The organism is Pseudomonas sp. FA117 (genome assembly GCF_057370475.1).
In genome coordinates this window covers 5,151,317-5,379,387 of sequence record NZ_CM170675.1, presented here as the reverse complement: position 1 = coordinate 5,379,387, position 228,071 = coordinate 5,151,317, and the positions used below count along the sequence as shown (strand labels likewise).

General features: G+C 65.0%; 200 protein-coding genes, 2 tRNA genes, 2 pseudogenes and 2 riboswitches (2 of these 206 running past the window's edge). Of the genes and pseudogenes, 109 read left to right on the top strand and 95 right to left on the bottom strand.

From position 1 onward, the window contains the following. The 9 genes from hslU to gshB all read right to left on the bottom strand — a co-directional run. Positions 1 to 166: the 5' portion of an ATP-dependent protease ATPase subunit HslU gene (gene hslU / locus AC1TXO_RS24700; RefSeq protein ID WP_486404153.1), read on the bottom strand. It extends 1,178 nt beyond the left edge of the window; 166 of the gene's 1,344 nt are visible here — the first part of the coding sequence; it begins with the start codon at positions 164 to 166; its stop codon lies beyond the left edge, outside the window. A gap of 76 nt (positions 167 to 242) precedes the next feature. Beyond that, a complete protein-coding gene (hslV, locus tag AC1TXO_RS24695) occupies positions 243 to 773 on the bottom strand; it encodes an ATP-dependent protease subunit HslV (protein WP_054894845.1) in 531 nt (176 codons plus the stop codon). Positions 774 to 940: 167 nt separating this feature from the next. Further along, the gene (locus AC1TXO_RS24690) at positions 941 to 2,212 is read right to left on the bottom strand and encodes a dihydroorotase (protein WP_486404152.1); all 1,272 of its coding nucleotides are present in this window, start codon (positions 2,210 to 2,212) and stop codon (positions 941 to 943) included. Next, positions 2,209 to 3,213, bottom strand: coding sequence for an aspartate carbamoyltransferase catalytic subunit (locus tag AC1TXO_RS24685; RefSeq protein WP_054894843.1), 1,005 nt, complete (start codon positions 3,211 to 3,213; stop codon positions 2,209 to 2,211). The genes AC1TXO_RS24690 and AC1TXO_RS24685 overlap by 4 nt, the downstream gene beginning before the upstream one ends. 12 nt (positions 3,214 to 3,225) lie before the next feature. Beyond that, the gene (pyrR, locus tag AC1TXO_RS24680; protein ID WP_486404151.1) at positions 3,226 to 3,744 is read right to left on the bottom strand and encodes a bifunctional pyr operon transcriptional regulator/uracil phosphoribosyltransferase PyrR; all 519 of its coding nucleotides are present in this window, start codon (positions 3,742 to 3,744) and stop codon (positions 3,226 to 3,228) included. A 46-nt stretch (positions 3,745 to 3,790) separates the two neighbouring features. Next, positions 3,791 to 4,216, bottom strand: a complete 426-nt coding sequence (ruvX, locus tag AC1TXO_RS24675; protein ID WP_486404150.1) for a Holliday junction resolvase RuvX — start codon at positions 4,214 to 4,216, stop codon at positions 3,791 to 3,793. Then, complete coding sequence (locus tag AC1TXO_RS24670; RefSeq protein ID WP_486404149.1) at positions 4,216 to 4,785, bottom strand: YqgE/AlgH family protein; 570 nt, start codon at positions 4,783 to 4,785, stop codon at positions 4,216 to 4,218. Before AC1TXO_RS24670 ends, ruvX begins: the two co-directional genes overlap by 1 nt. An 87-nt stretch (positions 4,786 to 4,872) precedes the next feature. Further along, a complete protein-coding gene (locus AC1TXO_RS24665) occupies positions 4,873 to 5,772 on the bottom strand; it encodes an energy transducer TonB (RefSeq protein ID WP_486404148.1) in 900 nt (299 codons plus the stop codon). Positions 5,773 to 5,861: 89 nt separating this feature from the next. Continuing rightward, on the bottom strand, positions 5,862 to 6,815 hold the full coding sequence (gshB, locus tag AC1TXO_RS24660; protein WP_486404147.1) for a glutathione synthase: 954 nt from the start codon (positions 6,813 to 6,815) through the stop codon (positions 5,862 to 5,864). A 240-nt stretch (positions 6,816 to 7,055) separates the two neighbouring features. Here gshB and AC1TXO_RS24655 point away from each other — a divergent pair, with 240 nt between their 5' ends. The 7 genes from AC1TXO_RS24655 to trhA all read left to right on the top strand — a co-directional run bounded on the left by AC1TXO_RS24655 (position 7,056) and on the right by trhA (position 16,975). Next, positions 7,056 to 7,457, top strand: coding sequence for a response regulator (locus AC1TXO_RS24655; protein ID WP_486404146.1), 402 nt, complete (start codon positions 7,056 to 7,058; stop codon positions 7,455 to 7,457). 47 nt (positions 7,458 to 7,504) lie between these two features. Beyond that, positions 7,505 to 7,870 carry a twitching motility response regulator PilH gene (gene pilH / locus AC1TXO_RS24650; protein ID WP_486404145.1) on the top strand — a complete coding sequence of 122 codons (366 nt, stop codon included), beginning with the start codon at positions 7,505 to 7,507 and terminating at the stop codon, positions 7,868 to 7,870. Further along, positions 7,867 to 8,421, top strand: coding sequence for a chemotaxis protein CheW (locus AC1TXO_RS24645; protein WP_486404144.1), 555 nt, complete (start codon positions 7,867 to 7,869; stop codon positions 8,419 to 8,421). Before pilH ends, AC1TXO_RS24645 begins: the two co-directional genes overlap by 4 nt. Before the next feature lie 65 nt (positions 8,422 to 8,486). Next, a complete protein-coding gene (locus AC1TXO_RS24640; RefSeq protein WP_486406903.1) occupies positions 8,487 to 10,508 on the top strand; it encodes a methyl-accepting chemotaxis protein in 2,022 nt (673 codons plus the stop codon). Positions 10,509 to 10,518: 10 nt separating this feature from the next. Continuing rightward, positions 10,519 to 15,813 carry a hybrid sensor histidine kinase/response regulator gene (locus AC1TXO_RS24635; protein ID WP_486404143.1) on the top strand — a complete coding sequence of 1,765 codons (5,295 nt, stop codon included), beginning with the start codon at positions 10,519 to 10,521 and terminating at the stop codon, positions 15,811 to 15,813. Then, positions 15,806 to 16,279 (top strand): chemotaxis protein CheW, encoded by a 474-nt coding sequence (locus tag AC1TXO_RS24630; RefSeq protein WP_486404142.1) that lies wholly within the window; start codon positions 15,806 to 15,808, stop codon positions 16,277 to 16,279. The genes AC1TXO_RS24635 and AC1TXO_RS24630 overlap by 8 nt, the downstream gene beginning before the upstream one ends. A gap of 78 nt (positions 16,280 to 16,357) precedes the next feature. Beyond that, positions 16,358 to 16,975, top strand: coding sequence for a PAQR family membrane homeostasis protein TrhA (gene trhA, locus AC1TXO_RS24625; protein WP_486404141.1), 618 nt, complete (start codon positions 16,358 to 16,360; stop codon positions 16,973 to 16,975). On the opposite strand, the gene AC1TXO_RS24620 is transcribed toward trhA, so the two are convergent. Both AC1TXO_RS24620 and AC1TXO_RS24615 read right to left on the bottom strand, forming a co-directional pair. Next, positions 16,972 to 17,691: a 16S rRNA (uracil(1498)-N(3))-methyltransferase gene (locus AC1TXO_RS24620; RefSeq protein ID WP_486404140.1), complete on the bottom strand. Its 720-nt coding sequence runs from the start codon at positions 17,689 to 17,691 to the stop codon at positions 16,972 to 16,974. The genes trhA and AC1TXO_RS24620 overlap by 4 nt on opposite strands. 131 nt (positions 17,692 to 17,822) lie before the next feature. Then, on the bottom strand, positions 17,823 to 19,229 hold the full coding sequence (locus tag AC1TXO_RS24615) for an adenosylmethionine--8-amino-7-oxononanoate transaminase (RefSeq protein ID WP_486404139.1): 1,407 nt from the start codon (positions 19,227 to 19,229) through the stop codon (positions 17,823 to 17,825). Between the two features lie 273 nt (positions 19,230 to 19,502). Between AC1TXO_RS24615 and AC1TXO_RS24610 the strand changes: the two genes are divergently transcribed. From AC1TXO_RS24610 to AC1TXO_RS24600, 3 genes are all read left to right on the top strand, one after another. Beyond that, the gene (locus tag AC1TXO_RS24610) at positions 19,503 to 21,311 is read left to right on the top strand and encodes a flavin monoamine oxidase family protein (RefSeq protein WP_486404138.1); all 1,809 of its coding nucleotides are present in this window, start codon (positions 19,503 to 19,505) and stop codon (positions 21,309 to 21,311) included. 214 nt (positions 21,312 to 21,525) lie between these two features. Further along, positions 21,526 to 22,077, top strand: a complete 552-nt coding sequence (locus tag AC1TXO_RS24605) for a cytochrome b (RefSeq protein ID WP_486404137.1) — start codon at positions 21,526 to 21,528, stop codon at positions 22,075 to 22,077. 33 nt (positions 22,078 to 22,110) lie between these two features. Next, on the top strand, positions 22,111 to 22,689 hold the full coding sequence (locus AC1TXO_RS24600) for a YceI family protein (RefSeq protein WP_486404136.1): 579 nt from the start codon (positions 22,111 to 22,113) through the stop codon (positions 22,687 to 22,689). A 56-nt stretch (positions 22,690 to 22,745) separates the two neighbouring features. On the opposite strand, the gene rhlE2 is transcribed toward AC1TXO_RS24600, so the two are convergent. The 5 genes from rhlE2 to ahcY all read right to left on the bottom strand — a co-directional run bounded on the left by rhlE2 (position 22,746) and on the right by ahcY (position 29,272). Continuing rightward, the gene (rhlE2, locus tag AC1TXO_RS24595; protein ID WP_486404135.1) at positions 22,746 to 24,659 is read right to left on the bottom strand and encodes an RNA helicase RhlE2; all 1,914 of its coding nucleotides are present in this window, start codon (positions 24,657 to 24,659) and stop codon (positions 22,746 to 22,748) included. Positions 24,660 to 24,879: 220 nt separating this feature from the next. Next, on the bottom strand, positions 24,880 to 25,668 hold the full coding sequence (locus tag AC1TXO_RS24590; protein WP_486404134.1) for a substrate-binding periplasmic protein: 789 nt from the start codon (positions 25,666 to 25,668) through the stop codon (positions 24,880 to 24,882). A 47-nt stretch (positions 25,669 to 25,715) separates the two neighbouring features. Further along, complete coding sequence (locus AC1TXO_RS24585) at positions 25,716 to 26,792, bottom strand: hypothetical protein (protein WP_486404133.1); 1,077 nt, start codon at positions 26,790 to 26,792, stop codon at positions 25,716 to 25,718. A gap of 92 nt (positions 26,793 to 26,884) precedes the next feature. After that, positions 26,885 to 27,730 (bottom strand): methylenetetrahydrofolate reductase [NAD(P)H], encoded by an 846-nt coding sequence (gene metF / locus AC1TXO_RS24580; protein ID WP_486404132.1) that lies wholly within the window; start codon positions 27,728 to 27,730, stop codon positions 26,885 to 26,887. Between the two features lie 132 nt (positions 27,731 to 27,862). After that, entirely contained in the window at positions 27,863 to 29,272 is a 1,410-nt protein-coding gene (gene ahcY / locus AC1TXO_RS24575) for an adenosylhomocysteinase (protein ID WP_486404131.1), read from the bottom strand. Positions 29,273 to 29,293: 21 nt separating this feature from the next. Beyond that, a riboswitch (S-adenosyl-L-homocysteine riboswitch) is annotated at positions 29,294 to 29,389 on the bottom strand. A gap of 179 nt (positions 29,390 to 29,568) precedes the next feature. On the opposite strand from ahcY, the gene AC1TXO_RS24570 reads away from it, so the two are divergent. Beyond that, complete coding sequence (locus AC1TXO_RS24570; RefSeq protein ID WP_054894823.1) at positions 29,569 to 29,970, top strand: acyl-CoA thioesterase; 402 nt, start codon at positions 29,569 to 29,571, stop codon at positions 29,968 to 29,970. Positions 29,971 to 30,036: 66 nt separating this feature from the next. Here the strand turns inward: AC1TXO_RS24570 and AC1TXO_RS24565 are convergent, their stop codons facing one another. Further along, the gene (locus AC1TXO_RS24565; RefSeq protein ID WP_486404130.1) at positions 30,037 to 31,272 is read right to left on the bottom strand and encodes a cation:proton antiporter; all 1,236 of its coding nucleotides are present in this window, start codon (positions 31,270 to 31,272) and stop codon (positions 30,037 to 30,039) included. Between the two features lie 227 nt (positions 31,273 to 31,499). On the opposite strand from AC1TXO_RS24565, the gene AC1TXO_RS24560 reads away from it, so the two are divergent. After that, positions 31,500 to 32,333 (top strand): EamA family transporter, encoded by an 834-nt coding sequence (locus AC1TXO_RS24560; RefSeq protein WP_486404129.1) that lies wholly within the window; start codon positions 31,500 to 31,502, stop codon positions 32,331 to 32,333. Between the two features lie 24 nt (positions 32,334 to 32,357). After that, positions 32,358 to 32,744: an MAPEG family protein gene (locus AC1TXO_RS24555; protein ID WP_486404128.1), complete on the top strand. Its 387-nt coding sequence runs from the start codon at positions 32,358 to 32,360 to the stop codon at positions 32,742 to 32,744. Positions 32,745 to 32,777: 33 nt separating this feature from the next. Here the strand turns inward: AC1TXO_RS24555 and mltA are convergent, their stop codons facing one another. Further along, on the bottom strand, positions 32,778 to 33,929 hold the full coding sequence (gene mltA, locus AC1TXO_RS24550; protein WP_486404127.1) for a murein transglycosylase A: 1,152 nt from the start codon (positions 33,927 to 33,929) through the stop codon (positions 32,778 to 32,780). 119 nt (positions 33,930 to 34,048) lie between these two features. Between mltA and AC1TXO_RS24545 the strand changes: the two genes are divergently transcribed. Then, positions 34,049 to 34,495 (top strand): c-type cytochrome, encoded by a 447-nt coding sequence (locus tag AC1TXO_RS24545; RefSeq protein WP_486404126.1) that lies wholly within the window; start codon positions 34,049 to 34,051, stop codon positions 34,493 to 34,495. Between the two features lie 69 nt (positions 34,496 to 34,564). Here the strand turns inward: AC1TXO_RS24545 and AC1TXO_RS24540 are convergent, their stop codons facing one another. From AC1TXO_RS24540 to AC1TXO_RS24530, 3 genes are all read right to left on the bottom strand, one after another. Further along, a complete protein-coding gene (locus AC1TXO_RS24540; protein WP_486404125.1) occupies positions 34,565 to 34,960 on the bottom strand; it encodes a DUF1090 domain-containing protein in 396 nt (131 codons plus the stop codon). Between the two features lie 205 nt (positions 34,961 to 35,165). After that, a complete protein-coding gene (gene metK / locus AC1TXO_RS24535; RefSeq protein WP_486404124.1) occupies positions 35,166 to 36,356 on the bottom strand; it encodes a methionine adenosyltransferase in 1,191 nt (396 codons plus the stop codon). A gap of 12 nt (positions 36,357 to 36,368) precedes the next feature. Next, on the bottom strand, positions 36,369 to 37,367 hold the full coding sequence (locus AC1TXO_RS24530) for an ArsR/SmtB family transcription factor (RefSeq protein ID WP_486404123.1): 999 nt from the start codon (positions 37,365 to 37,367) through the stop codon (positions 36,369 to 36,371). A 277-nt stretch (positions 37,368 to 37,644) separates the two neighbouring features. Between AC1TXO_RS24530 and tkt the strand changes: the two genes are divergently transcribed. From tkt to AC1TXO_RS24495, 7 genes are all read left to right on the top strand, one after another. Then, on the top strand, positions 37,645 to 39,642 hold the full coding sequence (gene tkt / locus AC1TXO_RS24525) for a transketolase (protein WP_486404122.1): 1,998 nt from the start codon (positions 37,645 to 37,647) through the stop codon (positions 39,640 to 39,642). Between the two features lie 129 nt (positions 39,643 to 39,771). Further along, a complete protein-coding gene (epd, locus tag AC1TXO_RS24520) occupies positions 39,772 to 40,833 on the top strand; it encodes an erythrose-4-phosphate dehydrogenase (protein WP_486404121.1) in 1,062 nt (353 codons plus the stop codon). Positions 40,834 to 40,845: 12 nt separating this feature from the next. Further along, positions 40,846 to 42,009 carry a phosphoglycerate kinase gene (locus AC1TXO_RS24515; RefSeq protein ID WP_486404120.1) on the top strand — a complete coding sequence of 388 codons (1,164 nt, stop codon included), beginning with the start codon at positions 40,846 to 40,848 and terminating at the stop codon, positions 42,007 to 42,009. Next, positions 42,009 to 42,260, top strand: a complete 252-nt coding sequence (locus AC1TXO_RS24510; protein WP_486404119.1) for a hypothetical protein — start codon at positions 42,009 to 42,011, stop codon at positions 42,258 to 42,260. The genes AC1TXO_RS24515 and AC1TXO_RS24510 overlap by 1 nt, the downstream gene beginning before the upstream one ends. Before the next feature lie 80 nt (positions 42,261 to 42,340). Continuing rightward, on the top strand, positions 42,341 to 42,670 hold the full coding sequence (locus AC1TXO_RS24505; RefSeq protein WP_486404118.1) for an MliC family protein: 330 nt from the start codon (positions 42,341 to 42,343) through the stop codon (positions 42,668 to 42,670). 100 nt (positions 42,671 to 42,770) lie between these two features. Further along, positions 42,771 to 43,835 carry a class II fructose-bisphosphate aldolase gene (fba, locus tag AC1TXO_RS24500; RefSeq protein WP_486404117.1) on the top strand — a complete coding sequence of 355 codons (1,065 nt, stop codon included), beginning with the start codon at positions 42,771 to 42,773 and terminating at the stop codon, positions 43,833 to 43,835. Between the two features lie 216 nt (positions 43,836 to 44,051). Further along, positions 44,052 to 46,175, top strand: coding sequence for a putative bifunctional diguanylate cyclase/phosphodiesterase (locus tag AC1TXO_RS24495; RefSeq protein WP_486404116.1), 2,124 nt, complete (start codon positions 44,052 to 44,054; stop codon positions 46,173 to 46,175). Between the two features lie 3 nt (positions 46,176 to 46,178). Here AC1TXO_RS24495 and AC1TXO_RS24490 read toward each other — a convergent pair whose 3' ends face one another. The 8 genes from AC1TXO_RS24490 to AC1TXO_RS24455 form a co-directional block, all read right to left on the bottom strand. Continuing rightward, entirely contained in the window at positions 46,179 to 47,111 is a 933-nt protein-coding gene (locus AC1TXO_RS24490) for a carbohydrate kinase family protein (RefSeq protein WP_486404115.1), read from the bottom strand. A 41-nt stretch (positions 47,112 to 47,152) separates the two neighbouring features. Continuing rightward, positions 47,153 to 48,643 carry a xylulokinase gene (gene xylB / locus AC1TXO_RS24485; protein WP_486404114.1) on the bottom strand — a complete coding sequence of 497 codons (1,491 nt, stop codon included), beginning with the start codon at positions 48,641 to 48,643 and terminating at the stop codon, positions 47,153 to 47,155. A gap of 16 nt (positions 48,644 to 48,659) precedes the next feature. Further along, positions 48,660 to 50,135 carry a mannitol dehydrogenase family protein gene (locus AC1TXO_RS24480; RefSeq protein ID WP_486404113.1) on the bottom strand — a complete coding sequence of 492 codons (1,476 nt, stop codon included), beginning with the start codon at positions 50,133 to 50,135 and terminating at the stop codon, positions 48,660 to 48,662. A 21-nt stretch (positions 50,136 to 50,156) separates the two neighbouring features. Further along, positions 50,157 to 51,269: an ABC transporter ATP-binding protein gene (locus AC1TXO_RS24475; RefSeq protein WP_486404112.1), complete on the bottom strand. Its 1,113-nt coding sequence runs from the start codon at positions 51,267 to 51,269 to the stop codon at positions 50,157 to 50,159. Positions 51,270 to 51,350: 81 nt separating this feature from the next. Then, entirely contained in the window at positions 51,351 to 52,184 is an 834-nt protein-coding gene (locus tag AC1TXO_RS24470; RefSeq protein ID WP_063546497.1) for a carbohydrate ABC transporter permease, read from the bottom strand. Positions 52,185 to 52,194: 10 nt separating this feature from the next. Then, positions 52,195 to 53,118, bottom strand: a complete 924-nt coding sequence (locus AC1TXO_RS24465) for a carbohydrate ABC transporter permease (RefSeq protein ID WP_486404111.1) — start codon at positions 53,116 to 53,118, stop codon at positions 52,195 to 52,197. 82 nt (positions 53,119 to 53,200) lie between these two features. Then, the gene (locus AC1TXO_RS24460) at positions 53,201 to 54,511 is read right to left on the bottom strand and encodes an ABC transporter substrate-binding protein (protein ID WP_486404110.1); all 1,311 of its coding nucleotides are present in this window, start codon (positions 54,509 to 54,511) and stop codon (positions 53,201 to 53,203) included. Between the two features lie 173 nt (positions 54,512 to 54,684). Then, positions 54,685 to 55,590, bottom strand: coding sequence for a helix-turn-helix domain-containing protein (locus AC1TXO_RS24455; protein WP_486406902.1), 906 nt, complete (start codon positions 55,588 to 55,590; stop codon positions 54,685 to 54,687). Positions 55,591 to 55,720: 130 nt separating this feature from the next. Between AC1TXO_RS24455 and AC1TXO_RS24450 the strand changes: the two genes are divergently transcribed. The 3 genes from AC1TXO_RS24450 (at position 55,721) to AC1TXO_RS24440 (ending at position 57,419) form a co-directional block, all read left to right on the top strand. Then, on the top strand, positions 55,721 to 56,221 hold the full coding sequence (locus tag AC1TXO_RS24450; protein WP_486404109.1) for a M48 metallopeptidase family protein: 501 nt from the start codon (positions 55,721 to 55,723) through the stop codon (positions 56,219 to 56,221). A 13-nt stretch (positions 56,222 to 56,234) separates the two neighbouring features. After that, positions 56,235 to 56,531, top strand: coding sequence for a winged helix-turn-helix domain-containing protein (locus AC1TXO_RS24445; protein WP_486404108.1), 297 nt, complete (start codon positions 56,235 to 56,237; stop codon positions 56,529 to 56,531). A gap of 150 nt (positions 56,532 to 56,681) precedes the next feature. Beyond that, positions 56,682 to 57,419, top strand: coding sequence for a substrate-binding periplasmic protein (locus AC1TXO_RS24440; RefSeq protein WP_486404107.1), 738 nt, complete (start codon positions 56,682 to 56,684; stop codon positions 57,417 to 57,419). Positions 57,420 to 57,566: 147 nt separating this feature from the next. On the opposite strand, the gene yccS is transcribed toward AC1TXO_RS24440, so the two are convergent. From yccS to putA, 8 genes are all read right to left on the bottom strand, one after another. Beyond that, on the bottom strand, positions 57,567 to 59,750 hold the full coding sequence (gene yccS / locus AC1TXO_RS24435; protein WP_486404106.1) for a YccS family putative transporter: 2,184 nt from the start codon (positions 59,748 to 59,750) through the stop codon (positions 57,567 to 57,569). Positions 59,751 to 59,957: 207 nt separating this feature from the next. After that, positions 59,958 to 61,139: a BaiN/RdsA family NAD(P)/FAD-dependent oxidoreductase gene (locus AC1TXO_RS24430; protein WP_486404105.1), complete on the bottom strand. Its 1,182-nt coding sequence runs from the start codon at positions 61,137 to 61,139 to the stop codon at positions 59,958 to 59,960. Between the two features lie 147 nt (positions 61,140 to 61,286). Then, a complete protein-coding gene (gene dbpA, locus AC1TXO_RS24425; RefSeq protein ID WP_486406901.1) occupies positions 61,287 to 62,624 on the bottom strand; it encodes an ATP-dependent RNA helicase DbpA in 1,338 nt (445 codons plus the stop codon). A gap of 112 nt (positions 62,625 to 62,736) precedes the next feature. Further along, on the bottom strand, positions 62,737 to 64,164 hold the full coding sequence (mdtD, locus tag AC1TXO_RS24420; RefSeq protein WP_486404104.1) for a multidrug transporter subunit MdtD: 1,428 nt from the start codon (positions 64,162 to 64,164) through the stop codon (positions 62,737 to 62,739). A 110-nt stretch (positions 64,165 to 64,274) separates the two neighbouring features. Then, the gene (locus AC1TXO_RS24415; RefSeq protein ID WP_486404103.1) at positions 64,275 to 65,606 is read right to left on the bottom strand and encodes a TldD/PmbA family protein; all 1,332 of its coding nucleotides are present in this window, start codon (positions 65,604 to 65,606) and stop codon (positions 64,275 to 64,277) included. Continuing rightward, positions 65,606 to 67,048: a TldD/PmbA family protein gene (locus AC1TXO_RS24410; protein WP_486404102.1), complete on the bottom strand. Its 1,443-nt coding sequence runs from the start codon at positions 67,046 to 67,048 to the stop codon at positions 65,606 to 65,608. Before AC1TXO_RS24410 ends, AC1TXO_RS24415 begins: the two co-directional genes overlap by 1 nt. Positions 67,049 to 67,078: 30 nt before the next feature. Beyond that, positions 67,079 to 68,878 (bottom strand): acyl-CoA dehydrogenase, encoded by a 1,800-nt coding sequence (locus tag AC1TXO_RS24405; protein WP_486404101.1) that lies wholly within the window; start codon positions 68,876 to 68,878, stop codon positions 67,079 to 67,081. A gap of 156 nt (positions 68,879 to 69,034) precedes the next feature. Further along, the gene (putA, locus tag AC1TXO_RS24400; protein WP_486404100.1) at positions 69,035 to 72,985 is read right to left on the bottom strand and encodes a trifunctional transcriptional regulator/proline dehydrogenase/L-glutamate gamma-semialdehyde dehydrogenase; all 3,951 of its coding nucleotides are present in this window, start codon (positions 72,983 to 72,985) and stop codon (positions 69,035 to 69,037) included. 356 nt (positions 72,986 to 73,341) lie between these two features. Here putA and putP point away from each other — a divergent pair, with 356 nt between their 5' ends. The 9 genes from putP to AC1TXO_RS24355 all read left to right on the top strand — a co-directional run bounded on the left by putP (position 73,342) and on the right by AC1TXO_RS24355 (position 84,142). Continuing rightward, the gene (gene putP, locus AC1TXO_RS24395; RefSeq protein ID WP_486404099.1) at positions 73,342 to 74,820 is read left to right on the top strand and encodes a sodium/proline symporter PutP; all 1,479 of its coding nucleotides are present in this window, start codon (positions 73,342 to 73,344) and stop codon (positions 74,818 to 74,820) included. Positions 74,821 to 74,972: 152 nt separating this feature from the next. After that, on the top strand, positions 74,973 to 75,809 hold the full coding sequence (locus tag AC1TXO_RS24390) for a 23S rRNA (adenine(2030)-N(6))-methyltransferase RlmJ (protein WP_486404098.1): 837 nt from the start codon (positions 74,973 to 74,975) through the stop codon (positions 75,807 to 75,809). A 191-nt stretch (positions 75,810 to 76,000) separates the two neighbouring features. Further along, the gene (locus tag AC1TXO_RS24385; protein ID WP_486404097.1) at positions 76,001 to 77,758 is read left to right on the top strand and encodes a carbamoyltransferase family protein; all 1,758 of its coding nucleotides are present in this window, start codon (positions 76,001 to 76,003) and stop codon (positions 77,756 to 77,758) included. Further along, positions 77,742 to 78,872 (top strand): glycosyltransferase, encoded by a 1,131-nt coding sequence (locus AC1TXO_RS24380; protein WP_486404096.1) that lies wholly within the window; start codon positions 77,742 to 77,744, stop codon positions 78,870 to 78,872. The genes AC1TXO_RS24385 and AC1TXO_RS24380 overlap by 17 nt, the downstream gene beginning before the upstream one ends. After that, complete coding sequence (locus AC1TXO_RS24375) at positions 78,872 to 79,768, top strand: antimicrobial resistance protein Mig-14 (protein WP_486404095.1); 897 nt, start codon at positions 78,872 to 78,874, stop codon at positions 79,766 to 79,768. The genes AC1TXO_RS24380 and AC1TXO_RS24375 overlap by 1 nt, the downstream gene beginning before the upstream one ends. Continuing rightward, positions 79,765 to 81,168 carry a PIG-L deacetylase family protein gene (locus tag AC1TXO_RS24370; RefSeq protein WP_486404094.1) on the top strand — a complete coding sequence of 468 codons (1,404 nt, stop codon included), beginning with the start codon at positions 79,765 to 79,767 and terminating at the stop codon, positions 81,166 to 81,168. The genes AC1TXO_RS24375 and AC1TXO_RS24370 overlap by 4 nt, the downstream gene beginning before the upstream one ends. Before the next feature lie 45 nt (positions 81,169 to 81,213). Beyond that, positions 81,214 to 82,170 (top strand): glycosyltransferase family protein, encoded by a 957-nt coding sequence (locus AC1TXO_RS24365; protein WP_486404093.1) that lies wholly within the window; start codon positions 81,214 to 81,216, stop codon positions 82,168 to 82,170. A 58-nt stretch (positions 82,171 to 82,228) separates the two neighbouring features. Then, a complete protein-coding gene (locus AC1TXO_RS24360; RefSeq protein ID WP_486404092.1) occupies positions 82,229 to 83,002 on the top strand; it encodes a glycosyltransferase family 2 protein in 774 nt (257 codons plus the stop codon). A 48-nt stretch (positions 83,003 to 83,050) separates the two neighbouring features. Further along, positions 83,051 to 84,142: a glycosyltransferase gene (locus AC1TXO_RS24355; RefSeq protein WP_486404091.1), complete on the top strand. Its 1,092-nt coding sequence runs from the start codon at positions 83,051 to 83,053 to the stop codon at positions 84,140 to 84,142. A 3-nt stretch (positions 84,143 to 84,145) separates the two neighbouring features. Here the strand turns inward: AC1TXO_RS24355 and AC1TXO_RS24350 are convergent, their stop codons facing one another. After that, a complete protein-coding gene (locus tag AC1TXO_RS24350; RefSeq protein WP_486404090.1) occupies positions 84,146 to 84,751 on the bottom strand; it encodes a BUD32 family EKC/KEOPS complex subunit in 606 nt (201 codons plus the stop codon). Between the two features lie 100 nt (positions 84,752 to 84,851). Here AC1TXO_RS24350 and AC1TXO_RS24345 point away from each other — a divergent pair, with 100 nt between their 5' ends. From AC1TXO_RS24345 to hldE, 3 genes are all read left to right on the top strand, one after another. Then, positions 84,852 to 86,027 (top strand): O-antigen ligase family protein, encoded by a 1,176-nt coding sequence (locus AC1TXO_RS24345; protein ID WP_486404089.1) that lies wholly within the window; start codon positions 84,852 to 84,854, stop codon positions 86,025 to 86,027. A gap of 15 nt (positions 86,028 to 86,042) precedes the next feature. Further along, entirely contained in the window at positions 86,043 to 87,851 is a 1,809-nt protein-coding gene (gene msbA, locus AC1TXO_RS24340) for a lipid A export permease/ATP-binding protein MsbA (RefSeq protein ID WP_486404088.1), read from the top strand. A 129-nt stretch (positions 87,852 to 87,980) separates the two neighbouring features. Continuing rightward, positions 87,981 to 89,402: a bifunctional D-glycero-beta-D-manno-heptose-7-phosphate kinase/D-glycero-beta-D-manno-heptose 1-phosphate adenylyltransferase HldE gene (gene hldE / locus AC1TXO_RS24335; protein ID WP_486404087.1), complete on the top strand. Its 1,422-nt coding sequence runs from the start codon at positions 87,981 to 87,983 to the stop codon at positions 89,400 to 89,402. Positions 89,403 to 89,445: 43 nt separating this feature from the next. Here the strand turns inward: hldE and AC1TXO_RS24330 are convergent, their stop codons facing one another. The 4 genes from AC1TXO_RS24330 to AC1TXO_RS24315 form a co-directional block, all read right to left on the bottom strand. Further along, on the bottom strand, positions 89,446 to 90,414 hold the full coding sequence (locus tag AC1TXO_RS24330) for a metal ABC transporter ATPase (protein ID WP_486404086.1): 969 nt from the start codon (positions 90,412 to 90,414) through the stop codon (positions 89,446 to 89,448). Between the two features lie 36 nt (positions 90,415 to 90,450). After that, positions 90,451 to 91,263: an aldo/keto reductase gene (locus tag AC1TXO_RS24325; RefSeq protein WP_486404085.1), complete on the bottom strand. Its 813-nt coding sequence runs from the start codon at positions 91,261 to 91,263 to the stop codon at positions 90,451 to 90,453. Then, on the bottom strand, positions 91,260 to 92,435 hold the full coding sequence (locus tag AC1TXO_RS24320) for an NAD(P)/FAD-dependent oxidoreductase (protein WP_486404084.1): 1,176 nt from the start codon (positions 92,433 to 92,435) through the stop codon (positions 91,260 to 91,262). The genes AC1TXO_RS24325 and AC1TXO_RS24320 overlap by 4 nt, the downstream gene beginning before the upstream one ends. Before the next feature lie 67 nt (positions 92,436 to 92,502). Then, on the bottom strand, positions 92,503 to 92,835 hold the full coding sequence (locus tag AC1TXO_RS24315; protein ID WP_486404083.1) for a DMT family transporter: 333 nt from the start codon (positions 92,833 to 92,835) through the stop codon (positions 92,503 to 92,505). Between the two features lie 86 nt (positions 92,836 to 92,921). Between AC1TXO_RS24315 and AC1TXO_RS24310 the strand changes: the two genes are divergently transcribed. Both AC1TXO_RS24310 and waaA read left to right on the top strand, forming a co-directional pair. Then, entirely contained in the window at positions 92,922 to 93,812 is an 891-nt protein-coding gene (locus AC1TXO_RS24310) for a LysR family transcriptional regulator (RefSeq protein ID WP_486404082.1), read from the top strand. Between the two features lie 43 nt (positions 93,813 to 93,855). After that, positions 93,856 to 95,127, top strand: a complete 1,272-nt coding sequence (gene waaA, locus AC1TXO_RS24305) for a lipid IV(A) 3-deoxy-D-manno-octulosonic acid transferase (RefSeq protein WP_486404081.1) — start codon at positions 93,856 to 93,858, stop codon at positions 95,125 to 95,127. A gap of 34 nt (positions 95,128 to 95,161) precedes the next feature. On the opposite strand, the gene AC1TXO_RS24300 is transcribed toward waaA, so the two are convergent. Further along, positions 95,162 to 96,598 carry a TolC family outer membrane protein gene (locus AC1TXO_RS24300; protein WP_486404080.1) on the bottom strand — a complete coding sequence of 479 codons (1,437 nt, stop codon included), beginning with the start codon at positions 96,596 to 96,598 and terminating at the stop codon, positions 95,162 to 95,164. Between the two features lie 160 nt (positions 96,599 to 96,758). Beyond that, positions 96,759 to 96,866, top strand: a riboswitch (TPP riboswitch). Between the two features lie 159 nt (positions 96,867 to 97,025). Between AC1TXO_RS24300 and thiC the strand changes: the two genes are divergently transcribed. Then, positions 97,026 to 98,906, top strand: coding sequence for a phosphomethylpyrimidine synthase ThiC (thiC, locus tag AC1TXO_RS24295; protein WP_486404079.1), 1,881 nt, complete (start codon positions 97,026 to 97,028; stop codon positions 98,904 to 98,906). A 176-nt stretch (positions 98,907 to 99,082) separates the two neighbouring features. Continuing rightward, complete coding sequence (gene cytX, locus AC1TXO_RS24290; protein ID WP_486404078.1) at positions 99,083 to 100,366, top strand: putative hydroxymethylpyrimidine transporter CytX; 1,284 nt, start codon at positions 99,083 to 99,085, stop codon at positions 100,364 to 100,366. Here cytX and AC1TXO_RS24285 read toward each other — a convergent pair. Further along, complete coding sequence (locus AC1TXO_RS24285) at positions 100,335 to 101,081, bottom strand: RsiV family protein (RefSeq protein WP_486404077.1); 747 nt, start codon at positions 101,079 to 101,081, stop codon at positions 100,335 to 100,337. The genes cytX and AC1TXO_RS24285 overlap by 32 nt on opposite strands. Before the next feature lie 172 nt (positions 101,082 to 101,253). Here AC1TXO_RS24285 and AC1TXO_RS24280 point away from each other — a divergent pair, with 172 nt between their 5' ends. From AC1TXO_RS24280 to AC1TXO_RS24240, 9 genes are all read left to right on the top strand, one after another. Next, positions 101,254 to 101,871, top strand: coding sequence for an NUDIX domain-containing protein (locus AC1TXO_RS24280; RefSeq protein WP_486404076.1), 618 nt, complete (start codon positions 101,254 to 101,256; stop codon positions 101,869 to 101,871). Beyond that, a complete protein-coding gene (locus AC1TXO_RS24275) occupies positions 101,862 to 102,314 on the top strand; it encodes a DUF1249 domain-containing protein (protein WP_486404075.1) in 453 nt (150 codons plus the stop codon). The genes AC1TXO_RS24280 and AC1TXO_RS24275 overlap by 10 nt, the downstream gene beginning before the upstream one ends. 84 nt (positions 102,315 to 102,398) lie before the next feature. Then, on the top strand, positions 102,399 to 103,214 hold the full coding sequence (cpdA, locus tag AC1TXO_RS24270; protein ID WP_486404074.1) for a 3',5'-cyclic-AMP phosphodiesterase: 816 nt from the start codon (positions 102,399 to 102,401) through the stop codon (positions 103,212 to 103,214). A gap of 152 nt (positions 103,215 to 103,366) precedes the next feature. Continuing rightward, the gene (locus AC1TXO_RS24265; protein WP_486404073.1) at positions 103,367 to 103,975 is read left to right on the top strand and encodes a YqiA/YcfP family alpha/beta fold hydrolase; all 609 of its coding nucleotides are present in this window, start codon (positions 103,367 to 103,369) and stop codon (positions 103,973 to 103,975) included. Between the two features lie 35 nt (positions 103,976 to 104,010). Then, positions 104,011 to 105,915 carry a DNA topoisomerase IV subunit B gene (gene parE / locus AC1TXO_RS24260; RefSeq protein WP_486404072.1) on the top strand — a complete coding sequence of 635 codons (1,905 nt, stop codon included), beginning with the start codon at positions 104,011 to 104,013 and terminating at the stop codon, positions 105,913 to 105,915. Further along, positions 105,912 to 106,898, top strand: a complete 987-nt coding sequence (locus tag AC1TXO_RS24255; protein ID WP_486404071.1) for an esterase-like activity of phytase family protein — start codon at positions 105,912 to 105,914, stop codon at positions 106,896 to 106,898. The genes parE and AC1TXO_RS24255 overlap by 4 nt, the downstream gene beginning before the upstream one ends. Further along, the gene (locus AC1TXO_RS24250; protein WP_486404070.1) at positions 106,895 to 107,413 is read left to right on the top strand and encodes a retropepsin-like aspartic protease family protein; all 519 of its coding nucleotides are present in this window, start codon (positions 106,895 to 106,897) and stop codon (positions 107,411 to 107,413) included. The genes AC1TXO_RS24255 and AC1TXO_RS24250 overlap by 4 nt, the downstream gene beginning before the upstream one ends. A gap of 10 nt (positions 107,414 to 107,423) precedes the next feature. After that, complete coding sequence (gene parC / locus AC1TXO_RS24245) at positions 107,424 to 109,679, top strand: DNA topoisomerase IV subunit A (RefSeq protein WP_486404069.1); 2,256 nt, start codon at positions 107,424 to 107,426, stop codon at positions 109,677 to 109,679. Between the two features lie 173 nt (positions 109,680 to 109,852). Beyond that, a complete protein-coding gene (locus AC1TXO_RS24240) occupies positions 109,853 to 110,563 on the top strand; it encodes a PqiC family protein (protein WP_486404068.1) in 711 nt (236 codons plus the stop codon). A gap of 94 nt (positions 110,564 to 110,657) precedes the next feature. Here AC1TXO_RS24240 and AC1TXO_RS24235 read toward each other — a convergent pair whose 3' ends face one another. Next, entirely contained in the window at positions 110,658 to 112,130 is a 1,473-nt protein-coding gene (locus tag AC1TXO_RS24235; RefSeq protein ID WP_486404067.1) for a histidine kinase, read from the bottom strand. Positions 112,131 to 112,265: 135 nt separating this feature from the next. Between AC1TXO_RS24235 and serB the strand changes: the two genes are divergently transcribed. After that, positions 112,266 to 113,480, top strand: a complete 1,215-nt coding sequence (serB, locus tag AC1TXO_RS24230; RefSeq protein WP_486404066.1) for a phosphoserine phosphatase SerB — start codon at positions 112,266 to 112,268, stop codon at positions 113,478 to 113,480. Between the two features lie 45 nt (positions 113,481 to 113,525). Here the strand turns inward: serB and asd are convergent, their stop codons facing one another. Genes asd through AC1TXO_RS24215 form a run of 3 tightly spaced genes read right to left on the bottom strand, consistent with a single transcriptional unit; the run spans position 113,526 to position 116,789 of the window. Continuing rightward, the gene (gene asd, locus AC1TXO_RS24225) at positions 113,526 to 114,389 is read right to left on the bottom strand and encodes an archaetidylserine decarboxylase (protein WP_486404065.1); all 864 of its coding nucleotides are present in this window, start codon (positions 114,387 to 114,389) and stop codon (positions 113,526 to 113,528) included. Positions 114,390 to 114,398: 9 nt separating this feature from the next. After that, positions 114,399 to 115,208, bottom strand: coding sequence for a rhodanese-like domain-containing protein (locus tag AC1TXO_RS24220; RefSeq protein WP_486404064.1), 810 nt, complete (start codon positions 115,206 to 115,208; stop codon positions 114,399 to 114,401). 45 nt (positions 115,209 to 115,253) lie between these two features. Continuing rightward, positions 115,254 to 116,789 (bottom strand): HDOD domain-containing protein, encoded by a 1,536-nt coding sequence (locus AC1TXO_RS24215; protein ID WP_486404063.1) that lies wholly within the window; start codon positions 116,787 to 116,789, stop codon positions 115,254 to 115,256. A gap of 130 nt (positions 116,790 to 116,919) precedes the next feature. Here AC1TXO_RS24215 and motA point away from each other — a divergent pair, with 130 nt between their 5' ends. Continuing rightward, positions 116,920 to 117,771: a flagellar motor stator protein MotA gene (gene motA, locus AC1TXO_RS24210; protein ID WP_151926055.1), complete on the top strand. Its 852-nt coding sequence runs from the start codon at positions 116,920 to 116,922 to the stop codon at positions 117,769 to 117,771. Between the two features lie 3 nt (positions 117,772 to 117,774). Beyond that, on the top strand, positions 117,775 to 118,800 hold the full coding sequence (motB, locus tag AC1TXO_RS24205) for a flagellar motor protein MotB (protein ID WP_486404062.1): 1,026 nt from the start codon (positions 117,775 to 117,777) through the stop codon (positions 118,798 to 118,800). A gap of 42 nt (positions 118,801 to 118,842) precedes the next feature. Here the strand turns inward: motB and rsgA are convergent, their stop codons facing one another. Beyond that, positions 118,843 to 119,874, bottom strand: a complete 1,032-nt coding sequence (gene rsgA / locus AC1TXO_RS24200; protein ID WP_486404061.1) for a small ribosomal subunit biogenesis GTPase RsgA — start codon at positions 119,872 to 119,874, stop codon at positions 118,843 to 118,845. Between the two features lie 92 nt (positions 119,875 to 119,966). Between rsgA and orn the strand changes: the two genes are divergently transcribed. Both orn and AC1TXO_RS24190 read left to right on the top strand, forming a co-directional pair. Then, complete coding sequence (gene orn / locus AC1TXO_RS24195) at positions 119,967 to 120,509, top strand: oligoribonuclease (protein ID WP_486404060.1); 543 nt, start codon at positions 119,967 to 119,969, stop codon at positions 120,507 to 120,509. An 84-nt stretch (positions 120,510 to 120,593) separates the two neighbouring features. Continuing rightward, the gene (locus AC1TXO_RS24190; protein WP_054893179.1) at positions 120,594 to 121,205 is read left to right on the top strand and encodes a trimeric intracellular cation channel family protein; all 612 of its coding nucleotides are present in this window, start codon (positions 120,594 to 120,596) and stop codon (positions 121,203 to 121,205) included. A gap of 22 nt (positions 121,206 to 121,227) precedes the next feature. Here AC1TXO_RS24190 and queG read toward each other — a convergent pair whose 3' ends face one another. Beyond that, the gene (queG, locus tag AC1TXO_RS24185; RefSeq protein ID WP_486404059.1) at positions 121,228 to 122,295 is read right to left on the bottom strand and encodes a tRNA epoxyqueuosine(34) reductase QueG; all 1,068 of its coding nucleotides are present in this window, start codon (positions 122,293 to 122,295) and stop codon (positions 121,228 to 121,230) included. Positions 122,296 to 122,360: 65 nt separating this feature from the next. Between queG and AC1TXO_RS24180 the strand changes: the two genes are divergently transcribed. From AC1TXO_RS24180 to AC1TXO_RS24075, 22 genes and pseudogenes are all read left to right on the top strand, one after another. Continuing rightward, on the top strand, positions 122,361 to 123,221 hold the full coding sequence (locus AC1TXO_RS24180; protein WP_486404058.1) for an NAD(P)H-hydrate dehydratase: 861 nt from the start codon (positions 122,361 to 122,363) through the stop codon (positions 123,219 to 123,221). Continuing rightward, positions 123,218 to 123,679 carry a tRNA (adenosine(37)-N6)-threonylcarbamoyltransferase complex ATPase subunit type 1 TsaE gene (gene tsaE, locus AC1TXO_RS24175; protein WP_486406900.1) on the top strand — a complete coding sequence of 154 codons (462 nt, stop codon included), beginning with the start codon at positions 123,218 to 123,220 and terminating at the stop codon, positions 123,677 to 123,679. The genes AC1TXO_RS24180 and tsaE overlap by 4 nt, the downstream gene beginning before the upstream one ends. Before the next feature lie 3 nt (positions 123,680 to 123,682). After that, positions 123,683 to 125,128, top strand: coding sequence for an N-acetylmuramoyl-L-alanine amidase (locus AC1TXO_RS24170; protein WP_486404057.1), 1,446 nt, complete (start codon positions 123,683 to 123,685; stop codon positions 125,126 to 125,128). Beyond that, positions 125,125 to 127,026 carry a DNA mismatch repair endonuclease MutL gene (mutL, locus tag AC1TXO_RS24165; protein ID WP_486404056.1) on the top strand — a complete coding sequence of 634 codons (1,902 nt, stop codon included), beginning with the start codon at positions 125,125 to 125,127 and terminating at the stop codon, positions 127,024 to 127,026. Before AC1TXO_RS24170 ends, mutL begins: the two co-directional genes overlap by 4 nt. Before the next feature lies 1 nt (position 127,027). Next, positions 127,028 to 127,999: a tRNA (adenosine(37)-N6)-dimethylallyltransferase MiaA gene (gene miaA / locus AC1TXO_RS24160; protein ID WP_486404055.1), complete on the top strand. Its 972-nt coding sequence runs from the start codon at positions 127,028 to 127,030 to the stop codon at positions 127,997 to 127,999. A gap of 93 nt (positions 128,000 to 128,092) precedes the next feature. Then, entirely contained in the window at positions 128,093 to 128,353 is a 261-nt protein-coding gene (hfq, locus tag AC1TXO_RS24155; protein WP_486404054.1) for an RNA chaperone Hfq, read from the top strand. Positions 128,354 to 128,365: 12 nt separating this feature from the next. Further along, positions 128,366 to 129,667: a ribosome rescue GTPase HflX gene (gene hflX, locus AC1TXO_RS24150; RefSeq protein ID WP_486404053.1), complete on the top strand. Its 1,302-nt coding sequence runs from the start codon at positions 128,366 to 128,368 to the stop codon at positions 129,665 to 129,667. A gap of 96 nt (positions 129,668 to 129,763) precedes the next feature. Continuing rightward, a complete protein-coding gene (hflK, locus tag AC1TXO_RS24145) occupies positions 129,764 to 130,945 on the top strand; it encodes an FtsH protease activity modulator HflK (protein WP_486404052.1) in 1,182 nt (393 codons plus the stop codon). Continuing rightward, a complete protein-coding gene (gene hflC / locus AC1TXO_RS24140) occupies positions 130,945 to 131,814 on the top strand; it encodes a protease modulator HflC (RefSeq protein ID WP_054893186.1) in 870 nt (289 codons plus the stop codon). Before hflK ends, hflC begins: the two co-directional genes overlap by 1 nt. 280 nt (positions 131,815 to 132,094) lie before the next feature. Further along, complete coding sequence (locus AC1TXO_RS24135; protein ID WP_486404051.1) at positions 132,095 to 133,282, top strand: ATP phosphoribosyltransferase regulatory subunit; 1,188 nt, start codon at positions 132,095 to 132,097, stop codon at positions 133,280 to 133,282. A 56-nt stretch (positions 133,283 to 133,338) separates the two neighbouring features. Further along, positions 133,339 to 134,631, top strand: coding sequence for an adenylosuccinate synthase (locus AC1TXO_RS24130; protein WP_486404050.1), 1,293 nt, complete (start codon positions 133,339 to 133,341; stop codon positions 134,629 to 134,631). 553 nt (positions 134,632 to 135,184) lie between these two features. Next, a pseudogene (locus tag AC1TXO_RS24125) lies at positions 135,185 to 135,877 on the top strand (methyl-accepting chemotaxis protein); the annotation flags it as partial. Positions 135,878 to 136,267: 390 nt separating this feature from the next. Then, a pseudogene (locus AC1TXO_RS24120) lies at positions 136,268 to 136,783 on the top strand (methyl-accepting chemotaxis protein); the annotation flags it as partial. Positions 136,784 to 136,978: 195 nt separating this feature from the next. Further along, positions 136,979 to 137,689, top strand: coding sequence for an autoinducer binding domain-containing protein (locus AC1TXO_RS24115; protein WP_486404049.1), 711 nt, complete (start codon positions 136,979 to 136,981; stop codon positions 137,687 to 137,689). A gap of 109 nt (positions 137,690 to 137,798) precedes the next feature. Continuing rightward, positions 137,799 to 138,419, top strand: a complete 621-nt coding sequence (locus AC1TXO_RS24110) for an acyl-homoserine-lactone synthase (RefSeq protein ID WP_486404048.1) — start codon at positions 137,799 to 137,801, stop codon at positions 138,417 to 138,419. Positions 138,420 to 138,465: 46 nt separating this feature from the next. Further along, entirely contained in the window at positions 138,466 to 139,062 is a 597-nt protein-coding gene (locus tag AC1TXO_RS24105) for an NAD(P)H-dependent oxidoreductase (protein ID WP_486404047.1), read from the top strand. A gap of 16 nt (positions 139,063 to 139,078) precedes the next feature. Beyond that, entirely contained in the window at positions 139,079 to 139,600 is a 522-nt protein-coding gene (locus AC1TXO_RS24100) for a DUF2867 domain-containing protein (protein WP_486406899.1), read from the top strand. A gap of 9 nt (positions 139,601 to 139,609) precedes the next feature. Further along, entirely contained in the window at positions 139,610 to 140,824 is a 1,215-nt protein-coding gene (locus tag AC1TXO_RS24095) for an AfsA-related hotdog domain-containing protein (RefSeq protein WP_486404046.1), read from the top strand. 5 nt (positions 140,825 to 140,829) lie between these two features. Then, on the top strand, positions 140,830 to 141,969 hold the full coding sequence (locus tag AC1TXO_RS24090; RefSeq protein WP_486404045.1) for an NADH:flavin oxidoreductase: 1,140 nt from the start codon (positions 140,830 to 140,832) through the stop codon (positions 141,967 to 141,969). Positions 141,970 to 141,980: 11 nt separating this feature from the next. Then, entirely contained in the window at positions 141,981 to 142,754 is a 774-nt protein-coding gene (locus AC1TXO_RS24085) for an SDR family NAD(P)-dependent oxidoreductase (protein ID WP_486404044.1), read from the top strand. Between the two features lie 7 nt (positions 142,755 to 142,761). Then, positions 142,762 to 143,505: an SDR family NAD(P)-dependent oxidoreductase gene (locus AC1TXO_RS24080; RefSeq protein WP_486404043.1), complete on the top strand. Its 744-nt coding sequence runs from the start codon at positions 142,762 to 142,764 to the stop codon at positions 143,503 to 143,505. Further along, entirely contained in the window at positions 143,502 to 143,933 is a 432-nt protein-coding gene (locus AC1TXO_RS24075; protein WP_486404042.1) for a hypothetical protein, read from the top strand. Before AC1TXO_RS24080 ends, AC1TXO_RS24075 begins: the two co-directional genes overlap by 4 nt. Positions 143,934 to 143,969: 36 nt before the next feature. On the opposite strand, the gene AC1TXO_RS24070 is transcribed toward AC1TXO_RS24075, so the two are convergent. From AC1TXO_RS24070 to AC1TXO_RS24055, 4 genes are all read right to left on the bottom strand, one after another. Continuing rightward, positions 143,970 to 145,535, bottom strand: a complete 1,566-nt coding sequence (locus tag AC1TXO_RS24070) for an ABC transporter permease (protein WP_486404041.1) — start codon at positions 145,533 to 145,535, stop codon at positions 143,970 to 143,972. Continuing rightward, positions 145,535 to 146,548 (bottom strand): extracellular solute-binding protein, encoded by a 1,014-nt coding sequence (locus tag AC1TXO_RS24065; RefSeq protein ID WP_486404040.1) that lies wholly within the window; start codon positions 146,546 to 146,548, stop codon positions 145,535 to 145,537. The genes AC1TXO_RS24070 and AC1TXO_RS24065 overlap by 1 nt, the downstream gene beginning before the upstream one ends. Before the next feature lie 168 nt (positions 146,549 to 146,716). Next, positions 146,717 to 146,803 (bottom strand) — tRNA-Leu (locus tag AC1TXO_RS24060). Positions 146,804 to 146,884: 81 nt separating this feature from the next. Next, positions 146,885 to 146,971 (bottom strand) — tRNA-Leu (locus AC1TXO_RS24055). Between the two features lie 273 nt (positions 146,972 to 147,244). Here AC1TXO_RS24055 and rnr point away from each other — a divergent pair. The 8 genes from rnr to AC1TXO_RS24015 all read left to right on the top strand — a co-directional run bounded on the left by rnr (position 147,245) and on the right by AC1TXO_RS24015 (position 156,998). Beyond that, complete coding sequence (gene rnr / locus AC1TXO_RS24050) at positions 147,245 to 149,851, top strand: ribonuclease R (protein WP_486404039.1); 2,607 nt, start codon at positions 147,245 to 147,247, stop codon at positions 149,849 to 149,851. Then, positions 149,848 to 150,594: a 23S rRNA (guanosine(2251)-2'-O)-methyltransferase RlmB gene (rlmB, locus tag AC1TXO_RS24045; protein ID WP_486404038.1), complete on the top strand. Its 747-nt coding sequence runs from the start codon at positions 149,848 to 149,850 to the stop codon at positions 150,592 to 150,594. Before rnr ends, rlmB begins: the two co-directional genes overlap by 4 nt. Before the next feature lie 301 nt (positions 150,595 to 150,895). Beyond that, a complete protein-coding gene (rpsF, locus tag AC1TXO_RS24040; protein WP_029612766.1) occupies positions 150,896 to 151,321 on the top strand; it encodes a 30S ribosomal protein S6 in 426 nt (141 codons plus the stop codon). 28 nt (positions 151,322 to 151,349) lie between these two features. Beyond that, a complete protein-coding gene (rpsR, locus tag AC1TXO_RS24035) occupies positions 151,350 to 151,580 on the top strand; it encodes a 30S ribosomal protein S18 (RefSeq protein WP_003249563.1) in 231 nt (76 codons plus the stop codon). Between the two features lie 33 nt (positions 151,581 to 151,613). Next, positions 151,614 to 152,504, top strand: a complete 891-nt coding sequence (locus tag AC1TXO_RS24030; protein ID WP_486404037.1) for a hypothetical protein — start codon at positions 151,614 to 151,616, stop codon at positions 152,502 to 152,504. Between the two features lie 20 nt (positions 152,505 to 152,524). Then, positions 152,525 to 152,971 carry a 50S ribosomal protein L9 gene (gene rplI, locus AC1TXO_RS24025; RefSeq protein ID WP_003249568.1) on the top strand — a complete coding sequence of 149 codons (447 nt, stop codon included), beginning with the start codon at positions 152,525 to 152,527 and terminating at the stop codon, positions 152,969 to 152,971. Positions 152,972 to 153,083: 112 nt separating this feature from the next. Further along, positions 153,084 to 154,481: a replicative DNA helicase gene (gene dnaB, locus AC1TXO_RS24020; RefSeq protein ID WP_486404036.1), complete on the top strand. Its 1,398-nt coding sequence runs from the start codon at positions 153,084 to 153,086 to the stop codon at positions 154,479 to 154,481. A 213-nt stretch (positions 154,482 to 154,694) separates the two neighbouring features. After that, positions 154,695 to 156,998, top strand: coding sequence for a YgiQ family radical SAM protein (locus AC1TXO_RS24015; protein ID WP_486404035.1), 2,304 nt, complete (start codon positions 154,695 to 154,697; stop codon positions 156,996 to 156,998). A 70-nt stretch (positions 156,999 to 157,068) separates the two neighbouring features. Here the strand turns inward: AC1TXO_RS24015 and AC1TXO_RS24010 are convergent, their stop codons facing one another. Continuing rightward, the gene (locus tag AC1TXO_RS24010; protein ID WP_486404034.1) at positions 157,069 to 157,656 is read right to left on the bottom strand and encodes a cytokinin riboside 5'-monophosphate phosphoribohydrolase; all 588 of its coding nucleotides are present in this window, start codon (positions 157,654 to 157,656) and stop codon (positions 157,069 to 157,071) included. A gap of 371 nt (positions 157,657 to 158,027) precedes the next feature. On the opposite strand from AC1TXO_RS24010, the gene azu reads away from it, so the two are divergent. Next, on the top strand, positions 158,028 to 158,474 hold the full coding sequence (gene azu, locus AC1TXO_RS24005) for an azurin (protein ID WP_486404033.1): 447 nt from the start codon (positions 158,028 to 158,030) through the stop codon (positions 158,472 to 158,474). A 115-nt stretch (positions 158,475 to 158,589) separates the two neighbouring features. Here the strand turns inward: azu and nadE are convergent, their stop codons facing one another. Continuing rightward, positions 158,590 to 159,417: an ammonia-dependent NAD(+) synthetase gene (gene nadE / locus AC1TXO_RS24000; RefSeq protein ID WP_486404032.1), complete on the bottom strand. Its 828-nt coding sequence runs from the start codon at positions 159,415 to 159,417 to the stop codon at positions 158,590 to 158,592. Between the two features lie 9 nt (positions 159,418 to 159,426). Beyond that, a complete protein-coding gene (gene pncB, locus AC1TXO_RS23995) occupies positions 159,427 to 160,626 on the bottom strand; it encodes a nicotinate phosphoribosyltransferase (RefSeq protein WP_486404031.1) in 1,200 nt (399 codons plus the stop codon). Between the two features lie 435 nt (positions 160,627 to 161,061). Here pncB and AC1TXO_RS23990 point away from each other — a divergent pair, with 435 nt between their 5' ends. The 6 genes from AC1TXO_RS23990 (at position 161,062) to AC1TXO_RS23965 (ending at position 167,523) form a co-directional block, all read left to right on the top strand. Then, positions 161,062 to 162,198 (top strand): branched-chain amino acid ABC transporter substrate-binding protein, encoded by a 1,137-nt coding sequence (locus AC1TXO_RS23990; protein WP_054894546.1) that lies wholly within the window; start codon positions 161,062 to 161,064, stop codon positions 162,196 to 162,198. A gap of 159 nt (positions 162,199 to 162,357) precedes the next feature. After that, on the top strand, positions 162,358 to 163,272 hold the full coding sequence (locus tag AC1TXO_RS23985; RefSeq protein ID WP_486404030.1) for an ABC transporter permease subunit: 915 nt from the start codon (positions 162,358 to 162,360) through the stop codon (positions 163,270 to 163,272). A gap of 32 nt (positions 163,273 to 163,304) precedes the next feature. Further along, positions 163,305 to 164,576 (top strand): high-affinity branched-chain amino acid ABC transporter permease LivM, encoded by a 1,272-nt coding sequence (livM, locus tag AC1TXO_RS23980; RefSeq protein WP_486406898.1) that lies wholly within the window; start codon positions 163,305 to 163,307, stop codon positions 164,574 to 164,576. Then, positions 164,573 to 165,448 carry an ATP-binding cassette domain-containing protein gene (locus AC1TXO_RS23975; protein ID WP_486404029.1) on the top strand — a complete coding sequence of 292 codons (876 nt, stop codon included), beginning with the start codon at positions 164,573 to 164,575 and terminating at the stop codon, positions 165,446 to 165,448. The genes livM and AC1TXO_RS23975 overlap by 4 nt, the downstream gene beginning before the upstream one ends. After that, positions 165,445 to 166,161, top strand: a complete 717-nt coding sequence (locus AC1TXO_RS23970; protein WP_486404028.1) for an ABC transporter ATP-binding protein — start codon at positions 165,445 to 165,447, stop codon at positions 166,159 to 166,161. The genes AC1TXO_RS23975 and AC1TXO_RS23970 overlap by 4 nt, the downstream gene beginning before the upstream one ends. 594 nt (positions 166,162 to 166,755) lie before the next feature. Continuing rightward, on the top strand, positions 166,756 to 167,523 hold the full coding sequence (locus tag AC1TXO_RS23965) for an SDR family oxidoreductase (RefSeq protein WP_186665955.1): 768 nt from the start codon (positions 166,756 to 166,758) through the stop codon (positions 167,521 to 167,523). Between the two features lie 35 nt (positions 167,524 to 167,558). Here AC1TXO_RS23965 and AC1TXO_RS23960 read toward each other — a convergent pair whose 3' ends face one another. The 3 genes from AC1TXO_RS23960 to AC1TXO_RS23950 form a co-directional block, all read right to left on the bottom strand. Then, positions 167,559 to 168,668, bottom strand: coding sequence for an AGE family epimerase/isomerase (locus AC1TXO_RS23960; RefSeq protein WP_486404027.1), 1,110 nt, complete (start codon positions 168,666 to 168,668; stop codon positions 167,559 to 167,561). 82 nt (positions 168,669 to 168,750) lie between these two features. Then, positions 168,751 to 169,383, bottom strand: coding sequence for a TetR family transcriptional regulator (locus tag AC1TXO_RS23955; RefSeq protein ID WP_486404026.1), 633 nt, complete (start codon positions 169,381 to 169,383; stop codon positions 168,751 to 168,753). A gap of 123 nt (positions 169,384 to 169,506) precedes the next feature. Then, entirely contained in the window at positions 169,507 to 169,917 is a 411-nt protein-coding gene (locus tag AC1TXO_RS23950) for a phage infection protein (RefSeq protein WP_486404025.1), read from the bottom strand. Between the two features lie 341 nt (positions 169,918 to 170,258). On the opposite strand from AC1TXO_RS23950, the gene AC1TXO_RS23945 reads away from it, so the two are divergent. Further along, positions 170,259 to 172,322 carry an AsmA family protein gene (locus AC1TXO_RS23945; RefSeq protein WP_486404024.1) on the top strand — a complete coding sequence of 688 codons (2,064 nt, stop codon included), beginning with the start codon at positions 170,259 to 170,261 and terminating at the stop codon, positions 172,320 to 172,322. 52 nt (positions 172,323 to 172,374) lie between these two features. Here the strand turns inward: AC1TXO_RS23945 and AC1TXO_RS23940 are convergent, their stop codons facing one another. Next, positions 172,375 to 172,962 carry a TetR/AcrR family transcriptional regulator gene (locus tag AC1TXO_RS23940; RefSeq protein ID WP_486404023.1) on the bottom strand — a complete coding sequence of 196 codons (588 nt, stop codon included), beginning with the start codon at positions 172,960 to 172,962 and terminating at the stop codon, positions 172,375 to 172,377. Positions 172,963 to 173,076: 114 nt separating this feature from the next. Here AC1TXO_RS23940 and AC1TXO_RS23935 point away from each other — a divergent pair, with 114 nt between their 5' ends. Next, a complete protein-coding gene (locus AC1TXO_RS23935) occupies positions 173,077 to 174,270 on the top strand; it encodes an epoxide hydrolase family protein (RefSeq protein WP_486404022.1) in 1,194 nt (397 codons plus the stop codon). A gap of 66 nt (positions 174,271 to 174,336) precedes the next feature. Here AC1TXO_RS23935 and AC1TXO_RS23930 read toward each other — a convergent pair whose 3' ends face one another. Both AC1TXO_RS23930 and osmE read right to left on the bottom strand, forming a co-directional pair. After that, positions 174,337 to 174,867: a ferritin-like domain-containing protein gene (locus AC1TXO_RS23930; RefSeq protein WP_486404021.1), complete on the bottom strand. Its 531-nt coding sequence runs from the start codon at positions 174,865 to 174,867 to the stop codon at positions 174,337 to 174,339. A 42-nt stretch (positions 174,868 to 174,909) separates the two neighbouring features. Beyond that, positions 174,910 to 175,251, bottom strand: a complete 342-nt coding sequence (gene osmE / locus AC1TXO_RS23925) for an osmotically-inducible lipoprotein OsmE (protein WP_486404020.1) — start codon at positions 175,249 to 175,251, stop codon at positions 174,910 to 174,912. Positions 175,252 to 175,386: 135 nt separating this feature from the next. Here osmE and AC1TXO_RS23920 point away from each other — a divergent pair, with 135 nt between their 5' ends. Further along, positions 175,387 to 176,277, top strand: coding sequence for an esterase/lipase family protein (locus AC1TXO_RS23920; RefSeq protein ID WP_486404019.1), 891 nt, complete (start codon positions 175,387 to 175,389; stop codon positions 176,275 to 176,277). Here AC1TXO_RS23920 and AC1TXO_RS23915 read toward each other — a convergent pair. Then, positions 176,258 to 177,151 carry a DMT family transporter gene (locus tag AC1TXO_RS23915; protein WP_486404018.1) on the bottom strand — a complete coding sequence of 298 codons (894 nt, stop codon included), beginning with the start codon at positions 177,149 to 177,151 and terminating at the stop codon, positions 176,258 to 176,260. The two genes, AC1TXO_RS23920 and AC1TXO_RS23915, sit on opposite strands and share 20 nt — an antisense overlap. Positions 177,152 to 177,258: 107 nt before the next feature. Here AC1TXO_RS23915 and AC1TXO_RS23910 point away from each other — a divergent pair, with 107 nt between their 5' ends. The 3 genes from AC1TXO_RS23910 (at position 177,259) to AC1TXO_RS23900 (ending at position 179,473) form a co-directional block, all read left to right on the top strand. Beyond that, entirely contained in the window at positions 177,259 to 178,047 is a 789-nt protein-coding gene (locus AC1TXO_RS23910; RefSeq protein ID WP_486404017.1) for an AraC family transcriptional regulator, read from the top strand. A 63-nt stretch (positions 178,048 to 178,110) separates the two neighbouring features. Continuing rightward, positions 178,111 to 178,395, top strand: a complete 285-nt coding sequence (locus tag AC1TXO_RS23905) for a PsiF family protein (RefSeq protein ID WP_486404016.1) — start codon at positions 178,111 to 178,113, stop codon at positions 178,393 to 178,395. Positions 178,396 to 178,465: 70 nt separating this feature from the next. Beyond that, positions 178,466 to 179,473, top strand: coding sequence for an AI-2E family transporter (locus AC1TXO_RS23900; RefSeq protein WP_486404015.1), 1,008 nt, complete (start codon positions 178,466 to 178,468; stop codon positions 179,471 to 179,473). 68 nt (positions 179,474 to 179,541) lie between these two features. Here AC1TXO_RS23900 and AC1TXO_RS23895 read toward each other — a convergent pair whose 3' ends face one another. Further along, complete coding sequence (locus tag AC1TXO_RS23895) at positions 179,542 to 180,813, bottom strand: Hsp70 family protein (RefSeq protein ID WP_486404014.1); 1,272 nt, start codon at positions 180,811 to 180,813, stop codon at positions 179,542 to 179,544. 163 nt (positions 180,814 to 180,976) lie between these two features. Between AC1TXO_RS23895 and cbpA the strand changes: the two genes are divergently transcribed. Both cbpA and AC1TXO_RS23885 read left to right on the top strand, forming a co-directional pair. Next, positions 180,977 to 181,930: a curved DNA-binding protein gene (gene cbpA / locus AC1TXO_RS23890; protein ID WP_486404013.1), complete on the top strand. Its 954-nt coding sequence runs from the start codon at positions 180,977 to 180,979 to the stop codon at positions 181,928 to 181,930. Between the two features lie 2 nt (positions 181,931 to 181,932). Then, entirely contained in the window at positions 181,933 to 182,238 is a 306-nt protein-coding gene (locus AC1TXO_RS23885) for a chaperone modulator CbpM (RefSeq protein ID WP_186665968.1), read from the top strand. 126 nt (positions 182,239 to 182,364) lie between these two features. On the opposite strand, the gene AC1TXO_RS23880 is transcribed toward AC1TXO_RS23885, so the two are convergent. From AC1TXO_RS23880 to urtA, 6 genes are all read right to left on the bottom strand, one after another. Further along, on the bottom strand, positions 182,365 to 182,880 hold the full coding sequence (locus tag AC1TXO_RS23880; protein WP_486404012.1) for a GNAT family N-acetyltransferase: 516 nt from the start codon (positions 182,878 to 182,880) through the stop codon (positions 182,365 to 182,367). Positions 182,881 to 182,910: 30 nt separating this feature from the next. Beyond that, positions 182,911 to 183,609 (bottom strand): urea ABC transporter ATP-binding subunit UrtE, encoded by a 699-nt coding sequence (gene urtE, locus AC1TXO_RS23875; RefSeq protein WP_486404011.1) that lies wholly within the window; start codon positions 183,607 to 183,609, stop codon positions 182,911 to 182,913. A 133-nt stretch (positions 183,610 to 183,742) separates the two neighbouring features. Further along, a complete protein-coding gene (urtD, locus tag AC1TXO_RS23870) occupies positions 183,743 to 184,600 on the bottom strand; it encodes an urea ABC transporter ATP-binding protein UrtD (RefSeq protein ID WP_486404010.1) in 858 nt (285 codons plus the stop codon). After that, positions 184,597 to 185,676, bottom strand: coding sequence for an urea ABC transporter permease subunit UrtC (urtC, locus tag AC1TXO_RS23865; RefSeq protein WP_486404009.1), 1,080 nt, complete (start codon positions 185,674 to 185,676; stop codon positions 184,597 to 184,599). Before urtC ends, urtD begins: the two co-directional genes overlap by 4 nt. Next, positions 185,676 to 187,163, bottom strand: a complete 1,488-nt coding sequence (urtB, locus tag AC1TXO_RS23860; RefSeq protein WP_486404008.1) for an urea ABC transporter permease subunit UrtB — start codon at positions 187,161 to 187,163, stop codon at positions 185,676 to 185,678. The genes urtC and urtB overlap by 1 nt, the downstream gene beginning before the upstream one ends. A gap of 127 nt (positions 187,164 to 187,290) precedes the next feature. Further along, positions 187,291 to 188,556 carry an urea ABC transporter substrate-binding protein gene (urtA, locus tag AC1TXO_RS23855; RefSeq protein WP_486404007.1) on the bottom strand — a complete coding sequence of 422 codons (1,266 nt, stop codon included), beginning with the start codon at positions 188,554 to 188,556 and terminating at the stop codon, positions 187,291 to 187,293. A gap of 504 nt (positions 188,557 to 189,060) precedes the next feature. Between urtA and AC1TXO_RS23850 the strand changes: the two genes are divergently transcribed. Continuing rightward, the gene (locus tag AC1TXO_RS23850; protein ID WP_486404006.1) at positions 189,061 to 189,357 is read left to right on the top strand and encodes a hypothetical protein; all 297 of its coding nucleotides are present in this window, start codon (positions 189,061 to 189,063) and stop codon (positions 189,355 to 189,357) included. 137 nt (positions 189,358 to 189,494) lie between these two features. Here AC1TXO_RS23850 and cycA read toward each other — a convergent pair whose 3' ends face one another. The 11 genes from cycA to cbiE all read right to left on the bottom strand — a co-directional run bounded on the left by cycA (position 189,495) and on the right by cbiE (position 200,701). Then, positions 189,495 to 190,910, bottom strand: a complete 1,416-nt coding sequence (gene cycA, locus AC1TXO_RS23845; protein ID WP_486404005.1) for a D-serine/D-alanine/glycine transporter — start codon at positions 190,908 to 190,910, stop codon at positions 189,495 to 189,497. Positions 190,911 to 191,134: 224 nt separating this feature from the next. Continuing rightward, positions 191,135 to 192,502: a PepSY-associated TM helix domain-containing protein gene (locus AC1TXO_RS23840; RefSeq protein ID WP_486404004.1), complete on the bottom strand. Its 1,368-nt coding sequence runs from the start codon at positions 192,500 to 192,502 to the stop codon at positions 191,135 to 191,137. A 57-nt stretch (positions 192,503 to 192,559) separates the two neighbouring features. Then, positions 192,560 to 194,620, bottom strand: a complete 2,061-nt coding sequence (locus tag AC1TXO_RS23835) for a TonB-dependent copper receptor (protein WP_486404003.1) — start codon at positions 194,618 to 194,620, stop codon at positions 192,560 to 192,562. 66 nt (positions 194,621 to 194,686) lie between these two features. After that, the gene (locus tag AC1TXO_RS23830; protein ID WP_486404002.1) at positions 194,687 to 195,130 is read right to left on the bottom strand and encodes a DUF2946 domain-containing protein; all 444 of its coding nucleotides are present in this window, start codon (positions 195,128 to 195,130) and stop codon (positions 194,687 to 194,689) included. Between the two features lie 19 nt (positions 195,131 to 195,149). Next, positions 195,150 to 195,632, bottom strand: coding sequence for a copper chaperone PCu(A)C (locus AC1TXO_RS23825; RefSeq protein WP_486404001.1), 483 nt, complete (start codon positions 195,630 to 195,632; stop codon positions 195,150 to 195,152). 44 nt (positions 195,633 to 195,676) lie between these two features. Then, the gene (locus tag AC1TXO_RS23820; RefSeq protein WP_486404000.1) at positions 195,677 to 196,063 is read right to left on the bottom strand and encodes a DUF2946 domain-containing protein; all 387 of its coding nucleotides are present in this window, start codon (positions 196,061 to 196,063) and stop codon (positions 195,677 to 195,679) included. A 187-nt stretch (positions 196,064 to 196,250) separates the two neighbouring features. Then, positions 196,251 to 197,105 (bottom strand): SPFH domain-containing protein, encoded by an 855-nt coding sequence (locus tag AC1TXO_RS23815; RefSeq protein WP_486403999.1) that lies wholly within the window; start codon positions 197,103 to 197,105, stop codon positions 196,251 to 196,253. Positions 197,106 to 197,129: 24 nt separating this feature from the next. Next, positions 197,130 to 197,567 carry an NfeD family protein gene (locus tag AC1TXO_RS23810; RefSeq protein WP_486403998.1) on the bottom strand — a complete coding sequence of 146 codons (438 nt, stop codon included), beginning with the start codon at positions 197,565 to 197,567 and terminating at the stop codon, positions 197,130 to 197,132. Between the two features lie 119 nt (positions 197,568 to 197,686). Next, positions 197,687 to 198,406: a cobalt-precorrin-6A reductase gene (locus AC1TXO_RS23805; protein ID WP_486403997.1), complete on the bottom strand. Its 720-nt coding sequence runs from the start codon at positions 198,404 to 198,406 to the stop codon at positions 197,687 to 197,689. After that, a complete protein-coding gene (locus AC1TXO_RS23800) occupies positions 198,403 to 199,497 on the bottom strand; it encodes a cobalt-precorrin-5B (C(1))-methyltransferase (protein WP_486403996.1) in 1,095 nt (364 codons plus the stop codon). Before AC1TXO_RS23800 ends, AC1TXO_RS23805 begins: the two co-directional genes overlap by 4 nt. Continuing rightward, positions 199,490 to 200,701, bottom strand: coding sequence for a precorrin-6y C5,15-methyltransferase (decarboxylating) subunit CbiE (gene cbiE, locus AC1TXO_RS23795; protein ID WP_486403995.1), 1,212 nt, complete (start codon positions 200,699 to 200,701; stop codon positions 199,490 to 199,492). Before cbiE ends, AC1TXO_RS23800 begins: the two co-directional genes overlap by 8 nt. Before the next feature lie 144 nt (positions 200,702 to 200,845). Between cbiE and cobG the strand changes: the two genes are divergently transcribed. The 6 genes from cobG to AC1TXO_RS23765 all read left to right on the top strand — a co-directional run bounded on the left by cobG (position 200,846) and on the right by AC1TXO_RS23765 (position 206,726). Then, positions 200,846 to 202,177, top strand: coding sequence for a precorrin-3B synthase (cobG, locus tag AC1TXO_RS23790; protein ID WP_486403994.1), 1,332 nt, complete (start codon positions 200,846 to 200,848; stop codon positions 202,175 to 202,177). Further along, entirely contained in the window at positions 202,170 to 202,796 is a 627-nt protein-coding gene (locus tag AC1TXO_RS23785; protein WP_486403993.1) for a precorrin-8X methylmutase, read from the top strand. Before cobG ends, AC1TXO_RS23785 begins: the two co-directional genes overlap by 8 nt. Next, entirely contained in the window at positions 202,796 to 203,527 is a 732-nt protein-coding gene (locus AC1TXO_RS23780; protein WP_486406897.1) for a precorrin-2 C(20)-methyltransferase, read from the top strand. The genes AC1TXO_RS23785 and AC1TXO_RS23780 overlap by 1 nt, the downstream gene beginning before the upstream one ends. Further along, a complete protein-coding gene (cobJ, locus tag AC1TXO_RS23775) occupies positions 203,515 to 205,221 on the top strand; it encodes a precorrin-3B C(17)-methyltransferase (protein ID WP_486403992.1) in 1,707 nt (568 codons plus the stop codon). Before AC1TXO_RS23780 ends, cobJ begins: the two co-directional genes overlap by 13 nt. 94 nt (positions 205,222 to 205,315) lie before the next feature. Beyond that, positions 205,316 to 205,996, top strand: a complete 681-nt coding sequence (locus tag AC1TXO_RS23770; RefSeq protein WP_486403991.1) for a hypothetical protein — start codon at positions 205,316 to 205,318, stop codon at positions 205,994 to 205,996. A 61-nt stretch (positions 205,997 to 206,057) separates the two neighbouring features. Then, complete coding sequence (locus AC1TXO_RS23765; RefSeq protein WP_486403990.1) at positions 206,058 to 206,726, top strand: hypothetical protein; 669 nt, start codon at positions 206,058 to 206,060, stop codon at positions 206,724 to 206,726. Between the two features lie 61 nt (positions 206,727 to 206,787). On the opposite strand, the gene AC1TXO_RS23760 is transcribed toward AC1TXO_RS23765, so the two are convergent. The 7 genes from AC1TXO_RS23760 to prmA all read right to left on the bottom strand — a co-directional run bounded on the left by AC1TXO_RS23760 (position 206,788) and on the right by prmA (position 216,722). Beyond that, positions 206,788 to 209,559 carry a hybrid sensor histidine kinase/response regulator gene (locus AC1TXO_RS23760; RefSeq protein ID WP_486403989.1) on the bottom strand — a complete coding sequence of 924 codons (2,772 nt, stop codon included), beginning with the start codon at positions 209,557 to 209,559 and terminating at the stop codon, positions 206,788 to 206,790. A 135-nt stretch (positions 209,560 to 209,694) separates the two neighbouring features. Next, positions 209,695 to 210,990, bottom strand: a complete 1,296-nt coding sequence (gene purD, locus AC1TXO_RS23755; RefSeq protein WP_486403988.1) for a phosphoribosylamine--glycine ligase — start codon at positions 210,988 to 210,990, stop codon at positions 209,695 to 209,697. Positions 210,991 to 211,136: 146 nt separating this feature from the next. Next, positions 211,137 to 212,744 carry a bifunctional phosphoribosylaminoimidazolecarboxamide formyltransferase/IMP cyclohydrolase gene (purH, locus tag AC1TXO_RS23750; protein WP_486403987.1) on the bottom strand — a complete coding sequence of 536 codons (1,608 nt, stop codon included), beginning with the start codon at positions 212,742 to 212,744 and terminating at the stop codon, positions 211,137 to 211,139. Positions 212,745 to 212,824: 80 nt separating this feature from the next. Further along, positions 212,825 to 213,145, bottom strand: coding sequence for a DNA-binding transcriptional regulator Fis (gene fis / locus AC1TXO_RS23745; protein ID WP_029614158.1), 321 nt, complete (start codon positions 213,143 to 213,145; stop codon positions 212,825 to 212,827). After that, a complete protein-coding gene (gene dusB / locus AC1TXO_RS23740; protein ID WP_486403986.1) occupies positions 213,142 to 214,155 on the bottom strand; it encodes a tRNA dihydrouridine synthase DusB in 1,014 nt (337 codons plus the stop codon). Before dusB ends, fis begins: the two co-directional genes overlap by 4 nt. A gap of 167 nt (positions 214,156 to 214,322) precedes the next feature. Continuing rightward, positions 214,323 to 215,657, bottom strand: coding sequence for a DUF3426 domain-containing protein (locus AC1TXO_RS23735; protein WP_486403985.1), 1,335 nt, complete (start codon positions 215,655 to 215,657; stop codon positions 214,323 to 214,325). 186 nt (positions 215,658 to 215,843) lie between these two features. Next, positions 215,844 to 216,722: a 50S ribosomal protein L11 methyltransferase gene (gene prmA, locus AC1TXO_RS23730; RefSeq protein WP_486403984.1), complete on the bottom strand. Its 879-nt coding sequence runs from the start codon at positions 216,720 to 216,722 to the stop codon at positions 215,844 to 215,846. Between the two features lie 225 nt (positions 216,723 to 216,947). Between prmA and AC1TXO_RS23725 the strand changes: the two genes are divergently transcribed. Then, on the top strand, positions 216,948 to 218,279 hold the full coding sequence (locus AC1TXO_RS23725; RefSeq protein WP_486403472.1) for an IS4 family transposase: 1,332 nt from the start codon (positions 216,948 to 216,950) through the stop codon (positions 218,277 to 218,279). A 48-nt stretch (positions 218,280 to 218,327) separates the two neighbouring features. On the opposite strand, the gene accC is transcribed toward AC1TXO_RS23725, so the two are convergent. The 6 genes from accC to AC1TXO_RS23695 form a co-directional block, all read right to left on the bottom strand. After that, positions 218,328 to 219,683, bottom strand: coding sequence for an acetyl-CoA carboxylase biotin carboxylase subunit (gene accC / locus AC1TXO_RS23720; protein WP_486403983.1), 1,356 nt, complete (start codon positions 219,681 to 219,683; stop codon positions 218,328 to 218,330). A gap of 17 nt (positions 219,684 to 219,700) precedes the next feature. Beyond that, entirely contained in the window at positions 219,701 to 220,159 is a 459-nt protein-coding gene (gene accB, locus AC1TXO_RS23715; RefSeq protein ID WP_486403982.1) for an acetyl-CoA carboxylase biotin carboxyl carrier protein, read from the bottom strand. Positions 220,160 to 220,268: 109 nt separating this feature from the next. Then, positions 220,269 to 220,721: a type II 3-dehydroquinate dehydratase gene (aroQ, locus tag AC1TXO_RS23710; protein ID WP_054894203.1), complete on the bottom strand. Its 453-nt coding sequence runs from the start codon at positions 220,719 to 220,721 to the stop codon at positions 220,269 to 220,271. 179 nt (positions 220,722 to 220,900) lie between these two features. Next, positions 220,901 to 222,667, bottom strand: coding sequence for a protein-disulfide reductase DsbD (locus AC1TXO_RS23705; protein ID WP_486403981.1), 1,767 nt, complete (start codon positions 222,665 to 222,667; stop codon positions 220,901 to 220,903). A 138-nt stretch (positions 222,668 to 222,805) separates the two neighbouring features. Next, a complete protein-coding gene (locus AC1TXO_RS23700; RefSeq protein WP_486406896.1) occupies positions 222,806 to 223,585 on the bottom strand; it encodes a methyl-accepting chemotaxis protein in 780 nt (259 codons plus the stop codon). 1,383 nt (positions 223,586 to 224,968) lie between these two features. Further along, positions 224,969 to 226,585: a diguanylate cyclase gene (locus AC1TXO_RS23695; RefSeq protein ID WP_486403980.1), complete on the bottom strand. Its 1,617-nt coding sequence runs from the start codon at positions 226,583 to 226,585 to the stop codon at positions 224,969 to 224,971. Positions 226,586 to 226,835: 250 nt separating this feature from the next. On the opposite strand from AC1TXO_RS23695, the gene AC1TXO_RS23690 reads away from it, so the two are divergent. Next, entirely contained in the window at positions 226,836 to 227,903 is a 1,068-nt protein-coding gene (locus AC1TXO_RS23690) for a DUF2333 family protein (RefSeq protein ID WP_486403979.1), read from the top strand. Further along, a protein-coding gene (locus AC1TXO_RS23685; protein WP_486403978.1) for an NUDIX hydrolase crosses the window boundary here: on the top strand, positions 227,900 to 228,071 show its 5' end (the start). The gene runs 362 nt beyond the window's last position; 172 of the gene's 534 nt are visible here — the first part of the coding sequence; the start codon lies at positions 227,900 to 227,902; its stop codon lies off the right edge, out of view. Before AC1TXO_RS23690 ends, AC1TXO_RS23685 begins: the two co-directional genes overlap by 4 nt.

The window sequence follows — 228,071 nt, the reverse complement described above, 5'->3', positions numbered from 1 at the left end:
CGATCATCAGGATGTTCTTGGGCGTGACTTCGGCACGCAGCTCGGCAGGCAGTTGCATGCGCCGCCAGCGGTTGCGCAGGGCAATGGCCACGGCGCGCTTGGCGTCGTCCTGGCCGATGATGTGGCGGTTGAGTTCGTGGACGATCTCGCGGGGGGTCATGGACATGGTGAATTGGGTCCTTGGGCGTGGTGACTCAGCGTGGGAAAAAGTCCCGCTGTGGGCGGGACACCAGATCAACTGATCACTCGGCCAGGTCCTGCTCCTCGATGGTCAGGTTGTGGTTGGTGAACACACAGATGTCACCGGCGATGTTCAGTGCGGTCTCGGCGATTTCACGGGCCGAGAGGTCGGTCTTGTTCAGCAGGGCGCGGGCTGCGGCCTGGGCGTAGGCGCCACCGGAGCCCATGGCGATCAGGCCGTCCTCGGGTTCGACCACGTCACCGTTGCCGGTGATGATCAGCGAGGCATCCTTGTTGGCTACGGCGAGCATGGCTTCCAGGCGGCTCAGGGAACGGTCGGTACGCCATTCCTTGGCCAGCTCGACGGCGGCACGCACCAGGTGGCCGGAGTGCTTCTGCAGTTGCGACTCGAAGCGCTCGAACAAGGTGAAGGCGTCGGCGGTGGCGCCGGCGAAGCCTGCGATGACCTCGCCGTTGTACAGGCGACGGACCTTCTTGGCGTTGCCTTTCATCACGGTGTTTCCGAGGGATACCTGGCCGTCGCCGCCCATGACGACTTTGCCGTTACGGCGGACAGAAACGATGGTGGTCAAGAGAGAGTCTCCACGCAGCGGGGCGAAAATGCCTGTTGCAGACTCATATGGGGGGAGGGGGGAAGGATTTCAACCGGGGGGGATGAATGGTTGGGGCTGGCAGGGGCTTTCATGCCGGGGCCTTCGCGGGCAAGTCGGCGTTGCGACTTGCCCGCGAAGAGGCCTGCTCAGGCCTCGTGGCAGACGTGCCCGTCGACCAGGGTGTAGCGCACCGCACCCGGCAGGCAGTGGCCGATGAACGGGCAGTTCTCGCCGCGGGAGAACCACTGCTCGCCGGCCAGGGTGGAGGCGTTCGGGTCGAACAGCACCAGGTCCGCCGCGCCGCCGACCTTCAGCTCGCCGGCTGGCAGGCGCAGCGCCTTGGCTGGGCCGCTGGACAGCCGCGCCAGCAGGGTCGGCAGGTCGAGCAGGCCGTCCTCGACCAGGGTCATGGCCAGCGGCAGCAGCAGCTCGACGCTGCTGATCCCGGCTTCGGTCGCGCCGAAGGGGGCCAGCTTGGCGTCGCGCTCGTGGGGCTGGTGGTGGCTGGAGATCGCCTGGATCACCCCCGACTTCACCGCCTCGCGCAGTCCGTCGCGGTCAGCCGGTGTGCGCAGCGGTGGCTGCACGTGATACAGGCTGGAGAAATCGCGCAGCGCCTCGTCGGTGAGGATCAGCTGGTACAGTGCCACATCGGCGGTGACCGGCAGCCCCAGTTGCTGGGCCTGGGCGATCAGCCGGGCGCCGCGGGCGCTGGTGATCTGGGTGAAGTGCGCGCGCACGCCGGTCTGTTCGACCAGCAGCAGGTTGCGCGCCAAGGCTACCGTCTCGGCGGTTTCCGGGATGCCCGGCAGGCCGAGGAAACTGGCCATCGCGCCTTCGTGGGCAAGGCCGCCGGCCGACAGGTCGCGGTCCTGGGAATGGAACACCACGGTCAGGTCGAAGGTGGCCGCATACTCCAGGGCGCGGGCCAGGGTACGGTTGTTGGGAATCTCCTTCAGGCCGTTGCCGAAGGCCACGCAGCCGGTGTCGCGCAGGGCCACCAGCTCGGCCAGTTGCTCGCCTTCCAGGCCCTTGGTCAGGGCGCCGATGGGGTAGACCTTGCTGTTGGCTGCCTCGCGGGCGCGGTCGAGAATCAGCTCGGCCACTGCCGAGGTGTCGAGCACCGGTTTGGTCTGCGGCGGGCAGCACAGGCTGGTGACGCCGCCGGCCACGGCCGCGCGGGTTTCGCTGGCGATGTTGCCCTTGCGGCTGTAGCCCGGCTCGCGCAGGGCGACGTCAAGGTCGACCAGGCCGGGGGCGGCAACCAGGCCGTCTGCCTGGATCGTGCGGCTGGCGCTGAAGCCGGCCGGTGCGGCGCCGATGGCGACGATGCGACCGCCGTCCAGATGCAGGTCGCTGATCTGGTCCAGGCCGCTGCCGGGATCGATGACCCGTGCGCCGATGATGCTGATGGTCACAGGGCGTTCTCCTGGTCGAGTTGACGTTGCGCGTTCTGGCCGCTCATGGCCATCGACAGCACGGCCATGCGTACTGCGATGCCGTAGGTCACCTGGTTGAGGATCACCGAGTGCTTGCCGTCGGCCACTGCCGACTCGATTTCCACGCCGCGGTTGATCGGGCCCGGGTGCATGACGATGGCGTCCGGCTTGGCACCGGCCAGGCGTGCAGTGGTCAGGCCGAACAGGCGGTAGAACTCACCCTCGCTGGGCAGCAGGCCGCCGGCCATGCGCTCGCGCTGCAGGCGCAGCATGATCACCACGTCGACGTCTTTCAGGCCTTCGGCCAGGTCGGTGTAGACCTTGACTCCGTATTGCTCGATGCCGATCGGGATCAGGGTCTTGGGGCCGATCACCCGGATGTCCGGGCAACCCAGGGCCTTGAGTGCGAGCATGTCGGAGCGGGCCACCCGCGAATGCAGGATATCGCCGACGATCGCCACAGAAAGATTCTCGAAGCTGCCCTTGTGCCGACGGATGGTCAGCATGTCGAGCATGCCCTGGGTCGGGTGGGCGTGGCGGCCGTCACCGCCGTTGATCACCGCAACCTCGGGGCACACGTGTTCGGCGATGAAGTGCGCGGCGCCGGAGTCGGAGTGGCGCACGACGAACATGTCGGCAGCCATGGCTTCCAGGTTGCGCAAGGTGTCGAACAGGGTTTCGCCCTTGCTGGTCGAGGAGGTCGACACGTTCAGGCTGATGACGTCGGCCGACAGGCGCTGGGCGGCCAGTTCGAAGGTGGTGCGGGTGCGGGTGGAGTTCTCGAAGAACACGTTGCACACGGTCTTGCCGCGCAGCAACGGGACCTTCTTCACGGCCCGGGCGCCGACTTCGAGGAAGGAGTCGGCGGTGTCGAGGATCTCGGTGAGCAGTTCGCGGGGCAAACCGTCGAGCGAGAGGAAATGGCGTAGCTGGCCCTGGTCGTTGAGCTGCAGCGGGCGCTTGGCGTCGAATGGCGTCATCGCGGGGGACTCTTAAAGGGCGGATGCGGGGGCGAGGTCCTGGCGCTCGAGGGCGAGCGGGGCGGGTCCGGTCAATTTTACCCGTTCATGGGCCGCCAGGGACAGCGTTGCACCAAGCACATTCGGACGGATCGGCAATTCGCCGGCATCCAGGTCGAGCAGGCAGACCAGGGTCACGCTGGCCGGGCGGCCGTAGTCGAACAGCTCGTTGAGCGCGGCGCGAATGGTCCGACCGCTCATCAGTACGTCATCCACCAGCACCAGGTGCTGGCCTTCGATCTCGAACGGCAGCTCGGACGGGCGAACCTGCGGGTGCAGGCCGTTCTGGCTGAAGTCGTCGCGGTAGAACGACACGTCGAGGGTGCCAAGCGGGCTGTCGTCGCCGAGCGCCTGCTGCAGGGCCTGGGCGACCCACACGCCACCGGTGCGGATGCCGATGAAGCGTGGCTCGGTGATGGCGCGGCGCGCCAGGTGGGCGCGAAGGTCGACGGCCATCTGCCGGATCAGGTCGGCGGGATTGGGTAGGCTCATTGCGTGCTCCTTGGGGCGCCGGGATCGCCGGCGGCAAAGCGGGTGGTCAGGTATTGGCCTCCAGCCAGCCCTGCAGCAACAGGGCTGCGGCGATGGCGTCGACCGGATTGTCGCGGTAGCTGCCATGACGCGTGCCACGGGCCATCTGCTCGCCCTTGGCCTCGAAGGTGGTCAGGCGTTCGTCGTGGGTGTGCACGGGCAGGTTGTAGCGCCCGTTCAGGCGACGGGCGAACTTCTCGGCGCGCTCGCTCATTTCGCTGGGCGTGCCGTCCATGTTCAGCGGCAGGCCGACGACGATGGCGTCGGGTTTCCATTCCTTTATCAGCTTTTCGACCTGGTTCCAGTCCGGCACGCCGTTCTGCGCCTTGAGCGTGCACAGCTCGCGGGCCTGGCCGGTGATGACCTGGCCCACGGCCACGCCGATCTGGCGGGTGCCGTAGTCGAAGCCCAGCAGCAGGCGGAGCTCGGCCATCAGGCGTGCCCTGCCTGGCTGGTCAGCAGGCTGAGGTTGATGCCCAGGCTCTGGGCGGCGGCCTGCAGGCGCTGCTCGCAGGCCAGGCCGAACAGAATCTGCGGGTCGAACGGGCAGTTGAGCCAGGCGTTGTCGGCCAGTTCCGCCTCGAGCTGACCCGCTTCCCAGCCGGCGTAGCCCAGGGTGATCAGGCTCTGCTTGGGGCCGACGCCTTCGGCGATGGCGAACAGCACGTCCTGCGAGGTCGACAGCGACAGGCCCTGCAGCTCGACGGTGGCCTGGTAGCTGCATTCCGGGCTGTGCAGCACGAAGCCGCGATCGGTCTGCACCGGGCCACCCTGGTAGATCGGGATCTGCAGGGTGCTGGCCGGTGGCTCCTCATCCGGGCGCAACTGCTCGAGGATGTCGGCCAGGTTCAGCTCCTGCGGGCGATTGACCACCAGGCCCATGGCGCCGTTGGCGTTATGCTCGACGATGTAGGTGAGGGTCTGGGCAAAGTTCGGATCGGCCATGTGCGGCATGGCGATCAGGAACTGGTGCTTGAGGTAGCTCGGCGTGAGGGTTTTCATGAGGGGTAGTGTGGCGTCAGGTGGCGAGGCTGACAAGCTGGCTGTGCTGTGTCCGTACCGGCCTCATTGCGGCACAGCCCGCACCGATCAATTGCTCGACAACCGGTCACCCCTGGCGAAGCGCCAGGTGCGGATGATCTCCAGCCGGTCGAATTCGGCCAGGTCGCCGGTGAACGGCGCGAAAGGCGCCGCCAGGCGCACGATGCGCTGCGCCGCCTGGTCCAGCACAGGCTGCCCGGACGACTCGAGCACCAGCACCTCGTACAGCGAGCCGTCGCGGTTGATCGACACCATCATTCGCAAGCTGCCGTACATCTGCTGGCGTCGGGCTTCCTCGGGGTAGTTGAGGTTGCCGATGCGCTCGACCTTCTTGCGCCATTCTTCCTTGTACCAGGCGCCCTTGTCGCGCATGGTCGAGGCGGCGTTGAGGCGGTGGATGCGCGGACGCTTGGCATACAGCTGCTGTTCGTTGGACAGTTCGGCTTCCAGGCTGGCGATCTGGCTCGACAGCTGCGAGCTGTCGAAATCCGGCACGGCCGCTGGTGGCTTGGGCTGGGGTTTGCTTTCCTTCGGAGCGGTCTCGGCCTTCTGCGGCTTCGGCGCCTTGGTGGTCACCACCGATTTGGTCGGCGCCGGTGGCGTTTCCGCTCGTGCGGCCGGAGGCGGGGTGATCTTGTTGACCTTGCTGTCCTGGAAGGGCGCCACCTCGGTGGTGGTAGGCACGGCCTTCTTGTCCAGCGTACCGCTGCCCTGCTGATTGTCCTGGGCTTGGTAGTCGGCCTTCTCGGGCGGTTTCTCGCTCTTGAAGGTGGCCAGGGTGATGTCCATGGTCTGGCGGACTTGCGCAGGCTTGACCACGCTGAAGCCCACCCCGAGGATCAACGCGAGGTGCACCAGGGCGGCCAGGAACAGCGTGAAGCCGAGCCGGTCCACCGGGCGAACGCGCGGTGGCAGCAGGTCGTCGGGGATGTCGGCGGGCAGCGTCATCGGATATCCAGCAACCGCAGTGGGGCAGCAGGTCGAGTGAAAAGGACCGGCATCATACCCCACTCCGGGGTTTTGCTCTGCGTCGGCGGTCAGCGCGCCTGGAGCTGGCGATCAATGGCGTCCATCAGTTGGCCGCCGATGTCGGTGTTGTAGGCTGCATCGATCTCGCGGATGCAGGTCGGGCTGGTGACGTTGATCTCGGTGAGCGAGTCGCCGATCACGTCCAGGCCGACGAACAGCAGGCCCTTCTCGCGCAGGGTCGGGCCGACCTGGGCGGCGATCCAGCGATCGCGCTCGGTCAGCGGGCGGGCCTCGCCACGACCGCCGGCCGCCAGGTTGCCACGGGTCTCGCCGCTGGCCGGGATGCGCGCCAGGCAGTAGGGCACGGGGTCGCCGTCGATCATCAGGATGCGCTTGTCGCCATCGACGATCTGCGGCAGGTAGGCCTGCGCCATGATCTGCTGGTGGCCGTGCTGGGTCAGGGTTTCGAGAATCACCGAGAGGTTCGGGTCGCCCTGGCGGTGACGGAACACCGACGCGCCGCCCATGCCGTCCAGCGGCTTGAGGATCACGTCGCCATGGGTGGCGGCGAATTCACGCAGGATGTCGGCGCGGCGGCTGACCAGGGTCGGCGCCATGCACTGGGGGAACTGGGTGGCGAACAGCTTCTCGTTGCAGTCGCGCAGGCTCTGCGGCTTGTTGACGATCAGCGCGCCCTCGCGCTCGGCCTGTTCGAGCAGGTAGGTGCTGTAGACGAACTCCATGTCGAAGGGCGGATCCTTGCGCATCAGGATCACGTCCAGCTCGCCCAGGGCACCGTCCTGCTCCTCGCCCAGCTCGAACCAGCGCGCCGGATCGGCGAACACCTTCAGCGGACGCATCCTGGCACGGGCCTGGCCTGCACCCAGGTAGAGGTCGCGCTGTTCCATGTAGAACAGGCTCCAGCCGCGTGCCTGTGCTGCCAGCAACATGGCCAGCGAACTGTCCTTCTTGTAGGAAATGGACGCGATGGGGTCCATGACAATCCCGAGGCGAACGCTCATGGGGTAAATCCTCTTGACGGCGGGTGGCCGCGATGGCACGAAAGAAAAGTGGCTCAGGGTGGCGCCGGGAACGCGGCGGGTCAAGGGGGGAGGCAGATGGAATGCCCACCCGGACTGTGTTAAAAATGCCAGTCAGAGCGCTGTACAACCGATCATCCGGGCCGCTTCGCGCGCCCACCCGGGCACCGACCGCATCGGCCCCCGAACTACACGCCTGACTCGGCGATGGTGACGCATTTCATGGAACAACCCCTGAAGGTGATGGTGATCGACGATTCCCGCACCATCCGGCGCACCGCCCAGATGCTGCTGGGCGAGGTGGGGTGCGAGGTGATCACCGCCAGCGACGGTTTCGATGCCCTGGCCAAGATCGTCGATCACAAGCCACGCATCATCTTCGTCGATGTGCTGATGCCGCGTCTGGACGGTTACCAGACCTGCGCGGTGATCAAGCAGAACGCCGCATTCAGGGACACCCCGGTGATCCTGCTGTCGTCGCGCGACGGCCTGTTCGACAAGGCCCGCGGGCGAGTGGTCGGTTCCGACCAGTTCCTCACCAAACCGTTCAGCAAGGAAGAACTGCTCGAGGCGATCCGTGTCCACGTGCCCGGATTCGCCACGCAGGCACAACACGCACCCTGACCGCGCCCGCCCTGGCGCGGCCTTCATTTTCCTGATGGGGAAACCGCATGGCCCGAGTTCTGATTGTCGACGACTCGCCGACAGAGATGTACCGATTGACCGAATGGCTGGAAAAGCACGGCCACCAGGTGCTCAAGGCCAACAACGGTGCCGATGGCGTGGCCCTGGCGCGCCAGGAAAAACCCGACGCCGTGCTGATGGACATCGTCATGCCCGGCATGAACGGTTTCCAGGCCACCCGCCAGCTCAGCAAGGACCCTGAAACCAGCGCCATTCCCGTGATCGTGGTCACCACCAAGGACCAGGAAACCGACCGTATCTGGGCCACGCGCCAGGGCGCCCGCGATTTCCTGACCAAGCCGGTGGAAGAGGACGCGCTGATCGCCAAGCTCAAAGAGGTGCTGGGCGCTTGACCACCCGCCCCCAGGGCGCGTCGCTGACCGCCTTCGAGCTGTTGCTGGATATCGACCGGCGCTGCCGCCTGCTGGTGGCCGATCAACCGCTGCAGGACACACGGCTGCAACAATGGAGCGGTATCGGTTTTCGCATTGCCGGGCAGTGGTTCGTCGCGCCCATGGGCGAAGTGGCCGAGGTGCTGCGCGAGCCGCGCAGCAGTCGGGTGCCGGGGGTACAGCCCTGGGTGCGCGGCGTGGCCAACCTGCGTGGGCGGTTGTTGCCGGTGATGGACCTGTCGGCGTTCTTCGGCCTTGGGCCGGCGGCGTCCGGCAAGCAGCGGCGGGTGCTGGTGCTCGATCACGAAGACCTCTTCGTCGGCCTGCTGGTCGACGAAGTGGTCGGCCTGCAGCACTTCACCCTCAGCAGCCTGGAGCTGTCGCCGCCGCAACCGCTGATCCGCGCCGCGGCCCGTTTCGTCCAGGGGCATTTTCCGCGTGAGCGCAACTGGGCGATCTTCAGCCCCTTCGCCCTGGCCCAGGCGCCGGGCTTTCTCGATGTGGCGTTGTAGAGGACCCCGCGACAGTGAACCCTTCGACCTTGAACAAACCCGCCCCGACCGTCGTTCCCGAAGCGGTGGCCCAGCGCCCGCGCAGCACGGCCCAGATCACCGTGCTGTTCGTGGTGCTGATCCTGTCGATCGTCCTGCTGTTCGCCAACTTCGCCTACCTCAATACCCAGTCCAACCACGACAAGCAGTACATCGGCCACGCCGGCGAGTTGCGCGTGCTGTCGCAGCGCATCGCCAAGAACGCCACCGAGGCGGCGGCGGGCAAGGCCCTGGCCTTCAGGCTGCTGTCCGATGCGCGCAACGACTTCGAGCGCCGCTGGAAGTACCTGCGCGAAGGTGACAAGGCCACCGGCCTGCCGCCTGCACCGGCCACGGTGCGCGACGAGATGGACGCGGTGCGCCAGGACTGGGAGAACCTGCGCCGCAACACCGACACCATCCTGGCCAGCGAGCAGACCGTGCTGTCGCTGCACCAGGTGGCGGCGACCCTGGCCGAGACCGTGCCGCAACTGCAGGTCGAATACGAGAAGGTCGTGGAAATCCTCCTGCAGAGCGGCGCGCCGGCCAGCCAGGTGGCCGTGGCCCAGCGTCAGCTGCTGCTGGCCGAGCGGATTCTCGGCTCGGTCAACACCGTGCTGGCCGGGGACGACAGCTCGGTGCAGGCCGCCGATACCTTCGGTCGCGATGCCAGCCGCTTCGGCCAGGTGCTCGAGGGCATGCTGGGCGGCAATCCGGCGATCCAGGTTACCCGCGTCGAAGACCCGGACGCCCGCGCGCGCCTGGCCGAGATCGCCGAGCTGTTCCAGTTCGTCTCCGGCTCGGTCGATGAAATCCTCGAGACTTCGCCGGAGCTGCAGCGCGTACGCGAGGCGGCCAGCAACATCTTCAGCCTGTCGCAGACCCTGCTCGACGAAGCCTCGCACCTGGCCAACGGCTTCGAGAACCTTGCCGGGCGTACTCTCGACACCGTCGGCGGCTACGTGCTGGGGCTGCTGGCGCTGGCTTCGATCATCCTCATCGGCTTGGTGATGGTCCGCGCCACCAGCCGGCAGCTGCGCGATACGGCGCAGAAGAACGAGCGCAACCAGCAGGCGATCATGCGCCTGCTCGATGAAATCGAAGAACTGGCCGACGGCGACCTGACCGTCACCGTGTCGGTCACCGAAGACTTCACCGGCGCCATCGCCGACTCGATCAACTTCTCGGTCGACCAGTTGCGCGATCTGGTGGCGACCATCAACCACAGCGCCGAGCAGGTCGCCGCCGCCGTGCAGGACACCCAGAACACCGCGCGCCAGCTGGCCAAGGCCTCGGAGCACCAGGCCGAGCAGATCAGCGAGGCTTCGGTGGCGGTGGGTGACATGGTCGAGTCGATCGACCGTGTTTCGGCCCACGCCTATGAGTCGGCCAAGGTCGCCGAGCGCTCGGTGGCCATTGCCAACAAGGGCAACGAGGTGGTGCACAACACCATCCACGGCATGGACAACATCCGCGAGCAGATTCAGGACACCGCCAAGCGCATCAAGCGCCTGGGCGAATCCTCCCAGGAGATCGGCGATATCGTCAGCCTGATCGACGACATTGCCGAGCAGACCAACATCCTGGCACTCAATGCCGCGATCCAGGCTTCGCTGGCGGGTGAGGCCGGGCGAGGTTTCGCCGTGGTCGCCGACGAGGTGCAGCGCCTGGCCGAGCGCTCGTCGTCCGCCACCCGGCAGATCGAGGCGCTGGTGCGCACGATCCAGGCCGACACCAACGAAGCGGTGATCTCCATGGAACAGACCACTGCCGAGGTGGTGCGCGGTGCGCGTCTTGCACAGGACGCCGGTGTGGCTTTGGCCGAGATCGAGGGCGTTTCGCAGAACCTGGCCGAGCTGATCCACAGCATTTCCGATGCGGCGCAGTTGCAGACCTCGTCCGCCGGGCAGATTTCCCACACCATGGCCGTGATCCAGCAGATCACCGCGCAGACCTCCGCCGGCTCCGGCGCCACCGCCGACAGCATCCGCCACTTGGCGAAGATGGCCAGCGAGATGCGCCGCTCGGTGTCGGGCTTCACCTTGCCGGCCCCGGCCGAGCGGCGCTGAGGAGTTGGCGATGGCCGTCACGGCAATGAGCCCCGAACGTCACGACACCGTGGCCCTGAGCTGGACCAAGGCGGCCATTGCCGACTGCCTGGGCCAGGCACGCCAGGCGCTGGAGCGCTTTTCCAGCGAACCGGACGACCCGGCATTGCTGGGGTTCTTCGTCGATAACCTGCATCAGGTCCAGGGCTGCCTGACCCTGCTCGAGCTCAAGGGGGCAGCGCGCCTGGCCGAGGAGCTTGAGCTGCTCGGGCGGGCGATCTTCGACGGCCAGGTCAGCCCGCGTGGCGACTGCCTGGGAGCGCTGTTCCGCGGCCTCGAGCAATTGCCGCCCTATCTCGAGCGCTTACGCGGCGCCCGCCACGACCTGCCGCTGGTGGTGTTGCCACTGCTCAACCAGCTGCGCCTGTGCCGCGCTGCAGAGCCCCTGGCCCACGACAGCCTGATGGGCGAAGCGGCGCAGCGCCTGGCCGGCGCCAACGACCTGGCCAACCTCGACCTGTCGCTGGGCAACTGGCGCGACCAGTTGCAGGCCGGTCAGGGTCGCGATGCCCTGCGTTCGGTGATCACCGCCCTGTGCGACGACCTGGTGCGGATCAAGGAGCGGCTCGACCAGTTCGTGCGCGGCGATCGCGAACAGAGCGAGCAGCTCGATGTGCTGGTGGCGCCGCTGCGTCATGTCGCCGATACCTTGGCCGTGCTGGGCTTCCAGCAGCCGCGCCGGGTCATCATCGACCAGGTGCTTGCCTTGCAGGCCCTGGCCGGCGGTGAGCGGGCAATCGACGATGCCGTGTTGATGGATGTCGCCGGTGCCCTGCTGTACGTCGAGGCGACGCTCAACGGCATGGTCGGTGGCCTCGCCGAGGGCCTGGACAGCGGCATGCCTGGTTCGGATGTGACCGAGGTTCGCCAGCGTGTGTTCGAAGAGTCGCTGTCGGTGTTGCAGCAAGCCAAGGACCTGATCGGCGATTGCCTGGAGTCCGGCTGGCCGCGTCAGCGCCTGCAGCCATTGCCCGGCCTGTTGCAACAGGTGCGCGGGGCGCTGGCGATGCTGATGCTGCCGGCGGCGTCCGAGGTGTTCGGCGTGGCTGGCGACTATGTGCAGGGCTGGCTGTCGCACCTTGAACAGGAACCACCCGAGCAGGAACTGACCCACCTGGCCGAGGCCCTCAGTGCGGTGGAGTGCTACCTGCAATGGCGTGTCGCCGACCCGCTGGCCGATGCCCAGCGCTTCCTCGACATGGCCTGCGCGAGCCTGGCTGCGCTGGGGCTGCGTTGCAGCCATGAACAGCAACCGGTGATTTCGCCGGCACTGGATGACGGCATCGACGACGAGCTGCGTGAAGTCTTCCTCGAAGAGACTGGCGAGCTGTTGCCGGAGATCGAGCGCCAGTGGTTGCGCTGGCGTGCCGACAACCAGCAGCGCGGAGCGTTGATCGAGCTGCGCCGCGCCTTGCACACGCTCAAGGGCAGCGGCCGCATGGTGCACGCCGATGCCGTGGCCGAACTGGCCTGGGGCGCGGAACACCTGCTCAATCGGGTCCTCGAAGGGCGCATCGTCCTCAGCGGCGAGGGTGCCGTGGCCTTGCAGCAAGCCTTCGTGCACCTGCCCGACCTGCTCGCCGACTTCGCCGCCGGCCAGATGCCCCGGCTGGCCGATGTCGAGCAGCTCAGCGGCCACCTGCATGCGCTGGCGGTCAACGACAACGGCCCGACCCGCGACAGTGACGGGCTCGACCCGCACCTGCTGGAGATCTTCCGCAACGAGGCCCAAGGGCACCTGGCCAGCCTCGACGCTTTCCTCGAGGCCGCCGCTGGCCAGGACACGCCGGTCAGCGACAGCCTGCAGCGCGCGCTGCACACCCTCAAAGGCAGCGCGGCCATGGCCGGGGTCATGCCGATCGCCGAACTGGCCACCGCCTTCGACCGTCTGGCGCGTGAATACAAGGCGCACCAGCTGCTGCTGGAAGTGGCCGATATCGAATGGCTGGAGGCAGCGCGCAGCCTGTTCCACCTGGGGCTGGCACAACTCGAGCGCGCACCGCTGGCACCGATTCCCGGCGCAGCGGCGCTGATCGAGCAGGTCGGCGAAGCGGTGGATGCCCGGCTTTCGGTGTTGCAGAGCGATCCGCAGCACTCCCGGCGCAGCCGCCGCGATCCGCAACTGATCGCCAGCTTCCTGGTCCAGGCCATGGACATCCTGCTCGATGCCGAGTCCCTGCTGTCGCGCTGGCAGGAGCAACCCCGCGGGCGCCAGGAGCTCGAGACCCTGCTGGATGAGCTGACTACCCTGGCCCACGGCGCGCACCTGGCCGACTTCTGGCAGATGGACGAACTCTGCGAAGCACTGCTCGACCTGTACGGGGCGGTGGAGGAAGGCAGCCTGGTCGCCGACGGGCGTTTCTTCGCCCAGGCGCGGCAAGCCCACGAAGCGTTGCTCGACATGCTTGATGAAATCGCTGCCGGGCAGGAAGTCACCCCCCGCAGCGACTGCCTCGACGCCCTGCGCGAGGTGCTCGACGGGGCGTTGGATCCGGCGGCGACCGGGCTGGTCGGCGAGCAGGGTGTGACGCCGCTGGCGGCCGCCCTGGACCTGCCCGAACCTGAGGTGGTGCAGCTGTTCCTCGAAGAGGCGGGCGATATTCTCGACAGCGCCGGCCAGGCCCTGCGCCAGTGGTGGCAGGAGCCGGAGGCGCTGTCGGCGCTGTCTGCGCTGCAACAGGACGTGCAGACGCTGCGCGGCGGGGCGCAAATGGCGGCGATCGGTCCCATCGAGGTGCTGGCGCAGGAGTTGGCACTGCTCTACGAGAGCCTGGTGGACCGTCGGCTCGCCGCCAGCGGTGCGTTGTTCGATTTGCTGCAGCGCAGCCACGCGGCCTTGGGCCAGATGCTCGAAAGCCTGCGCCAGGGCCAGGTGCCGGCTTCGGCAGTGGGACTGCTGGGTGAGTTGCGCGAGTTCCGCCATGCGCCTGCGCCTGCCGTGCCCGGCGAGCTTGCGGTCGACGGCGATGAAGCGCCGGGCGACAAGGAGCTGCTGGAAGTCTTCCTCGAAGAAAGCTCCGACATCGTCGAAAGTGCGGGGGCGGCGTTGGCGCGCTGGCAAGCCGACCCACGCAGCAGTGTCGAGGTGGAAAACCTGCTGCGCGACCTGCACACCCTCAAGGGCGGCGCGCGCATGGTCGAGATCGCCGCCATCGGCGATCTCGCCCACGAGCTGGAATTCCTTTACGAACTGCTCGCTGCCGGCCGCTTGCCGCCGACTCCTGCGCTGTTCAGCCTGCTGCAGAACTGCCACGACCGTCTTGCCCACATGCTCGACGCCGTGCGCCTGGGCCAGCCGCTGCATGCGGCGACGGCGCTGATCGACTATATCCGCAATTTCTCCAGCGCCGCCCTGACCGACAGCGCTGCAGGCCAGGCCCAGGTGGAGGCTGCACCGGCCGAGACACCCGCTGCTGCGCCGGAGCGCACCCCGGGTGACATGGTCAAGGTCGACGCCGAGCTGCTCGACGACCTGGGCAACCTGGCCAGTGAGCACGCGATCATCCGCGGGCGTATCGAACAGCAGGTCAACGACGCGCAATTCGCCCTGAGCGAAATGGAAACCACCCTGGAGCGCATGCGCGACCAGTTGCTGCGCCTGGACAACGAGACCCAGGGGCGGATGTCCAGCCGCTGGCAGGCCGAGGGCGATGCCTACGACGATTTCGACCCGCTGGAAATGGATCGCCACTCGCAATTGCAGCAACTGTCGCGGGCGCTGTTCGAGTCCGCCTCGGACCTGCTCGACCTCAAGGAGACCCTGACCCTGCGCGCCCAGGAGGCGCATGGCCTGCTGCAGCAGCAGGCGCGGGTCAACAGCCAGTTGCAGGAGGGCCTGACCGCCACCCTGATGGTGCCCTTCGAGCGCCTGGTGCCGCGTTTGCAGCGTGTGGTGCGGCAGGTGGCGAGCGAGTTGGGCAAGCAGGTCGAGCTGGTGGTCGGTAACGCCGAGGGCGAACTGGACCGCAGCGTCCTCGAACGCATGGTCGCGCCGCTGGAGCACATGCTGCGCAACGCCGTCGACCACGGCCTGGAGCCACGCGAGGCGCGCCTGGCGGCGGGCAAGCCGGAGCAGGGCACCATCCACCTGAACCTGCTTCACGAAGGCGCCGACATCGTCATCGAGATGAGCGACGACGGCGCCGGGGTGCCGCTGGAGGCGGTGCGCAAGAAGGCCATCAAGCGCGGCCTGCTGGCGCCGCAGGCGCAGCTCAGCGATCACGAGATCCTGCAGTTCATCCTGCGACCGGGCTTTTCAACGGCAGAGAAGATCACCCAGATCTCCGGTCGTGGCCTGGGCATGGATGTGGTGCATGAGGAGGTCAAGCAGCTGGGCGGCTCGATGAGCATCGAGTCCAGCCCCGGCAAGGGCGCGCGCTTCCTGATCCGCCTGCCGTTCACGGTGTCGCTCAACCGGGCGCTGATGGTGCATCTGGGCGAGGAGCAGTATGCGATTCCGCTCAACACCATCGAAGGCATCGTCCGCGTACCGCCGGCGGAGCTCGAGGCCTGCTACCAGCTGGACCCGCCGCGCTATCGCTACGCCGGCCACGAATACGACCTGCGTTACCTGGGCGAGCTGCTGCAGGATGTCGCCCGTCCAAGGCTGCTGGGGCAGAGCCTGCCATTGCCGGTGCTGCTGGTGCATGCCCAGGAGCAGTCGTTCGCGATCCAGGCCGATGGCCTGTCGCCGAGCCGCGAGATCGTGGTCAAGAGCCTCGGGCCGCAGTTCGCCGCAGTACCGGGGCTGTCGGGCGCGACCTTGCTCGGTGATGGGCGGGTGGTGCTGATTCTCGATCTGCTCGGCCAGTTGCGCGGCCAGCAGCGTCGTCTGGCGCGGTTGCCGGTGGCCGAAGGCGAGCGGCGCCAGCTGTTCGGCCCGGCGCCGCGACGCCCGCTGCTGGTGATGGTGGTGGACGACTCGGTCACCGTGCGCAAGGTCACCAGCCGCCTTCTGGAGCGCCACGGCATGAGCGTGCTGACCGCCAAGGACGGCGTCGATGCCATGGCGCTGCTCGAGGAGCATCGCCCGGATGTGCTGCTGCTGGATATCGAGATGCCGCGCATGGACGGTTTCGAGGTGGCGACGCGCATTCGTCGCGACAGCCGCCTGCAGGCGTTGCCGATCATCATGATCACCTCGCGTACCGGGCAGAAGCACCGCGACCGGGCCATGGCCATCGGCGTCAACGACTACCTCGGCAAGCCCTACCAGGAATCGCTCCTGCTGCAGAGCATCGCCCACTGGAGCCAGTCCCATGCTTGAACATATCGCCGGTCAGCGCAGCAGCCTCACCGGCCTGTTGCTGCCCCTGGGCGACCGCACCCTGGTGCTGCCCAATGTTGCCGTCGCCGAGCTGATCGGTGAACGTGCGTTCGTCTGCGAGCGGCACGAACCGGTGTGGCACATGGGCTGGATCGACTGGCGCCAGCAGCGCCTGCCGCTGATCGGCTTCGAGGCGGCCTGCGGCGGCGAGACACCGTGCGGCGAGCGCGCGCGGATCGTCGTGCTCAACGCACTGGGCGATACCGGGCTGCGTTACCTGGCGCTGCTGCTGCAGGGCATTCCGCGCTCGTGCAAGCTCGACAGCCAGTTGAACTATGTCGACGTGCCGCTGGGGGCGCTGGAGCTGGCGGCGGTACAGGTGGGCGAGCAGGTGGCACGGGTGCCGGACCTGGCCGCGCTGGAGCGGCTGGTGCGTGACGCCGATCTGCAACCTTTGGCGCAGTAGCATGGTGCCGTTGCGGGACAAGCCTGCGATGGAGTCGCCTTTCAGGAACCCATTGATCGTGTGGAGGTCCGAGTCTGCATGTACTACGGTGAACGCTTCAATGCCTGGACCCACCTGGTCGGTGCCGTCCTGGCCTGTATCGGTGCCATCTGGCTGATCGTCGTCGCGGGCCTGCAGGGTGATCCCTGGAAGATCGTCAGCTTCTCCATCTACGGTTTCACCCTGCTGTTGCTCTACAGCATCTCCACCCTCTACCACAGCACGCGCGGCCGAGCGAAGCGGGTCATGCGCAAGCTCGATCATCTGTCCATCTACCTGCTGATCGCCGGCAGCTACACCCCCTTCTGCCTGGTCAGCCTGCGTGGTCCCTGGGGCTGGAGCCTGTTCGGCATCGTCTGGGGGCTGGCGCTGATCGGCATGCTGCAGGAGATCAAGCCGCGCTCCGAGGCGAGGATCCTGTCGATCATCATCTATGCGGTGATGGGCTGGATCGTGCTGGTGGCGGTCAAACCGCTGCTGCACAGCCTCGGCAGTGCCGGCTTCGCCTGGCTGGCGGCAGGCGGGGTGCTGTATACCGTCGGCATCATCTTCTTCGCCTTCGACAGCCGTTTCCGCCACTGGCACGGCATCTGGCACCTGTTCGTCATCGCCGGCAGCCTGATGCACTTTGTCGCGGTCTACTTCTACGTGCTCTAGAAATCGCCCCACAGCTGCTGTGCCACCGACAGCGCCACCACCGGTGCAGTCTCGGTGCGCAGCACGCGAGGGCCGAGGCGGGCGGCGTGGAAGCCGCTGCCCTTGGCCTGCTCGACTTCTGCATCGCTCAAACCACCTTCGGGGCCGATCAGGAAGGCCAGGCGTGCCGGTTTGTCATGGCTGGTCAGCGCCTCGGCCACCGGGTGCAGGACCAGCTTGAGGTCGGCATCGCTGTCTGTCAGCCATTCGGCCAGGGTCACCGGCGGGTGGATCACGGGCAGGGTGGAGCGGCCGCATTGTTCGCAGGCGCTGATCGCCACCTGGCGCCAGTGGGCCAGACGCTTGTCGGCGCGCTCGTCCTTCAGGCGCACTTCGCAGCGCTCACTGACGATCGGGGTGATCTCGTTGACGCCCAGCTCGGTGGCTTTCTGGATCGCCCAGTCCATGCGTTCGCCGCGGGACAGGCCCTGGCCGAGGTGGATGTGCAGCGGCGAGTCGGGTTGGCCGGGCAGGGCCTGGTCGAGGCTGACCCGTACGGATTTCTTGCCCACCTCGAGCAGCTGACCCAGGTATTCCTGGCCGCTGCCATCGAACAGTTGCACGGCGGCGCCGGCGGTCATGCGCAGCACACGGCCGATGTAGTGGGCCTGGGCCTCGGGGAGGTCGTGCTCGCCGAGGGCGAGGGGGGCGTCGATGAAGAAGCGGGAGAGGCGCATGGTTCAGCTCGGGGCAAAGGGTGGAAATGGACCCTGTGGGAGCGGGTTTACCCGCGAATGCGGCGGTGCGGTCACCATCGTATTCGCGGGTAAATCCGCGCTCCCACAGGGTGCGCGTCGGGCTCTGATGCTTAGCCCGGATCGCGGAAGTCGGGATGGAAGTCGGCCGGCACGGCCACGCTGACGCTGTCACGGGTAGCGATATCGATGCCTTCGCTGGCCACTTCGGCGAGGAAGTCGATCTGCTCCGGGGTGATCACGTAGGGTGGCAGGAAATACACCACGCTGCCCAGCGGGCGCAGCAGGGCACCGCGGCCCAGGGCGTGCTCGAAGACTTTCAGGCCGCGGCGTTCCTGCCACGGGTAGGCGACCTTGCCAGCCTTGTCCTTGACCATCTCGATGGCCAGGGCCATGCCGGTCTGGCGCACTTCGGCGACGTTCGGGTGATCGACCAGGTGCGCGGTGGCGCTGGCCATGCGCGCCGACAACGCCTTGTTGGCTTCGATCACCTGGTCCTGCTCGAAGATGTCCAGGGTCGCCAGTGCTGCGGCACAGGCCAGCGGGTTGCCGGTGTAGCTGTGCGAGTGGAGGAAGGCGCGCAGGGTCGGGTAGTCGTCGTAGAAGGCCTGGTACACATCGTCGGTGGTCAGGCAGGCGGCCAGCGGCAGGTAGCCACCGGTCAGGGCCTTGGACAGGCACAGGAAGTCGGGACGGATACCGGCCTGCTCGCAGGCGAACATGGTGCCGGTGCGGCCGAAGCCCACCGCGATTTCGTCGTGGATCAGGTGCACACCGTAGCGGTCGCAGGCTTCGCGCAGCAGCTTGAGGTACACCGGGTGATACATGCGCATGCCGCCAGCGCCCTGGATCAGCGGCTCGACGATGACTGCCGCGATCGTGGCGTGGTGTTCGGCCAGGGTCTGTTCCATGGCCGCGAACAGGTTGCGCGAGTGCTCTTCCCAGCTCATGCCCTCGGGGCGCAGGTAGCAATCGGGGCTGGGCACCTTGATGGTGTCGAGCAGCAGGGCCTTGTACGTCTCGGTGAACAGCGGCACGTCGCCGACCGACATCGCGGCGATGGTTTCGCCGTGGTAGCTGTTGGTCAGGGTGACGAAGCGTTTCTTGGCGCTCTGCCCCTTGTTCTGCCAGTAGTGGAAGCTCATCTTCAGCGCCACTTCGATGCACGACGAGCCGTTGTCGGCGTAGAACACCCGGTCCAGCCCGGCCGGGGTCATGGCTACCAGGCGCTCGGACAGCTCGATCACCGGCTGATGGCTGAAGCCTGCCAGGATCACGTGCTCAAGCTGGTCGACCTGGTCCTTGATGCGCTGGTTGATGCGCGGGTTGGCATGGCCGAACACGTTCACCCACCAGGAGCTGACGGCATCCAGGTAGCGCTTGCCTTCGAAATCTTCGAGCCACACCCCCTCGCCGCGGCGGATCGGGATCAGCGGCAGGCTCTCGTGGTCTTTCATCTGGGTGCAGGGGTGCCACAGGACCTTGAGGTCGCGCTGCATCCACTCTTGATTCAGGCCCATGGGCGGTCTCCTGGCGGGTATGGCTTCTAGGACGGCGTAAGCCTAAGCAAAGGCACCCACAGGAACAACCTTGGATTTCATGGTGGTTTCTGTGGCAGCGGGTTTGTCGGGGCGCCGAACCGCCGCGAAGGGCCTGCCACAGAAACCCGAAGGATTCGAAGCACTTGATGGCTCTGTGCTGGCAGGCTCCCGGCACCTGACGTATTCTTAACGCATCTCTCCCGGGGAATTCCTCCCCGCTTACATTTCGCTTCTGATCCGGAGTTCGCCGACATGGCTGCTGCTTGGGTGCGCCTGTGCGCGTTGGTATTGATTGGTGTCTCCAGCGGTGCCGCGCTGGCGAAGGACAAGACCCCCACGGCTATCGTGGTCGGCGGCGGCCTGGCTGGCCTGACCGCAGCCTACGAGTTGCAGGCCAAGGGCTGGCAGGTCACCCTGCTCGAAGCCAAGGGCGGCATGGGTGGCCGTTCCGGGCTGGCGACCAGCGAGTGGATTGGCAACAACAAGGCGCAACCGGTGCTCAACCAGTACCTGGAGCGCTTCAAGCTCGATACCCTGCCGGCGCCGGAGTTCGTGCGTACCCCAGGCTACCTGATCGACGGTGAGTACTTCAGCGCCGCCGACCTCGCCACCAAGCAGCCAGCCACCGCCGATGCGATCAAGCGCTACGAGAAGACCCTCGACGACCTGGCGCGCTCGATCGACGATCCGCTGAATCCGGCTGCGAACAGCACCTTGTTCGCCCTCGACCAGATCAACGTCTCCAACTGGCTGGACAAGCTGCAGTTGCCAGCTACCGCCCGTCAGTTGATCAACCAGCAGATCCGCACCCGCTACGATGAGCCGTCGCGCCTGTCGCTGCTGTACTTCGCCCAGCAGAGCCGGGTCTACCGCGATGTCGGCGACCGCGACCTGCGCGCGGCGCGCCTGCCGGGCGGCAGCCCGGTCCTGGCCCAGGCCTTCGTCAAGCAGCTCAAGACCATCAAGACCAGTTCGCCGGTCACCGCCATCGTCCAGGACAAGGACGGCGTCACCGTCAAGGTCGGCGCGGTCGGCTATCAGGCCGACTACCTGGTGCTGGCCGTGCCGCTGCGCGCGCTGGCCAGGATCCAGATGACCCCGGGTCTGGACAACCAGCACCTGGCGGCGCTGAAGGGCACCAACTACGGCTGGCGCGACCAGTTGCTGCTCAAGTTCAAGAATCCGGTGTGGGAGAGCCGTTCGCGCATGTCGGGCGAGATCTTCAGCAACGCCGGCCTTGGCATGCTGTGGATCGAGCCGGCGCTCAAGGGCGGGGCCAACGTGGTGATCAACTTGTCCGGTGACAATGCGCGCCTGCTGCAGGCCTTCGGTGACAAGCAGATGGTCGACCAGGTGCTGATTCGCCTGCATGCCTTCTACCCGCAGGCGCGCGGCGCCTTCACCGGGTACGAGGTCAAGCGCTACAGCACCGATGCTGGCACTGGTGGCGCCTACCTGGCCTATGGGCCGGGGCAGATCAGCAAGTACTGGCGCCTGTGGGAGCGGCCGGTGCAGCGTATAGCCTTTGCCGGCGAGCATACCGATGCCCTCTACCCAGGCACCCTGGAGGGCGCGCTGCGCAGCGGTCAGCGGGCGGCTGGGCAGGTCGAGGACCTTGCGGCGGGCAAGTCGTTCGATCCGGTGGTCAAGGCGGCGCCGGTCGCAGCAGCGGCCGGTGCTGCGGCAGTCGGTGCGGCGGCAGCGAAAGACAAGCCGGGCTTCTTCTCGCGGTTGTTCGGTGGCGACGACAAGCCTGCGGCCAAGGCCGAACCGGTGGCCAAGGCCGATGAGCCGGCACAAGCCCCAGCCCCAGCGCCGGTTGCGCCTCCTGTGCCCGCGCCGGTAGCTCCTGCTGCACCCGCCGTGGCCAAGGAAGATCCGCCCAAGGCTGCCAGCAAACCGACCCCGGCCCCGGCCAAGGCCGCTGCCAGCAAGCATGCACCGGCGCACAAGCCGGCCACCAAGCCTGCGAACAAGGCTGAGCCAACCAAGAAAGCCGCTGCCAAGGCTGATCCGGTGAAGAAGAAGCCCGCCGCCGACACCCAGGCCAAGGCGAACTGATCGGCCGGTCTCGGGCAAGCCTTGGCGACATTTCGTCGCTGCGGCTTGCCCGCGCTGGCAAGCGCAGACCTTCCGTCTAGTGTTAATGTTTTCTTAATGGGATAAATTCACAATAAGCTATCGGTTTTTCCGATAATTAAAAGCGGCTTTTTCCGCTTTATTTCGATATTTATCGCGTTATCTTGTGCACAGCTTTCACGGGGAATACGCCTACATGCAACTGCGCAATTCTGCTTCTCGCTATGGTGCGGTCAGCATCGTCCTGCACTGGGGCGTGGCGCTCGTGGTGTTCGGGTTGTTCGGCCTCGGCTTGTGGATGGTAGGTCTCGACTACTATGACCCTTGGCGCAAGGCTGGCCCCGACCTGCACAGGAGCATCGGCCTGATCCTGCTGGCCGTGATGTTGCTGCGCGTACTCTGGCGTTTCATCAGCCCACCTCCACCGGCTCCGGCCAGCCATGGGGCGTTCACCCGCCTGGCCGCTAAGCTGGGGCACCTGGCGCTGTACCTGGGGCTGTTCGCCCTGATGGTTGCCGGCTACCTGATTTCCACCGCCGACGGCGCCGGCATTTCGGTGTTCGGCCTGTTCGAAGTACCAGCACTGGTCAGCAACCTGCCCGATCAGGCGGACACTGCCGGTGTGATCCACCTTTACCTGGCCTGGGGGTTGGTGATCTTCGCCCTCCTGCATGCCCTGGCAGCCTTGAAACACCACTTCATCGACCGTGACGCGACCCTTGCTCGCATGCTGGGCCGCAAAGCTTGACTCTCAACTCAATTGCAAAGGAAGGAAGTTAGGATGTTGAAAAAGACTTTTGCCGCCCTGGCGCTCGGTACCGCACTGATTGGCGCTGGCCAGGCCATGGCCGCCGACTACAAGATCGACAAGGAAGGCCAGCACGCCTTCGTCGACTGGAAGATCAGCCACCTGGGCTATAGCTTCGTCCACGGTACCTTCCGCGATTTCGACGGTTCGTTCACCTGGGACAGCGCCAAGCCTGAAGCCAGCAAGATCAGCGTCGACCTGAAGACTGCCAGCCTGTGGTCGAACCACGCCGAGCGTGACAAGCACATCGCCAGCGCCGACTTCCTGGATGTGAAGAAATATCCGGAAGCCAAGTTCGTCTCCACGGCCGTCAAGTCCACCGGTGACAAGACCGCTGACGTGACTGGCGACCTGACCCTGCACGGCGTGACCAAACCGGTCACCTTCAAGGCCGTGTTCAATGGTGAGGGCAAGGACCCGTGGGGCGGCGAGCGCGCCGGCTTCAACGCCAAGACCACGCTGAACCTGAGCGATTTCGGCATCAAGGGTCCAGGCCCGACTGCCCAGACCCTGGATCTGGACATCAGCCTGGAAGGCGTGAAGCAGAAGTGATTCGCGTCTTCTGAACGAAAGAGGGGGCTGCCAACGCAGCCCCCTCTTTTTTTCTGTCAGCCCTTGCGGGTCAGCAGCGCCGGACGCTCGCCACGTGGGCGGCTCGGCAGGTCGTCCAGTTGCTCGGGCGTCGGGTAACGGTCGAGCTTGGATTCCTTGCGGATGATCACCGGAGCCGATTGCGACTCGCGTGGATTGCGCACGGCAGGTTCCTGGCGGCTGCTGTCCTCGCGACGGGCGCGACCCTGGTTGCCATCGCGTCGTGCGCCACCGCCACCATTGTTGTTGCGTGGGCGCTTCTCGCCTGAGCCCTGGCCACCCTGGCGCTGGCCGCCACCGCCACCACCATTGTTGCTGCGCGGCTGGCCGGAGCCACTGCGCTGGCCTTGGCCTTGGGATTGTCCGCCGTTGCCGCCCGGACGACGGTTGCGGCCCTGGCCCTTGCCGTTCTGGTAGGGGCTGACGTAGTCGGCGCGGTTACCGAAGTTGTCGACGTCATCGTCGAGGAACTCTTCCGGGTCACGGTCAGCGGGCACTTTCGGCGGGTTGCTCTGCGCCTGGCCAGCCTGCTGCTGGCGCGGCTTGCGGTTGTCGCGCGGCTTGCGCGGCTCCTGCTTCTTCTGCTGCGGCTTGTCGCCGCCAGCGTCCTTGTCGGCAGGTTTGTCGGCCGATTGCTGCTTGGCCTTGCCTTTGTCCTTGCCCTTGTCCTTGCGCCCGCCACTGCCTTCCTTGCTGCCGTCAGCACGTTGCTGCTGGTTGCGCCCACCGCGGCCGTTGTTCTGCTGGCGCTCGCGCACCTCAGGCTTTTCAGCCTCTACCTGCGAGGCATCGAAGCCCATCAGGTCGCCATCCGGGATTCTTTGCCTGGTCACCCGCTCGATGCTCTTGAGCAGCTTCTCTTCGTCCGGTGCCACCAGCGAGATGGCTTCACCGGAGCGACCGGCACGGCCGGTGCGGCCGATGCGGTGAACGTAGTCTTCCTCGACGTTGGGCAGTTCGAAGTTGACCACGTGCGGCAACTGGTCGATGTCCAGGCCACGGGCGGCGATGTCGGTGGCGACCAGCACGCGCACGCTGTTGGCCTTGAAGTCGGCCAGCGCCTTGGTACGGGCATTCTGGCTCTTGTTGCCATGGATCGCGGCAGCGGTCAGGCCGTGCTTCTCCAGGTACTCGGCCAGGCGGTTGGCGCCGTGCTTGGTACGGGTGAAGACCAGCACCTGCTCCCAGGCACCGAGGGTGATCAGGTGGGCCAGCAGCGCGCGCTTGTGGCTGGCCGGCAGGCGGTAGACGCGCTGCTCGATACGCTCGACGGTGGTGTTGGGCGGCGTGACCTCGATGCGCTCGGGGTTGTGCAGCAGCTTGTCGGCGAGGTCGGTGATGTCCTTGGAGAAGGTCGCCGAGAACAGCAGGTTCTGGCGCTTGGCCGGCAGGCGTGCCAGCACTTTCTTCACGTCGTGGATGAAGCCCATGTCGAGCATGCGGTCGGCTTCATCGAGGACGAGGATCTCGACCTTCGACAGGTCGACGCTGCCTTGGCCGGCCAGGTCGAGCAGACGGCCCGGGCAGGCGACCAGGACGTCGACGCCCTTGGCCATGGCCTGGACCTGCGGGTTCATGCCGACGCCGCCGAAGATGCAGGCGCTGACGAAGTGCAGGTCGCGGGCGTAGATCTTGAAGCTGTCGTGGACCTGGGCCGCCAGCTCGCGGGTCGGGGTCAGGACCAGTACGCGCGGCTGGCGCGGGCCATGCCGCTGGGATTTGTCGGGGTGACCACCCGGGAACAGGCGCTCGAGGATCGGCAGGGCGAAGCCGCCGGTTTTACCAGTACCTGTCTGCGCGGCGACCATCAGGTCACGGCCTTGCAACACGGCGGGAATGGCCCGCTGTTGCACCGGGGTGGGCTGGGTGTAGCCCGCAGCCTCGATAGCGCGGACAAGTGCCTCGGAGAGACCGAGGGAAGCAAAGGACATGGGCGATCCTGTTCTCGTTTGGGCTGGGCCCTGTGGGATGTTCTGCCTGGCGCGACGGGCATCGAAGGGATGCGATCGCGTCCGGTCCAGCTGGGCTTACACTGCGCATCCTGGAGGCGGCAGGCGGGCACTTGAGCGTGCGTCGCTGCTGGTCGAGATGCCTGTTGCGAGGCCGAGCGTCCGGGCGTGAGCCGGGCGGGAAGGCTCGAGTATAACAGAGCTATCGGCTTGTGCTGCGATCATGCTGCTCAACGGCGTCGAGAAAATCCCCATCGGCCGCTGCATGGCGCGCCAGGAGTTCGGCGTAGGCAGGTTCGGCCTTGAACTGGCGCAGGGTTTCGCTGAAGGCCTGCGCCAGGGCTTCACGCCCTGGTTTGCGTGCCAGGCCGAGAAACTGCGGCTGCTGGCTGATGACCAGTGGCAGTTCCTCGACACGCTGCTCCAGCCCCAATTGCCGGCTCAGGTAGCGGCCGGCGCGACGGTCGGTCACCAGCAGGTCGATGCGACCCAGCACCAGCTTGCCGAAATTGGCTTCGTGGGTCGGGGCATCTTCGCGGTGAAAGGTTGCAGCCGTACTGAACGCCCCGCCATAGCTGTACCCGGGCGAGGCACCGATGGTCAGCCCGGCGAGGTCTTCAATGCGCTGTACGCGGTGGCGCCGCGCGCTGGCCTGGAACAGCACGAAATCGACCGTCGACAAGGGCTCGTCGGCATAGATCAGGTAGGCATCGCGGCCCTCGACGCGAAAGATGTCCATCACGCCGTCGGCCTGGCCCTGCTCGACCATCGCCAGGCAGCGCTTCCAGGGCAGGAACTCCCAGTCCACCTCGATGCCCAGGCGCCTGAACACTTCGCGGGTGATCTCGTAGTCGATGCCTGCGGCACGCCCTTGCTGCTGATGGATGTAGGGCGCCCAGTCGTCACTGACCAGGCGCAGGCGCTCGGCCTGGGCCAGCGGGCTCAGGCAAGCGATCAGCAAGGCACAGGCGAAGCGGGTAAGCATGGACATGGCGCGAGGGTACGCGGTCCATCCGGGGATGGCCAGCAGGCCGGCACTCAGGCCTTGCGCGCCTCGATCAGGTGATCCTCGACGTCCTTGTGCCGGGCACCGAGCGACAATCGCAGGCCGGGCTGGCGCAGGCACTCGCGCAGTTGCTCGGCGCTCATGCCGCCGTGGCGCTGGTTGTGGTTCTCCAGGGCCTTGTCCCACCAGGCCGAGGCGCAGGCACGGTCGAATTCGTTGTCGTAGGGGTAGCAGCCGTAGAGCAACTCGCGCGCGAACTGGCGCTGGCGACCGGGCAAGGTCAGGCTCATGGCCTTGTAGCCGAGGCGGTGCAGGGCGGGTGGTCGGGGCAGGCGATCACTGACCTGGGCGATGTCGGCCAGCGCCGCTTCACCCAGCGGATCGTCGCCGTGCTTGCGCAGCCAGGCCTGGATCTTGGCGCGAAACTGCGCCTTGCGGCTCCAGTAATGGTGGATGACGTCGGTGCAGGTCGCCAGCTCCAGCTTGCGGTAAGCCGCCACCGCCAGGCAGAACTCTTCCAGGGTATAGGCCTCGCGGGCCAGGGGGTAGCACTCGTCCATCAGCGCGATGGACAGCTCCAGCGTTGCGGCGTCCTGCGAGGCAAGGCCGATGACACCGGAGTTGACCAGCGGCATCTGGCAGTCGGCCAGGCCGCGTTGTTGCAGAAGCGTCAGCAGGTTCCTGTACAGCACGCATTTCTGGTTCTCGCCGTAGCGCCCGCCAATGGCATTGCACAGCAGACTCCCAGGCCTGACCCGACGGAACAGCTCGATCGGTGATTGGCGGAAAAAGGTATCGGTATCGATCAGCACGGCCAGCGGGTGCTGTTCGAGCACCTGGCGCAGCAGCACGTGCTTGCTGCGAAAGTGATAGCCGTGCGGCTGGTTCCAGGCCGTGCGCGTGTGTTCATCGAGCAGGTGCACGGTGACCGGCAGCTTGACGTAGGGCTCGGAGTTGTCGGTATGGACCTGGATGTCCATGGCCTCACCCGGCGTCTTGCGCAGGTTGGCCAGGGCGCTGGCGATGCTGAAGCAGGCTTCCTGGTGATAGGTGGCCGGGCCGAAGGCCAGATAGACGAGTTGCGGGGTGTCAGGGTTGCACGGCTGCATCGAGGGAAACCTGGCATCAGCTTGAATGATCAAGGCTCCAATCTACGTTCGGAGCCTTGATCATTTTCTTAAGCTGTTGTTACCAAAAGGTTTCAGCGTGGCAGCTTGAGGTTGTTCCAGATCGCCAGGCTCGGCTCGGCCTGGTTCAGGGTGTAGAAGTGCAGGCCCGGTGCGCCGCCTTGCAGCAGTTCTTCGCACATTTTGCTGATCACTTCCTCGCCGAAGGCCTGGATGCTGGCGGCATCGTCGCCGTAGGCTTCCAGTTGCTTGCGGATCCAGCGTGGGATCTCGGCGCCGCAGGCGTCGGAGAAGCGTGCCAGCTTGCTGTAGTTGGTGATCGGCATGATGCCGGGTACCACGGGGATGTCCACGCCCAGCTTCCGTACACGCTCGACGAAGTAGAAATAGCTGTCGGCGTTGAAGAAGTACTGGGTGATGGCGCTGTCGGCACCGGCCTTGACCTTGTGTACGAAGTTGGCCAGGTCGTCTTCGAAACTGTGCGCTTGTGGGTGCATCTCGGGGTAGGCGGCGACTTCCAGGTGGAAGTGGTCACCGGTCTCCTGGCGGATGAACTCGACCAGGTCGCTGGCGTGGCGCAGTTCGCCACTGGCCATGCCCATGCCGGACGGCAGGTCGCCACGCAGGGCGACGATGCGCTTGATCCCGGCCGCCTTGTATTCGGCGATCAGGGCGCGCAGGTCGGCCTTGCTGTCGCCGACGCACGACAGGTGCGGGGCGGCAGGAACCTTCACCTCGTTCTCCAGCTGCAGCACGGTGTTCAGCGTGCGGTCGCGGGTCGAACCGCCAGCGCCGTAGGTGCAGGAGAAGAAGTCGGGGTTGTAGGTGGCCAGCTGACGGGCGACCGCCATGAGCTTTTCATGGCCGGCGTCGGTCTTGGTCGGGAAGAACTCGAAACTGTAGCGGCGTTCCTGGGACATCGGTCGTTCCTCTGGCAGCGGGCTTCAAGCGCCATGCTGCAAGTAGAAGCCAGATCGGTGATGGCCGATCTGGCTTGGGCGTCGTTCAAGATCCTTGCGCTGCTGCGGCGCGCAATGCGCGCCGCATGCCGCTTAGTAGCGGTAGGCGTGCGGCTTGAACGGGCCTTCGACGGTCACGCCGATGTACTCGGCCTGCTGCGGGGTCAGCTGGGTGACCACGCCGCCGAAGCCGCGGACCATTTCCAGGGCCACTTCTTCGTCGAGCTTCTTCGGCAGCACTTCCACGGTCAGGCGCTCGGCCTTCTTCGCGGCTGGCAGTTCGGCGAACTTCTGCTCGAACAGGAAGATCTGTGCCAGGACCTGGTTGGCGAACGAGCCGTCCATGATGCGGCTCGGGTGGCCGGTGGCGTTGCCCAGGTTGACCAGGCGGCCTTCGGCCAGCAGGATCAGGTAGTCGTCGTTGTGCGGATCGAAGGTGCCGGCGCCGGTGCGGTGGATCTTGTGCACCTGTGGCTTGACCTCTTCCCATGCCCAGTTCTTGCGCATGAAGGCGGTATCGATCTCGTTGTCGAAGTGGCCGATGTTGCACACCACGGCGCGCTTCTTCAGGGCCTTGAGCATGTTGGCGTCGCAGACGTTGACGTTACCGGTGGTGGTGACGATCAGGTCGATGCGGCCCAGCAGGTCGGTGTTGATGCCGGCTTCGGTCCCGGTGTTGATGCCGTCCTTGAACGGCGAGACCACTTCGAAGCCGTCCATGCACGCCTGCATGGCGCAGATCGGGTCGACTTCGGTGACCTTGACGATCATGCCTTCCTGACGCAGGGACTGGGCCGAGCCCTTGCCCACGTCACCGTAGCCGATCACCAGGGCCTGCTTGCCCGACAGCAGGTGGTCGGTGCCGCGCTTGATGGCGTCGTTGAGGCTGTGACGGCAGCCGTACTTGTTGTCGTTCTTGCTCTTGGTGACCGAGTCGTTGACGTTGACTGCCGGGACTTTCAGCTCGCCCTTGGCCAGCATGTCCAGCAGGCGGTGCACGCCGGTGGTGGTCTCTTCGGTCACGCCGTGGATCTTGTCGAGCATGGCCGGGTATTTCTTGTGCAGGATCTCGGTCAGGTCACCGCCGTCGTCCAGGACCATGTTGGCATCCCATGGCTGGCCATCCTTGAGGATGGTCTGCTCGATGCACCACTCGTATTCTTCCTCGGTTTCACCTTTCCAGGCGAACACCGGAACGCCGGCGGCGGCGATGGCTGCAGCGGCCTGGTCCTGGGTCGAGAAGATGTTGCAGGACGACCAGCGCACTTCGGCGCCCAGGGCAACGAGGGTTTCGATCAGCACGGCGGTCTGGATGGTCATGTGGATGCAGCCGATGATCTTTGCGCCCTTGAGCGGTTGCTCGGCTTGATACTTGCGGCGCAGGCCCATCAGCGCGGGCATTTCCGATTCGGCGATGATGACTTCCTTGCGGCCCCAGTCGGCCAGGGAGATGTCGGCGACCTTGAAGTCGGAAAAACCTGCAGGCGTGTTTACAGCGCTCATGAAGAGCCTCCATTCGTAGTGTGCGAATGGGCGCCGTTGTGCGTTGAGCGTCCGCAGCAGCGGACAACGCCCCATCCGAGCCTGACAGGTAGACCTGCTGCAGCGCCCCTCGGACGGGTGGCGGGATGACCACCGCAGCGGGTGGTCATTGGAAAACGGCGAGATTATAGCCGCGCCCGTGTGACACACCCAAGACTTTCTGTCGATTTATCGCGACGATAGTCGATGTTCAATGGAGGCCGACCGGCCGGTCTGCCATCATTGCTGCATGTCAGTCAGGCACGTCAGGAGTTGTAATGAATTTCCACACGCGCAAATGGGTAAAACCCGAAGACCTCAACCCCAACGGTACCCTGTTCGGCGGCAGCCTGCTGCGCTGGATCGACGAGGAAGCGGCGATCTACGCCATTGTCCAGCTGGGCAACCAGCGGGTGGTGACCAAGTACATTTCCGAGATCAACTTCGTCAGCGCTTCGCGCCAGGGCGAGATCATCGAACTGGGCATCACCGCCACCGAGTTCGGCCGCACCTCGATCACCCTGCAGTGTGAAGTGCGCAACAAGATCACCCGCAAGAGCATCCTCACCGTCGACAAGATGGTCTTCGTCAACCTCGGCGAGGATGGCCTGCCGGCCCCGCACGGGCGCACCGAGATCAAGTACATCCAGGATCAGTTCCCGGATTCGGCTGTCGAGTAAGTCGCCGCAGTTCGATTGCCGCTGCGGTCCCTTCGCGGGCAAACCTGCGAAGGGGCCGCACTGTCTTCAAGGCTCGGCGCTGACCCGGCGCACCACCTTGCCGATCGTCAGCCCCTGCACCAGGATCGACGACAGCACCACGATGTAGGTGATCGACAGCAGCAGGTCACGCTCGTCGCCCATAGGCAACGACAGCGCCAGGGCCACCGACACGCCACCGCGCAATCCACCCCAGGTCAGCACCCGCACGGTGCCGCGCGGTACTTCGCGCCAGCGGCGCAGCAGCACGATGGCCGGCGCCACGGTCAGCAGGCGCGAGGCCAGCACCGCGACCGCCAGCACGCCACCGGCCGCCAGGTGCATCCAGTTGAACGGCAGCAGCAACAGCTCCAGGCCGATCAGGGCGAAGAGCAGGGCATTGAGCATGTCGTCGATCAGCTCCCAGAAGCCGTCCATGTAGCGGCGGGTCATGTCGTTCATCGCCAGGTTGCGCCCCAGGTTGCCGATGATCAGGCCGGCTACCACCATCGCGATCGGCGCCGATACGTGCAGTTCGTAGCACATGGCCGAGCCGCCGATCACCAGCGCCAGGGTCAGCATGACCTCGACCTGGTATTGCTCGATGCCTTTGATCATGCGGTAGGTGGCGTAGCCGATCAGGCCGCCGAACACCACGCCGCCGACGGCTTCGCGGGCGAACAGGATGGCCGTGTCGGAAACGCTTGGCGTCTCGCCGAGCTGAATGATGCCCAGCAGCACGGTGAACACCACCACTGCGGTGCCGTCGTTGAACAGCGACTCACCGACGATGGTGGTCTTCAGCGGTTTGGAGGCGTTGGCGGTACGCAGTGCACCGAGCACCGCGATGGGGTCGGTCGGCGAGATCAGCGCGCCGAACAGCAGGCAGTAGATCAGCGGCACGTTCCAGCCGAACATCGCGAATACCCAGTGGGCCAGATAGCCGATCACCACGGTGGCGATCAGTACGCCGATGGTGGCGAGCAGGCCGATCGGCCAGCGGTAGCTGCGCAGGTCGCCGAGGTTGACGTGCAAGGCACCGGCGAACAGCAGGAACGACAGCATCCAGTGCATCAGCAGGTCGTTGAAGTCGATCTGGTTCATCAGGCCTTCGACCCGTTCTTCCAGGCCGGGGAAGCCGATCAGGCTCAGGCCCTGCAGGATCAGGGAGAACAGCAGGGCGGTGACCATCACGCCGATGGCTGGCGGCAGGCCGATGAAGCGGTAGTTCACGTAGGTGAGAAGGGTGGTGAGGCAGATGAACGCGGCAACTAATTCAAGCATCCTGAATCCTGTGGCAGTGGCTTCCAAGTCGTAACCCGAACGGCTCGGGTGGTTGTTTGATGACCTGGGGAGCGATTCGGGACACACCTTATGACCGGAATTCTCGAGAACGTTTCAACAGAGAGGCAAGACGCCGGGATCTGCCGACCTGTTTCCAGGACGATGCAAAACCTTGCAGGAGCGTGTCGTATATAGTTGCCAGGCCCACACCACAAGGAACCCCGCGCGTGCTGGCCACTTCCCTGGTACTGGTCGCTGCCCTGCTGCACGCGACCTGGAACACCCTCATCAAGTTCAGCGGCGAGCGCCTGCTGGTGATCGCCAGCATGGACGCCGTGGCGCTGGTATTCGCGGTCGTGGCCGTGGGGTTCGTCGAACCACCGCCGGCCGCCATCTGGCCCTGGCTGCTGGCCTCGGCGCTGGCCGAGCAGCTCTATCGCTGGCTGCTGATCCAGGCCTACCGGGTCGGTGACCTGGGGCTGGTCTATCCGCTGATGCGAGGGTTGTCGCCGCTGGTGGTGCTGGGGCTGACCCTGGCCTTCGCCGGCGAGTCGCTGAGCGAGCGGCAGATCATCGGCATCCTGCTGATCCCCTGCGGTATGGCGTGCCTGTTGTGGCAGGGCGGCGGCGGTGACCGACTGCCCTGGTCGATGCTGCCGGTGGTGGCGCTGATCGGCCTATGCATCGGCTGCTACACCTGGTTCGACGGCCAGGCGGTGCGCCTGTGGGGAAAGCCTTGGGACTACCTCGTGTGGCTGACCCTGATCAGCGCCTGGCCATTTCCACTGCTGGCAGGCATCGCCCGTCGCGCGCCGTTCGTGCTGTTCTGGCGAACCCAGTGGCGGCTCGGGCTGGCGGTGGGGCTGTGTGTGCTGCTCAGCTACGGCCTGGTGCTCTGGGCCATGCACCTGGGGTCGGTGGCCGAGGCGGCTGCGCTGCGCGAGCTGAGTGTGATTCTGGTCGTGCTGCTGGGCATGCGCTATCTCAAAGAACCTTTTGGCGGGCCGAGACTCCTAGCTTGCGGGCTGGTCCTGGCAGGCATGCTGGTGATGAAGCTCTGACCCTTTCGAACGAGGAGCCTGTCCATGACCGTTGCCCTGTGGTGCATCCTGATCGCCCTGGCATTGCCGCCGCTGTGCGCGTTGATCGCCAAGGTTGCCAGTGGCCGTTTCGGCCTGAGCGACAACCACGACCCGCGCGCCTTCCTCGACACCCTCTCGGGCCTGCCGAGGCGCGCGCATGCAGCCCAGCAGAATGGCTACGAGGCGTTCCCGGCTTTCGCTGCCGCCGTGCTGGTGGCCGATATCGTCGGCAACGCCGAGCAGGTGACCCAGGATGTGCTGGCGGTGATGTACATCACCAGCCGGCTGCTGTACATCATCTGCTATCTGGCGGACTGGGCGGCCCTGCGTTCGCTGGTGTGGTTTGCCGGGCTGGCGTTGATCGTGTCGTTCTTCGTGGTGTCCATCTGAAGCCAGCCGCTGCTCCACAGGGGCTGCCCAGCCTCATAGCACCTTCGGCACTTCGGGCAACGCAGCCCCTTTGGGCCAGAGCATCCAGATCTGGCCCTGCTGCTTCATGTTGCCGGCCAACTCCCCTGCTTCGGGGCCGGTACCCCAGAACAGGTCGGCGCGCACCTCGCCGGTGATCGCACCGCCGGTATCCTGCGCTCCTACCGGGCGCACCACTGGCGTGCCGTCCGGGCGGGTGGTCGAAAGCCACAGCAGGCTGCCCAGCGGAATCACCTTGCGATCGATGGCCACGCTGTAGCCTGCCGTCAGCGGCACGTTGAGCGAGCCGCGCGGACCTTCGTTGCTGTCCGGGCCCTTGGCGAAGAACACGTAGCTGGGGTTGCTGGCCAGCAGCTCCGGCACCCGCTGCGGATTGGCCTGGGCCCAGGCGTGGATGCTGCCCATGGTCACGTCTTCTTTCTTCAGCTGACCCTGATCCACCAGCCAGCGCCCGATCGGACGGTAGGGATGGCCGTTCTGGTCGGCGTAGCCCAGGCGCAGTTGGCGGCCGTCGTCCAGCTGTACGCGGCCCGAGCCCTGGATCTGCAGGAACTGCAGGTCCATCGGGTCGGTCAGCCAGGCCAGCACTGGCGCCTTCGCTCCGTCGCGGTAGATCACTTCGGCGGTGTCATAGGGCTTGAGCACCCGGCCTTCGACACGTCCGCGCAGGCGCTTGCCCTTGAGCTCGGGGTACAGGCCGGCCAGGTCGACGATGACCATGTCGTCAGGTGGTCCATACACCGGCACGCTGGCCTTGGCGGTGCGCGTCAGGCTGCCCGGGTAGACGGGTTCGTAGTAGCCGGTGATCAGGCCGTTGGCGTTGTTTTCAGCCGAACGCAGGCCGTACACCTGCAGGTTCTGCTGCAGGAAGCTGCGCACCTGGGCCGGGTCCGCAGGCACTGCGGCGGCGGCCGTGCAGGTGGCGGCCCACACGGCATCGCGCTTGAGCTTCTCGCAGCCATTGCGCCAGGCCTGGAAGCCTGCGACCAGATCGGTGTCGCTGACGCTCGGCAAGTCCTGCCAGCTCAGGCTGGCGTAGGTGGCGATGGCGTGCGGCTCGGGTTTGGCGCTGTCGCCACCGTTGCAACCAGCCAGCAGGGCCAGGGCCGGAAGCATCCAGGCGGCATGGCGCAGAGCAGATTTCATAAGCGGGGTCCTGTAGCGGGCGAAGATGAATATTCGCCCTTGTTTTTTGTGTGGCTATTGGTCTTTGACTGACGGGCGGCGATACTGGCCAGCCCTTCATGCAGGCCGAAGAGACCGTGATGTTCAAGCGATTGACCGTAATGCTGCTCGCCACCCTTGCCCTGACCGCCTGTGAGCGTGTCGATCCGAACTCGCCGCTGGGCCAGCGCAAGGCGATCTTCAAGCAGATGCTCAACACCAGCGAAGACCTGGGCGGCATGTTGCGTGGGCGCCTGCCGTTCGACGGGGTGAAGTTCGCCGAGGGTGCGGAGAAGCTCGATGCCCTGGCCCATGAGCCCTGGCAGCACTTCCCGCAGGTGCGTGACGAGGGCGACAGCAGTGCCCGGCCTGAAGTCTGGCAGCGCCAGGCACGTTTCCAGGACCTGGCCCGTCAGCTCGAAGGCGTCACCGCCGAGCTGGTCAGTGCCACCCGTCACCCACCCCTGGACGCCGGCGGGTTGAAGGCGCCGATGGACCGCGTCGAGGCGGCGTGCAAGGCCTGTCATACCGAGTTTCGCAATCATTGACGATCTGCAGCGCCTTTCGCAGGAGCGGTCTTGCGCGACACGAGGCCGCTCCTGCAGGGGGCGCCGGCATCAGCGCTCGAGTTCGTCGACCGCTTCCTGCAGTTCCTTCTTGGCGTCGGCGAGCTTTTCCTTGCGCTTGTTGATCTTCTCCGAATCGCCCTTCTTCATGGCCTTGTCGAGGTCCTTGGTGCGCTGGTTCACTTCATGCCGGGCGTCGAGCACCTTCTGCTCGCGCTCCTTGCGCAGGCTGCTGTCGGTGCAGTTGGCCGTGACTTCGCTCAGGGCTTTTTCCAGGCCTGCGACCTGGCCACTGTTGTTGTGCGCGCGGGCTTCGCTGAGCTGGTTTTCGATGGCGCTGCGCTTGGCGGCGCAGCCGGTCAGGCCGGGCTCGGGCTGGGCGGCCTGCAGAGGGCCGGCGGCCAGGCCGAGGGCTGCCAGCAGCGCGAGCAGGGAAACTGATTTCATGAACTAGAGCCTCTTTTCAGGGCGGGGCGGCAAAAAGGGAAATCCTGCCCTGATTTTGCCCATTTGGAAACCGCAATGAACTGATCGTCGGCAAGATGAGGAAAGTACTCACGAAAGCAGTGGGTCAGACAGACTTGCGGTAATTTCCGGAAACGAAAAAGCCCCTGTCGATCTCTCGGCAGGGGCTTGCGTCAGCACCAGTTGCTTACAGGCCGGCAGCGTCGCGCAGGGCGGCGGCGCGGTCGGTGCGCTCCCAGGTGAAGGTGGTGAAGGTGTCGTCACCGACGGTCTTCTGCTGCGGCTCGCGGCCGAAGTGACCGTAGGCGGCCGTCTCCTGGTACATCGGGTGCAGCAGGTCGAGCATGGTGGTAATGGCGTACGGACGCAGGTCGAAGCACTCGCGCACCAGTTGCACGATCTTCTCGTCCGAGACCTTGCCGGTACCGAAGGTGTTGATCGAGATGGAGGTCGGCTGGGCCACGCCGATGGCGTAGGACACCTGGATCTCGCAACGCTCGGCCAGGCCAGCGGCAACGATGTTCTTGGCCACGTAGCGGCCGGCGTAGGCGGCGGAACGGTCGACCTTGGACGGGTCCTTGCCGGAGAACGCGCCGCCACCGTGGCGAGCCATGCCGCCGTAGGAGTCGACGATGATCTTGCGACCGGTCAGGCCGCAGTCGCCCACCGGGCCACCGATGATGAAGTTGCCGGTCGGGTTGATGTGGTACTGGGTACCCTTGTGCAGCAGTTCGGCCGGCAGGGTGTGCTTGACGATCAGCTCCATCACCGCTTCCTGCAGGTCTTTCTGCGACACTTCAGGGTTGTGCTGGGTCGACAGCACCACCGCGTCGATGCCGACCACCTTGCCGTTCTCGTAGCGGCAGGTGACCTGGGACTTGGCGTCCGGGCGCAGCCAGGGCAGCAGCCTGGACTTGCGCGCTTCGGCCTGGCGCTCGACCAGGCGGTGCGAGAAGCAGATCGGCGCCGGCATCAGTACATCGGTCTCGTTGCTGGCGTAGCCGAACATCAGGCCCTGGTCGCCGGCACCCTGGTCTTCAGGCCTGGAGCGATCGACGCCCTGGGCGATGTCCACCGACTGCTTGCCGATGATGTTCATCACGGCGCAGGTGGCACCGTCGAAGCCGACGTCGGAGCTGTTGTAGCCGATGTCGATGATGACCTTGCGCACCAGGTCTTCCAGATCGACCCAGGCCGAGGTGGTGACTTCGCCGGCAATGATGGCCACACCGGTCTTGACCAGGGTTTCACAGGCAACGCGGGCGTACTTGTCCTGGGCGATGATGGCGTCGAGGACGGCATCGGAGATCTGGTCGGCGATCTTGTCCGGATGCCCTTCGGACACGGACTCGGAAGTGAAAAGGGAGTATTCGCTCATCTCGAGGGGTTCCTAAAATTTACCGATGTGTGTGTCGCCAGCGGCCCGCTGGAAATGCCGGACCTGGATCTGGAAACCGTTACGCAAGCCAACATAGAGGCTGTCCCCTGGGGTCAGCCCCGCAGCATTGGCCCAACGGGCCAGGTCGTCCTGCTCGAAGCCCAGCCAGAGGTCGCCGCAGGCGTCCCGCGCCCACCCCTGGTCATGGCTGCACAGCTCGGTGACCAGCAGGCTGCCGCCCGCTTTCACCCGTTTGGCCAGCAGGCGCAAGGCCAGGGCCGGGTCGCTGAAATGGTGCAACACCATGTTCAGCACAACGCAGTCGGCTTCCACATCCGTTGCACCCAGTGCATCGGCCAACTGCAGGTTTACATTATCCAGGCCTTCGCGTTCGCAGACCTGGCGCGCCAGCTCGAGCATGGTCGGGCTGTTGTCCATCGCCGTGACCCGGGCGAAACGCCGGGCCAGGTCGGGCAGGAAACCGCCGTCGCCGGGGCCGACTTCCAGGGCGCTGGCGCTGCTGGCGAAACTCTGCTTGTCGAGCAGGGCCAGCAGGCTTTCGCGGTATTGCGGCACACCGGCGATCAGGTCCTGCTGGGCGCGGAATTTCTCTTCGATGCGCTGGAAGAAGTCCTGGCTGGTGGCCGCGCGGCGTTGCTGCACCTGCACGATACGCGCCTGGACGTCCTGCGGCAGGGCCAGTTCGTCGATCTCCTCGAGCAGCGCGGCATGCAGGCGACCGCCATGGCGCAGGCTGTCGGGCAGGGCGCGGCGGTAGAAGATCGCGTTGCCTTCGCGGCGCGTGGCCACCAGTTCCGCCTGGGCCAGCACCTTGAGGTGGTGGCTCATGCCCGACTGGCCGATGTCGAAGATCTGCGCCAGCTCGAGCACGCCGAACGAATCGCTGGCCAGCGCCCGCAGGACATTCAGGCGCAGCGCATCGCCACTGGCCTTGCACAGGGCAGCCAGGGTATCGCTTCGCTGGGGAATGTCGTGCGCACGCAGGTTCATGGGGCGCCAGTCTAGTCAGGCATCGTTGCCCTGGCAAGGCAATATCAAAAAGTTTTGATATTGCCTGATCGATGGCCGGAGCCAGGCTTTGTAGCCGTGGGAGCGGGTTCACCCGCGAAAAGCACGGCATCGATCTCGAGTTTTTTACCCGAAGTGCCACTCAATCACAGGAAAAATCCCCGACTGCGACCATCCGTCATTGCTCCCAGGCCCCCAGTGGGCGAAAATGGCCGCCTTTTTTCGTTACACCACCTCTTCAAGCCTCAGGAGACCAGCGATGCCCAGCCGTCGTGATCGTGCCAACGCCATTCGTGCCCTCAGCATGGATGCCGTGCAAAAGGCCAACAGCGGCCATCCAGGTGCCCCCATGGGCATGGCGGATATCGCCGAAGTGCTTTGGCGCGACTATCTCAAGCACAATCCGAGCAACCCGAACTTCGCCGACCGTGACCGCTTCGTGCTGTCCAACGGCCATGGTTCGATGCTGATCTATTCGCTGCTGCACCTGACCGGCTACGACCTGTCGATCGACGACCTCAAGGCGTTCCGTCAGCTGCACAGCCGCACCCCGGGTCACCCGGAGTACGGCTACACCCCGGGTGTCGAGACCACCACCGGTCCGCTCGGCCAGGGCATCGCCAACGCCGTGGGCTTCGCCCTGGCGGAGAAAGTGCTGGCAGCCCAGTTCAACCGTGAAGGCCACCAGATCGTCGACCACAACACCTACGTGTTCCTGGGCGATGGCTGCATGATGGAAGGGATCTCCCACGAAGTCGCCTCGCTGGCCGGCACCCTGGGCCTGAACAAGCTGGTCGCCTTCTACGACGACAACGGCATCTCCATCGATGGCGAAGTCCACGGCTGGTTCACCGACAACACCCCGGCGCGTTTCGAAGCCTACAACTGGCAGGTGATCCGCAACGTCAACGGCCACGACGCCGAAGAAATCAAGATGGCGATCGAGACGGCGCGCAAGAGCGACCGTCCGACCCTCATCTGCTGCAAGACCATCATCGGCTTCGGTTCGCCGAACAAGCAGGGCAAGGAAGACTGCCACGGCGCACCGCTGGGCAACGACGAAATCGCCCTGGCGCGCAAGGAACTGAACTGGAACCACGGTCCGTTCGAAATTCCTGCCGATATCTACGCCGAGTGGGACGCCAAGGAGGCCGGTGCCAAGGCCGAAGCCGAGTGGAACCAGCGCTTCGATGCCTACGCCAAGGCCTTCCCGGAACTCGCCGCCGAGTTCAAGCGCCGCGCTGCCGGTGACCTGCCAGCCGACTTCAGCGAGAAGGCCCAGCAGTACATCAACGAAGTCGCCGCCAAGGGCGAAACCATCGCCAGCCGCAAGGCCAGCCAGAACACCCTGAACGCATTCGGCCCGCTGCTGCCCGAGTTCCTCGGCGGTTCGGCCGACCTGGCCGGCTCCAACCTGACCCTGTGGAAGGGCTGCAAGGGCGTCGAAGCCGATGACGCCAGCGGCAACTACGTGTTCTACGGCGTGCGCGAGTTCGGCATGACCGCCATCATGAACGGCGTCGCCCTGCACGGCGGCCTGGTCCCCTACGGCGCCACCTTCCTGATGTTCATGGAATACGCCCGCAATGCCGTGCGCATGTCGGCCCTGATGAAGCAGCGCGTCATCCATGTCTACACCCACGACTCCATCGGCCTGGGCGAAGACGGCCCGACCCACCAGCCGATCGAGCAGCTGACCAGCCTGCGCAGCACCCCGAACCTGGACACCTGGCGTCCGGGCGATGCGGTCGAGTCGGCCGTGGCCTGGAAAGCCGCCCTGGAGCGCAACGACGGTCCTTCGGCGCTGATCTTCTCGCGCCAGAACCTGCAGCACCAGGACCGCGACGCCCAGCAGATCGCCGACATCGCCCGTGGCGGCTACGTGCTCAAGGACTGCGCCGGCGAGCCTGAGCTGATCCTGATCGCCACCGGTTCCGAAGTGGGCCTGGCCGTGCAGGCATTCGACAAGCTCAGCGAGCAGGGCCGCAAGGTCCGCGTCGTGTCGATGCCGAGCACCAGCGTGTTCGACGCCCAGGACGCCGCGTACAAGCAATCGGTCCTGCCGCTGGAAGTCGGTGCGCGCATCGCCATCGAAGCCGCCCATGCCGACTTCTGGTACAAGTACGTCGGCCTCGAAGGCCGCGTCATCGGCATGACCACCTACGGCGAATCGGCCCCGGCCGCCGCGCTGTTCGAGGAGTTCGGCTTCACCCTGGAGAACATCCTGGGTACTGCCGAAGAGCTGCTGGAAGACTGATGCACCCGGGAGGCCTTGTGCCTCCCGCCTGATCGCGGGACAAGCCCGCTCCCACAGGGTACCGGCGTACCCTGTGGGAGCGGGCTTGCCCCGCGATGGTCGTTCAACGTACCTGCACGTGAGCATCGAATGCCCCACCCCCGTCCCTACAAGGTTGCACTCAACGGTTACGGCCGCATCGGCCGCTGTGTCTTGCGCGCGCTGTTCGAGCGAGGGGCGACGGCCGGTTTCGAGATCGTTGCGCTCAACGACCTGGCCGACCAGGCCAGCCTTGAGTACCTGACACGCTTCGACTCCACCCACGGGCGTTTTCCCGGCGAGGTGAAGGTCGACGGCGACTGTCTGCATATCAACGGCGACTGCGTGAAAGTCATGCGCAGCGCTACCCCTGAAGGCATCGACTGGGCAGCGCTGGGCATCGACCTGGTGCTGGAATGTTCCGGTGCCTACAACACCCGTGCCGACGGCCAGCGCTTTCTCGATTCCGGTGCGCCGCGCGTGCTGTTCTCGCAGCCCATGGCCAGCGAGGCGGACATCGATGCCACGGTGGTCTACGGCATCAACCAGGACTGCCTGAGCGGCGACGAACTGCTGGTCTCCAACGCTTCCTGCACCACCAACTGCGGCGTGCCGCTGCTGCGTGTGCTGGACCAGGCCTTCGGCATCGAGTACGTGCAGATCACCACCATCCACTCGGCGATGAACGACCAGCCGGTGATCGACGCCTACCACCACGAAGACCTGCGCCGCACGCGCTCGGCGTTCCAGTCGGTGATCCCGGTGTCCACCGGTCTGGCGCGCGGTATCGAGCGCCTGTTGCCGGAACTTGCCGGGCGAATCCAGGCCAAAGCGGTACGTGTGCCGACCGTCAACGTCTCGTGCCTGGACATCACCCTGCTGACCGCCCGCGACACCACTGCCGCCGAGGTCAACCGGGTGTTGCGCGAGGCCGCGCTGGACGGCCCGCTCAAGGGCCTGCTGGCCTACACCGAGTTGCCCCACGCCAGCTGTGATTTCAACCATGACCCGCATTCGGCCATCGTCGATGCCAGCCAGACCCGCGTCTCAGGCCCCCGCCTGGTGAACCTGCTGGCCTGGTTCGACAACGAATGGGGGTTCGCCAACCGTATGCTCGACGTTGCCGAACACTATCTGCACGTCGTCCACCAAACCCGCAGCAAACAGCCCTGAAGGACTGCATTCATGACCGTGTTGAAGATGACCGACCTCGACCTGCAAGGTAAGCGCGTACTGATCCGCGAAGACCTCAACGTGCCTGTGAAGGACGGTGTGGTAACCAGCGATGCGCGTATCCTGGCAGCGCTGCCGACCATCAAGCTGGCCCTGGAGAAGGGCGCGGCACTGATGGTCTGCTCGCACCTGGGCCGTCCGACCGAGGGCGAGTTCTCCCAGGAAAACAGCCTCAAGCCGGTCGCCGACTACCTGAGCAAGGCGCTGGGCCGCGAAGTCCCGCTGGTGGCCGACTACCTCGACGGCGTCGAAGTCAAGGCCGGTGACGTGGTGCTGTTCGAGAACGTGCGCTTCAACAAGGGCGAGAAGAAGAACGCCGACGAACTGGCGCAGAAGTACGCCGCCCTGTGCGACGTGTTCGTGATGGACGCCTTCGGCACTGCCCACCGTGCCGAGGGTTCCACCCACGGCGTGGCCAAGTTCGCCAAGGTTGCCGCTGCCGGCCCGCTGCTGGCGGCCGAGCTGGATGCCCTGGGCAAGGCCCTGAAGGCCCCGGCCAAGCCGATGGCGGCCATCGTCGCCGGCTCCAAGGTCTCGACCAAGCTTGACGTGCTCAACAGCCTGTCGACCGTCTGTGACCAACTGATCGTCGGCGGCGGTATCGCCAACACCTTCCTCGCCGCTGCCGGTCACCCGGTCGGCAAGTCGCTGTACGAGCCTGACCTGGTCGAGACCGCCAAGGCCATCGCCGCCAAGGTCAGCGTACCGCTGCCGGTCGATGTGGTGGTCGCCAAGGAATTCGCCGAGAGCGCCGAAGCCACCGTCAAGGCCATCGCCGACGTTGCCGCCGACGACATGATCCTCGACATCGGCCCGCAGACCGCGGCCAACTTCGCCGAGCTGCTGAAGTCGTCGAAGACCATCCTGTGGAACGGCCCGGTCGGTGTGTTCGAGTTCGACCAGTTCGGCAACGGCACCAAAGTGCTGGCCAAGGCCATCGCCGAAAGCGCCGCGTTCTCCATCGCCGGTGGTGGTGACACCCTGGCCGCCATCGACAAGTATGGCGTTGGCGCCGATATCTCCTACATTTCTACCGGTGGTGGCGCATTCCTCGAGTTCGTCGAGGGCAAGGTCCTGCCGGCCGTGGCGATCCTGGAAGAGCGGGCCAAGGCCTGATGCCGAAGGCGCCTGGCAAAGGGAGCGACCTGATGGTCAAGCAATTGCCTGTGATGGTCCTGGCTGTGCTGCTGGGCGCCTGCTCCAGCGGCATGGCGCCGGACAGCGAGCCTGCCGGCGAGCCCAAGGGCGGCTGTTACCAGTCGCAGTGGCAGGCGGAGACGGTGCCGGTGATCAACAAGCGCCTGGGGCCGGACGGCCTCGAGAAGTACGACGAAGAACACCAGCGCAAGGCGCCCGGCTGCCCTTGATCGGACAGCGGGCAACCGATGGGCTGTTTTGTGGTCTTGAACAGAAGGTCCGTGGTACGGCCTCGAAGCGAGGATATTTGATGAAAGCGCTGCTGGCCGTACTGGCCCTGGCGACCCTGGCAGGATGCTCCTTGCTGCAACCGTCGCAACCTGCCGCGACGGACAACTGGACCCGCTGGGTCTGCGACAGCCAGGCCGAAGTGCTGTGGCGCTTCGCCGACGCCTCGCAGCAGTCGGTCGATGTCCGCCTCGGTGGCGCCGACCAGGTCTACCGCCTCAAGGCGCAACCTGGTGCTTCCGGCGCGCTGTACAGCGATGGCGTGCTCGCCTTCCACACCAAGGGTAATGAAGGCCTGGTGTACTGGGAAGCGACCAACGATCTGATCGGGCGGGGCTGCAAGGCACCGTGATTGGCCGGACCGCCACGACGGTCCACAACTACTTGAACAGCAACCGCCCCTGCGGCAGGCTTGCACGAAACAACGACGCTTGTCGGGAGAGAGATACACAATGGCACTCATTAGCATGCGCCAGATGCTGGACCACGCCGCCGAGTTCGGCTACGGCGTTCCAGCTTTCAACGTCAACAACCTCGAGCAGATGCGCGCCATCATGGAAGCCGCCGACAAGACCGACTCTCCGGTCATCGTCCAGGCCTCCGCCGGTGCCCGCAAGTACGCCGGTGCTCCCTTCCTGCGTCACCTGATCCTGGCGGCGATCGAAGAATTCCCGCACATCCCGGTGTGCATGCACCAGGACCACGGCACCAGCCCTGACGTGTGCCAGCGCTCGATCCAGCTGGGCTTCAGCTCGGTGATGATGGACGGCTCGCTGAAGGAAGACGGCAAGACCCCGTCCGACTACGAATACAACGTGCGCGTCACCCAGCAGACCGTGGCATTCGCCCACGCCTGCGGTGTGTCGGTCGAAGGCGAGCTGGGCTGCCTGGGCAGCCTGGAAACCGGCCAGGCCGGTGAAGAAGACGGCGTCGGCGCCGAAGGCATCCTGGACCACAGCCAGATGCTGACCGACCCGGAAGAAGCCGCCGACTTCGTCAAGAAGACCCAGGTCGACGCCCTGGCCATCGCCATCGGCACCAGCCACGGTGCCTACAAGTTCACCAAGCCGCCTACCGGCGACATCCTGGCGATCGACCGCATCAAGGCGATCCACCAGCGCATCCCCAACACCCACCTGGTGATGCACGGCTCGTCCTCGGTGCCACAGGACTGGCTGGCGATCATCAACGAGTTCGGCGGCGACATCAAAGAGACCTACGGCGTGCCGGTCGAAGAGATCGTCGAAGGCATCAAGCACGGCGTGCGCAAGGTCAACATCGATACCGACCTGCGTCTGGCCTCTACCGGTGCGATCCGTCGCTTCCTGGAGCAGAACAAGTCCGAGTTCGACCCTCGCAAGTACTTCGCCAAGACGGTCGAGGCCATGCGTGACATCTGCATCGCCCGTTACGAAGCCTTCGGTACCGCAGGCAACGCGTCGAAGATCAAGCCGGTTTCGCTGGACGAGATGTACCTGCGTTACGCCAAGGGCGAGTTGGCTGCCAAGGTCAACTGATCGCTGGCTGGATGAAAGAACCCGCAGAAATGCGGGTTTTTTTTCGCCTGGCCGAATCGATCTGGCGGTATCTCGGCAAGCAGGGCGACCATTAGTCGGCTATTTTGTGTTTATGACTTGATAGCGATCTGATTGCATTGCGTCCTGCGAAGTCAGGTCTAGAGTAGTGAATCGGATCCAATTACAAGATGAAGTCGGTCGGACAAGAGAAGCGGCATGGATGGAGCTCAACCCGCAGCACCGGAAGGCAGCTCAGTGCTGCTGGTGGTCGATGATTACCCGGAAAACCTGATCAGCATGCGGGCATTGCTCGCCCGCCAGGATTGGCAGGTACTCACCGCAAGTTCTGGAATGGAAGCGCTGAGCACCTTGCTCGAACACGAAGTGGACCTGGTCCTGCTCGATGTGCAGATGCCCGAGATGGACGGTTTCGAAGTCGCTCGCCTGATGCGCGGCAGTCAACGCACGCGCCTGACCCCGATCATTTTCCTCACCGCCAACGAGCAATCCCAGGCCGCCGTGCTCAAGGGCTATGCCAACGGCGCGGTGGACTACCTGTTCAAGCCGTTCGATCCACAGATTCTCAAGCCGAAGGTCCAGGCCCTGCTCGAGCAGCAGCGCAACCGGCGCATGCTGCAGCGCCTTGGCCTGGAGCTCGAGGCGGCGCGGGCGTTCAACGCTTCCATCCTGGAAAACGCTGCCGAAGGCATCCTGGTGGTGGACGAGTCAGGCGACATCAGTTTCGCCAATCCGGCCATCTCGCGGCTGCTGCAGCTTTCGGTGGGAAAGCTGCGCGGCGCTCACGTGCTGGACCTGATCCAGTTGCCGAGCGCCGCATTGTGGCGTGACTCGGACTTCTACCAGGCCTACCTGGGGCGGCAGATCTTCCGCGTGCACGATGCCCAGTTGCGCACGCCCGGCGGCCCGCTGATCCCGGTGGCACTGTCGTGCGCGCCGCTGCCGGCCGAGCAGAAGGCCATGGTGGTGACCGTGCTGGACATGTCGGTGGTGCGCAGCCTGCACCAGCAGCTTGAGCACCAGGCCGTGACCGACCCGTTGACCGGTCTGCTCAACCGGCGCGGCTTCTACCAGACGGCCGAAGGTGCACTGCTGCGCAACGAGCGCCCGGACAAGGTTCAGGCCCTGATGTACATGGACCTCGATGGCTTCAAGCGGATCAACGACTCGCTCGGCCACGAGGCGGGCGACCAGGTGCTGCGCTGGGTCGCCGAGCAGCTCAGGGACTGCCTGGGCAGCCAGGCGATGCTCGGGCGCATGGGCGGCGACGAGTTCACTGCGCTGTTCGACGGCTTGCCCTACCCGGAGCAGGCCGGGCGCTACGCCGAGACCTTGATCGAGCGCATGTCCACCTGCCCGCAGGTGGACGGCCAGGATGTCTGCCTGGGCGTCAGCATCGGCATCGCCACCTATCCCGACTGCGGCGCCACCGTCGAAGGGCTGCTGCGGGCGGGCGATGCGGCGATGTATGCCGCCAAGCGCGCCGGTCGCCAGCAATACCGCTTCTACGACCAGGAACTCAACGGCCGGGCACGCTCGCGGCTGATGCTCGAAGACAGCGTACGCGCCGCCATCGAGCACAAGGATTTCACCCTCGTCTACCAGCCCCAGGTCGGCTTCGCCGACGGCCGTCTGCGTGGCTTCGAGGCGCTGCTGCGCTGGCGTCACCCGAGTGTCGGCGACGTCCCGCCAGGGTTGTTCATCCCCCTGCTGGAGGAGGCGCGGCTGATTCACCGGCTGGCCAGCTGGATCTACAGCAAGGGCGCGGCGCAGCGCCATGAATGGCGCCAGGTGTTCGCCGAGGACGTGGTGCTGGGTATCAGCCTGAGCCGTGCGCAGTTCACCCAGCCGAACCTGGTCGACGAGTTGCGCAAGGTGATCGAGGCGCAGGGCCTGGCGCCGACGCAACTGGAGGTGGAGGTGGCGGAAACCTCGCTGATGTACGACATCGACGCCGCTGCCAGGCAGGTCAAGCGCCTGCGCGAACTTGGCGTGCGCGTGGCGCTGGATGACTTCGGTGCCGGCGACTGTTCCCTGCGCATGCTGCGCGACCTGCCGATCGACACCCTGAAGCTCGACCGCCACCTGGTCGCCCGCCTGCCCGATTCGCAGGTCGATGCCGCGCTGGTGCGCACGGTCATCGCACTGTGCGCGGACTACGGCATCACGGTGATCGCCGAGGGGGTGGAAACCGACGTCCAGGCGCAGTGGCTGCGCGCCAATGGTTGCGCCTATGTGCAGGGCTTCCTGGTCGCGCGGCCGATGACGGCAGCGGATGCGCGGGGCTTTCCGATGGTTTATCGCTGGGACGCCATGGCCTGAGCCTCACAGCTCATGGGCGAACGGCAGGTCCGGGCCCACGCGCGAGCAGGTGATCGCTGCTGCCCGGATGGCAAAGCCGAGCATACCGTCGATGGCTTCGCGCTCCAGCGCCGCCAGCCCTGCGGGGCTGTCTGCGCCGAGGCGGGCGAGGTAGGTCAGCACGGCGGCCTGGAAGGTGTCTCCGGCACCGACAGTGTCTTTCACTGCCAGCGAGGCATCGGCCGGGCGGGTCCATGAACCCTGTGCGCAGTGCACGCTGGCGCCATCTGCGCCATGGGTGACGAACACCAGTCGGCAGCGGTCGTTGAGCCAGCTGCGGGCCACCTCGGCGGGGTCGCGATCCGGGTAGAGCAGCGCGAGGTCTTCCTCGCTGGCCTTGATCAGGTGGGCGTGGGCGGCGAAGGCCTGCACCTGGCGCCGCCACAAGGCCACGTCGGGTTGAGGGTTGAGGCGAACGTTGGGGTCGAGGCTGATCAGGCGCTGTGCGCTCTCGCGCTGTACCAGCGCCAGCAGGGTATCCGCCACGGGTGTCACGACCAGGGTGTAGGAGCCCACGTGCAGGCCGCGAACCTCGTCACCAAGCGTCGGCAGGTGCTCGAGGCGCACCTGGCGGTCGGCACAGCCATCCCCGCGGAACTGGTATTGCGCCGAACCATTGGCATCCAGGCCGACCATGGCCAGGGTGGTCGGTGCATCGCTGATCACCAGGTGGCGGCAATCGACCTTTTCCTCTTCCAGTACCCGCCGCAGGCGGGCGCCAAGATAATCGGCGGACAGGCCACCGAACAGCGCCGAATCCACGCCCAGCCGGCGCAGGCCGACCGCGACGTTGAACGGCGAGCCGCCGGCAATTGCCTTGAAGCCCAGTTCGCTGCTGCGCGGGCTGTCATCCAGGCTGAACACATCGAACAGGGCTTCGCCACAGACCAGGTACATGAAATTCTCCGAAACGAAGTAGACGGGCAGGATACCTGCGATCAGTGCGCAGGCAGCTGCGAAAGGTAATGTTGATAGGCCGATTCATAGGCCCCTTGCTGCTCGGGCCGAGGCGCCGTGCGGGTGCTTTCGTCCAGTTCGACGCAGCGTTGGCACAGGGTTTCGAGGCTGTCGCCGGCGTCGAGCCTGCGGCCCAGGCTCCACGCGGCCTGGATCGCCGCACCCAGGGCGGCGGCTTCGGTCTGGCGTGGGCAGACCACCGGTAGACCGAGCAGGTCGGCGAGCGTCTGGCGCCACAGCGGGCTTTTGGCCGCACCGCCGACCAGGCGGATTTCCTCGCCTTGCAGGCCACTGGCACGCAGCAGGTCGAGCCCGTAGCGCAGGCTGAAGCAGGTGCCCTCGAGCACGGCGCGGCAGAGGTTGGCGCGGGTCAGGTTGCTGCTGGTCATGCCATGCAGGCTGGCGCTGGCCTCGGGCAGCGCGGGCACGCGTTCGCCATTGAAGAACGGCAGCAGCAACAGGCCTTCGGCGCCGACAGGGGCCTGTGCAGCGAGTTCGCTGAACGCAGGCAGGTCCAGTTGCAGCAGGTCTTGCACCAATGCGCAGGCGCTGGTCAGGTTCATGGTGCAGATCAGCGGCAGCCAGCCTCCGGATGAGCCGCAGAAGGTCGCGACTTCACCATGGGGGCTGACCTGCGGCTGGTCGGTATGGGCGGCCAGGGTGCCGGACGTACCGAGGCTGAGGGTGATCATGCCGGGGCGAATGTTGCCGGTGCCGATGGCGCCAAGCATGTTGTCGCCGCCACCACTGGCCACCCAGGCCGTGGTGTCCAGGCCCAGGGCCCGGGCTGCCGAGGGTTGCAGGGTGGCGATGCAGGCACCCGGCTCGACCAGCTCCGGCAGTGCCGCCAGCAGGCGTTTGCCCGGCTCGACCAGTTCCAGTACATCGGCGGCCCACGTGCGCTTGCGCACATCGTAGTAGCCGGTGCCCGATGCGTCGCCCGGTTCGCTGCAGGCCTGGCCGGTCAGCCAGTGGTTGAGGTAGTCGTGGGGCAGCAACAAGTGCTCGGCGCGGGTGAACAGTTCAGGGTGATGACGTTTGCTCCACAGCAGTTTGGACAGCGTATAGCCCGGCGCGATCACTAGCCCAAGGCGCTCCAGCGAGCCTGCGGCACCCCCGAGGGCGGCCAGCAGTTCTTCGTTTTCCGCCGTGCTCTCGGTATCACACCACAGCTTGGCCGGGCGCATTACCTGGCCCTGGCCGTCGAGCATGACCAGGCCGTGCTGCTGACCGGAGACGGCCAGTGCGCGGATGGCATGGCCCTCCACCCCGGCATCGGCAAGGGCATTGGCTACCGCCGTGCACAAGGCCTGCAGCCAGTCTGCCGGATCCTGCTCGCGGCGCCCGTGCTCGCCCTGCGGCGCCGCATGCGCCGCGCTGCCCAGCCCCAGTACGCGGCCGCTGCCTGCGTCGAGCACCAGGGCCTTGGTGCCCTGGGTGCCGCAGTCGATGCCGAGGAACAGTCCGTCCATATCGCCGCGCTCCGTCTCAGTCGCCCAGTATCCGGCGCAGGGTTTCACTCACGCCCACTTCGCGCAAGCTGTCGTACTGGCGCTCGAACGCCTCGACGAAGGCCCGCGAGCCGGGGATCGCCGTGCCGAAGATCGCCTCATCGCCCAGCACCCGTGCGGCCAGCCCTTCGCGCTGCACGACACGGGCCTGGCACTGGGCCGCGCGCGGGTCGGGAATGCTGTACACATTGCCTTTTTCATCCTTGCCGCCGAGGTACAGCGCCCAGGCGGCAACCACCAGCGCCACGCGGTCCAGCGGCTTGCCGTCGGCGATCAGGCGATTGGCGGTGGGGACGATGAACTTGGGGAATTTCGACGAGCCGTCCGAGCACACCCGCTCCAGCTGGTCGGCGATGGCGCGGTTGGAGAAACGTTCGGTCAGGCTATCCTTGTAGTGCGTCAGGTCGATGCCCGGTACCGGCGCTAGTTGCGGGGTCACGTCCTGGTCCATGAAGGTGCGCATGTAGCGGCGCAGCAGGTCGTCGGCGAGGGTTTCGTGGACGAAGCGATAGCCCTGCAGGAAGCCCAGGTAGGTCAGTGCCAGGTGGCTGCCGTTGAGCAGCTTGATCTTCATCTCTTCGTAGGGAGTGACGTCGTCGGTGAATTGCACGCCGACCTTCTCCCAGGCTGGGCGACCGCTGACGAACTTGTCTTCCAACACCCACTGCAGGAACGGCTCGCAGACCACCGGCCAGGCGTCCTCGACGCCGTGGCGCTCGGCCAGCTGGCGGCGGTGTTCGTCGCTGGTCATCGGCGTGATGCGGTCGACCATGGCATTGGGGAAGCTGACGTGCTGGTCGATCCACTGGGCCAGGTCATGGTTGAGCAAGTGGGCGAAGGCCAGCAGCGCCTTGCGCGCCACGGCGCCGTTGTGCGGAAGGTTGTCGCAGGACATCACCGTGAACGCGGCGGTGCCGGCCTCGCGGCGACGGCGCAGGGCCTCGCAGAGGTAACCGAACACGCTGCCTGGCTGGCTCGGGTTGGCCAGGTCGTGCTGGATCAGCGGCAGGTGCTCGAGGAACTCGCCGGTGCTGTCGTCGATGCAGTAGCCGCCCTCGGTGATGGTCAGCGAGACGATGCGGATGGCGGGGTCGCAAAGCGTGTCGAGTAGCGCCTGGCTGTCGCTTTCTGCCAGCAGCATGCCGCTGATGGCGCCGATCACACGCACCTCGGTGTCGGGGTTTTCGCCCAGCTCGAAGAGGGTGTAGAGGTGGTCCTGGCTGGCCAGGGCGTCGCGCATGGCGCGGTCTTCGCTGCGCAGGCCGGCGCCGCAGATCGCCCAGTCGAGGGCTTCGCCACGGTTCATCAGGGCGTCGGTGTAGGCGGCCTGATGGGCGCGGTGAAAGCCGCCGACGCCGATGTGCACGATGCCCTGGCGCAGCTGCGCCGGGTCGTAGGCGGGGCGTGCGACCGCGGTCGCCAGCTTGTCGAGATTGCGCTGGTTGAGTTTCATCGAAAAATCCTTGAAGACGGCTCAGGCCGCCTGTTGCAGTCGTTTGTCCAGGGCCTTGCCGGTGCTGTCGAACAGATGGCAGTGCGCCGGATCGAAGCTCAGTTCCAGTTGCTCGCCGTACTCGGGCGCGAAATCGCCACGGACCCGCACGGTGAGCATCTCGCCGGAGGCGCTGCGTACGTGGCAGTAGCTGTCGCTGCCCAGGCGCTCACTGACATCGGCGGTGACCTGCAGCGAGCCATGCTCGCCGTGACCGCTGCGGCTGATGCTCAGGTGCTCTGGGCGGATGCCCAGGGTGATCTGGCTGCCGGTGGCCAGTTCGCCTGCGCACAGCGGCAGGGCGATGCGGGCGCCGCACTCGAGGGCGACCTCGCACTGGTTGCCCTGGTTGCGGCTCAGGTGTCCGCGCAAAAAGCCCATCTTCGGTGTGCCGAGGAAGCCTGCGACGAACAGGTTGGCCGGATGGTGGTACAGCTCCAGCGGCGAGCCGACCTGCTCAATGCGCCCGGCGTTGAGCACCACCACCTTGTCGGCCAGGGTCATCGCCTCGACCTGGTCGTGGGTCACGTAGATCATGGTTGCGGCCAGTTCCTTGTGCAGGCGCGACAGCTCCAGGCGCATCTGCACGCGCAGGGCGGCGTCGAGGTTGGACAGCGGTTCGTCGAACAGGAAGATCTTCGGGTTGCGCACGATCGCCCGGCCAATCGCCACCCGCTGGCGCTGGCCGCCGGAGAGCTGGCGTGGCTTGCGCTCGAGCATCGGTTGCAGCTCGAGGATGCGCGCGGCGTTGTCGACCTTGCTGGCCACTTCGGTCTTGGGCACGCCGGCCAGGTCGAGAGCGAACGACAGGTTCTTGCGCACGGTCATGTGCGGGTACAGGGCGTAGGTCTGGAACACCATGGCCAGGTTGCGCTTGGCCGGGGCGGTGTCGGTGATGTCGACACCATCGAGGGTGATGCTGCCGCTGCTGACCTCTTCGAGGCCGGCGATCAGGCGCAGCAAGGTCGATTTGCCACAGCCCGATGGCCCGACGAACACCACGAATTCACGGTCGTGTACGTCCAGGTCGATGCCCTTGATGATGGCGTGGCCATCAAAGCCTTTTTGCAGGTTGCGGATCTTCAGGTCAGCCATGTCGAGTTACCTGTGCAGTGGCCAGGAAAAATTGAGGTTTTTGCAGGCCCCTGTGGGAGCGCAGCGGACTTTTCAGCCGATTCATTTCACCGCTCCGAACGACAGCCCACGCACCAGCTGCTTCTGGCTGATCCAGCCGAAGATCAGGATCGGCGCGCAGGCCAGGGTCGAGACGGCCGAGAGCTTGGCCCAGAACAGGCCCTCGGGGCTGGAGTAGGAGGCCACCAGCGCGGTCAGCGGGGCGGCGGCCGAGGAGGTCAGGTTGAGCGACCAGAACGCCTCGTTCCAGCACAGGATCAGCGACAGCAGCACGGTCGAGGCCAGGCCGCCACGGGCGATCGGCAGCAGCACGCGGAGGATTTCCTGCCAGGTGCCGGCGCCGTCCAGGCGCGCCGCCTCGAGGATGTCGACGGGGATATCCTTGAAGTAGGTGTACACCATCCACACCACGATCGGCAGGTTGATCAGGGTGTAGACGATGATCAGCGACAGCCGCGAATCGAGCAGGCCGAACTGCTTGGCCAGCAGGTAGATCGGCATCAGCACGCCCACCGGCGGCAGCATCTTGGTCGACAGCATCCACAACAGCGTGCGCTTGGTGTGGCGGGTCTCGAAGAAGGCCATGGAGTAGGCGGCGGGCACCGCGATCAGCATGCACAGCAGGGTCGCGGAGAACGAGATCAGCACCGAGTTCCAGGCGTAGGCGAAGTAGTCGCTGCGCTCGTTGATGTGCAGGTAGTTCTCCAGCGTCGGGTGGAAGATGAACTGCGGCGGCGTGGCGAAGGCGTCGAGTTCCGTCTTGAAGCTGGTCAGCAGCATCCAGAAGATCGGGAAGAAGATCGCCAGGGCAATGCCCCAGCACAGCAGGCCGATCAGCGCATCGCGCAGGCGGCGGGTTTGCTTGAGTGTCAGCATGGCGGGCTCCTCAGCTGCGCTCGGTGAGGTTCTTGCCGATCATGCGCACCAGCACGATGGCAGCGATGTTGGCGATCACCACGGCGATCAGGCCACCGGCCGAGGCCATGCCGACGTCGAACTGCAGCAATGCCTGGTTGTAGATCAGGTAGGCGAGGTTGGTGGACTCGTAGCCCGGCCCGCCGCTGGTGGTGGTGAAGATTTCGGCGAACACCGACAGCAGGAAGATCGTTTCGATCATCACCACCACGGCGATCGGCCGCGCCAGGTGCGGCAGGGTGAGGTGCCAGAAGATCGCCAGCGGGCCTGCACCGTCCAGGCGTGCCGCTTCTTTCTGCTCCTGGTCCAGCGACTGCATGGCGGTCATCAGGATCAGGATGGCGAACGGCAGCCATTGCCACGACACGATCAGGATGATCGACAGCAACGGATAGTGCGCCAGCCAGTCCACCGGCTGCGCACCGAACAGGCGCCAGACCGCCGCGAGGATTCCGGACACCGGGTGGAAGATCAGGTTTTTCCACAGCAGCGCGCTGACCGTGGGCATGATGAAGAACGGCGAGATCAGCAGCACCCGCACCACGCCGCGGCCCCAGAACTCGCCGGCCTCCAGCAGCGCGGCGATGAGCACGCCGAACACTACGCTGATCGCCAGCACGCTGCCGACCAGGGTCAGGGTATTCAGGGCACCGGGCAGAAAGCCTGCGTCGGTGACGAAGAAGCTGAAGTTCTCCAGGCCGACGAAGTCGTTCTCGCCGGGGTACAGCAGGTTGTAGCGGATCAGCGAGAAATACAGGGTCATGCCCAGGGGCACGATCATCCATAACAGCAGCAGCGCCACCGAAGGGCTGACCAGGAACCAGCCGGGGCCGACACGGCGTTTGCCGGGGCGCGCGGGGGCGTGGGTCGGGGTGTCGAGGGCCGAGGTGTTCATGACGACTCCGTGTACGGCAGTAAGGGGCGAGCAGCCGGCCACCAGCACGCCGAGGGCGGCGTGCTGGCGACCAGGGTTCGGTCTACTTGGGGTAGCCGGCGCGTTTCATCTCGCGTTCGGTGGACGACTGGGCGGCAGCCAGTGCCTGTTCAGGCTTCATCTGGCCGGTCAGGGCGGCGGAGAACAGCTTGCCGACCTGGGTGCCGATGGCCTGGAACTCAGGGATGGTCACCAGCTGGATACCCACGTAGGGCACCGGCTTGAGGGTCGGGTGGTTGGGGTCGACCTTCTTCAGCGACTCCAGCGTGACCTTGGCGAACGGTGCAGCCTGCAGGTAGGCCTCGCTGTAGGTGGAGGCGCGGGTGCCCGGCGGCACGTTGGCCACGCCTTCCTTGTCGGCGACCAGCTGGCCATAGGCCTGGGAGGTGGCCCAGGTGCTGAAGGTCCTGGCTGCGTCCTTGGACCTGGAGCTGGTGGGGATCGCCAGCGCCCATGAGTACAGCCAGGTCGCGCCCTTGTCGGTGACTTCCTTCGGCGCGAAGGTGAAGCCTACGTCGTCGACGACCTTGCTCTGGCTCTTGTCGGTGACGAACGAACCGGCGACGCTGGCATCGACCCACATCGCGCACTTGCTGCTGTTGAACAGCGCCAGGTTCTCGTTGAAGCCGTTGCTGGAGGCACCGGGCGGGCCGTACTGCTTCATGGTGTCGACGTAGAAGTTCAGCGCCTTGGTCCATTCGCTGCCGGTGAACTCCGGCTGCCACTGCTCGTTGAACCAGCGGGCGCCGAAGGCATTGGCCAGGGTGCCGATCAGCGCCATGTTCTCGCCCCAGCCGGCCTTGCCACGCAGGCAGATGCCGTACTGGCCGGCGTCAGGCTTGTTGAGCTTGGCGGCGAACTCGCCAAGTTGGGTCCAGGTCGGCTGCTCGGGCATCTGCAGGCCGGCTTGCTGGAACAGGTCCTTGCGGTAGTAGGTGATCGAGGCTTCGGCGTAGAAGGGCAGGGCGTACAGCGTGCCCTTGACCGACAAGCCGTCGCGCACCGAGGGGAACACGTCGTCGAGCTGGTAGTCGGCGGGCAGGTCCTTCATAGGCTCCAGCCAGCCCTTGGCACCCCAGAGGGCCGCTTCGTACATGCCGATGGTGAGCACGTCGAACTGACCGCCCTGGGTGGCGATATCGGTGGTCAGGCGTTGACGCAGGACGTTTTCTTCGAGCACCACCCACTTGAGCTTGATGTCCGGGTGCTGTTCCTCGAACACCTTGGACAGCCGCTGCATGCGGATCATGTCGTTGTTGTTGACGGTGGCAATGGTCAGGGTTTCGGCAGCCTGGGCAAACACCGGCAGGCTAAGGCAGGCAACGGCCACACAGGCCTTGATCGAGTCGTTCATCGGTGAACTCCTCTTCCGGGCCGCAGGACGGCGCGGAAGTCTCTATTGTTTTTTTTGTGTCGCTGGTTGCCGATTACACTCCTGCATCGTCAATGCAACAAAGCCTCGACTGCACGCAGGCCGATACTTTTTTGCACTGGGGGTCGAGCCGTGTGACGCACTGCTCAAACGTTTCAGGAAAGGTTCTGCTCGGTCAGGCGCTGGGTCACCAGGCTGCGGTAGCCGGAGGGCGTCATGCCCTTGAGCTGCTGGAAACGCCGGTTGAAATTGGACAGGTTGCTGAAGCCGGACTCGAAGCACACCTCGGTCACCGGCAGGTCGCTGCGCGCCAGCAGCTCGCAGGACTTGCTGATCCGCAGGCGGTTGACGAACTCGACGAAGCCGCGCCCTGCGGCCTGCTTGAAGAAGCGCGAGAAGTAGGTGGGGGTCATGCCCAGGTGTTCGGCGACCTCGTTCTGGGTAAGGTCCTGGGCGTAGTGCTGGAAGATGTAGTCCACCGCGCGGTTGATGCGGTCGACGTTGTGTTCGTCGGCCAGTTGCGAGGAGGTCACGGTGGACAGCAACTGGTAGTCCTCGCAGGCTGCCAGCTGTTCCATCAGGATAAAAAAGTATCCCAGGCGCGTCATGCCGGTACTTTGCGAGATGCGTTGCATCAGCTGCTGGCTCTCGCCGATCAGTCGCGGATCGCGGAATTCGATGCCATAACTGGCCCGGGCGAGCAGCGGTGTCAGCTGATTGAGCTCGGAGAATACCTGGCTGCCTTGCTCGAGCACTTCGTCGGTGAAGTTGACCAGCATGTCGCGGGTGTCGACCACCTCGTCGGCGGCCACCTGGCTGATCCAGTTGTGCGGCAGGTTCGGCCCGGTAAGAAACAGCGTGCCGGGGGCGAAGTTGCCGATGTAGTCGCCGATGAACACCTTGCCGGAGCTGGCGACGATCAGGTGCAGCTCGTATTCCTTGTGGAAATGCCAGCGCACCAGCGGGCTCGGGAAACCATGCTGGCGGTAGATCAGCGAATGGCCTTCGTGGTCGTCCATCAGTTCGTAGGACGGGTCGGTAATCTTGCTGGCTTTGGGCATGGTGAGTGCTTCGAGCAGGGGCGAATACAGCATCCTAGCCAAAATTCGCGTCCTGTAGGAGCGGGTTTACCCGCGAAAGGGCCAGCCCTGCCAACCACAGGCCCCTATCAATTCGGTAAACTCCCACCCCATGACCACCCTACGCTACTTGCAAGCCTACCCCCCGCACCTGCAGGAACAGGTTCGCCAGATGATCGCCAGCGATCGCCTGGGCACCTACCTGCAGCAGCGCTACCCCGCCCGCCACGAGGTGCAGAGCGACAAGGCGCTGTACCTCTACGCCCAGGACTTGCGCCAGCAATACCTGCGCAGCGCGCCGCCGCTGGACAAGGTGCTCTACGACAACCGCCTCGACCTCACCCACCGCGCCCTGGGCCTGAACACGGCGGTGTCGCGGGTGCAGGGTGGCAACCTCAAGGCCAAGAAGGAAATCCGCGTCGCCTCGCTGTTCAAGGAGGCGGCGCCGCAGTTCCTGCGCATGATCGTGGTGCACGAACTGGCGCACCTGCGCGAGCGTGATCACAACAAGGCGTTCTACCAGCTGTGCCAGCATATGGAGCCGGACTACCATCAACTGGAGTTCGACCTGCGTGTCTACCTGACCTGGCGCGAGTTGCCGGGCAATGCATGAGGATGTCGCGAGCATGGACGTGAGCAAGACCAAGAGCAGTTTCTACCGCCGCCTCTACGTGGCCTGGCTGATCGACAGCCAGACCGCCACCAGCGTGCCCGCGCTGATGGAAGCCACCGGCATGCCCAGGCGCACCGCCCAGGACACCATTGCCGCCCTCGCCGACCTGGACATCGTCTGCGAGTTCGAGCAGCAGAGTGGGGCGCGCAACCATGCCGGGCACTACCGCATCCGCGACTGGGGTGCGATCGACAAGCAGTGGATCATCCAGCACCTGCGCCAGGTTCGTGACGTTCTCGGGTATCCGTAAACAGCGTGCCAGCCTGTGCTGTGCTGGGATAGCTTCCATCATTCGGCCAAAATAGAGGCCAAATGACATTATTGCCTGCTGCCGTTGTCCTTTCCCTTGTGTACCCTGCGTTGATCAGCGTGGGGCCCTCAACTGCGAAAGGAACTGAGCATGCGGCCACTGCTTTGCGTTCTGGGATTGACCGCAATGATGTTCATGGCGCCGGCAGTGGCCCAGCCACCGCTGCGCCTGGTGGCCGACAAGTGGCCGCCGTTTTCCGACAGCGCCATGCCGGGCGGTGGTCTGGCGACCAGCATCGTCACCACGGCGCTCACCCGCGCCGGGTACGCCAGCGAGTTCGAGGAAGTGCCCTGGGCGAGGGCGCTGCTGGGGATCGGCGAGGGGCGCTACGACGTACTCATCAATGCCTGGTACAACGAGTCACGTACCCGCCTGGGTGAGTTTTCCGGCGCCTACCTGACCAACCGCATCCGCCTGCTCAAGCGCCAGCGCGAGGCCTTCGGTTTCAAGCGGCTGGTCGATCTGTACCCGTACAGCATCGCCGTGGTGCGTGATTATGCCTACTCACCGGCATTCGATGGCGACAGCCGGCTGAACAAGGTGGCGGTGCGCAATTTCACCTCGGCAATCCGCATGCTGGCTGCTGGACGCGTGGACCTGGCGGTGGAGGACGAATATGTCGCCCGCTACAACCTGCAGCGCGAGCCGGCAGAGGTGTGCGATGCGGTGGACTTTGTCGAGCGGCCGCTGGGCGAGAACAGCCTGCATATCCTGGTCAGCCTGAAGAACCCGGATCACCGGCAGATCGTCGAGCGCTTCGAGCAGGCGATCGAGGCGATGAAGGCCGATGGCAGTTATGCGCGGCTGTTGAGGCAGTATGGCTTGTGACCTGGGTTGTCGGTGCCGGCCTCTTCGCGGGCAAGCCCGCTCCCACAGGGATTGGGCTGGCCTCTGGATTTTAAACAGGACAGTTGCTTACCAGGCAGCGGAGTTCCTGTGGGAGCGGGCTTGCCCGCGAGGAGGGCGACGCGATCCTCAGGCCGGCTCGCCTTCCTTGATCAGGTGCGCCGCCAATGTACGCAAGGGCCCCAGCTGCCGGCAGATCAGCGCCAACTGGCTCTGCACCAGGCGCTGGTGCTCGTCCAGCTCCTCGGGCATCTGTTCCAGCTGGTTGGCCAGGGCTTCTTCCTCATCGCTGTGAATCGCCACCGGCAGCCGCGCCGCCAGGCCATTGGCAATTTCGTCGAGGCTGCGCGCCAGGCTGCTGCCGACCCCATCGATCAACTGCTCGTGCACTTCGGCCGGCAGCGCCGTATCGCGGTGCGCGCCCAGCCCTGACAGGTAGCTGAGCAGGGTGTGCGACAGCACCAGGAAGCGAAAGCCCACGTCCGCCTCCTTGCGGAAGTGCCCTGGCTCCATGAGCATGTTCGACAGTGTGGTCGACAGCGCCGCGTCGGCATTGTGGGCGTTGCGCCGGGCCAGGCGGTAGGCGAGGTCGTCGCGCTTGCCGTTGGCGTACTGCTGCATGATCTGGCGCAGGTACAGGCTGGCGCAGGTCAGGGTATTGGCCAGCACCTTGTTCAGGCGCCGTCCCTGCCAGTCGGGCAGGAACAGGAACACCGCGAGGATCGCGATCAAGGCGCCGACCAGGGTGTCGAACAGGCGTGGAAGGAACAGCCCGTAGCCATCGCCGATCTGGTTGAAGCAGAACAGCACCATCAGCGTGATCGCCGCCGTCGCCAACGTGTAGCGGGTGGTGCGGTTGACGAAGAACACCACGCCTGCGACCACCGCGAACAGCGACTGGATGATCGGATTGGGGAACAGGTCGAACAGCGCCCAGCCCACCGTCAGGCCGATGGCGGTGCCGAAGATCCGCTGCACCAGCTTGCGCCGCGTTGCGCCATAGTTGGGCTGGCAGACGAACAGGGTGGTGAGGATGATCCAGTAGCCTTGGGTGGGGTGGATCAGGTGCACCATGCCGTAGCCGATCGACAGCGCCAGCGGCAGGCGCAGGGCATGGCGGAACAGCAGCGAGGTGGGTGTGAGCTGGGTGCGCAGGCGTTTCCACACCTCCTTGAACGTGCGCGGCGAGCGGTCCAGCAGGCTGCTGTCGCTGGCGTCGGCCAGGCTGTCGGGGTTGCTCGCCGCGCCCAGCAGGCGGTCCAGCGTGGCCAGGTTGGCGGCCAGGGCGCGCAGCGAGCGCAGCAGGCTGCGCCACGCCGGATTGTTCTGGGTGCGCAAGTGCTCCAGCGAGGCGTTGAGGTCTTCCAGGGCCTCGGGGTAACCGCTGGCGAGCACGAACGGCTGGCGCAGGCGGATCGAACGGGCCAGCTCCTGGCACGACGAGCCTTGTTTGCGCAGCAGACGCTGGCAGCGGAACATCACGTCGCTGTGGAAGAACGCCTCGCTCAGGGCGTTGTAGGGGTAGTGCGAGGCACTGACACGCTCGTGGATGTCCTGGGCCAGGAAGTACAGCTTCAGGTAGCGACTGACCTTGGAGTTGGGCTGGCTGTTGCCGACCCGGTGCAGGATGATTTCCTTGGCGGCATTGAGTGCAGCCACCACCTTGCCGTTCTGCTTGGCCAGCTCCAGGCGCGTGGCCTCCACGTCGAGGGTGCGGACCGGTTCGAACAGGCTGGCCTTGAGCTTGAGGTAGCTGCCCAGTTCGTAGAACAGCCTGGCCAGGCTCTGCTGCACCGGCTGGTTGGCAAACAGGGCCTGCCACAGCACCGAGAGCACGCCGTACCACGCCGCACCTGCCACCAGCAGTAGCGGCTCGTGCCAGAAATCGGTGACCACGCCGCCGCGCTGGTCGACACCGATCATGGTGTACACCGAGAGGATCAGCGTCGCCGAGGCGATGGCACCATAGCGCTCGCCAAGGGCACCGAGCATGGTCAGGCCGAAGGCTGCCAGGGCCAGGGAACCGGCGAAGATCCAGGGGTAGGGGAACAGCAGCTCGACCGACAGTGCGGCGATGGCGAAACACACGAGGGTGACGGCCAGCGCGCTGAGGCGGCCTTGCCAGCCGTCATCGGTCTCGGCCAGGGCGCTGGCGATGATGCCGAGGAACAACGGGATGAGCAGGCTCATCTCGTTCTGGTACCAGCACCAGGCCATGGTACCGGTCAGGGCGATGGTCACCCGGATGGCATAGCTGAACTTGTCTTGGCCCCACAAGCGACGCAATGAATGGCGGAACGAGCTCGATGACATAGTGGCCTGCTGGACAGAGTTCGAATGAGGACCTTGGGTAGCAGGTTGACCGACGCTGCTGCGCTGCCCTTCGCGGGCAAGCCCGCTCCTACAGGGCCAGTGCAATCCTGTGGGAGCGGGCTTGCCCGCGAAGGGGGCATAGCGGAGCCGATCAAACCTTCCCGGCACAGACCAGCAAAAAGCGTTCCGTGCTGAAAGGATTCTACTCTAAACGAACTGCGCCGCTGCGTTGGCGGAAGCCCAGGCCCACTGGAAATTGAACCCACCCAGGTGCCCGCTGACGTCCAGCACCTCGCCGATGAAGAACAATCCCGGGCTCTTGAGCGACTCCATGGTCTTGGACGACACCTCGCGGGTGTCGACGCCGCCCAGGGTCACTTCCGCGGTGCGGTAGCCTTCGGTGCCCGCCGGCACCAGTTGCCAGGCCGCGAGCTGCCCGGCGATCTGGGTCAATTCTGCCGGCGTGTACTGCTTCAAGGGTTTCGAAACGAACCACTGTTCGGCCAGCAGAGTCGCCAGCTTGCGGGTGAACACCTCGCCCAGCACGGTCTTCAGCTCGCTGTTGGGGCGTTCGGCCTGCACGCCTTGCAGCCACTCCAGCGCGTCGCGGTCGGGCAACAGGTTGATCTCGAGCGTGTCGCCTGCTTCCCAGTACGAGGAAATCTGCAGGATCGCCGGGCCGCTCAGGCCGCGATGGGTGAACAGCAGGTTCTCGCGAAAGCTGGTGCCGTTGCAGCTGGCGATGCAGTCCAGCGACGTGCCGGACAGCTCGGTGCACAGTGCCTTGAGCTGGGGCTCGGTGATGGTGAACGGCACCAGCGCAGCGCGGGTCGGCAGCAGGGCGTGGCCGAACTGGCGTGCGACCTGATAGCCGAAGCCGGTTGCGCCCAGAGTCGGGATCGACAGGCCGCCGGTGGCGATCACCAGCGACTGGCAGGCGAACGCACCGGCACTGGTCTGCAGGCGATAGCCGCTGTCGGTTTTCTCGATCTGCTCGATGCTGGTGTTCATCCGCAGCTCGGCGCCGGCCTCGTCGCACTCGGCCAGGAGCATGTCGAGGATGTCGCTGGACTTGTTGTCGCAGAACAGCTGGCCGAGCTTCTTCTCGTGATACGGCACGCCGTGCCTGGCCACCAGTTCGATGAAGTCCCACTGGGTGTAGCGGGCCAGCGCAGACTTGCAGAAGTGCGGGTTGTGCGAGAGGAAGTTGGCGGGCTCGGTGTACAGGTTGGTGAAGTTGCAGCGCCCGCCGCCGGACATGAGGATTTTCTTGCCCGGCTTGTTGGCATGGTCGAGCAGCAGCACACGGCGGCCGCGGCGCGCGCTGAGCTGGGCACACATCAGGCCGGCGGCGCCGGCGCCGAGGATGATCACGTCGGTGGAGTGCACGGTGTTACCTCATGGATTGCCGGGTCCGTCGAGCGGCCCATCGCAGGCAAGCCAGCTTCCACCGGGAATGCACTCGGCCTGAGGCCTGTGGAGATCCTGTGGGAGCTGGCTTGCCTGCGATGGGCTGCAAAGCAGCCCCAAAATAGGTCAGATGATACGGACCTTCAGGGCACGCCCCTTGATCTTGCCGCTGTTGAGCCGCTGCATCGCCTGCTTGGCCAACGCCCGCTCGACCGCCACGAAGGCGACGAAGTCGAAGATGGCGATCTTGCCGACCTGCTTGCCGGGAATGCCTGCGTCACCGGTCAGGGCGCCGAGGATGTCGCCTGGGCGCAGTTTGTCCTTGCGCCCGGCACCGATGCACAGGGTGGTCATCGGCGGCAGCAGCGGTTCGCCGCCCTTGCTCTTGAGGTTGTCCAGCTGTTCCCAGCGCAGCGGGCGGTTCTGCAGGTCTTCGATGGCCTGTGCGCGATGCCCTTCGGCCGGTGCCACCAGGCTGATCGCCACGCCTTTCTCGCCCGCGCGGCCGGTGCGGCCGACGCGGTGCACATGGATTTCCGCGTCACGCGCCAGTTCCACGTTGATCACCAGGTCCAGGCCGTCGATGTCCAGGCCACGGGCGGCCACATCGGTGGCCACCAGCACCGAGCTGCTGCGGTTGGCGAACATCGTCAGCACCTGGTCGCGGTCGCGCTGTTCCAGATCACCGTGCAGGGCCTGGGCGACGATGCCCTTGGCGGTCAGGTGGGTGACCAGGTCTTCGCACTGCTGCTTGGTGAAGCAGAACGCCACGCACGACTGCGGGCGGTAGTGGCCCAGGACGCGGGTAACCGCCTCCAGGCGCTGTTGCGGATCGATCTCGATGAAGCGCTGCTCGATCTGGCTGTCAGCGTGCTGGCTCTCGACCTTGACCTGCTGCGGCTTGCGCATGAAGTCGGCGGCCAGTTGCTCGATGCCGGCCGGGTAGGTGGCCGAGAACAGCAGGGTCTGGCGGCGCGACGGGGTCTTGCCGATGATGGCAGCGATGGCGTCGAAGAAGCCCATGTCGAGCATGCGGTCGGCTTCGTCGAGCACCAGGGTATTGAGCCCCTTCAGGTCGAGGGTGCCCTTGTCCAGGTGCTGCTGGATGCGGCCTGGGGTGCCGACGATGATGTGCGCGCCGTGCTCCAGCGAGGCGATCTGCGGGCCCAGCGAGACGCCGCCACAGAGCGTGAGGATCTTGATGTTGTCCTCGGCGCGGGCCAGGCGGCGCAGCTCCTTGGCGACCTGGTCGGCCAGCTCGCGGGTCGGGCACAGCACCAGGGCCTGGCAGCCGAAGAAGCGTGGGTTGATCGGATTGAGCAGGCCGATGCCGAAGGCGGCGGTCTTGCCGCTGCCGGTCTTGGCCTGGGCGATCAGGTCCTGGCCCTTGAGGATGACCGGCAGGCTCTGGGCCTGGATCGGGGTCATCGAGGCATAGCCCAGGGCGTCCAGGTTGGCCAGCATGGCGGCGGACAGCGGCAGGGAGGCGAAAGCGGTGGATTCGGTGGTCACGAGGCAGGCCTGCGTTGCGAAGCGAAAAATGCCGCACAGTCTACCAGCCTCATGGCCATTCGCCCTACGTTTCCACGTGTTCTTCCGGACGACGGGCACGCCTTCCGTCCGTCGGCGACAGTTGCAGGAAGATCGCCGCCGCCAGCATCGCCATCAGGCCGATGGTCAGGAAGGTCAGCTGGAATGCGCCCAGGGTGCTTTCCACGCCATCGGCGCTGCCCGCTGCGGTGAAGCCGCCCAGCAGCGCACCGGCACAGGCCACCCCCAGGCTCAGCGACAGTTGCGCGACCACCGACAGCAGGCTGTTGCCGCTGCTGGCGCTGACATCGTCCAGGTCGATCAGAGTGACCGTGTTCATGGCGGTGAACTGCAGCGAGTTCACCGCGCCCAGCAAGCCCAGTTGCACCAGCAGCAAGGCATAGGGCGTCTGCTCGTCGACCAGCCCCAGGCTGGCCAGCAGCACCCCCAGCAGCAACGTGTTGCCGGTGAGGATGATGCGATAGCCCAGGCGTTCGATCAGCGGCCGGGCCACCGACTTGGCGAGCATGGCCGCCGCTGCCAGGGGAATCATGCTCATCCCTGCCTGCGCCGGCGAGTAGCCCAGCGCCACCTGCAGCAGCAGCGGCACCAGGAAGGGCAGGGCGCCGCTGCCCAGGCGGGCGAACAGGTTGCCAAGGATGCCGATGGCGAAGGTGCGTACGCGGAACAGGCTCGGCGAGAACAGCGGCTCGGGGTCGCGCCCGGCACGCAGCCAGTAGGCGGCAAGGCAGGCCATGCCCGCGAACAGCAGCAACATCACGCGCAGGTGTGGCAGGTGCAACTCGCCCAGGCCCTCCATGGCGATGGTGATCAGCACCATTGCCGCGCCGAAGAGAATGAAGCCCGGACCGTCGAAGGTGGTGCGTTCGCTGCCGCGCAGGTCGGGGATGAACTTCCACACCGCATAGCAGCCCAGCGCACCGACCGGCAGGTTGAGCAGGAAGATCCAGTGCCAGCTGAGGATTTCCACCAGCCAGCCACCGACGGTTGGCCCCAGCAGCGGGCCGAGCAGGCCGGGGATGGTGATGAAACTCATGATCCGCACCAGTTCCGAGCGCGGGTAGGCACGCAGCACCACCAACCGCCCGACCGGCAGCATCAGGGCACCGCCCAGACCCTGGATGACCCGCGCGAAAATCAGGAAGCCCAGGCTGTTGGCCGCCGCGCACAGCAACGAGCCGAAGCTGAACAACAGGATGGCGCCGAAGAAGATGTGCTTGGTGCCGAAGCGGTCCGCGATCCAGCCCGAAGCCGGGATCAGCAGGGCCACGGTGAGCATGTAGGCGATGATCACCCCCTGCATGCGCAGCGGGTCTTCTGCCAGCGAGCGGGCCATGGCCGGCAGCGCAGTGTTGAGAATGGTGCCGTCGAGCGACTGCATGAAGAAGGCGATGGCCACCACCCAGGGGATCCAGCGGGCAGTGATGGGGTCGAGCGGGGTGCGTTCGGGCATGAGGTCTGCATCCTTCAGTGTCAGCCCTTTCGCGTCCAAGCCCACGCCCACGGAGATTGCAATCATCCCTGTGGGAGCGGGCTTGCCCGCGGAAGGGCCGGTCCGGCCAGTCACAATGTCAGCATCAATCCTCTGACCAATGCCCCCGGCAAATTACTCGATCCGGTTTGCCGTTGCCCGTAGGTACTGGTCGACAGGATCAGCTCGCGTTCGCGGGTCAGGTCTTCCAGCTGAGGGCCCAGCAGGTTGTACAGGCTGTCGTCGAAGCGCATGGTGCTGACCGGGCCCTGGATCTGGCCGTTTTCCACCCAGAAGGTGGCGAAGCGGGTCAGGCCGGTCATCCGCGCCGCTGGCAGGTCAGAATAGTTCAGGTACCAGAGATTGCTGATGTACAGCCCGGTGCCCAGGCGGGCGAGGATGTCCTGCGACGCCAGTTCGCCGGCCGCAAGGCTCAGGGCGCAGGGCGATTCGTAGCTGTCGGCGCCATTGCCCGAGAGCTTGAACTCTGCAGCACTGCGGGCACTGACCAGGCGTTCGCGACCGCGCCCTTCGCCGATCAGCAGCAGGTCCTGGCGCGGTGAGCCTTCGTCCGAGAACGCCGGGCTCAGCGAGCCGCTGACCTGCTCCGAGAAGCTGACCCGTGGATCGAGTTGCGTATCGCCGTTGTACAGGCGTTGCAACGGGCTGTTGCCGGTGGCCAGGGCTTGGGCCGAGAAGCCGCCCCAGGCCAGCATGCCGGCGATTTCGTCCATGGCCGCTGGCGCCAGGTAGGCGCGGTAGCTGCCGGGCTTGAGGGTGATAGCCGGACGACCCAGGTACTGCAGCTGTTCGCGGGCCAGCTGCAGGCGGGCGCTGAATGCCTCACCGCTCCAGGTCTGGCCCGCGTAGTTGGCCTTCACGGCCTGGCCGTTGGCGTGGAACAGGCTCCAGTCGAAATTGAAGCTGTTGGCCTGGTGCCAGCCAAAGGCGCCGAACGAGCTGGCAAAGCCCCGGCAGATCGGGCCGGCGGCGTAGATGCCGACCAGGTCGAGGTCGCCGGCCTGCTCCTGGACCAGCGCCAGGACCTCGCTGAAGTCGGGCAGATCCTGTGCCTGCAGGCTGTGGCTGCGCCAGGGGTTTTCATCCAGTTTCAGGTAGGGGTCGGGCGCCAGCAGTGGCAGGGTCTGGCGCAATTGCGCGAGGGCATCGTCCAGGCGCTGGCGGTCGAGCTGCAGGTCATCGCCGAGGGTGAATTGCTGCTCGGCCTGGCGTCCGTCGCGCACCAGACGCAGCAGGGCGCTGGCCTGGGCAACTTCGCCGGCCTGGCGCACCTTGGCATGGTTGAAACGCACGAAGCGCGACTGCTCGGCGCTGTAGCCGAGGGTGAACTGCTCGCCAGGCTGCAGGGCCTCGCGCAGGGCGCCGAGCAGCGCCTCGAAGCGTTGCTGATAGAGGGTACTCATCAGGCGTCTCCTCCGAATACGTCGATCTGGCGGAACACACAGGCTGGCGAGGCGTGGCCGACGCGCACGACCTGGTTGGGTTCGCCCTTGCCGCAGTTGGGGGTGCCGAGTACCTGGAAGGTGCTGCGGTCGCCGACCGCCGACAGGTTGCGCCAGAACTGTGCGGAGATACCCCGGTAGTTGGGGTTCTTCACCACGCCCTTGAGTTCGCCGTTTTCGATCAACTGGCCCCATTCGCAGCCGAACTGGAACTTGTTGCGCGCATCGTCAATGGACCAGGAGCGGTTGGTGCGCATCAGGATGCCGTGTTCGATGCCCTTGACGAGCTGTTCGAGCGACTGGTCGCCAGGTTCGATGTTGAGGTTGGCCATGCGGTCGATCGGGGCACGGTTCCAGCCGCAGGCGCGGCTGTTGGCCACGCCGTCGAGCCCGGAGCGGAACTGCGACAGCGCGCCGCCCAGCGGGCGCAGCAGCTTGCCTTCGCGAATCAGGAACTGCTTGCTTGCCGCAGTGCCGTCGTCATCGAAGCTGTAGCTGGCCAGTTCTTCGTCGATGGTCGGGTCGAAGGTCACGTTCAGCAGCGGCGAGCCGTATTGCAGCTGGCCGAGGTCGCCGGCCTTGACGAAGCTGGTGCCGGCGTAGTTGCGCTCGTCGCCGAGGATGCGGTCCATCTCCAGCGGATGGCCGATGGACTCGTGGATCTGCAGCATCATCTGGTCGGGCATCAGCAGCAGGTCGCGGACACCGCTCGGGGTGTTGGGCGCCAACAGCAGTTGCAGGGCTTCGTCGGCCACGCGCCGGGCGGCGCCGACCAGTCCGCAACGCTGGACCACTTCGAAGCCACCCTGCTGACCGAAGTTTTCCCGACCGAGGCTGCGGCTCTGGCTGTCCTGGCCATCGCTGGCGGTGACGCCCAGCCCGGGGAAGACGAAGCGCTGCGCGTGGCGCAGTTCGGCGCCGGCGGAGTTCAGGTAGGTCTGCTCGACCAGGGTGATGGACAGGCTTGCCTGCCAGTCTACCAGGCGGCTGTCGCTGGGCACGCTGGCCGATTCGGCGGCGAGCAGGTCGAGGCACTCGGCAAGGTTGGGCAACGCCTGCTCGAAGTTGGGCGAGACATGGTCGTGGCGGGCTTCAGGCACCGGCTGGGCGCTGAGGTCGAGCAGGCTGTGCGCGGCGATCTGCCGGGCCAGGGCCTCGGCCTGTTCGAGGGCGCGTTGCAGGCCATCCTGCGACAGGTCGGCGGTGGCGGCATAGGCCTCGACGCCGTTCAGGCGCACGGTGAGCATCGCGCCCTGGTCCTGGTTGAAGAACGGCGGTTCGGCGACGTTGCGCCGTACCGACAGCGATTGGTGCGATTGCTTCACATGGCGAAGCGAGAACAGTTCGGCCGTGCTGCGCAGCGCGGCGAAGCGCTGGCGCAGCAGGGCGCTGGAATCGAACATGCGGGAACCTCCGTTGCGCGGTGGCTCCCCCTAGAACCACCCCTCTTGCATGCCCAGGCAGGTGTCGTCGCGTGCCTCGAGCAGTGCGAGCTCAGTATGGCAGCCCGGCACCTCCCAAGTCAGGAAATAACGCGCCGCCTGCAGCTTGCCCCGGTAGAAGTCGCGGTCCGTCTCAACCCCCTTCATCAGCCCGAGCTCAGCGTGGATCGCCTGTTCCAGCCAGCGCCAGCCGATCACGCAGTGGCCGAACACCTTGAGGTACAGCGCCGAGTTGGCCAGCGCCCCGGCAACCTTGCCCTGGGCCAGGTCACCGAGCAGCGCCAGGGTCACGGCCTGCAGGCGGTTCACCAGTTGCTCCAGCGGCTGGCGCAGGGCGTCGAGGTTGGGGTGATGGCTGGCGCGCTCGGCGGTGGCGGCGATCAGGCGGATCAGTTGCTTGAGCCCGGCGCCGCCGTTCTGCGCCAGCTTGCGCCCGAGCAGGTCGAGCGACTGGATGCCTTCGGTGCCCTCGTGGATCGGGTTCAGGCGGTTGTCGCGATAGTACTGTTCCACCGGGTATTCGCGGGTGTAGCCGTGGCCGCCGAGGATCTGGATCGCCAGTTCGTTGGCCTTGAGGCAGAACGCCGAAGGCCAGGACTTGACGATCGGGGTGAGCAGGTCGAGCAACTCCTGAGCCTGGGCGCACGAGGCTTCATCGGCGGTGTGGGTGTCGTCGAACAGTCGCGCGGCGTACAACCCAAGGTCGAAGGCGCCTTCGACGTAAGCTTTCTGCATCAGCAGCATGCGCCGCACATCGGCGTGCTCGATGATCGGTACGGCCGGGCTGTGTGGATCCTTGTTGTCCACCTGACGGCCTTGCGGGCGCTGGCGGGCATAGTCCAGTGAATACAGGTAGCCGGCATAGCCGAGCATCACCGCACCCATGCCGACGCCGATCCGCGCCTCGTTCATCATCTGGAACATGCACGCCAGGCCCTGGTGTGGTTTGCCGACCAGATAGCCGACGCACTGCCCATTGTCACCGAAGTTCAGCGCCGTTGAGGTGGTGCCACGCCAGCCCATCTTGTGGAACAGCCCGGCCAGCAACACATCGTTGCGTGCACCTAGGCTGCCGTCGGTGTTGACCAGATGCTTGGGCACGATGAACAGCGAAATGCCCTTCACACCGGGCGGTGCGTCCGGCAGCTTGGCCAGGACCATGTGCACGATGTTCTCCGACAGCTCGTGATCGCCCCCGGAAATGAAGATCTTGTTGCCCTTGAGTCGGTAACTGCCGTCGCCTGCGGGCTCTGCGCGGGTGCGAATGTCGGCCAGCGACGAGCCGGCGTGGGGTTCGGTCAGGGCCATGGTGCCGAAGTAGCGGCCCTCGATCATCGGCTGCAGGAACAGGCGCTTCTGTTCGTCGCTGCCAAAGCTCTCGATCAGGTTGGCCGCGCCCATGGTCAGGAAGGGGTAGGCCGTGGTCCCGGCGTTGGCGGCCTGGAAGTGGGCGAAGCAGGCCTGCGAGACCAGGCTCGGCAACTGCATGCCGCCGACGTCGAAGTCGCGGTTGGCGTTGAGAAAACCCGCCTCGAGGAAGGCCTCCACCGCAGGCTTGACCTCGGCAATCAACTCGGCGCGGCCGTCGACATAACGCGGCTCGTGCTCGTCGCCCTTGCGGTTGTGCGGGGCGAAGTACTTCTCGGCAATGGTGCGGGCAGTACCGAGCGCTGCGTCGAAGGTCTCGCGGTTGTGCTCGGCGAAGCGCGGGCGCTGGGTCAGGGCCTCGGCGTCGAGGACTTCGTAGAGTTCGAAGGCGAGGTTGCGGCTGCTGAGGAGGGACTCGGGCATGGCGGCGTTCCTGGTTCGGGATGCCGCGAGTCTAGGTGGGATGGGGGAGGATGCGACAGGTTAATAGGTGTGGGTGATAGTGCTGGAAAAGCATCGCGGGGCAAGTCGCAGCGGCGGTTCGCCGTTGTGACTTGCCCCGCGATGGCGGGCTTACTGTCAGCCGATGGTCATCAGGCTGGCGTTACCCCCCGCAGCAGCAGTGTTCACGCTCACCGCACGCTCGATCACCAGCCGCTCCAGCGCGATCTGCCGATCGCCACTGGACAACCCATGCACACCCACGATGGCACCGGCACGCTTGGCGACCTGCTGGCACACCGCACGCAACTGGTCGGAGTCGCCGTGGTGGATCACCGCGTCGAACGCGACGTCATCCTTGGTCCAGTCGGCCACCAGCCTGATCTTGCCTTGCAGGTCTTTCGGCAGGCGGCCGCGCAGGCCCTTGGCCGGCTCGCCGTCGGCCCACACCGCCGAGCTGCCCGCTGCCAGCACCGCGGCGAACTGCGCGAGCAGATCAGCCTCGTTGTCGGCCAGGCACAGCACATGTTCGCGAGGCAGCACGGTGTAGGTGTTGCGTTCGCCGGTCGGGCCAGGCAGGACACGGGTGATACCACTTTGCGACTGTTCGGCGAACTGCTCGCACAGTTCCACCAGCTCGGGCTGATTGCCCGAAGCCCAGGCCTTGAGTACGTGCAGTGGCTTGAGCAACTGATCGCGCAGGGTGGTGTCGGCCTTGCCTTCAGCGTCGACACGCTGGAAGTGGCGGGCGATGGCATCGGCCGGGCGGGTCGACAGCAGGCGGTACAGGTACAGCGGGCCGCCGGCTTTCGGGCCGGTGCCGGACAGGCCTTCACCGCCGAACGGCTGCACGCCGACCACGGCACCGACGATGTTGCGGTTGACGTACATGTTGCCGGCGTTGACGTTGTCCACCACCTTGGCGATGGTCTCGTCGATGCGGGTGTGTACGCCCAGGGTCAGGCCGTAGCCGGAGGCATTGATCTGAGCGATCAGCTGATCGAGCTGCTTGCGGTTGTAGCGCACCACGTGCAGCACCGGGCCGAAGATCTCGCGCTTGAGCTCGTCGAAGCTCTCCAGCTCGATCAGCGTCGGCATGACGAAGGTGCCGCGCTTGCACTCCTCGGATTCGGCAATGGCCACCTGGTAGACGCTGCGGCCTTTCTCGCGCATGGCCTGGATGTGCTTCTCGATGCCGGCCTTGGCCTCGGCGTCGATCACCGGGCCGATGTCCACCGACAGGCGCTCCGGGTTGCCCATGCGGTTCTGCGCCATGGCGCCCTTGAGCATCTCGATCACACGGTCGGCGGAATCTTCCTGCAGGCACAGCACACGCAGGGCCGAGCAGCGCTGGCCGGCGCTGTCGAAGGCCGACGACACCACGTCGATCACCACTTGTTCGGTCAGCGCCGAGGAGTCGACGATCATCGCGTTCTGGCCGCCGGTTTCGGCGATCAGCGGGATCGGACGACCCTGGGCGTCGAGGCGCCCGGCGACGTTGCGTTGCAGCAGGCGCGCCACTTCGGTGGAGCCGGTGAACATCACGCCCTTGACCCGTTCGTCACCGACCAGGCCGGCGCCGACGGTTTCGCCGCGCCCCGGTAGCAGTTGCAGCACACCTTCAGGGATGCCGGCTTCGAGCAGCAGGCGCACGGCCTGGGCGGCGACCAGCGGGGTCTGTTCGGCGGGCTTGGCCAGCACCGGGTTGCCGGCGGCCAAGGCGGCGGCCACCTGGCCGGTGAAGATCGCCAGCGGGAAGTTCCACGGGCTGATGCACACCACCGGGCCGAGCGGGCGGCAGGCGTCGTTGCTGAAATCGTTGCGTGCCTGCACCGCGTAGTAGCGCAGGAAGTCCACGGCCTCGCGGACCTCGGCGATGGCGTTGGCGAAGGTCTTGCCGGCCTCGCGGATGAGCAGGCCCATCAATGGCTGGATCTCGGCCTCCATCAGGTCGGCGGTGCGCTCGAGAATCGCGGCACGCTCGGCGGGCGGGGTGGCCTGCCAGATCGGTGCGGCGTTGAGCGCGCACTGGATGGCGTTGTCGACGTCGGCGACCGTGGCCTCCTGCACATGGCCCACCACATCGCGGTGATCGGCCGGGTTGAGCACCGCCGCGGCGGCTTCTTCGCTGGTGGCACAAGCCAGCAGCGGCGAAGCTTTCCAGTCGTTGTGCGCGGTGGCCAGCATGGCGCACGACAGCGATGCCAGGCGGTGTTCGTTGGCCATGTCGATGCCGGCCGAGTTGGCCCGCTCGCTGCCATAGAGATCGCGTGGCAGCGGAATGCGTGGATGCGGCAGGCCGACGCTGCCCTCCTGGGTGGCCATGCGCTCGATGCTGGCGACCGGGTCCGCAACCAGCTCCTGAATGGAGATCGAGTGGTCGGCGATACGGTTGACGAACGAGGTGTTGGCGCCGTTTTCCAGCAGGCGACGCACCAGGTAGGCCAGCAGGGTCTCGTGGGTGCCGACCGGCGCGTAGACGCGGCAAGGGCGGTTCAGCTTGCCCTCGGCGATCTTGCCGACGACCTGCTCGTACAGCGGCTCGCCCATGCCGTGCAGGCACTGGAACTCATACTGGCCCGGGTAATAGTTCTGACCGGCAATGTGATAGATGGCCGACAGGGTGTGGGCGTTGTGCGTGGCGAACTGCGGGTAGATGGCTTCCGGCACCGACAGCAGCTTGCGGGCGCAGGCAATGTAGGATACGTCGGTGTAGACCTTGCGCGTATAGACCGGGTAGCCCTCCAGGCCCTCGACCTGGGCACGCTTGATCTCGCTGTCCCAGTAGGCGCCCTTGACCAGGCGGATCATCAGGCGATGACGGCTGCGCTTGGCCAGGTCGATGACAGCGTCGATCACGTACGGGCAGCGCTTCTGGTAGGCCTGGATGACGAAACCGATACCGTTCCAGCCCGCCAGCGACGGCTCGAAGCACAGACGCTCGAGCAGGTCGAGCGACAGCTCCAGGCGGTCGGCTTCCTCGGCGTCGATGTTCAGGCCGATGTCGTACTGCTTGGCCAGCAGGGTCAGCGACAGCAGGCGCGGGTACAGCTCCTCCATCACCCGCTCGTACTGCGCGCGGCTGTAGCGTGGGTGCAGCGCCGAGAGCTTGATCGAGATGCCCGGGCCTTCGTAGATGCCGCGCCCGTGCGAAGCCTTGCCGATCGAGTGGATCGCCTGCTCGTAGGAGGCCAGGTATTTCTGTGCGTCGTGCTCGGTCAGCGCGGCTTCGCCGAGCATGTCGTAGCTGTAGCGGAAGCCTTTGGATTCGAAGCGGCTGGCGTTGGCCAGGGCTTCGGCAATGGTCTCGCCGGTGACGAACTGCTCGCCCATCAGGCGCATGGCCATATCGACGCCCTTGCGGATCATCGGCTCGCCGCTCTTGCCGATGATGCGGGTGAGCGAGGAAGTCAGGCCGGATTCGTTGTGGGTGGACACCAGCTTGCCGGTCAGCAGCAGGCCCCAGGTCGCGGCGTTGACGAACAGCGACGGGCTGTTGCCCAGGTGCGGCTGCCAGTTGCCGGTGCTGATCTTGTCGCGGATCAGCGCGTCACGGGTGCCTTTGTCGGGGATGCGCAGCAGGGCCTCGGCCAGGCACATCAGCGCCACGCCTTCCTGGGACGACAGCGAAAACTCCTGCAACAGACCCTGGACGATACCGGCGCGGCCGCTGGCGCTCTTCTGGTTGCGCAGCTTCTCGGCCAGCCCGGCGGCCATCTTGTTGGTCGCTTCGGCCAGCGGCGCCGAGAGGCGCGCCTGCTCCAGCAGCATCGGCACCACTTCCGGCTCGGGTCGACGGTAGGCAGCAGTGATTGCCGCGCGCAGTACCGACTGCGGGAGGATGCTCTCGGCAAACTCGAGGAAGCACTGATGGGCGTGGTCGGCGGGGACTTCCCCGGCATCGTCGCCCAGGCTGGCCGCCTGGCCGTTGATGTCGTTCAGGGTTGCACCACCCTCGAGCTTCTCCAGGTAATTGAAGATCGCCTGCTTGATCAACCAGTGCGGCGTGCGGTCGATGGACTGCGCTGCCGCTTTGAGTCGCTCACGGGTCGGGTCGTCGAGTTTGACCCCAAGGGTGGTCGTCGCCATTTCTTATCCTCGTTATTGCCACGGGCGTGGCTAAGCTGGCGGCAAGATTAGCGCCGGGCGTTTTCGGGTGCAACCGGGTGCAACCCGAATTTTCGATGAAAAAGGTGCAACTCGTCCGAGGTTTCTCGCGGCGCAGCGCAAACCGTCGATCTTGGGCTTTTTACTTATTAAAAGCGTCGTTTTTGCTTCCAATGGGAGCAAAAAAGCGGTTTTTAGCGAAAATGCATTTCCAGGTGCAACTTGCAAATGAAAAATGGTTGCACCTGCTTCATGTTGTTGCATAGGATTCGCCGCCTGGGTGCAACCGTCTCACGAAGTTCGGCTGCAAGAGATAAAAACAACGCCAGGGCACAACCATGGGCAATCCAATCACGGTCACCTTTGTGATCTACATCGCGGTAATGGTGCTGATCGGCTTCGCGGCCTACCGCTCCACCAAGAACCTTTCCGACTACATCCTTGGCGGTCGCAGCCTCGGCAGCGTGGTCACCGCACTGTCGGCCGGCGCCTCGGACATGAGTGGCTGGCTGCTGATGGGCCTGCCGGGCGCCATCTACATGTCGGGCCTTTCGGAGGCCTGGATCGCCATCGGCCTGACCGTCGGTGCCTACCTCAACTGGCTGTTCGTCGCCGGCCGGCTGCGGGTGCAGACCGAGCACAACGGTGATGCACTGACACTGCCGGACTACTTCGCCAGCCGTTTCGAAGACACCAGTGGCCTGCTGCGGGTGATCTCGGCCATCGTCATCCTGGTGTTCTTCACCATCTACTGCGCCTCGGGCATCGTTGCCGGTGCTCGCCTGTTCGAAAGCACCTTCGGCATGTCCTACGAGACAGCGCTGTGGGCCGGCGCTGCCGCGACCATCGCCTACACTTTCATCGGCGGCTTCCTGGCCGTGAGCTGGACCGACACCGTGCAGGCCTCGCTGATGATCTTCGCGCTGATCCTCACCCCGATCATCGTGCTGATCTCCACCGGCGGGTTCGACACCACCATGCTGGCCATCGAGGCGCAGAATCCGGCGAACTTCGACATGTTCCGCGGTGCCACCTTCATCGGCATCATCTCGCTGATGGGCTGGGGCCTGGGCTACTTCGGCCAGCCGCACATCCTGGCGCGCTTCATGGCGGCGGATTCGGTGAAGTCGATCGCCAAGGCTCGTCGCATCTCCATGACCTGGATGATCCTGTGCCTGGCCGGCACCTGCGCCGTGGGCTTCTTCGGTATCGCCTACTTCTCGGCCAACCCTGACCTGGCTGGCCCTGTCACCGAGAACCACGAGCGTGTGTTCATCGAGCTGGCGAAGATCCTGTTCAATCCGTGGATTGCCGGTGTGCTGCTGTCGGCCATCCTGGCGGCGGTCATGAGCACTCTGAGCTGCCAGCTGCTGGTGTGCTCCAGCGCGCTGACCGAAGACTTCTACAAGGCCTTCCTGCGCAAGGGCGCTTCGCAGACCGAGCTGGTGTGGGTCGGTCGCCTGATGGTGCTGGCCGTGGCGCTGATCGCCATCGCCCTGGCGGCGAATCCCGACAACCGCGTGCTGGGCCTGGTGGCCTATGCCTGGGCGGGCTTCGGCGCCGCATTCGGGCCGGTCGTGCTGTTGTCGGTGCTGTGGAAGGGCATGACCCGCAACGGCGCCCTGGCGGGCATCGTGGTCGGTGCGCTGACCGTGATCGTCTGGAAGAACTACGTCGGCCTGGGCCTGTACGAAATCATTCCGGGCTTCCTCTTCGCGACCATCGCCATCGTCGTGGTGAGCAAGCTGGGGCGCCCGACCGGCAGCATGGTTTCGCGCTTCGAAACGGCTGATGCGGCGTACCACGCCGACAAGTAACACCTGCGATCGGGTTTTGGCTGCTTCGCGGTCAAGTCGCAGCAGCGGTTCGCCGCTGCGGCTTGCCCGCAAACAGCGCTGGCGCCGATCGACGGCCAGGCCTGACTCCGCCTGCAAGGCAAGGTAAACTTGCCGCCCCTGCAGGAGTCGCCATGAACTATCGTCACGCCTTCCACGCCGGCAATCACGCCGACGTCCTCAAGCACATCGTGCTGACCCGCCTCATCGCCCTGATGTCGCGCAAGGAACAGCCGTTCGCCTATATCGATACCCACGCAGGCCTTGGCCTCTACGATCTGCAGGGCGACCAGGCAACGCGCACGGGTGAGTATCTGGAGGGTGTCGCGCGCCTGTGGGGGCGCGAAGACCTGCCGGCAGTCGCCGCCGACTACCTGCGCATCATCAAGCGCCTGAACGCTGATGGCGAACTGCGCTACTACCCCGGTTCGCCGGAGTTGGCGCGGCGCCTGATGCGCCAGCAGGATCGCGCACTGCTCAACGAGAAGCACCCCGAAGACGGCGCGCTGCTCAAGGACAACATGAAGAAGGACCCGCGCGTCACCGTGCACCTGGGCGAGGGCTGGCACATCGCCCGGGCCTTGCTGCCGGTGCAGGAGAAGCGCGCGATCATGTTGATCGATCCGCCGTTCGAGCAGGCCGATGAGCTCAAGCGCTGCTGCGTGGCGATGAAGGAGGCGATCGGTCGCATGCGCCAGACCGTCGCGACCATCTGGTATCCGATCAAGGACCAGCGCTCGCTGACCCGCTTCTACCAGGACCTGACCAGCACCGGCGCACCCAAGCTGCTGCGCGTCGAGCTGTATGTGCATCACCGGGACAGCCCGCAAGGCCTGAACGGCTCGGGCCTGGCCATCGCCAATCCGCCATGGGGCCTTGAAGAAGAACTCAAGGAACTGCTGCCGTGGCTGGCCAGGGAGCTTGCACAGACGGCGGGCAGCTTCCGCATGGACTGGCTGATCGCTGAATAAACCTGTGGGAGCGGGTTTACCCGCGAACACCGGCAACGCCGGTGCTATCCATCGCGTAGCCTGCTTCGCGAGTGAACCCGCTCCTACAAGGGGCGGTGTGGCCCTGATCTTTGCGTTATAATCCCGCCCTTTAGCCGCCATCCGCCCACGAGGCCGTTGGCGCATCTCTACCGAATGAAGAGGCTAGTCCCTTGGCATTGACGATTCTTGGCCTGTCCGGCGCCCTTAGCCATGACCCTTCCGCGGCCCTGTACATCGACGGCAAGCTGGTTGCCGCCGCCGAAGAAGAGCGCTTCGTGCGTGACAAGCATGCGAAGAACCGCATGCCCTACGAATCGGCGAAGTTCTGCCTGGAGCAGGCCGGTATCAAACCGTCCGACGTTGACGTGGTGGCCATTCCATTCGCCCCCATCAGCCTGTTCGGCAAGGCCCGCTGGCATTACGCCAAGCGCTACTGGTACGCCCCGGACCGCGCCCTCGACGCGATCCTGATGGGCAACCGCCGCTACAAGCGCTACCGCAAGAAGATCGTCTGGTGCCTGGAGCAACTGGGCTTCGACCCGAAAAAGGTCAAGATCGAACCGGTCGAGCACCACCTGGCGCACGCCTCCAGTGCCTACCACTGCTCGGGCTTCAAGGAAAAGACCGCGATCCTCGGTATCGACGGCAAGGGCGAGTACGCCACCACCTTCTTCGGCTACGGTGAAAACGGCAAGATCCACAAGATCAAGGAGTTCTTCGACCCGGATTCGCTGGGTGGCCTGTACGGCGCGATCACCGAGTTCCTGGGCTTCGAGATGCTCGACGGCGAGTTCAAGGTCATGGGCATGGCGCCGTACGGCGATGCCAGCAAGTATGACTTCTCGCGCCTGGCCAGCTTCGAGAACGGCGAGCTGGTGATCAACACCGAGTATGCCAACGTCATCGGCCTGCGCCGCTATAAAGAGAAGGGCAAGGGTTTCTACTTCTCGCCCAAGCTGATCGAGTGGCTGGGCCCCAAGCGTGAAGGCGACATCGCCGACGAGCCCTACATTCACTACGCCGCCAGCATGCAGGCGCTGTTCGAGAAGCTCGCCCTGCAGATGATCGACCATTACCTGGGCGACATCCTCAAAGAGACCGGCAAGCTGGCCTTCGCCGGCGGTTGTGCGCTGAACGTCAAGCTGAACCAGAAGATCATCGCCCGCCCCGACCTCAAGGAACTGTTCGTCCAGCCGGCCTCCGGCGACGCCGGTACTGCGGTCGGTGCGGCGGCCTATGTGTCTCACGCCCGTGGCGTGCCGGTCGAGAAGATGGAGCACGTCTACCTCGGCCCTGCGTACTCCAACGAAGACGTGATCGCCGCCTGTGCCCGTCATCCGAACGCACCGAAATGGCGCAAGCTCAGCGACATGCCGCAGCGTATCGCCAGGATCATGGTCGACGGCAATCCGGTCGCCTGGTTCCAGGGGCGCATGGAGTTCGGCCCGCGTGCACTGGGTGGTCGTTCGATCATCGGCTGCCCGAGCGTGCCGAACGTTGCCGACCGCATCAACGAGCAGATCAAGTTCCGCGAGCGCTGGAGACCTTTCTGCCCGTCGATGCTCGACACCGTCGCGCCGCAGATGATCAAGATCGACCATCCGGCGCCGTTCATGACCTTCACCTTCGAAGTGGCTGAAGAGTGGAAGACCCGTGTGCCGGAAGTGGTGCACGAGGACGGCACCTCGCGTGCCCAGGTGCTCAAGCGCGAGTACAACCCGCGCTACTACGACATGATGAAGGCGCTCGAAGAGCTGACCGGTAACGGCGTGTCGCTGAACACCTCGCTCAACCGTCGCGGCGAGCCGATGATCTGCTCGCCGACCGACGCGCTGAACATGTTCTACGGCTCGGACCTGCAATACCTGATCATGGAAGACATCCTGGTGGTCAAGGACGGCGCGGCCGCGTATGACCAGCCGCTCTGACCTGCGGGTCCTGCAGTTCTGCCATGGCTACGACGGGCCGTTCCTCGACTGCGCCCGTCAGTACGCCAGCCTGTTCGAAGGGCGTGGCTACAAGGTCACCACGGTCTTCCTTACCGGCAAGGCCGATCCGCAGGTGGCCGCTGGCTGCGCATCCGACGAAGTGCTGTTTCTCGAGTTCAGCTCCAAGGCCGTGCGCGGCCTGAAGCTGGGCGCGATCCGTGCCCTGCGCAAGATTGCCGCCGAGCGCCGTTTCAGCTTCTGCATCGCCCACCGCTTCAAGCCGATCTATGTCGCACTGCTGGGCACCGGCTTGCCGGTGATCGGCGTGCACCATGCCTTCGGCGACTACCAGCGCAAGGGGCGGCGCCTGTTTGCCAACCTGTTGCGCAAGCGCCTGAGCCTGCTGGGTGTGTCCGATGCGGTGCGTGACGACATGCGCCGTTGCCTGGCGCAGTGGCCGGCCGAACGTATCCAGACCTTGTACAACCGTATCGACGTAGCGGCGCTGCAGGCCAGCCTCGTGCCGCGTGACGAGGCGCGGCAGGCCTTGGGGCTCGATGCCCGGGCGTGGATTGTCGGTAACGTCGGTCGCCTGCACCCGGACAAGGACCAGGCGACCTTGCTGCGTGGTTTTGCCGAGGCCCTGCCGGGGCTGCCGGCCGACGCGCGTCTGGCGGTGCTGGGCAAGGGCCGGCTGGAAGACTCGCTCAAGACCCTGGCCCGCGAGCTGGGGATTGCCGAGCGCGTGGACTTTCTTGGCCAGGTGCCGGATGCCCGTCGCTATTTCCAGGCGTTCGATGTATTCGCCCTGAGCTCTGACCACGAGCCCTTTGGCATGGTCCTGCTGGAGGCGATGGTCGCCGGTGTGCCGCTGCTGGCCACGGCCTGTGGTGGTGCGCGCGAAGTGGTAGAAGGGGTAGGCGTGCTGTTCCCGCTGGGTGATGCCGGGCAGCTGGCGCAGGGGCTCAAGCACATGGCCGTGCTGAGTGACGATCAGCGTCGCGAATGCGCGCAACTGATGCTGCAGCGCCTGCGCGAGCGATTTTCCGACGTCGCCGTGCGCCAGGCGTTCTGGCGGTTGCCGCAGGTGCGCGCACTGGAGGCTCGGGCCTGATGCTCAATCATCTGCAAGCCTGGCGCGAACGCGGCTGGGCCGCTATCGATGCGAGCGAGTACGCCGCCGCCTGGCAGCGTTTTGGCGGCAGTGTCGCCACCCATCCGTTGGTGGTCGGGCAACTGGCCGAGCTGGCACAGATTTCGGTGCGCTACCTGGGCTGGCGCCGGGACGGTGAGCTCGCGGCGGCAGTCCCCACCTGGGGGCGCCACCTGGCGTTGTCCAAGGATGTGCTCAAGCGCCATGGCAAGAAGGGGCTGTTCGACCTGGGCAATGCCGAGCTCATCCTGCCAGCAGCCGTTGATGCCGGTGCGCCCTTGCGTCACCTCGGACGCTACCTGTCTGAGCTCAATCACGGGCGTTTCGAGGGCTTGAAACCCCAGGCCGAGCAACTGGCCATGGCGCGCCCGCACGAAGACCTGTCGAAGAAATTCCGCTACAACCAGCGGCGCGAACTGCGCCTGCTGGAGGAAGCCGGTGGTGTGGTGCGCCCCATCAGCGACTTCAGCGCCGCCGAAATCGCTGCGATGTACTGCGACCTGTTCCAGCGCCGCTGGGGCTTCCCGGCGACCGGCGCGGCGCGCATGGCCGACGTGGTCGAGCGCCTGCGTGAGCTGCTGATCGGCTCGGTGCTGTTTCTCGACGGCAAGCCGATCGCCATCCAGCTGATCTACCGCGTCGAGTCGCCCGAATGGATCAGCGTCGAGTACGTCAACGGTGGCGTCGACCCTGAAACCAAGGCGTTCAGCCCCGGCAGCGTGCTGAGCTTCCTCAATACCCAGGCCGCCTGGGAAGACGCCAACGCCCGTGGCAAGGCGCTGCGCTTTTCGTTCGGTCGGGCCGACCGTGAATACAAGGACCGTTGGTGCAACCCGGTCCCGGTGTATCAGGCATGAGTCGCAAGCAGCAATTGCTCAAGCGCCACCGGCGCAACAAGCGCCTCGGACTGTTGGGCGGGCTGTTGCTGCTGGTCGTGCTGGGGGCGCTGAGCTGGTGGTGGCTGCCACTGTTGCTGCTGCCACTGCTGTGGGCCGCGCACGAGGCCTGGTTCGCCGACCATCTCTTCTATGCGCCCGGCGAGGACTATGCCTTCGATTTCGGCGAGCACAGTCGTGTCGAGGGTGCCGGCATTCAAGGCGGTGTGCTGAAGAGCGAAGCATCGTTCAGCGATGATGACACGCTGATCCTCGAGGTTCGTGTGAAGTCCGCGTGGCTTGGTCGCTTTCTCGATCCTCGGGTCGAGTTGGTCGCGGGCGCCCAGCGTGACAGCCAGACCTTCGAGCGCGGCGTCGATGGCGTGCGTTTTCTCAACCTGACCGGTCTTGCCGCACCCCTGCGCGAGGGGCGACTGCGCCTGTCGGGGCGCCACTGTCGGTTGCTGGGCGAGCCGAGCCTGTGGATAACACCGGCTGTAGCGTTGCGCCAGCGTCGGGTGATGGTGATTGCACCCCATGCTGACGATGCAGAGCTGGCGGCGTATGGGCTCTACAGCCAGGCTGACGAGGCCTGGGTGGTCACCCTGACCGCGGGCGAGATCGAGGCCGAGCACTACCAGCAGATGGGCCTGGCCAAGGCCGAGGCCGCACAGCTCAAGGGGCGTCTGCGCGCCTGGGACAGCATTGCCGTGCCGCGCTGGGCCGGGGTGCCCGAAGCGCGTTGTGTGCAACTGGGTTATTTCTGTCTGCAGTTGCCGGCCATGCAGGCTGCGCCAGACCAGCCCGCAGCCTCGCGAGAGGCGGACATGGTCGATATCCGGCCATTTCGTCGCTTCAATCCGTTCGCGTTGCCGGGCGATGCCGACGGCGCACCCACCTGGAACAACCTGCTGGCCGACCTGCGCGCGCTGCTGGAGATGGCGAGGCCCGAAATCCTGGTCATGCCGCACCCGCAACTCGACCCGCACCCCGACCACCTCTGTGCCCAGGCGGCCGTGCTCGAGGCCCTGCAGGGCCTGAGCTGGCAGCCGCAGACCCTGCTGTGCTACGCCAACCACCTGCACGACAACGACCGCTGGCCCATGGGCGACAGCGGCGATGGCGTCGCCCTGCCGCCGCAGATCGAGGCCGGGCAGCCCTGGGCACCCTGCAGCCTGGTGCTGGACGTGCCGACCCAGCGTGACAAGGCCATGGCCCTGGGCATGATGCACGACCTGCAACCGCCCGCGCCGTTCAAGCGTCGCCTGCGTCGCCTGTTGCAGCGCTGGCTGGCTGGACGTCGTCCTTCGCCTTATGGAGAGAACGAATTCTTCCGCAAGGCGGTGCGTCGACATGAACTGTTCTGGCGCCGAGAGCTGTGAGCGACCGATGACCGACCGCGATGGCTCATGCCCCCAAGGAATGCAATGAAAGTCCTATTTCTGGTGCAGAAGGAACAACGGGCCATCCTCGATCGCCTGTACGACGGCGTCGCGGCCAACTGCGAGTGCGACTTGCGCTGGCTGTCCAGCGACGAGCAGCGCAACCTGCGCCGCTACTTCAAGCGGGAAGTGGAGGTCGAGCGCTATGACCGAATCGTCTTTTTCCTGCGTTTCAAGCAGGAGATTCGCCAGGTCGACTTCATTCGCACGATCCCCAACCTGGTGATTCTCGAGCACGACGCCTACCAGAACTACATTCCCTGCAAGTACACGGGGCTGTTCAGCAAGCATTACCGCAAGCTGCCCTGGGCGCGGGTGATCAGTTCCGGCTACATGGTCAGCGAACGCCTGCGCCAGGAAGGCTTCGATGCGGTGTTCGTGCCCAAGGGCTACGACGAACGATTGCTCACCGACCAGGGGCGTGACCGCGACATCGAACTGGCCTTCGTCGGCAGCACCAAGAGCGTTGCCTACAGCGGCCGCAAGGCGCTGCTCGATGAGCTGGCCCAGGTGGAAAACCTGGTGGTCACCCGCACCAAGTCCGGTGAGGACTACTGCAACACGCTCAACCGCATCCGTTTCTTCGTCAGTGCCGACGTCGGCATGGGCGAGTACATGATCAAGAACTTCGAGGCCATGGCCTGCGGCTGTGTCCTGCTGGCCTTCGACCAGGGCGAGGCGGAGAACCGTGCACTGGGTCTCGAGGACATGCACAACGTGGTGCTGTACAGCAGCATCCCGGTGTTGCAGGAGAAGCTGCGTGTGCTGCGCGCCGATCCGGCCCTCGCTGCCCGCATCGCCAGCAATGGCCGTGAGCTGGCGGTCTCGGGCTTCAGTTTTGCCCAGGTCGGGCGTAGCATCGTCGACCACATGACCCCCCCCCTCAGGCCCCGACCGCCGCTGACTGCGTGGCAGCGTCTGCGCCTGAAGCTGGGGCTTTGAACCACATCAACCTGTCCGTCGGACGGATCGGAAATGGCCGCAAGGCGGAGGGAGCCCAGTGCGCTTCTCGGAAAACAGTGACATCACGCTGGTAGTCACCAGCTGCGGGCGTTTCGACCTGCTCAAGACGACGCTGGAAAGCTTCGATCGCTACAATACCGCGCCGATCCGTGAGGTCTTCATCACCGAAGACTCGGGGGACGACGCTGTTCATGCGGCCGTGCCCGAGCACTGGAAGGCGCACTGCAAGGTGTTCGTCAACCGGCCGAAACTGGGGCAACTGGCTTCGATCGACCTGGCCTACAGCCAGGTCAGGACGCCATACATCTTCCATTGTGAGGATGACTGGAGCTTCTACCGCCAGCACTTTGTCGAGGACTCGCGACTGATCCTCGAGGCCAGCCCGCAGATCCTGCAGGTCTGGCTGCGCAGCCATGCCCACGACCTGGCGGTTCACAGCCCGTACATCCACCTTGGCGATCGCCAGGTCATTGCGGATGTGCCGTGCTACCCGCTGCTTTCGGAAAAGGTCGATTGGCAGGCCTTCTCCCTCAATCCAGGATTGCGTCGGCTGAGCGATTACCGGACCTGCGCGCCCTTCGCCGGTTACTCCGGCGAAAAAGCCCTGTCCCGGCGGTATGCCGAGCTGGGCCTGGGCGCGGTCACGCTCGAGGGCGATGCCGTCCTGCATACCGGTTTCGGTAGTCATGTGACCTTGCCCGAGGAAGTCCGGCGCAAGGCCAAGCGTCGCCAGCGTGACCGGGTCAAGCTGGCAGCTATGCTCATCGTAGGTGCATTGGTCGGTACGGTAATCGGCTTTCTTGCTCATTGAGTCGTTTGACCCGGCGGTTGGACTGGCGGGTACGAGGGAGCTACACCGATGAATGTTGTCAACGTGATGTGGTCGGGCGGTGCCCCGTACATGTCAGTCCACAAAGTGCATCGACAGATGCTGGAGCATGTTTCAAAGGACGCCGTGGTCAGCAACTGGTTGTTGCTGGGCGAGGGCATGTGTTCCGGCATGGGCTCGATACGCGAATGGCACATGCCGGCGCGTACGTTGAAGGGTCGGAGTTTCTGGCGCCTGCTCATGCCCTGGTTGCGCAGGCGGGTGCGCAGGGCGCTGGAGCAGGGCCCTCCCGACGTGTTGCTGCTGGACGGCATGGGCGTCGCGCGCCTGGTGTTGCCGCTGATGCGCCGCTTTCCCGGCATTCGCGTGACGGTACTGTTTCATGGTTCCACACGCTTGCGCGGCAATGATATCCGCCTGTTGCGCTCGCTCGGTGCGCAGCGCCTGAGCATCGCGGCGGTGTCCCACACGCTTGCCCAGGCGCTGGAGCAGGCGCTTGATCGCCCGGTGCGGTCGCTGCGCATCGCGCTGGACCCACAGGCTTTCTCTGCCGCACTGCTCGACCGCGAGCAGGCCAGGCGCTCACTGGCGTTGGCCGAGCAGCCCGGGCAGGTGTTCGGTGCTGTCGGGCGTCTGGTCGAGAGCAAGGGCTTCGAGATGCTGATCGAGGCGTTTGCCCGGGTACGCAGCCAGCAGCCTGATGCTCGCCTGGTCATTCTCGGCGATGGTGAACTGCGCGAGCGCCTGCAAGCCCGAATTGAAGCGCTTGGCCTGGGGGGCGGCGTGCAACTTTGTGGTTACCGCCAGGACCTGTCACAGCTCTATCGGGCGTTCGACTGGTTGCTGGTTCCGTCGCGTTCGGAGGGGTTGGGGTTGGTGCTGCAGGAGGCGGTTCTGGCCGACGTGCCAGTGCTGTGCAGCGACCTGCCGGTGTTCCGCGAGCAATTGAGGCAGGCCGGACGCTATCTGCCCGTGGGTGATGAAGCCGCCTGGGTGCAGGGCATCGAAGCGTGCAGCTCGCTTGATGTCCGGGAAACAGCCGCGGTGCAACGCCAGGCACTGGCCCCGGAGCAGGCCTGGCAGGCATTCAGCCAGGGCTCACGAGCGCTGCTCAAGGGTTGAGGCTCAGCGCCCCAGCAGCGCCGACTTCAGCTCGGCGAGCGGGAAGTGCTCGCCGAGCCGCTCCCGCTCGATGTAGCTGGCCAGGTGCTGCACGTTACGCCGGATCATGCGGGCAGACAGCGGCGGGCGCAGGAAACGCATGTCGGCGACATCGATCAGGCCCAGTTGCTGTTCGGGGGTGACCACGACGTTGCCCAGGTGCAGCGAGCGAAAGTAGATCCCGGAACGATGCAGGTGTCGGATCAGTTCGATCAGTGCTGGCAGATAGTCGTTCCAGCTGAAACCTGGCAGGCGTGAGCGCTGCAGCAGGGTGTCACCGGGCAGCGGGCGGTACAGCACCGCCGTGCGTCCTGGCAGGTCCAGCTTGTGGTGGCTGATCACTTCCAGGGTGGGGACTCCCAACTGAGTGAGGCGCGCGGCGTTGTCGATGAAGCGCTGGGAGTAGGGACGCAGCAGCGCAGATGAAATCAGACGCTTGCGACGAAAAACCTTGAGGATATTCCCATTCTCGAGCAGGTAGACTTTGGCGCCGTGACTGTCGGCTTCCAGAATCCTGGCGCCACGAGTCAGCTGGTCGAAGTCGGCCTGGGGAAGTCGGGAACATTGCATGGTTGGGTGCCTTGTCTTGTGCAGCAAAATGACTGGCAATAATGCCGAAAATAACGTGTTAGCACCATGACGGTGTCGTCGGACTGATCGGGGGGAAGGGATGTTGCATGAAAAACGCTGGGCGCAGGCTTGGCTAGGATTCGGTTTTGCCTGGTTCCTGGCGGCGATTGCCCTGGCACCCAGCAACAAGCTCTACCAGCAAGGCCTGATACTGTTTCTCTGGTTGCCGACACTGCTGCTCGCCTGGCCTGCCCGCCACCTGTTCGTCGAGGGCTGGCGCCGTCAGCCGCTGCTGTGGTGCACGATCGCGCTGCTGTTGGCCTGGGGCGGGCTGAGCCTGGTGTGGTCGTCCACCGAAGAGGGTGGGCGTGAGGGCAAGCGCCTGGTGTACATCCTGTTGTTCCTGATGGCCTTCCCGCTGCTGGCACAGTTGGGCGCCCAGCGTATGCGTTTGCTGTTGCGCATTGGCGGGGCACTGATGGCGGTCGCTGCGCTGGTGTCGATCTACCGCTTCTATCATGTTGCTGCCAATCCGTGGATGACGCGCCTTGAAGGTATCGGCGAGATCAGCCACCCGATCCTGGGGGCCTATGTGGTGGGTATCCTGGCGGTGGCAATGCTTCATGACCAGCCGCGCCAGCGTCTGTTGCAGTTGGGCTGGGTGCTCGCGCTGACGTGCCTGGGCGGCTTCATTGCCTTGTGTCAGAGCCGTGGGGCCGGCGTTGCGCTGCTGTTCAGCGTGCTGCTGGCGCCGTTGTGGATGCGTGATCGGTCGAGCAAGCTCTTTGCGTCGCTGGCTCTGCTGCTCACGGCGCTGACACTCTACCTGTTCCATGACCTGGCCATGCAGCGCGGCTCATCCTATCGCCCCGAGATCTTCGAGTCTTCCTTGCAGATGATCGCGCAGCATCCCTGGACAGGCCTTGGTCTGGGCGCTTTCTATCGGGTACAGGCGCTGGGCATCGAGTTCGACCACACCCACAACATGCTCACGCACGTCGCCGTGGAACTGGGTGTGCCTGGGATGCTGCTGTGGGTGGCCGTCTGGCTCTGCGCCCTGCGCGAAATCCTGCGCGCCCGCGATACTGTGCTGGGCAAGCTGGCCCTGGGGGTGTGGGTGTTCTCCAGCGTAGCCATGCAACTCGATGCCGCGAGCCTGACCGGTACGCCCCGCGCCGAGTGGTTCATCAGCTGGTTGCCGGTCGGCCTGGCGATGATGTTGCCGTGGGTGGGTGCCGAGCGGAAAGCCTGTGGTAAAATTTCCGGTTCAACCTGAACAGCGAGCTCGATGATGGCCGAAACACCGCGAACGGCGGAGAACCCCACCAGCCTGAAGATCTATTTCAGGCTGCTGGGCTACGTGAAACCCTACATCGGCATTTTCCTGCTGAGCATTGTCGGTTTCGTGATCTTCGCCTCGACCCAGCCGATGCTGGCCGGAATTCTCAAATATTTCGTCGATGGCCTGAGCGATCCTCAAGCGGTATTGTTTCCCAATGTGCCGTACCTGCGCGACCTGCAACTGCTGCAGGCAGTGCCGCTGCTGATCATTCTGATCGCCGCCTGGCAAGGGCTGGGTTCGTTCCTGGGTAACTACTACCTGGCCAAGGTTTCGCTCTGCCTGGTCCACGACCTGCGCCTGGAACTGTTCAACAAGCTGCTGGTACTGCCCAACCGCTACTTCGACACGCACAATTCCGGACACCTGATATCGCGCATCACCTTCAACGTGACCATGGTCACCGGCGCCGCCACCGATGCGATCAAGGTGGTGATCCGCGAAGGCCTGACCGTGGTGTTCCTGTTCGTCTACCTGATGTGGATGAACTGGAAACTCACCTTGGTGATGGTGGCGATCCTGCCGGTGATCGCGGTGATGGTGAGCACCGCCAGCAAGAAATTCCGCAAGCAGAGCAAGAAGATCCAGGTGGCGATGGGCGACGTCACCCACGTCGCCTCGGAAACCATCCAGGGTTACCGCGTGGTGCGCAGCTTCGGCGGCGAAGCCTATGAAGAGCGGCGCTTCCGCAATGCCAGCCAGAGCAATACCGACAAGCAGCTGCGCATGAACAAGACCGGCGCACTGTACACGCCTGCGCTGCAACTGGTGATCTACAGCGCCATGGCGGCGTTGATGTTCCTGGTGCTGTTCCTGCGCGGCGATGCCTCGGCCGGTGACCTGGTGGCCTACATCACCGCTGCTGGCTTGCTGCCCAAGCCTATCCGCCAGCTTTCCGAGGTCAGCTCGACCATCCAGAAAGGCCTGGCCGGCGCCGAGAGCATCTTCGAGCAGCTCGACGAGAAGCCCGAGGTCGACAGCGGTACGGTGGAGAAGGAGCGGGTCGAGGGCCGTCTCGAGGTGCGCAACCTGAGCTTCACCTATCCCGGCACCGAGCGTCAGGTGCTGAGCGACATCAGCTTTGTCGCCGAGCCCGGGCAGATGATCGCCCTGGTCGGCCGCTCCGGCAGTGGCAAGTCCACGCTGGCGGCGCTGATTCCGCGCTTCTATCACCACACCAAGGGCGAGATCCTGCTCGATGGCGTGGAGATCGAGGACTATCGCCTGCGCAACCTGCGTCGACATGTGTCCCAGGTGACCCAGCACGTCACGCTGTTCAACGACACCGTGGCCAACAACATCGCCTACGGCGACCTCGCAGGTGCACCTCGCGAGGCCATCGAGGCGGCGGCGGCCGATGCCTATGCCAAGGAGTTCGTCGACCAGTTGCCGCAAGGCTTCGACACCGAAGTGGGCGAGAACGGCGTGCTGCTGTCCGGCGGTCAGCGCCAGCGCCTGGCAATCGCCAGGGCGCTGCTGAAGAACGCACCGCTGCTGATCCTCGACGAGGCGACCTCGGCGCTGGACACCGAGTCGGAGCGACACATCCAGGCCGCGCTCGACCACGTGATGCAAGGTCGCACCACCCTGGTGATCGCCCACCGCCTGTCGACCATCGAGAAGGCCGACCTCATCTTGGTCATGGACCAGGGCCGCCTGGTCGAGCGTGGCACCCATGCCGAGCTGCTTGAGGCCAATGGCCATTATGCCCGCCTGCACGCCATGGGGCTCGACGAGCCGGACAAGGCCGACATCACCTGAAACCCTCATGAAACGGGGCGTACGCGCCCCGATTGTCACTGGAATTGTCTCCATGGAAGTTGGCGTTAAAGGCGCCGTCTGCCGTGTGCTAATATCCTGCCCCTGTTCATTTTTCCATATGGGTTGCCCATGAAGTTGTCCATGCCGCGTTTCGATCAAGCCCCGGTACTGGTGGTTGGCGATGTGATGCTCGACCGCTACTGGCATGGCGGTACTTCGCGTATCTCGCCGGAAGCGCCAGTGCCTGTGGTCAAGGTCGACCAGATCGAGGACCGACCCGGCGGCGCGGCCAACGTTGCCCTGAACATCGCTGCCCTCGGCGCGCCGGCCTCGCTGGTGGGCGTCACCGGTCAGGACGAGGCTGCTGATAGTTTGGCCAACAGCCTGCAGGCTGCGGGCGTCCGTTCGATCTTCCAGCGCATCGCGCACCAGCCGACCATCGTCAAGCTGCGAGTGATGAGCCGGCACCAGCAGTTGCTGCGTATCGACTTCGAAGAGCCTTTCGCCACCGACCCGCTGTCGCTGGGCGCCGAGGTCGACGTGCTGCTCGAGGGCGTCAAGGTGCTGGTGCTGTCGGACTACGGCAAGGGCGCCCTGAAGAACCATCAGTCCCTGATCCAGGCTGCTCGCAGCAAGGGCATTCCGGTTCTGGCCGATCCCAAGGGCAAGGACTTCTCCATCTACCGTGGTGCGAGCCTGATCACCCCCAACCTCAGCGAGTTCGAGACCATCGTCGGTCGCTGTGCCGACGAGGCCGAGCTGGTCGCCAAGGGCCTGCAGTTGCTCGAAGACCTCGACCTGGGGGCGTTGCTGGTCACCCGTGGCGAGCATGGCATGACCCTGCTGCGCACCGGTCACCCGGCCCTGCACCTGCCGGCGCGTGCCCGCGAGGTGTTCGACGTCACCGGCGCAGGCGACACGGTGATCTCCACCCTGGCTGCGGCCATCGCTGCTGGCGAAGACCTGCCGCACGCGGTGGCCCTGGCCAACCTGGCGGCCGGTATCGTTGTCGGCAAACTCGGTACTGCGGCCATCAGTGCACCGGAACTGCGTCGGGCAATCCAGCGCGAAGAGGGCTCCGAGCGCGGTGTGCTGGGGCTCGAGCAACTGCTGCTGGCCATCGATGACGCGCGTGCGCACAACGAGCGCATCGTGTTCACCAATGGCTGCTTCGATATCCTCCATGCCGGTCACGTCACCTACCTGGAGCAGGCGCGAGCCCAGGGCGACCGGCTGATCGTCGCGATCAACGACGATGCCTCGGTGAGCCGCCTGAAAGGGCCTGGGCGGCCGATCAACAGCGTCGATCGCCGCATGGCGGTACTCGCCGGCCTGGGCGCGGTGGACTGGGTCATCAGCTTCCCCGAGGGCACGCCCGAGAACCTGCTGCGCCAGGTCAAGCCTGATGTGCTGGTCAAGGGCGGCGACTACGGGATCGACCAGGTGGTCGGTGCCGACATCGTCAAAGCCTACGGCGGCACGGTGAAAGTGCTGGGGCTGGTGGAGAACAGCTCGACCACGGCGATCGTCGAGAAGATCCGCAAGCACTGACACGCCCGTTTTGGGGGCGGTCTTGCGTCAGCAGGAGCCGCCTCTACTTGTGCAGCGTGGTCCGTGCCCGCTGCAACAACGCCCGCGCCTTGTCGCTGAAGCGCTGCAGGTGTGACGGTTTGTCCGGTTTGTTCTCCACCAGGCCTTGCTGCTTCACCCATTCCTTCCAGCGCACCCGCTCATCCTTCACCACCCAGCCATCCTGGCGAGCGAAGCTCTCGGCCAGGTACAGCCCTCGCGTGCTTGCCGGAATCAACTGGTCTTTCTTGAGGGTGTACAGCTCGGCAACCGGTTTGCCGTCCGTCAGTGGCATCAGGTACAGGTCGGGTCGCTTGCGGTTGAGCCGTGCCACCAGTTGGTCGCCTTCGAGGCGTTCGTCGACATGGAACAGGCTCAGCGACTTGGCCTCCCGGGGCACTTGCAGGCGCAGGTCGTAGATCAGTTGCAGCGAGGCGGTGGGCAGGTGGACATAGGCCCTGGGTCGCTCGAGCAGCATCAGGTTGCCACAATGCACCGGGCGCGCGGCGCCGGAAGCAGGGCTGAGGACAAAGGGCAGGGCCTCGCGATAATGCAGTGCGGCGGCGTAGGGCGCCGGCAGCCAGGTGTCGTTGAAGCGTCCACCCAACCAGCCTTCCGGTGTTTCCAGCAGGCACTCCTCGGCCACTTCCTGGATGGCGGTATGCAGCGGCAGGTTCAGTTCCTGGGCCGGCACGTACCCTGAGATCAGCTTGAGCACCACATCGCCGCGATCCTGCCGACGCTGGCGCACCAGCACCCAGTAGTCGCGGTTCTGCCAGTTGAGGGTCAGGCGTACCGACACGCCAAGGTTGGCCAGCTCGATGACGAAGCGCTCGCTGTCATCCACCTGGATGGCCTTGCGCCGTTGCAGGGTCTGGGCGAAGTTCAGCGGCATGCCGATGCCCTGGTAGCTCAGGCGTTCGGGGGTGGCTTCGACATGCAGCGGCAGGGTCTTGAAGTTGCTCGGGTTCTTGCGGATCAGCGTACGCGCCACGAGGCTCCTCCTTGCGTTCGGCGCCGCGTGGGCGGCTCAGGCCTGGCCCAGGATACGGGCGACGGTGGCCACGTTGTGGGCCAGGTGCAGCGGATTGATGGTGCCGACAATAGCACTGCTCACCCCTGGGTGGGCGAACAGCAACTCGAAGCTGGCCTGTACCGGATCGACGCCTGCAGACAGGCAGGCATGCCCGCTGGCCAGGGCCTTCTTCACCAGGATGGCCTTGCCGTGTTCGGCAGCGTAGTCCAGGACCGGGCGTTCCGCCTGCTCGTTGAGGTTGTAGGTGACCATGGCGCAGTCGCCCTGTTCCAGGGCTTTCAGGCCGCCGGCGACGGTCTTGCCGGACAGGCCGTAGCCGAGGATCTTGCCTTCCTGCTTGAGGGCGGCGAGGGTCTGGTAGACCTCCTGTTGCTCGAGTATTTCCAGGTCATTGCCGTCGGAATGTACCAGCACCAGTTCGATGCGGTCGGTTTCCAGACGCTTGAGGCTGCGTTCGACCGAGCGACGGGTGTGGGCTGCACTGAAGTCGAAACGTGACTGACCATCCTCGAACTCCTCGCCTACCTTGCTGACGATGATCCAGTCTTCGCGCTGGCCGCGCAGCAGTGGGCCAAGCCGCTCCTCGCTGCGACCGTAGGCCGGCGCAGTGTCGATCAGGTTGATACCCAGTTCGCGGGCCTGCGACAGCAGCAGGCGCGCCTCGTCGTCGCCGGGGATAGTGAAGCCCGTGGGGTATTTCACGCCCTGGTCGCGGCCGAGCTTGACCGTGCCCAGCCCCAGCGGCGAGACCATCAGGCCGGTGCTGCCCAGCGGGCGATGCAATCCATGCAGGGTCGGCAGGCTCATGGCAGCAGTTGCTCCCAGGCTGGAATGCCCAGGGGCGGGCGGGGCAGTCCGGAAAGGTCGGCCTGGGCGCCTGGGCGGATAGCGTCGCGCTCCAAGGCGGCCAGCACGCGGTCGGCGAAGTCCGGGGCCAGGGCCAGCTTGGTCGGCCAGCCGACCAGCAAGCGCTCCTGTTCGCTGAGGAATGCGTTGTCCGGACGCACCAGCCCCGACTGCGCAGGCTCGGCGCGGTCGACGCGCAGCGTGGCCCAGCGTACCTGGGCCTGGTCGACCCAGGGCAGCAGGCTGGCGATTTCCTTCTGCGCCGCAGCAATCTGCGCCGCTGGCTCGCGGGCCACGCCGTCGGCTTCGGCCAGATCGCCACCCAGGTACCACACCCACTGGCCATCGGCGGCGGGGTGAGTGGTCACGGTAATACGTGGCTTGGGCCCGCCGCCCAGGCAGTGGGCGTACAGCGGCTTGAGGTTGGGGCCCTTGGCCAGCACCATGTGCAGCGGTCGACGTTGCTGGGCCGGCTGGCTCAGGCCGAGGGCCTGCAGCAGCGCTTCGGTGCCGCCGCCAGCACTGAGCACGATGCGCTGGGCGCGGATCTCGCGGCCATCGACCTTGAGGCCGACCAGGGCAGCGCCTTCGTGCAGCGGTTCGATCCGCTCGCCGGCCAGCAGGCTGTCACCGGCCAGTTGCGCCAGGTTGCCGAGCAGGCTCGGCACATCGATGACCAGCTCGGCCAGGCGGTAGACCTTGCCCTTGAACGCCCGGTCCTGCAGGGCTGGCGGCAACTGGTCGCCCTTGACCTGGTCGACCCGGCCGCGCACGGCCTTGCTGGCGAAGAAGCTGGTGAGGTTGCCGGCCAGGGTGCCGGGCGACCAGAGGTAGTGGGCATCGGACAGCAGGCGGGTGTCGCGCAGGTCCAGCTCGCCGCTGCCTGCCAGTGCCTCGCGCCAGCGCCGTGGCATGTCGGCGATGGCCTCCGAGGCGCCGCTCAGGGCACCGTGCAGGGCGTACTTGGTGCCGCCATGGATGATGCCCTGGGACTTGATGGTCTGTTCGCCACCGAGGCTGGCGCGTTCCACCAGTACTGTCGAATAGCCCAGGCGGCGCAGCCGGGCGTTGAGCCAGAGGCCAGCGACCCCGGCGCCGACGATCAGTACGTCAGTGGAAATGGCAGATGGCATGCGGGCACCTCGAAGACTGGAACGATTGCCCAGTATACAGCCCGTGGTCGGCAATGGTGCCTGTCGATCAATGCCCTGCGGTCCTGGAGAACACCTGGATCACCACCACCCCGCCGACGATCATCGCCATGCCGAGCATGGCCGGCAGGTCGAGCTTCTGGCCGTAGATCACCAGCGCGGCCACGCTGATCAGCACGATCCCCAGCCCCGACCAGATCGCGTAGGCGATGCCGACCGGAATGCTGCGCACCACCAGGGTGAGCATCCAGAAGGCAACCGCGTAGCCGCATACCATCAGCAGCAACGGCAAGGGGGTGCTCAAGCCCTTCACCGCTTTCATCGAGGCGGTGGCGATGACTTCGGCGCAGATGGCGATGGCGAGGTAGGTGTAGGCATTCATGATGGGATTCTCCGTTACTGGACGGGCATTCTAGATTTTTCCTGGTTGCGGTAAAGTCATTACCTATCGATTCTGGAGATAGGCTGATGGCCGAGCAGTGGAACCTTGAACAGTTGCGGGTCTTTGTGCAGGTCGCCGAGCTGCGCTCGTTTTCCGCGGTGGCCCGCGCCCAGCACAAGGCGCAGTCGGCCGTGAGCAATGCCATCGCGCTGCTCGAGGCAGACCTGGGCGTAGTGCTGTTCGAGCGCAGCAGCGGGCGCCAGCCGCGCCTGACCGAAAGTGGCGAAGCCTTGTTGCGTGACGCCCAGGAGCTGTTGCGTCAGTGCGAGCGGCTCGACGGTCGCGCCCAGGCCTTGATGCGCGGCCAGGAGCCGCTGTTACGGGTGGCCCAGGACGAAGCCATGCCCTACCAGCCGGTGATCGACAGCCTCGACGAACTGGCCAGCCAGTTTCCCTTTCTCCAAGTGCAACTGGCCAGTGGCGCACAGGGCGACGTGGCGCGCAAGCTGGTCGGGCGGCGGGCGGACCTGGGCTTGTTCTTCCACCACGAAAGCATTCCCGACTCGCTGGAGCGTCGCACCTTGGGCAGTGTCGAGATGGTCACGGTGTGTGCTGCGCATCATCCGCTGGCCCATGTCGGGCGGGTCACCTGCCAGCAGCTGGCGCGGCACCGGCAGTTGCTGATCGCCCCGCAGGACAGCGACTACCCGGGCGGGGAGCCGGTCAGCGCCCAGGTGTGGCGCGCCGACAGCTTCTACGTCATGGCCGAACTGCTGATGCGCGGCCTGGGATGGGCCTGGCTGCCACGGCATGTGGTGCAGTATCCGACCTACCAGGCGCACATGGTCGAGCTCGACAGCGAATGGCGCCCGCCCGCGCTGGTCGCCGAGCTGGCGTGGCGGCGCGACGAGCCACTGGGGCCGGCTGCCCAGTGGCTGGCCGAACGTTTTGCCGTGCACCTGCGGGCAATCGGCTAGGCCGACAGGCCTTTTCTTGTGGATCCTAGTAAACTGCGCCGCCATGAACAGAACCCTCTACACCTTGCTGTTTCACCTGGGCCTGCCGCTGGTCGCGCTGCGCCTGTTCCTGCGCGGGCGCAAGGCGCCGGCCTACCGCCAGCGCATCGCCGAACGCTTCGCCTGGGGGCTGCCGGCCATGCGCCAGGGCGGTATCTGGGTACATGCGGTGTCGGTGGGTGAAAGCATCGCTGCGGCGCCGCTGGTCAAGGCGTTGCTCAAGGCTTACCCCCACTTGCCGGTGACCCTCACCTGCATGACCCCGACCGGCTCCGAGCGCATTCGCGCGATGTTTGCGCACGAGCCGCGGGTCCAGCATTGCTACCTGCCTTACGACCTGCCCTGGGCGGCGGGGCGCTTCCTCGACCATGTGCGCCCCACGCTGGGCATCATCATGGAAACCGAGCTGTGGCCCAACCATATCCACCAGTGCGCCAGGCGTGGTATTCCGGTGGCCCTGGCCAACGCGCGGCTGTCGCAGCGTTCGGCGCGCGGCTATGCGCGCTTCGCCGGGCTGACCCGGCCCATGCTCGAGGAAATGAGCCTGATCGCCGTGCAGACCGAAACCGAGGCCGAGCGATTCCGCAGCCTGGGAGCCCGTGCGCAGTGCGTGCAGGTGACCGGCTCGATCAAGTTCGACCTGAAGGTGGACGATCAACTCCTGCCACGTGCGCGTGAGCTCCGCCAGCGCTGGGGCGCCACCCAGCGTCCGGTATGGATTGCCGCCAGCACCCACGAAGGCGAGGATGCGTTGGTCCTCGAGGCGCATCGGCGCCTGTTGCAGGCCCATGGCGATGCGTTGCTGATTCTGGTGCCGCGTCATCCCGAGCGCTTCGATGCGGTGCATGCCCTGTGCAGCGAGCGGTTCAGCACGGTGCGCCGCTCTTCGGGGGCCGCGGTGGACGGTCAGGTGCAAGTCCTGCTTGGCGATACCATGGGCGAGCTGATGTTCCTCTACGCCCTGGCGGATATTACTTTCGTCGGTGGCAGCCTGGTCCCCACCGGTGGGCACAACCCGCTGGAGCCGGCAGCGCTGGCCTTGCCGGTCATCACCGGCCCGCACGTGTTCAACTTCCTCGAAATCAGCGCGATGCTGCGTGAGGCAGGCGCGTTGCAGCAGGTGGACGATGTCGAGGGGCTGACGACCGCAGTGCGCCGCCTGATCGAACTGCCGCAGGACGGTCGGCGCATGGGCGAGGCGGGCAAGGCGGTGATGCAGGCCAACCAGGGGGCCTTGCAGCGCTTGCTGGAAGCGCTGGGGCGGCTGTTGCACTGAGCTCACCCTGGCGGGCGAGCCCAGGCTACCTCATTCAGGGGCGTCGCTCGAAGTTCTTCGCCGCTGCCGCCGCCAGATCCGGTGGCAGGAAGTCCTTGTCCGGGTTGTAGTCGGCTTTCAGATAGCGCCCCAGGTCCTGCAGGTCCTGCGGGCTCAAGGTGCCTGCGGCCTGCTTCAGGCGCAGGTTGTCGAGGATGTAGTCGTAGCGGCTGTTGTTGTAGTCGCGCACCGAGGTGTAGAGCTGGCGCTGGGCGTCGAGCACGTCGACGATATTGCGGGTGCCGACCTGGTAGCCGATCTCGGTGGCTTCCAGTGCGCTCTGGTTGGAAATGATCGACTGCTTGCGAGCCTGCACCTGCTCCACATCGGTATTGACCGCGCGGTGCAGGTTGCGGGTGTTCTCCACCACCTGGCGGCGCAGGCTTTCGCGTTGCTGCTCGCTCTGGTTCAGGCGGGCGTAGGCTTCACGCACCTGCGAGCTGGTCAGGCCGCCGCTGTAGATCGGGATGTTCAGTTGCAGGCCGATGCTGGTCTGCTCGACGTCGCCGCCGTAACGCACGCCGGGTTGCGGCGCCGGGTTGGTGAAACCGAGGTTGTCGTTGTCGCCTTTCTGGTAGCGCGCCACGGCATCGAGGGTCGGGGCGTGGCCGGCCTTGCGCTGGCGCAGGGTTTCCTCGGCGGCATCGACGGCGTGGTTGGTTGCCAGCAGGTTGAGGTTCTGCCGCGCGGCGGTCTCGACCCAGGCCTTGGCGTCGTTGGGCGCCGGCACCTGCACCGGCAGGCTGTGAACCACGCCCTGGAGCGATCCGTATTCACGGTTGGTCAGGGTCACCAGGGCTTCGAAGGCGTCCTGCACCTGGCGCTCGGCGATGATCCGGTTGGCGCGGGCGGTATCGTAGCTGGCCTGGGACTGTAGCACGTCGGTCTTGTCGGAGAGCCCGACGTCGAAGCGCTCGTTGGATTGGTCGAGCTGGCGCTTGAAGGCGGCTTCCTCGGCCTTGGTCGAGGCCAGGTTGTCCTGGGCGCGCAGCACCGCGAAGTAGTTCTCGGCGCTCTGCAGGATCAGGTTCTGCTCGGTGGCCGACAGTTCCAGCGCCGCCTGCTCGTTCACCGCCTCGGCGGCCTGCAGCTGGAACCAGCGGTCGGCGCGGAAGATCGGCTGCGAAAGCGTGGCGCTCCAGCTGTTGCCGCTGCGGTTGGAGGTGACCGAAGGCTCGTCCAGCTTGGTACGGGTGCTCATCATTTCTGCGCCGGCGGACAGGTTTGGCAGCAGCCCGGCCCTGGCCTGGGGCACCACTTCGCGGCGGGCGCCATAGTCGGCGCGGGCAGCGGCGAGGTCGGCGTTGTTGTTCACCGCTTCCTGGTAGACGCTGACCAGGTCGGTCTTCACCGTCGTGGGCACATCCGCTGCCCAGACCACGCCGTTGGACGCACAAGACACGGCAATCGCCAGTGAAAGTTTGCGCAGCATAGGGCAATCCTTGTACGAGTTTTAATTTCTGAACTGTTGAGTATCGAGCGATGCGCCAGTGTAGTGCCGCGCGCAGCCAGCAACAATCGGCACGTTGCGCCTTTCGTCTTGCACGCATCTGCGCGCTTGGCTTTGCCGACCACTCCAGTCTAGACTGCGCAAGTTCTTGTCGGGGTGCCTTGAATCGAAGGCTGAGATCGGAGAGTTTCCGGATCCCGTTGAACCTGATCAGGTTAGCGCCTGCGTAGGGAACAAGATTGCTCGCCTTCCCGGGGAGCCTCTTGTGCCAGGTCCGGGAATGTCAGTGCTGTCATGCAGCCAAGGCACCCCATGTATCCGGCACTGCACTCCATCCAAGGGGTGCGTCCGCGCCTTTCAGGTTCTCCCCGACATTCCGCCCGCTAGGAAGCTGTCTGGAGAGCCTGTGATGAGTAAACAAGAAAAAGCGATCAGCCTGAGCGAGTCGGCCAAAGTCGACCAGCAGTCCGTGCAACCTCTGCCCAATTCGCGCAAGGTCTACGTCCAGGGTTCGCGCCCGGACATCCGCGTGCCCATGCGCGAGATCAGCCTGCACGACACCCCCACCGACTTCGGCGGCGAGAAGAACGCCCCGGTGCTGGTCTATGACACCTCCGGCCCCTATACCGATCCCGACGTCATCATCGATGTGCGCAAGGGCCTGGGCGATGTGCGTTCGGCCTGGATCGACGCGCGTGGCGACACCGAGCGCCTGCAGGGCCTGAGCTCGAACTTCGGCCAGCAGCGGCTCAACGACGCCGAGCTTGCCAAGCTGCGTTTCGCCCACGTGCGCAACCCGCGCCGCGCCAAGGCCGGTGCCAACGTTTCGCAGATGCACTACGCACGCCAGGGCATCATCACCGCCGAGATGGAATACGTCGCCATCCGCGAGAACATGAAGCTGCAGGAAGCCCGCGCCGCCGGCCTGCTCGACCAGCAGCACGCCGGCCACAGCTTCGGCGCCAGCATCCCGAAGGAGATCACCGCCGAATTCGTGCGTGAAGAGATCGCCCGTGGCCGCGCGATCATCCCCGCCAACATCAACCACACCGAGCTCGAGCCGATGATCATCGGCCGCAACTTCCTGGTGAAGATCAACGGCAACATCGGCAACAGCGCCCTGGGTTCCTCGATCGAGGAAGAGGTGGCCAAGCTCACCTGGGGTATCCGCTGGGGCTCGGACACGGTCATGGACCTGTCCACCGGCAAGCACATCCACGAGACCCGCGAGTGGATCATCCGCAACTCGCCGGTGCCGATCGGCACCGTGCCGATCTACCAGGCCCTGGAAAAGGTCGGTGGCGTCGCCGAGGACCTGACCTGGGAGCTGTTCCGCGACACCCTGATCGAACAGGCCGAACAGGGCGTGGACTACTTCACCATCCATGCCGGCGTACTGCTGCGCTACGTGCCGCTGACCGCCAAGCGCGTCACCGGTATCGTCAGCCGTGGTGGCTCGATCATGGCCAAGTGGTGCCTGGCGCATCACAAGGAGAATTTCCTCTACACGCATTTCGACGAGATCTGCGAAATCATGAAGGCCTACGACGTCAGCTTCTCGCTGGGTGACGGCCTGCGTCCGGGCTCGATCGCCGACGCCAACGACGCTGCCCAGTTCGGTGAGCTGGAAACCCTCGGCGAGCTGACCAAGATCGCCTGGAAGCACGACGTGCAGTGCATGATCGAAGGCCCGGGCCACGTGCCGATGCAGCTGATCAAGGAAAACATGGACAAGCAGCTCGAGTGCTGCGACGAGGCGCCGTTCTATACCCTCGGTCCGCTGACCACCGACATCGCACCGGGCTACGACCACATCACCTCGGGCATCGGCGCGGCGATGATCGGCTGGTTCGGCTGCGCCATGCTTTGCTACGTCACGCCCAAGGAGCACCTGGGCCTGCCGAACAAGGATGACGTCAAGACCGGCATCATCACCTACAAGATCGCTGCACATGCCGCCGACCTTGCCAAGGGCCACCCGGGCGCGCAGATCCGCGACAACGCACTGTCCAAGGCGCGCTTCGAGTTCCGCTGGGAAGACCAGTTCAACCTTGGCCTTGACCCGGACACCGCGCGCGCCTTCCACGACGAGACCCTGCCCAAGGAGTCGGCCAAGGTTGCGCACTTCTGCTCGATGTGCGGGCCGAAGTTCTGCTCGATGAAGATCACCCAGGAAGTGCGCGAGTACGCCGCGAAGATCGAGACCGTCGACGTCACGGCCGAGCAGGGCATGCGCGAGCAGGCCGAGCGCTTCCGCCAGGAAGGCAGCCAGCTTTACCACAAGGTGTAAGTGATGCCGGCAGGATGGCGGTGAGCCATTCTGCCGTTGCAGTTGTATCGAGGCGGTCGGCCCTTTCGCGGGCAAGCCCGCTCCTACCGGTTCTCTGCTGAATCTGTAGGAGCGGCTTGCCCGCGACAGGGCCGCCAGCTTTACCAGACAGCCCAACCTTCTTGGCGAGCACGTCCATGACCACCCCCAGCCACTTCTCCCCTGACCATCCGGTCCCGTCCAGCCAGCGCCTGTTCGGCGCCCGTGACCTGTTCTCGCTGTGGTTTTCCCTCGGCATCGGCCTGATGGTGCTGCAGGTCGGCGCCTTGCTTGCGCCGGGCCTGGGCCTGGCCGGCTCGGTGCTGGCGATCGTGCTCGGTACTGCGGTCGGGGTGCTGCTGCTGGCGGCGGTCGGGGTGACCGGCAGCGATACCGGCCTTTCTGCGATGGCTGGTCTGCGGCTGTCCCTGGGGCGTCATGGCGCGCGCTTGCCGGCGCTGCTCAACCTGCTGCAACTGGTGGGGTGGGGGTCGTTCGAGATCATCGTCATGCGCGATGCCGCCAGCTTGCTGGGCGCCCGTACCTTCGGCGAAGACAGTGCCTGGAACAGCCCGCTGCTGTGGACCCTGTGCTTCGGCGCGCTGGCGACCCTGCTGGCGGTCAGCGGGCCGCTGGCCTTCGTGCGCAAGGTGTTGCGCAAGTGGGGGATCTGGCTGCTGCTCGGTGCCTGCCTGTGGCTGACCTGGAACCTGTTCGCCAAGGCCGAGCTTGCCGACCTCTGGCGTCGCCCAGGTGATGGCTCGCTGTCGCTGGCGGTAGGTTTCGACATCGTCATCGCCATGCCGCTGTCGTGGCTGCCGCTGATCGCCGACTACTCGCGTTTCGGCGCGAGGGCCAGCCGCGTGTTCGGTGGTACGGCACTGGGCTTTTTCATCGGCAATGCCTGGCTGATGAGCCTGGGCGTGGCCTACACCCTGGCGTTCGCCCCGAGCGGTGAAGTGAACGCCCTGCTGCTGGCGCTGGCCGGCGCCGGGCTCGGCATTCCGCTGTTGCTGATTCTGCTCGACGAGTCGGAGAACGCCTTCGCCGACATTCATTCGGCGGCCGTGTCCACGGGACTGCTGGTCAAGCTCAAGGTCGAGCACCTGGCCCTGGCCATCGGCCTGCTGTGCACCCTGGTCGCATTGCTGGCGCCGCTTGCGCAGTACCAGAACTTCCTGCTGCTGATCGGTTCGGTGTTCGCGCCGCTGTTCGGCGTGGTGCTGATGGATCACTTCGTGATCCGCCGTCGACGCCTGCCGCAGCGGGTACAGGCGCTGCACTGGCCGGCATTGCTGGCCTGGCTGGCGGGGGTGGTGGTCTATCACCTGCTGGCGCACGAGGCACCGGAGTTGGGCGCGACGCTGCCAGCATTGCTGCTGGCAGGTGGGCTATACGGCGTACTCGGTATTATCCGCGGCCGGGAAACAGCTCAGGCTTGATCACGCCGTTCAGGCGCGGGTAGGGGATCTTCAGCTCGACGTGGCCCATGGAGTAGGGCGCGATCGCGTAGACCTCGTACTTGACCACCACCGCGCCGTACGTCAGGGCGATGTGCGGCGACTTCTTGAACGGCCAGGTCTTCACGAACTCGGCATCCTTGTCCATGCCGGTGCTGATCAGCCAGGCGCGGTGGGATTCCTCGACGGTCTTCCAGAAGGTGTCCTCCTGGCCGGGCACCAGCATGTCCTGGAGCGTCAGTACCTTGTCCTGCTTGCGTGAATAGTTGATGAAGGCACGCCCGGGCATGCCGTGGGCGCCGCCGCTGTCCAGGTAGCTGGACAGCTCGACGATCACCAGTCCGTCATGCTGCTCGCGTACCTTGGCCTGCAGGTAGCTGCTGTTGCGCAGTTGCGCGTTGGCCAGGTACTGCTGTTCGTACTGCTGCAGTGTGGTGGGCGTGGTACCGCGCTGGTTGTCTTCGGTCAGTTGCAGCAGGCGGCGCTCGACGAGGGCGTCAAGCTTGGGCGCCGTGGGGAAGTGCACGGTGTCGATGTTGACCAGCGGGCAATCGCGCTCGCTGCAACCGGGCTTGACGTGCTCCCAGGCTTCGCGCTTGACCTCGAGCGGCGCGCGATAGTTGGGCGTGAACAGGCTCTGGCAGGCGCCGAGGGTCAACGCCAGCAGGGCGACGGCGGTCATTTTGACGAGCGTCATGGTGATCCTTGCAGAACATGGATGATCGGCCTTGGACCGTCGGCAGAGCCTTCGGTTCGCCACTAAGCTAACAGAGTGGGCGGGGCCTGTCCCGGTCGCCGGAAAGGGATGAAAGGTGGCGGCACGCAGAGTAGGATGGCGCGACGCAGTTGTTGATGTAACGAGGAATTCCATGTCAGACACCTTGAATTCGGTGCCCCGGGCGGTCGAGATCGTCGAAAGGGCCAATTGCTTCCAGGGCTTCTACAAGCTCGACAAGGTGCGCCTGCGCCACGAATTGTTCGCCGGCGGCATGGGGCGCGAGATCAGCCGCGAGCTGTTCGTGCGCCATGATGCCGTCTGCGTGCTGCCCTACGATCCGCAACGTGACGAAGTGGTGCTGATCGAGCAGTTTCGCGTCGGTGCGCTGGACAAGACCGACAACCCCTGGCTGATCGAGCTGGTCGCCGGGCTGATCGACAAGGACGAGCAACCCGAGGAAGTCGCCCACCGCGAAGCCGAGGAAGAGGCCGGCCTGAGCTTCTCGGCGCTGTGGCCGATGACCCGCTATTTCCCGTCACCGGGCGGCAGCGACGAGTTCGTCCACCTGTTCCTTGGGCGCTGCAGCAGCGAAGGCGCTGGGGGCCTGCACGGGCTGGAAGATGAGGGCGAAGACATTCGTGTGCGTGTCTGGTCGTTCGAGGATGCCTTGCAGGCCGTACGTGACGGGCGCATCGCCAACGCGGCGAGCATCATCGCCCTGCAGTGGCTGGCGCTGAACCGTGATGAAGTCCGGGGGATGTGGAAGTGAACCTGCTGCGCGAACGCTACCGGGTCGACCTTGCCGGCCTGCAGGCCGCCTGCGAGGCCAACTATGCGCGGCTGATGCGCCTGCTGCCGGACATGCGCACCACGCAGAGCTCGCGGCGCATCGGCATGACCCAGGGCGACCAGATGCTCGGCGTGCTGGTGCTCGATGTAGTGCTGGCCTGCCCCTACACCACCACCCTGCGGGTGTGCCAGGAGCACAGTCTGCCGTGGCTGCCGGTGCCGCAACTCGAGGTGCAGGTGTATCACGACGCGCGCATGGCCGAGGTGGTGAGTGCCGAGCACACTCGACGCCTGCGCAGCATCTACCCGTACCCCAATGCCGCCATGCACCAGCCCGACGAAAAAGCCCAGCTCAACCTGTTCCTCGGTGAGTGGCTGAGCCACTGCCTGGCCTGCGGCCATGAGTACGAAACCGTGCGTTGAAATGTGACGTCGGTAGGTTTCGAGTATTTGCTCCACCCCTTTCAGCGGCCATAATCGTGCCGAATCCGACCAAGGAGACGGCCGTTGTCGCATCCATCAACCCCCTGGGCCCAAGCGCCCGTGCACGTGGTGCAGCTGACCGACGCCCACTTGTTCGCCGATCCGGCAGGCACTTTGCTGGGCCTGAACACCCGCGACAGCCTGCGTCATGTCGTGGCCCAGGTGCAGCGTGAGCAGCCGCGCATCGACCTGCTGCTGTGCACCGGGGACCTGTCCCAGGATGGCAGCGAGGCGTCCTACACAGCGTTTCGCCAGCTGACCGGCGGTCTCGCGGTGCCGACCCGTTGGTTGCCGGGCAACCATGATGAAGCGAAGGTCATGGCCGAGATCGCGCAGGGCACTGATCTTGTGACTGCGGTGACCGATATCGGCGCCTGGCGCGTCGTCATGCTCAATACGGCAGTATCCGGTGCGACCCACGGGCAACTGGAAGCGGATCAGCTGGCGACCCTCGATGCAGCCCTGGCGAGTGCCGGCGAGCGCCACTGCCTGGTGTGCTGCCACCACCAGCCGGTGGATATCGGCTGCGCCTGGATTGCGCCGATCGGCCTGCGCAACGCCGACGAACTGCTGCAGCGCCTGACCCGGCATGCGCAGGTCAAGGCTTTGCTCTGGGGACACATCCATCAGGAATGGGATGAAGTGCGCAACGGCATTCGCCTGTTGGCCACGCCGTCGACCTGTATCCAGTTCGCGGCGCGCAGCGAGGACTTCAAGGTCAGCGAAGAACAGCCAGGTTATCGCTGGCTGCGGCTGCATGCCGACGGACGGCTGGAGACCGGCGTCGAGCGGGCGCGGGATTTCGTGGTGAGCCTGGATTTCAACAGCCCGGGTTACTGACAGCTCTGCCTGTGCTGCAGCATCGGGGCGGCGCGGATTTGAAGATTGTGTTGCGAAAATCCCACCCTTGCGCCAAAACCCGGCGAACGCGCTACACTGCGCGTCCCTGTGCCCGCATCGTCGGGCGCGAAGCCACAGATTCCGGGGGCAGCATGTCGGGTTCCATCCTCTATATCCATGGCTTCAACAGCTCGCCGTTGTCCACCAAGGCGTGCCAGCTCGCGGCAGTGATGCAACAGCTCGGCCTGAGCGCGCAGCTGCGCGTTCCCGAACTGCACCATCATCCGCGCCAGGCCATGGCCCAGCTCGAAGCGTGCATCGCCGAACTCGGCACGCCGCTGCTGGTCGGCAGCTCCCTCGGCGGCTACTATGCCACGCACCTGGCCGAGCGCCATGGCCTCAAGGCCTTGCTGGTCAACCCGGCCGTGACCCCGCACAAGCATTTCGACGGCTACCTCGGTACTCAGCGCAACCACTACAGCGGTGAAACCTGGGAGCTGACCCACGACCACGTACAGGCCCTGGCCGAACTGGAAGTGCCACCCCCCGAGGATGCCTCGCGCTATCAAGTGTGGTTGCAGACCGCCGATGAAACGCTGGACTATCGCCACGCCGAGCGTTATTACCGGGCCTGTGCCCTGCGTATCGAGGCCGGCGGCGACCACAGTTTCCAAGGCTTCGCCCAGCGTCTGCCGGCCTTGCTGGCCTTTGCCGGCGTTGCCCGGGCGCAGTATGACGCGCTCGATTTTTCTGTATTTTGACCTTTTTGCATTCATCAGACTGACGACGAGAACCCATGGCCAATCCCAGCGCTAGCGCCTATAACGCAGACGCCATCGAAGTCCTCTCCGGCCTTGACCCGGTCCGCAAGCGGCCGGGCATGTACACCGACACCAGCCGGCCCAACCACCTGGCCCAGGAAGTCATCGACAACAGCGTCGACGAAGCCCTGGCCGGTCATGCCCGCTCGATCCAGGTCGTGCTGCACGCCGACCACTCGCTGGAGGTCAGCGACGATGGCCGCGGCATGCCGGTGGACATCCACCCCGAAGAGGGCGTGTCGGGCGTCGAGCTGATCCTCACCAAGCTGCACGCCGGCGGCAAGTTCTCCAACAAGAACTACCAGTTCTCCGGCGGCCTGCACGGCGTGGGCATTTCGGTGGTCAATGCCCTGTCGACCCAGGTTCGCGTACGGGTCAAGCGTGACGGCAACGAGTACCAGATGACCTTCGCCGATGGCTTCAAGGCCACCGATCTGGAAGTGATCGGCACGGTCGGCAAGCGCAACACCGGCACCAGCGTGTACTTCGCGCCCGACCCCAAGTACTTCGACTCGGCCAAGTTCTCCATCAGCCGCCTCAAGCACGTGCTCAAGGCCAAGGCCGTGCTGTGCCCGGGGCTGTCGATCAGCTTCGAGGACAAAGGCACCGGCGAAAAGGTCGAGTGGCACTACGAAGACGGCCTGCGCTCGTACCTGGTCGACTCGGTCAGCGAATTCCAGCGCCTGCCCGACGAGCCGTTCTGCGGCAGCCTGGCCGGTAACAAGGAAGCCGTGGACTGGGCGCTGCTGTGGCTGCCCGAAGGTGGCGACAGCGTCCAGGAAAGCTACGTCAACCTGATCCCTACCGCCCAGGGCGGCACCCACGTCAACGGCCTGCGCCAGGGCCTGCTCGATGCCATGCGCGAGTTCTGCGAGTTCCGCAACCTGCTGCCGCGCGGGGTGAAGCTGGCGCCCGAAGACGTCTGGGAGCGCATCACCTTCGTACTGTCGATGAAGATGCAGGAGCCGCAGTTCTCCGGCCAGACCAAGGAACGCCTGTCGTCGCGCGAAGCCGCAGCCTTCGTTTCCGGCGTCGTGAAGGACGCCTTCAGCCTGTGGCTCAACGCCCACCCGGAACTGGGCATGCAACTGGCGGAGCTGGCGATCAGCAACGCCGGCCGACGCCTCAAGGCGAGCAAGAAGGTCGAGCGCAAGCGCATCACCCAGGGGCCGGCATTGCCCGGCAAGCTGGCCGATTGCGCCGGTCAGGACCCGATGCGTGCCGAGCTGTTCCTGGTCGAGGGTGATTCGGCCGGTGGTTCGGCCAAGCAGGCGCGCGACAAGGAGTTCCAGGCGATCCTGCCGCTGCGCGGCAAGATCCTCAACACCTGGGAAGTCGACGGGGGTGAAGTCCTGGCCAGCCAGGAGGTGCACAACATCGCCGTGGCCATCGGCGTCGATCCGGGTGCCACCGACCTGTCGCAGCTGCGCTACGGCAAGATCTGCATCCTCGCCGACGCCGACTCCGACGGCTTGCACATCGCCACGCTGCTGTGCGCGCTGTTCGTCCAGCACTTCCGCCCGCTGGTCGAGGCCGGTCACGTCTACGTGGCCATGCCGCCGTTGTACCGCATCGACCTGGGCAAGGAGATCTACTACGCCCTGGACGAGGCCGAGCGCGACGGCATTCTCGACCGCCTGGTCGCCGAGAAGAAACGCGGCAAGCCCCAGGTCACCCGATTCAAGGGGCTGGGCGAAATGAACCCGCCACAGCTGCGTGAAACCACCATGGACCCGAACACCCGGCGCCTGGTGCAGCTCACCCTGGACGACCTGGCCGGCACCACCGAGATCATGGACATGCTGCTGGCCAAGAAACGGGCGAGCGACCGCAAGAACTGGCTGGAGACCAAAGGCAACCTGGCCGAGGTCCTGGTTTGATTCGTCTGCTCGTCGCAGCCTTGCTCGCGCTGGCCTGCCTGCCGAGCCTGGCCAGCGACTGGCCAGAGCTCACGCTGACTGCCGAGCACCCGATCGAGGGCATGCGTGGCGGCAACCTGTCGGGCCTGGCCCAGTGTCGCGGCGCCTTGTGGGGCGTTTCCGACCGCGACGACGATCGTATCTACCGGCTGGACCAGCAGGACGGCGTATGGCGCGCCGAGGCGTTGACCTTCACCCCGCCGCCCGTGCCGGAAAGCGGCCTGCCGTGGGGGTTGAAGTCGCGCAACTGGGCGGTGTCGTTCATCCGCGGCGGCGAACTGGATTTCGAAGGCATCACCTGCGACGCTGCGGGCAATTTCTACCTGGTCAGCGAGGCACATGCGGCGGTGCTGCAACTGCCCGTCGAGGGTGAGCCGAACTGGCTGAGGATCGACCCGGCCATGGTGCGCCAGGCGCGTGCCAGCGGCATGCTGCTGCACTTCAATGCCCTGTTCGAGGGGCTGGCGATCAACCCGGCCGGCGACCGCCTGTGGCTGGCCGCCGAGCGCGAGCGTCGCGGTCTGATCGCGGTGCAGCGCCAGCAGTCGGTGTGGACCTGCGGCGTCAGCTGCGTGTTGCTCAGCGAGGCCGGCGTAGAGATGCAGCCGCCGCAGATGCCCGGTTCGCGCGCGTTGTCGCGGGATTTCGCCGACCTGGCGCTGTTCGACGGCAAGCTGTTCACCCTCGAGCGCAACGCGTTTCGGATATGTCGTCGCGATGCCGACAGCGGCGCGGTTGAGCGCTGCTGGTCGTTTGCCGCCGATGCCCTGGTCGACTCGCGCCGCTACGACCAGCCGTTCGGCCTGGCTGAAGCGCTGGTGATCGACAAGGACGGCGCCTGGATCGGCCTGGACAACAACAACGGCACCCGTGCCGATGGTGAAACCCGCCCGATCGTCTGGCGCTTCGCCGCGCCGGCCGGTGGCTGGAGCAGCAAGCCTTGAGCCAGCCAGCGGGCAGGCGGGCGGGCCGGGTGCTGATGGTCCTGGCCTGGGCGGCGGCGATGTTTCTCGCCACGCGTTTCTTCGGGCAATGGGAAGACCGGCAGAACAACCCCAACAGCGTGGTGCAGTCCGAGCGCGGCGAGGGCTTCATCGAGGTGCGCCTGCTGAGCAACGGCCAGGGTCACTTCGTCGCCGACGGCAACATCAACGGCAAGGTGGTGCACTTCATGCTCGACACCGGGGCCACGGATGTGGCGATTCCCGAGGCGCTGGCCCGCGATCTTTCGCTGCAGCGCGGTGCACCGGTGACGCTCAGCACTGCCAACGGACGCACCGAGGGCTATCGCACGCGGCTCGACAGCCTGCAACTGGGCGATATCCGCCTGCGCGATGTGCGTGCCCTGGTGGTGCCGGGGCTCGACGGACAGACGGTGCTGCTCGGCATGAGCGCCCTGAAACAACTTGAATTTACTCAGCGCGGCGGCACCATGCTGCTGCGCCAGAACCTGAAATGACGAGGCTCGCATGAGCGACTTACTGGACAGTCTCGAAGGCGTCGAACGCCGTTCCCTGGCCGACTTCACCGAACAGGCCTACCTCAACTATTCCATGTACGTGATCATGGACCGCGCCCTGCCGCACATCGGCGACGGCCTCAAGCCGGTGCAACGGCGCATCGTCTATGCCATGAGCGAGCTGGGCCTGGATGCCGACTCCAAGCACAAGAAGTCGGCGCGTACCGTCGGTGACGTGCTCGGTAAATTCCACCCCCACGGCGACTCGGCCTGCTACGAAGCCATGGTGCTGATGGCGCAGCCGTTCAGCTACCGCTACACCCTGGTCGACGGCCAGGGCAACTGGGGTGCGCCGGACGATCCGAAGTCGTTCGCCGCCATGCGTTACACCGAGGCGCGACTGTCGCGCTACTCCGAAGTGCTGCTCAGCGAGCTGGGCCAGGGCACGGTCGACTGGGTGCCGAACTTCGACGGCACCCTGCAGGAGCCGCAGGTTCTGCCGGCACGCCTGCCGAACATCCTGCTCAACGGCACCACCGGCATCGCCGTGGGCATGGCCACCGACGTGCCGCCGCACAACCTGCGCGAAGTCGCCAGCGCCTGCGTGCGCCTGCTCGACGAGCCGAAGGCGACCATCGAGCAGCTCTGCGAGCATATCCAGGGTCCGGATTATCCGACCGAAGCCGAGATCGTCACCCCACGTGCCGAGATCCAGAAGATCTACGAGACCGGCAAGGGCTCGATCCGCATGCGTGCGGTATACCGCGTCGAGGATGGCGACATCGTCGTCACCGCGCTGCCGCATCAGGTCTCCGGCGCCAAGGTGCTGGAGCAGATCGCCGCGCAGATGCAGAACAAGAAGCTGCCGATGGTCGCCGACCTGCGTGATGAATCCGACCACGAGAACCCCTGCCGCATCGTCATCATCCCGCGCTCCAACCGTGTCGATGCCGACGAGCTGATGCAACACCTGTTCGCCACCACCGATCTGGAAAACAGCTACCGGGTCAACGTCAACATCATCGGCCTGGACGGTCGTCCGCAGCTGAAGAACCTGCGTACCTTGCTGCAGGAGTGGCTGCAGTTCCGCATCGGCACCGTGCGCCGACGCCTGCAGTTCCGTCTGGACAAGGTCGAGAAGCGCCTGCACCTGCTGGATGGTTTGCTCACCGCATTCCTCAACCTGGATGAAGTGATCCACATCATCCGCACCGAGGATCACCCCAAGCAGGCGCTGATCGAGCGCTTCGAGCTGACCGAGATCCAGGCCGACTACATCCTCGAGACTCGCCTGCGCCAGTTGGCGCGTCTTGAGGAAATGAAGATCCGCGGCGAGCAGGACGAACTGCTCAAGGAGCAGGCCAAGCTGCAAGCTCTGCTGGGCAGCGAGGCGAAGCTGCGCAAGCTGGTGCGCAGCGAACTGATCAAGGACGCCGAGACCTACGGCGACGACCGTCGCTCGCCGATCGTCGAGCGCGCCGAAGCCAAGGCCCTCTCGGAAAACGAACTGATGCCGACCGAGCCGGTCACGGTGGTGCTGTCGGAGAAGGGCTGGGTGCGTTGCGCCAAGGGCCACGACATCGATGCCACCGGCCTCTCCTACAAGGCCGGTGACGGCTTCAAGGCGGCGGCAGCGGGGCGTTCGAACCAGTTTGCGGTGCTGATCGACTCGACTGGCCGCAGCTACTCGGTGGCAGCACACAGCCTGCCATCGGCCCGTGGCCAGGGCGAGCCGCTGACCGGCCGTCTGACGCCACCGCCAGGTGCGACCTTCGAATGCGTGCTGCTGCCTGACGACGAGGCGCTGTATGTGGTGGCCTCCGATGCCGGCTACGGCTTCGTGGTCAAGGGCGAGGATCTGCAGGCCAAGAACAAGGCGGGCAAAGGGCTGCTCAGCCTGCCAAACGGCGCCAAGGTCATGACGCCGCGGCCGGTGGCCGACCGCGAGCAGGACTGGCTGGCGGCGGTGACCACCGAAGGTCGCCTGCTGGTGTTCAAGGTTGCCGACCTGCCGCAACTGGGCAAGGGCAAGGGCAACAAGATCATCGGCGTACCGGGTGACCGGGTGGCCAGTCGTGAAGAATTCGTCACCGATCTTGCGGTGATCGCCGAGGGATCGACGCTTGTATTGCAGGCTGGCAAGCGTACCCTGTCACTCAAGCCGGATGACCTTGAACATTACAAAGGCGAACGCGGACGGCGTGGTAGCAAATTGCCACGTGGCTTCCAGCGAGTCGACGGCATGACGGTGGAGCGCCCGGAGTAAACCGGCTATTCGTCTGGAACGGCGTTTTCAGCGTCGTTCCGGGCGGAAACGCTGGAGTCTGGCGACTATTTCGCGGATGATACACCCCTTGCGGGGCCGGCGTGGCCGTGTGCCCGCGGGAATCCACACGAGTATCACTGCGGTTGCCGGGCGGCGGCCGCTTGGATGGGATGATGAAATTTCTGCGCCTTCCATTTGCGCTGCTGATGACGGGTTTGCTGGGTCTGGGCGGGTGCAGCATGCACCAGCCGGTTGCCCTGTACCAACTCGACAGCGGCGACCCCGGCCAGCCCTCGCAGGCCGCCGGCATGGCAGTCGTGCTCGGCCCGGTCTCGGTAGCCGACTACCTGCAACGTGAAACCTTCCTGCAGCGCCAGGCCGACGGCAGCCTGACCGCAGCGACCGACGGTCGCTGGGCCGGTAGCCTTTCGTCGGATATCGATCAGTTGCTGGTGCGTCAACTCGCCTGGCGCCTGGACAGCCAGCGCGTCGTGCTTGCACCTGCCAGCACCGGCTTTACCCCTGACGTGCAGGTGCTGCTGTCGATCACCCGCCTGGACTCGGGCGCCAACCAGCCGGCGATCCTCGATGCCCAGTGGCGCGTGCTGGACCGCCGTGGCCATGTGCGTGACAACCGGATCGTCCACCTCGAGCAGCAGCACGAAGGCAGCGAGGCCTCGCAGGTCCAGGCCCAGGGGCAACTGCTGCAGAAGCTGGTCGAACAACTGAGCGTGACCGTCAAGCCGTTGGCCAACCAGCCGGCGGTCGCCGAAGAAACGCCGAAGAAACCGGCTGCTCCGGTTCAGGTCAAGAAGGAGCCGGAGAAGTCGAAGATTCCGATGGCTTCGCCGATCCGCACCGATATGGAAGTCTATCGGTTCTGATCCGGCAGATATGAAAAAGCCCGCAGTGATGCGGGCTTTTTTGTGTCCTGGTGGTTTGTCAGGGCTGCTTTGCAGCCCTTGTGCGACATCAGGCCTAGGCGCGACGCTCGTGCATGCGTGCCAGCTGGCGTTCGAGCATCGACGGGTAGGGTTCCATAAGCCGTTCGACACAGCAGGCGCCTTCGGGGCTGGCGATGGGGCGGATACGTGCGCGCTGGCGGATCAGCGCATCGTCGCTGACCTGGCGCTCGACCAGCAGCAGGTTGCGGCTGTGCTGCGACAGGGCCAGGGCATCCTGGGCCTTCTCGGTCATCAGCAGGTCGACCTGGTCCATGCCCAGCAGGTCCTCGCCCAGGGCCAGGCCCAATTGCAGCTGCAGGGTGATGCCGCTGTCGGCCACCTCGATCTGCAGGGCGTGGCCCAGGGCGCGCAGCAGCTCGCCGCAGCAGATGGCGTTGGTGAGGTAGTCTTCGCCGCTGTCTCGGCTGTGGAACAGCAGCAGCGTACTGCCGTCGTTGAGGGTGTGCACTTCGCCCTCATACAGCGAAGCGGCCTGGTCGAGGCAGTCGCGGTAGCGCTCCAGCAGCTCGGTCAGGCGTGTGCGCGGCAGGCGACGCAGTTGCTCCTGGGAGCCCAGCTGCACGGCCAGCACGGCGCTGGTGTTGGGTTCGTCCGACTCCACCGAAGGCAATGGCCTGGGGCTGTGCTCGCTGTCGTCGATCAGGTCGGCGAAGGCGTCGTCGTCCGCGTCGTCGTCCTGGGCGGTCACCTTGGCCGGCACTGGCTTGGTTACGGCCTTGCGTGGCGGCTCCTCGACATGCAGGTCGGTGAAGTCTTCCTCGTCGTCTTCCTCTTCTTCCGGCTCCGGCGGTGGCGGCGGTGCCAGGCGCGCATGAAGCTGACGGGCCAGATCGCCGATCTCGTCCTGGCGCTCGATCGCCGGCGTGTAAGGGTGCGGGTCGCGCAGCCAGACGCGCAGCTGCAGCAGCGGCGTCGAGATGAAGCGACCCAGGCGCAGGCTGAGCGTGAGTGCCAGCGCGAGCAGGATGGCCGCGAGGATGCCCATGCTCTGCAGACTGATCAGCATCGGTTGCTGGAACTGGCTCATGTCCAGGCTGATGCGCAGTTGCCCGGCGCTCACGTCCTGGAAGGTGATCTTGGTCTGGTACACCCCCTCGGCCTCGCCCAGCAAGCCGTTCTTCGGCCGTTGCCCGGCCTCGGCGAGGATGCGGTTGTCGACGCTGTAGATCGCCGCGTGGGCCACCAGCGGGTTCTTCACCAGGTTGCCCAGCAGCACGTTGAGGCTGAGGATGTCGTTGGACACCAGCAGCTCCGTGGCCGAGGTCGCGGTCTGCACGGTCAGGCTCTGGCCGACGGCATCGGCCTGCTCGTGCATCGCCTGCTTGAACTGCAGGCCCATCACGCAGGCATAGATCACCAGCGCCAGGGCCACCAGGAAGATGTTGTGGCTGGCGATGCGCAATGCCAGGGGAATACGGCGCTGGCGCAGGGCTCGGAAGATCATCAGAAAGAAGTTGTCGGTTTTGACGGGCGTGGGCCGGTTCACAGAGCGCGGCTCTTCATGGCGGAATAGATGCTGGGCAGTATAGCGACCCGCGTTTTGTCGGCAAAGCGTCGATGGCGCCCGATGGTCACGGAAAGTGGGTAGAATGCGCATTTTTCATCGAGTTGGAGCCCGGTCTTGCGCGAAATCGTCCTGATCAACATCACTGGTGAAGACCGTCCGGGTCTCACTGCGGCCATCACCGGCGTCCTGCTCCAGGGCGGTGTGAACATCCTCGACATCGGGCTGGCGGTCATGCACGGCACTTTGTCGTTCGGCATCCTGGTCGACATTCCCGACAACGAAGTCGCCACCAGCCTGCTGCAGAGCGTGCAATCCAAGGCCCACGAGCTGAACCTGCAGGCCCGCTACACGCCGGTTTCCGAAGCCGACTACCAGCGCTGGGCCGATGGCCATGGCGACAACCGCCACATCGTCACCCTGCTCAGCCGCAAGGTCACGCCCGAGCAACTGCAGCGGGTGAGTGCGGTCATCAGCCAGTACGGCCTGACCATCGAGCGCATCGAGCGCCTGTCGGCGCGCGTGGCGCTGGACGCCGCGACCGACAAGGGCCGGGCCTGCCTGGAGATCTCCGTGCGTGGCGAGCCCAGCGATGCCCAGGCCCTGCGTGCCGACTTCTTTGCGTTGTCGGCCGAGCAGGGTATCGACATTGCCTTCCAGCAGGATGACCTGTTCCGCCGCAACCGTCGCCTGGCGGTGTTCGACATGGACTCGACGCTGATCGAGGCCGAAGTGATCGACGAACTGGCCAAGGCTGCCGGTGTCGGTGAGCAGGTGGCGGCGATCACCGAGCGCGCGATGCGCGGCGAGCTGGACTTCCGCGCCAGCTTCAAGGAGCGCATGGCGCTGCTCAAGGGACTGGATGTGGGTGTGCTGGACGAAATCGGCGCGTCGCTGCGCCTGACCGAAGGTGCCGAGCACCTGTTCGCCGAGCTCAAGCGCCTGGGCTACAAGACGGCGATTCTCTCGGGTGGCTTCTCCTACTTCGCCAAACAGGTGCAGGCGCGCCTGGGCATCGACTATGTGTTCGCCAACGAGCTGGAAGTGGTGGATGGCAAGGTGACGGGCGTGGCCATCGAGCCGATTGTCGATGCCCAGCGCAAGGCCGATCTGCTGCAGGAACTGGCACACAAGGAAGGCTTGCAGCTGGAGCAGACCATCGCCGTGGGTGACGGCGCCAATGACCTGCCGATGCTGTCGCTGGCCGGCCTGGGCGTGGCCTTCCGTGCCAAGCCGCTGGTGCGCCAGTCGGCCAGGCAGGCGATTTCCACACTGGGCCTCGATGGCGTGCTCTACCTGCTCGGCTGGCGTGACCGCGACGGTCGCGCGTGAAACCTTGAAACAGCGGGGCCGCCTTGCGGCCCCAGCGCTCCTGGGTCAGCCCTGAACCGGCAGCGCCAGTTGTTCGCCCATGCGCACCGCAGAGCCGGCGCCCAGGGCTTCGGCCCATTTCACCTGCTCTGGCCCGAACAGCACGATCGCGGTCGATCCCAGCTTGAAGCGCCCCAGCTCTGCGCCTTTTTCCAGGTGAATCGCTGCGCGGCTGGCTTCGTCATAGCGGAAGGTCTTCAGCTCGCGCTTGGGCGGTGTGACCAGCCCGGCCCAGACCGTCTCGATCGAGGCGACGATCATCGCGCCCACCAGCACCACGGCCATCGGCCCGCGCTCGGTGTCGAACAGGCAAACCACGCGCTCGTTGCGGGCGAACAGTTCCGGGACGTTCTCTGCCGTGGTCTGGTTGACCGAGAACAGGCGGCCCGGCACGTAGACCATCTCACGCAGGGTGCCGGCCAGCGGCATGTGCACGCGGTGATAGTCCTTCGGCGACAGGTAGATGGTGGCGAACTCGCCGCCCATGAACGGCGCGGCCAGTGCCGGGTCGCCGCCGAGCAGTTCCAGGGCGCTGAAGCTGTGGCCCTTGGCCTGGAAGATGCGGCCGTGCTCGATCGGACCGAGCTGGCTGACGGCGCCGTCGGCCGGGCACAGGATGGCGCCCGGCGTCTCGTCCAGCGGACGCGCACCCGGCTTCAGGGCACGGGTGAAGAAGGCGTTGAAGTGCTCGTAGGCGCTGAGGTCTTCGACCAGCGCTTCGGACATGTTCACCTGGTAGCGCTTGGCGAACCAGGCGGTGAAGGCATTCTTGAACCAGCGTGCGCGGCACTCGGCGACGCAGCCGGCCAGGCGCGACAGCAGGTGGTGCGGCAGCAGGTGCTGACTGATGATGAACAGACGGGATTTCATGCAGGTTCCTTAAACTTCTACAGGCGTGTCCGGGTGATTGCCCCACTCGCTCCACGAGCCGGCATAGGCCTTGACCCGTGGATAGCCGAGTGACTTGGCCACCAGGTAGGTGAATCCGGAGCGACGGTGGGTCTGGCAGTGGGTGATCACTTCCTTGTCCGGGGTGATGCCCAGCTGCTTCAGGACGTCGGCGATGTCCTGGCGGATGCGCAGGTGGTCGTTGAGGTCCATGCCGGCGGTCCACTCGAAGTTGACCGCGCCGGGAATGTGCCCACCCCTGGCGGCCAGGACCTTCTCGCCGTTGAATTCCTGCGGGGCGCGGGCGTCCCAGACCACCAGGTCGTCGGCGCCCAGGCGGCTCTGCAGGTACTCGCGGGTGGCGGTGGGTTCGCTGTGCAGGCGCAGGCTGACCGGTGTGTTGGCCGCTGCTGGCACCTCGGTGCCGAGCTTGTCCGCCGGCCAGGCCTGGATACCGCCGTTGAGGTAGTGGTAACGACCGTGGCCGATCACATCGAGCAGCCAGATGAAGCGCCCGGCCCAGCCGCCGCCTTCGTCGTCGTACACCACGTACACTGCGTCTTCACGGTGGCCCAGTTCGCTGAACAGCTTTTCCAGGTCGGCCAGCGGCGCAAGCAGGCCGGGTGCCGGTGGCTGGCCCAGCTGGGTGCGTTTGCCTTCGACGAACCGTGCGCCGGGGATATGGCCGCTGACATAGCGGTTGGCACTGCTCAGGTCGACCAGGATCAGCTCGGGCGAATCCAGGCGCGGCAGCAGGTCGGCGGCTTCGATCACCAGGGGCAAGCCGGAAAAATCAGTCATCCACGGTCTCCGGGGAGCAAGGGAGGGGCGATTGTAGCGCAAGGTTCAGCCATTGCGGTTGGCGAAGCTGGTCAGCGCGCGCTCGATGCATTGCGCGGTTTTACCGAAGGCTTGCACGCTCACGTCCGCAAGCGGCTTGCCACCCTGGTCGGCGATCGCCAGCATCAGTACCTGGTCGTTCACGGCCAGCGAGCGCAACAGCAAGTTTTCGCTGGGGAACAACGCACGCAGCGGTGCCGGCAGCAGGGCGGAAAACTGGGCATGGTTGGCGGGCGTCAGGCGCAGTTGCGCGGCCTTGCCCAGCAGTTTTTGCAGCAGCCTGCTCTGCTCCGTTGCCAGCGCCAGGCTCGAGGCCTCCCGCGGCAGGCCGGCAGTCTGCTGCACACGCAGGCAGTCGTTGGGCTTGTCGAGCAGCAACAGCATCACCCGCTGCATGCCGCAGGCCAGCAGTGCATCGCGGGCATGGGTGGCCAGGTGCACGGTGTTGCTGAACGGGCTGGGCTGGGCCAGCAATTCGCGGCACAGCGTGCGCCAGCGCTCCAGATCCTGGGCCGGGGGCGGCGGCGGGGTGAGCATGTCCGGGTGCGGGCGGCGCTGGTGCCAGGGCCAGATCAACGCCTCGGCGGGGTGGAACAGGGCGTGTCGGGCATGGTGGCGGGCACTTGCCGCAGCCTGCTGGTGCACCTGCTGCTGGACATCGTCCAGCGTGGTCTGCAGGTACATGGCCGTGAGCAGTTGCCAGCGCAGCAAGTGCGGGTTGTCCCAGCCGACCTGGGCCGACAGTGCCAGGCCGTTGGCCAGCAGCACGGTGTTGGCCGGCTGGTTGAACCAGCGGCGCAGGCCGGGCTCTTCATCGAGGCGGTGTTGCTGGCTGAGGTCGTCCGGGTCGCGGGCGATGCTCAGCACCTGGGCCAGTTGCTCGCGTTCCTCGAGCAGCAGGCGATAACCCTGGGTGACCCACTCCGGCAGGCGCCAGTGGGTGGCGACCGCGCGGCACAGTTCCATGATGCGTACGCCGAACAGCGCGTGTTCGACTTCGGCTGCCTCTTCGCCCTTGTGGATGACCCGCAGTTCCCAGGTGTCGAGCAGCTTGGGGTAGGCCAGTGCGAGGGCCCACAGCGGCGACAGGAACAGCAGGCTGCCCCAGTGGATTTCCTGCCACAGGCGCGCCAGGCGGCTGGCGAACAGGCCGTTGGCCTGCTGGGTGGCGTGCTGGCTGATCAGCAGGAACTGACGCAGCACCGGTGGAATATCGTCCCCCGGCACCGCCGGCAGGCGCCCCATCAGTTGCAGGATGCGGGTCAGGCCCAGGCGGTTGAGGGCGATCTCCAGGCTTTCGGCCGGTTCGGCCTGGCTGGCGTTGGCCGGATGGTTGGCTTCGCGCATCACGCACAGCACCAGCGAAGGGCTATCCTGCATCAGTTCGGCGATGTCGCGCAGCGAACGGCGGTTGTCGTTGATGGCCGCCAGAACGCGGTCGTGACTCTCTTTGGGCACTGGTACGCGGATGCCGTCGAGCAGCCTTACCCAGGCGTCTAGAGAGGAGGGAATCTGCGCTGGCACCTTGGTTTCGATTGGCATTTTGACATCAGTCCAAACTGGCTTTTCGCATTGAGTGGCTATAGTCTGGCGCAGTTCTGCCGATAAGGAGAAGAAGAGTTTCCAAGCTTCCGCCCCTGACCCTGACCACGACAGCAAGTGCTTCCAATCTATGGCTAAAATTATCGGCATCATCGTCGTATTCGCGAGTGTCCTCGGCGGATACGTGCTCTCCCACGGCAAGATCGCGGCGCTGATCCAGCCATTCGAAGTGCTGATCATCGGCGGTGCGGCCTTTGGCGCGTTTCTCCAGGCCAACCCTGGCTACATGACCATGCACGTCATGAAGAAGTCGCTGAAGATGTTCGGCAGCCGCTTCACCCATACTTTCTACCTGGAAGTGCTGGGCCTGATCTACGAGATTCTCAACAAGAGTCGCCGCGAGGGCATGATGGCCATCGAGGGTGACATCGAGGATCCCGCGGCCAGCCCGATCTTCGCCAAGTACCCTGCGGTCATGGGCGATGCGCGGATGACCGCGTTCGTCTGCGACTACCTGCGCATCATGTCGACCGGCAACATGGCGCCCCATGAGCTCGAAGGCCTGTTCGACATGGAGCTGCTGAGCATGAAGGAAGACCTCGAGCACCCGTCCCATGCGGTGACCAGCGTCGCCGACGCCATGCCCGGCTTCGGTATCGTCGCGGCGGTACTGGGGATCGTGGTGACCATGGCCTCGCTGGGCGATGGCGACCAGAAGTCCATCGGCCTGCACGTCGGTGCGGCGCTGGTCGGTACTTTCTTCGGTATTCTCGCCGCCTACGGTTTCTTCGGCCCGCTGGCCAACTGCCTGCGCCACGATGCCAAGGAAGAGCTGAACGTCTACGAGGCGATCAAGGCCTCGCTGGTGGCCTCGGCGTCCGGCATGCCGCCGTCGCTGGCCGTCGAGTTCGGGCGCAAGGTGCTGTACCCGGCGCACCGTCCGAGCTTCGCCGAACTGGAACAAGCGGTTCGCGGTCGCTAAGCCATGGAGAACAATCAGCCCATCATCGTCAAGCGCGTCAAGCGCTACGGCGACGGCCACCACGGCGGTTCCTGGAAGATCGCCTTCGCCGACTTCGCCACGGCGATGATGGCGTTCTTCCTGGTGCTGTGGCTGCTGTCCACGGCCACCCCTGAGCAGAAGATCGCCATTGCCGGCTACTTCAAGGACCCGATCGGCTTCTCCGAAAGCGGTACGCCCTACGTCATCGACCTGGGCGGGTCGCCGCAGCTCGCGCCGGAAAAGACCATCAACCCGGAAGAAAAATCCGAGCCGACGCCTGATACCAGCGTGCAGATGGACAAGGACCGGATCGAGACCATGGCCGAGCAGGTCGAGCAGGAGCGTTTGCAACTGCTGCTGCAGGAGCTGCAGAACAAGGTCGAGGAAAACCCGCAACTGCAGAAGTTCAAGGACCAGATCCTGTTCGAGATCACCCAGGACGGCCTGCGTATCCAGATCATGGATGCCGAGAACCGGCCGATGTTCGACCTCGGCAGCGCGCGCCTGAAACCGTACTTCGAAGACATCCTGCTGGCGATGGCCGACACCATCAAGGCCGTGCCGAACAAGATCAGCGTCAGCGGCCATACCGATGCCAAACCTTATGCCGGTACCGGTGACTTCGGCAACTGGGAGCTGTCGGCCAACCGTGCCAACGCCGCGCGCCGTGCGCTGGTGGCCGGTGGCTATCCGGATACCCAGGTGGCGCGGGTGGTGGGTTACGCCTCCTCGTCGCTGTTCGATCGCGAGAATCCGTTCAATCCGGTCAACCGCCGGATCGACATCATCGTGCTCACCAAGAAAGCCCAGCGTGACATCGAGGGCGAGCAGGGGGCTCCCGAGACCCCGGCCAGTCCTGCCGCGCCTGCCGATGGTGCACCGGGTGCGCCTGGTGCTTCGGCCGCGCCTGCCGATGACGCGGCGCCGATGCAACCGCGTGAGCTGCGTCAGAAGCTGAACATCTTCGAGGACGGTGTGCTGAAGATGGACGAGCCCAAGGATAACTGAGCCCGCAGTCTGCAGGGGCGGCGCAACGCCGCTCCTGCAGCTTCAGTAGGTGTCTTGCGTCAGGCTCGCCACGATCGAGCGGTAGCTGTGCATCCGCTGCGCCGAGATACGCCCTTCCTCGAGCCCTTTGAGCAGCGCACAGCCGGGCTCGCGGTCATGCTTGCAGTCGCGGAAGCGGCAGGTGCCGAGCAGGTCGCGGAATTCGATGAAGCCCGCTTCCACATCGTCACGGCTGACATGCGCCAGGCCGAACTCGCGAATGCCCGGCGAGTCGATCAGGTCGCCGCCGTTGGGGAAGTGGTAGAGCCGCGCCGTGGTGGTGGTGTGGGTGCCCTGGCCGGACCACTCCGACAGATCGCCCACGCGGGTCTGCGCCTGCGGCAGCAGGCTGTTGACCAGCGATGACTTGCCCACGCCCGACTGCCCGACGAACACGCTGATGTGCTCGTCCAGGGTCTGCTGCAGGCGCTGCATGCCGTCGCCATGGTGTGCCGACACTTCCAGCAGCGGATAGCCCAGGTCGCGGTACACCGCCAGCAATGCATTGAGCGCCGGGGCGTTGTCGTCGTTGATCAGGTCGGCCTTGTTCAGCAGCAGCAGCGGGCGGATGCCCGCGTGCTCGGCGGCGACCAGATAGCGGTCGATGAGGTTGGCCTGGGGCTCGGGCGCCGGGGCGAAGACGATCACGATCAGGTCGACGTTGGCCGCGACCGGCTTGAGCTGGCCGTGGTTGTTCGGCCGGCACAGCTCGGTGCTGCGCGGCATCTGCGCGACGATCACGCCATTGCCCTGGTTGCCGGCGCGCCAGACCACCTTGTCGCCGGTGACCAGCGCCGGCAGGTTGGCCCGCAGGTGGCAGCGGAAGATCTGGCCTGCCGCCTCGCCGTCCTGGGCCTCGACCTCGACCGTGACACCGAAGTGGGCGATCACCAGGCCCAGTTGCTCGGGGCCCAGGTCGCCACCCTCGAGCTCCTGCAGGGCGTGCTGCTCGCGTTTGGCGGCGCGGGCGGCGCGTTCACCCTGGATCTTTTCGATGCGCCAGTTCTGGCGGCGATTGAGCTGGCGTTTGGCCATGAAGGTTCCGTGTTGGCGGGGCAAAAGAAAACGGCAGGCAGTTTAGCACGCTCCACTAGGCTAATATGTCGGCCTATTCGAGGAGCTCATTCATGCACAACCCACAGAACCTGATCTGGATCGATCTGGAGATGACCGGCCTGGACCCGGACAACGATGTCATCATCGAGATGGCCACCATCGTCACCGACAGCGAGCTGAACACCCTGGCCGAAGGGCCGGTGATCGCCATCCATCACAGTGATGAGGTGCTGGCGCGCATGGACGAGTGGAACACCCGCACCCATGGCGCCTCGGGCCTGACCCAGCGCGTGCGCGAGAGCCGCATCGGCATGGCCGAGGCCGAGGCGCAGACCATCGCCTTCCTCGAGCAGTGGGTGCCCAGGGGCAAGTCGCCGATCTGCGGCAACAGCATCTGCCAGGACCGCCGCTTCCTCTACCGCCACATGCGCGCACTGGAAGGCTACTTCCACTACCGCAACCTCGATGTTTCCACGCTCAAGGAGCTCGCCGCCCGCTGGGCGCCGGACGTGCGCGACAGCTTCAAGAAAGGCAGCACCCACCTGGCCCTGGACGACATCCGAGAGTCCATCGCCGAACTGCGCCACTACCGCGAGCACTTCATCAAGGTGTGATCGGCGAAGGGGTGCGCAAGCGCCCCCTTTTGGTGCCCCGCGCGACTCAGTAGACTGCGCGCCTTTCTCGCACGGATCTGCGCCATGTTGTTGATGCTCTACCTCATTGCCATCACCGCCGAAGCCATGACTGGCGCCCTGTCTGCGGGGCGGCGCGGCATGGACTGGTTCGGCGTGGTGCTGATCGCCTGCATCACCGCCCTGGGCGGCGGCTCGGTACGCGACGTGCTGCTCGGACACTATCCGCTGACCTGGGTGAAGCACCCCGAATACCTGGTGCTGACCAGTTTTGCCGCGTTGCTGACCATCTTCATCGCGCCGCTGATGCGCCATCTGCGCTCGCTGTTCCTGGTGCTCGACGCCCTGGGGCTGGTGGCGTTCACCCTGATCGGCTGCATGACGGCGCTGGAAATGGGCCAGGGGATGCTGGTGGCTTCGATCAGTGGCGTGATCACCGGGGTGTTCGGCGGGATCCTGCGCGACATCTTCTGCAACGATATTCCCTTGGTGTTCCGGCGCGAGCTGTATGCCAGCGTGTCGTTCGCAGCAGCCTGGTTCTACCTGGGGTGCGTGTACTTCAAGGTGCCGGCCGAGCAGGCCATGCTGCTGACCCTGTTCGGCGGCTTCCTGCTGCGTTTGCTGGCTATCCGCTTCCACTGGGAAATGCCCAAGTTCCATTACAACGACGAGCATTGAGCCCACGGGCTGCGCTTTCTCCTCAGCCCGCCGCCTCATGCCGCGCCAACGCCCACTCCACATGCTCCCTCACCAGTGCCGAGGGGTATTCGCGCCGCGCCTTCAGCGCCTCGAGCACGGCGATGGTCGAAGGTGCATTGCCCAAGCCCACCGCCAGGTTGCGCAGCCAGCGCTCGTAACCGGCGCGGCGTAGCGGCGAGCCTTCGGTGCGGCTGAGGAAGGTCTTCTCGTCCCACAGGAACAGCGCGGCCAGCTCGACGTTGTCCAGCCCGTGACGCGGCTTGAAATCGTCCTCGCCCGTCGATTTGGCGAAGCGGTTCCACGGGCAGACGATCTGGCAGTCGTCGCAGCCAAACACCCGGTTGCCGATCAGCGGTCGCAACTCCAGCGGGATGGCGTCCTTGAGCTCGATGGTCAGGTACGAGATGCAGCGCCGCGCATCGAGCTGGTACGGGCCGACGAAGGCCGCGGTAGGGCAGATGTCCAGGCAGGCCTGGCAGCGCCCGCAGTGTTCGCTGGTCTGGGCTTCGTCCGCTGGCAGCGGCAGGTCGACGAACAGCTCGGCGAGGAAGAAATAGCTGCCGGCCTTGCGGTTGAGCAGCAAGGTGTTCTTGCCGATCCAGCCGAGCCCGGCCTGCTGGGCGATGGCTTTTTCCAGCACCGGGGCGCTGTCGACGAATGCGCGGTAACCGAAGGGGCCGATAGCCTCCTGGATGCGGTCGGCCAGGTGCTGCACGCGCTTGCGCACCAGCTTGTGGTAGTCGCGACCCAGCGCGTAGCGGGAGATGTAGGCTTTTTCCGGCTGGGCCAGGCGCTGGGCCATCGCCGTGTCGCCCGGCAGGTAGTCCATGCGCAGCGATACCACGCGCAAGGTGCCGGGAATCAGTTCGGCAGGGCGCGAACGTTTCGTGCCGTGTGCTGCCATATAGTCCATCTCGCCGTTGTAGCCGGCGTCCAGCCAGCGCTGCAGATGCTGTTCGTGTTCGCCGAGGTCGACATCGGCGATGCCGACATGGGCAAAACCGAGTTCGCGGCCCCAATCCTTGATCGATCGGGCCAGTGCAGGCAGGTCTAAAGAGGAGGCGGACATGGATGGACAAGGCATTACAGGCTCAGGTGCGTATAATTCTGCCAGACATCGGAGCCTTTGACCCCATGCCTCGGACCAAACACCACGCCACTACCCTGCAAACGCTGAGCAGCGTCACTGTCGCGCACCTGCCCGCGCGCCCGTCGGACGCCCACAAGGGCGACTTCGGTCATGTACTGGTGGTGGGTGGCGACCTGGGCACCGGCGGTGCCGTGCTGCTCAGCGCCGAAGCCGCGCTGCGTTGCGGCGCAGGGCTGGTCAGCGTGGCGACACGCCCCGAGCATGTGGCCGCAAGCCTCAGCCGCCTGCCTGAAACCATGTGCCTGGGTGTCAGCTCGGCCAATCAACTGATGGCGGTGCTGGAGCGCGCCTCGGTACTGGTGGTGGGGCCTGGCCTTGGTCAGGCCGCGTGGGGCCGCAGCCTGTTGTCGGCCGTGGCCAATGCGCATTTGCCGCAGGTGTGGGACGCCGATGCGCTCAACCTGCTGGCGCGAGCGCCGTTGGCCCTGCCCGGCGGCAGCATCATCACCCCGCATCCGGGGGAGGCGGCGCGGCTGCTGGGCGTATCCACCGAGGCGGTGCAGGCCGACCGACCGGGAGCTGCCCGCAAACTGGCACGCCGTCATGACAGCGTCTGTGTGCTCAAGGGTGCGGGCACCCTGGTTGCCGACCCGCATGGCCAGTTGCTGCTCTGCGAGCGTGGCCACCCGGCCATGGCCGGTGCGGGCCTGGGCGATGTGCTGAGCGGGGTGCTGGCTGCGTTGCTGGCCCAGGGGCTGGATGCCTGGCAGGCAGCGGGCCTGGGCGTGTGGTTGCATGCCTGTGCCGGCGAGCGCCTGGGCGTGCAGGGCAGGGGGCTGGCGGCCAGCGATCTGGTTCCGGTCATTCGAGAATTGTTGGAGGAGCATTCAGCGTGTCAGGCATAACCCTGTTTCTGGCCGACGAGCCGGCCACCGTCGCCTTCGGTGCGACACTGGCCAGGGTCACCGGTGGCCATGGCGTGATCTTTCTCGAGGGCGACCTCGGGGCCGGCAAGACCACGCTCTCGCGTGGTCTGATCCGTGGATTGGGTCACACTGGTGCAGTGAAAAGTCCGACCTTTACCGTGGTCGAACCTTATGAAATCGGCGAAATCCGCGCCTTCCATTTCGATCTCTACCGCCTGGTCGATCCGGAAGAGCTAGAGTTCATGGGGATTCGCGACTATTTCGAGGGCGATCCGCTGTGTCTGTTCGAATGGCCGCAGAAGGGCGCGGGCGTTTTGCCAAAGCCCGACCTGACCATTACCATAAGCCCCCAGGCGGGCGGCCGCTCGCTGAACCTGTCGCCGCAGGGGGCTCGCGGCGAAGCCTGGTGTGCCGCTCTGGCTGCCGAAAACAAATAGTAAGTGGGGAAAGGTATGCTGCGCATCCGCGCACTGGTCGCCGTCGTTGGGCTGCTGCTGACAGCGGTGACCGTTGACGCTCTGGCCGTCACGCAAGTCAAGAGCATGCGCCTGTGGCGCGCGCCGGACAACACACGCCTGGTCTTCGACCTGTCCGGCCCGGTGCAGCACAGTGTCTTCACCCTCAGTGCGCCCGATCGCCTGGTCATCGACATCAATGGTGCCACGCTGGCCTCGCCGCTGAACGTCTCCACTTCGAACACGCCGATCACCAGCGTACGCTCGGCCCAGCGCACCGCGACCGATCTGCGGGTGGTGATCGACCTGAAGAAAAGCGTCACCCCGAAGAGCTTCACCCTCGCCCCCAACGCCCAGTACGGCAACCGCCTGGTGGTCGACCTGTACGACCAGGAGGCCGATGCGGTTGCGGCCAGCAATCCGGCGCCAGCGCCCGTCACCCAGACCCCGGCGACCACGCCCGCGGTTCCGGTGACCCCCGCGCAGCCGGCGATCAAGCTGCCTCCGGTGCCCAACGGCAAGCGTGACATCGTGGTCGCCATCGATGCCGGCCACGGCGGTGAAGACCCGGGCGCCTCCGGCTCGCGCGGCCAGCACGAAAAAGACATCGTGCTCGAGATCGCCCGCGAACTGCAGCGCCAGATCAACACCGAAAAAGGCTATCGCGCCGAGCTGACCCGCACCGGCGACTACTTCATCCCGCTGCGCAAGCGCACCGAGATCGCCCGCAAGAAGGGCGCCGACCTGTTCATCTCCATTCACGCCGACGCCGCGCCGTCGAAAGCCGCCTTTGGCGCTTCGGTGTTCGCCCTGTCCGACCGCGGCGCCACCTCCGAGACCGCGCGCTGGCTGGCCGACAGTGAAAACCGCTCCGACCTGATCGGCGGTGCCGGCAACGTCAGCCTCGATGACAAGGACCGCATGCTCGCCGGCGTGCTGCTCGACCTGTCGATGACCGCCACCCTCAGCTCCAGCCTCAATGTGGGCCAGAAGGTGCTCGGCAACATGGGTCGCATCACCCCGCTGCACAAGCAACGTGTGGAGCAGGCAGGGTTCATGGTGCTGAAATCGCCGGACATCCCGTCGATCCTGGTCGAGACCGGGTTCATCTCCAACGCCAACGAAGCCAACAAGCTGGCGACCCGAAGCCACCAGCAGGCGCTGGCCCGCTCGATCCACAGCGGTGTGCGCCAGTTCTTCCAGCAGAACCCGCCGCCGGGCACCTACATCGCCTGGCTGCGCGACTCCGGCAAGATCGCCCAGGGCCCGCGTGAGCACAGCGTGCGTCCGGGAGAGACGCTGGCAATGATCGCCGTGCGCTACCAGGTCAGCGTCGCCAGCCTGCGCAGCAGCAATAACCTCAAGAGCGATGAGCTCAAGGTCGGCCAGCACCTCGACATCCCGGCTACCACCCTGGCGTCCCAGCAATGAGCAGTGATGTGCGCATCCAGCTGCTCAGCCCGCGGCTGGCCAACCAGATCGCCGCCGGCGAGGTGGTCGAGCGCCCGGCGTCGGTCGCCAAGGAGTTGCTGGAGAACAGCCTGGACTCCGGTGCCCGGCGCATCGACGTGGAGGTCGAGCAGGGCGGGGTGAAACTGCTGCGCGTGCGCGACGACGGCAGCGGCATTGCGCCGGACGACCTGCCGCTGGCGCTGGCGCGCCACGCGACCAGCAAGATCCGTGAACTGGAAGACCTCGAAGGCGTGCTGAGCCTGGGCTTTCGCGGCGAGGCGCTGGCCTCGATCAGCTCGGTGGCGCGCCTGACCCTCACCTCGCGTACGGCCAGTGCCAGTGAAGCCTGGCAGGTGGAGACCGAAGGCCGCGACATGCTGCCGCGCGTGCAGCCGGCGGCGCATCCGGTCGGGACTTCGGTCGAGGTGCGTGACCTGTTCTTCAACACCCCGGCCCGGCGCAAGTTCCTCAAGGCCGAGAAGACCGAGTTCGACCACTTGCAGGAAGTCATCCGGCGATTGGCGCTGGCGCGCTTCGATGTGGGCTTCCACCTGCGCCACAACGGCAAGAGCATCCTCAGCCTGCATGAGGCGCCCGACGAGCTTTCGCGCGCGCGGCGGGTCGGGGCCATCTGCGGCCCGGGCTTCCTCGAGCAGGCGTTGCCCATCGAGGTCGAGCGCAACGGCCTGCGCCTTTGGGGTTGGGTCGGCTTGCCGACCTTTTCGCGCAGCCAGGCCGACCTGCAGTATTTCTTCGTCAATGGCCGGGCGGTGCGCGACAAGCTGGTCGCCCACGCGGTGCGCCAGGCTTACCGCGACGTGCTGTTCAACGGGCGTCACCCGACCTTCGTGCTGTTCCTTGAGCTCGACCCCACCGGGGTCGACGTCAACGTCCACCCGACCAAGCATGAAGTCCGTTTCCGTGAAGGGCGGATGGTCCACGACTTCCTCTACGGCACCTTGCACCGTGCCCTGGCCGATGTGCGCCCGGAAGACCAGCTCGCGGCACCGGCGGCGGCCACCGAGATCGTTCGCCCCACTGGCCTGCAGGCTGGTGAGTTCGGCCCACAGGGCGAGATGCGCCTGGCCGCCTCGGTGCTCGAGCAGCCCCAGGCGCAACAGCAGCCGTCGTTCTCCAATGGCGGCGCTGGTGCGGGCTATCAGTACCAGTACACGCCGCGCCCGTCGCAGCCCGTGCCCGCTGCAGAGGCGCAGGCCGTCTATCGCGAGTATTTCGCGCCGCTGGAGAACAGCGCCCAGGCGCCCGTGGCGCTGCCGGAAAGCCAGGGCGACATCCCGCCATTAGGCTATGCCCTGGCGCAGCTCAAGGGCATCTACATCCTCGCCGAGAACGCCGTGGGCCTGGTGCTGGTCGACATGCACGCCGCCCACGAGCGGATCATGTACGAGCGCCTGAAGCTGGCGATGGCCAGCGAAGGGTTGAGCGGCCAGCCGTTGCTGGTGCCCGAATCGCTGGCGGTGAGCCAGCGCGAGGCCGACTGCGCCGAGGAACATGCCCAGACCTTCCAGCGCCTGGGCTTCGAGCTGCAACGCCTGGGCCCCGAGACCCTGGCGATCCGCCAGATTCCCGCGCTGCTCAAGCAAGCCGAAGCCAACCGCCTGGTCCAGGATGTGCTGTCCGATCTGATGGAGTACGGCACCAGCGACCGCGTTCAGGCGCATATCAACGAGCTGCTCGGTACCATGGCCTGCCACGGCGCAGTGCGCGCCAACCGGCGCCTGGCGATCCCCGAGATGAACGCGCTGTTGCGCGACATGGAGAATACCGAGCGCAGCGGCCAGTGCAACCATGGGCGTCCGACCTGGACCCAGATGGGCCTGGACGACCTGGACAAACTTTTCCTGCGCGGTCGATGACATGAGCGGCAAGCCCCCAGCGATATTCCTCATGGGTCCGACGGCAGCCGGCAAGACCGACCTGGCCATCGCACTCACCCAGGCCCTGCCGTGTGAGTTGATCAGCGTCGATTCGGCCATGGTCTACCGCGATATGGACATCGGCACCGCCAAGCCTGCGCCCGAAGTGCTGGCCGCCCATCCACACCGGCTGGTGGATATCCTTGATCCGGCCGAGAGCTATTCGGCGGCGCAATTCTGCACCGCTGCCCTCGAGGCCATGGCCGAGATCACCGCGCGCGGCAGGATCCCGTTGCTGGTCGGTGGCACCATGCTCTACTACAAGGCGCTGGTGGAAGGCCTGGCCGACATGCCGCCCGCCGATGCCGGCGTGCGTGCAGAGCTGGAGGCCCAGGCCCGCGAGCTGGGGCTGGGCGAGCTGCACCGGCAGTTGGCCGAGGTCGATCCGGTCTCGGCGGCGCGCATTCATCCGAATGACCCGCAGCGGCTGATCCGTGCACTTGAGGTGTACCGGGTGAGCGGCCGGAGCATGACCGCCCACCGTGAGCGTCAATTGGCCGAAAGCCGCGGTTCAGACGCAGGCGCGGGCGGACATTTGCCCTATACTGTCGCCAGTCTGGCGATTGCGCCTACAGATCGTCACATTTTGCATGAGCGAATTGCGCTACGATTTTCGCAGATGCTGGAACAGGGCTTCGTCGACGAGGTCCGAGAGCTGCGGGCCAGAAGTGACTTGCACGTGGGGCTGCCGTCTATACGGGCAGTGGGATACAGGCAGGTATGGGACTATCTGGACAGCAAACTGACAGCCGGGGAGATGCGCGAACGCGGTATCATCGCCACCCGCCAGCTGGCCAAGCGGCAGTTCACCTGGTTGCGTAGCTGGCCCGACGTACACTGGCTGGACAGCCTGGCCTGCGACAATCTGTCCCGCACCTTGAAATACCTGGAGTCGGTCTCCATATTGAGCTGAGTCCCTGCAATTGCCGTCTATTCTTGCGACTGACGGCCTTAATGAACGAATTTTTTCAGTTTTTTACTATTGATCCTTACAGGAGTGCGGCATATGTCAAAAGGGCATTCGCTACAAGACCCTTACTTGAACACCTTGAGAAAAGAAAAGGTCCCGGTTTCGATCTACCTGGTCAACGGCATCAAGCTGCAGGGCCAGATCGAGTCGTTCGACCAGTTCGTCGTGCTGCTGAAGAACACCGTCAGCCAGATGGTCTACAAGCACGCGATTTCGACCGTTGTACCTGCCCGTCCTGTTCGCCTGCCAAGCCCGACCGATTCCGAACACGGCGACAGCGAGCCAGGCAACGCCTGATAGGAGCCTGCATTGTTCTTTGAGCGCCACGGTGGTGGTGAACGGGCGTTGCTCGTTCACTTGGAAGGTCAGAACCCTGAGGCGCGCGAAGACCCGCAGGAGTTTCAGGAGCTGGCACTGTCGGCCGGAGCGGACATCGTCCACCTGGCCACGGTTGCCCGGCACCAGCCCACGGCGAAGTTTCTGATTGGCAGCGGCAAGGTCGAGGAACTGCGCGACCTGGTCAAGGCCGAAGAAGCTGACCTGGTGATTTTCAATCACACCCTCACGCCCAGTCAGGAGCGCAACCTCGAACGCGTCTTCGAGTGCCGCGTGCTTGACCGTACGGGCCTGATTCTCGATATCTTCGCCCAGCGGGCACGTACCCACGAAGGCAAGCTGCAGGTCGAACTGGCCCAGCTCGAGCACATGAGCACGCGGCTGGTCCGCGGCTGGACCCACCTTGAGCGGCAGAAGGGTGGTATCGGCCTGCGTGGCCCGGGTGAAACCCAGCTCGAAACCGACCGCCGCCTGCTGCGGGTGCGCCTGCGTCAGATCAAGGCGCGTCTGGAGAAGGTGCGCAGCCAGCGCGAGCAGGCCCGACGGGGGCGCAAGCGCGCAGACATCCCCTCAGTGTCGCTGGTGGGCTACACCAACGCCGGCAAGTCCACGCTGTTCAATGCCCTGACCCAGTCCGAGGTCTACGCGGCCGACCAACTGTTCGCCACGCTCGACCCGACCTTGCGCCGTCTGCAACTGGATGACCTGGGGCCGATCGTGCTGGCCGACACCGTGGGCTTCATTCGTCATCTGCCGCACAAGCTGGTCGAGGCTTTTCGGGCTACGCTCGAAGAGTCGAGCAACTCCGACCTGCTGCTGCACGTGATCGACGCGCACGAGCCCGAGCGCATGGAACAGATCGAGCAGGTGCTGGCGGTGCTGGGGGAGATCGGTGCCGAAGGCTTGCCGATCCTCGAGGTCTATAACAAACTCGACCTGCTCGAGGATGTCGAGCCGCAGATCCAGCGCGATGCCGACGGCAAGCCGGAGCGGGTCTGGGTATCGGCGCGCGATGGTCGTGGCCTCGAGCTTGTGGGGCAGGCGATAGCCGAATTGCTGGGGGATGACCTGTTTGTCGGAACCTTGCGCCTGGAACAGCGACTTGCCCGCCTGCGCGCGCAATTCTTCGAACTGGGTGCAGTGCAAGGCGAAGAACATGATGAACACGGCAGCAGCCTGCTGAGCGTGCGTCTGCCCCGGGTGGAACTCAATCGCCTGGTCAGCCGCGAAGGCCTGGAGCCTGAAGCGTTCATCGAGCAACACACTTTGCAATAAATGCCCGTCGAGGTCGCCGGGCAGCCGTGACAGGCATTCTGTAGCATTGGACGGCGCGCCGTGGGCGCGTCTTTGCTTTATCAGATGGAGAGCGCTATGGCTTGGAACGAGCCGGGTGGCAACTCGAACAATCAGGATCCCTGGGGCGGCCGCCGCGGTGGCGGTGGTGGTGGCGACAAGAAGGGGCCACCGGATCTCGACGAGGCCTTCCGCAAGCTGCAGGACAGCCTGAACGGCATGTTCGGCGGCAGCAAGAAACGCGGTGGCGGTGGTGACCGCAACATCGGCAAGGGTGGCGGCTACGGCCTGCTGGGCATCGGCCTGGCAGTTCTGGCGGCGATCTGGCTGTACAGCGCCGTCTACGTGGTCGACGAGCAGGAGCAGGCCGTGGTGCTGCGCTTCGGCAAATACTACGAGACCGTGGGTCCGGGCCTGAACATCTACTTCCCGCCGATCGACCGCAAGTACATGGAAAACGTCACGCGTGAGCGTGCGTACACCAAGCAGGGGCAGATGCTCACCGAAGACGAGAACATCGTCGAGGTGCCGCTGACCGTGCAGTACAAGATCAGCAACCTGCAGGACTTCGTGCTCAACGTCGACCAGCCGGAAGTCAGCCTGCAGCATGCCACCGACAGTGCCCTGCGCCACGTCGTGGGCTCCACGTCGATGGACCAGGTACTGACCGAAGGCCGTGAGCAGATGGCCGTGGACATCCGCGAACGCCTGCAGCGCTTCCTCGACACCTACCGTACCGGTATCACCGTCACCCAGGTCAACGTCCAGAGCGCGGCAGCCCCGCGTGAAGTGCAGGAAGCCTTCGACGACGTGATCCGTGCCCGTGAAGACGAGCAGCGTGCCCGCAACCAGGCCGAGTCCTACGCCAATGGCGTGGTGCCTGAGGCTCGTGGCCAGGCGCAGCGCATCATCGAGGACGCCAACGGCTACCGCGATGAAGTGATCGCCCGCGCCAAGGGTGAGGCCGATCGCTTCACCAAGCTGGTCGCCGAGTACCGCAAGGCGCCTGACGTCACCCGTCAGCGTCTGTACCTGGAGACCATGCAGGAGGTGTACAGCAACACCAGCAAGGTCATGGTGGCTACCAAGGACGGGCAGAACAACCTGCTCTACCTGCCACTGGACAAGATGGTCGAAGGCAGCCGCAACCCTGCAGCGCCGTCCAGCAGCGTGTCGCCGTCGGTCAACGACGCCGCCAGCCGCTCGGTACAGGACCTGCAACAGCAACAACAGCCGCTGCGCACTAGGGAGAGCCGCTGATGAGCAATAAATCGCTGTTCGCCCTGATTGCCGCCGTGGTGCTGGCGATCGTCGCCTGGAACTGCTTCTACATCGTGTCGCAGACCGAGCGCGCGGTATTGCTGCAGTTCGGTCGCGTGGTCCAGGCCGACGTCCAGCCGGGCCTGCACGTGAAGGTTCCGTACGTCAACCAGGTGCGCAAGTTCGACGCCCGCCTGATGACCCTTGACGCCCCGACCCAGCGTTTCCTGACGCTGGAGAAGAAGGCGGTGATGGTCGATGCGTACGCCAAGTGGCGGGTGAAGGACGCCGAGCGTTTCTACACCGCGACCTCGGGCATGAAGCAGATCGCCGACGAGCGTCTGTCGCGTCGTCTGGAAAGCGGCCTGCGTGACCAGTTCGGCAAGCGTACCCTGCACGAAGTGGTGTCCGGTGAACGTGACGCGCTGATGGCCGACATCACCGCCTCGCTGAACCGCATGGCCAACAAGGAGCTGGGTATCGAGGTCATCGACGTTCGCGTCAAGGCCATCGACCTGCCCAAGGAAGTCAACCGCAGCGTGTTCGACCGCATGAGCACCGAGCGTGAGCGTGAAGCCCGCGAGCACCGTGCCAAGGGTAACGAGCTGGCCGAAGGTATCCGCGCCGATGCCGACCGTCAGCGCCGTGTCCTGCTGGCCGAAGCCTATCGTGAAGCGGAAGAGACCCGCGGTGACGGCGACGCCCAGTCGGCCGCCATCTACGCCAAGGCCTACGGCCAGGACGCAGATTTCTATGTGTTCTACCGCAGCCTGCAGGCCTACCGCGAAAGCTTTGCCAGCAAGAGCGACGTGCTGGTCCTGGATCCGAAGAACGAGTTCTTCCGCTTCCTGGACAAGAGCAAGCCGTAACAGGAAACACCCCCACCGGGCAGCTAAAACGCCCGGTGGGGTGCATCCCGAATCAAAAGGGGTGTATGATGAGTCAGCCGGGAAATTCCCGGCTTTTTTGCGTCTGCAAGGTTGATTGGCCACAGGCTTTTTGACGACTTGGACAGGACGCGCGGTTTTTCGAGGGTGTTGGCACGGCGGTGGCGCTGGGATCGGTGCTGCCTGTTGTTGTGTGCCAAGGCCTGCTTTACAGACGGCTCACCCGCAGGGCGGCCGCTCGGACCAGAGGGGAAATGGCGTAATGGCAACCGTAGACCGCTGGCTTCTGCCAGATGGCATCGAGGAAGTACTGCCACCTGAAGCAGCGCGTATCGAGATCGCGCGTCGACAGGTGTTGGACCTGTTCCAGAGTTGGGGCTACGAACTGGTCGTCACTCCGCATATCGAGTACCTGGAGTCGCTGCTCACCGGCGCCGGCCAGGACCTGGACCAGCGCACCTTCAAGGTGGTCGACCCGCAATCCGGTCGCCTGATGGGCTTTCGCGCCGACTTCACGCCTCAGGTAGCGCGCATCGACGCCCACACCCTGCGCCGTGAAGGCCCGAGCCGCCTGTGCTATGCCGGCAGCGTGCTGCACGCCGAACCGCGTGCGCTGTCGACCTCGCGCAGCCCGATCCAGCTCGGTGCCGAGCTGTACGGTGATGCCAGCCCGACCAGCGACGTCGAGGTGATCAGCCTGATGCTGAGCACCCTGCAACTGACCGATGTGGCCGATGTGCACATGGACCTGGGCCACGTCGGTATCTACCGCGGCCTGGCCCGTGCGGCCGGCCTGTCGGGGGCGGTCGAGCAGCAGCTGTTCGATGCCCTGCAGCGCAAGGCGGTGGATGAAGTCAACGTGTTGACCGCCGACCTGCCCAAGGACCTGGGCAACATGCTGCGTGCGCTGGTCGAGCTGTGCGGTGGCCGCGAAGTGCTGACCGAGGCCCGCGTGCGCCTGGGCCGCGCCCCGGCCAGCGTGCTGGCGGCCCTGGACGACCTGCTGGCGATCGCCGATCGCCTGGCAGCGCGTTATCCGCAGCTGCCGCTGTATTTCGACCTGGGCGAGCTGCGCGGCTACAACTATCACACCGGCGTGGTGTTCGCGGTGTTCGTGCCGGGTGTCGGTCAGTCGATCGCCCAGGGCGGACGCTATGACGACATCGGCGCCGATTTTGGCCGGGCACGCCCGGCCACCGGTTTCTCCACGGATTTGAAGACCCTGGTCACACTGGGGCGAGCGGAGGTCGTACTGCCAGCTGGCGGCATCTGGATGCCCGACAGTGGCGAGGCGGCCCTCTGGCAGATGGTCTGCCAGTTGCGCAACGAGGGCCAGCGTGTGGTCCAGGCCCTGCCTGGCCAGCCGTTGAGTGCTGCTCTCGAGGCGGATTGTGATCGGCAATTGATTCAGCAGGACGGGCGCTGGCAGGTTCTGCCGCTGACCCATTGAGATTCTTCGCCGGCAATGGGCCGGCAACCAAGTTTGCGTGAATGAGGACAAGTGTTATGGGTAAGAATGTCGTCGTCCTGGGCACCCAGTGGGGTGATGAGGGCAAAGGCAAGATCGTCGATCTGCTGACCGAACATGCTGCCGCCGTCGTGCGTTACCAGGGTGGCCACAACGCGGGTCACACCCTGGTGATCGACGGTGAGAAGACCGTGTTGCACCTGATCCCCTCGGGTATCCTGCGTGAAGGCGTACAGTGCCTGATCGGCAACGGTGTCGTCGTGGCGCCGGACGCCCTGATGCGTGAAATCACCAAGCTGGAAGAGAAGGGCGTGCCGGTTCGCGAGCGCCTGCGCATCAGCCCGGCGGCACCGCTGATCCTGTCGTACCACGTGGCGCTGGACCAGGCCCGTGAGAAGGCCCGTGGCGAAGCCAAGATCGGCACCACCGGCCGTGGCATCGGCCCGGCCTACGAAGACAAGGTCGCCCGCCGCGGCCTGCGCGTCGGCGACCTGTTCCACCGCGAGCGTTTCGCCGCCAAGCTCGGTGAGCTGCTGGACTACCACAACTTCCAGCTGGTGAACTACTACAAAGAGCCGGCCATCGACTTCCAGCAGACCCTCGACGAGTGCATGGCCTACGCCGAGCAACTCAAGCCGATGATGCTCGATGTCACCGCCGAACTGCACAACCTGCGCCGCGCCGGCAAGGACATCATGTTCGAAGGCGCCCAGGGCTCGCTGCTGGACATCGACCACGGTACCTACCCGTACGTCACCAGCTCGAACACCACCGCCGGCGGCATCTCCACCGGTTCCGGCGTTGGCCCGATGTACCTGGACTACATCCTGGGTATCACCAAGGCCTACACCACCCGTGTCGGTTCCGGTCCGTTCCCGACCGAACTGTTCGACGAAACCGGCGCTACCCTGGCCAAGCGTGGCCACGAGTTCGGTTCCACCACCGGTCGTGCCCGTCGCTGCGGCTGGTTCGATGCCGTGATCCTGCGTCGCGCCATCGACGTCAACAGCATCTCGGGCATCTGCCTGACCAAGCTGGACGTGCTGGACGGCCTGGAAACCATCAACATCTGCGTGGGCTACAAGAACGAGAACGGCGCCGTGATCGACGCGCCTTCCGATGCCGACAGCTATATCGGCCTGGAGCCGGTGTACGAAGAGATGCCGGGCTGGAGCGAGTCGACCCTGGGCGTGAAAACCCTGGAGGAACTGCCGCAGGCTGCGCGCAACTACATCAAGCGCATCGAGGAGCTGGTCGGCGCCCCGATCGACATCATCTCCACCGGCCCGGACCGCAACGAGACCATCGTACTGCGTCATCCGTTCGCCTGATCTGCCTTCTGGCTGATCCAGCGCCGCATCCCTGAAAGGGGTTGCGGCGTTTTTGTTGGTAAGCGCCGTGGCTTGTTCGCGGGTAAACCCGCGCCTGCAGGTGACCCCGCTGCTAGACCTTGGCGTATTTCCCTCCTGCTTCAGGCACAACCCTTGCTGTAAGAAGGTTCTGTAGATGCCATCAAAGTAATGGCGCCAGAAACACGGGGGTTCAAACGTGTCTGCCATCCTCTCTCTGTTACGAAGCCGCCTGCTGCGGCCTGTTTTTGTTGCACTCGGTATCGCTCTTCTGGTGCAGGTCGTGGTCGCCGTCGTGCTGACCCGCAGCACCGTCACCGCGCTGGAAGCTGACCTGGGCGAACGCCTGGGGGCTGACAGCCGCAAGCTGGCAGGTGAACTGCAGCAGGCCGGGCAGGATGTGCGTGCCGGTCTCGACAGCCTCTCGGCCAGCACCCGGCAACGCCTGAGCGCAGGGCTTTCCACACGACTGCAGAGCGAACAGCAGCAGTTGCGCACCACCCTGGAGCAAAACCTCAAGGATTCGGCCAACGACATGGCCGAGTTGCTGGCATCGGTGGCGCCGCGGGCGATCTGGGACAACGACGTCCCTACGCTGTCGGACTTCGCCCGCCGCGCCCAGCGTAATCCCAACGTGCTGTTCGTGATCTACGACAACGCCGAGGGCGAGCATCTGACCCGCTACCTGAACCGACAGAACCCGATCAACCAGGCGCTGATGGAGAAGGGCCAGGGCGAGCGGGCGCTGGACAAGGTGCTGGACGCTGCGCGCCGCGATCCATCGGTGTATTTCGTCGAGGCGCCGATCAGCCCCAATGGGGCGCAGATCGGCAAGGTGCTCATGGGCGTCTCGACTGCTGCGGTGGATCAGGAGCTCAAAGCCCTCGACCAGCGTTTCGCTGCGCTGATCGCCAGTGGCGAGCAACTGGTGGGCGAGAGCCTTGGCGCTGCCGCGGCCGACAGCGGCAAGACCCTGCAGGCGCGCCTGGAAACGGCGCAGAACAGCGCCACCGCGATGCAGGACAACACGGCGCAGACCGTGCGCGAGGCTGCGGGCGAACTGCGCTGGCGCATTGGCGTCGGCCTGGTGCTGGTGGGCCTTGGCGTGCTACTGGTGGTGGCCGTGGTGCTGGGGCGGCGTGTGGTGAGCAAGCTGCGCCTGCTGATCGCCGCCCTCGACGACCTGGCGGCCGGGGAGGGCGACCTGACCAAGCGCGTAGCCCTCGACAGCCGCGACGAGATCGGTGACATGGCCTCGGCGGTCAACCGTTTCGTCGACAAGCTCCAGCCGATCGTGCGCGAAGCCGGTGAAGTGGCCCAGCGCACCGGTGTGGAGATCGGCACCATGGCCCAGCGCAATGCCGGCGCCGATGCGGCGGCGGCATTGCAGCGCGACGAGGTGGCGGCCAGCCTGCGCGACCTCTCGAGCATGGCCGACGAGGCCCAGGCCGAGAGCCATGCCATGCAGGCGGCGCTGCAGCAGGTTGTGGACATCCGCCAGGCTACCGACGAGAACAGCCGTGCCTCCACGCAACTGGCCAAGCTGATCGAAAAACTGGCCGGGGAGGTGGAGAGCGGTTCCCAGGTCATCGAGCGCCTGGCCAAGCAGAGCGAGCAGATCGAGGTGGTGCTGACGGTGATCCATGGCATCGCCGAGCAGACCAACTTGCTGGCACTCAACGCTGCCATCGAGGCGGCGCGGGCCGGCGAGACCGGGCGCGGCTTTGCGGTGGTGGCCGATGAGGTGCGGGCCCTGGCGAGCAAGACACAGAGCTCCACTGGCGATATCCAAGCGCATATCGTTGCCTTGCAGCAGGGGGCGAAAGAGGCTGTGGCCACCATCGGCCAGGCGGGACGCCAGGCCAGTGAAGGGCTGCTGGTGCTGCGCGACAACGAACGCCGCCAGCAGTCGGTACAGGCAGCGGTGGAGCAGGTGCATGCGGCCATCGGCCTGGCGACCCGCGCGGCGGAGCAGCAGGCCAGTGGCGCCCAGGCCGTGCGTGGCCGGGTCGAGAACATCCACGCCCAGGCCGAGCGCTCGGCCGAGGTGGTGATGCAGACCACGGCCAGCAGCAAGGTGCTGGACGATCTGGCGGCGCAGCTGAGGGCCAGCCTGGGGCAGTTCAGGGCATGATCCGGACGCAGCGAACGGCACCTGGGTAGCATGCCGCCAGACGGATGACATGCACGTATGATAAATACCGCGCCACGACATCCGTCGGTGTTGTGGCGAATTGACATCTCTCAATGTCAGTCTATTGCAGCGTCGCCAGCGTCGCGCTTTCGTGGCGTTGGCAAGGGAGTTACACCCTCATGGAGAGAACAATAAATGCAATGGATGGGCGACATGCTGTCGGCAGTTTATGGCGCGCGCGATGCACAGGCGCTGCTCGAAGAGGTCAAGGCCGCAGCGCATCAGCTGGGCTTCGATTACTGCGCATACGGTCTGCGCGCGCCGCTGCCGGTCACCAGACCGCGGATCGTCATGCTCAGCAACTACAACCGGTCATGGTGTGATCATTATCATGCCAGTGGCTATCTGTCTCGCGATCCAACGGTTCGCCACTGCCAGCGCTCGATGGAGCCCGTGGTCTGGGGAGACGACATATTCGTTGATACTCCCGAACTGTGGGACGAAGCGCGTCAAGCCGGGCTGCGCCACGGCTGGGCACAGTCTTGCCTGGAAACGCGCAACGGAAGCGGTATGTTGACCCTGGCGCGCTCCGGCGAAGCGATCAGCGAGCGTGAGTTGCGCGACCACGAAACACGAATGCGCTGGCTGGCGAATATTGCCCATCAGGGTTTCTCGCGACTGTTGTCCGATACCTGGCAGCCCCAGCCGCAGTCCCCACTGTCAGCGCGTGAGCGCGAAGTACTGCGCTGGGCTGCCGACGGCAAGACGCTCAACGAGGTCGCCGACATACTCGTCCTGTCGATCGAAACGGTGAAGTTCCACACCCGCAATGCGACGCTCAAGCTCGGCGCGGCCAACCGTACCGCAGCGGTAGCGCGTGCGGCGCTTCTGGGGCTGTTGGCCTAGTTGTCCGATGCACTACATGGCCGGGTGACCCTGCCAAATAGTGTAGTTTTGCTATCACGGCACTTCGAGTCGAATACGCGTCCTTTCCACATTGGTCGGAGGACGCGAAATGGAAATCGCCGTGGGTACACAGCAAGAGTTGGGGCGCGTGCGGCTCCGGCAGATGGACCGCTATCGTTATCGGGTATTCGTCGACACGCTGGGCTGGGACCTGGCCTGCGATCCAGGGTGCGAGCGTGACCAGTTCGACCACGATCAAACGTTGTATGTGCTTGCCCTCGATGAGCAGGAGCAGGTCATAGGCACGGCTCGCCTGCTGCCAACCAGCCACCGCTACCTGCTCTCGGAGGTTTTTCCCCAGTTGATGGGCGAACAGGCCTTGCCGTGTGATCCTCGCATCTGGGAGCTGTCGCGCTTTTCCGCCATGGATTTCGGCCAGGCCGGGGAAGCCACGACTGGCCAGTTCTCATCCATGATCGCCACGCAGTTGCTGGACGCCGTGTTGCGTTGTGCCGCCGCTCAAGGTGTTCAGCAGTTGATCACCGTCTCGCCACTGGGCATCGAGCGGCTGTTGCGCAGGGCTGGCTATGCTGCCCGTCGGGCGGGGGAACCGGTGCGGGTGGGCGAACATTGGCTGTTCGCCTGCTGGATCGATGTGCCGACGCAGACCTGCACATTTGGGGAGGTTACAGATGCCGCGGACTATCGTTCAATCCACCGCGCCGCATGAGGCCCCCGGCTTCACCCTGGATATCATCATTTGAAAGGACTCTTCCATGGACAACATTCTGGTCGTAATAGGTCACCCTGACTTGAGCAGCTCGCGGGCCAATGCCGCCATCGTCGAAGCCCTGCAAGGCAGCAATGTCACCCTGCACCCCCTGTCGGCGGCGCTGGGTGACAATGGCTACGATATCGCTGCCGAGCAGAAACTGCTGTGCGCCCATGATCGTATCGTGCTGTTGTTCCCGTTGTACTGGTACTCGTGCCCGGCGTTGATGAAACGCTGGATCGACGATGTCTTCACGCCCGGTTTCGCCTACGCGCGTGGTGGCGACAAGTTGCAGGACAAGGAATTCCTGGTGGTCACTACCGTCGGCGCGCCTGCTTCCGGTTACCGCGCGGGGGGCTTCAACCGCTTCACCCTCGACGAACTGTTGCGACCATTGCAGCAGACCGTCGCTTACGTGAAAGGGCATTACCTGCCGCCGATTGCATTGTTCGAGTCGGTTTTCGTCGCCGACGATCCGCTGGACGAGTCTGCGCGTGAGATCGCCAGCCTGATCACCAGTCGCCAGGAATCGCCCGACGAAGCCTACGAGAAGCTGCTGCTCAAGGCTGAGTTGGCGGCCATCGCCCTGCTTCAGCAGTGACGGGTGCACGCAGATGATGGCAACTGTCCTGAGGTCTGCTCCTGCGGATGTTCGGCTGGTCGCCCCGGCTGAACAGCTGGACTTCCTGCACTGCGCGGCAGCGCTGGTCGACGGGCGCGTCACTGCCTTGCAGGCATACTGCGCCATGACCGCGCACATCCCGGCATGGCTTGCTGCGGCTTTTCGGGTACGTGACTGGGTTTCTCGACGCTTCCGTGTCGCCGATATCCATGGCTTCACTGCGCGCACAGCCGAGCAAGTGCCAGCGGTGGGTGAGCGCCTCGACTTCTTCACGGTCGAGGCACTCGATGCCTACCGGCTGGTGCTCACCTCACGCGACACGCACCTGGCGGTCATGGTCTGTCTCGACCTCGCACCGGCAGGCGAGGGGGCGCAACGTTTGAGCGTGACCACCTCTGTCCAGCGGTACAACGCCTTTGGCCGGTTGTACATGATCCCGGTCGGGCCAGCCCATGGCCCCATCGTCAAGCGCATGCTGAAAAATGCCGTACGCGCCTTTCCCGTAAAACCCTCTTAGGTAATCAACATGGAACGTCAGTTACCCCTGACTCCACAGGTCCTGCACAAGGGCACAGTGGACGATGTACTGCTCTCGGGATTCGAGGATCTTCTGCCTGCCCGTTTGACTCTGGAAGAAACCGACTACCTGCTCCTACACCTTGATGAGCCTGGTTGCGCCGCGTTGAGCACCCTGTATCGCGACGACGAACAGGGCGGCCGCGTGCTGGCCAGCATTCCAGTGGTGCTCGAGCAGGAAGACTTCGAGGCTCTCGGCAGCTTCGAGATGAATGCCCAGGGCTATTACACTCTGCAGCAGGGCTGCTATCGGCTGTCGGCAGACTGGCTGCCGCGGCAGGTCGAGAGCTATCTGCAAAACCGCTTCCGGTTACCGGTTGCCGACCCGGTACTGGTCGCTCATCTGGCTGACAGACTGCACGCATTACCGGGTTGGACGCGCGCCAACCTGTCGTCCTATGCCTTGATGAACGACACCAAGAACTATTTTTTCTACAACAAACCCCATGAGCATGTGCCTGGCCTGATGCTCATCGAAGTGGCTCGCCAGGCGATGTACCACTATTTCTACAGTCACTCGGGCTACCGTCGCGGAGATGTCTCGATTTCCATCGAAGACCTGTCCGTTTCCTTCAACAATTACACCGAGTCCACCTATGCGGTGGAGGTCGTGGTGCAGCACAGCGCAGGGCAAAAGCGCATCCAGCCGCGGACAGTGGACAAGACCGCGATGTTCTTCCAGAACGGCAGCCTGGTTACCACCCTGCGCCTGCGCGGCAGTGCGATCAAGATGCCACTGTTCAAGCGCATGCGGACGGTCAATTTCCCGGAAACGCACTGGTTTGCGCCGTCCGATCGCATCCTGCCGCACGTCTTGCTGAGCACGGCGCAAGGCACGGCGGTGCAAGGGCGGCTCGAGCATGTGTCGCTGCGCGCTGTGCGATTCCGAGTGGGGGAGCAGGCGCCTGCCCCGGACGTGGTGCAGTTGTCCATTCACGTAAGGGACATCGGCTTTCTGAGCGTGCCGATCGCCGAGTGCCGGCCGTCACAGCAGCCTGGCGTGCTCCTGGCAGTGTTTGCCAGGCTTGATCGCGCCACCTTGTCGACGCTCAAGGAAGTGATCAAATGCCATTGTTTCCACCAACCCTTGAAGGAGTTGGCGGTTGGCTCGCAGGCCAGCAACGATGCCCAGGGTACTTCCTGTAACGATCGGCAGAGCGGGTGATCGCGGTGGCTTCGGGATATCCGCTGACCCGTCAGCCGATCACGCTTGGACGGGACCTGACGCTGAAGAACCGCGTGTACTTCGCGCCCATGGGTATCGACCTGGGGCGCGAAGGCTGTCTGACACCGCAGATGCTCGATTTCTACAAGGGCATCATCGAGGGTGGCTGTGCCATGGTGGTGCTGGCGAACTCGGCGGTCGATGCATCTACACGACTGCACGAAGGCGGGTTGTGCCTTTACAACCAGCAGCATGTCCGGCATCTGGCGCCGCTGATCTCCTATGGGCAGGAGCATGCCTGCCCTGTGGTCGTGCAACTGCAGCACTACGGCAGTCAGGGCAACCTGGCGCGCAGCGGTGGCGTGCTGCTTGCCCCCAGCCGCGCAACCGGCGCGCGAAGCCGACGCGGCCTGAAGGTCATGACCCACGAGGATGCCCGCAGCGTCTGCGCCCAGTTCGCCAATGCCGCTCGCCTGGCACAGCAGGCCGGTGCGCGCATGGTCCAGTTGCAGGCCTCCAACGGCTATCTGCTCAGCAGCTTTCTCTCGCCCTACAGCAATCGGCGTACGGACCGTTACGGCGGCTCGCCGCTGCGCCGCGCGCGGCTGCTGCTGGAGGTCATGGATGCGATCGTCGAGGCCACCCAGGGTGGTATCGACATTTCCGTACGCCTGGGCATCGATGATTGCCTGGGGGACAAGGGCCAGCAGCCAGCATTGCTCGAAGCGGTGATTCCGGCGCTGGAACGTGCAGGTGCCGCCGCGTTGATGTGCTCGGCGGCGATAAAGGAAACCTTCCATTACATGCTGCGCGCCGATCCTCGGGTCCACGCCATGCTGGTTCATGGGGTCAAGCACATTCGCGAGCTGACCTCGCTGCCGGTCGGTTTCGCCGGTTTCACCGGATCACTGGCCCAGGCCGAGGCGTTGCTCGAGCTGGGCGTCACCGATCTGGTGGGCATGAGCCGTGCACTGTTCGCCGACAACGATCTGGTGAACAAGTCATTGCAGGGCAAGCCGGGAAGCGTCAATGCCTGTCGCTTCGACGGCAACTGTTTCCGTGACAAGAGCAATCCCCTGCTGGACCGTGTGTACTGCTGCGTCAACCAGCGCTACAAGCGGCCGGCATCTATCCGATACGACTAAGGAGAGTCCAGATGCAGTTTCAGGGAAAGACCATCGTGGTCACCGGTGGCAGCAGTGGCATCGGCCTGGGCATCGCCCAGCGGTTGATCGAGGAAGGCGCGCGCGTGACCGTGCTCGGCCGCAGCCTGGAAAAGGGGCGGGCTGCGCTTGAGCAACTGGGGGCGCAGGCCAGCTTCATCCCGTGCGACGTGTCCGAGCCTGGCGCCGTGTGTGATGCCTTCGCCGAGATCGAGGAACGCTTCGGTGGGCTGGACCATGCCGTCAACGCAGCGGGCATCACGGCACCCTACGCGCAGGTGGCCGATCTTCAGGTCCAGGACTGGGAGCGAGTGGTGCGAATCAACCTTAACGGCCCCCTGTACTGCCTGCAGCACGAGTTGCGCTTGATTGCCTCGAAGGCCGGTGGGTCGATTGTCAACCTGTCCTCGTGCGCGGGCGTCATGGCCATGCCCAACCAGGCGGCCTATGTGGCCAGCAAGGCAGGGCTCAATGCCCTGACCCAGGTGGTGGCGATGGAGAATGCCTGCGACCGTGATGGGCGCTTTGCGGTACGCGTCAACGCGGTAGCCCCCGGCCCGATCCTGGGCGGTATGAATTCTGCGCAGCGTCTTGCGGACAATCCTGCGGGCACCGCTCGCAAGATCAACGCCACTGTGATGAAACGCTTCGGCGAAGCGCACGAGGTGGCGGCGGCGGTGCTGTTCCTGCTTGGCGAGGGCGCCAGCTACGTGACCGGCAGCGTACTGAGCGTCGATGGTGGTTATCACATCGGCAAGTTCGAGTGAGGCACTGATGGCACACATCTTCATAACCGGCGTCAGTTCGGGCATCGGCCTGGCACTGGCCGACCTTCATCTCGAGCGGGGCGATGAGGTCTGGGGCATTTCACGACGCACGCCCGAGGCGCTGGTGAAGCATCCCCGCATGCATTTTCGCGCGCTTGACCTGTGTGCAGGAGAGTTCGCCCAGCCTGTCCTGCAGGCCTTCATTGGCGAGACGCTGTTCGAAACCGCCTACCTCAACGCCGGGACATTCGGCGCGGCGCCCGAACGTGCGAACAATACGCCGGTGGATTCCTTCCGCTCTGTGCTGGAGCTCAATCTGGTGGCAGTGAAATGGGTGCTGGACCTGCTGCTGTGTCGCCAGGCTTCGGTACGCCAGGTGGTGTTCTCGGCCTCGGTTTCGGGTATTCGCCAACGTGCGGGCATGCTGTCCTATAGCGTCTCTAAGGCTGCGCTCAACGCCCTGGCCAAGGTCTATCAGCTGGAAAACCCCGAGGTGTTCTTCGCCGTGCTGGGCTTGTGCAATGTCGACACAACCGTTGCACACACCATCCTGCAGGCCGACGAGCGCTTTCCCGAACTGGTGGCCCTGCGCGAGCGTTCCACGCAGCCGGGGTACATCGTCAGTGCGCAGCAGCGCGCTGCACAGATAGTCGATCTGCTTGGCAGGCGCCACGCTATCGCTCTGCAATCAGGTCAATTCTACGAAGTCAGACAGCTTCTCGAACGCATGCACATGGAGGTTTTCCAATGAATCAATCCCGTTACGCGACCATCGTCCGGGTCGGTGCGATCTACGACATCGTCGCCACCCTGCCATTTGCCATTCCGTTGCTCAGTGCCTGGGCCCTGCAGCTGTTTGCCGGGCTCGATGCATCGCTTGGGCTGGGCAGCGTCTTCAGCCCCCTGGACCCCACTTCGATGTTCTTCATCAACCTCGGTGCACTGGCCTATGTCATCTGGGGTGTGGCGCGCTTGCGCGAGCCGTCGGTGAGCAATGGTCGGCTCGATGCACTGCTGCGGCTGCTGGTGGTGGCGCTGCAGATGGTAGCGTTGAGCCAGGGTGCTACGCCGATACTCTGGGCGCTGGCGGTGATTCTGCTGGCCTTTGCGGTATTGCAGTTGCGCAGGCCGAGCGCAGCCGCCGGGGAGGCGTCTGCCAGACCCGTAGCGGGGTATTGAAAGGCCAGGCGCGGGCATCCTGCGCCGGCCTTGATCCTACGCCTTGTTCAGGTACATCCGCGTGGTCAGCAGGTACACCGGCAACCCGGATACCAGGATCAACAGCGCAGCATAAGGCGCTGCCGCTGCGAACTCGACGTTGGCAGTGTGCGCCCAGACCTCGGTGGCCAGGGTGGTCATGCCGGTGGGGCTGAGCAGCAGGGTTGCGGTCAGCTCCTTCATGGCATCCAGGAACACCAGGGCGAATGCCGCTGCCAGCGCCGGGAAGATGATCGGCAGGGTGACCCGGCAGAACGCCGCGAAGCTGCTCGCACCAAGGGTACGCGCAGCTTCCTCGAGTGTCGGCGAGGCCTTGTTCAGTGCCGTGCGCACCGGCGACTGGGCCAGCGGCAGGAACAGCAGGGCATAGGCCAGGATCAGCAATGCCGTGGTCTGGTACAGCGCCGGCACGTAGTGCAGGGCGAAGAACACCAGGGTCAGGGCGATCACCAGGCCGGGCAGTGCGTGCAGCAGATAGGGCAGGCGCTCGGCCCAGATCGCCAGGCGCCCTTTGTAGCGCACCACCAGGAAGCTGATCGGCAGGGCCAGCACCACACAGAAACCGGCACCGCCCAGCGACACCGACAGCGACGTCAGCAACGCCTTGCCGATCGCCGCCACCGGGAAGGCTGCCGACGAGCCGACGCTCAACCAGTAACCGAGCATGGCCAGCGGGATGCCGCTGCCGAGCACGGCGAGCCCCAGGCAGAACAGTTGCGCCGGGACGCTCCAGTGCTTGAGCTGCAACGGCTGCGCGCGGCGTGCCACACCTTGGCCGATACGCACGTGGCGGGCCTTGCCGCGCACGCGCAGTTCCAGCCAGAGCATCACCAGGCACAGCGCAAGCAGTACCGCCGAGAGCATCGCGGCGTTGGCGTTGCTGAATTCCAGTTCGAATTGCTGGTAGATCGCCGTGGTGAAGGTCTGCAGGCCGAGGATCGACAGTGCGCCGAATTCCACCAGAATGTGCAGGGCGATCAGTAGCGCCCCGCCGAGCATGGCCGGCCACAGCAGTGGCAGGGTAACCTTGAGGAACACGCCCCGGCGGCTGCAGCCGAGGGTGCGCGCGGATTCCTCCAGCGAGGTGTCGAGGTTGCGCAGCGTCGCGGCCACTGGCAGGAACACCAGCGGATACTTCGACAGCGCCATGACCAGGATCGCCCCGCCCAGGCCTTCGAAGTCGGAACTCAGCGACACCCAGGTAAAGCTGCTGACGAACGAGGGCACGGCAAAGGGCAGGCACAGCACCACGCCCCACAGGCGGCGACCGCGCAGGTCGCTGCGTTCGAGCAACCAGGCCAGGGCCAGGCCAACCACCATGCAGACCAGCGTGACCCCGGCCATCAGCATCAGCGTATTGCGCAGCAGGCCCCAGACGAACGGGCGCCAGAGCAGGCGCAGAGCTTCATGCCAGCCGGCCTCCCAGGCCTTGATGGCGACGTACAGCAATGGCAACAGGCTCATCGCCACCAGGAACAGCACGGGCAGCACCACCCACACGGAAGGGCGCTTGCGGCGCGGCACGAAGCGTACCAGGGCCGGATCGGGCACGGCGGCAGTCATCAGAGCAGACCGACCTCACGTTCCAGCTCGATCGCTTCCTCGGCATTGCCAAGGTCGGCCGGGCTGATCTTCGGCGGGCGCAGTTCCTCGAACGGCTTCAGGCCGCGGTCGGACACCATGCCCTTGTGCAGAGGGTACTCGGCGGTGGTCTGGGTGATCACGCGCTGGCCTTCTTCGCTGGCCATCCAGTTGAGCAGGGCCTGGGCTTCCTTGGGATGCTTGCTGGCCTTGACGGCACCTGCCCCGGAAATGGTCACCAGGTTGCCGGCGTCACCGTCGGCCAGGTAGTAGAGCCGGGAGTCGAGCTTGCCGCGCTCGCGCTCGAGGGCGTACCAGTAATAGTTGTTCACCAGCACGGCGGCGACTTCGCCTTTTTCCACGGCCTTGAGCGCGACCATGTTGTTGGTGTAGGTCTTGCCGAAGGCCTTGAGGCCGGTCAGCCATTCTTCGGTGGCTTCGCGCCCGTGCATCTTGAGGATGGCCACGGCCTGCTCCTGGAAGGCGCCGCTGGTCGGTACATAGCCGACGCGGCCGTCCCACTCGGGGTCGGCGAAGTCCATGACGGTGGTGGGCAGGTCTTTCTCGTCGATCTTCTTCGGGTTGTACACCACCACGCGGGTGCGTGCGGTCACGCCCATCCAGGTGCCGTTGGCGGCGACGTATTCCTTGGGCAGCATGTCGAGGGTGGCGTCGTCGATCTTCGCCAGCAGGCCCAGTTCGCCGAGGTTGTTCAGCGGCGGGGATTCCTCGGTGTAGATGATGTCGGCGGGAGAGCGTGCGCCTTCCTCGATGATCTGGCTGGCCAGCTGGTTGCTGCTGCCCTTGCGGATATTGATGTGGATACCGGTCTTGGCCTCGTAGGCCTTGGCGATGGCTTCGCCGATTTCCTTGTGCTGGCCGTTGTACATGGTCAGCGTGACCGGTGCGTCTGCCAGGGCGGCCGGTGCACCGATCACCAGGCCCAGGACAGCGGCGGCCAGGGTGCGCATCAGCGGTTGCGGGCGGATCGTCATGCGGGTACTTCCTCGCTTACGGCTACATATTTCGAAACAATGGTAAACGAAATCGTTTCTCAAGTGGCCGTATGAGGGGAAATTGTCAGGGGGGGATTGCGCTGGGGCAGGGCGGGGCAAAAAACGCAGGCAAGAAAAAACCCACTAGCAAGCTAGTGGGTTTTTATATGGTGCCCAGGAGAAGACTCGAACTTCCACGACCGTTAAGTCACTGATACCTGAAACCAGCGCGTCTACCAATTCCGCCACCTGGGCAAAGCTTTTGCATCTACAGCATGAAACTTGAATCGTGTTGCTGAATGACAGAAAAACCTGCTATCTATCACTCGAAATGTTTGGTGCCCAGGAGAAGACTCGAACTTCCACGACCGTTAAGTCACTGATACCTGAAACCAGCGCGTCTACCAATTCCGCCACCTGGGCACACATTTTGTCGAGGTCACATGATGCTTTACATCAGGTTTCATCTCAACTACAACGTCGGCTGTCCGTCGTTGTGGTGCGCACTATACGGATGCCCCCGGAGGCTGTAAAGCCCCGGATCGAAAAAAATTTCAAAAAATTCAAGTTGTTGATTCCAGTGACCTATTGCCGCTGTCGGGGTGACCCGCAGGGGCTGTCCAAGGCAAGCATTTCCGGTTTCAATACGCCTATGCCAGAATTCCTATCTATATACCCCAAGGTGAACCCCTTCTGATGGCCGATTGGCAATCCCTCGATCCCGAGGCCGCTCGCGAAGCGGAAAAATACGAGAATCCCATCCCCAGCCGTGAGCTGATCCTGCAGCGCCTTGCCGACCGTGGCGAACCCGCCGCGCGCGAGGAGCTGGCGGCAGAGTTCGGTCTGTACGAAGAAGACCAGATCGAAGCCCTGCGCCGCCGCCTGCGAGCCATGGAGCGTGATGGCCAGCTTATCTATACCCGGCGCGGCACCTATGCCCCGGTAGACAAGCTCGACCTGATCTGCGGCCGCGTTTCCGGCCACCGCGACGGCTTCGGCTTCCTGATCCCCGACGACGGCAGCGAAGACCTGTTCCTCAGCCCGGCGCAGATGCGCCTGGTGTTCGACGGTGACCGTGGCCTGGCCCGCGTGTCCGGGGTCGACCGCCGTGGCCGCCGCGAAGGCGTGCTGGTCGAAGTCATTTCCCGCGCCCATGAAAGCGTGGTCGGCCGCTACTTCGAAGAAGGCGGCATCGGCTACGTGACCCCCGACAACCCGAAGATCCAGCAGGAAGTGCTGGTGACCGCGGGGCGCAACGGCGGCGCCAAGATCGGCCAGTTCGTCGAGATCAAGATCACCCACTGGCCGACCCCGCGCTTCCAGCCGCAGGGTGATGTGGTCGAGGTGATCGGCAACTACATGGCGCCGGGCATGGAGATCGATGTCGCCCTGCGCAGCTACGACATTCCTCACGTCTGGCCCAATGACGTGATCAAGGAAGCGCGCAAGTTCCGCTCCGAAGTCGAAGAGAAGGACAAGGAAAAGCGCATCGACCTGCGCCACCTGCCGTTCGTCACCATCGATGGCGAGGACGCCCGCGACTTCGACGACGCGGTCTACTGCGAACCGCTGGGCAAGCTGCGCCTGTTCTCCGGCGGCTGGCGCCTGTATGTGGCGATCGCCGACGTTTCCAGCTACGTGCGCCTGGGTTCGGCCCTGGACGTCGAGGCCCAACAGCGCGGCAACTCGGTGTACTTCCCCGAGCGCGTGATCCCGATGCTGCCGGAGGAACTGTCCAACGGCCTGTGCTCGTTGAACCCGCACGTCGATCGCCTGGCCATGGTCTGCGAGATGACCATCAACAAGGCCGGCCAGATGGTCGACTACCAGTTCTACGAGGGCGTGATTCACTCCCATGCCCGCCTGACCTACAACAAGGTCAGCAGCATGCTCGAGCACTCGCGCACCCGCGAAGGCAAGGCCCTGCGCGAGGAGTACAGCGCGGTCCTGCCGGATCTCAAGCACCTCTATGCGCTGTACAAGGTGCTGGTCGATGCCCGTCACACTCGCGGTGCGATCGATTTCGAAACCCAGGAAACCCGGATCATCTTCGGCGAAGACCGCAAGATCGACGAAATTCGTCCGACCGTGCGCAACGACGCCCACAAGCTGATCGAGGAATGCATGCTGGCGGCCAACGTCGCCACTGCCGAGTTCCTGCAAAAGCACAACGTGCCGTCGCTGTACCGTGTGCACGACGGTCCGCCGCCGGAGCGCCTGGAAAAACTGCGCGCCTTCCTCGGTGAGCTGGGCCTGTCGCTGCACAAGGGCAAGGATCCGTCGCCGAAGGACTACCAGGCCCTGCTGGCGAGCATCGCCGGGCGCCCAGACTTCCACCTGATCCAGACCGTCATGCTGCGCTCGCTGAGCCAGGCGGTGTACAGCGTCGAGAACAACGGTCACTTCGGCCTGAACTACGAAGCCTACACCCACTTCACCTCGCCGATCCGCCGTTACCCGGACCTGCTGGTGCACCGGGCCATCCGCAGCGTGATCCGCTCGAAGATCGACACCCCGCACGTCAAGCGTGCCGGTGCGATGAGCATTCCCAAGGCGCGGATCTACCCGTACGACGAGAACAGCCTCGAGCAGATGGGCGAGCAGTGCTCGATGACCGAGCGGCGCGCCGACGAAGCCACGCGCGACGTGGTCAACTGGCTCAAGTGCGAGTACATGCGCGATCGCGTCGGCGAAACCTTCCCGGGTGTGATCACCGCAGTGACCGGTTTCGGCCTGTTCATCGAGCTGACCGACATCTACGTCGAGGGCCTGGTGCACGTCAGCGCGCTGCCGGGCGACTACTACCACTTCGATCCTGTGCACCACCGCCTGGCCGGTGAGCGCACCGGTCGCAGCTTCCGCCTGGGTGACAGCATCGAGGTGAAGGTGATGCGCGTCGACCTCGAGCAGCGCAAGATCGACTTCGAACTGTCCGAAGCTGCGATCAAGGCGCCGGGTGGTCGCAAGCCGCGCAGCGAATCGGCTGACGCCGGCAAGCCCGCTGCCGCCAAGGGCGCGGCGGTCAAGTCCGAGTCGGCGCCGGTCGGCGAGGCGAAGATTTCGCCCAAGCCGCGCAGCCGCAAGAGCGAAGCATCCGAGGCCTACTTCCCGAAAGACGCCGTGCAGCGCAACGCCGAGGTACGCAAGAGCCGTGAGATGAAGAAGGCGCTGATGGGTGATGCCCGCCAGGCAAACGCCAGCGGCAAGGCGGAAAAGGGCAGCAAGTCATCGGGCAAGACCAAGCATCGCAAGGGGCCGTCGAAGTCCGGCGCGCCACGCAAGGGCAAGAGCGGCAAGTCATGAGTCAGCTGGAAAAGATCTACGGCGTCCACGCCGTGCAGGCGTTGTTGCAGCACCATCCCAAGCGGGTCAAGCAGATCTGGTTGTCCGAAGGGCGCAGTGAGCCACGCCTGCAGACCCTGCTGGCGCTGGCTGCGGAGAACCGCGTGGCGGTCGGCCAGGCCGAGCGCCGCGAGCTCGATGCCTGGGTCGAGGGCGTGCACCAGGGCGTGGTTGCCGAGGTGAGCCCGAGCCAGGTATGGGGCGAAGCGATGCTCGAGGAGTTGCTCGAACGCACCGAGACGCCGCCGCTGATCCTGGTGCTCGACGGTGTGACCGACCCGCACAACCTCGGCGCCTGCCTGCGCACCGCCGATGCTGCGGGTGCCACGGCCGTGGTGATCCCCAAGGACAAGTCGGCCACGCTCACCGGCGTGGTGCGCAAGGTTGCCTGCGGCGCCGCCGAGGTGATCCCCCTGGTCGCCGTGACCAACCTGTCGCGCACCCTGGAGAAACTCCAGCAGCGCGGCCTGTGGGTGGTCGGCACTGCCGGCGAGGCCGAGCAGGAAATCTACCAGCAGGACCTGACCGGCCCCCTGGTGATGATCATGGGTGCCGAAGGCAAGGGCATGCGCCGCCTGACCCGTGAGCATTGCGACTTCCTGGTGAAGCTGCCGATGGCCGGTAGCGTCAGCAGCCTGAACGTCTCGGTCGCGACCGGGGTGTGCCTGTTCGAGGCGGTGAGGCAGCGTCAGGCCAAGCGTTGAGAGCCTGAAGCGGCGGTGTTCCTTTTGCGGGCAAGCCCGCTCCCACGGGGCCTGTGCAGGTCTGTAGGAGCGGGCTTGCCCGCGAAAGAGTCACCGTCGCTCTCACATACCCCACCAATATGTTTCCGGCTGTTCAAATAATCGCCAATCGCCTTGCTTGTCCGACCGGCCTTCTCTACAATTGCGCCCCTTGCCGGGCTGGCAGGCGCGCATGTGCCTCCTCTCAGGCAAGACATACAGTGTCATTCACTCCTTGTCTGACCAGATTCGCTGGCAGACTACTAACCCGTAAGGAGCATTCATGCGTCATTACGAAATCATCTTCCTGGTTCACCCGGACCAGAGCGAGCAAGTCGGCGGCATGGTCGAGCGTTACACCAAGCTGATCGAAGAAGATGGTGGCAAGATCCACCGCCTGGAAGACTGGGGCCGTCGTCAACTGGCCTACGCAATCAACAATGTTCACAAGGCTCACTACGTGATGCTGAACGTTGAGTGCACCGGCAAGGCCCTGGCCGAGCTGGAAGACAACTTCCGCTACAACGATGCCGTGATCCGTAACCTGGTCATCCGTCGCGACGAAGCCGTTACCGGCCAGTCCGAGATGCTGAAGGCTGAAGAGAACCGCAGCGAGCGCCGTGAGCGTCGCGAGCGTCCTGAGCATGCTGACTCCGCCGATGGCGACGACAGCAATGACAGCGACTCCAGCGATAACGCTGACGAGTAATCCACGGACCTTTAGAGGAGCCTATTAAATGGCACGTTTCTTCCGTCGTCGTAAATTCTGCCGCTTCACTGCTGAAGACGTGAAAGAGATCGACTTCAAAGATCTCAACACCCTGAAAGCTTACGTATCCGAAACCGGCAAGATCGTTCCAAGCCGTATCACTGGTACCAAAGCTCGTTATCAGCGTCAGCTGGCTACCGCTATCAAGCGCGCCCGCTTCCTGGCCCTGCTGCCCTACACCGACAGCCACGGCCGCTGAGACCGGGTCGTCGACAAGCAGTAAGGGATAGGCATGCGAGCGTTGGCTGATTTCATCATGCGCGGTCGCGTGCAGGCCACACTGGTTGTGGCCGGTTGTGCGGCATTGCCGCTGTTGTTCTGGTTGAGTGCCGCCGCCGGGAGCCTGGTGTTCCTGCGGCGTGGTTTCAAGGACGCATCGTCGGTCATCGTGTGGGGCATCCTGCCCGCGTTGGCCTGGTGGATCTTCGGCGAGCCGCGCACCTTGATGGTGCTGCTGGGTACGCTGGGGCTGGCTGCGCTGTTGCGCGCCGGGCATTCCTGGAACCGGGTGCTGTTGTCCAGCATCGCCCTGGGCCTGTTGTACGGTGTCATCCTCGGTTCTGTGTTCCGCGAACCGATCGAAGCTCTGGCGCGAGCGCTTGAAAAAGCCCTGCCGCAGATGCTCGACGGTCTCTACCAGCAGTTGTCGGTAGAGGAGCAGGCACACCTGGGGGCACTCATCGTACCGGTGCTCAACGGCCTGATTGCAGCTTTGCTGCAGGTCGTCAGCGTTCTGGCCCTGCTGTTGGGCCGGTACTGGCAGGCCGCGTTGTACAACCCGGGAGGTTTCGGCCGCGAGTTTCAGGCGGTGCGGATTCCCCTGGTGCCGGCACTGGTGCTGCTGGCGTGCATGGTGTTCGGGCCGAACTTCGGTTCCGCCGTCGCCGTGCTCACGCCGCTGTGCAGTGTGCCGCTCATGTTCGCGGGCATCGCCCTGCTGCATGGGCTGGTGGCCCAGAAACGCCTGGCCAGGTTCTGGCTGGTGGGGTTGTACGTGACGCTGGTGCTGTTCATGCAGCTGACCTATCCGTTGCTGGTGGTCCTGGCCATTGTCGACAGCCTGATTGATTTTCGCGGTCGCCACTCCCCCAAGGGGAATGATTCCGCGAACGGTGAAGGTTAAAAGTTAAGAGGTTTTACCAAATGGAACTGATCCTGCTGGAAAAAGTCGCCAACCTGGGCAACCTGGGCGACAAAGTAAAAGTTAAGGCTGGTTACGGCCGTAACTTCCTGCTGCCATTCGGCAAGGCCACCGTTGCCAACGCCGCTAACCTGGCTGCATTCGAAGAGCGTCGCGCAGAGCTGGAAAAAGCCGCTGCCGACAAGAAAGCTTCGGCTGAAAGCCGCGCTGCCCAACTGGCCGAGCTGGAAGTGACCATCACTGCCACCGCTGGCGACGAAGGCAAGCTGTTCGGTTCGATCGGCACCCACGACATCGCTGACGCCCTGACCGCCTCCGGCGTTGAAGTGGCCAAGGCTGAAGTGCGTCTGCCGAACGGCACCATCCGTCAGGTTGGCGAATACGACGTAGCCGTGCACCTGCACAGCGACGTTGAAGCCACCGTACGTGTGGTCGTCGTAGCTGCCTAAGCTGCGCTGACTGACTGGCCCCTTGCGGGCCAGACGGTTAACATCGGGCACGGTCCTGTTTTTCAGGCCGTGCCCTTTGTCTTTTTGAACCTCCCAGAATCCTTGCGTGGCCATGAACGAGATTACCCATCCCGAACAGCTCGACCTGCAAACCGCTGCCCTGAAGGTGCCGCCGCACTCCATCGAGGCCGAACAGGCCGTGCTCGGTGGCTTGATGCTGGACAACAACGCCTGGGAGCGGGTGCTGGACCAGGTGTCAGATGGCGATTTCTACCGGCATGACCACCGCCTGATCTTCCGTGCCGTGCACAAGCTGGCCGATGCCAACCAGCCGTTCGACGTGGTCACCCTGCACGAGCAGCTGGACAAGGAAGGCCTGTCCACCCAGGTCGGCGGCCTGGCGTACCTGGCAGAGCTGGCCAAGAACACGCCGTCGGTGGCCAACATCAAGGCCTACGCCGCGATCATCCGCGAGCGTGCGACGCTGCGTCAGCTGATCAGCATCAGTACCGACATCGCCGACAACGCCTTCAACCCCCAGGGGCGCAACGCCGAAGAGATTCTCGACGACGCCGAGCGGCAGATCTTCCAGATCGCCGAGGCCCGCCCCAAGACCGGCGGGCCGGTGGGGGTCAACGAACTGTTGACCATGGCCATCGACCGGATCGACACGCTGTTCAACTCCGACAGCGACATCACCGGCATCTCAACCGGTTATACCGACCTGGACGAGAAGACCAGCGGCCTGCAGCCGGCCGACCTGATCATCGTTGCCGGCCGTCCGTCGATGGGCAAGACCACCTTCGCCATGAACCTGGTCGAGAACGCGGTGCTGCGCAGCGACAAGGCGGTGCTGGTGTTCTCCCTCGAGATGCCTGGCGAATCGCTGATCATGCGTATGCTCTCCTCGCTGGGGCGCATCGACCAGACCAAGGTGCGTTCCGGCCAGCTCGACGACGACGACTGGCCGCGCCTGACCTCGGCGGTCAACCTGCTCAACGACCGCAAACTGTTCATCGACGATACCGCCGGTATCAGCCCCTCGGAGATGCGTGCGCGTACCCGTCGCCTGGCCCGTGAACATGGCGATATCGCCATGATCATGGTCGACTACCTGCAGTTGATGCAGATTCCGGGCTCGGCCGGTGACAACCGGACCAACGAGATTTCCGAGATCTCGCGCTCGCTCAAGGCGCTGGCCAAGGAATTCAACTGCCCGGTCATCGCCCTGTCGCAGCTCAACCGCTCGCTGGAACAGCGCCCCAACAAGCGTCCGGTCAACTCCGACCTTCGTGAATCCGGAGCGATCGAGCAGGACGCCGACGTGATCATGTTCGTCTACCGTGACGAGGTGTATCACCCCGAGACCGAGCACAAGGGCGTTGCCGAAATCATCATCGGCAAGCAGCGTAACGGTCCGATCGGTTTCGTGCGCCTGGCCTTCATCGGCAAGTACACCCGCTTCGAGAACCTCGCGCCGGGCATGTACAACTTCGACGACGACGAGTAACCCCAGAACTGAATCGGCCCCTCTGTGGGAGCGGGTTTACCCGCGAATGCGATGTTGAACCCGCCATCGCATTCGCGGGTAAACCCGCTCCCACAGGGGGCGATGTTTTTCTGGGCGATCACTATGAATCCGACCGTCACCGTCGGATTTGGTCAAAATTTGTGCTATATTCCGCGCCCGCGATTTCCCTGCACACCAGAACCGGTCACTGACATGCAAGCAGCCAAACCACTCTACGACTATCCCAAGTACTGGGCCGAATGCTTCGGGCCAGCGCCTTTCCTGCCAATGAGCAGGGAGGAGATGGATCAGCTCGGCTGGGACTCCTGCGACATCATCATCGTGACCGGTGACGCCTACGTCGATCATCCGTCGTTCGGCATGGCCATCATCGGCCGCCTGCTCGAGGCCCAGGGCTTCCGCGTCGGCATCATTGCCCAGCCGAACTGGCAGTCCAAGGACGACTTCATGAAGCTCGGCGAGCCGAACCTGTTCTTCGGTGTCGCGGCCGGCAACATGGACTCGATGATCAACCGCTACACCGCCGACAAGAAAATGCGTTCCGACGACGCCTACACCCCCGGCGGCCTGGCCGGCAGCCGCCCCGACCGTGCCAGCCTGGTGTACAGCCAGCGCTGCAAGGAGGCCTACAAGCACGTACCGATCGTGCTCGGTGGCATCGAGGCGTCGCTGCGCCGCATCGCTCACTACGACTACTGGCAGGACAAGGTCCGCCACTCGATCCTGGTCGATGCCAGCGCCGACATCCTGCTGTTCGGCAACGCCGAGCGCGCCGTGGTCGAGGTTGCCCAGCGCCTGTCCAACGGCGAGAAGATCGAATCCATCACCGACGTGCGCGGCACGGCGTTCATCCGCCGCGACACTCCCGAGGGCTGGTACGAGATCGACTCCACCCGCATCGACCGTCCGGGCCGGGTCGACAAGATCATCAACCCCTACGTCAACACCCAGGACACCCAGGCGTGCGCCATCGAGCAGGCCAAGGGCGAGGTGGAAGACCCGAACGAAGCCAAGGTGATCCAGATTCTCGACAGCCCGCGGGTCACCCGCGAGAAGTCGGTGATCCGGCTGCCATCGTTCGAGAAGGTGCGCAACGACCCGGTGCTCTACGCCCACGCCAACCGTGTGCTGCACCTGGAAACCAACCCGGGCAACGCCCGCGCCCTGGTGCAGAAGCACGGTGAAGTGGATGTGTGGTTCAACCCACCACCCATTCCCATGAGCACCGAGGAAATGGACTACGTGTTCGGCATGCCCTACGCGCGCGTACCGCACCCGGCCTACGGCAAGGAGCGTATCCCGGCCTACGAGATGATCCGTTTCTCGGTGAACATCATGCGTGGCTGCTTCGGCGGCTGCACCTTCTGCTCGATCACCGAGCACGAAGGCCGGATCATCCAGAACCGCTCCCACGAATCGATCCTGCACGAGATCGAGGAAATGCGTGACAAGGTGCCGGGCTTCACCGGCGTGGTCTCCGACCTGGGCGGTCCGACCGCCAACATGTACCGCATCGCCTGCAAGAGCCCGGAGATCGAGAAGCACTGCCGCAAGCCGTCGTGCGTGTTCCCGGGCATCTGCGAGAACCTCAACACCGACCACAGCTCGCTGATCTCGTTGTACCGCAAGGCCCGTGCGCTGCCGGGGGTGAAGAAGATCCTCATCGCCTCGGGCCTGCGCTACGACCTGGCCGTCGAGTCGCCGGAGTATGTGAAGGAGCTGGTCACCCATCACGTCGGTGGCTACCTCAAGATCGCCCCGGAGCACACCGAGCGCGGGCCGCTGGACAAGATGATGAAGCCGGGCATCGGCAGCTACGACCGCTTCAAGCGCATGTTCGAGAAGTACTCGAAGGAGGCGGGCAAGGAGCAGTACCTGATCCCGTACTTCATCGCCGCGCACCCGGGTACCACCGACGAAGACATGATGAACCTGGCCTTGTGGCTCAAGGGCAACGGCTTCCGCGCCGACCAGGTGCAGGCCTTCTACCCTTCGCCCATGGCCTCGGCCACGGCCATGTACCACTCGGGCAAAAACCCGCTGCGCAAGGTCACCTACAAGAGCGAGGGCGTGGAGATCGTCAAGAGCGACGAGCAGCGTCGTCTGCACAAGGCGTTCCTGCGTTACCACGACCCGAAGGGCTGGCCGATGCTGCGTGAGGCGCTGACCCGCATGGGCCGTGCCGACCTGATCGGCCCCGGCAAGCACCAGCTGATCCCGCTGCACCAGCCGCAGACCGACAGCTACCAGAGCGCCCGTCGCAAGAACTCGACGCCTGCCGGTAGCCACAAGGTGGCCAAGGAGCAGAAGATCCTCACCCAGCACAACGGCCTGCCGCCGCGTGCCAGCGATGGCAGCAAGCCGTGGGACAAGCGCGAGAAGGCCAAGGCCGAGGCGTTCGCCCGCAACCAGCAGGCGGCCAAGGAGCGCAAGGAAGCGGCCAAGGGCGGTGGCGGCAAGGGCAAGAAGCCGCGCCAGCCCGTCATCCCGCGCTGATCCCGAGGCCTGTGCGGCCCCTTGTGGGAGTGGCGGCTCGGCGCTCCCACATGGTCGATGATCGCCAGAATCAATCCGGCTGCTTGTCGACCCACTTCGGCAACACCGGCGACTTGAACCGATCCATCCCGTCCAGCAATTCATCCGGCTGCTCCCCGAGCAACAGCATCGCCCGGTGCTGCGGTCGCACGAAACCTTCCTCGACGATATGGTCGAGGAACCCGCCAAGCTTTTCATAGAAGCCGTTCACGTCCAGCAGCCCCAGCGGCTTGGCGTGATAGCCCAGTTGCCCCCAGGTCCAGACCTCGAACAGTTCTTCCAGCGTTCCCAGCCCGCCAGGCAGGGCGATGAATGCATCGCTGAGTTCGGCCATGCGCGCCTTGCGGGCATGCATGCCATCGACCACTTCCAGGCGCGTCAGCCCCTTGTGGCCAACTTCGGCGTCCATCAGGCTCTGCGGGATGATGCCGATGACTTCGCCACCCGCGGCCATGGCGGCGTCGGCGACGACGCCCATCAGGCCGACGGCGCCACCGCCGTAGACCAGGGTCAGGCCGCGGCGGGCGATGGCCTGGCCGAGGGCAATGGCAGCCTCACGATAGGCCGGGTTGGCGCCGATGCTGGCGCCGCAGAAGACACAGACGGAACGTACGGGCATTGCTTCTCTCCAGTGCAGTTCACCCGCCGTGCAGGCAGCGGGGCACACAGGGTAAGGCGCAATGCCGCGCGGTCCAAGCGCCGATTCACTCCGGGCGGGCGAACTCGCAGACTGCCGCGCCGGTGGCGCCGCATGCGTAGGCAGCCAACAGGCCGCGCATGAAATTTCCAAGATTCATGGCACTTGCTCCTAAATGAGAGGTTGTCCCATCGTCTATCAAGCAGGCATGATGTGCTCTTAGATTGTTTGTATACAATCCATTGAACAATACTACTGGCTGGCCCATTGATGGCCTTTGACTCAAGTCAGCAAGGCCCGGGCCGGTTTCAGGCAGTCTCGCAATTGATAAAACCCTGCCAAGGAGATTCACGATGTTTGCGAAAGCTGTAGCGGTATCCCTGCTGACCCTCGCCAGCGCCTCTGTCTTTGCTGCCGACTGCAAGGTGACTGTCGACTCCACCGACCAGATGTCGTTCAACACCAAGGAGTTCACCGTCGACAAGAGCTGCAAGACCGTCGAGATCGAACTGACCCACGGTGGCAGCCTGCCGAAGAATGTCATGGGCCATAACCTGGTGATCAGCAAGACCGCCGACATGCAGGCCATCGCCACCGAGGGCATGTCCCAGGGGCTGGACAAGGACTACATCAAGGCCGACAACGCCGCGATCATCGCCCACACCAAGATGATCGGCGCTGGCGAGAAAGACACCATCAAGCTGGACACCTCCAAGCTCGAAGCCGGTGGCGACTACAGCTTCTTCTGCACCTTCCCGGGCCACATCTCGATGATGAAGGGCAAGGTCGTCGTCAAGTAATGACTGCTGTGTAAGGCCTTGGGGCCCATTCGCGGGCAAGCCCGCTCCCACAGGTACAACGCCATGCTCGAGGGCAGCGCTTTACCTGTGGGAGCGGACTTGCCCGCGAAGCTTTTCAAGGGGCGAACGGCAGTTCGCGCTTGTGCTGGGTCTTGCGGTAGGTGGCGACGATGATGTCGAACGCTGCCTGGTCAACCGGCTGCCCATGCAGGAAGGCATCGATCTGCTGGTAGGTCACGCCATGCGACGCTTCGTCCGGCTTGCCTGGCGCCAGGTCTTCGAGGTCGGCAGTCGGCACCTTCTCCACCAGCGACTCCGGCGCGCCGAAGCTGCGCGCTATGGCCCGCACCTGGTTCTTCACCAGCCCGCTCAGCGGCGCCAGGTCGCAGGCACCATCACCGAACTTGGTAAAGAAGCCCATTACCGCCTCGGCGGCGTGGTCGGTGCCGATCACCAGCCCTGCGCGGGCGCCGGCGATGGTGTACTGGGCGACCATGCGGGTGCGCGCCTTGACGTTGCCGACCACGAAGTCGACCAGGGTCGGCGAGCCGTTCTTCAGTTCCACCACTTCGGCGGCCAGGGCCCTGACGGCCGGGGCGATATCGACGGTGTGCACTTCGTCGGCCTTGATCACCTCCAGGCAGGCCTGGGCGTCGTGCTCGTCGTGCTGCACCTGGTAGGGCAGGCGCACGGCAATGAAGGTGTATGCCTTGTCGCCAGTTTCGGCGCGCAGCTCATTGACGGCGCGCTGGGCGAGCAGGGCAGCGGTCAGTGAGTCGACGCCGCCGCTGATGCCCAGCACCAGGGTCTTGAGCCGGGCGTTGGCCAGGCAGTCCTTGATGAACGCCACGCGCCGGGTCACTTCCTGCTCCAGCGCGGCGGCGTCGGCGAAGGGCGGCTGCACCTTGAGCGCCCGGGCAATCTCTTGCTGAACGGCTTGCATGGAATACTCCTAGCTGGGGACTTTGAATACGTGACGCAGGTAGGCGACGAAGTTCTCGTCGCGGCACTGGGTCTTGGCGGCCTCGTCGGAGATCTTCGCCACCGGCGAGCCGTTGCAGTCGGTCATTTTAAGCACGATGCTCATCGGCGCCACGCCCGGGATGTCGCAGGTCAGGTTGGTGCCGATACCGAAGCTGACATTGATGCGCCCACGCAGCGCGCGGAAGATCTGCAGGGTGCGCGGCAGGTCGAGGCCGTCGGAGAACACCAGGGTCTTGGTCATCGGATCGATCCCCAGCTTGCGGTAGTGGGCGATGGCCTTTTCCGCCCAGGCCACCGGTTCGCCCGAATCATGCCGCAGCCCGTCGAAGAGCTTGGCGAAGTACAGGTCGAAGTCACCCAGGAACGCATCCATGGTGATGCAGTCGGTCAGGGCGATGCCGAGCAGGCCGCGGTACTCGCGGACCCAGCAGTCCAGCGCGGCGATCTGGCTGTCGATCAGGCGCGGGCCAAGCTGCTGGTGAGCCATGATCCACTCGTGGGCCATGGTGCCCAGTGGCTTGATATCCAGTTTCCATGCCAGGTCGACGTTGCTGGTGCCGACGAAGCGGGCCGGGAAGTCGTCGCGCATCACCCGCACCACCTCCGCCTGCACCCGGCTGGAGAAGCGTCGGCGGGTGCCGAAGTCGGCCACCTGCAGGGCGGCCAACTCCTCTTCGCTGGCATTGGCGCGTAGCCAGTCGAACTTGCGGTACAGCTGGTCGCGTGCGGCGCTGAGCTGCATCTGCGGGTGCAGGTGGCGGTTGCGTACTTCGCTGACGATCGCCAGCAGCGGCACTTCGAACAGGATCACATGCAGCCACGGTCCGCGCAGGCGCAGGAACAACTGGTCGTTCTCGATGCCGATGTGCAGGTAGCGCAGGTTGAAGCGGAACAGGCCGAGAAAGCGCAGGAAGTCGGGCTTGAGGAAACTGATGCGTTCGAGGAAGGCGAGCTGGCCGTCGTCCAGGGTGAGGTCGGCGAGCAGTTCGATCTGCTGGCGGATTTCGCCCAGGTGCGGGCGCAGGTCTTCACCATTGCGGCAGCGGAATTCCCATTCCACGTCGGCGTCCGGGTAATTGTGCAGGACGGCCTGCATCATGGTGAGCTTGTAGAAGTCGGTGTCGAGCAGGTTATGCACGATACGCTCGGCGAATGCGCTCTCGCTCATTGCAAGGCTCCAGGGCAGCGATTGGTGCTTATTGTGCCAGCTTCGACAGGCAACGAGGGATTTGTGCGCCGTGTTCGTGGGTAAACCGGCATTCCCCACCTACAGCGTCTAGCCTTCAAACAGTGCCTGCCTGTAGCAGTGGCGCACCAGCGGTGTGCACTTCGGTGACGTCGCACGGTTACAGGATGGTTGCACGTAAACACTTGCGAGGGTTGCAATGATGGCACCGGCTGGTTGCTCCTCTGTTGCGCGTGTGGTGGCGCCTGCCGTATGGCAGACGGTTGCACGCTCGATAAAGAAACGCCCGGCGGGCGTCTGCAGCGGCCCGGCCCAGTGTGTTTTCCCGGAATGCAAAACCGATGGCACGGCCCTTGCTCAGAGCACAGGGTTGATGAAGTTGTAGTGCCAATTAAAAAACTCTAGGAGCACCACCTCATGTCGCAGACGTTTTACAAGAAAGGTTTCCTGGCACTGGCCGTGGCAACGGCACTGGGTGTTTCTTCGTATGTACAGGCCGACGTCAAGATCGGTGTAGCGGGCCCGATGACCGGTGCCAACGCAGCGTTTGGCGAGCAATACATGAAAGGTGCCCAGGCGGCAGCCGATGTGGTGAACAAGGCCGGCGGCATCAACGGCGAGAAGATCGTCCTGGTCAAGGGCGATGACGCGTGCGAGCCGAAGCAGGCCGTGGCCGTGGCCAACCGCCTGGTCGACCAGGACAAGGTGATCGGTGTGGTCGGCCACTTCTGTTCCTCCAACACCATCCCCGCTTCGGAGGTGTACGACGAAGCCGGCGTGATCGCCATCACCCCCGGTTCGACCAACCCGCAGGTCACCGAGCGCGGGCTGTCGGCGATGTTCCGCATGTGCGGGCGTGACGACCAGCAGGGCATCGTCGCCGGCGACTACATCGTCGATGTGCTCAAGGGCAAGAAGGTCGCGGTCCTGCACGACAAGGACACCTACGGCCAGGGCCTGGCCGATGCGACCAAGGCGCAGCTGGAGAAGCGCGGCGTCAAGCCAGTGCTGTACGAAGGCCTGACCCGTGGCGAGAAGGACTTCAGCGCGGTAGTCACCAAGATCCGTTCCACCGGTGCCGACGTCGTCTACTTCGGCGGCCTGCACCCGGAAGCCGGTCCGCTGGTGCGCCAGCTGCGCGAGCAGGGCCTGAAGGACGTCAAGTTCATGTCCGACGACGGCATCGTCACCGACGAGCTGGTCGCCACCGCAGGCGGCGCCCAGTACACCGACGGCGTGTACATGACCTTTGGCGCCGACCCGCGCCTGCTGCCGGACAGCAAGGCGGTGGTCGAGGAGTTCCGCAAGGCCGGTACCGAGCCTGAAGGCTACACCCTGTACGCCTACGCCTCGATCCAGGCCCTGGCCGCTGCGTTCAACGGCGCCAAGTCGAACAAGGGCGAAGACGCCGCCAAATGGCTCAAGGCCAATCCGGTCAAGACCGTCATGGGCGAGAAGAAGTGGGACAGCAAGGGCGACCTGACCGTCTCCGACTACGTGGTCTACCAGTGGGATGCCAACGGCAAGTACCACCAGCTGGAAAAACAAAAATAACAACGGCTCCCGGCCCGGTCGCGTTGGCGCACCGGGCCGCAGCCCCGCGGTATCTGTACTTTATCCGTAGATCTGCACAGTCCTGCGCGGCGAGGGATGTCCGGCCTTCGCCCTCGCCGTGGTCGGCGCTCGTGCAATCTCAACAGGTGAGATTGCGTTATGGATGGTATTTTCCTGCAGCAACTGATCAATGGACTGACCCTCGGGTCTGTCTATGGTCTGATCGCCATCGGCTACACAATGGTCTATGGCATCATCGGCATGATCAACTTCGCGCACGGCGAGGTGTATATGATCTCTGCGTATCTCGCGGCGATCAGCCTGGCATTGCTGGCCTACTTCGGCATCGAGTCCTTCCCGCTGCTGATGCTCGGCACGCTGTTGTTCACCATCGTCGTCACCGGCGTCTATGGCTTCACCATCGAGCGCATCGCCTACAAGCCACTGCGCAACTCTACCCGCCTGGCTCCGCTGATCAGCGCCATCGGCATCTCGCTGATCCTGCAGAACTACGCGCAGATCAGCCAGGGCGCGCGCCAGCAAGGCGTACCGACCCTGCTTGAAGGCGCCTGGCGCGTCGATATCGGTACCGGCTTCGTCCAGCTCACCTACACCAAGATCTTCATCCTGGTAGCCGCCTTCGTCGGCATGGCGGCGCTGACCTACGTCATCAAGTACACCAAGCTCGGCCGCATGTGCCGCGCCACCCAGCAAGACCGCAAGATGGCCTCGATCCTGGGCATCAACACCGACCGGGTGATCTCCTACGTGTTCGTCATCGGTGCGGTGATGGCGGCGCTGGCGGGCGTGCTGATCACCATGAACTACGGCACCTTCGACTTCTATGCCGGCTTCATCATCGGCATCAAGGCGTTCACCGCCGCGGTGCTCGGCGGTATCGGCTCGTTACCGGGCGCCATGCTCGGCGGGATCATCCTGGGTATCTCCGAATCGCTGTTCTCCGGTCTGGTCAACTCCGACTACAAGGATGTGTTCAGCTTCTCGCTGCTGGTGCTGATCCTCATCTTCCGTCCGCAAGGCCTGCTGGGCCGTCCGCTCGTGGCCAAGGTGTGATCATGTCCGTTGCCAATACTGCCTCCACTTCAATGAACAAGGGTTTCGACATCAAGCGCAGCCTGATCGAGACCATCGTTGCCGGCCTGCTGGCGCTCATCGTGTTCGGACCGGTCGTCGGCGTGGTGCTCGACGGCTACAGCTTCAACGCAGAACCCAGGCGCGTGGCCTGGCTGGTCGGCGGGGTGATGATCGGTCGCTTCGTGCTCAGCCTGTTCCTGCAGACCACCACCGGCCAGCGCCTGCTGCAAGGCTTCGACAGCGGTGGCTCGGGCGTGCACGTGCTGGCGCCGGACTACAAGTCGCGCCTGCGCTACATCATCCCGGCGCTGATCGTCATCGCCATCGTGTTCCCGATCTTCGCCAACAAGTACCTGCTGACCGTGGTCATCCTCGGCTTGATCTACGTGCTGCTGGGCCTTGGCCTGAACATCGTGGTGGGCCTTGCCGGGTTGCTCGACCTGGGCTACGTGGCCTTCTACGCCATCGGTGCCTACGGCCTGGCGCTGGGCTACCAGTACCTGGGGCTGGGCTTCTGGAGCGTGCTGCCACTGGCGGCCATCGCTGCGGCACTGGCCGGCTGCATACTGGGCTTTCCGGTGTTGCGCATGCATGGCGACTACCTGGCGATCGTGACCCTGGGTTTTGGTGAGATCATCCGCCTGGTGCTGAACAACTGGCTGTCGTTCACCGGTGGCCCGAACGGCATGCCGGCACCGTCGCCGACCTTCTTCGGCCTGGAGTTCGGCCGGCGGGCGAAGGATGGCGGGGTGCCGTTCCACGAGTTCTTCGGCATCGAATACAACGCCAACTTCAAGTTCCTGTTCATCTACATCGTGCTGTTCCTGGTGGTGCTGGCAGTGCTCTACATCAAGCACCGCCTGACCCGCATGCCGGTCGGGCGCGCCTGGGAAGCCTTGCGCGAGGACGAGATCGCCTGCCGCTCGATGGGCCTGAACCATGTGCTGGTCAAGCTCTCGGCCTTCACCCTCGGCGCTTCGACTGCGGGCCTTGCCGGGGTGTTCTTCGCCACCTATCAAGGCTTCGTCAACCCGTCTTCGTTCACCTTCTTCGAGTCAGCGCTGATCCTGGCCATCGTCGTGCTCGGCGGCATGGGCTCGACTGTCGGCGTGGTGATCGCCGCCTTCGTGCTGACCGTGGCGCCGGAGCTGCTGCGCAGCTTCTCCGAATACCGCGTGCTGCTGTTCGGTGTGCTGATGGTGCTGATGATGATCTGGCGACCGCGTGGGCTGATCCGCATCAGCCGCACCGGTGTGGTCCCGCGTAAAGGAGTGGCGCCATGAGCGACGAAATCATTCTCTCGGTCGACAACCTGATGATGCAGTTCGGTGGCATCAAGGCGCTCAGCGACGTCAGCCTCAAAGTCAGGCGCAACCAGATCTTCGCCCTGATCGGCCCCAACGGCGCGGGCAAGACCACGGTGTTCAACTGCCTGACCGGCTTCTACAAGGCCAGCGGCGGGCGCATCGAGCTGAACGTGCGCGGCAGCCACACCAATGTCATCCAGCTGCTCGGCGAGCGTTTCGAGGCGACCGACTTCGTGTCGCCGGCACGCTTCGCCAACCGCCTGTACTACAAGATGTTCGGCGGCACCCACCTGGTGAACCGCGCGGGCCTGGCGCGCACCTTCCAGAACATTCGCCTGTTCAAGGAAATGTCGGTGGTGGAAAACCTGCTGGTGGCCCAGCACATGTGGGTCAACCGCAACCTGCTGGCCGGGGTGCTCAACACCAAGGGCTATCGCCAGGCCGAAAGCGACGCGCTGGACCACGCGTTCTACTGGCTGGAGGTTGTCGACCTGGTCGACTGCGCCAACCGCCTGGCCGGCGAGCTGTCATACGGGCAACAACGCCGCCTGGAGATCGCCCGGGCCATGTGCACGCGGCCGAAGATCATCTGCCTGGACGAGCCGGCCGCCGGTCTCAACCCGCAGGAAACCGAGGCCCTGAGCCGCATGATCCGGGTGCTGCGCGACGAGCACGACATCACCGTGGTGCTGATCGAGCACGACATGGGCATGGTCATGAGCATTTCCGACCATATCGTCGTGCTCGACCACGGTAACGTGATCGCCGAAGGCGCCCCGCAGGACATCCGCAACAACCCGACGGTGATCGCCGCCTACCTGGGTGCCGACGAAGAGGAACTGGTATGAGTGCACCCATTCTCGAGCTCAAGGACCTGGATGTGTTCTACGGGCCGATCCAGGCGCTGAAAAAGGTCTCGATGCATATCGAGGAAGGCGAGACGGTCAGCCTGATCGGCGCCAACGGCGCAGGCAAGTCGACGCTGCTGATGTCGATCTTCGGCCAACCGCGCGCCGCCAGCGGACAGATCCTCTACCGCGGCACCGACATCACGCGCAAGTCGTCGCACTACATTGCCTCCAACGGCATCGCCCAGTCGCCGGAAGGGCGGCGGGTGTTTCCTGACATGACCGTCGAGGAAAACCTGATGATGGGCACCATCCCCATCGGCGACAAGCACGCTGACGAAGACATGCAGCGCATGTACGAGCTGTTCCCGCGCCTCAGGGAACGGCGCAACCAGCGGGCGATGACCATGTCCGGCGGCGAGCAGCAGATGCTTGCGATTGCGCGGGCCTTGATGAGCCGACCCAAGCTGTTGCTGCTGGACGAGCCATCGCTGGGGCTGGCGCCGATCGTGGTCAAGCAGATCTTCTCGACCCTGCGCGAGCTGGCCCAGACCGGGATGACCATCTTCCTGGTCGAGCAGAATGCCAACCATGCGCTGAAGCTGTCGGATCGGGCGTATGTGATGGTCAACGGGCAGATTCGCATGACCGGAACCGGGCAGGAGCTGTTGGTCAATGAAGAGGTGAGGAGCGCGTACCTGGGTGGGCATTGAGTGACGCCGGGGCTGCACACCAGCCCCGTACGCTCATGTGGACAACTTGTCGCACATCGTGCCTGAAGCACCGGAGATTCCCCGCATAAGCCCTTGTTTCCACAGGCGCGATCTTTTCCACGATTAATGTGGAACCGCCTGTGGAAAACATGGTGGCATCTCGCTCTGGGCCACGATTGACAAGGGCTGCAGAGGTCTGTTCACTATTTGTACAATTGTCGGTTGTGCACAATCCCTTGTCGGGATTGCCCGCTGTTTACCGCTCGGATCTGCTGCTGTCAGCCTGTGGATAATTCTGTGGGCAACCCTTGGACAGACGGCTGTACACGGCATGATTGAAAGCGTTGCGCCATCATCGTGAGCGTTCTCAGTGAGTGTATTCGCCGTGCAGGGTTCCCCTGGACCGACGAGTTGCCCCCAATCTGTGGGGAAAGCCTTGTGGATAACGTGCGCATAGCCTGCACCAGGCCATGCGCCACAAGGCTTTCAAGCCTTTGGCTATTTTTTGACCAGTCGGCAAAACGGCTTGCTGCCCGCGTGCGTCGCGGGCATGCTGCAAGGCCTGCGACGACCTCTACAGCCAAGGAGAACAGCATGACATCCACCGTATTCATCACGGGCGCCACTTCCGGTTTCGGTGAAGCCACCGCCCGCCGTTTCGCCGACGCTGGCTGGAAGCTGGTGCTCACCGGCCGCCGCAAGGAACGTCTGGATGCGCTGTGCGCCGAGCTGTCGGCCAAGACCGAGGTGCTGGGCCTGGTGGTCGACGTGCGCGACCGCAAGGCCATGGAGGCGGCGATTGCCGGCCTGCCGCCGACCTTCGACAAGCTGCAGGGCCTGGTCAACAACGCCGGGCTGGCACTGGGCGCCGACCCTGCGCCGCAGTGCGATCTGGACGACTGGGAAACCATGGTCGACACCAACATCAAAGGCCTGATGTACACCACCCGCCTGCTGCTGCCACGCCTGATCGCCCATGGCCGTGGCGCAAGCATTCTCAACGTCGGTTCGGTGGCGGGCAATTATCCGTACCCCGGCAGCCATGTGTATGGCGGCACCAAGGCCTTCGTCGGGCAGTTCTCCCTGAGCCTGCGCTGCGACCTGCGCGGCACTGGCGTGCGGGTGACCAACATCGAGCCGGGGCTGTGCGAAAGCGAGTTCTCGCTGGTGCGCTTCGGTGGCGACCAGTCGCGCTACGACGCCACCTACGCTGGCGCCGAGCCGATCCAGCCGCAGGACATCGCCGATACCATCTTCTGGGTGCTCAACCAGCCGGCGCACATCAACATCAACAACCTTGAGCTGATGCCGGTAAGCCAGGATTGGGCTGGCTTCTCGATCGATCGTTCGGCCAAGGGCTGAGCAGGAATGTCTGATTCAGCCCCTGTGGGAGCTGCTCAGCCCAGGTGACGCAGCCCTTCAAGGCAGGTCGCCAGGTGATAGGGCGTGGTCGATGGCATGTCGTGCCGGCTGACCACGCCATTGCCATCCAGGCATTCATGCCAGCCACCGGTATGCAGGAAGCGTGTTTGCAGTGCCTGCAATTGGCTCAGCAACCTGTCCTCGCCGTCCGCCCTCAGTGCCAGCGCCCGCAGATATTCGGCCTGCGCCCAGATGCGCTGGGTCGCATCGATCACCTTGCCGTCGACATCCAGCGAAGCGAGCACCGCCGCGTCCTTCACGCCGCAGCGCTCGGCGTACGCGAAGGCCCGACTGATCGATGCATGCAAGGGTGTACCGCGCAGCTGTGGCGAGGTGTCGAGCAGGTAGAACCATTCGAACTGATGCCCAGGCTCGAACCAGTTATCCACAGCACCGCGGGGTTTTTCCAGCATCACGCCGTGGGCCGGATCGATGAACTGCTCCTGCAGGGCTGTGCATAACTGCACCAAGGCCGCTTGCGCGGCATCGTCCTGGCGCACGGCCAGGGTCTGCAGGAAGGCTTCGGCCAGGTGCATCTGCGGGTTCTGCAGCGGGCCGCTGCCGAGGTCGGACCAGTCTTCGCCGAGCACGGCTTCGTACAGGCCATCATCCCGGGCGAATTGCTCCTCGATGATTTCCAGGGCGGCGTTCAGCGCCGACTCGACCAGCCCTTCGCGGACCTTGCCCCAGTAGTGGGCGCAGGCGAAGACGATGAAGGCGTGGGTGTAGAGGTCCTTGCGTCGGTCCAGTGGCTTGCCGTCGGCATCGATGCTGTAGAACCAGCCGCCGTGTTCGGCATCGTGAAAATGCCGTTGCAGCGAGCGGAACAGAGCGGCGGCGCGCTCGGCGGCACCGGGTTGCTCGATGCGGCTGCTGAACAGGTACAGCTGGCGTGCGCAGGCCATGGCACGGTAGCGCTGCACCGGCAGGGGGTGGTGTTCGGCGTCGAGGGCTTCGAAGGGCAGGGCCATGTCGGCGTTCCAACCGGGACCTTGCCACAAGGGCACGATGCGCTCGGCGAAGTGTTCGCGCACAGAAGCCAGACAGATGCTCAGCTCGGACGGGGTAGGGCGGGGGTTGGACATGAAGGCGCTCGTCGCAATCGGGCAGGGCGCCATGGTAGCAGAACTGGGGAAGGGGTTGATTGTGCCGGCCGTTTCGCGGGCTTCAGCCCGGATTCCCCAACCCTTGCCAATGCCGGGCGCCGACGAAGATGAAGCGCAGTTGCTGGGTGATCTTTTCCTGCGCGGTCAATGCCTGTGGATAAGCCGGATCGGGGCTGTCGATCAGCTCCGGCAGGGTGGCGAACACGGTCTTGACCACCAGGTCGGCCATCACCCCGAGGGCGGCGCTGTCCAAGTGCTGCCAACGCTTCATGCGGGCGAGGTCGGTGGCGAGGTCCGAGCTGATATCCTGGCGCAGGCGGGCGATGGCCTGGCGTACCGGCTGCGAGCCGCCGTACTGCTCGCGGGCCAGGAACAGGAACTGGGCACGGTGCGCGGCGACGACGTCCAGGAAGATGCGTACCGAGGCGTCGGTGATGCCGCCGAGTTCGAACTCGTTGTGCCGCACCAGGCGAATGGTCTGGCGGAAGGTGGTGTCGACTTCGGCAACCAGGGCCAGGCCCAGGGCATCCATGTCGGGAAAGTGCCGGTAGAAGCCGGTGGGCACGATGCCGGCAGCCCTGGCCACTTCGCGCAGGCTGATGCTGCCAAAGCCACGGCCACTCTCCATGAGCTGGCAGGCGGCGTCGAGCAAGGCCTGGCGGGTCTGTTGCTTCTGTTCGGCACGCGGCAGCATGGGCTCGGATTCTGTGACTGTACGGCTGGGCACTCTAGATAAAAAAACGAAGCCCGGTCAATGGACCGGGCTTTGGAGGGGAACAGGCGCTGTATGTCGAGTTGTCGTTATCGGCCATGGGCATCAGCTCACGCGGCGGATTTCGACCAGACGATCCGAGCCACCTTCGGCTACGCGGTTGTTACGCTCGATCAGACGGTCCGAGCCACCTTCGGCTACGCGGTTGTTACGCTCGATCAGACGGTCCGAGCCACCTTCGGCTACGCGGTTGTTACGCTCGATCAGACGGTCCGAGCCACCTTCGGCTACGCGGTTGTTACGTTCGATCAGACGGTCCGAGCCACCTTCGGCTACGCGGTTGTTACGTTCGATCAGACGGTCCGAGCCACCTTCGGCAACAGTCTTCAGCGGCTGGGCAATCACTGCTGCGCTGGAGCGAGCTTCGGCGCTCAGGTGTTGGTCGGCGGCTGGCAGGGCAAAGGCATTGGCGGCCAGGATGGAAAGACTCAGGCTAAGCAGCAGTTGGCGTTTCATGATTCGGTGCTCCTCGTGGGGCGTTGGAAAGTGGGTACGAGGGCAATGCTACGCTTGGTAACTCAAGAAAAAAGTTCATACGGCTAATGGTAACAATCGACGGAAATGATGGATCTCTGCAGAGGCTCTGGCTCAATGTTTACGGAGGGTTGACTGGCAGTGTGCTACCGCGCTTTCACGGTAACAGTCGGACCGATTTCACTGGTGAACACCACAAAGAGGACCGAAAAAACTTCGCTATCATTGCCGTCATCGATAAAACCCCTAGGGCTTTCATCAGTCCGAAGTAGTGAATGCCTTTGCCGCACCGCTTCATGTCTTGCAGTCAGGAGAGCCCCGCAATGACGCGCCCCGCCAGAATCTTTACCTGGACCCTCGCCAGCCTCGTGGCCTTGCTGGCGATACTGGTGGTGGTGATTGCCACCTTCGACTGGAACCGTATCAAGCCGTTGCTCAACGAGAAGGTCTCCGAAGCGCTGCATCGTCCATTTGCCATCAATGGCAACCTCGCCGTGCACTGGCAGCGCGAGCCCGACGAGGGCGGTTGGCGTGCCTGGGTGCCGTGGCCACGTTTCGTCGCCGAAGACCTCACCCTTGGCAACCCCGACTGGCTCAAGGAACCGCAGATGGTCGGGCTCGAACGCGTCGAGTTCCGCCTGTCACCCTTGCCGCTGTTGTTCCAGCAGATCTCCATCCCGCGGATCGACCTTACCCACCCCACTGCCAGCCTGACCCGCCTGGCCGATGGCCGGGCCAACTGGAACTTCGACTTCGGGCCCAAGGATGAGAACGCCGAACCCTCCAAGTGGGTGCTGGACATCGGCGCGATCGGTTTCGACCAGGGCAATGTCAGCTTCGACGACCAGACCCTGCAAACCCGCATGAAGGTGCAGATCGATCCGCTGGGCAAGCCCATCCCGTTCAGCGAGATCGTCGGCAAGGCCAGCGCGGAAAAGGCCGGGGGCGCGCAGGACTACGCCTTCGGGCTCAAGGCCGAAGGGCGCTACAAGGGCCAGGCGGTCTCGGCGACCGGCAAGATCGGCGGCCTGCTGGCCCTGCAGGACGCCAGCCAGCCCTTTCCGCTGCAGGTCGATGCCCGTGTAGGTGACACGCGCGCGGCCGTCGCCGGTACCCTGACCGACCCCCGCAACCTCGGTGCGCTGGACCTGCGCCTGAAACTCTCCGGCAGCAGCCTGGGCAACCTCTATCCGCTGACCGGCGTGACCTTGCCGGACACTCCGGCCTATTCCACCGACGGCCATCTCACCGCCAACCTGCACGACCCACAGGGCGCGCGCTTCCGCTATGAAGGCTTCAACGGCAAGATCGGCGACAGCGACATCCATGGCGACCTGGCTTTCGTTGCCAGCCAGCCACGGCCCAAGCTCTCGGGTAACCTGGTGTCCAATCAACTGCTGTTCAAGGACCTGGCGCCGCTGATCGGTGCGGACTCCAACGCCGAGCAGAAGGCCCGTGGCGGGGCCAGCAAGCAGCCGACCGGCAAGGTGCTGCCGGTGGAGGAATTCCGTACCGAGCGCTGGCGGGCGATGGATGCCGACGTCACCTTCGCCGGCAAGCGCATCGTGCACAGCGAGCAGTTGCCGTTCAAGGACCTGTCTGCCCACGTGATCCTCGAAGATGGCCTGCTGCGCATGGTGCCGCTGCGCTTCGGCGTGGCCGGCGGCAACCTCGATGCCAACATTCGCCTGGACGGGCGCTCGGTGCCGATGCAGGGGCGTGCGCGCCTGACCGCCCGGGGGTTCAAGCTCAAGGAACTGTTCCCCACCTTTGCCCCGATGCAGACCAGCTTCGGCGAGCTGAACGGCGATGCCGACCTGAGCGGTCGCGGCAATTCGGTCGCCGCGTTGCTCGGCACCTCGAACGGTGACCTGCGCCTGCTGATCAACGACGGCGCGATCAGCCGCAGCCTGATGGAGATCGCTGGCCTCAACGTCGGCAATTATGTGGTCGACAAGCTGTTCGGTGACGAGGATGTGAAGATCAACTGCGCGGCCGCAGACGTCGGCATCAAGGACGGCCTGGCCACTACGCGGCTGTTCGTCTTCGATACCGAGAACGCGATCATCTACATCAACGGGACGGCGAACTTTGCCAGCGAGCAGCTGGACTTGAAGATCAGCCCCGAGTCCAAGGGCCTGCGGCTGTTCTCGCTGCGCTCGCCGCTCTATGTCCGTGGCGCCTTCGCCAAGCCGAGCGCTGGCGTGCAGGCAGTACCCCTTGCCCTGCGTGGTGCGGGGATGGTCGCGCTGGGTGTGGCGGTGGGGCCGGCGGCCGGCTTGCTGGCGCTGATCGCCCCGAGCGGGGGCGAGCCCAACCAGTGCACGCCGCTGCTGGAGCAGATGAGGGCGGGCAAGGCACCGGCGGCGGTGAAGCCGAAGAAGTAGAGGGAGTGGCATGGCCTGCGCCGCAACAGCGCCGGCCAAGACACCTGAGCGCCTACAGCCCCAGCGCCGTCAGGAAGGTATCGATCTGCCGCTCGAGCGCCGGGCGCTCGTACTCCACCAACGCCACCCGCCACAGCCCCTTGAGGTAAGTGGCGATGATCGAGGCTGTCACCTGCGGATCCAGCGTGCCTGGCAGCACGCCGCTTTCGCGGTCCTCGACCAGGCGCTGGGCGAACATCCTGCGCAGGTCCTGCAGGGCTTGCTCGGTACGGGCCTTGAGCTCGGCGTCGGCGATGACTTCCTCGGTTTCCATCGCCGCCAGCAGGCACAGGCGCGAGGGCGTGGCGGGGTTGTCCAGGGTGTCCAGCACGTCGGCGAAGAACGCACGGATGCCCAGCGCGGCGCTCGGGGCGGCGAGCAACGCCTGCTCGCGCGGGCCGACGACCTCGTCGTTGTAACGCTCCACGCAGGCCAGGTACAGCTGCTTCTTGCTCTTGAGGGTGTTGTAGAACGAACCCTCGCCGATGCCCATGGCCTTGAGCAGGTCGCGCAGGCCGGTGGCGGCATAGCCGTTCTTCCAGAACAGCGCGGTGGCGCTGGCCAGGGCCTGTTGATAATCGAATGAGATTTTTCGTGTCATGGACCGCACTCTACCTCATCTGTAGCGATCGTTAAAGTTTTCGTTGACAGGCTCGCGACGGGCAGCTTAGTGTTTGTAGCATTCGATACAGTATTGCCTTCGACGGAGCCGACCATGTCCACCGCAACCCCTGCCGCCAACCCCATCGAGCCTTTCCGCGTCGATATTCCCCAGGCCGCGATCGACGACCTGCACCAGCGCCTGCGCGCGATCCGCTGGCCGGATCGTGAGCTGGTCGACGACTGGTCCCAGGGTGTACCGCTGGAGGCAGCCAGGGCGCTGGTCGATCACTGGCTGCACCATTATGACTGGCGGCGTTTCGAGGCGCGGATCAACCGCTTCGAGCAGTTCCGCACGCAGATCGATGGAGTCGGCATCCATTTCATTCACGCCCGCTCGCCGCACCCCCAGGCGCTGCCCATCCTGCTGACCCACGGCTGGCCCGGTTCGGTGGTCGAGTTTCTCGACGTGATCGAGCGGCTGACCGACCCCACCCGTTTCGGTGGTCGCGCCGAAGATGCCTTCCATGTCGTGGTGCCGTCGATTCCCGGCTACGGTTTTTCGGAGAAACCCACCACGCTGGGCTGGAACCCGCAGCGCATCGCCAGCGCCTGGTCGGTATTGATGAACGAGACGCTGGGCTACGAGCGCTGGGTCGCCCAAGGCGGCGACTGGGGTTCGGCGATCACCCACGCGCTGGCCAGCCAGCGACCGCCCGGCCTGCTCGCCGCGCATGTCAACCTGCTGCTGGTGGTGCCGGAGCAGGCGCCTGAGCATCCGACCGAAGCGGAACTGCAGGCCCTGCGCGACGTGGATCATTACCTGAACCAGATGTCCGGCTATGCCGACCAGATGAACACCCGGCCGCAGACCATAGGCTATGCGCTGAACGACTCGCCGCTGGCGCTGGCCATGTGGATGTACGAGAAATTCTGGGAATGGACCGACAACAAGGGGCGTCCGGAAGATGCCCTGAGCCGCGACCAGATGCTCGACGACATCTCGCTGTACTGGTTCACTGGCACCGGCACCTCAAGCGCCCGCCTGTATTGGGAGGGGGTGGGCAGTACCATCCGTGACCGCAGTTTCTTCTCGGCGGTGCGTGCATCGTCTGCTCCCATCCAGGTGCCGATGGGCGCCACGGTGTTCCCTGGCGAGACCTTCCAGCCCCCACGTGAATGGGCCCAGCAGGCCTATGCCGAGCTGTTCTACTGGAACGAGGTGGAGCACGGCGGGCACTTTGCGGCGTTCGAGCAGCCACAGATCTTTGCCCAGGAGATGTGGCAGACCTTTGGTCGGTTCCGCTGAGAGGGTTGGAGCGGGCTTGTCGCGGTGCCGGGCACCGCGACGGCCTCTTCGCGGGCAAGCCCGCTCCTACAGCCCTTGCAGCAGGTCGGACATATCGTCCGCGTGCTCTTCTTCCTGGGCCAGGATGTCTTCGAAGATACGGCGCGTGGTCGGGTCCTTGTCGCCGATGTACTGGATGATCTCGCGGTAGCTGTCGATGGCGATACGCTCGGCCACCAGGTCTTCGAGCACCATCTCCTTGAGATCCTTGCCGGCCACGTACTGCGCGTGGGAGTTCTTGCTCAGGTTGTCCGGGTTGAAGTCCGGCTCGCCGCCCAGTTGCACGATACGCTCGGCCAGCTTGTCGGCGTGCTCGGATTCCTGGTTCGCGTGCTCGAGGAATTCCTCGGCCGCGACGCTGGCCTTGATGCCGCTGGCCATGAAGTAGTGACGCTTGTAGCGTAGGGTGCAGACCAGTTCGGTCGCCAGCGACTCGTTCAGCAGGCGGATGATTTCTTCGCGGTCGGCGTTGTAGCCCTCGGTGACCGCGCCTTGCTCGACATGCTGGCGGGCGCGCTGGCGCAAGGTGTTGATATCGGTCAGTTCAACGTTGCTCATGGCTATCTCCATACAGATCAGCTGGTAAGGGGGCGGGAGGGCTCACTGGCCGGGGACGGCCTTGCGGTCCTCTTCTCGTTGCTTGCAGGTCTTGAAGCCTTTGGCATCGACATGGCCGCTGGCATCGAAACGCACGTAGTAGGGCTGTTGCTTGCCGTCCTTGTTGAGGATGTAGTCGTTGCAGATCCCGCCGTTGGGCAGGTCGCTCATGTTCGAAGGGCTGCCGCCGATGGCGATGACCTTTTGCGTGGTCATGCCGTGTTCGACCTGCCTGACCAGCGGCTCGTCGCGGAAGGTGACGTAGTCCACCGGATTCTCCGGGCGGCTGCCGCAGGCGGCGAGGGTCGTGCTTGCGACAAGAATGGCCAGGATCGCTTTGTTCATGGTTCCGCTCCTTGCAGAAAGGTCCGTTGCGGGTAGCTGTTAAGGTTGGAACCGCACGGCGCGTCAGGAGTTCGATTCATCAAGCGAAGCGGCGACTATCCTGCAAAGGGCAGGGTTCGGGGAGGGCCACCGCCGATGGCGAACGAACTGTCCACGCGATACCCGCTGGTGCTGGTGCCGGGCATGCTCGGCTTCGTCCGGCTGCTGTTCTACCCCTACTGGTTCGGCATCGTGCCGGCGCTGCGCCGGGGTGGTGCGCAGGTGTTCCCTGTGCAGGTCTCGCCGCTGCATTCGAGCGAGGTGCGCGGCGAGCAGTTGCTGGCGATCATCGATGACATCTGTCGCCGTACCGGGGCGGAGAAGGTCAACCTCATCGGCCACAGCCAGGGGGCGTTGAGTGCGCGCTATGCCGCGGCGCGCAGGCCTGCGCGGGTGGCCTCGGTCACTTCGGTGGCCGGCCCGAACCACGGCTCTGAGCTGGCTGACCATCTGCAACGCAGCGCCCCCGGCGATTCGGCGCGGGGGCGTCTGCTCAAGGCTGCGCTGCACGGCCTGGCGCTGCTGCTGGTGTGGCTGGAAACCGGCTGGCGCCGTGATCCGTTGCCGATCGATGTGCACGCCTCGCACCAGTCGCTGACCTGCTCGGGCGTAGCCTCGTTCAACCAGGCCTATCCCCAGGGCTTGCCGCAGCAATGGGGTGGGCAGGGGGCCGCCGAGGTCGATGGCGTGCGTTACTACTCCTGGTCGGGGATCCTTCAGCCTGGGCGCACCGACCAGGGCTGGAATCGCTTCGATGGCAGCAACCGTTTCTGCCGCTTGTTCGCCCGCAGCTTCACCCGGGAGAGGGGCCAGTGCGACGGCATGGTCGGGCGCTGTAGCTCACACCTGGGCCAGGTGATCGGTGACGACTACCCGCTCGATCACCTGGACATCGTCAACCAGCAGTTCGGTGCCGTGGGCCAAGGTGCAGACCCGGTGCGGCTGTTCATCGAGCATGCCGCCCGGCTCAAGGCTGCGGGGCTTTGACTGCGCGCCGCACGGGGGTGGTCCAGCGCTCGGCGAGGATCACCCCGACCAGCGTCAGCAGGCCGCCGTAGAGGTGATAACTGGCCAGTTGTTCATCCAGTACCGCCGCAGCGATCAGCGCCGTGACGATCGGCAGCAGGTTGAAGAACAGCGTGGTGCGGCTCGGCCCGAGCCTGTGCACGGCCTGCATCCAGAGCAGCGGTGCGATCATCGACGCCAGCACGCAGGCGTACAGCACCAGGCCGATGTTTTGCGCGGTCAGCCCGGTCTTTTCCGACAGCAGGAACATCGGCAACAGCACCAGGATCGCCATCCAGATCTGCAGGTACAGCAACTGCAGCTGTGGCAGGCGCAGTTGCCATTTTTTCAGCAGGCAGCTGTACAGGGCGTAGGCGAAGGTAGCGACAAGCATCAGCAGGTCACCGCCATTGAGTCCCTGGTGCAGCAGCGCCCCGGGGTTGCCGGCGGACACCACCTCGAGCACGCCGAAGAATGACACCAGCGCGCCGAGGGAGGCACCGTAGGTCAGGCGCTGGCCGAGCCAGGCGATCGACAGGCCCAGCGACATCAGCGGCATCAGCGAGAGGATGATGCCCATGTTGGTGGCGCTGGTGATGCCGGCGGCGAAGTACGCCATGCTCTGGTACATGACCATGCCCAGCACGCCGAGCACGAACAGCTTGCCCAGCAGCGGACGGATCGCCGCGCGGTTGCGCCATACCTGCCGCAGCAGGAAGGGCGTGAACAGCAGGCCGGCCAGCAGCCAGCGGTAGAAGCCGATCTCGGCGGGGAAGATCGCACCGGCGGACATCTTGGTGACCACGGTGTTGCCGGCCCAGATGAGGATCGCGAGGACGGGGAAGGTGTAGTTCATGAGGCTCGGGTTCTCGGGAATAACTGTTTCGGTGTTGGCGCCATTATCCGCTGTCTGTCCAAAGGCCTATACTTCCATCCAGACAACCCACCCTGCGAAGCAGACACATGGCCAGCAAATACCTCGAGCACCCGCGCTTTCCCGAATTGCCTGCGCCGGTGTATTTCCGCTACGACGAATTCGACGCCGACACCATCAGCCCGACCCACAGCCACGCCTGGGGCATGCTCAACTACGCCGCCCATGGTGTCATGCATCTCGATGTCGAGGGGCAACGCTACGTGTCGCCACCCAATTACGCGGTCTGGGTGCCGCCGGATATCGAGCATGGCTGCCACAACCTCCAGGCTATCGTCCTGCGCTCGGTCTACCTTGACCGCAGCCTGTGCACCGGGCTGCCGCAACAGCCATGCAGCCTGAAGATCAGCGACATCCTCAAGGCCATTCTCGGCGACTTCGCCCGCCGTGACCTGCGGATCGCCCAGGACGAACGCGACCAGCGTCTGGTCCAGGTGCTGCTCGACCAGTTGCTGCTGGCGCCCACGCAAACCTGCTACCTGCCGTTCGCTCGCAGCGACGGCCTGCGCCAGGTGCTCGATGCCCTGCACGCCGAGCCTGGCGACAACCGGCCACTGGGCGATTGGGCCGCGCAGGTGCATGTCAGCGAGCGCACCCTGGCCCGCCAGTTCATCCGTGAACTGGGGATCAGTTTCGGCGAATGGCGCTTGCGCCTGCGTTTCCTGCGGGCCATCGAAGCGCTGGAAACCGGTACGCCGATCCAGAGCATCGCCTTCGACCTGGGCTACAGCAGCGCCTCGGCGTTCATCGCCATGTTCCAGCGCCAGGCCCGCTGCACACCGGAGCAGTACCGGCGCCAGGTGCGGACGGGGATGTAAGAATTCTTGTCTACACTCAGCGCGACGGCCGTGCATTTCGCGCGGAGACAAGGAGACCACTCCATGAAGATGCTGCACGTGTCATTGCTGGTACTGGGCATGTCGATCGCCGGGCAGGGATTTGCCGCCACGCCGCAACAGGAAAAGATGAAGACCTGCAACGCCGACGCCACCGCCAAGGCGCTCAAGGGCGATGAGCGCAAGGCGTTCATGAGCACCTGCCTGAAAAAGACTGCGCCGGCCACCCAGCAGGAGAAAATGAAGACCTGCAACGCCGACGCCACCACCAAGGCGCTCAAGGGCGACGAGCGCAAGGCCTACATGAGCGACTGCCTGAAGAAGAAGTGACCTGCGCCTATGCCTGTCGCCTGAAGGCTGGCAGACTGCGGGTCTTTCCGCCGTCTGCCGCCGAGGCTGTATGACTTTCACCCCCCGCCAGATCACCCTGGCCAGTTGCATCATCGTCGTTGCCGGCCTGCTCCTGGCGTTGCCCCTCAAGCTGCTGCCGAGCCTGCTCGCCGGCTTGCTGGTGTTCGAACTGGTGAACATGCTCACCCCACGCCTGCAGCCGCTGATCGCCGGGCAACGGGCGCGCTGGCTGGCGGTGGCCCTGCTCGGCACGCTGGTGGTCAGCACCCTGACCCTGCTGATTGCCGGTGCCTTCAGCTTCCTGCTGCACGAGGCCGAGAACCCCGGCGCGTCGCTGGACAAGTTCATGGGGCTGGTGGAGCGAGCCCGCGGTCAGTTGCCGCCGTTCATCGAAGGTTACCTGCCGGCCAGTGCTGCCGAATTCAAGGTGGCCATCGGTGACTGGATCCGCAGCCACCTGAGCGACCTGCAACTGGTGGGCAAGGGCATGGCGCACATGTTCGTGACCCTGCTGATCGGCATGATCCTCGGCGCGATCATCGCCTTGCAGCGCCTGCCCGACCTGTCCCGGCGCAAGCCGTTGGCCGCCGCGCTGTTCGAGCGCCTGAGCCTGCTGGTGCAGGCGTTTCGCAACATCGTCTTCGCGCAGATCAAGATCTCGCTGCTCAACACCGCTTTCACCGGCATCTTCCTCGCCCTGGTGCTGCCGCTGTTCGGCGTGCACCTGCCGCTGACCAAGACCCTGATCGTGCTGACCTTCCTGCTCGGGCTGCTGCCGGTGATCGGCAACCTGATGTCCAACACCCTGATCACCATCGTCGGCTTGTCGCTGTCGATCTGGGTAGCTGCGGCGGCGCTGGGCTACCTGATCGTCATCCACAAGGTCGAGTATTTCCTCAACGCGCGGATCGTCGGCGGGCAGATCAGGGCCAAGTCGTGGGAACTGCTGCTGGCGATGCTGGTGTTCGAAGCGGCATTCGGGCTGCCGGGGGTGGTGGCAGGGCCGATCTACTACGCGTATCTGAAGAGTGAGCTGAGGCGGATGGAGCTGGTCTGAGGGGTTGCTTGAACTTGTACTGGCCTCTTCGCGGGTAAACCCGCGAAGAGGCCAGAACAGGCAAAGGATCAGATTGTCCCGTACCGCTTGCGCGCCTCAATGGCCAGCCCGCTGCCAATGCTGCCGAAGATATTGCCTTCCACATGCCGCGCATTGGGCAGCATCGCCGCGACGCTGTTGCGCAGCGCCGGGATCCCGCTGGAGCCGCCGGTGAAGAACACAGTATCTACCTGCGCTTCACTGACCCCCGCCTTGGCCAGCAACTCGCTGACACTGCCACGCACACGCTGCAGCAAACCGTCGATGGCGTCCTCGAACAGGCCACGGCTCAGATCCGCTTCCAGCCCCGATTCGACCCGACCCAGGTCGATGCGGCGGCTGACCTGGTCGGTCAGCTCGATCTTGCTGGCCTCCACTTCCATGGCCAGCCAATGCCCGGCGCGCTGTTCGATCAGGTTGAACAGGCGGTCGATGCCAAGTGTGTCCTCGATGTCGTAGCGCATGTTGCCCAGCGCCAGTTGCGACTTCTGCGAGTACAGGGCGTTGATGGTGTGCCAGGTCGCCAGGTTCAGGTGATAGCTGGTCGGCATCAGTGCACCGCTCTTCATCCGGCTGCCATAGCCGAACAGCGGCATCACCCCTTGCAGGCTCAGTTGCTTGTCGAAATCGGTGCCGCCGATGTGCACCCCGCCGGTGGCGAGGATGTCGTCTTGGCGCTCGTCGACCAGGTGGCGCTCGGGCGACAGGCGGATCAGGGTAAAGTCCGAGGTACCGCCGCCGATATCGACGATGAGCACCAGTTCTTCGCGGTCGATGCCCGACTCGTAGTCGAAGGCCGCGGCGATCGGTTCGTACTGGAACGACACGTCCTTGAAGCCGATCTTGCGCGCCACCTCGGCGAGGGTATCCTCGGCCTCCTGGTCGGCGGCCGGGTCTTCGTCGACGAAGAACACCGGGCGGCCCAGCACCACCTGGTCGAAGCTGCGTCCGGCACTGGCCTCGGCGCGTTTCTTCAGCTCGCCGATGAACATGCCCAGCAAGTCCTTGAACGGCAGCGCACTGCCCAGCACGCTGGTGTCGTGCTTGATCAGCTTGGAGCCCAGCAGGCTCTTGAGCGAGCGCATCAGGCGACCTTCGTAGCCTTCCAGGTACTCGTGCAGGGCCAGGCGGCCATACACCGGACGCCGCTCCTCGATGTTGAAGAACACCACCGACGGCAGGGTGATCTTGCCCTCTTCCAGGGCGATCAGCGATTCGACGCCGGGGCGGTGCCAGCCAACCGTGGAGTTGGAGGTGCCGAAGTCGATGCCAAGGGCGCGGGCCGGGGATACGTCAGACATGGGAGAGGGCTTCCGGAGGTGAAACGGCCGCGCAGTTTATGCCAGTGGCCGACAGAATCAAGACCGATCGTCTGCCATGTCGCAAACCCAAGCGAACCTTGAAAGGCTATGCTTGACCCCTATCTTCAGATGCAACACGAAAATTCTCACTGGTGATCCTTAGATGGACTTCAAAGACTATTACAAGATACTCGGCGTCGAGCCCAGCGCGGACGAGAAGGCGATCAAGGCCGCATACCGCAAGCTGGCGCGCAAGTATCACCCGGACGTCAGCAAGGAACGTGACGCCGAGGACAAGTTCAAGGAGGCCAACGAGGCCTACGAAGTGCTGGGTGACGCGCAGAAGCGCGCCGAATTCGACGAGATCCGCAAGTACGGCGGCCAGCACGGCCGGCCGTTCCAGGCGCCGCCGGGCTGGGAAAGCCGTGGCGGTGGCGGCGGTTTCGAGGGCGGCGACTTCTCCGACTTCTTCAGCTCGATCTTCGGTGCCCGTGGCGGCAATCCCTTTGGCGGCGCACGCGGCCAGCAGCGCAGTGCCGGCAGGCGAGGGCAGGACGTGGAACTGGAACTGGCGGTGTTTCTCGAGGAGACCCTGAGCAAGGAGTCCAAGCAGATCAGCTTCCAGGTGCCGCAGACCAACGCTGCCGGGCAGCGCACCGGTTTCACCACCAAGACGCTGAACGTGAAGATTCCCGCCGGGGTGACCGACGGCGAGCGCATCCGCCTCAAGGGCCAGGGCGCCCCCGGGGCGGGCGGCGGCGCCAACGGCGACCTGTTCCTGACCATCCGCATGGCGCCGCACCCGCTGTTCGATGTCGAAGGTCACGACCTGATCATCACCGTACCGCTGGCGCCGTGGGAGGCGGCCCTGGGCACCAAGGTGGCGGTGCCGACCCTGACCGGCAAGATCAACCTGACCATCCGCCCCGACAGCCAGAGCGGCCAGCGCCTGCGGGTCAAGGGCATGGGGCTTGCGAACAAGCAGGGCGAGCGCGGCGACCTGTATGCCCAGCTCAAGGTGGTCATGCCCAGCACCTCCGATGCAACCACTCGCGAACTGTGGACCAAACTCTCCGAGAAGGCCGCGTTCAACCCGAGGACACAATGGAGTAAGTGATCATGAGCAGCACCCTGATCGTTCAACTGGACATGCGAACCTTGTGTCAGGAGGCCGATGTCACGGCCGACTGCGTGATCGAAATCGTCGAGCACGGCATTGTCGAGCCCTCGGGGCGCACCCCGGAGGACTGGTTATTCGACGATCAGGCGCCGCTGCTGGCCAAGCGCGCGGCGAAGCTGCACCAGGAGCTGGAACTGGAGTGGGAAGGGGTGGCGTTGGCGCTTGAACTGCTGCAGGAAGTGCAGCAGTTGCGCAGTGAGAACAGCATGTTGCGCCAGCGGTTGGGGCGGTTTACCCAGATGTGAGGTTTGCAGGCCCGGCCTCTTCGCGGGCAAGCCCGCTCCCACAGGTACTGCACAGGTCTCATATACGGTGCAATACCCGTGGGAGCGGGCTTGCCCGCGAAGAGGCCAGCACAGCCAACATCAATCTCAGGTTGGCTCGGCACCTGGATTGAGCACCAACTGCATCAAGGTAAGGTCCATCCAGCGCCCGAACTTGACGCCCACCTGCGGCATCTGTCCGGTCACCACGAACCCCAGCCGCTCATGAATGCGCACCGAGGCGGCGTTGCCACTCTCGATGGCCGCCACCATCACATGCTTGCCACAACGGCGTGCACGTTCGATCAACAACTGCATCAGCACTGGCCCCAGGCCCTTGCCACGTTGATCCCCACGCACATACACCGAGTGCTCGACGGTGAAGCGGTAGCCCTCGAAGGTGCGCCAGTCGCCGAAGGAGGCATAGCCCAGCACGCCGCTTTCATCCACGGCCACCAGCACCGGATAGCCCTGCTCTACACGTGCAGCGACCCAGGCCTGACGGTTGGCCAGGTCTACCTGTTGTTCGTTCCAGATCGCCGTGGTGTTGCGCACGGCGTCGTTGTAGATGTCGAGGATGCCCACCACGTCGTCGGGCAGGGCATCACGGATCTGGTAGCTCATGGCAGTGTCTCGCAAAGTCGATGTTGCAGATTAAATGGTTACCAGCCCGCGCACACCTTCGGCCTGCATGTTTTCACCACGCCCGCGCTGGACGATCTCGCCGCGAGCCATGACCAGGTACTGGTCGGCCAGTTCCTCGGCAAAGTCGTAGAACTGCTCGACCAGCAGGATGGCCATGTCGCCACGCTGGGCCAGGCGGCGGATGACCGCACCGATTTCCTTGATCACCGACGGCTGGATGCCTTCGGTGGGCTCGTCGAGGATCAGCAGGCGCGGGCGGCTGGCCAGGGCACGACCGATCGCCAGCTGTTGCTGCTGGCCGCCGGAGAGGTCGCCGCCGCGGCGTTGTTTCATCTGTTCGAGCACCGGAAACAGTTCGTAGATGAACGCCGGCACCTCCCGTGCGTCGCGGGCGCTGAAGCGCGACAGGCCCATCAGCAGGTTCTCCTCCACGGTCAGGCGCGGGAAAATCTCGCGGCCCTGGGGCACGTAGGCGATACCGGCATGCACACGCTGTTGGGGCTTGAGGGTGGTGATGGCCTTGCCTTCCCACTCGATGCTGCCTTCGCGGGCGGGCACCAGGCCCATCAGGCAGCGCAGCAGGGTGGTCTTGCCTACGCCGTTGCGGCCGAGCAGGCAGGTGACTTCGCCGACCTTGGCTTCGAACGACAGGCCTCGGAGGATATGGCTGCCGCCGTAGTACTGGTGCAGGGTGTCGATCTTGAGCATGTTGGGTTCCTGACAATTCTGCTTTGCCTGTACCGGCCCTTTCGCGGGTAAACCCGCTCCTACAGGGGCGGAGCAGTTCTCGAGACTGTGGGAGCGGGTTTACCCGCGAAGAGGCCAGTGCAGGTTTCATGGTCTAGCGGCCCAGATACACCTCGACCACTCGCTCGTCCGCCTGCACCTGTTCGAGCGACCCCTCGGCCAGCACCGAACCCTGGTGCAGCACCGTCACATGGTCGGCAATGCTGCCCACGAAGCCCATGTCGTGTTCCACCACCATCAGCGAATGCGTGCCCGCCAGGCCCTTGAACAGCTCGGCGGTGAATTCGGTCTCGGCGTCGGTCATGCCGGCCACTGGCTCGTCGAGCAGCAGCAACTGCGGCTCCTGCACCAGCAGCATGGCGATCTCCAGGAACTGCTTCTGGCCGTGGGACAACAGCCCGGCCTGGCGCGAGGCCAGGGCGTTCAGGCGTACGGTCGTCAGTACGCGCTCTATTCGCTCACGTTGCTCGCCGGTCAAGCGCGCCGCCAGGCTGGCCCACACCGACTTGTCGGTCTTGAGCGCCAGTTCGAGGTTCTCGAACACCGTCAGCGCCTCGAACACCGTGGGCTTCTGGAACTTGCGCCCGATACCTGCCTGGGCGATCTGGTATTCGCTCATGCGGGTCAGGTCGAGGGTGTCGCCAAAGAACGCGCTGCCGGTATCCGGGCGGGTCTTGCCGGTGATCACGTCCATCATCGTGGTCTTGCCCGCACCGTTGGGGCCGATGATGCAGCGCAACTCGCCGACGCCGATGTACAGGTTGAGTGCGTTGAGCGCCTTGAAACCGTCGAAGCTGACGCTGATGTCTTCAAGGCTGAGCACCGTGCCGTGGCGGGTGTCGAGCCCGGCCTTGCGCGCATGGCCCAGGCCGATGGCCTCGCGGCCGCTGCCGTGTGAGTCGAACACCGGCTCAAGCATGAACTCCGGGTGAACCGCAGGAATGCCTCTCATGGCTGGCTCCTTTTCTTCAACAACCCGACCACGCCCTTGGGCAGGTACAAGGTGACCAGGATGAACAGCGCGCCGAGGAAGAACAGCCAGAACTCCGGGAAGGCCACGGTGAACCAGCTCTTCATGCCATTGACCAGCCCGGCGCCCAGCAGCGGACCGATCAGCGTGCCGCGCCCACCCAGGGCAACCCAGACAGCGGCTTCGATGGAGTTGGTCGGCGACATCTCGCTGGGGTTGATGATGCCCACCTGCGGCACGTACAGCGCCCCGGCCAGGCCGCACAGCACGGCGCTGAGCACCCACACCAGCAGCTTGAAGCCGCGCGGGTCGTAACCGCAGAACATCAGGCGGTTCTCGGCGTCGCGCAGCGCGGTGAGCAGTCGCCCGAACTTGCTGCGGGTCAGGCGCCAGCACAGGTACAGGCTGCCCAGCAGCAGGGCGACGGTGAGCAGGAACAGCACCGCGCGGGTGCCCGGTGCGGCGATCTCGAAGCCCAGCAGGGTGCGGAAACTGGTGAAGCCGTTGTTGCCGCCAAAGCCGGTCTCGTTGCGGAAGAACAGCAGCATCCCGGCAAAGGTCAGGGCCTGGGTCATGATCGAGAAGTACACGCCCTTGATCCGCGAGCGGAAGGCGAACCAGCCGAACACCAGCGCCAGCAACCCCGGCGCCAGTACCACCAGGCACAGCGCCCAGGCGAAGTGCTGGGTACCGGCCCAGTACCAGGGCAGCTCGCTCCACGACAGGAAGGTCATGAAGCCTGGCAGGCCGTCTCCGGCCGCCTCGCGCATCAGGTACATGCCCATGGCATAGCCGCCCAGGGCAAAGAACAGGCCGTGGCCCAGCGACAGCAGCCCGGCGTAGCCCCAGACCAGGTCAAGGGCGAGGGCGACGATGGCGTAGCAGAGGATCTTGCCGACCAGGGTCAGGGTGTAGGCCGAGACCTGCAGCGCGTGGCCGTCAGGCAGCAGCGACAGCAGCGGCAGGGCCAGCAGTACCAGGACGGCGACAGCGCCGATGGCCATCGACAGGCGCGGCCCGGCCTTTTGTGTGGCAGTGACAAGCAGTGGCTGGTTCATCAGTCGATTACCCGTCCCTTGAGGGCGAACAGGCCTTGCGGGCGTTTCTGGATGAACAGAATGATCAGCGCAAGGATGAGGATCTTGCCGAGTACCGCACCGATCTGCGGCTCCAGCAGCTTGTTGGCTATCCCTAGGCCGAAGGCGGCCCAGAGGCTGCCGGCCAGTTGCCCGACGCCGCCGAGCACCACCACCAGGAAGGAGTCGATGATGTAGCTCTGGCCCAGGTCAGGGCCGACGTTGCCGACCTGGCTCAGGGCCACGCCACCCAGCCCGGCGATGCCCGAGCCCAGGCCGAAGGCGAGCATGTCGACGCGCCCGGTGGACACCCCGCAGCAGGCCGCCATGTTGCGGTTCTGCGTGACCGCGCGCACGTTCAGGCCCAGCCGTGTGCGGTTGAGCAGCAGCCAGGTGAGCAGCACGACCGCCAGGGCGAAGCCGATGATCACCATGCGGTTATACGGCAGCACCAGGTTGGGCAACACCTGGATGCCGCCGGACAACCAGGCCGGGTTGCTCACCTCGACGTTCTGCGCGCCGAACAGCAGGCGCACGGCCTGGATCAGGATCAGGCTGATGCCCCAGGTCGCCAGCAGGGTTTCCAGCGGCCGCCCGTAGAGATGACGGATCACCGTGCGCTCCAGCGCCATGCCGACTCCGGCACTGACGGCGAAGGCCACCGGCAGGGCGATCAGCGGGTAGAACTCGATGGCACCCGGGGAGTAGCGCTGCAGCAGCACCTGCACCATGTAGGTGCTGTAGGCGCCGAGCATCAGCATTTCTCCGTGCGCCATGTTGATCACCCCGAGCAGGCCGAAGGTGATCGCCAGGCCCAATGCCGCCAGCAGCAGGATCGAGCCCAGCGACAGGCCGCTGAAGGCCTGGCCGAGGATTTCGCCGATCAGCAGCTTGCGCTGGACCTGGGCCAGGCTGGTTTCGGCAGCGGTGCGCACACCGGCGTCGGTTTCTGCGCCGGGTTGCAGTAGCGCCTCAAGGCGGGTACGGGCCAGCGGGTCGCCGGTTTCCCCGAGTAGGCGCACTGCGGCCAGGCGTACCCGGGGCTCGCTGGCGCCCAGTTGCAGGTTGGCCAGGGCCAGGCCGAGAGCGGCGTGGACGGCGGCGTCCGGCTCGCTGGCGAAGCTGCGGTCGAGCAGCGCCATCTGCGCCGGTTGTGCGCTCTTTTGCAGTTGCCGTGCTGCGGCCAGACGCAGGTTGCTGTCGGCACTGAGCAACTGATGACTGGCCAGGGCGTTGTCGATCAGGCTGCGCAGGCGATTGTTCAGGCGCACCTTGCGCGTGTCGTCTGTGGCGATGCGCCCTTCGCGCAGGTTTTCCAGCAGCGCCAGGCGCGCCGGATCGGGTTGTGCGGCCCAGCCTTCGAGCAGGCTGGCCTGCTCGGCGGGCTTGGCAGCGAGGAAGAATTCGCCCTCGCTGGCGTGGGTGGCCAAAGGCAGGAGCAGCAGGAGGGAGAGCAGGAGTCTGAGCATGCGAGCAATCCTGGAAATCGGAGGTGGATTCTTCGCGGGCAAGCCCGCTCCCACAGGTTCAGCGGTGTTCTCCGGATCTGTGGGAGCGGGCTTGCCCGCGAATGGGCCGCAAAGCGGCCCCATGCACTCAGTTACCTTTCACTGCATAGTCAGGCCGCTTGTCATTGCCCGGAATGAACGGGCTCCACGGTTGTGCCCGCAACGGTTGCTCGGTCTGCCAGACCACGCTGAACTGCCCGTCATCCTGGATCTCGCCGATCATCACCGGCTTGTGCAGGTGGTGGTTGGTCTTGTCCATGGTCAGGGTGAAGCCGGACGGCGCCTGGAAGCTTTGCCCGGCCAGCGCCTCACGCACCTTGTCGACATCGGTGGACTTGGCTTTCTCGACCGCCTGCGCCCACATGTGGATGCCCACGTAGGTGGCTTCCATCGGGTCGTTGGTCACCGCCTTGTCGGCGCCCGGCAGGCCCTTGGCCTTGGCGTAGGCCTTCCAGTCGGCGACGAACTTCTGGTTCACCGGGTTCTCCACCGACTCGAAGTAGTTCCACGCCGCCAGGTGGCCCACCAGCGGCTTGGTGTCGATGCCGCGCAGCTCTTCTTCGCCCACCGAGAACGCCACCACCGGCACGTCGGTGGCCTTAAGGCCCTGGTTGGCCAGCTCTTTGTAGAAGGGCACGTTGGAGTCGCCATTGACGGTGGAGATCACTGCCGTCTTGCCGCCTGCGGAGAATTTCTTGATGTTGGCGACGATGGTCTGGTAATCGCTGTGGCCGAACGGCGTGTACACCTCTTCGATGTCCTTGTCGGCCACGCCCTTGCTGTGCAGGAAGGCGCGCAGGATCTTGTTGGTGGTGCGCGGGTAGACGTAGTCGGTGCCGAGCAGGAAGAAGCGCTTGGCGCTGCCGCCGTCCTCGCTCATCAGGTACTCCACCGCCGGGATCGCCTGCTGGTTCGGCGCGGCCCCGGTGTAGAACACGTTCGGCGACATCTCCTCGCCTTCATATTGCACCGGGTAGAACAGCAGCCCGTTGAGCTCCTCGAACACCGGCAGCACCGACTTGCGCGACACCGAGGTCCAGCAGCCGAACACCACCGCGACCTTGTCCTGGGTCAGCAACTGGCGGCTCTTCTCGGCGAACAGCGGCCAGTTCGAGGCCGGGTCCACTACCACCGGTTCGAGCAGCTTGCCGTTGACCCCGCCCTTGGCGTTGATCTCGTCGATGGTCATCAGCGCCATGTCCTTGAGCGACGTCTCGGAAATGGCCATGGTCCCTGAAAGCGAATGCAGGATACCGACCTTGATGGTCTCGGCCGCCTGGATGCTCCAGCTCAGGCCCATCGCCGCAATCGATGCGCTGAGGGTGAAGGCCTTGATCAGACTGCGTCGCTTCATGTGCTCTCTCCGCTGGGTTGTTGTGGTGTTGGCAGAGGGGAGATTGCAAAGGCTGTGCCGTGGTGCGCCAAGCCACGGATTAGACGGGTTGTGCTTCGATGCGGGGCTTGGATGAGGGCCAGGTTGGTGCTTGCGCGACTGGCCTGCACAGGATTGGGGCCAGGGCGGTGAACAGTTTTGACACATAAGCGGTACTTGAGTACCGTTCGGCACCGCAGTAGATTCTGCGGCCGGGATTGGCGTCCCGTTATACAGAGAGATCGAGCATTGACGCTCCTTGCGACTTTGCTCTGCATGGCTGCACCCGTTATGGGCGGAGCCGTGTGTGGGAGCCTTCGGGCTCACCGGTTCTCTCTGCCGGCACGCCAACCCGCACGGCTCCGTCCACCCATATTGGCGTATGGACTCGGAGCGTCATGAAGAGAGAGCTGCAAGGAGATGCACCATGCTCAAGAAGATCGTTCCAGATCCACCTTCCGCATCCACCCAGCGGGAGGCTCAGTCATGATCCATGACTCACACATTCCAACCCCGCGCCGTCGCCGGCCTGTCACGGCCAGCCTGGATTACGGCACCTGTCATCAATCCCATGACCCTGTCTGTACCGTGCGTGCAGGCGTCGACAGCGCCGACGCGCTGGTGTGCGCAATCGCGGCGCTCAAGGCTGCGTATGAAACCAATGCGCTGGCGTTGGAGCAGATGGGTGAACCTCTGCGCAGCTTGCTGACTGCGACGGAAAATTCATTGGAGAAGGGCGTGGCGCTGGCTGAAGCGGTGCTTGAAGGGTTGGAGCACGGCTGACAATCGCCGGGGCCGCTGTGCGGCTCTTCGCGGGTAAACCCGCTCCCACAGATATTGCGCAGGTCTTCAGTAGTGCGCGGTCCCTGTGGGAGCGGGTTTACCCGCGAAGGGCTGCACAGCAGCCCCAATAGCCCCGATCAGTTACCCGAGGCGCCATGCACCCCCGTACGCGGCTGGCGCTTGCTGCGCACAAACTGATAAGTCACCGCCAACAGCACAAACCAGATCGGCGTCACCACCAGCGCCGAACGGGTGTCGGCTTCCAGGCTCAGCAGCACCAGGATGCCGGCGAAGAACACCAGGCACACGTAGCACATGAAGCGCCCGCCAGGCATCTTGTAGATCGATTTCTCGTGCAGCGCCGCCCGCTGCTTGCGGTAGCTCAGGTACGACAGCAGGATCAGGGTCCAGACGAACATGAACAGCACCGCCGACACCGTGGTCACCAGGGTGAAGGCTTCGATCACGTTCGGCACCAGGTAGATCAGCACCGCACCCAGCAGCAGGCACAGGCAGGAGAAGTACAGGCCGTTGGCCGGTACGGCACGCCGCGACAGCTTCTCGAACGCCTTGGGGGCGTCGCCTTCCTGGGCCAGGCCATAGAGCATGCGGCTGGTGGAGAACACGCCGCTGTTGGCCGACGAAGCGGCCGAGGTCAGCACCACGAAGTTGATGATGCTCGCCGCCGCCGGCAGGCCGGCCAGCACGAACAGCTCGACGAACGGGCTCTTGCCCGGCACCACGTCGCGCCATGGCGTGACGGCCATGATCGCGATCAGCGCCAGCACGTAGAACACGATGATGCGGATCGGAATCGAGTTGATCGCCCGTGGCAGGGTGCGCTCGGGGTTTTTCGCCTCGGCAGCGGTGGTGCCCACCAGCTCGATGCCGACGAAGGCGAACACGGCGATTTGGAACCCGGCGAAGAAGCCGAACAGGCCGTTGGGGAACATGCCGCCGTCATTCCACAGGTTGGCGAGGCTCGCCGTGTGGCCGCTCGGCGACTGGAAGCCGGTGATGACCATGTACAGGCCAGTGGCGACCAGGCCCAGGATGGCGACGATCTTGATCAGGGCGAACCAGAACTCCATTTCGCCGAACAGTTTCACCGTGACCAGGTTCAGCGACAGCAGCACCGCCACGCAGGTCAGCGCCGGTATCCACTGCGGCAGGTCCGGGAACCAGAACTGTGTATAGGCGGCGATCGCCACCACGTCGGCGATGCCGGTGACGACCCAGCAGAACCAGTAGGTCCAGCCGGTGAAGTAGCCGGCCCAGGGGCCGAGCAGGTCGGCGGAGAAGTCGATGAACGACTTGTAGTTGAGGTTCGATAGCAGCAGCTCGCCCATGGCACGCATGACGAAGAACAGCATGAAGCCGATGATCATGTAGACGAAGATGATCGACGGGCCGGCGAGGCTGATGGTCTTGCCCGAGCCCATGAACAGGCCGGTGCCGATGGCGCCGCCGATGGCGATGAGCTGGATGTGGCGGTTGGTCAGGTTGCGCTGCAGATGCTGGTCATCTGCCTGGGGGGATGAGGTCCGGGTCATTGGCTGCATTCCATTGAGGGTCAGTCTTCTTGTGAGCGAAAGCTGGCTAGGCTACCACGCACTGCAAAGGTGCGGGCGTGACAGATCGCCTCGATCTTGGCGGTGCAGTGGCGATTCTTGACTGACTGAAATCAACAGTTGCCCTTTTCGCGGGCAAGCCCGCTCCCACAAGGACCGTGTGACTACTGTGGGAGCGGGCTTGCCCGCGAAGAGGCCGACGCGATTCAGGCCCGAACCGCGACCCGGCCGCGCCGCAGCACCAGGCTGTCGACCACCCACATTACTACCATCGACACCCCCACCAGCGGGAACACGACGCCCAGCACCAGCATCACCGCCACCGCCGTCTTCCAGCGCGGCAGGTCATGGCGCAGCGGCGGCACGCCAAGGCCGCCGGACGGGCGGCGCTTCCACCACATCACCAGCCCGCTCACCGAACCCAGCAGGATCATCAGGCACACCAGCAGGATGACGATCTGGTTGAGCGGCCCGAACATCCTGCCCTCGTGCAGCATCACCCCAAGCTCGGTGGCGCGGGCCACCGGGCTGTAGTCGTGCCAGCGCACATCGGCCAGGACCTTGCCGGTGTACTGGTCGACATGCAGGGTGGCGTCGTTGCGCGGATCGTCGGCGAACACCGCGATGGTGAACACGCCTTCAGCGGTACTCGGCGAGGTGATGCTGTAGCCCGGCGCCACACCACGGGCGTTAGCCAGGTCCTCGACCTGCTGCAGGGTGATCTGCGGCGCGGCCGGGGCGCTGTGCATGTCGTGATGGCCCATGTGCTCGGCATGCGCGCCGGACACCGGCATCGGCGTGTTCTCCAGGGCCCAGGGCACGGTCTGGCGATGGGCGCTGTTCAGCGCGCCGGCCTGCTGGTCGGATTTCGGCACCTCGTTCCACATGGCCGCCGGGAAACGGTTCCACAGCTCGGCGTACTGCTTGCCCCACAGCCCGGTCCAGGTCATGCCGCTGAGCAGCATCAGCAACAGCAGTGCCGACCCCCAGAAGCCGCTGACCGCATGCAGGTCGCGCCACAGCACGCGGCCGCGTGCCGACAGGCGTGGCCACAGTACTCCACGACTGTTGCGGCCACGTGGCCACCACAGATAAAGCCCGGACACCACCAGCACGATGCCCCAGCCTGCGGCCAGTTCCACCAGCCGATCGCCGACGGTGCCGACCATCAGCTCGCCATGCAGGGCGCGGGCGATGGCCTGCAGGTTCTGCTTGCCGTCCTGGGCGCCGAGTACCTTGGCGCTGTAGGGATCGACGAACACGTTCAGCTCGCGGCCGCCGTCGTGCACCACGAACTGTGCGCTGCGCTCGGCGTTCAGTGGCGGCAGGTACTGGCCGACATGCCCCTGTGGATAAGCCTGACGCACCTGTGCCAGCAGGGTGTCGGCGCTTTGCCGGTGATGACCGGCCTCGACCACCATCAGGTCGCGGTACATCCATGGATCCAGCTGTGGCTTGAACAGGTAGATGATCCCGGTGATCGCCAGCAGGATCATGAAGGGTGCGACGAACAGCCCGGCATAGAAATGCCAGCGCCAGGCCAGGTTGTAGAACGACTGTTTTGGTTTGCTCATGGAGCCTCCCGTTCGACCAGGTGAGGCGCGGTCAGGCCCGCGCCCCGAAAGTTGTTGTCAGAAGCTGAAATCGACCTTGGTCCAGAAGGTCCTGCCCGGCTCGTTGACCGGCTGCGGGTCTGCCGCCGGGTAGCCGAACCCGGCGTTCCCGGCCAGGTTCAGGTGCTCGGCGTAGGCTTTGTCGAACAGGTTGTCGACGCCGGCGCTGAGCTTGAGGTTGCGGTTGACCTTGTAGGCACCGTTGAGCGAAAACACGCCGAAACCGCCGCTCTTCTCGTAGTCCTTGCCCACCACGTTGCCCTGGTTCTCGGCAATGCGGTTCTGCGCCGCCACCAGCCGCCACAGGGCACCGACGCTCCAGGCGTCGCGGCTGTAGGTCAGGCCCAGGCGGCTTTCCAGCGGCGGCATCTGCGGCAGCGCCTTGCCGTCGCTGCTGTTCTTGCCCCAGGCGTAGGCCAGCGTTGCGTCGGCTTTCCAGTTTTGGTCGAGCTTGTACGCCGCGCCCAGCTCACCGCCCATGATGCGGGCGTCGATGTTCTGCGCCTGGGTGCTGCTCATGCCCATCATGCCGGTACGGTAGTCGAACAGGATGTAGTCACGGATCTGCCCGACATAGCCCGAAGCCCAGGCCTCCAGCTGCTCGCCCTGGTACTGGATGCCAAAGTCGAGCTGGGTGGTCTTCTCCGGCTTGATGCTGTCGAAGGCGTTGACCGAGCCACGCGGGCCGTTGGTGGGAGAGAACAGCTCCCAGTAGTCGGGGAAGCGCTGGGCATGGCCCAGGCCGACATAGCTGGTGGCCGGGATCGACGCCAGGTCGTGTTCGTAGCGGATGAAGCCGCTGGGCAGGGTATCGGCGCGGGTGTCGCCGTTGGTGGCGCTGGCCTGGCGGAAGTCGCGGGCCGAGGCACGGTCCAGGCGTGCGCCGCTGATCAGGCGATCCTCGCCGGTGGCGTACCAGGTGAGTTCGCCGAACACGCCGTAGTTGTGGAAGTCGGCGTCCTTGGTCCAGGGCTGGCCCTTGTGCGCATCGACGCCCATGCCGCCGCGCTTGCGGTGTTCGTTGGTCTGCGCGTCGATGCCGCTGATCAACTGCACGTCCGCCCAGCGCCAGGTCGCCTTGATGCGTGCGCCCAGGGTGCGGCGGTCGACGTTGCTGACCATGGGCATGCCCATCATGCCGCTGCCCGAGGGCGTGCGAAGGCTGTAGTTGTCCATCACGTGGTCGGCGTAGTTGTAGTAGACCTGCGCCTCGACCTTGTCGAGCACCTCGCCGAGGTTGGATTTTTCAAAGCGCAGGCCCAGGCTTTCGCGCTTGAACTGCGAGCCGTCCATGCCGCGTCCGGCATAGCGCGCTTCGCCATCGCCCTTGCCGGCGGTCAGCTCGAGCAGGGTGTCGCTATCCGGGGTCCAGCCGAGGGTGACGTCGCCGTTCCATTTGTCCCAGCGCGAGGGCAAGGTATCGCCGTTGCCGTCCTTGTAGTCGCCCGAGCGCGACTGGTTGCCGACGAAGCGCGCATAGGCCTGGCTGTTGCCGGCGGCGGCATCGAGGACCTTGTCGAAGCGGCCGTTGGAACCGGCCAGCAGGCTGGCGTTGACCCGGCTGCCGAGGGTGCCGAATTTCTCCGGCTCGCGCTCGAAGAGGATGGTACCGGCCGAGCCGCCAGGGCCCCAGATCACGCTTTGCGGGCCTTTGATCACGGTCAGGCGGTCGTAGGTTTCCGGCGAGATGTACGAGGTCGGGGCGTCCATGCGGTTCGGGCAGGCGCCGAGCATCACCCCGCCGTTGGTGAGGATGTTCAGGCGCGAGCCGAACATGCCGCGCAGTACCGGGTCGCCGTTGGTGCCGCCAGAGCGGATGGCCGAGAAGCCGGGGATGGTCTTGAGGTAGTCGGCACCGTCGCTGGCCGGCACTGGCTGGCGCGGGTCCTTGGGGTTGGTGACCACGGTCAGCGGCGAGCTGGGCGCGATGGCAGTGATCACCGTCGGGCTCAGCTCCGCAGCGTCGTGGCCTTGGTGGCCAGGCTCGACGGCAAGCGCCAGCGGGCTCAGCAGCGAGCCGCAGAGCATGGCGAGGGTCCCGTGCCGGGACAGGGCGAAAACAGGGGTGCAGCCGGACATAATGATTCCAGTCGATCAGTCATGAGTAAGCGCGAAGCCTCCTGGCTTCGGGCATGAAACGTGGGCTCAGACGATGATCGACAAGGGTGGCGCGCGGCTGCGGGCGCCGGGGAACACCGCTTGCAGGGCATGGCCCTGGCGGGTCGGGTAGGTGACCAGGGTGGTCGGTGTACTGCTCGCAAGGTTGAGTGGGCTGAGGGTCTGGGGCAGGGCGGGGCAGTTGAACAGCAGGCTGCAGTAGCCGCACTTCTCCCAGTCCGCATGCAGCTGGCCGTCGTTGCCATGGCCGTGGTGCGCTTGCCCGGCCTGGTGCTGCCCGTGCGACATGGACACCGGCATGGACATGGCCATGCTCATGTTCATGCCGGCGTGATGATCCATCGGCATCGACTGGGAAACCAGCGGGCCGATGAAGATCATCCACATGGCGAACAGGCTCAGCCAGCCGCCACCGACGCGCCTGCGATCAGGGCGGGTGCTGCGGGCTGTGCTGTTGCGCGGCAGGCTCATGACGAGCGCCTGTCAGCGGTCAGTGTGCGTGTTCGTGTCCTGCCTGGTCGGCGGGCGGCTGCTTCTGCACGGCGACGTCGACGGTGATGTCGCCGGCCTTCTCGAAGTGCAGGGTGAGCGGGAAGCGCTTGCCGTCGGTGAGCAGGCTGCGGTCCTTGGGCTGCATCAGCATCACGTGGTAGGCGCTGGGGGCGAAGGTCAGGTCCTTGCCGGCCGGTACGCTCACGCTTTGCACCTGTTGCATCTTCATGGCGCCGGCAGCGGTCTTGACGTGTTCGTGCAGCTGGGCGTCATCGCTGACGGGGCTGTCGACACTCAGCAGGCGGTCATCGACCTTGCCGTTGTTGTGCACGATGAAGTACGCCGCGACATTGGGCGCGTTCGGCGGCAGCTCCAGCGACCAGGGATGGGCGATGTGCAGGTCGCCGACGCTGTATTCGTGGGCGTTGGCGAAGGCACTGGGCAGCAGCAGGGTGGCCAGGATCAGGGCTTGCTTGAACATGATGGGTCTCCGATGGATACAGGTTCAGGAACAGCGTCTTGAACTCAGGCCAGTGGAGAGGCACGCGGGTTGAGCGCCGGCCAGAGCTGGCGCGGCGTGGGCTGATCGGTGGCGAGCGGCGGCGCCTGGCCGAAGCGCAGTTGCAGCGGGCTGTGCAACTGCGGCATGTGGCTGGCCAGGGCGAGCACTGGCGCAGCGCCCGAACAGCACCAGCAGTGCTGCATGTTGGAGTGATCGTCCTGCTGGCCGAGGTCGATCTTGGCCAGGCCCTGGACATCGAGCTTGGCCTTGCCCGCGCCGGTCGAGCAGAAGGCACCCCACAGCAGCTGCTCGGCCGCGCCCTTGGGCGCAGCGGAAGACAGCGGCATGGCCAGCAGGTTGAACAGCACTGCGAGGCAGGCGATCCAGGCGATGTGCCGACGTGGGGGCATGGAGAGATCCGGTCAGGAATCAGTGGGCTATTGTACGGCGGAGTATAGGTAAAAATGTGGGGGTGCGGTGAAGTGCCGCAGTTGTCGGTGCGCAGACCTTGAAATCGGTGTTGTGTTCTTCGCGGGTAAACCTGTGGGAGTGGCGGTTCGGCGCCCCGGTTTACCCGCGAAGAGGACGGTGCGGTCTTCAGGCCTTGCCGCGCCCCAGCAGGCCGCGCACGGTCTCCTGCAGGTCTGCCGGGAGCACCACCACCTTGGCGTTGTCGCTGCCGGCCAGATTTTCCATCGCGCCGATGTAGCGCTCACCCAGCAGGTACATGGCCGGGGTGGTTTCGTTGCCCACCGCTTCACGCACCAGGGTGATCGCCCGGGCGGAGGCTTCGGCCAGGCTGATCTGCGCCTCGGCATCCAGCCTGGCCGCCTGCAGGCGTGCCTCGGCTTCGAGAATCGCCGCCTGCTTGGCCCCTTCGGCACGGGTCACGTCGGCTTTTCGTTCGCGCTCGGCCGCAGCCTGGCGCTCCATGGCCTTCTGCATGTTCTCCGACGGCTTGATGTCCTGGATTTCCACCGAGCGCACGGTCACGCCCCAGTCTTCGGTCTGTTCCGACATCGCCTCGCGCAGGCGCGCCTTGATCTGCTCGCGGCTGGACAATGCTTCGTCGAGGTCCATGGCGCCAACGATGGCACGCAGCGAGGTCATGGTCAGGCTGGTGACGGCGAAGGAGAAGTTCTGCACGCCGTAGGAGGCTTTCTGGGGGTCGACCACCTTGGCGAAGCACAGGGCGTTGGCGACGATCACCGCGTTGTCGCGGGTGATGATCTCCTGCTGTTGCACGTCGAGGATGATGTCCTTGGTCGGCAGGCGGTAGGCGACCACGTCCATGTACGGCACCAGGATGTTCAGGCCGGGTTTGAGCGTGTTGTGGTAGCGACCCAGGCGCTCGACGATCCATTCCTCGCCCTGGGGCACGATGCGCACTCCCTTGAACAGGGTGATCAGGACGAACAGGGCGATGGCGCCGACGACGATGAGACTGGTCATTGCAAGCTTCCTTTCAATACGGTTTCAGGGGCGGGTGACCCGCGCAGTGTTGCCTTCGATGGCGGCCAGGCGCACGCGCTCGCCCGCAGGAATGTCGCTGTCGGCCACGCAGATCCATTCCTCGTTGCCCAGGATCGGCTTCTGGAAACGCACCCGGCCTTTCTGGAATTGCGACACGCTGGCCGTCAGCAGGCCGATTTCACCGATCACGCTGTCGGCAGTCCAGCGCACGTCGGGCTTCTTGCGCCGGAACAGCTTGAACCACAGCAGCGTGGTGACCGACGAGAACAGCACCCAGAGCAGGACCTGCATGTCCAGTTGCAGGGTGGGGGCGACGAGGGCGAGCAGCGACACCAGCACCGCGCCGATGCCGAACCAGAGAATGAAGAACGTCGGCAGGACCAGTTCGAGCAGGATCAGGGCGATGCCGAAGACAAGCCAGATCCACCATTGCATTTCCATATGGGCAGGGGCCTTGCGGTGAGGGAGCTTGAAGTTTACGGCAGGGGGCGCGGGAAGACTATTGGCAGTGGATGATGGCGCCGTCGGAAGCTGCCGGGGCCGCAACGCGGCCCCGTTGCTCATATCGACAAGGCTTCGCGCAGCTGCGCCACCGAATCGAACAGCCGATCCACCACTGGCAGCTCAGGCCGCTTCAATACCAGCACCGGCACCCCGCGCTCGCGCGCCACTTCAAGCTTCGGCTCGGTCGCGGCGCTGCCGCTGTTCTTGCTCACCAGCACATCGATCTGGCGCCGCTCGAACAGCGCCCGCTCATCCTCGATATGAAACGGCCCGCGTGCGCCGATCACCTCGCAACGCTCATTGCCCGCGCAGGCCTCCAGGGCGCGCAAGGTCCAGAACTGATACGCCGGAATCTCCTGCAGATGCTGCAGCGGCTCGCGCCCCAGGGTAAACAGCGGCCGCCGGAAGGGCACCAGCGCCTCGATCAACTGATCCCAGCCCTCTACTTCGCGCCAGTCGTCACCCTGCTGCGCTTGCCACGCCGGGCGGCGCAAGGCCCAGCAGGCAATGCCCGCAGCCTTCGCCGCCTGCGCGGCATTGGCGCTGATCTGCGCGGCATAGGGGTGGGTGGCGTCGATCAGCAACTCGATCCGTTCGCGGCGCAGGTAGTCGGCCAGGCCTTCGGCACCGCCATAGCCGCCTACGCGCACCTGGCAGGCCAGGTCCTGGGGCACGCGGCCGATCCCGGCGAGGCTGTAGACATGCTCGGGCCCCAGCAACCGGGCGATGGCCAGGGCCTCGGTGACGCCACCGAGCAGCAGGATACGCGGGCTCATTGCACACCCGCCTTGCCGACGACGCCGCCCTGGCGGTCGATGGCGAACACCTCGACCTGTACCTGCGCCGGCACCACGCTGCGGGCGAATGCCAATGCATGGGCACACACCGCATCCCCCAGGGCGATACCGGCGGCATGAGCCAGGGCCAGGGCCTGCTGGCTGGTGTTGGCGCCGATGATCGCCGCCTGCAGATTCGCGTCTGCACCGATATCGGCGGCCCAGCCTGCCAGTTGCGGCAGGTCGATGCTCGAATGGCGGCTGTGCAGGTCCATGTGGCCGGCGGCGAGCTTGCTGATCTTGCCGAAGCCGCCGCACAGGGTCAGGCGCGCTACCGGGACCTTGCGCAGGTGCTTGAGCACGGCACCGACGAAGTCGCCCATCTCGATCAGGGCGATTTCCGGCAGGCCGTAGACCCGGCGCATGGTGTCTTCGCTGGCGTTGCCGGTGCAGGCGGCGATGTGCGTGTAGCCGTTGGTGTGGGCGACATCGATACCCTGGTGGATCGAGGCGATGTAGGCCGAGCAGGAAAATGGCCGGACGATGCCGCTGGTGCCCAGGATCGACAGCCCGCCGAGGATGCCCAGGCGTGGGTTCATGGTCTTGAGCGCAAGCTCGGCGCCGCCCTGCACATTGACCGTGACCTCGAAACCGCCCGCATAGGCGCACTCGCCGGCCAGCTGTTGCAGGTGGTCGCTGATCATTCGTCGCGGCACGGGATTGATCGCCGGCTCGCCGACTGCCAATACCAGGCCCGGGCGTGTCACGGTCCCGACACCCTGCCCCGCGACAAAGCGGATGCCCGGCTCACCGGTCAGGCGTACCTGGCTGTAGAGCAGGGCACCATGGGTCACATCGGGGTCGTCGCCGGCGTCTTTCAGGGTGCCGGCCTCGGCGCGCTCGCCGTCGTGACGGCAGAACTCCAGGCGCATCTGTACCTGCTTGCCCTTGGGCAGGGTGATCTGCACGGCATCGTCGCACTGGCCGGTAAGCAGCAGCCGCGCGGCCGCCAGGCTGGTGGCCGTGGCACAGCTGCCGGTGGTCAGGCCGCTGCGAAGCGGGGCGGGTTGTTCGCGGGTTTCTTCACGCATCGAGGGGCTTCACCACGTCGAGCAGGGTGATCGGCAGGGCCTGGCGCCAGGTGTCGAAGCTGCCCAGCGCCTGGGCCTGGGCCACATGGATACGGCTCAGTTCGCCGCCGTGCTGCTCACGGAAATGCGCCAGGGCCAGTTCGCTCTGCAAGGTCACGGCGTTGGCCACCAGCCGCCCACCCGGGCGCAGGCGCTCCCAGCACAGGGGCAGCACGCCCTCGCGGGTCACGCCGCCACCGATGAAGATCGCATCGGGTCGCTCCAGCCCGTCCAGGGCCTGTGGCGCCTTGCCGCGAATCAGTTGCAGGCCGGGTACGCCGAGCTGGTCACGGTTGAACTCGATGAAGGTCTGGCGACCTTCGTCGGCTTCGATGGCCAGTGCGCGGCAGCTGGGGTGGGCGCGCATCCATTCGATGCCGATCGAGCCGCAGCCGGCGCCGACATCCCACAGCAGTTCGCCGGGTTGTGGCGCCAGGCGAGCGAGGGTGATTGCGCGCACGTCGCGCTTGGTCAACTGGCCGTCATGGCGGAAGGCGCTGTCGGGCAGGCCGCTGATGGGCGACAGGCGCGGGCTGGCGGCTGCGGCCTGGCAGTCGATGGCCACCAGGTTCAGGGCAGCGGTGGAGGGGTGTGGCCAGTCGTCGGCGCTGCCGGCCAGGCGTCTTTCGTCGGGGCCGCCCAGGTGTTCGAACACCTGAATCCGGCTCGGGCCGAAGCCGCGGTCACGCAGCAGTTGGGCGATGGCTGCCGGGCTGTCGCCGTCGTTGCTCAGCACCAGCAGGCGCACGCCGCTGTAGAGCTGGGCGTTGAGCGCTGCCAGCGGCCGCGCGACCAGCGACACCACTTGCACCTCCTGCAATGGCCAGCCCAGGCGCGCGGCTGCCAGGGCGCAGGACGAGGGCATCGACAGCACCTGCATCTGCTCTGCCGGCACCTGGCGCGCAAGGCTTGCACCGACGCCGTAGAACATCGGGTCGCCGCTGGCCAGCACGCACACCGGCTCGCCGCGCCGGGCCAGCACTGGCGCGAGGGAGAATGGGCTGGGCCACTCCTGGCGCTCGCCGACCACGCAGCGCGGCAGCAGGGCCAACTGGCGCGGGCTGCCGAAGATGCGTGCAGCCGACAGCAGCGCGCGCCGGGCCTGCTTGCCCAGGCCGCTGAAGCCGTCTTCGCCGATGCCTACTACTGTCAGCCAGGGGGTCATCTGATCATTTCCGTCGTGTTGGGAGTCATGTTGCCCGCGAACAGAACGACATGCTCCTGAAGCTTGCTCGACCACCGGCTTTTCATGCCGCCGGACAAAGCAGGCATAATACCGCGCCTTCTACACTGAAGCGCGTCTTCACGATTGCCGGATACCCCCTTGAAGCATCCCCATGCCCTCGCCGTTTCACCCCGCCCCTCGGCTTGCCCGGGGTTGTGGCGCATCGTCGCTGCGCGTGATGGCGGCATCTGCCGGGTCAAGCTGCCCGGTGGCCTGCTGCAGGCCGAACAGGCCGAGGCAGTTGCGGTGGCGGCCGAGCGCTTCGGCGGCGGCGTGATCGAGGCGACCAACCGCGCCAACCTGCAGATTCGCGGCATCGGTGACCAGCACCCGACGCTGGTCGCGCATCTGCTGGGTGCCGGCCTCGGCCCGCGCGAGGCCGCCGGTGACGATGTGCGCAACCTGATGCTCAGCCCGCTGGCGGGTGTCGATCCGGCGATGCTGTTCGACGTTCGGCCATTGGCCGCGCAGATCCTGCACCTGCTGGAAACCACGCCGCGCCTGCATGAGCTGTCGGCCAAGTTCGCCGTGCAACTGGACGCGGGTGAAGCGCTGGCGATGCTGGCCCATCCCCATGACCTGTGGCTGTCGGCCCTGCAGCTCGACCAGCAGCCATGGCTGGCCTTCGGCCTGGCCGGCTGCCCGGGCGACGGTGCAACGCTGGGCGCGGTGCCGCTCGACCAGGGGCTGGCGCTGGTGCATGCGGTGCTGGAGCGCTTCCTCGACCTCGCCACACCCGAGCAGACACGGATGCGTCAGTTGCTGCAGACCTGTTCGCCTGCGGATTTCGTCGCAGGGCTCGGGTTGCCGGTGCGCCACGATGAGGCCGTGCGTCAATGGCGAAGGACGCCTTCCAGGCCTCGTTGGCTGGGGGCATTGGCCCAGCGTGAGGGTGTGGCCTTTGGTGTGGCACCGCCATTGGGACGTTTGACCCCCGCCATGCTGCGCGGCCTGGCCCGGCTTGCGCGCGAGAACGGTGACGGCAGCCTGCGGGTCACGCCCTGGCAGAGCCTGGTGTTGCCGAATTTCGATGAATCCCGGCTCGACCAGGCCCATGCCGCCGTGGCTGAGCTGGGGATGATCAGCGATGCCCGGCAACCGCTCGCCCGCCTCAGCGCCTGCACCGGCTCCAGCGGCTGCGCCAAGGGCCAGGCCGACACCAAGGCCGATGCCCAGGTTCTCGCCGGCCTGCTGCACCATGGCGCCCCGGCCAGCGTGCACCTGTCGGGCTGCCCACGTTCCTGCGCCGTGGCCCACGTCGCCCCGGCCACCCTGCTGGCCCGCGCCCCGGGCCGCTATGACCTTTATCTTCGCGATGCGCGCCTGCCGGGTTTCGGCAGGCTGCGCGCATCCGACCTCAGCCCAGAAGAAGCAGGCGCCATGCTCGACCTGCCGACGGAGCCCCTTGATGATTGACTACATCCGCGATGGTCAGGAGATCTATCGCAATTCTTTCCGCATCATTCGCGAGGAAGCCCGCCTGGAACGGATTCCCGCCGACCTGGAAAAGCTCGCCGTGCGGGTGATCCATGCCTGCGGCATGGTCGAGGCGATCGACGGCCTGCAGTTTTCCGAAGGCGCCGGCACGGCAGGGCGTGAAGCCCTGGCCAAGGGCGCTGCGATCCTCTGCGACGCCCACATGGTCGCCGAAGGCATCACTCGCGCGCGTCTGCCGGCCGACAATCCGGTCATCTGCACCCTGCGCGATCCCAGTGTGCCGGGCCTGGCCAAGGACGCGGGCAACACGCGCTCGGCGGTTGCCCTGGAACTGTGGCGTCCACATCTGGAGGGCAGCGTGGTGGTGATCGGCAATGCGCCCACCGCGTTGTTCTACCTGCTGGAGATGCTCGATGCCGGTGCCCCGAAACCTGCGCTGATCCTTGGCTTCCCGGTGGGCTTCGTCGGTGCTGCCGAATCCAAGGCGATGCTGGCTGCCGACAGCCGCGGCGTGCCGTTCGTCATCATGCAGGGACGCCTGGGCGGCAGCGCCATGGCTGCGGCGGCGGTCAATGCACTCGCCACGGAGGTGGAATGATGCAGGCACGTGGACGTCTGCTCGGTCTGGGTGTCGGCCCCGGCGACCCTGAACTGATCACGGTCAAGGCCCTGCGCCTGCTGCGCGAGGCGCCGGTGGTGGCGTACTTCGTGGCCAAGGGCAAGCGCGGCAACGCCTTCGGTATCATCGAGGCGCACCTGCAGGCGCAGCAGACGTTGCTGCCGCTGGTGTACCCGGTCACCACCGAAGTGCTGCCGGCACCGCTGTCGTACGAACAGGTGATCAGCGACTTCTACGACGAAGCCAGCGTGCAGGTAGCCGAACACCTGGACGCCGGGCGCGACGTGGCAGTGATTTGCGAGGGGGATCCGTTCTTCTACGGCTCCTACATGTACCTGCACGATCGCCTGGCCCAGCGCTATGAGGCCGAAGTGATCCCGGGTGTCTGCTCGATGCTCGGTGGCGCATCGGTGCTGGGGGCGCCGCTGGTCTACCGCAACCAGACCCTGACCGTGCTCTCCGGCGTATTGCCCCACGAGGAACTCAAGCGCCGCCTGGCCGATGCCGACGCGGCGGTGATCATGAAACTCGGGCGCAACTTCCCCAAGGTGCGCCAGGTGCTGGCCGAGCTGGGGCTGGATCATCGTGCGCTGTATGTCGAACGGGCGACCATGGCCAACCAGAAGATCGTTGCGCTGGACGCCGTCGATCCGCAGTCCTCGCCGTATTTCTCGCTGATCGTCGTACCGGGTGAAAAATGGCAGGGGTGAACAGCGACAAGGCGCCGGCTATCGTCATCCTCGGCCCTGGCAGCCTGGCCACCGCCCAGCGTATCCAGCAGCGTTATCCACAGGCGCGGATTCACGGCCTGAGCGGCCGGGTCGAGGGTGTCGAGCACTGCTACGAATCCTTCGGCGAAACGCTGCGCGGGCTGTACCGCGAAGGCGCGCCGATCATTGCCCTGTGCGCGGCGGGTATCGTCATCCGCACCCTGGCCGCCCTGCTCGACGAGAAGGGCGCCGAACCGCCGGTGCTGGCCGTAGCCGAGGACGGCAGCGCGGTGGTACCGCTGCTGGGTGGGCTGAGCGGGGTCAACGTCATGGCCCGGGAGATCGGCGAGGCACTGGGTGTGGCTGCGGCGATCACCACCAGTGGCGAACTGCGCTTCGGCACCTGCCTGCTCAATCCACCAGCGGGCTATGCGCTGGCGGATCTCGAGCAGGGCAAGCGTTTCGTTTCCGACCTGCTGGCCGGCGAGACGGTGAGGATCGAAGGTGCAGCGCCGTGGTTGGCCCAGGCGCAACTGCCCGAGGACGCCAGCGCCCGGCGCACCATTCGTGTCGGCTACCAGGCGCGTCCGGCCAGCCGTGACGAGCTGCTGATCCATGCGCGCTCGGTGCTGGTGGCGGTGGATGCCCTGCAACCAGACCTCTGTGCCCGCGTGCGTCAGGCCCTGATCGCTGCGGATATCGCCCAGGCGTCCCTGGCCTGCCTGCTGGCGGGAGAGGAGGCGATGGCCGAGCCTGCCCTGCATGAAGCGGCGCAAGAGCTGGGGGTAGCGCTGCGTTTTTCCTCCTCGCAGGGCGGTCTGGTCGAAATGGCCCGGCAGGCGTTGCCTGGCGCGCAACTGCTCGAACAGAGCGGGATGGTCATCGCCGTGGCCTCTTCGCCGATCGCGCCGCAGGAGATCGGTCGCCTACGTGGCCGGTTGGCAGTGATCGGCCTGGGCCCGGGCGCTGCGGACCTCATGGTGCCTGCGGTCAAGGCCGAGTTGGCTCGTGCCGAGGATGTGCTCGGTTACGAAACCTATGTGCGCATGGCCGGCCCCTTCCGCCCCGACCAGGTGCTGCACTGCACCGACAATCGCGAGGAGATGCAGCGCGCACGCCACGCCTTCGAACTGGCCGCACAGGGTCGTTCGGTTGTGGTGGTGTCCTCGGGCGATCCCGGGGTATTTGCCATGGCGGCGGCAGTGCTCGAGGCGTTGCATGAGTCCGGCGATCCGGCCTGGCACCGGGTCGACCTGCAGATCCTGCCCGGGGTGTCGGCATCCCTGGCCACCGCAGCCCAGGCCGGAGCGCCACTGGGGCATGACTTCTGCGTCATGTCGCTGTCGGACAACCTCAAGCCCTGGTCGATCATCGAGAAGCGTCTGGACCTTGCAGCCCAGGCTGATCTGGTCCTGGCTTTCTACAATCCGATTTCCAGGTCCAGGCCACATCAGCTCGGTGTCGCACTCGAGGTGGTACGTCGGCATCGGCAGGGCAGCACGCCTGTAGTCCTTGGCCGTGACATCGGTAGGCCGGGGCAGACGCTCAAGGTCGTGACCCTGGCCGAGCTGCTGCCGGAAATGGTCGACATGCGCACCATGGTGCTCATCGGCTCCAGTACCACGACCGTGTTCAGGCATGCCGATGGCCAGCAGTGGGTGTACACCCCGCGTTGGTATCCCCCGCACCGCTGACTTCAGTGGAACTCCTTCAGTCCGCCAGGCCGGTTGGCTGTTGGCTAAGTTGATTGCCCCTGATGTTCAGGGGCAACCAACGAGGAGTTCTCGAATGAACGATGACAACCCGGTTACCGGCACTGATATCGGCCTGCTGGTCGAAGGCAACCTGCTGGCTTGTGGTGCAGGCATGTCGGAGCAGAGCCGCCGCGACGTGAAAAACGCCTTCCACTTCGCCACGCTGGTGGCAGACAAGGCGCTGGACGTCGAGGAGCGAGGCAGGGCCTGGTACAACAAGTTCCTCGATGTGATGCGCGATGTGGGCTTCACCACGCCTCGGCGCAGCTTCGAGAAGCAGAAGGCTTCCGAATTGCAGCTCACCCTGGGCGCGGTCGCTGTGCGTACCATCGGTGCAGCGGGCAGTGCCCTGGTGGGAGGGACGAAGCTGGGTGTGCTGGCCAAGGGTGCTTTCGACAAGCTGTCCACGGTAGAGCACGACTCGCGCATCGTTCATCACAAGCGAAAAAGGCTGGAAAGGGGATCGGTCAGTGTCGCAGCCTGCGTGGAAACCGAGCAGGGTGAGGTGGTCATGATCATGACCTGCCTGGAATCGACCGAGCCGAACCTGAGTGAGGATGTGCTGGGCGTGCAGTTCAAGCTGGAGCGGTCGGCCTATTACTCCGGCCAGGCGGTGCTGGCGTTGAACCACTTCGTTTACGACCAGGTGCGTGCGACGTTGGAAAACAAGCTCGGCGTGCGCAGCATCGAAAACGTCCTGCAGTACGACATCTGATCCAGGGTACGGCGCCCGTTGGCGCCGTACTTTTCGGGCTTCTGGAAAAGGAACCAACGCCATGTCGTACTCAGGTCACAGCCTCAGCCTGGTTGGCCAGACCGCATTGCTCGTGCCCCCCGGCATCGAGCTGCAGCAGCGTGAGGACGCCCTGGACTCGCTGCACTACTGCCAACTGCTGGCCAACAGACAAGCAGGCTCGCGTTTCGATCATGCCGATGCCTGGGCATCGGCCTACCGCAAGGCATTCGCGTCTTTGGACTGGATCAGGTTGGCCAGCATGCACGACGAGCTCACTCCTGGCTCGTCCGCTGCCGCCAATGACAATGGCCCCTTTGCGCTCTGGCTCAGGCAGCGAAAGCTCGATGCCGATGGGCTACAGGCTGCCTTCATGGGACTGCTGCAGGACTTCAGCACAGGCCGGGATCACCTGCTGCGCTTTGCTGTGCACAACGGGACCGATGGCAGTGAACTGCGCGTCGAGCTCGGGCTGCTCAGCCCCGGCCCGGTGCTGGATCTTTGCAGTTTCTCGCTGCATGGCGAATGTCCGATCACACAGGAGTCGCTGGCCGCGGCGGCACGACAGACTGCATGGCGCGGGGGGCTGGAGATGCGTGCGATGTCGCTCAGCCTGCGCAGCGAGATGTTCTCCCCGCGGCGCTCGGCACTGCATGCCCTGATACTCGACAAGGAACGTGAGAAGCCTCGTCGGCTCGACTTGAGGGGATGACACATAGATGACGTCCAGGGCGCCCTGGTCGGCGCCTACGTCATCTGAACGACGGGCGTCGTCAGTGCGTGTGGAGGGGGTCGGTGGAGGCTGCGCGCTGGTTTGCCCAGAACTGCACCAGTTCGCGCAGTTGCGACAGCTCCACCGGCTTGGCCATGTGCCCGTCCATGCCGGCCATGCGTGCACGTTCCTTGTGCTCGCTGAGGATGTGAGCGGTCAGCGCCACCACCGGTGTGCGCTGGCGCTGGTTGGCGGTTTCCCAGTCGCGCAGGCGCTGGGTGGCGGAGAAACCATCGAGTATCGGCATCTCGCAGTCCATCAGTACCAGGTCGTAGCGCGTGGCCTTCATCGCCTCCAGCGCCTCTTCGCCGTTGCTGGCGGTGTCGGGCTCGAGGTTGAGCTTGCCGAGCATGCCGCGGATCACCTTGGTCGAGATGCTGTTGTCTTCGGCGACCAGGATGCGGAAGTCGGCCGGCAGGTCCAGAGGCGCCGGTGCCCCTGCGAGTGCGGCGGTGATCGCCGGCTCGCGGCCACGTTGGGCCAGCTCTTCGGCGAGCGTGGTCTTGAGCGTGTAGCCGGCCACAGGCTTGGCGAGGATGCGCTTGACCCCGGCGTTGCGGGCGATGATCTTGCTCGGCGCATTGCTGATCCCGGTCAGCATGATCACCAGGATGTCGTGATTCAGGCTCGGATCTTCCTTGATCTTGGCGGCCAGCTGCATGCCGGTCATGCCCGGCATGTTCTGGTCGAGCAGCACCGCGTCGAAGTAGTCGCGCAGGTGTGCCTTGGTGCGCAGCAGCGCCAGCGCCTCCTTGCCCGACGGCACCGCGCTGACGTTCATGCCCCAGGCGCTGCACTGTTGCACCAGGACCTTGCGGCAGGTGTCGTTGTCGTCCACCACCAGCACCCGGGCATCGCGCAGTGGGCCTTCGAGGTCGGTCGGTGGCTGCTCCAGGCGCAACGGGTCGAGCGGCAGGGTGAGCCACAGGGTATTGCCCAGGCTGGTACTGGTCTTGATACCGAACTCGCCGTGCATCAGGCCGATCAATTGCTTGGCGATCACCAGCCCCAGGTGGCCGCCCAGTTTGTTGCTGGAGAGGAAGTGGTGGCTGTGCAGTTCGGCCTGCAGCAGCGCCTCGCGCTCGGCGCTGGCCATCGGTTCGCCGCTGTCCTGCACGGCGATGCGCAGGCGCGGGGAATCGCCGCGCTGGTCGAGGGCCACCACCAGCAGGATTTCGCCCTGGTCGGTGTTCTTCAGGGCGTTGTCCAGAAGGCTCGACAGCGCCTGGCGCAATCGCGTCGGGTCGCCGCTGATGACCCGCGGCACCTGGGGCTGGGTGAAACTGATCAGCTCGATGTTCTGCTGTTCGGCCTTGGCCCGGAAGATGTTCAGGCAGTCCTCGATCAGCGCGTTGAGGTCGAACTGCACATCGTCCAGTTCGATCTGTCGCGATTCGAGCTTGGAGATGTCGAGAATCTCGTTGATCAGCGTGAGCAGTTCGTTGCCGGCGCTGTGAATGGTCTGCACATAGTCGCGCTGCTTGACCGACAGCGGAGTGCCGAGCAGCAACTCGGTCATGCCCAGCACGCCGTTCATGGGGGTGCGGATCTCATGGCTGATCTTGGCCAGGAACTCGGCCTTGGCGTTGATCTCGGCATCGCTGGCGGCCAGTGCCCGGCTGGCGCGCACGCGTTCTTCGTTGATCCGGCGCAGGCGTTCGCTGACCGCGAGGTTGAGCAGCAAGCCACTGACCACAGTCAGCCCCAGCAGTATGCACAGCAGCCATGGGGTGGACGTTCGGGTCAGACCCAGCAGGGCAGGCAGCAGGACCAGGCCGCCGAGGTTGAACACCAGCATGGCCAGGGCGAACAGGCGTGCAGGGCTGTAGCCCTTGTACCAGTAGTAGCTGCTGGCGAGCAGCATGCTCAGGCTGCCGAGGGCGAGCAGGGCATAGGTGGTCAGGTTCAGGGGCAGGGTGTCGATGAACAGCAGGAGCAGGCCGCTGACGGCTGCGATCAGCATTTCGACCTGCAGGATGCGGTTGAGTCGCGGCGAGGCGCACGGCGAGAAGAAGCGTTGGGTGAAGTACAGTCCCGAAAGCCCTGCCAGCACCAGCGTGAGATAGGCGGCAGGGGTTTGCGCGCTGTACCAGAGGTGCCACCAGGGGCCGCTGAGATTGAGCAGGATCAGGGCGCTGAGCAGCATCAGGGCATGGTAGAGCGCCAGCACCAGGGTGGTGCTGGAGCGGGTGTAGAAGAAGCGGATCAGGTTGTGCAGGATCAGCATCACCAGGCCACCGAACAGCAGCCCGAACAGCAGCGGCTGGCGCTGGTCGATGGCCGCGCTGGCGGCTGATTCCAGCGAGATCGCCGGGCGCAGCTGGTGTTCGGAGACCAGGCGCACGTAGATGTCCAGCGGCTGGCTGGCGTTGGGCAGTGGCAGGATGTGGTCGCTGCCGCGCAGGGTCGGGCTGGCATGGCCCAGCTGGCGACCATGGTGCAACTGGCGCAGCAACTTGCCGCCTTCGAGGGCATACAGGTCAAGGCGCGACAGGTCAGGGGCGAAGATGCGCAGCAGGCGTTCCTGGTCGGCAGGTTCCAGATGGTAGTGCAGCCACAGGGCCTGGTCGGGCAGCGCGGCATCCAGCGCCTCGAGTTGCAGGGGGCTGAACTGGTTGCGATAGCGGTCGGAGCGTACGTCGGAAAGCTGCAGGCTCGCCTGTTCATCAAGCAGGACCGACCAGCCCGCGCTTTGCTCGGCCGAAGCCGGGAGCAGGCAGAGCAGGGTCAGCATGCTGACGATCAGGGCAGTGGCAATCCGAAGCCGACGCACGACGAGATCCTTTCTTGGCTGATAAGCCGGACAACAACTATGCGCGGCGTGCCGCGCCGAAGGCAAGGCCCCGATGGGGCCCTGGCGACGAGCCGCAGGCCGCGCGCCAGGGCACGGCAGCCTGCAGGTCGCAGTTTACTGCTGGTGTTCACCGCGCTCGCGGGCGATGGCCCGGTAGCCGATGTCGGTCCGGTAGAAGCTACCGTTCCAGCTGACTTCCCTGGCCAGGCGGTAGGCCTGCTGCTGGGCGTCGGCAACGGTGCTGCCCATGGCAGTGGCGCACAGGACGCGTCCACCATTGGTAGTCACCTGGCCGTCCTTGAGCGAAGTGCCGGCATGGAACACCTTGCCTTCGATCTTCGCTGCAGCGTCCAGGCCGCTGATCACGTCGCCCTTGGCGTAGTCGCCAGGGTAACCGCCGGCTGCCAGCACCACACCCAGGCTCGGACGTGGATCCCACTGCGCTTCGACCTTGTCCAGGGCCTTGGCGAATGCGGCCTCGACCAGCAGTACCAGGCTCGACTCCAGGCGCAGCATGACCGGCTGCGTTTCCGGGTCGCCGAAACGGCAGTTGAACTCGATGACCTTGGGGTTGCCCGCCTTGTCGATCATCAGGCCCGCGTAGAGGAAACCGGTGTAGACGTTGCCTTCCTCGGCCATGCCGCGCACGGTCGGCCAGATCACCTGGTCCATCACGCGCTGGTGCACTTCGGCGGTGACCACCGGGGCTGGCGAGTAGGCGCCCATGCCGCCGGTGTTCGGGCCGGTGTCTTTATCGCCGACACGTTTGTGGTCCTGGCTGGTGGCCATCGGCAGCACGTTGTGGCCATCGACCATGACGATGAAGCTGGCTTCCTCGCCGTCGAGGAACTCTTCGATCACCACGCGCGACCCGGCGTCACCGAAGGCGTTGCCGGCGAGCATGTCGCGCACGGCGTCTTCGGCTTCCTGCAGGGTCATGGCAACGATCACGCCCTTGCCTGCGGCCAGGCCGTCGGCCTTGATCACGATCGGTGCGCCTTTCTCGCGCAGGTAGGCCAGCGCCGGCTCGATCTCGGTGAAGTTCTGGTAGTCGGCGGTCGGGATCTTGTGGCGAGCCAGGAAATCCTTGGTGAAGGCCTTGGAGCCTTCGAGCTGGGCTGCACCCTTGGTCGGGCCGAAGCAATCCAGGCCACGGCTGCGGAACAGGTCGACCACACCAATGACCAGCGGCGCTTCAGGGCCGACGATGGTCAGGTCGACGTTCTTCTCGGCGAAGTCGGCCAGTTGCTCGAGGGCGCAGACGTCGATGGCGACGTTCTCGCACTTGGCCTCGATGGCGGTACCGGCGTTACCCGGCGCGACGAAGACTTTCTCGACGCGTGGGTCCTGGGCGACTTTCCAGGCCAGGGCGTGTTCACGGCCGCCGCTGCCGATGATCAAAACTTTCATGTCAAAACCTCGATTCAGGTGATCCCGTGGCTGGCGCAGATCGTGTGGGAGCGGGCTTGCCCGCGAATGCGGCGGTGATTGCACCATCGTATTCGCGGGCAAGCCCGCTCCCACAGGGACGCTGCCAGTCTCGAGATCCGCGTGGATTAGTGGCGGAAGTGGCGCATACCGGTGAACACCATCGCAATGCCCGCCTCGTCGGCGGCAGCGATGACTTCTGCATCGCGCATCGAACCACCCGGCTGGATCACGGCGCTGATGCCCACCTTGGCGGCGTTGTCGATGCCGTCGCGGAACGGGAAGAAGGCGTCCGACGCCATGACCGCACCCTGCACCTGCAGGCCAGCATGCTCCGCCTTGATTGCAGCGATGCGAGCGGAGTTGACGCGGCTCATCTGGCCAGCGCCGACACCGATGGTCTGGCGGTTCCTGGCATAGACGATGGCGTTGGACTTGACGAACTTGGCCACTTTCCAGGCGAATACCAGGTCGTGGATCTCTTGCTCGGACGGCGCGCGCTGGGTCACGACCTTCAGGTCGTCGGCGCCAATCATGCCGATATCGCGGCTCTGCACCAGCAGGCCACCGTTGACGCGCTTGTAGTCCCAACCGGCGGCACGCTCGGCAGGCCATTCGCCACACTCGAGCAGGCGCACGTTCTGCTTGGCCGCGACCACGTCACGGGCAGCCTGGGAGATTTTCGGTGCAATGATCACTTCGACGAACTGACGCTCGACGATGGCCTTGGCGGTCTCGCCGTCGAGTTCGCGGTTGAAGGCGATGATGCCGCCGAACGCCGACTCGGTGTCGGTGGCGTAGGCCAGGTCGTAGGCCTTGCGGATGCCGCCTTCGTTTTCCGGTACCACCGCCACGCCGCACGGGTTGGCGTGCTTGACGATGACGCAGGCCGGCTTGACGAAGCTCTTCACGCACTCAAGCGCGGCGTCGGTGTCGGCCACGTTGTTGAACGACAGCTCCTTGCCCTGCAGCTGGATGGCGGTGGAGATGCTGGCTTCGCCCTTCTTCGCTTCGACGTAGAACGCCGCGCTCTGGTGCGGGTTCTCGCCGTAGCGCATTTCCTGGGCCTTGACGAACTGGCTGTTGAAGGTGCGCGGGAACTCGCTGCGGCCTTCGGTCGACAGGGTGTCCCTGGACTGGTCGATGCTGCCCATGTAGTTGGCGATCATGCCGTCGTAGGCAGCGGTGTGCTCGAAGGCCTTGAGCATCAGGTCGAAGCGCTGGGCGTAGGTCAGGCCGCCGGCCTTGAGGCCTTCGACGATGCCGGCGTAGTCGCTGGCGTTGACCACGATGGCGACGTCCTTGTGGTTCTTCGCCGCCGAACGGACCATGGTCGGGCCGCCGATGTCGATGTTCTCGATGGCGGTCGGCAGGTCGCAGCCTGGCTTGCTGATGGTGGCTTCGAACGGATACAGGTTGACCGCGACCAGGTCGATCGGCTTGATGCCGTGCTCGTTCATGATGGCGTCGTCGGTGCCGCGACGGCCGAGGATGCCGCCGTGGATCTTCGGATGCAGGGTCTTGACCCGGCCGTCCATCATTTCGGCGAAGCCGGTGTAGTCGGCCACTTCCACCGCGTTCACGCCGTTATCCTTGAGCAGCTTGTAGGTGCCGCCGGTGGACAGGATCTCGACACCGAGCTGTTGCAGCTCACGGGCGAACTCGAGGATACCGGTCTTGTCGGAGACGCTGATCAGGGCGCGGCGGATCGGCAGGCGGGTAGTCTGGTCGGTCATTTCGGATTCCATAACGCGGTGGAGTCAGCAAAAAAGGCGCCTCTTTCAACGGAGCCGCCTTTTCTGATTGGGATTCTGGCTTACAACAGGTCGTACTGCTTGAGCTTCTTGCGCAAGGTGCCGCGGTTGAGCCCGAGCATCTCGCTGGCCTTGGTCTGGTTGCCCTTGACGTGGTTCATCACGCTTTCGAGCAGCGGTGCCTCGACTTCCGAGAGCACCAGGTTGTACACGTCCGTGACGGTGGCGCCTTCCAGGTGGGCGAAATAGTTGTGCAGTGCCTTCTCGACGCTGTCGCGCAGGGTCTGGCCCTCTTCGCTCGGCGTGTTCAGGTGCTGCTTGAGGTTGGCGTTGTCGCTCACGGGCGTTGTTCCACTCACTAATGTCTCGGTCATCATCGTCATGCGGCCACCCCTTGTCCGTCCTCTGTCTCAAGGCTCTGTCGACGTTCGGCGAAAAACGCCCGAACGTTGGCGCACTGCGCTTGGGTATCTTCCAAGGCATTGAAGCGGGCGCGAAACTCCCTGCCGCCCGTGCGTGTTGCCAGGTACCAGCCCACGTGCTTGCGGGCGATACGTACGCCCATCACATCGCCATAGAAGGCATGCAGCGCGGCAAGGTGCTCCAGCAGAATGCGTTCCACTTCATCCAGCCCGGGGGCCGGAAGATGCTCGCCTGTCCGCAGGAAATGCTCGATCTCGCGGAAGATCCACGGCCGCCCCTGGGCGGCACGGCCGATCAGCAGGCCGTCGGCCCCGGTGGCATCCAGCACCGCCCGGGCCTTTTCCGGCGACGTGATGTCGCCGTTGGCGAACACCGGGATCGACACCGCCTGCTTGATCGCAGCGATGGTGTCGTACTCGGCTTCACCGGTGTACAGGTCGGCGCGTGTGCGGCCATGCACCGCCAGCGCCTGGATTCCGGCCTGCTCAGCGATCTTCGCCACGTTCAGGCCATTCTTGTTCGAGCGGTCCCACCCGGTGCGAATCTTCAGGGTGACCGGCACATCGACCGAACCGACCACTGCCTCGAGGATTTCAGCGACCAGCGCTTCATCTCTCAATAAAGCAGAGCCTGCAGCCTTGTTGCAGACTTTTTTTGCCGGACAGCCCATGTTGATATCGATGATCTGGGCACCGGATTCGACGTTGGCCCGCGCTGCCGCGGCCAGCATCTGCGCATCGCCGCCGGCGATCTGTACCGAGCGCGGCTCGGGATCGCCTTCGTGGATGCGGCGCAGGCGCGATTTGCGGCTGTTCCACAGGTTCATGTCGCTGGTGACCATCTCCGACACCACCATGCCCGCCCCCAGGCGTTTGCAAAGCGTGCGAAAAGGCTGGTCCGTGACCCCGGCCATGGGCGCGAGGATCAGGTTGTTCTGCAGTGTATATGGGCCGATGCGTACCGCCGACATAGGTGTTCCCTGTTGTGGGGCCGGATCATTGGAGTTCGAAAAAGGGATGGCATGATACCCGCTCTCGGTGACCGGATAAAGATGGAACTGGATAAAATCTGAGCAGTTGTGAGCTTATAGCCACCGGCTACAAGCGCACGGCCGCAGGTCCCGTCGTGCAGCTGCCGTTATTCCGGCGAACGGAAGCTCAGGCTGTAGTTCACTGCCTTCGGTCCGGGGTCGAGGATGTCCAGGGCGATGTGGATGGGGGTCTGGCTGGGCATCTCGCCGCGCCCGGCCAGCTCGCCTGACAGGTACTCGCTGGGCTTGAAGCGACGACTGGCGATCAACTGGCCGTTGAGGTCGGCGAAGCGCAGCTCCAGCAAGGGGAAGGGTTGGCTGAAGGACGCGCGGTTGTAGATGATCGCATCGACGATCAGTGCGCCCTTGAAGTCCGGATGGCTGCGCACCACCAGGTTGCTGCTCTTGATCCGGGCGATGTCGACCCGGGTGGGCACCTGGCAGCCGAGCGAAGGGCACAGTTGTTGGAACAGCGGTCGGTAGCGGTCATGACGCGCCATCTCGTCGAAATGGTAGTAGACGTACTGGAAGGCCAGCAGGCCGGCGGCGATCAGTGCCAGCACGCCCCAGAGCAGGCGCCTGCCCCAGTTCGGGGCGGGTTTTTGCCAGTCCAGTTGCAGCGGGTCGTCGACGACATCGACCAGCGGCTCCTTGCGTGGACGCGCAGGCTTGCTCGCCAGCACCGGTTCCAGCCGTTCGTCGGCATGGTCTTCATCGTCCTGGTCGTCGCGTGCCGACATGCCCATGTCCGCCACATCGTCGTCGCGAGCCGAGAGACCTTTTTCCGGGCGGGGTTCGTCACGATTCGACAGCGGCAGCTCGTGCGGTTCGTCGGGTTTGCCGAGGGCGTGCCCGGCAGTGTCGTCATCGTCGAGGTCGAGTGCCTGCCCGAGGCTCGGTTCGGTACGGTCCTGTGCAACGGGCGCCAGGTCGAGCGGTTCCTGCTCGATCAGTACAGGGGCCGGTGTCGACTCGGATACCTGTTCGGGACGATCATCGGTCGCGGTACCGAAGGGTACGTCAGCGTGGGGTTCGAGGTGCTGGTCGTCACGGCGCGCCTGCAGCGAGTCGTCAGGCTGGGCGCTTCGACGCTCGGACAACGGGCTGCGGCGCTCCAGGCGTGCCAGTTCCTGGTCCAGGTCCATGGCGTCCAGCGTGGCAGCCCAGTCATCCTGGGCTGGCGTTGGCGGTTCGACGGCCGGTTCCTGCACTTGAGGCGTTACCGGTACTACCGGCACCGGTGTGGCTGGCGTTTCGACAGGTGTCGCGGTAGCGGGCTGTACAGCGCCGCCCTGGCTCTGCTCGAGCAACTGCCGGGCGGCATTGAACACCTGCAGGCAGTGGCCGCAACGCACCACCCCGCGGGCCACGCTCAACTGGTGATGCGTGATGCGAAAGCGGGTCTGGCAATGCGGGCACTGGGTGACGAAACTGTCGGTCATGCGGCGGTCCGGGTGTTGTGCAGGGGTTGAGTCCAGGTTGACACTAGGCTCTGCGTGAAAAGCCTTGATACTCGTTCATGCTGCGTTGAAAACAGCCTCGGAATGCTCATTTACAACCCGTAAACTCCGCTTCCTCGGCTGTTTTCGCCTTGCCTGACCTTCGTCTCAAGACTTTTCACACAGACCCTAGCGGCGACGGCCACTGATGCGTACCCAGCCGTCACGCACGACGATCGGGTCCAGGTCGAAATCGGCAGTATAGGCTGCAGCCACTTCCTCGCCCTGTTCGGCGAGGATGCCCGACAGCGCCAGCAGGCCGCCAGGGCGCACCAGGCCGGACAGTTGCGGCGCCAGCGAGACCAGCGGGCCGGCCAGGATATTGGCGACCAGCACGTCGGCCTGCATGGCCGGCATGTGCTCGGGCAGGTACAGCGCCAGCTTCTGGTCGGCGATGCCGTTGCGCTGGGCGTTGTCCCGCGAGGCTTCGATGGCCTGCACGTCGATGTCGGTACCTACGGCCTCACGGGCGCCCAGCAGCAGGGCGGCGATGGCGAGGATGCCCGAGCCGCAGCCGAAGTCCAGCACCTGGGTGCCTTCGAGTTGCTGGCCGTCGAGCCATTCCAGGCACAGTGCGGTGGTCGGATGGGTGCCGGTGCCGAAGGCCAGGCCCGGGTCGAGCAGCAGGTTGACGGCGTCTTTCTCCGGGGCCTCGTGCCAGCTCGGCACGATCCACAGGCGCTGGCCGAAGCGCATCGGCTGGAAGCCGTCCATCCAGCTGCGTTCCCAATCCTGGTCCTCGATCACCTCGGCCTGGTGCTCGGGAAGCTCCGCGCCAGTCAGCAGTTGCAGGTGCGCGAACACCGCCTCGGGTTCGGCATCGGCCTCGAACAGGGCCAGCAGGTGGGTGTGCGACCACAGCGGGGTGGTGTTGAGGTCCGGTTCGAAGATCGGCTGGTCTTCTGCGTCCATGAACGTGACCGAGACCGCACCCACTTCGAGCAGGGCGTCTTCGTAGGTTTCGGCTTGTTCCGGGCTGATGGCCAGGCGTACTTGCAGCCAGGGCATGGCGGGCACCTTTGGTAAATCGACAGGGGCAGCCCGAGGCTGCGCGAAAGGGCGTCAGTTTACGCGACTGCGTGGGGTTTGTAGAGCAGGGCTGGAGAAGGGCGGGTCTTGTGCAGGGCAATAAAAAACCCCGGCGCAGGGCCGTAATGCTGTTCACTTAAGCATTTGAGTCCAAGCCGGGGTTTCTAGAAAATCCGATACCAGCCCTCTGGTATCGGATTTTTTATGCCCATTCAGCAGCAGTTGCTCGACCTCGGCGATCTCTTCAACTTCTCTGACCTCAGCACTTTTACCCAGAACATCCCTGTTGAGTGGGTTGCCAGTGCGCTTAATCTTTCGACACAAGCCACCATCCGGAGGCGCCGCTTGCCGAGCGATCAGGTGCTTTGGTTGGTGCTGGGCATGGCCTTGTTCCGTGATGAACCTGTGCACGAGGTGGCCAGACGCCTGAATATCTGTGCCCAAGGATTGGCTTCTGATCAGTTGTTAGCGCGCAGCGGCGTGACTGAGGCGCGTAAACGGCTGGGTGCCGACCCAGTCGAGTCGCTGTTCCGCCAGACTGCCAAGCAGTGGGGCTGCGAGCGATACGAAGGTGATGACTGGGGTGGCCTACAAGTGTTCGCGGTGGACGGCGCATTGATGCGAACGCCTGACTCACCTGAGTTGCGAGAGCATTTTGGCTCAGGCAACACCGGCACCGAGCGCCAGACACCGTTCCCGATGCTGCGCCTCGTTGCGCTGATGAATGTGCGCTCCCATGTGATCCTCGACGCCCAGCTCAGTCCTTACCGGGGCAGCGAAATGCGCCTGGCCGAAAGCTTCCTCGGGCAGATTCCAGATGACTCGATCACGTTATTCGATAAGGGCTTTTGGGGTGCCGACCTGCTATTGAGCGTCGCTGAAGGGGGTATAAATCGTCACTGGTTGACGCCGGCTCGCAAGAATCTGGTCATGGAAGAAGTTGAGCGTTATGGCGAGCACGACCGGCGTGTTCGCATGAAGGTCTCCCCCCAGGCTCGCAAACGAAACCCGGATTTGCCCACGCACTGGGAAGTGCGTGAAGTCACTTATGAAAGCCAGGGGCACGTCAGATCGCTGCTCACCTCATTGCCTGCCGACCGTTACAGCGCAGACGCGGTAGCCGAGCTGTACCTGGAGCGCTGGGAGATCGAGCTAGGTTTCCGGGACATCAAAAGCTCCATGCAACAGAATGCCGTGACGCTGCGCAGCAAGAAAATCGAGCTGATCTATCAGGAGGTCTGGGGACTCTTGCTGGCTTACAACATCATCCGTCGGGAGGCTAGCCAAGCGGCTGTAGCCTTTGGCCGAACGCCTTCTGACATACGTTTCAAGCCGGCCTGCCAGTACATCGCCGTGCAGTTGATCGTCATGGCTGCGGCCAATCCGGTATCGGCTACAGGTAGAAGGTTGGCTGAGATGCGGGGAGGTGTCGCGGGGATGTTTCTGGATCACCGCCCAAGGCCAGGGCGGCCAAGGACGGTGAAGATTTCCAAAACCCGGTATCCGGTGGACCGTAAGGCTGTTCCGCTTAAGTGAACAGCATTACGGCGCAGGGCCGGGGTTTTGTGCATCACGCTAACGCGATCACTCCTGGTTGGCCAGTTTGTGCTCGAGGTAGTGGATGTTGACGCCGCCTTTGCAGAAACCTTCGTCGCGCACCAGTTCGCGGTGCAGCGGCACGTTGGTCTTGATCCCGTCGACGACGATCTCGTCGAGCGCATTGCGCATGCGCGCCATGGCTTCGTCGCGATCCTTGCCGTAGGTGATCAGCTTGCCGATCAGCGAGTCGTAGTTCGGCGGAACCGAATAGCCGCTGTACAGGTGCGAATCGACCCGCACGCCATTGCCGCCCGGAGCGTGGAAGTGCTTGACGGTACCTGGGCTCGGGATGAACTTCTTCGGGTCTTCGGCGTTGATCCGGCACTCCAGCGAGTGACCGCGGATCACCACGTCTTCCTGGCGGAACGACAGCTTGTTGCCAGCGGCGATGCTGAGCATCTCCTTGACGATGTCGATGCCGGTGACCATCTCCGAGACCGGGTGCTCGACCTGGACGCGGGTGTTCATCTCGATGAAGTAGAAGCGGCCGTTCTCGTACAGGAACTCGAAGGTACCCGCACCGCGGTAGCCGATCTCGACGCACGCATCGACGCAACGCTTGAACACTTCCTGGCGGGCCTTCTCGTCGATGCCCGGTGCCGGCGCTTCTTCCAGTACCTTCTGGTGACGGCGCTGCAGCGAGCAGTCGCGGTCGCCCAGGTGCACGGCGTTGCCCTGGCCGTCGGACAGTACCTGCACTTCCACGTGGCGTGGGTTGGTGAGGAACTTCTCCAGGTAGACCATCGGGTTGCCGAACGCAGCACCGGCTTCGGTACGGGTCAGCTTGGCCGAGGCGATCAGGTCTTCTTCCTTGTGCACAACGCGCATGCCGCGACCACCGCCGCCGCCGGCGGCCTTGATGATCACCGGATAACCGACTTCACGGGCGATGGCCAGTGCAGTCTCTTCGTCTTCCGGCAGCGGGCCGTCGGAGCCCGGTACGGTCGGCACGCCCGACTTGATCATGGCGTCCTTGGCCGACACCTTGTCGCCCATCAGGCGGATGGTGTCGGCTTTCGGGCCGATGAAGGCGAAACCGGATTTCTCCACCTGCTCGGCGAAGTCGGCGTTCTCGGCGAGGAAGCCGTAGCCCGGGTGAATGGCGGTGGCGCCAGTCACTTCGGCGGCAGCGATGATCGCCGGGATGTGCAGGTAGGACTCTTTCGACGGTGCCGGGCCGATGCAGACCGATTCGTCTGCCAGACCCAGGTGCATCAGTTCGCGGTCAGCGGTGGAGTGGACCGCGACGGTCTTGATGCCCAGCTCTTTGCAGGCACGCAGGATCCGCAGGGCAATTTCCCCACGGTTGGCGATCAGGACTTTTTCGAGCTTCCCAGACATCGTTGGCTCTCCGCGATTCAAACGATGGTGAACAGCGGCTGGTCGAACTCAACCGGCTGACCGTCTTCCACCAGGATGGCGTCGATGACACCGCCGATATCGGCTTCGATGTGGTTCATCATCTTCATTGCTTCGACGATGCACAGGGTCTCGCCCTTTTTCACCGACTGACCGACTTCAGCGAAGTTCGGCGAGGTCGGCGACGGCTTGCGGTAGAAGGTACCGACCATCGGCGAGCGGATCACGGTGCCCTTGAGGGCGGGTGCTGCAGCTTCGGCAGCCGGTGCGGCGGCAGCGACAGGCGCGGCGGCAACGGGTGCGGCAACTGGGGCCGGGGCTGCGAAGTACTGGGCGCCGGCAGGTTGCTTGCTGTTACGGCTGATGCGGACGGACTCTTCGCCTTCCTTGATCTCCAGTTCGTCGATGCCGGACTCTTCCAGCAGTTCGATCAGCTTTTTGACTTTACGGATATCCATTAATCAGCAACTCCCAAGGTTCGGTCGGGGACTTAATTATCAAAACGTGTCGAAAACGTTTCTTCGTAGTGTTTCGAGGCCCAGGTCATCAGGCCTGGGCCTTGCGTCATCAGGGCTGTGCGTTGGCAGCCAGGTGTTCCAGTGCAGACTCCAGGGCCAGCCGGTAACCGCTGGCGCCCAGGCCGCAGATCACGCCCACAGCCACATCGGAGAAGTAGGAGTGATGACGGAACGGTTCACGCTTGTGCACGTTGGACAGGTGCACTTCGATGAATGGGATGCTCACTGCGAGCAATGCGTCACGTAATGCGACGCTGGTGTGGGTGAAAGCGGCCGGATTGATCAGGATGAAGTCCACGCCTTCGTTGCGTGCGGCATGGATGCGGTCGATCAGTTCGTACTCGGCATTGCTCTGCAGGTACTGCAGATGGTGGCCGGCGGCGCGGGCGCGCTGCTCGAGGTCCTGGTTGATCTGGGCGAGGGTGACGGCGCCGTAGACCCCTGGCTCGCGAGTGCCGAGCAGGTTGAGGTTGGGGCCGTGCAGCACCAGTAGGGTGGCCATCTGCGGTTTCCTTGGTTTTGTAGGGCAATTCGACATAGCGCGGCGACTATGCCGCAAGAGACTAGCGAGTGTCCAGTTCCCGGCAATAGCCAGCACGATGTCCGAGGTTCGCGCAAAGTATGTGACCGGAAGGAGTGCTCCGGTCACTGTGTCGGAGAAATTTCCCGGTGCGCGGGAAGTTATAGCCCGAGTTTGCTGCGCGTGCGCGTCAGAATCTTCGCAAAATCTTCGGCATTTACCTCGCCCACCACCCGATCAGCGGTCATTTCGCTGCCGTTCGCAGCAAAGAACAACAGTGCGGGCGGGCCGAACAGCTGGTAGCGGTCGAGCAGGCTGCGTTGTTCGGCAGTGCTGTCGGTGATGTCGAAGCGCAACAGCTTGAACCCCACCAGCCCTGACTGCACTGCTGGCGCGGTGAGCACTTCATGCTCGATCACCTTGCAACTGATGCACCAGTCGGCGTACCAGTCCAGCAGCACCGGTTGCCCCGCGGCCTTGGCCTGGGCCAGTGCGGCGTCGAGCGCGACGGGGGGCGTGACGGTCTGCCAGGCGCCGGCCTGCGAAGTGCCCGGGGACGAGGCGCTGGCAACCGGACCGGGCAATGGCCGCAGCGGGTCGCCCTGGCCGCCCAGTGCGCCATACCAGCAGGCCAGCGCATAGACGAGGCAGAACAGGCCCAGCAGTTGGCTGAGCCGCTGGCGCGGAGTCTTGACCACGAACTCCAGGGCGCCAAGGAACAGCGCCACCCCTGCCGCCAGCAGGCCGACCAGCACCAGAGTCACCGGCCCTGGCAGCACACGGCTGAGCAGGCCGATGGCCACACCCAGCAGCAGTACGCCGATCACGTTCTTCACCGTGTTCATCCACGGTCCGCTCCTGGGCAGCCAGGCTGCACCGCCGGTCGCCACCAGCAACAGCGGTGCGCCCATGCCCAGCCCGAGCGCGAACAGTTTCAGTGCACCCCCCAGGGCATCACCGCTGGCGCTGATGTACAGCAGCGCACCCGCCAGGGGCGCCGAGACGCAGGGCGATACCAGCAGGCTGGAGAGCACGCCCAGCACTGCCGCGCCCAGTAGCGAACCGCCGCGGGTATTGCTGGCGAGGCGATCCAGGCGCTGGCTCAGCGCTTGCGGCAGCTTGAGTTCGAACAGGCCGAACATCGCCAGCGCGAACAGCCCGAAGAACAGCGCGAAGGGCACCAGCACCCAGGCCGATTGCAAGCGCGCCTGCAGGTTGAGGCTGGCACCGAACAGGCCCATCAGCGCACCGAGCGCCGCGAAGCTCGCAGCCATCGGCAGCACGTAGGCCAGCGACAGGCTGAAGCCGCGCCAGCCACCGACCTGCCCGCGCAGCACCACACCGGAAAGAATCGGCAGCATCGGCAGCACGCAAGGGGTGAAGGTCAGGCCCAGCCCTGCGAGGAAGAACAGCAGCAGTGCCCGCCAGTCCCAGCCCTGGTCGGTAGCCGTGGACGCGCTGGTGCCTTCGCCGGGTATCGCCAGCCGTGCGGTCTCCGGTGGGTAGCACAGGCCCTTGTCGGCGCACCCCTGGTAGCCGACCAGCAGGGTGAATGCCCGCGGGTCGGTGCGTGGCACCTCGATGTCGACGATGCCGTGATAGACCTCGACATCGCCGAAGAACTCGTCGTGCTTGGCCTCGCCCTGGGGAATCTTCGCAGCGCCGAGGGTGATCTCGGCAGGCTCGCTGTGGAACTGGAAGCGATGGCGGTAGAGGTAGTAGCCCTCGGTGGCGACGAAGCGCAGCTTGATCGACTGGGCGTCAGCCTGGATCAGGTCGAGCTTGAACGCCTCGTGGACCGGCAGGAAGTCGGCACTGTTGGACAACGACGCTGAGCCGAGGGTGGCGCTGGGCCGGTTGTCCAGCAGGCCCGAGGCGAAGGCGGGGCTGGCCAGCAGCAGGAACAGCAGGAAAAACAGGCGGCGCATGGCGGACTCGCAAGGTGGAACACGCCCGGCATGATAGCGGAGTTGACTGGAGGCGGGGATGACAGGTGGTCGCAGGTCCAGGTGCTTGCACGCCTGGCGCCTTCGCGGGCAAGCCCGCGAAAGGGCTCGACCTGTCGATCACACCCTGAAAGCCCCCACCGCCGTGTTCAGCTCACCACCGAGCTGCAGCAACTGCTCACCCTGCTCGCGCCCTTCGCCGATGCGCTGCAGGTTGTCCTCCCCAAGGGCATGGATCCGCTCGCTGTGGTCGCGTATCTCGCTCACCGCACCGCTCTGCTGGGCGGTGACATCGGCAATTCTCACTGCGGTATCGGAGATGGTGCGAATGGCGTTGACGATCTCATCCAGCGCGCCATCGGCTGCCTGGGCCTGATTGGCGGTGGCCTCGGCGTGTTCGAGCTGGGTCCGCATGCCGTCCACCGACTGGCGCGCCGCCTGCTGCAGGCGGTCGATCAGCGCCTGGATCTCGCCGGTGGCACCGGTGGTACGCTGGGCCAGCGAACGTACCTCGTCGGCGACCACGGCAAAGCCGCGGCCCATTTCGCCAGCGCGCGCCGCTTCGATGGCGGCGTTGAGCGCCAGCAGGTTGGTCTGCTCGGCGATCGAGCGGATCACCGTCAGCACGCCGCCGATGGTCGCCGATTCCTCGGCGAGCTGTTCGATCAGTTGCGCGTTGCCCTGCACCTCGTCGACCAGGGCGCGCAGGCCCGAGAGGCTCTGTCCGATCACCGTCTGCCCGTGCTCCACGGCGCGCCCGGCGTCGCGGCTGGCATCGGCGGCCGAACTGGCATCGCCGGCCACCTGCTGGATGGTTGCTTCCAGCTCGCCCAGCGCATCGCGGATCTGTGCGGTGTCGCCGGCCTGGCGCTCGGCTCCGTCGTGCAGCGCGGTGCTCATGCCGGCCAGGGCGTGGCTGCTGCCAGCCACCTGCTCGGCATTGTGGCGGATGGTGCCGACCAGGGTCACCAGGTACTGGCGCAGGCGGTTGAGCGATTCCTGGATGTCGTGCAGCTCGAGGTTGGTCTTGCCCAGCGCGACAGGTTGGGCGAAGTCGCCCTCGGCCCAGCGCGACAGCGCTGGCGCCAGGCTGGTGAGGGTGCGCGCCAGGCGCCGCTGCAGGGTGTCGATGAGCAGGGCGATCAGCAGGATCAGGCCGATCATCAGGCCCTGGATGATCCGCACCTCACCGGCAATCTTTGCGTGCTGGCCGCGTACTTCCGGCTCGAGGCCGGCGATGGCCTTCTGCACGGCGTCGAGGCGTTCGCTGGTGCTGGCGGCCAGGGCGGCGCGGCGCTCGATCTGCTCGCGGGTGCGCTGCAGCTCGGCGGGGTAGCGTCCGAGCAAGCTCTGCAGTTCACGCTTGAGGCCGACCGCGACGTCCTCCTGCTGCTCGCTGCCCTGGCTCTGCAGGCCCATCATCGCGGCGAAGTCATCGGCGTTGGATTCGGCTGCGCGGGTCACGCCCAGCAGCGGCAGGCTGTCGATGGTCTGCGCCTGGGTGCGGATCTGCTGCAGCTCGCGCTCCACTTCGTCGGCCAGCTCCGCCCGCCCGCTGCTGACCAGCTTGTCGCGGGCGAGCGCCAGGCGGCCCAGGTGCAGCGAGGCATCCATCAACGGCGCCAGGTAGCGGCCGGCTTCGGCGCTGCCGCTGTCACGGGCATAGCCGGCCAGCTGTTCCAGATTGGCGCCCAGCTCGCGCTCGGCCTGCAGCAGCAGGGCCTGGGGGTCGCCCGCCAGCTTGCCGGCAGCCAGCAGTTCGTTGGCGGTGAAGCCCTGCAGGCTGTCCAGGCTGGGGCGCAGCTTGGCGGCGAGGTCGTCCGGCCAGGCCTCGAGCGCACTGTGCAACTGTTTGTTGGCCTCCATGGCCGAGGCGTGACGCAGGGCGTCGCCGCTGGCCAGGTAGGCCTGGATGTTGCCGGCGGCGTCGTTCTGGAACTGCTGGGACAGCCCCAGGTAGCGCTCCATCATCTGGTAGGGGCGCTCCAGGGCGCGTTGCGACCACCACAGGGTCGCGCCCAGGGCGAAGCACACGGTCACCAGCAATAGGGTGTTGAAATTGGTCAGCCACTTCAGGCGCATAGCCGCGAACTTCCTGCGGGAATGGAGAGGTAGGTGCCTGAAGTTATTGCGGTTTTGTGACGAGGTGATGACGACGGCGGGTTGGCGCCATAAAAAAGTGGCAGAGTGCCGGTATTGGCGACGGCCCTATCTCGGGGCAAGTCGCAGCGGCGAACCGCCGCTCCCACAGGACAAACGCCAGTTGCTCACCAGGTTGTCAGGTCAGGATTCGACCCTCACCACGCAATTACGCCCAGCATGCTTGGCCCGGTACAGCGCCTCGTCGGCGGCGCTGGCCATGGTCAGCGCATCCAGCGCTTCGTCGAGCTGCACCACGCCGGCGCTGAAGGTGCACTGCAGGTCGTGTGGCTGGGCGGGGTAGTGGATCTCGGCGAAGCGTCGGCGGATCTCGTCGAGCACCTTGTGCGCCGCCTCCAGCCCGGTGTCGGGCATGACGATGGCGAACTCCTCGCCGCCATAGCGGCCGATGAAGTCGGTCTTGCGCAGGCGCTGCTTGAGAAACAGCGCCAGGCTCTTGATCACCCGGTCGCCCATGGGGTGGCCGTGGCGGTCGTTGATCTTCTTGAAGTGGTCGATGTCGAGCATGGCGAAGCTCAGCGGCTGGGTTTCGCGTCGGGCGCGGAAGCTGCAGTCTTCGAGCAACTGGAGGATGTGGGTGTGGTTGTACAGCCCGGTCAGGCTGTCGCGCACCATGCGTGCCTTGAGGTGACGGGCACGCGCGGCGCGGTTGCGCACGGTGGTCACCAGGTGACGGGCACGGATCGGCTTGGTGAGAAAATCGTCGCCACCCTCGCTCATGGCATCGAGCTGCTTGTCCAGGTCGTCCTCGGCCGACAGGTAGATGATCGGCACGCTGACGTAGCGATCGTTGTGGCGGATCACCTTGGCCAGTTCCGTGCCGGTGCAGTCGGGCATGTACATGTCGAGGATGATCAGGTCGGGCTGGAAATCGGCCAGCTCGGCCATGGTGCGTATCGGTTCGGTCAGGGTGCGGGTGATGATTCCGGCGCCGTTGAGCAGACGTTCGGTATGCATGGCCTGGGCCCGCGAGTCGTCGATGATCAGCACGCGGAATGGATCATAGTGCGTGGCGCTGGTCAGCAGCTCGACCTTCTCCAGCAGGCTGGAAGCTTCCAGGGTGCCGGTGAGGAACTCCTGCCCCCCGGCGCGCACGGCGGCCAGGCGGGTCGGGGTATCGGTTTCGTGCAGGCTGAAGAACAGTAGCGGGATGTGCTGGTCCAGACCCTGCTGGGCTTCGGCGGCCAGTTGCAGGCCCCGGCCCGGGCCGCTGAAATCGACATCCATGACGATGGCCGAGGGCAGGCGCTCGTTCATCGAGGCGCGGAAGGCAGCGGCACTGGGCAGTGCCTGCACGCCCAGGCCGAAGAACTCCAGCTGCTGGGCCAGGCGCTCGGCGCGCTCGTGGTCCTGCAGCAGGATGTACACCGGCTTGCGCAGGGGCGGCAGGGGCACCTCGTCGAGCCGGTCGCCCTTGCGCAGGCCGGTGCGCGACAGGCGTTGCATCAGGCGATTGAGCTCACCGATCAGTTCGGAGTTCAGGCGTGTGCCATTGCTTTCGACAGCCTGCAACGCTCGACCGATGGCCATCGACAGCGTGCAGTGTTCGGGCTGCTCGAAACGCTCGGCATAGCGTTGCAGCCGCAGGTTGGCCTCGCTCAGTTCGCCAAGCCCTGCGCTCGACCATTCACCGCGCTGCAGGCGCTGCCAGGTCTCGAGCATCTGTCGGGCCTGGTGGATGACCCGCTGGGCGAAGTGCTGCTTCAAGCGCTCGTGGTTGGGCTCGGCTGGCTGGGTCATGTCCTGACTGCTTATTGGAGGTTGGTATGCAGGTGCGATGATGGCTCTATGCTAGCAGCTCTTTTCCTGCACGCGAGTGCCATGGGTCAACAAAGCGTTTCGGGCTGAATATTCAGTTCCTGACCTATTGGTCGCTTATGCGTATGGCGGCGTCTGCTTTATAGTGCCGGGATACGGGCTTGCCGTGGCACCCTGGCCGAGGCCTGTGGTCCAAGCCCCTGAACCGTCATGATTGATTAAGGACAACGCCATGCTGGACTGGAAGAATCGTGAGGCCAAGGCCGAGCGCCGCGAGCGCACCGACGGCCGTGGCGCCGCCACCCGCAGCTATTTCGGCGGCCTCTGGAGCCGTGCCCTGGGTACCCTGATCGGCCTGTACCTGCTGGTGTGCATCGGCCTTGGCTGGTACTGGAGCGAAGAGCCGGACCTGTTCCCGGTCCAGCAGAGCGCCCAGGCGGCAGCCGAGCGCAACGGCCAGCAGATGGTGGTTGGCTATACCACCATCGAGACCCTCAAGACCGTCGCCGGGACGCTGCTCGACAAGCCGGGCGGCTACATCTCCAACGACCGCTTCCCGCCTGGGCTGTGGATGGACAACATGCCGAGCTGGGAATACGGCGTGCTGGTCCAGGTCCGCGACCTGTCGCGTGCGCTGCGCAAGGACTTCGCCCGCTCCCAGTCGCAGTCGACCGAAGACGCCGACCTGGCCAAGGCCGAGCCGCGCTTCAACTTCGACAACAAGAGCTGGATCCTGCCGTCGAGCGAGTCGGAGTTCGAGGAGGGCATCAAGTCGCTCAATCGTTACCAGACGCGTCTGGCCGCCGGCGACCAGGGTGCGATCTTCTATACCCGCGCCGACAACCTGAACAACTGGCTGGGCGACGTCGCCACGCGTCTGGGGTCGTTGTCCCAGCGCCTGTCGGCCAGCGTCGGCCGGGTCAAGCTCAACAGCAACCTGAAGACCGAAACCGTACAGGCCGGCCAGGCGCCGCAGGTCGACGAGGAAATCGTCGAGACGCCATGGCTGCAGATCGACAACGTGTTCTACGAAGCGCGCGGCCAGGCCTGGGCGCTCTCGCACCTGTTGCGTGCCATCGAGGTCGACTTCGCCGACGTGCTGGCCAAGAAGAACGCCACCGTCAGCGTGCGTCAGATCATCCGTGAGCTGGAAGCCTCGCAGGAGCCGCTGTGGAGCCCGATGGTGCTCAATGGCAGCGGCTTCGGCATGTGGGCCAACCATTCGCTGGTCATGGCCAACTACATTTCCCGGGCCAACGCCGCAGTCATCGACCTGCGCCAGCTGCTTTCCCAGGGATGACCATCAACCCCGCCGAGGTCGCGCACCGCGCGGCCTCCGACGCCGAGCTGGTGGCCTGGGTCGACGAGCAGGACCAATACCTCGGCGCCCTGGCGCGCGCAGAGTTGCGCGAGCGGGGGTTGATCGGGCGCTGCACCTTCATCCTGCTGTTCAATAGCCAGGGCGAGC

Coding starts and splice junctions, on each gene's coding strand:
- urtE (WP_486404011.1), bottom strand. CDS start 183,609: ATGCTCAAGATCGACACCCTGCACCAGTACTACGGCGGCAGCCATATC.
- azu (WP_486404033.1), top strand. CDS start 158,028: ATGTTTGCGAAAGCTGTAGCGGTATCCCTGCTGACCCTCGCCAGCGCC.
- cbiE (WP_486403995.1), bottom strand. CDS start 200,701: ATGACCCCCTGGCTGACAGTAGTAGGCATCGGCGAAGACGGCTTCAGC.
- AC1TXO_RS24415 (WP_486404103.1), bottom strand. CDS start 65,606: ATGAGTACCCTCTATCAGCAACGCTTCGAGGCGCTGCTCGGCGCCCTG.
- AC1TXO_RS24440 (WP_486404107.1), top strand. CDS start 56,682: ATGCGGCCACTGCTTTGCGTTCTGGGATTGACCGCAATGATGTTCATG.
- fba (WP_486404117.1), top strand. CDS start 42,771: ATGGCACTCATTAGCATGCGCCAGATGCTGGACCACGCCGCCGAGTTC.
- cycA (WP_486404005.1), bottom strand. CDS start 190,910: ATGACCCGGACCTCATCCCCCCAGGCAGATGACCAGCATCTGCAGCGC.
- gshB (WP_486404147.1), bottom strand. CDS start 6,815: ATGAGCGTTCGCCTCGGGATTGTCATGGACCCCATCGCGTCCATTTCC.
- AC1TXO_RS24390 (WP_486404098.1), top strand. CDS start 74,973: ATGAACTATCGTCACGCCTTCCACGCCGGCAATCACGCCGACGTCCTC.
- AC1TXO_RS24665 (WP_486404148.1), bottom strand. CDS start 5,772: ATGACGCTGCCCGCCGACATCCCCGACGACCTGCTGCCACCGCGCGTT.
- AC1TXO_RS24585 (WP_486404133.1), bottom strand. CDS start 26,792: ATGCAGCCGTGCAACCCTGACACCCCGCAACTCGTCTATCTGGCCTTC.
- AC1TXO_RS24530 (WP_486404123.1), bottom strand. CDS start 37,367: ATGAACCTGCGTGCGCACGACATTCCCCAGCGAAGCGATACCCTGGCT.
- rpsF (WP_029612766.1), top strand. CDS start 150,896: ATGCGTCATTACGAAATCATCTTCCTGGTTCACCCGGACCAGAGCGAG.
- hldE (WP_486404087.1), top strand. CDS start 87,981: ATGAAGTTGTCCATGCCGCGTTTCGATCAAGCCCCGGTACTGGTGGTT.
- AC1TXO_RS24280 (WP_486404076.1), top strand. CDS start 101,254: ATGTCAGACACCTTGAATTCGGTGCCCCGGGCGGTCGAGATCGTCGAA.
- prmA (WP_486403984.1), bottom strand. CDS start 216,722: ATGCCCTGGCTGCAAGTACGCCTGGCCATCAGCCCGGAACAAGCCGAA.
- putA (WP_486404100.1), bottom strand. CDS start 72,985: ATGGCGACGACCACCCTTGGGGTCAAACTCGACGACCCGACCCGTGAG.
- aroQ (WP_054894203.1), bottom strand. CDS start 220,721: ATGGCCACCCTACTGGTGCTGCACGGCCCCAACCTCAACCTGCTCGGC.
- waaA (WP_486404081.1), top strand. CDS start 93,856: ATGAACAGAACCCTCTACACCTTGCTGTTTCACCTGGGCCTGCCGCTG.
- AC1TXO_RS23895 (WP_486404014.1), bottom strand. CDS start 180,813: ATGTCTGACGTATCCCCGGCCCGCGCCCTTGGCATCGACTTCGGCACC.
- motB (WP_486404062.1), top strand. CDS start 117,775: ATGGAGAACAATCAGCCCATCATCGTCAAGCGCGTCAAGCGCTACGGC.
- AC1TXO_RS23990 (WP_054894546.1), top strand. CDS start 161,062: ATGTCGCAGACGTTTTACAAGAAAGGTTTCCTGGCACTGGCCGTGGCA.
- AC1TXO_RS23960 (WP_486404027.1), bottom strand. CDS start 168,668: ATGTCCAACCCCCGCCCTACCCCGTCCGAGCTGAGCATCTGTCTGGCT.
- AC1TXO_RS23885 (WP_186665968.1), top strand. CDS start 181,933: ATGAGCAGCACCCTGATCGTTCAACTGGACATGCGAACCTTGTGTCAG.
- AC1TXO_RS23920 (WP_486404019.1), top strand. CDS start 175,387: ATGGCGAACGAACTGTCCACGCGATACCCGCTGGTGCTGGTGCCGGGC.
- livM (WP_486406898.1), top strand. CDS start 163,305: ATGAACAAGGGTTTCGACATCAAGCGCAGCCTGATCGAGACCATCGTT.
- AC1TXO_RS24465 (WP_486404111.1), bottom strand. CDS start 53,118: ATGAACACCTCGGCCCTCGACACCCCGACCCACGCCCCCGCGCGCCCC.
- trhA (WP_486404141.1), top strand. CDS start 16,358: ATGTACTACGGTGAACGCTTCAATGCCTGGACCCACCTGGTCGGTGCC.
- AC1TXO_RS24315 (WP_486404083.1), bottom strand. CDS start 92,835: ATGAATGCCTACACCTACCTCGCCATCGCCATCTGCGCCGAAGTCATC.
- AC1TXO_RS23955 (WP_486404026.1), bottom strand. CDS start 169,383: ATGCTGCCGCGTGCCGAACAGAAGCAACAGACCCGCCAGGCCTTGCTC.
- mdtD (WP_486404104.1), bottom strand. CDS start 64,164: ATGCCCGAACGCACCCCGCTCGACCCCATCACTGCCCGCTGGATCCCC.
- rhlE2 (WP_486404135.1), bottom strand. CDS start 24,659: ATGTCCTTTGCTTCCCTCGGTCTCTCCGAGGCACTTGTCCGCGCTATC.
- hflK (WP_486404052.1), top strand. CDS start 129,764: ATGGCTTGGAACGAGCCGGGTGGCAACTCGAACAATCAGGATCCCTGG.
- AC1TXO_RS24100 (WP_486406899.1), top strand. CDS start 139,079: ATGGCAACTGTCCTGAGGTCTGCTCCTGCGGATGTTCGGCTGGTCGCC.
- AC1TXO_RS24080 (WP_486404043.1), top strand. CDS start 142,762: ATGGCACACATCTTCATAACCGGCGTCAGTTCGGGCATCGGCCTGGCA.
- AC1TXO_RS23690 (WP_486403979.1), top strand. CDS start 226,836: ATGCTGGACTGGAAGAATCGTGAGGCCAAGGCCGAGCGCCGCGAGCGC.
- AC1TXO_RS24505 (WP_486404118.1), top strand. CDS start 42,341: ATGAAAGCGCTGCTGGCCGTACTGGCCCTGGCGACCCTGGCAGGATGC.
- AC1TXO_RS24490 (WP_486404115.1), bottom strand. CDS start 47,111: ATGTACCTGGTCTGTGGCGAAGCCCTGTTCGATGTGTTCAGCCTGGAT.
- cobJ (WP_486403992.1), top strand. CDS start 203,515: ATGGCAGGGGTGAACAGCGACAAGGCGCCGGCTATCGTCATCCTCGGC.
- AC1TXO_RS24620 (WP_486404140.1), bottom strand. CDS start 17,691: ATGCGCCTCTCCCGCTTCTTCATCGACGCCCCCCTCGCCCTCGGCGAG.
- AC1TXO_RS24355 (WP_486404091.1), top strand. CDS start 83,051: ATGAATGTTGTCAACGTGATGTGGTCGGGCGGTGCCCCGTACATGTCA.
- AC1TXO_RS24475 (WP_486404112.1), bottom strand. CDS start 51,269: ATGGCTGACCTGAAGATCCGCAACCTGCAAAAAGGCTTTGATGGCCAC.
- tkt (WP_486404122.1), top strand. CDS start 37,645: ATGCCCAGCCGTCGTGATCGTGCCAACGCCATTCGTGCCCTCAGCATG.
- AC1TXO_RS23930 (WP_486404021.1), bottom strand. CDS start 174,867: ATGAGCAACGTTGAACTGACCGATATCAACACCTTGCGCCAGCGCGCC.
- AC1TXO_RS24540 (WP_486404125.1), bottom strand. CDS start 34,960: ATGAAATCAGTTTCCCTGCTCGCGCTGCTGGCAGCCCTCGGCCTGGCC.
- AC1TXO_RS24655 (WP_486404146.1), top strand. CDS start 7,056: ATGGAACAACCCCTGAAGGTGATGGTGATCGACGATTCCCGCACCATC.
- epd (WP_486404121.1), top strand. CDS start 39,772: ATGCCCCACCCCCGTCCCTACAAGGTTGCACTCAACGGTTACGGCCGC.
- thiC (WP_486404079.1), top strand. CDS start 97,026: ATGAGTAAACAAGAAAAAGCGATCAGCCTGAGCGAGTCGGCCAAAGTC.
- AC1TXO_RS24220 (WP_486404064.1), bottom strand. CDS start 115,208: ATGACTGATTTTTCCGGCTTGCCCCTGGTGATCGAAGCCGCCGACCTG.
- AC1TXO_RS24545 (WP_486404126.1), top strand. CDS start 34,049: ATGTTCAAGCGATTGACCGTAATGCTGCTCGCCACCCTTGCCCTGACC.
- urtB (WP_486404008.1), bottom strand. CDS start 187,163: ATGCTCAGACTCCTGCTCTCCCTCCTGCTGCTCCTGCCTTTGGCCACC.
- cytX (WP_486404078.1), top strand. CDS start 99,083: ATGACCACCCCCAGCCACTTCTCCCCTGACCATCCGGTCCCGTCCAGC.
- AC1TXO_RS24495 (WP_486404116.1), top strand. CDS start 44,052: ATGGATGGAGCTCAACCCGCAGCACCGGAAGGCAGCTCAGTGCTGCTG.
- AC1TXO_RS24405 (WP_486404101.1), bottom strand. CDS start 68,878: ATGCCCGAGTCCCTCCTCAGCAGCCGCAACCTCGCCTTCGAACTCTAC.
- AC1TXO_RS24350 (WP_486404090.1), bottom strand. CDS start 84,751: ATGCAATGTTCCCGACTTCCCCAGGCCGACTTCGACCAGCTGACTCGT.
- AC1TXO_RS24070 (WP_486404041.1), bottom strand. CDS start 145,535: ATGACTGCCGCCGTGCCCGATCCGGCCCTGGTACGCTTCGTGCCGCGC.
- rpsR (WP_003249563.1), top strand. CDS start 151,350: ATGGCACGTTTCTTCCGTCGTCGTAAATTCTGCCGCTTCACTGCTGAA.
- AC1TXO_RS24590 (WP_486404134.1), bottom strand. CDS start 25,668: ATGTCCATGCTTACCCGCTTCGCCTGTGCCTTGCTGATCGCTTGCCTG.
- AC1TXO_RS24310 (WP_486404082.1), top strand. CDS start 92,922: ATGGCCGAGCAGTGGAACCTTGAACAGTTGCGGGTCTTTGTGCAGGTC.
- rsgA (WP_486404061.1), bottom strand. CDS start 119,874: ATGGCCAAACGCCAGCTCAATCGCCGCCAGAACTGGCGCATCGAAAAG.
- AC1TXO_RS24570 (WP_054894823.1), top strand. CDS start 29,569: ATGAATTTCCACACGCGCAAATGGGTAAAACCCGAAGACCTCAACCCC.
- miaA (WP_486404055.1), top strand. CDS start 127,028: ATGAGCGGCAAGCCCCCAGCGATATTCCTCATGGGTCCGACGGCAGCC.
- AC1TXO_RS24635 (WP_486404143.1), top strand. CDS start 10,519: ATGGCCGTCACGGCAATGAGCCCCGAACGTCACGACACCGTGGCCCTG.
- asd (WP_486404065.1), bottom strand. CDS start 114,389: ATGAAATCCCGTCTGTTCATCATCAGTCAGCACCTGCTGCCGCACCAC.
- AC1TXO_RS24135 (WP_486404051.1), top strand. CDS start 132,095: ATGGCAACCGTAGACCGCTGGCTTCTGCCAGATGGCATCGAGGAAGTA.
- AC1TXO_RS23850 (WP_486404006.1), top strand. CDS start 189,061: ATGATCCATGACTCACACATTCCAACCCCGCGCCGTCGCCGGCCTGTC.
- AC1TXO_RS24180 (WP_486404058.1), top strand. CDS start 122,361: ATGCCTCGGACCAAACACCACGCCACTACCCTGCAAACGCTGAGCAGC.
- AC1TXO_RS24240 (WP_486404068.1), top strand. CDS start 109,853: ATGAAATTTCTGCGCCTTCCATTTGCGCTGCTGATGACGGGTTTGCTG.
- AC1TXO_RS23780 (WP_486406897.1), top strand. CDS start 202,796: ATGCAGGCACGTGGACGTCTGCTCGGTCTGGGTGTCGGCCCCGGCGAC.
- AC1TXO_RS24300 (WP_486404080.1), bottom strand. CDS start 96,598: ATGCTGCGCAAACTTTCACTGGCGATTGCCGTGTCTTGTGCGTCCAAC.
- AC1TXO_RS24375 (WP_486404095.1), top strand. CDS start 78,872: ATGCTCAATCATCTGCAAGCCTGGCGCGAACGCGGCTGGGCCGCTATC.
- AC1TXO_RS24610 (WP_486404138.1), top strand. CDS start 19,503: ATGGCTGCTGCTTGGGTGCGCCTGTGCGCGTTGGTATTGATTGGTGTC.
- AC1TXO_RS23915 (WP_486404018.1), bottom strand. CDS start 177,151: ATGAACTACACCTTCCCCGTCCTCGCGATCCTCATCTGGGCCGGCAAC.
- AC1TXO_RS24110 (WP_486404048.1), top strand. CDS start 137,799: ATGGAAATCGCCGTGGGTACACAGCAAGAGTTGGGGCGCGTGCGGCTC.
- pyrR (WP_486404151.1), bottom strand. CDS start 3,744: ATGAGCCTACCCAATCCCGCCGACCTGATCCGGCAGATGGCCGTCGAC.
- parC (WP_486404069.1), top strand. CDS start 107,424: ATGAGCGACTTACTGGACAGTCTCGAAGGCGTCGAACGCCGTTCCCTG.
- yccS (WP_486404106.1), bottom strand. CDS start 59,750: ATGTCATCGAGCTCGTTCCGCCATTCATTGCGTCGCTTGTGGGGCCAA.
- AC1TXO_RS23945 (WP_486404024.1), top strand. CDS start 170,259: ATGACGCGCCCCGCCAGAATCTTTACCTGGACCCTCGCCAGCCTCGTG.
- AC1TXO_RS23785 (WP_486403993.1), top strand. CDS start 202,170: ATGATTGACTACATCCGCGATGGTCAGGAGATCTATCGCAATTCTTTC.
- AC1TXO_RS24015 (WP_486404035.1), top strand. CDS start 154,695: ATGCAAGCAGCCAAACCACTCTACGACTATCCCAAGTACTGGGCCGAA.
- dusB (WP_486403986.1), bottom strand. CDS start 214,155: ATGTCGGCGGTACGCATCGGCCCATATACACTGCAGAACAACCTGATC.
- osmE (WP_486404020.1), bottom strand. CDS start 175,251: ATGAACAAAGCGATCCTGGCCATTCTTGTCGCAAGCACGACCCTCGCC.
- motA (WP_151926055.1), top strand. CDS start 116,920: ATGGCTAAAATTATCGGCATCATCGTCGTATTCGCGAGTGTCCTCGGC.
- AC1TXO_RS23810 (WP_486403998.1), bottom strand. CDS start 197,567: ATGGAAATGCAATGGTGGATCTGGCTTGTCTTCGGCATCGCCCTGATC.
- rlmB (WP_486404038.1), top strand. CDS start 149,848: ATGAGTCAGCTGGAAAAGATCTACGGCGTCCACGCCGTGCAGGCGTTG.
- AC1TXO_RS24095 (WP_486404046.1), top strand. CDS start 139,610: ATGGAACGTCAGTTACCCCTGACTCCACAGGTCCTGCACAAGGGCACA.
- AC1TXO_RS23965 (WP_186665955.1), top strand. CDS start 166,756: ATGACATCCACCGTATTCATCACGGGCGCCACTTCCGGTTTCGGTGAA.
- AC1TXO_RS23735 (WP_486403985.1), bottom strand. CDS start 215,657: ATGACCGACAGTTTCGTCACCCAGTGCCCGCATTGCCAGACCCGCTTT.
- AC1TXO_RS23815 (WP_486403999.1), bottom strand. CDS start 197,105: ATGACCAGTCTCATCGTCGTCGGCGCCATCGCCCTGTTCGTCCTGATC.
- metF (WP_486404132.1), bottom strand. CDS start 27,730: ATGTCCCAGGAACGCCGCTACAGTTTCGAGTTCTTCCCGACCAAGACC.
- AC1TXO_RS24450 (WP_486404109.1), top strand. CDS start 55,721: ATGACCACCCTACGCTACTTGCAAGCCTACCCCCCGCACCTGCAGGAA.
- AC1TXO_RS24605 (WP_486404137.1), top strand. CDS start 21,526: ATGCAACTGCGCAATTCTGCTTCTCGCTATGGTGCGGTCAGCATCGTC.
- AC1TXO_RS24630 (WP_486404142.1), top strand. CDS start 15,806: ATGCTTGAACATATCGCCGGTCAGCGCAGCAGCCTCACCGGCCTGTTG.
- mltA (WP_486404127.1), bottom strand. CDS start 33,929: ATGAAATCTGCTCTGCGCCATGCCGCCTGGATGCTTCCGGCCCTGGCC.
- AC1TXO_RS24325 (WP_486404085.1), bottom strand. CDS start 91,263: ATGAGCCTGCCGACCCTGCATGGATTGCATCGCCCGCTGGGCAGCACC.
- AC1TXO_RS23725 (WP_486403472.1), top strand. CDS start 216,948: ATGCCCATTCAGCAGCAGTTGCTCGACCTCGGCGATCTCTTCAACTTC.
- AC1TXO_RS23820 (WP_486404000.1), bottom strand. CDS start 196,063: ATGCCCCCACGTCGGCACATCGCCTGGATCGCCTGCCTCGCAGTGCTG.
- AC1TXO_RS24460 (WP_486404110.1), bottom strand. CDS start 54,511: ATGAACGACTCGATCAAGGCCTGTGTGGCCGTTGCCTGCCTTAGCCTG.
- AC1TXO_RS23800 (WP_486403996.1), bottom strand. CDS start 199,497: ATGCGTGAAGAAACCCGCGAACAACCCGCCCCGCTTCGCAGCGGCCTG.
- AC1TXO_RS24065 (WP_486404040.1), bottom strand. CDS start 146,548: ATGACGATCCGCCCGCAACCGCTGATGCGCACCCTGGCCGCCGCTGTC.
- AC1TXO_RS24445 (WP_486404108.1), top strand. CDS start 56,235: ATGGACGTGAGCAAGACCAAGAGCAGTTTCTACCGCCGCCTCTACGTG.
- AC1TXO_RS23900 (WP_486404015.1), top strand. CDS start 178,466: ATGACTTTCACCCCCCGCCAGATCACCCTGGCCAGTTGCATCATCGTC.
- orn (WP_486404060.1), top strand. CDS start 119,967: ATGCACAACCCACAGAACCTGATCTGGATCGATCTGGAGATGACCGGC.
- AC1TXO_RS24510 (WP_486404119.1), top strand. CDS start 42,009: ATGCCGAAGGCGCCTGGCAAAGGGAGCGACCTGATGGTCAAGCAATTG.
- AC1TXO_RS23985 (WP_486404030.1), top strand. CDS start 162,358: ATGGATGGTATTTTCCTGCAGCAACTGATCAATGGACTGACCCTCGGG.
- urtA (WP_486404007.1), bottom strand. CDS start 188,556: ATGAAGCGACGCAGTCTGATCAAGGCCTTCACCCTCAGCGCATCGATT.
- AC1TXO_RS24555 (WP_486404128.1), top strand. CDS start 32,358: ATGACCGTTGCCCTGTGGTGCATCCTGATCGCCCTGGCATTGCCGCCG.
- AC1TXO_RS23705 (WP_486403981.1), bottom strand. CDS start 222,667: ATGCGCCGCCTGTTTTTCCTGCTGTTCCTGCTGCTGGCCAGCCCCGCC.
- AC1TXO_RS24370 (WP_486404094.1), top strand. CDS start 79,765: ATGAGTCGCAAGCAGCAATTGCTCAAGCGCCACCGGCGCAACAAGCGC.
- rplI (WP_003249568.1), top strand. CDS start 152,525: ATGGAACTGATCCTGCTGGAAAAAGTCGCCAACCTGGGCAACCTGGGC.
- AC1TXO_RS24345 (WP_486404089.1), top strand. CDS start 84,852: ATGTTGCATGAAAAACGCTGGGCGCAGGCTTGGCTAGGATTCGGTTTT.
- AC1TXO_RS23805 (WP_486403997.1), bottom strand. CDS start 198,406: ATGAGCCCGCGTATCCTGCTGCTCGGTGGCGTCACCGAGGCCCTGGCC.
- urtD (WP_486404010.1), bottom strand. CDS start 184,600: ATGAGAGGCATTCCTGCGGTTCACCCGGAGTTCATGCTTGAGCCGGTG.
- AC1TXO_RS24115 (WP_486404049.1), top strand. CDS start 136,979: ATGCAATGGATGGGCGACATGCTGTCGGCAGTTTATGGCGCGCGCGAT.
- AC1TXO_RS24615 (WP_486404139.1), bottom strand. CDS start 19,229: ATGGGCCTGAATCAAGAGTGGATGCAGCGCGACCTCAAGGTCCTGTGG.
- AC1TXO_RS23905 (WP_486404016.1), top strand. CDS start 178,111: ATGAAGATGCTGCACGTGTCATTGCTGGTACTGGGCATGTCGATCGCC.
- AC1TXO_RS24410 (WP_486404102.1), bottom strand. CDS start 67,048: ATGTTCGATTCCAGCGCCCTGCTGCGCCAGCGCTTCGCCGCGCTGCGC.
- AC1TXO_RS23910 (WP_486404017.1), top strand. CDS start 177,259: ATGGCCAGCAAATACCTCGAGCACCCGCGCTTTCCCGAATTGCCTGCG.
- AC1TXO_RS23840 (WP_486404004.1), bottom strand. CDS start 192,502: ATGAGCAAACCAAAACAGTCGTTCTACAACCTGGCCTGGCGCTGGCAT.
- msbA (WP_486404088.1), top strand. CDS start 86,043: ATGGCCGAAACACCGCGAACGGCGGAGAACCCCACCAGCCTGAAGATC.
- pncB (WP_486404031.1), bottom strand. CDS start 160,626: ATGAGCGAGAGCGCATTCGCCGAGCGTATCGTGCATAACCTGCTCGAC.
- AC1TXO_RS24515 (WP_486404120.1), top strand. CDS start 40,846: ATGACCGTGTTGAAGATGACCGACCTCGACCTGCAAGGTAAGCGCGTA.
- fis (WP_029614158.1), bottom strand. CDS start 213,145: ATGACGATGATGACCGAGACATTAGTGAGTGGAACAACGCCCGTGAGC.
- AC1TXO_RS24265 (WP_486404073.1), top strand. CDS start 103,367: ATGTCGGGTTCCATCCTCTATATCCATGGCTTCAACAGCTCGCCGTTG.
- AC1TXO_RS24480 (WP_486404113.1), bottom strand. CDS start 50,135: ATGAAACTCAACCAGCGCAATCTCGACAAGCTGGCGACCGCGGTCGCA.
- AC1TXO_RS23765 (WP_486403990.1), top strand. CDS start 206,058: ATGTCGTACTCAGGTCACAGCCTCAGCCTGGTTGGCCAGACCGCATTG.
- accB (WP_486403982.1), bottom strand. CDS start 220,159: ATGGATATCCGTAAAGTCAAAAAGCTGATCGAACTGCTGGAAGAGTCC.
- pilH (WP_486404145.1), top strand. CDS start 7,505: ATGGCCCGAGTTCTGATTGTCGACGACTCGCCGACAGAGATGTACCGA.
- parE (WP_486404072.1), top strand. CDS start 104,011: ATGGCCAATCCCAGCGCTAGCGCCTATAACGCAGACGCCATCGAAGTC.
- AC1TXO_RS24085 (WP_486404044.1), top strand. CDS start 141,981: ATGCAGTTTCAGGGAAAGACCATCGTGGTCACCGGTGGCAGCAGTGGC.
- AC1TXO_RS23940 (WP_486404023.1), bottom strand. CDS start 172,962: ATGACACGAAAAATCTCATTCGATTATCAACAGGCCCTGGCCAGCGCC.
- AC1TXO_RS24215 (WP_486404063.1), bottom strand. CDS start 116,789: ATGCCAATCGAAACCAAGGTGCCAGCGCAGATTCCCTCCTCTCTAGAC.
- AC1TXO_RS23830 (WP_486404002.1), bottom strand. CDS start 195,130: ATGAGCCTGCCGCGCAACAGCACAGCCCGCAGCACCCGCCCTGATCGC.
- AC1TXO_RS23880 (WP_486404012.1), bottom strand. CDS start 182,880: ATGAGCTACCAGATCCGTGATGCCCTGCCCGACGACGTGGTGGGCATC.
- AC1TXO_RS24010 (WP_486404034.1), bottom strand. CDS start 157,656: ATGCCCGTACGTTCCGTCTGTGTCTTCTGCGGCGCCAGCATCGGCGCC.
- AC1TXO_RS24320 (WP_486404084.1), bottom strand. CDS start 92,435: ATGCCATCTGCCATTTCCACTGACGTACTGATCGTCGGCGCCGGGGTC.
- AC1TXO_RS23935 (WP_486404022.1), top strand. CDS start 173,077: ATGTCCACCGCAACCCCTGCCGCCAACCCCATCGAGCCTTTCCGCGTC.
- AC1TXO_RS24285 (WP_486404077.1), bottom strand. CDS start 101,081: ATGACGCTCGTCAAAATGACCGCCGTCGCCCTGCTGGCGTTGACCCTC.
- AC1TXO_RS24105 (WP_486404047.1), top strand. CDS start 138,466: ATGGACAACATTCTGGTCGTAATAGGTCACCCTGACTTGAGCAGCTCG.
- dnaB (WP_486404036.1), top strand. CDS start 153,084: ATGAACGAGATTACCCATCCCGAACAGCTCGACCTGCAAACCGCTGCC.
- purH (WP_486403987.1), bottom strand. CDS start 212,744: ATGACCGACCAGACTACCCGCCTGCCGATCCGCCGCGCCCTGATCAGC.
- queG (WP_486404059.1), bottom strand. CDS start 122,295: ATGTCCGCCTCCTCTTTAGACCTGCCTGCACTGGCCCGATCGATCAAG.
- AC1TXO_RS23950 (WP_486404025.1), bottom strand. CDS start 169,917: ATGAAACGCCAACTGCTGCTTAGCCTGAGTCTTTCCATCCTGGCCGCC.
- AC1TXO_RS23835 (WP_486404003.1), bottom strand. CDS start 194,620: ATGTCCGGCTGCACCCCTGTTTTCGCCCTGTCCCGGCACGGGACCCTC.
- AC1TXO_RS24565 (WP_486404130.1), bottom strand. CDS start 31,272: ATGCTTGAATTAGTTGCCGCGTTCATCTGCCTCACCACCCTTCTCACC.
- hflC (WP_054893186.1), top strand. CDS start 130,945: ATGAGCAATAAATCGCTGTTCGCCCTGATTGCCGCCGTGGTGCTGGCG.
- AC1TXO_RS23975 (WP_486404029.1), top strand. CDS start 164,573: ATGAGCGACGAAATCATTCTCTCGGTCGACAACCTGATGATGCAGTTC.
- urtC (WP_486404009.1), bottom strand. CDS start 185,676: ATGAACCAGCCACTGCTTGTCACTGCCACACAAAAGGCCGGGCCGCGC.
- rnr (WP_486404039.1), top strand. CDS start 147,245: ATGGCCGATTGGCAATCCCTCGATCCCGAGGCCGCTCGCGAAGCGGAA.
- AC1TXO_RS24380 (WP_486404096.1), top strand. CDS start 77,742: ATGACCAGCCGCTCTGACCTGCGGGTCCTGCAGTTCTGCCATGGCTAC.
- AC1TXO_RS23695 (WP_486403980.1), bottom strand. CDS start 226,585: ATGACCCAGCCAGCCGAGCCCAACCACGAGCGCTTGAAGCAGCACTTC.
- AC1TXO_RS23825 (WP_486404001.1), bottom strand. CDS start 195,632: ATGTTCAAGCAAGCCCTGATCCTGGCCACCCTGCTGCTGCCCAGTGCC.
- AC1TXO_RS24600 (WP_486404136.1), top strand. CDS start 22,111: ATGTTGAAAAAGACTTTTGCCGCCCTGGCGCTCGGTACCGCACTGATT.
- purD (WP_486403988.1), bottom strand. CDS start 210,990: ATGAAAGTTTTGATCATCGGCAGCGGCGGCCGTGAACACGCCCTGGCC.
- AC1TXO_RS24075 (WP_486404042.1), top strand. CDS start 143,502: ATGAATCAATCCCGTTACGCGACCATCGTCCGGGTCGGTGCGATCTAC.
- AC1TXO_RS24030 (WP_486404037.1), top strand. CDS start 151,614: ATGCGAGCGTTGGCTGATTTCATCATGCGCGGTCGCGTGCAGGCCACA.
- accC (WP_486403983.1), bottom strand. CDS start 219,683: ATGTCTGGGAAGCTCGAAAAAGTCCTGATCGCCAACCGTGGGGAAATT.
- xylB (WP_486404114.1), bottom strand. CDS start 48,643: ATGGACGGACTGTTCCTCGGCATCGACTGCGGCACCCAGGGCACCAAG.
- dbpA (WP_486406901.1), bottom strand. CDS start 62,624: ATGCTGGCCAACCTGGACGCCCTGGGCTATGCCTCGATGACCCCGATC.
- cbpA (WP_486404013.1), top strand. CDS start 180,977: ATGGACTTCAAAGACTATTACAAGATACTCGGCGTCGAGCCCAGCGCG.
- ahcY (WP_486404131.1), bottom strand. CDS start 29,272: ATGAGCGCTGTAAACACGCCTGCAGGTTTTTCCGACTTCAAGGTCGCC.
- AC1TXO_RS24365 (WP_486404093.1), top strand. CDS start 81,214: ATGAAAGTCCTATTTCTGGTGCAGAAGGAACAACGGGCCATCCTCGAT.
- ruvX (WP_486404150.1), bottom strand. CDS start 4,216: ATGGCCGAGCTCCGCCTGCTGCTGGGCTTCGACTACGGCACCCGCCAG.
- AC1TXO_RS24190 (WP_054893179.1), top strand. CDS start 120,594: ATGTTGTTGATGCTCTACCTCATTGCCATCACCGCCGAAGCCATGACT.
- putP (WP_486404099.1), top strand. CDS start 73,342: ATGGGCAATCCAATCACGGTCACCTTTGTGATCTACATCGCGGTAATG.
- hfq (WP_486404054.1), top strand. CDS start 128,093: ATGTCAAAAGGGCATTCGCTACAAGACCCTTACTTGAACACCTTGAGA.
- AC1TXO_RS23700 (WP_486406896.1), bottom strand. CDS start 223,585: ATGAGCACCGCGCTGCACGACGGAGCCGAGCGCCAGGCCGGCGACACC.
- AC1TXO_RS24685 (WP_054894843.1), bottom strand. CDS start 3,213: ATGACGCCATTCGACGCCAAGCGCCCGCTGCAGCTCAACGACCAGGGC.
- AC1TXO_RS24455 (WP_486406902.1), bottom strand. CDS start 55,590: ATGCCCAAAGCCAGCAAGATTACCGACCCGTCCTACGAACTGATGGAC.
- AC1TXO_RS24130 (WP_486404050.1), top strand. CDS start 133,339: ATGGGTAAGAATGTCGTCGTCCTGGGCACCCAGTGGGGTGATGAGGGC.
- metK (WP_486404124.1), bottom strand. CDS start 36,356: ATGAGCGAATACTCCCTTTTCACTTCCGAGTCCGTGTCCGAAGGGCAT.
- nadE (WP_486404032.1), bottom strand. CDS start 159,417: ATGCAAGCCGTTCAGCAAGAGATTGCCCGGGCGCTCAAGGTGCAGCCG.
- AC1TXO_RS24470 (WP_063546497.1), bottom strand. CDS start 52,184: ATGCTGACACTCAAGCAAACCCGCCGCCTGCGCGATGCGCTGATCGGC.
- AC1TXO_RS23770 (WP_486403991.1), top strand. CDS start 205,316: ATGAACGATGACAACCCGGTTACCGGCACTGATATCGGCCTGCTGGTC.
- AC1TXO_RS23970 (WP_486404028.1), top strand. CDS start 165,445: ATGAGTGCACCCATTCTCGAGCTCAAGGACCTGGATGTGTTCTACGGG.
- mutL (WP_486404056.1), top strand. CDS start 125,125: ATGAGCAGTGATGTGCGCATCCAGCTGCTCAGCCCGCGGCTGGCCAAC.
- AC1TXO_RS24670 (WP_486404149.1), bottom strand. CDS start 4,785: ATGAAAACCCTCACGCCGAGCTACCTCAAGCACCAGTTCCTGATCGCC.